The organism is Corynebacterium lactis RW2-5, from assembly GCF_001274895.1.
Lineage (GTDB): Bacteria > Actinomycetota > Actinomycetes > Mycobacteriales > Mycobacteriaceae > Corynebacterium > Corynebacterium lactis.
Window position 1 is genome coordinate 1,613,783 of record NZ_CP006841.1, and the last position, 230,686, is coordinate 1,844,468.

Here is a 230,686-nt window from a genome sequence, read left to right on the forward strand (position 1 = left end):
CAGCAGATTGATGCCGACCAGCACATCGAACTCCCCCAGGCGCAGCTGGCGCAGCAGCTCCACGCGCTTGAGCGTGTCCACGTCCGAGTGCATGTAGCGCACCCGCACGCCATTTTCCAACAGGTAGTCGGTGAGGTCTTCGGCCATCTTCTTCGTCAGAGTGGTCACCAGAACACGCTCGGAACGGTCGGTACGCGTGCGAATCTCGCCGATGAGATCGTCAATCTGCCCCTCCGTAGGCTTGACGACGATCTTCGGATCCACAAGTCCCGTCGGTCGAATGACCTGCTCCACGATTTCCCCGCCCGTAGTGCCCAGCTCGTACGGCCCCGGGGTTGCGGACATGAACACCACCTGGCCGACGCGATCGTCGAACTCTTCGAAGGTCAGCGGGCGGTTATCCAGCGCGGAAGGAAGCCGGAAACCGAAGTCCACGAGATTGCGCTTACGGGACGCGTCGCCCTCGAACATGCCGCCAATCTGTGGCACGGTGACATGGGACTCGTCGATGATGGTGAGGAAGTCCTCCGGGAAATAATCAATCAGGGTCGCGGGTGCCGAGCCCGGCGCGCGGCCGTCAATGTGCCGCGAGTAGTTCTCAATGCCCGAGCAGAATCCGACCTGTTCGATCATCTCGATGTCGTACTCGGTGCGCATGCGCAGACGCTGAGCCTCCAGCAGCTTGCCGCGGTTTTCCAGGTCGGCCAGCCGCTCCGCCAGCTCCTCCTTGATGTCGGCGACGGCACGCTCCATGCGCTCTGGCCCGGCCACGTAGTGAGTCGCGGGGAAGATGCGCAGCTCCTCGACCTGCTTTACGACGTCGCCCGTCACGGGATTGAGATAGTACAGCGAATCGATTTCATCGCCGAAGAACTCGACGCGGACGGCCATTTCCTCATACGCGGGGATGATGTCCACCACGTCGCCCTTCACTCGGAACGTGCCGCGCGTAAAGGCAATGTCGTTGCGGGCGTACTGAATATCGACCAGCAAGCGCAGGAACTGGTCACGGTCAACTTCCTCCCCCTCCTTCAACCACACCGAACGATCCAAGTAGGACTGCGGCGTGCCCAGGCCGTAGATGCAGGACACGGAGCTTACGACGACCACGTCCCTGCGCGAGAGCAATGCCGAGGTCGCCGAGTGTCGCAGGCGCTCGACATCCTCATTAATGGACGAGTCCTTCTCAATGTAGGTATCCGTCTGCGCGATATACGCCTCCGGTTGGTAGTAGTCGTAGTAGGAGACGAAGTACTCAACTGCATTGTTCGGCAGCAGGGAGCGCAACTCGTTGGCAAGCTGCGCCGCCAGAGTCTTGTTCGGCGCCATCACCAGTGTCGGCCGCTGGACCTTCTCAATCAGCCATGCCGCCGTGGCTGACTTGCCCGTACCGGTTGCACCCATGAGGACAACTTCGCGCTCTCCGCGGTCCAGGCGCTCGGATAGCTCCTTGATTGCCTGGGGTTGGTCACCGGAGGGTTCGAAATCGCTGACGACCTCGAACGTTCCGTCGGCACGCTCTACATCGCCGACGGGGCGAAACTCTGAATGAGCGAGGACCGGTTGCTCTGCTGCGAATGCCATAATTCCTAGCGTAGCGAGCCAGTCAATACTGCGGTGTTCTAGTGAGCGCTAATCAACCTTGCGCAGCTGGGAGACGAGGTGATTTTGCATCTTCTCTGCGACAGCCGCCATGCCGAATGAATGGGTGAGGATTCCAGTTTCGAGGTCGAGGACCAACGTGCGCTCAGTGGCATCGACTGTCTTGGCGGTGTCTGTGTTGGTGACGCAGCGGCTTTTGGCATCGATACGAAGCTCGGTGTCTGTGCGTGTCACGGTGCCATAAAGGATTTCGGCCTGGCCGGTGGCCTGCGCCATGATCACTTCGATTGTGCACTCGTTTGCAGCAGCGGTCTGCTCTCCGTCCACACAGCGGATGAAGCCCAGTTCCATGTGCATTGGCTTGCCTTCAGGGGTAGCCGAACGATTTTCCATTCGCACAAAGGGTTTGCCGACAAGCGGAGTCAACGAGACGGTCTCGGCGTAGTCGAAATCCTTTATCGTTGCGTATTTGCCGTGGCCTGTGCCTTTCCAGGTACCGAAGAAGCCTTGGAGCACGGCGAGGGCGGGGTGGGTAGCGGGTTGTGTTGCAGGCTGGATTGTAGGTTGGGAATTTGCAGGCTGATCAGGGTTTGGAGACACGTTCATGCCTCTTGATGCTACGCGGAATTGCCGGAGGTGGGCGTCGGCAAGCCGAGCGGAGGTGGGCGTCGGCAAGCCGAGCGGAGGTGGGCGTCGGCAAGCCGAGCGGAGGTGGCTATGGGGCGTTGTCATCGAAAACTGTACTGCCACGAAACGATCGCGGCTTCAGGGAGACCAGGAGCAAACTAACGCGCGACAATTTCATCCTGGTCTCCCTGAAGCCTTGATGGCGCAATTCTCTGCGTGATGAATCGGGTTTTCCACTAAGGGAAGCGAGCTAAGAGGCACGAGGTGTGCGGAGGTTATCCACATACCAAAAACTGTCCACTGAAACTGGCAAGGCGAGGACATAAGGGCAGAAGATCACCAGCATCGCGGACTAGCGTTGGCGTATGCCTCATTACTCGACCGCCGATCTGCGAGCGCTCGGAATCGGAGAACATCGGACGCGGACACTCATTGCCGAGGGGAAGCTCTTCCGAATTATTAGGGGCCTCTACGTCGACAGTCTCTTACCGGAAACCGTCGCTCATGCGATTGTTTCTCACTATGACGACATTGCGCTAAGCGGAGAAACTGCTGCACGGCTTCACTTGGGTATCGCGCTGACATTGCCGGTTTTCGCCGAGGGCCGAAAACGAGTCGATGCAGGCGCATTCGCGATCGCGTGCAGCCGACTTCCCTCTCGAACCGAAATACGCGGATTTCCGGTGGTCGAAGCGCTATGGGCAGCTCGCTCGGCGCCGGAGTTCGCTCAGCGGATCCTCGAGCGCCACTATTCGGGCAAATGTGGCCAAACCCGGCTGGCAGCGGATCTTAAGCGGATGGCAAAGGTACCATCTTGGCTACGTTCGATTATCGGCCAGACCCCCATAGGCTCTCGCAGTGAGATGGAGCGAAGAGTAGCTCGCCCGCTGCTCAGCAAGGGATACCGCGTCCGGTTGAATCAGTATATTGGCCCCTATTGCTTCGACCTAGTGCTCTCCCAGTGGAAAATCGCAATAGAACTAGATTCAGAAAAATACCACTTCAACGAGAATTCGTTCATATCCGATCGGTGGAAAGGCAACTCCGGAGCCATCCATGGCTGGATCGTTCTGCGTTTTACAGATGCCTGCGTGCAATGGAATCTCCGTGAAGTTCTCGCCGAGATCGAGCAAGCGATCGCATGGGTGAAAGCGGGTCGGCCACGGCGTAACTATCAGCCGGGCTTTCCCGCAAGCCAGATGATATGGGAGTGGAATCCGCTAGTGGGCGGAAGCCAATAGCTTTTCCTTGTCTAGCAAGCGTCGAACTAATGACACTTGTCATGACGAACTCGTGACTTCTTCGCTACACCCCGCCCTCGGGTTCTAGATGAAATAGACGCTATGAAAGTCAGCTCAAACCCCAAGAAACCCAGCTCGGCGACTGAATCAGTCTCTGCGTTGCCCAATGTTTCGCACACGTCGCACACGTCACCCCTGCTGCGCATCTGCGATGTCACTAAGCAGTTCCGCAGCGGAAATCGGGATGTCGTAAATGCAGTCAAACGCGTTAACATCAGCCTCCATCGCGGCGAAGTTGTCGCCATCCTCGGTGAAAACGGAGCCGGTAAAACAACTCTCATCGACATGATTCTCGGCCTTACAACGCCCACCAGCGGCCACATCGAGGTTCTCGGGCACTCGCCTCGCGACGCTATTAGAGTCTCCAAAATTGGCGCGGTGCTCCAGACCGGAGGTTTGCTTCCCGACGTCGCTGTCGCTGACACACTGCGCATGATTGCCAGTGGCTATCCAGAACACATCGCAATTGACCAGTTGGTAGAACAAGTGGGACTCCAGGATCTCCTCGACCGTAAAGTCGGAAAATGCTCGGGCGGCGAACAGCAGCGGGTGAAGTTCGCCTTGGCCTTGTTGGGAAATCCTGAACTGATTGTACTCGATGAACCAACTACCGGCATGGATCCAAGTGCTCGTCGCGAGTTCTGGGCGGGAATCCATGCTTGTGCGCAGCGTGGAACGACAATCCTGTTCACAACGCATTACATGGATGAGGCAGAAAAATTCGCCCGACGCATTGTCATGATGCACAAAGGCAACGTCCTCGCCGACTTGGATACTCAAAGCATGTTGGCATTGGCCCAATCCGCACTAGTACAAGCGAGCTTTCCTGCCGAGGTGGACAGGCAAGGCGCGACGCCCCTGCCGCCAACCGCAGCCGTACCTGACAACATCATCGACGAAGTCACTGAGATTTCGGGCTTGAAACAGAAAAACAAAAGCCTTTTTGAACCCAGCGCCCAGGAAGACAACCGTGCAGTACGTACCCTGCAATTCCGCACGAGGGAACCGGATGCATTGATTCGCTACCTGGTAACGGAAACCAACGCTTGTAATTTCACGGTGCAGAAGGCATCACTGGACGATGTCTTCATTTCCATGCAGCGCGACGCCGAACAGTCCATGCAGCGCGACGCCGAACAGTCGTAGGAGAAAACAATAATGATGACGCCATCAACCTCGCAGAAGTCTCTGCAAGAGACCTCAACTCGCCCCTGCCCCTCGCCGCATTTGACGCGTGTCCCGATGACTAGCCCCTCCAACGGCTTCATAACCTTCGCATCACTTCAGATAATGCGGTATATCACTCAATGGTCAAGTCTCTTTTTCTCCATAGGGCTGCCAATCATTTTTTATCTCATCTACGGAGCGGGGATAGACTACGGCAATAGCACGTTTCCACATGGGAATATCACCGCATTCGTCATGATTGGCATGGCTCTCTACGGTGGGGTCACCGCTGCTGTCAGCAGCGCGGGGCAAACCATCATGGAACACTCCACCGGTTGGGGGCGTCAATTAGCGCTGACTCCCATGTCCACCTTACGAATTGTTTCGGCTCAAGCGACACTCGTAATCATCTCCTCTGCGCTGCCGATTACAGCTGTTTACATCGTTGGTTTTCTAACCGGCTCGGAAATGGAGCCGTGGGCTTGGATTGCGTCTTATCTCATCTGCATCGTCGCGTGTCTGCCCTTTGGCTTCTACGGTTATGCTTTGGCACTTGCCATTCCAAAGCCATCCACCCTGTCACTCGCCTCCGGATCGGTTGTCATTCTGGGCTTCATCGGCAATCTATTCATGCCCCTCGATGGCATCTTGCTGCAGATTGGCCGATTCACCCCGCTCTACGGCGCGGCCGGCCTATCGCGCCGACCTATCACCGAAGGCCTCAGCCCAACCAATGCAATGGCCTCTGGGAGTGCGACGGAGCCACTATGGATTCCCCTCCTCAACGTGCTCGCCTGGACAATAATCCTGGTTGCGCTAAGCATAAAGCTCAATCGACGCGATAAATCCCGCGTATAGAGTTGGCTATATGCCTCACTTTCGCAAAATAGGTTGTCGGTATAGCCGCACCGGGGTGAAGACACACCATTAGGGAGAGCACACCACCCACGTCGGCTTTTACCGCTCCCGCGCCACGTCACATAACCTCTCCCGCGCCACGTCACATAACCTCTCCCGCGCCACGTCACATAATCCACGTCACATCACGAACAGGATCACCTCGTGCTCAACGTTTTGCATCCCCGCGCTCTACGACGCCACTTCCGTCGCCCATTTAGTGGGTTTCAGGCTTACTCGGCGTTGGAGTCGGGCATCTGGGTGATTGTGTTACCTATAGTTTTCTTTTCCTACGGGCATGTTGACGCAGCTCCAACACTCATCTTGATCATCGCATTTGCAATGGTCTACCCATTTTTAACGGGTTCGCTCAGTTACTATCCGCGCGGATTGTCGCAGCGCTGTCGCTACATTTTCGCCCTATCCATCGTGGTGGGATTCGGTGTGGCGTCTGCACCAATCGTCGGTTACAAGGCATCGGCTTTTCTCCCTTTTGCAGCCGCGCTCATTAGCCAGAGCCTTTCGCTAATCTACGCACTAACTTCAATTCTCGCCCTAGGCATAACACTGGTGGGCATTAGCCAAGTCTTCGGCTATCTTGATGGCACGGATACCAGTACCAGTGTCGGTTTCTCGCTGATGTCGCTGTGCTGGTCGGTATTCATATGCTTAATCATCCAGATTGGCAAGGCCTCGGAGGAAGCAAGCAAACTTAACCAAGAAATTGAGCTGAGCCATCAACGCGAATCCATCGCTCGAGATGTCCACGATGTGCTGGGGCACTCGCTCACACTTATATCTCTAAAAGCTGAGGTCGCTCGGCGCCTGATTCACTCCGACTCGGCCGCAGCAGAAGATGAGCTCAGGGCGATTACGACGCTGGCTAGGACATCCCTAGCGGAGGTGCGGTCAACAGTGACACGAATGCGACATCCTGATCTCGCCGGAGAACTCGCGGCGGCGTCACGCGCCTTCGAAACCGCAAATATCCAGGCCTCGCTTCCCGACGATGTTTCTAACGTTGTAAATAATGCAAAACTATTTTCATGGGTCATTCGGGAAGCAACGACCAACATTATCCGGCATTCTCAAGCCCGGAATGTGCGCATCGAAATTTCGCCGTCTAGTGTGCGAATCATCGATGACGGCGTGGGCTTCGATGCAGAGGAAATCAATACCCGAATTGCGCAACTCTACACGCAAAAGACCGCAGTCCCACCCAATTCTCAGCAGTCCCAGGAAACAGATTTCGCACTGGCCTCAGTGGAAGATACCAGATCCCACAGCGGACTCGACGGATTAGCTCAACGAGTACACGCCGCCGGGGGATTGCTGATTATTGACTCATCCCCGCAATCAGGCACGACAATCGCCGTAACGATGACGAAGCAGATGCCATAATTTCCCGATAGTCCCACATAACATTAATCACCCAGTCTTATCTGACTCGTGGCTGTAAGCAGGCTAGATTAGTCAAGAAAACTCATCTCGCTCTTTCCCTCTGCACGTATATCCCCGTTCTGAAGAAACTATGATTCGCATTTTATTGGCCGACGACCAGCATCTGATCCGTGGCGCGCTCAAGGCGTTGCTCCAAACAGAGTCAGACTTGAGCGTAGTAGCAGAAGCTAGCGACGGTATCGAAGCAATCCGCGAGGTCACGAAGCTGACTGAAACTCCCCAGTCTGTAGATATTGCATTGATCGATATCGATATGCCTCGAATGAATGGAATAGATGCTATTGCCCAGATTTCCCAAAGGTGTAAATGCTTGGTTGTCACGACCTTCGCACGCCCGGGATATCTAAAACGCGCTCTTGCCGCCGGGGCTAGCGGCTTTTTGGCGAAGGACACGCCTCCTGAGCAATTAGCCGAAGCAATTAGGCGTATTCATAATGGGCTTAGGGTGATTGACCCTGCCCTCGCGGAGGCCTCGCTTTTCACGGCGGATTCACCGTTAACCGACCGTGAGGCCGATATAGCGCGCATGACCCTGCAGGGCGCCCAGACCAGCGATATTGCAGCCCAGCTACATATCGCAAAGGGGACAGTGCGTAATCACATTTCCTCAATAATCGCAAAAACGGATGCGTCAAACCGGATTGAGGCGGCTCGCATCGCACTCGACAATGGGTGGCTTTGATAGCAGCTAAGCGAAAAAGATATCGAATCAGCATTATATTCAGACTCAAAAGCACCCTATTTGCAAATAAAAGATAAAACTTTAACAAATTGTTTTTATTACAAATTCTTCAATAAGTTACCCTGGAGTCATGGCCCCACACAACGCCGCAACCGACACCCCACCCAACACCCCACACAGTATTCCACCGTGTGTACGCCGGGACGACACTGGCGTGAGAACTGCCCACATCGGGCGCCACACCTTCGGGTTACGCAAAGCAGGCGCCCTTGTCTGCACAACCTTCGGGATATTTGCCCTTACCGCCCTCGCCGGGTGCTCAGGCGACGAAAGCCCCAGCTCCACTTCAACGACCGCCAATTCCCAGGCAGCGTCTTCTCCGATGCCGACTACCGCCCACCCGGGAGCCGACAGTCAACCCAGCGAGCAAGGACTAGATTCACCACGCTCTAGCGGCGCTAACCGCGACCTCTCGCCCACTACTCCGACAAGCGCCGGTGCCGCACAGATTAACCCCTCAAAGGATTCTGAGAATTCATCAGCCGCCGGTGCTAACTCTAGAGCAGGACATAAGAGCTTAGACAATCCAGAATCACTGGTGGCCGATCTTCGCGCCGCAATCGCCGATGGCACCACCCCGGGAGACTTCTTTGTCGCAGGTGGCCAGCAACTGACCGCATGTACGGTCGGCGATGGATATGCGCTCCACATCGTGGCGGCCGCCAATAATACGAGCTGCGAATTCGCCCAAGAAGTGATGCGCGTTCAGACGCGAGAGCTCAATCCGACCAATGATAATATCCGCGATCACCTCTCCCCCAATATCGAGGCCAAAAGCCCGATCACCCAAGAGTTATATAACGTTAACTGTGGCGAGGATTCCTCGGGTGTTATCACCTGCACTGGAGGCAATAACGCGAAGATCTACATGTACTAATCCGTAAGCCATGCCACGGCCCACCATGGCCTGTAACCCCGCATTTACCCTTGCACCATGGCGCATGCGCCGCGCGGACCTTGGCCCCATCTCCGCCACAGCTGCGCTACTGTGAAGAAATGACTGTCTCCCGCCTGCGCCCCTTCGGTGAAACCATCTTTGCCACGATGTCCCGACTCGCCTCCGAGCGCAATGCCATCAACCTCGGTCAGGGCTTTCCTGATTGGGATGGCCCCCGTGAGATGCTCGATGCCGCGCAAAAGCAGATTGCTATCGGGACGAATCAGTACGCACCCAGCCGCGGATTCCAAGTTCTGCGTGATGCCATCGTCGCCGACCGTGCCCGTCGCACTGGGCAGAGCTACGATGCCGATACCGAATGCCTTGTCACAGTCGGCGCGACTGAGGCGATCGCGGCATCTGTCCTTGGCCATGTGGAGCCCGGAGCCGATGTCATCATCATCGAGCCCTACTATGATGCCTATGTCGCGGCGATCGCCCTGGCCGGGGCGACTTACACGTCGGTTCCGCTGATCCCTCGCGCATCCGAGCCGTCGGAAAGCGAAAACATCTGGGAGCTCGACCGCGAGGCGCTCGCTCAGGCGGTCGGACCGGGAACTGCGATGATTATTATCAACTCCCCGCATAACCCCACCGGCAGTGTGCTTTCCGACGCTGACCTCTCCGCCATCGCCGAGGTCGCCATTGCTCAGGACACCATTGTGCTTGCCGACGAAGTCTACGAACGGCTCTACTTCGACGGCGGTGAGCACCGGAGCATTGCGTCCCTGGAGGGCATGCGCGAACGAACAATTGTCGTGTCCTCGGCGGCGAAAACATTCAATGTGACCGGGTGGAAGACCGGGTGGGCGCTTGCGCCTAAAGAGCTGCTCGACGGGGTGGCGAAAGCAAAGCAGTTTTTGACCTATGTAGGGGCCTCTCCGATGCAACCGGCCGTTGCGGTGGGACTGAATGAATGTACCGAATGGGTCAATGAGCTATCCCAGAAATTACAACGCAACCGCGACGCGCTCAGCGCCGGGCTGACCTCGCTCGGTGCGACCGTGTACGAATCCGCGGCGGGTTACTTTGTCGTCGCTGATGTGAGGTCATGGGGTCTCGGCGATGCTAAGGAGACTTGCCTGGCTTTGGTGCGTGATTTCGGGGTTGCAGCAATTCCCGTCACGGCTTTCGTCGACGACCCTGAATCGGAGGATTACCGATACCTCGTCCGTTTCACGTTTTGTAAGACGCGCGGAGTCATCGAGCAGGCGCTGACCAACATCAAAATGGGCTTGGCAGAGCGCAACGGGACATACCAAATCTAGCGGGCTGCCGCCGGGAGGATACGTTCTTTCCAGGCGGCATCAACCTGGCGAATGAGCTCTTCGCGGCCAGCGGAATTATCGAGCACGATGTCCGCCTTCGACAGACGTGTCGCATCATCTACCTGGGCTGCGATGCGGCGGGCAGCATCCTCACGATTTACCCCGCGGCTATTAACCAATCGGTCGAGGCGCTGCTGCACCGGGGCATGCACGACAATCACCAAATCCTGATCCGCGTCGAGCCCCTTCTCAATGAGCAGAGGCATGTCATAGACCACTATGGCGTCGCCAACAGCGTCGTAAAGCTCGGCGGTGCGCACGTTGATGCGCGGATGAGTAATCGCGTTGAGAGCAGCGGTGGCGGACTCGCTGGCAAAGGCGCGTTCCGCGAGAAGACCGCGATTGAGCGATCCGTCGGCAAACAGGATATCCTCGCCGAACTCGGCCGCGAGTTCCGCGAGGGCGGGCTGACCGGGCTCGACCACTTCACGAGCCACCTGATCGGCGTCGATAATAGTCGCGCCAAGTTCTGCGAGACGGGCTGCGGCGGTTGATTTGCCGCTGCCCATTCCGCCTGTGAGGCCAATCTTTAACATGGCACCTACAGTAGCGAACTATTACTGCTGTGCGAGGAGGTTTTCAAAGCGATGGCTCTCCTCTACCGGATCCGGGTTGGCCGCCGCCGGAGCGGTACCTTCCCCGAAAGGACTACCGCCAAGGGCCTCGCGGCCGTGGGGCTCGAGTAGACCGGACAGCGCGGGGCCATTGGGCACGATTCCCAGTGGGTTGAGGTCGCGATGTACCTCGTAGTAGTGACATTTAATATCGACAAAGTCGGTGGTATCGCCAAAGCCCGGAGTCTGGAAAAGATCGCGCAGGTAGTTGTAGAGCACTGGCATCTCAGAAATCTTACTGCGGTTGCACTTGAAGTGCCCGTGGTAGACCACGTCGAAACGAATCAACGTGGTGTATAGCCGAATATCGGCTTCGGTGATGTGATCTCCGACCAGGTAGCGGCGTGTCTTTAGCCGCTCGGAAATTTTATCCAACGCTGAAAACAGGCGCTCATAAGCCTTGTCGTAGGCCTCCTGCGAACCGGCGAAGCCACAGCGGTAGACGCCGTTATTAATCTCCGTGTAGATGAAGTGCATCAGCGGATCCATCTCTTCGCGCAGATTTTCCGGATAGAGGTCCGGTGCGCCCTCACGGTGGAAGTCCTTCCACTCGGTGGAGAAGTCAAGGGTGATCCACGGAAAATCGTTAGTGACTACCTCGCCGGATTCAATATCCACGATTGCCGGGACCGTGATCCCCCGCGAGTAGTCCGGGTAGCGCTTTAAGTAAGCCTCCTGAAGGCGCTCGTAGCCGAGAACTTCGTCGCGGGCGTCGGGGCCCTTATCGAAGGTCCAAGAACGAGAGTCATGCACCGGACCCGGGATGCCGACGGAGATTGCATCTTCCAGGCCAAGAAGGCGACGGACAATCAGACTGCGGTGTGCCCAGGGACACGCACGGGCGGCAACCAGACGGTATCGTCCCGGCTCGACCGGCCAGGTCTGAATTCCCTCACCTACCTCGCGGGCGCCCCTGGTGATGCGGTCGTTGATGTACCGAGTGTCGCGGTTATACTCCTTGCCCGCGCTGGAGTAGACGCCGCCCTTGGTGTGCTCCGAGGCCTCGACGGAATCAGTGGTGGACTTGTCCTGCGCTTTATTAGTTGTCATATCTACAACCGTACCGATGGACACCAGACACGGCAACTAGTGCCGCACCAACGATGCTTCTAAGTACCCGGCCGACGCAAACACATGCTCCCTAGCCCAATACCACGACGAGACATAGTCGAAGAACCTGCCTGCAGAAATCGACATAGGGGCAGTTTTCAGCCAACAGAGCCCGGCGGTGTCAGGTGGTCAATGCACCACCTTCGTCTCCAAGCATCCTAGTCAACACCTCCGCCGGCGTATACCCATCCAAAACCATCCGCGCCCTGGTATTGAGCTCATACTCCATATCCCGAATTTCCCGATCAGTCACCACCGAAAAATCAGTCCCCTTCGGGAAATACTCCCGAATACTCCGATTGATGTTTTCATTACTGCCGCGCTGCCACGGCGCATGCGGATCACAGAAAAACACCTGGCACCCCGTCGCCACCGTAAACTCCGCATGCAACGCCATCTCCACACCGCGATCCCATGTGAGAGTTTTACGGATATCCTCCGGCAACTGCCCAATCATCTCGACGAGGGCATCAGTGCAACTACGACTGGTGTGATTATCAGCCAAACGACGCACCATCACATACCTACTAGTGCGCTCAACCAAGGTAATCAACGCGCTTTTGCCACCTGAGCCGATAATTAAATCCCCCTCCCAATGCCCAGGTACCGCACGGTCAGCTGCTTCAGCCGGGCGATTGACTAGAAACGCATCACCGATAAAGGAGCGACTACGCCCCACTCGGCCACACCCCACGTAACCGGGACTGTGGGATACGGCGGTTACGCCCTGAGCGTAGAGCTTTTTCTACCTTTAATTCCTGACGAAGGCTGCCTTGACCCTGCACATACAAGGCCTGGTAAATACTCTCAGCACTAATTGTCATGGTGGCATCTTCCGGGTAAGCAGCGCGCAGGCGCTTGGACACCAACGCTGGTGAGTGCCATGGTATCCGCCCTGTCCGTGGTGTCGACAACAATCGAACAACCTCGGTGCGCAACGCGTGGTTGGCGACGAGCTTTGGTGTTTTCGGTCGCGCACGACGCCGGTGGGCTAGCTCATGGGCTGCAGCCGGATCGTAGACCCCGTCAGGTCGACGACCACGGTGTAGTTCCCGGGAAATCGTCTGCCGTGCCCGCCCGAGTACCCGCCCGATCTGGGCTGCTGAGAAGTCAAAAACGGTATGCATCATGCCGATAGCGATGCGTTCTTCCAGGCTTAGCCGCATGCCACGGCCGACGACCTGGTCAGACGGGTGGGCAAGAAGGCGCATATCGCAGCGGGAAATATCCGGTTTCCTGGTTCTACGTGCTGTAGGAGGTGGGGTCATAGGAAAATTTTTAGCCCACCAGCGTCGAACAAAGTGCTGGCCTGCATGGCCGAGTCCGCTGCTGATGTAAAACAGTGGCCAGTGATGACCTTCGGCCAGGCGGAAACAGATCTCCAGCGCGTCGCCACGTGCGCCGGCAGGCAGCATCACTCCAGGTGTGATGCCAGCAGTAGTCGCCCATCGGGCAACGGTCTGTGCGCTCAGGCCGTGGTGTCGTGCAATAGCGGCCACTGTCATACGGCGTGCGCGGATATCGGCTAGTACAGCGTTGCGCAAGCGTTGGGAAGAGGTTTTAGTCACCTGAACTGCTCCTTTGGAGTTGATTGTTCAGGTGGTGCATTGACCGTTAGAGCTACCCTTGAAATAGCTCCTGAGTCGTACGTACGAGTGGTTCCAAGTCGTACAGAAAATGAAACCCATATTCGCCGGATTAAAGTGCACGCACCCACTACTGGCACAGTGAGAGCATTCTCCTTCACCGAGAAACAGTGGCATAGAAGCGTTTTCATCGCCGGTGGAACCGATTACCAGGAAGACGTCGTAGGACCGAAAAGGCATATAAGCCTGTAGGGTTGACGATGGTACAAAAAACGACCCCTCATCAACCTGGTGTTCCTCATGGTGGTTGCTCCTTTCGGGGTATTGTGAGGGGGAGGCCCCGAGGGGCTGGGTAATTGCGATACCCAGCGCCCGGGGCTATTTGCGGTGTTTACCTTTGTATCTCGGTTTCCGGTTCTGCCAAACCTGGATGGCTTGGAGGATGACCGTGATGATTCCGAGGATTAGTTCTGGGCTTAACATCAGGTTGACGACGGTGCAAAAACGACCCCTCATCAACCAGAACATCGGCGGGAGGGCAGTGGAACAACCCTTGGATGTATCATTGGTTCCAAGAGGGTAGGAGGTGCGGGGAATGATTGAAATTGTTAATCGGCAGCTTGTCGATGCCGATGCGTTGGCAATCATAGATTCTGTATGGAATCAGTCACCGAATGATTTGCGTGCATACGCGGCATCGAGCTGCGAGGAAGACGAGGACGTTAGTGCAGTGATCGCTATCCTGGACTACGCACTTGCTACTGGACTTTCCGTTTCTAAAGCGGCTCTCAATAAGGCGCGAAGTCTGGCGGAAAAGCTTTCTCGCGATGTCGATGCTCGTCGAATCGTCGAACTTGTTGTTGGGCTTAATGAGGCTGGCACGAAAGCAGCCTAGGAAGCGGTATGGGCGTTCAACCCATCCCGTTTCGGGGTGGGTTTTTGGTTGAAGATGGTACAAAAACGACCCCTCATCAACCCCCAAAGCCTTGGCGTCCTCGCGCATCTCTTCCGGCGTCGCACCGGCGATGCGTCCAGCCATCGCGGCTGGGATCTTAAACTCTGCTGCAATCCGCGCCCGCTCAGCGTCGAGATCACGCTTGGTAATCTCCGCGCGGGCGTCTTCCTCGACTTTACGCGCGACCTCAAGGTCCGCCTGCAGCCGTTCAATTTCGGTCATCTCCGACCGCTTGCGCTGTTCTTTGGCCTGCTCGAACTCCGCCAGCCGAGCTTCAAGCGCCTGCCGCTTGTCTCGCTCCCGGGCGAGGTCTGCGAGCACAACGCTCTTACTCTTAGAGCCCCGCCCGTCAGGGTTCTCTTCAGTCTCAGCAGGCGGGGTGTCGTCCTGGCCGCTCTGCTCCGCCACGGTCGTATACTCAGCGGCTTCACCAGCCTGCTGCGCATCGGTTGGGCCACCAGCGGCACCATTCTCATCCACGCCTTCAATCGCGCGAATCCACATTAGACGAGTCTTAAACATTGGTTTTCCTCCATCTCGGATAAGAAAAAAGGGCATGAAAAACCCACCCCAAGAAGGGATGGGTTATTAACTGCTTAAATGCGCGGGTTGTCTACTCTAGCCTCTGCGCTAGCCGACGAATTCTCTCGGCAAAATCACCGTCAGAGCCGACCGCGATCCTCTCCACAGCTGCGAGAACGCCTTTGTTCACTGCAACGCCGGTTTCGATAGCACCTTGCAGTACCAACTCGACGGCCCAAAATTCTTCACCCGACTCGCAATCCTGCCTCACACTATGCTGCCAAGATGCAGGCAGTAGATTGTAAATACCGTCTAACACGAAAAGAGCGTCCGCATCAATGAACTCTCGATCAGCGACATCAATCACTGGCGTGCTCCTTTCTCTGAAGTTGACGATGGTACAAAAACGACCCCTCATCAACCAAAAAAGGGCATAAAAAACCCGACCTGAGTCAAACCAGAACGGGCAACGTTGGTACTTGTTTTTAAGCCGGTGGAGTTGGGACCTTGATTGCCACCTTTGGCTCCAGGATGGCGAAAGGGTGTAAATTCTTCACTGTTTGTTCAATCATTAGGTCGTCCCAGTCGGGATTCAGCCATTCTTCATCATCGTCCCACCAAGACAGAATTTCACGCTTTGCCTCGATATCAGTAACGACTGCCTTCTCCCGGACGGAGAGTGTCTGATGGTTTGTGTGTGGGTACCTAACCCGCATAAGGAGATGGACCAGAATGACCACTGTGGCACGACGAAATCCGGCTGATAAGGCCAAGATTGATGCGATTGAAAAGAAGCTGCTTGCTAACCCTGAAATCGCGAAACTGATTGATGACCTAGGCACGTCTACAACGGATGCCAATGACTTGGTTCGCGGCATGCTACAAGCCTCGATTACCAGAGGCCTCAACGCTGAAATGGATGCCCACCTTGGCTACGAGTCTGGCGACAGGAGCACTAAAGCTGCTGCTGGAACAGACAATTACCGCAACGGCACCTACCCGAAAACCGTGGATTCTAACTACGGGCCAGTCACCGTTGATGTGCCTAGGGATCGGGCTGGCACATTCTTGCCAACTATGGTCCCTAAAGGCTCGAGGAGATTGACCGACGTTGATGACATGATCATCAGCTTGTATGCCGGTGGGATGACAATTAGGGATATCCAGCACCACATGGCAACTGCGATGCGTGTCGATATCTCTCATGAGACGATTTCTGCGGTTACTGACGCCATCCTTGATGAGGTCATAATCTGGCAAAACCGCCAGCTAGACGAGTTCTACCCGGTCATTTTCCTGGATGCGTTGCGCATTAAAGTCCGCGACGGTGGCCGAGTAGTCAACAAGTCCGCGTACATGGCAATCGGCGTGGATCTTGACGGTATCAAACACATTTTGGGATTGTGGATCGCCAAGGAAGAAGGCGCTTCATTTTGGGCGCAGGTATGCGCCAATCTTTCTAACCGTGGGGTCAACGACGTCTTTATCGTCTGCTGTGACGGGCTCAAAGGCCTACCAGAAGCAGTAGAGGCAACCTGGCCGAACTCGATGGTACAAACTTGTATCGTGCACCTGATTCGCGCAGCTAACCGGTGGGTAGCCTACGGGGATCGACGGGGCGTATCAGCCGCGTTGAAAAAGATTTACACCGCCGCAGACGAGCCCACAGCTCAGGCTGCCTTAGACGAATTTGAAGCCTCTGAATTGGGAGAAAAGTATCCACGCTCAGTCAAGGTGTGGCGTGATGCTTGGCAGCGTTTCGTACCGTTTCTGCAGTTCCCACCAGCAGCGAGAAAGGTAATCTATACGACGAATTCTATTGAGTCGTTTAACAATGAGCTGCGAAAAGCTACCCGCAACAGGGTGCAGTTCACCAACGATGAATCAGCGCTCAAGACGCTGTGGTTGATGATCTGCAACATCGAGGACAAACGAGCTGCAAAGAGGGCAAAGCAAAGCAAACGAGTCTCAGCTACAGCCGGCAGACTCATGGAAGGAGCCCGAGTTTCCGGCTGGAAACAAGCCATCAACCAAATGGCCGTTGCCTACCCCGACCGCTTCGACAAATACCTATAAACCTAACCCCGCACACAAACAACTTGACACGCTCTTTTTCTTCGGTGACACCGTAGCCATTATCGGTGAAACTCCTTTCAGATCAGAGCCTCACACACAAAATTCCTGACACTCTCGTTCTGCGTCGACTATCGGCTAGAGCGGGGGCGGTTCTTCGCCCATTCGATGACTTCGCTTTCCGCCCATAGGGCTGTCCGTGAATTGAGGTGTCGGGAGGGGGCCGGGGCTTGCCCACGCGAGACGTAGGACAGCCATGTTCTTAGCTGAACGCCGATGTGGTCCGCGCACTGGCGACCAATCCAGTACCGGTCGCCGGTGGTGGTATCTACTACTACAAGCATGGGGTTAATGGTTCCTGCGGTGGTTGCTGTAGGAGGTGGTTGCGATTGCGTAGGTGATACCGATTGCGAGTGCTGCCCACGCCCATGCTGTTGCGTTGGTGTAGATAAGGCAGGCGAAGACGAATGCGTAGAAGATGATGTCGCGCATTGGTGTTCTTCCTTTCTTGATTGAGGGGTATGGTTGGGAGGAACCCCCTCCCCGGATACTTTCTCTATCCGGGGGCGGGGTTCTTACTTTTTCTTCTTGATTTGCTTCCTTTCTGGCCTGTAGAGGATTAACTCGATTGTTCTGTTCGCTTCAGGTTGACGATGCTACAAAAACGACCCCTCATCAACCCAACCACAAACCAAGCGAGGTTGTTCTATGAATGAGGCAGAGTGGCACCGACCTATAGAGGCGTCTAATTAGCGGCGTTGGGTTAAATTGGTCGTGAGTAAATTTGGAGCCCCTCCCGAACTCAAATTCACCCGATTTTCAGTTTCACCAGAGGATGACACCCCAAAATACAGAAGAAGCCTCATACCCGCCCGAAGGCGAAGTATAAGGCTTAATTCAAGCGAGCGCCTATGCTCAGTGACTTAGTTGCCGGCCAGCTTCTCACGCAGAGCCGCAAGCTGCTCGTCGGAGGCCAGGGTACCACCTGCGTTGGCCTCTGCAGCCGGAGCAGCCGGGACGGCCTCGCCGGACTCGGAAGAGTAGTTCGACGCGGTTTCTGCAGCCTCTGCAGCAGCGGCACGGTGACGCTCGATCTGAGCGGTGTGCAGCTGGTGGTGACGCTCCGCCTCTGCGTAGCGAGCCTCCCACTCTGCGCGCTGGGTCTCGAAGCCTTCCATCCACTCGTTGGTCTCCGGGTCGAAGCCCTCCGGGAAGATGTAGTTACCCTGCTCATCGTAGGAGTCACCCATACCGTACTTGGTCGGGTCGAACTCTTCGGTGTAGTCTTCGTCAGCCTGCTTCAGGGACAGGGAGATACGACGACGCTCGAGGTCGATGTCGATGACCTTGACCATGACCTGCTCGTCGACGGAGACGATCTGATCCGGGACGTCGATGTGGCGGGAAGCCAGCTCGGAGATGTGAACCAGACCCTCGATACCCTCCTCGACGCGGACGAATGCACCGAACGGAACCAGCTTGGTGACCTTGCCCGGAACAATCTGGCCGATTGCGTGAGTGCGAGCAAAGACGCGCCACGGATCTTCCTGGGTCGCCTTCAGCGACAGGGAAACGCGCTCGCGGTTCAGGTCGACCTCGAGAACCTCGACGGTGACCTCGTCGCCAACCTGGACGACCTCGGACGGGTGGTCGATGTGCTTCCAGGACAGCTCGGAAACGTGAACCAGGCCGTCGACGCCGCCAAGATCGACGAAGGCGCCGAAGTTGACGATAGAGGAAACGACGCCCTTGCGGACCTGGCCCTTCTGCAGCTGGTGCAGGAACTCGGAGCGGACCTCAGACTGGGTCTGCTCGAGCCATGCGCGGCGGGACAGAACGACGTTGTTGCGGTTCTTGTCGAGCTCGATAATCTTAGCCTCGATCTCCTGGCCGATGTACGGCTGCAGATCGCGGACGCGACGCATTTCAACGAGGGAAGCCGGCAGGAAGCCACGCAGACCGATGTCGAGGATGAGGCCACCCTTGACAACCTCGATGACAGTACCGGTAACCGGCTCGTCGTTCTCCTTGAGCTGCTCGATGGTGCCCCAGGCACGCTCGTACTGAGCGCGCTTCTTGGACAGGATGAGGCGGCCTTCCTTGTCTTCCTTGGTCAGGACCAGCGCGTCGATCTCATCGCCAACTTCGACCACTTCATCAGGGTCGACATCGTGCTTGATGGACAGTTCGCGGGAAGGGATGACACCTTCAGTCTTGTAGCCGATGTCGAGAAGGACCTCGTCGCGGTCAACCTTCACGACGGTACCCTCAACGATGTCACCATCGTTGAAGTACTTCATCGTCGAGTCGACTGCGGCCAGGAAATCCTCAGCGGTGCCGATGTCGTTGATGGCAACCTGAGGGACGTTAGAGGTGGACATATAAGATGTGCTCCGAAGCGGATAGTAAATCGAAAAACGGACAATTTCGGCCTTGCCCCAGTCAAAAACCCCACGTCATTCGAGTCACATCCGCCCCCGGCTGGTACGCCATTGGATCTTAAGTAACCCGAACTTTGCGGAACCCTAGGCAGCAAAGTCGGCATGCTGATGCATACCGCGTGAACAATACCCGCTTGAGCTGCTGGATTCAAGTTCCACCCCGGCATCCCGCGCGTCGGCCATGCTCGAGCTCTAAGCCGTCGCCACAGGTATTCCTCACGTTTCAGGAGCAGCCATTAGTGCGCTGCCGCATCCCAATTCACTCCGGCACCAACAGAAACATCTAGAGGCACAAGAAGGTCCGCCGCCGCATCCATTTCCTGACGCAGAATTTGCTGCATCTTCTCTTCCTCACCGGATACGACCTCAACGACCAATTCGTCGTGAACCTGCAACAGGACTCGCGAACTCATCTTCTCACGGCGCAGCACATCATCAACCCGGAGCATCGCAATCTTAATGATGTCTGCGGCAGTGCCCTGGATCGGTGAGTTCAACGCCGCACGCTCCGCATTGTCGCGGGCGACCTTATTATCAGCGTTGAGATCCGGAAGGTACCTGCGTCGATCGAAGAGCGTCGCAGTAAACCCGTCCTTGCGCGCCTTATCCACCACCTTGTGCAGGTATTCGCGCACTCCGCCGAAACGCTCGAAGTAGTCCTCCATCAACGCCTTGGCTTCGCGCTGAGGAATATCGAGCTGTTGCGCCAGCCCAAATGCACTCAGACCGTAGGCCAGCCCGTAGCTCATCGCCTTAACGCGACGACGCAGCTCTGGCGTCACTTCGTCAATCCCCACGCCGAAGACCTTCGCGCCCACATAGTTATGAAGGTCCTCGCCGTTGCGGTAGGCCTCAATCAACCCGGGGTCCTGCGAAAGGTGCGCCATCACACGCATCTCAATCTGCGAGTAGTCCGCGGTCAGCAGCTCCGCGTAGCCCTCACCCACCACGAACGCCTCACGAATCCGGTGCCCAAACTCGGTACGCACCGGAATGTTCTGCAAATTCGGCTCAGTCGAAGACAGTCGCCCCGTCGCCGCCACCGTTTGATTAAACGTCGTATGGATGCGCCCGTCGTCGGCGACAGATTTAATGAGGCCCTCGACGGTCGACTTCATCTTCTGCGACTCACGGAATTTCAGCAGCATATCCAGGAACGGATGGGGGTTGACTTTCGCAAGCCCCTCGATCTCTTTCGCCGCCGTGGAGTAGCCAGTCTTAGTCTTCTTCGTCTTCGGCATTCCGAGCTGGTCGAATAGCACTTCTTGCAGCTGCTTCGGCGATCCGAGGTTTAGCTCTGGCTTGCCGACGAGGTCCCTCGCCTCCGCTTCCGCCCCATCAGTGGCGGCCTGCGCTTCCTTACGAAGATCCTCGAGCCTGTCGACATCTACTGCGATTCCCGCGCGTTCCATCCTCGCCAACACTGGAGCCAACGGAACCTCCAGGTCCGCATAGACCCCATAGAGTCCGGCCTCGTCCAGCTCGGTGGACATTGCCGCTGCGAGGTCGATAATCGCCGCGGCATGGGTCGCATCCTGGGCAGGTTCGTCCAGGAGCGTCAACTGCCCGTCGGCCTGCGAGAGAGTCCGACCCAGATGGCGCTGGGTTACGTTGTCAAGGGTGTAACTGCGCTGGCTAGGACGGAGCAAGTACGCCGCGAGGAAAGTGTCATGGATAACTCCGGCGAGATCCATATCGAACTTCCACAGCGAATGCATCGCGGACTTGCAATCATGCACCAGTTTCGGATGCACACCGGCTAGCCATGCCCGGAGAGCCTCCTCATCAGCCGGCGATAGCGAGTCCAATTCAAGGGCCACCGCCTTACCGGACTCATCCGCCGCACCGATAACAACGGTTCTCTCCCCGACATCCACCGCTGCCGGCTGCTGCAAACCTTCAAGCCAGGAACCGAGGGATCCGTCGACAAGCGAAACAACCTCAAGCTCAGTGGCGGAATCGCTCTGCGCGGCGGTGACCCCAGCCCCTTCAATGGAGAGGGTGCGGAAGACGCGCTCACGCAGGTTGTCACCAAACTCGAGGCGATCGAAGAAGTCGATGATTCCCTGCGCATCAGCCGGGCGGAGCTCCAGTTCATTCGGACCATAAGGCAGGGGAAGGTCCTTAACCATTTCGGTGATATCGCGATTGAGCTGCACGGCGGCGACGCGTTCGCGGAAATTATCGCCGGCCTTGCCTCGAATCTCGTCGGCGTGCTCAATGAGCGACTGCAGGCTGCCGTACTGAACAATCCACTTCGTCGCAGTCTTCTCGCCAACGCCGGGGATACCGGGGAGATTATCGGAGGGGTCGCCCCGAAGTGCAGCGAAGTCCGGGTATTGCGTTGGAGTGAGCCCGTACTTCTTCTCCACAGCCTCCGGCGTGAAGCGATGGAGAGTCGTCACGCCGCGCATTGGATACAGCACGGTCGTGGAGTCGTTGACCAACTGGAAGGAATCGCGATCGCCAGTGACGATGAGAGTTTCAAACCCCTCGGGCCTCGCCTGCGTGGCCAGGGTGGCGATAATGTCATCAGCCTCATAGTTGGCCTTCTCCAGGGTGACGATACCCATTTCCTTTAGAACCTGCTGGATCAGCGGAACCTGGCCGCGGAACTCCTCTGGAGTCTTTTCGCGCTGCGCCTTATATTCAGGGAACATCTCGTTGCGGAAAGTCTCACGCGCGACATCGAAGGCGACGGCGACGTGCGTGGGCTTCTCATCGCTCAGAATATTGGAGAGCATAGACAGGAAGCCGTAGACGGCGTTCGTGCACTGGCCGCCGGTAGTGGAGAAATTATCGGCCGGCAAGGCAAAGAAAGCACGAAAAGCCATGGAGTGGCCATCGATGAGCATGAGGGTCTTCTTCATGACTCCCCAGTGTAGGAAATAAGCGCCCACTTAAGGAGCCCAGCACCTCCGGCGCCACCGTAGGGGCAGTCCAAAATCTCGCGCTCAGACACGCCCAAAAGCCCTATAGAACCTTAGAATCTAGGAAAATATCCAACCAGAAAGACGAATACTTTTAGACATTTTTTCAAATTTATAGTATTGGATTTGATACCAGGTCATCCATAGCCGATTTCAAGCGGTTATTACACTACCTAGATTCATGTAAATCGTTCTTTAGTATTTCAATACTTTCAGCACGGGCGCCTTTCGTCTACCCCCAGAATAAGGCCACTATACAGGGTTTTCATGGCAATTTTGGCGCTCCGCTTGCGCCGATTAACAAAAACCACAGCGGATAGAATTAGACTCTTCGGCATGAGCGAGTTCGATAACAGCACCTTTAGGCGCAATGCGCAGTCCACACGGGAGCGCATTATCAAGGCGGCAGCAGCCCACTTTGCCCGCAAGCCACTCAACAGCGTGCCACTGAAGGAAATCGCCAACGACGCCGGTGTTAGCGCGCCACTGATTATCAAGTACTTCGGATCCAAGGAAGGCCTGCTCACCGAGCTCATCGACTTCTCCCACTTCGAAGGCAAGATCAGCCAGACTCCGTTCAATGAGATCGGTCGCACGATGGCGCAGACGGTCCTCCTCGGCCGGGGCCTCGACGGACAGTCCCTCCTCCCGCTAATCGTTGCATCGCTCGACTCCAAGTCGATTAGCGAGGTCGTCGCGCAGCGCTTCGAAGAAGCTGCCGGTGAGGAACTGATTGAGCGCATCCACAAGGATGCTCCTGGAGATGTCAGCAGCGAGACCGCGCGCCGTCGCGCCCAGCTGTCCGTCTCTCTCTGCGTCGGATACCTCGTACTGTCCGCCTCACAGCTCATTTCGGATGCCGAAATCAACCCGGTTTCCGTAGACATGATGGGCAACGCGCTCCAGCACATCATCGAGCACGCGTAACAAAGGCTCGCCACGCCCCCTCGCTTAAGCTTCTACACATCTAGCCCGTCTAAAATGACCGGCGATGTCTACTGAAAAAATGGGCGTGACCGGCCACGAGCCTCACACGAACCCCTATTCCGAAATTCCAAAGCCGACCCCTCTTGGGGTCGTCGCTAATGCAATTCGCGGTGGCCTAATCGGCCTTGCCGAGACCATCCCCGGAGTATCAGGCGGTACCGTTGCCCTGGTCACGGGAGTTTACGGTCGACTGATTGAGTCTGCGAAGAACATCACAGACCTCCCCAAAGCTGCTAAGGACGGACGCTTTTCTCAAGGTCTCCGCCGCATTGATTGGTGGCTTCTCGTTCCAGCGGCCGTCGGTATGCTCGCGGTTGTCTTCACAATGGCCGGGATTATGGAGAGCTTCGTCACCAACCAGCCTGTCGCCTCGCGAGCCCTGTTCATGGGCATGATTGCGGTTTCGGTGATTATCCCCTTCCAGGAAACCCGCCCCGGAGCCCTGCAGCAGCCCGGCATGAAGGCAAAAGCCGCAATCGTCTTTGCGGTGTTCGCCATTGCCCTGTTTGCCCTGACCTCCATGCCACAGGCCGAGCCCACCCAGCCGCCGCTATGGCTGGTACTGATCGCAGCATCGGTCGCAATCTGTGCACTGGTCTTGCCCGGCGTGTCCGGATCGTTTTTCTTGCTAGTTATCGGCCTCTACGCTCCGACGATGTCAGCCGTCCACAACCGCGATTTCGCCTACATCGGCACCTTCGCCGTGGGCGCGCTGATCGGAATCGTGCTCTTCGTCCGGTTTCTGGAATGGCTGCTCGACCACCATCACACCCTCACCCTCGTCGCAATGTCCGGCCTGATGCTCGGCTCCCTCCGTGCCCTGTGGCCGTGGCAGTCGGAATCCAACGAGCTCCAGGGAATCGGAAGCGACTGGCCTCTCGCACTGGGCCTGTTCATTCTCGGCGGCGCGATTGTCGGAGTTGTCGCCTATGCGCAGCATTATTTTTCTAAACGCGACTCCATCGACTAAGATTGCTTGAGTTACTTCAGGCGAGCTATTTTGCCGACGGTAACTTGCGCCCCTGTAGCCCAATTGGCAGAGGCAACGGATTCAAAACCCGTCCAGTGTGAGTTCGAGTCTCACCGGGGGCACTATTTGAGAAGCCGCTCTCACCTCGATATTTAGCGAGGTGGGGGCGGTTTTTTCATGGTTTTTTGGGCGCTGACTTTCACCCTCTTTCACTCTCTTTCACCGTCTTTTTGAGCCAAAAGTGAGCCAAAAGTGAGCCAAAAACGGCTCGTTCAATCCAGCAGTTCCGGCGTCTTTCTCATCTCGAACCTGTATGCGATTCTTTTTCGCTTGTTGGCATGAAAAAAGCGCCCCGCCGACCAACTATTAAAGAACTCTTAACAGTTGGCGTACGGGGCATACCTCACGCCTCATCTGCTTCAGACGCCTGCGGCGGATTCCTTGCCGTCGGCGACTGATACGACGCACGCACCACCGCCGCTAAATCCGCAATATCTGGCTCCGGAGGCGCAGTCTTACGGTCACTGCGCACCCAATCAACAAAGTCACGCAGCCAGCCAATCGCATCCTCCAGCGCGCGACGCAACTGATGCGTACGGTCCTCCTCGACCCTCAACAACACCTGCGTCGCCCGCAGCGCAGCCTCCACATCATCCAGTCGAGTCTCGAGCCGTGCGATGCGATCACCCTGCCGCTGCAAAAGGTCACCGTTGAACGTGACACTCGCTTCTTCCTTGCGCCCTTTAAGGCCAAGCCACGCAACAACAATGCCAACGATTGCTCCCGGGAGCGCTGCTAGGAGATCTGCCCAACCGAAGTCCATGAGAGACCTCCTTAGTGCTTGGCATAGTTTCGTCCCATGACTGCGCCCGACGCCATGGCGGTTGCGGCCAGCAGCGAGTAGTTCTTCGCGCTAATCCACATCCTCGACCCATCGACGACAGCATCAATCGCGAAGCTGATAGCCCACATCGCAAGTAGCGCCCCCACGATCGCGATCCCAATCGTCCGTGAAACACGCCCCACGGCGGCCCACCGGTCGGTTACGGGCGCCACCGCCCCGACGGCCAGCAGTGCTGCTGCGACCGCCCACGCGAACGCCGGTGAGCCGCTAGGCAGCACGGACTCCACCGGAGTAAGCGCACTAACGCTCTTGCCGTAGTAGCCTGCCGAGGTGGCTGCCGCGAACGTCGCCCACACGGCTGCAATAAGCCGTGGGCTAAACACCCGCCCTAACATGGCCTACTCCCCCGCCCGGTGCTCGCCGACGTACTCGCTGGCGTTGGTGGTGGCCGCCGCCGTCGTGATGCCCAGCACCGGCGCGATCACTGCTAGAAGCGCATCGAACTGCACCTCGCTGCCCCAACCCAGGTAGGTGCCGAGCACGCCAAGGGCAGCAGCAACACCGTAGAGCGCCTGGCGCCACGGGCTCGTAGAGTGCAGCAGCGCGAAGATGAGCGTGACCGTCGCGACCGCCACACCGGTGATGGCTGGCGCTGCGGCGCCGTCCAGGACACCCCAGGATACGAGCGCTGCGACCAGCGCGGACGCGACCGCGTACCAGGTCGCACGAGCCGACGCGGGAACAAGGTTACGGACAGAATTCATTTTTGCCTCCTATGGCTATAGAAAAAGCCCGCGCGACGATCACGCGGGCATGAAAAAGCACCCTCCCGGGTGCCTACTGTTCTTTCTTTTCGACCAACTCAAGCAGCCGGTCAAACTTCTTATCCAACGCCTCCAAGCGCTGCGCGTTGGCGTCAATCATCCTGCGGGACTCGAACACGCCCCGGTCGATATACATGATGTAATCCGCCAAAGGCGCAACATGCGTAGATCCCGGCACATGCGACTTGCATGGGGTATCCAGCGTCAGCGGTGCTTTCGGCACCGGGGCCGGTGGGATTGCTACCGCCGGGGCAGTTTTACCGGCGTTGATTTCCTTCGCCCTGGCGAGCACCACATCATAGGGGAACTCATAACCGGGGTCCCAATGGTCCGTGTTCCCCCACACCTGGGCTTCGAGGTGACCAGCGACACCGTGCTTGCCCGCGCCGAGTTCCTCACGCGTCAACTTCACTAGCGGGATGTCGTAGGTGCGTGCCCAATACGCGATGACACGCGCCGCGCCCTCCAGCATCTTTGGTTGCGCGAGCCACTCCGCGCGGGTCATTTTCGCCTGCGCCACGAGGGACACGTGGAGGGCGATGTCGTTGCCCTTGTTGCCCACCGACCAGGTTTGCCAATCATCAGTGTTCGCCAGCGTGATTTGGCCCGACGCATCCACCAGGCGGTGATAGGAGCCGGTACGAGTCCGCACCTGATAATCCAGGATATTTCGCGACGACGTGCCCGGTGTGTTCTCCGTCGTGTGGACGATGATGCGCTTCTTCGGCAGCGGCGTGGGGTTCCCGAATGGGATTAGGTGATGTAGGTCAATATCGACCGCGTTGTCAGCCACAGGGGCCTCCTTCTTTTTGTCTTGTGGGGGCGTGGTGGTTCCCGGTGCTGCTTGCCCCCAGTAGTCGTGCAGCACCTCGTTCACATCGACCTGGATTCCTTCGGGGCCGGTGACATTGTGGGTGCCCTGGTACAGCACGGCCTCCGGGGCGCGCTGCCCACCAGACCATGATTTGGTTTGCCACGCGAGCGCTTTTCCCCCGCCGAGGTCGGCTATCACCCCATCCTGATGCGCCCAGGCGATGACACGAGAGTGTCCGTAGATGCCGACGCGTTCACGTCCGAGTACTTCACAGGCCGCCTTGAAATATTCGACCGCCGTGGTGTTCCACTGGTCTAGGGTGATGTCGAAATCAACCGCGAAAAATACCGGGTAGCCGGTGCGGGCGATTGCTTTCAGTTGCTTGCCGGCGTTGGTTGCGTCGGCCAGGCCCCCTTCGCGCCCTCGCATAGCGTCAGGGCTGCTGGCCCCGCCGTATTGCCATACAAACGCCATATCTAGCGCTTGCGTTTTGAAGTTTTGGGCTTCCTCCGCCGTGGCTGGCTTGCCTTTCATCCACGCCTCGCGGGGTGGGCTGAGGTACCGCACCGCGCCCACATGACCCGCGTCACGGATTGCGCTCGCCGAGATGGGAGACACGCTGTAATCAAGAACAGTTCCCATGTTTATCATCCTTGCTTTTTGGGTATAAGAAAACCCCGCACAAAGCAGGGCTAAGAGTTCGGGTAGTGGTTCCTAGTTTGGGCTACCCGTAGACGGGGACTAGCAGCTCAACCACAGTTCTGTTTTTGATACCAATCTGTATTACATTTCCTTGAACCTCGATTATCCCGTACGGAGCTTCTGCGGAAATACTGCTTACAGGAAGCGATGCTGCACTCCCCCGCGCGCGAATACGCAAGTCACGCATGCCAACATACGGAGCGAGCTTTGTCTCTTCTCCGTTCAACGTTGCAACCTGGTCAATGTACCTAGCCCGGCTTGTAACTGCGGCGCCCACCTTATACCCAATAATCTTCCGGCTTGGCCAGACTTTCCTGGTGCCCGCGTATACAGCAGTGACCGCGCTACCTGCCACCCGAACAGTCGTCGCATTCTGCAAAATAGCCACTGGCTACTCCTCGATGTAAATCGTGTCCGAGCGAGACCCGGTGCCGCGGGCGATAGTACGGTAGTCGCTCGACGTGACTGCCGTTGACCGCAACGCCTCGACCTGACGTGTCAGTTTCTGTATCTCTGATTGGAGGCGGGAGATGAGGTCTGTGATGCTGACCCATTCGGAGCCTGACCGGGTTCCTTGCTCGACCATGAGGCGGCCTTTGACGGAGGTTTGGGTTCCTGAGCCGCCGATGGTGATGTTGCCTCGGTCGTCTACGGTGACGGCTTGGTTGTTGACCTTCCTCCACAGATTGTCCAGGGCGGTTGCAACACTTGTGCCGTTGTCTTGGGTGATTTCTGAGGCTTTATGCGTGTGCGACACGTTCGCTTTCGCGTCCAACTGCTTCTTCGTCACCGCATCCTGCGGCCCCACCGCGTCACCCACGCGCATAGTTCCCGTCTGCGTGCGCAGCGCCATCGTCAACGGAGTCGGGTTGTAGTCCGACTTCGACGAGGCCAGGTATGTTTTATCCGCGTACGCTTTCGTCACCGCGTCATCGTCTGCCTGTGGCGTCGCGACTTTCACCTGCCCACCTGTGGTGCGCTGGACGAGCGCATCAGCCACAACCGAAGCGCTCACCGTCTGCTTGTCCATCTTCTCCGCCAGGCCGGGGACTTTCACATCATCCCACGTGCCCCCGAGGTCGCCAGACAACTGCACCACGCCCGGCGCGATTGATGTCGCCCTCGGAAGGTCAGTTTGGGCTTTATCAGCGCGGGCTAGGGACTCGCGAACATCGGGGGCTAGTGTCTCCCTTGCCCAGCCTCCCTCTGGTGCGCCCTGCTTAGCCGACGCCGCCGCTTGCACCGCTTCATCCCGGGCTGTCTCGGAAGCTTGCTGTGCAGTAACGGCATTGACTCTCGCGCTCGTGGCTTGGGCCCGTGCGGCTTCTGATGCCTCCTGGGCTTCACCGGCGCGCACTGCCGCCGACTCAGCCCGAATCCGGTCGGCCTCCGAAGCGGCCGCGTAGCGTTTCGCATCCCGCACACCAGCCAGCACAATCTCCGCCTGGCCACGCGCTGCGTCAGCCGAACCCTGCGCATTCTGCTCTGACTGCGCTGCCGCCCGCGTGTATCCCGCCATCTCTCCACGGATACGCTCCGCAGTTGATACCGCCGCCGACGCCGCCGATTCCGCGGCGCGATCAGCATCAGACTTCGCAGACTCTGCCGACGAGGCAGCCTCACGAGCCGATACACCAGCAGCAGACTCCGACGCCACAGCCGCCTTCTGCGCCGCTTCAGCCCGAGCCGTCAGGTCCTCAAACTCGGGGCGCACAACACCAATAGCTGACTCCACTACCCGCGCCACCGACGCCTGCGCCGCAAGAGTCTCATCACGAGCCCGACCAGCAGCGGCCTCCGCACCAGACGCCCGTCCAGCCGCGGCTTCTGCCTTCGCTGCCGCTGCCCGAGCCGCCGTCACAACCTCCGGCGCATACTCGACTTCCCGGGTGAAGATATCCGCCAAACTATACGGGTCACGCTGATCTGGTAGGTCAAACTCCACCTCGGTGTACACGCCCGGCGCGATTACCTCGAGGACCATGCGACCGGGGTCAAGGTCTCGGGTGCGGAATCGGCCTGCCTCGAGAGTAATCTCTGTTACCTCCGGAGTGATGACGCCACTAGTCTGCCTGCCAGGCCGGAACTGCTTAGACCGAATCGTAACCTTTCCTTCGGTGGCCACCAACCCAACATCTTTAACATCGCCAATTAAGACTGTCATGATTTATCCCCTCTCATCCGGGATTTCAAATCTTGGGGTGTACGAGTCTTCCGCCCCGGTGTCGCCAACCCCGAGCTTGTTCGAAATGTGCTTAACGATAAGACGATTGTTAGCTGGTCCGCCGAGAATCTCCCGAGAGCCATGCACCCAAGAGATCTCAAGCCGGACGACATACCCCGGCTCGGGGACTACCACCGACGTGGTGACAGTGTTGGTAACCGGGCGCACCGAATCCTGCCGGCCAAACTGCTGCGAATACAAACGCCCTTGAGGGTCATAGGTGCGTACTACAACCTCGAACCAACCCGACCCGACGTGCAAGGCATTATCGCCTGCTGCAATCTGTGCCTGGATTGACCACAGCCCGTGTTCGAGCAGACGAACCCCTCCGTCAAAGGGCTCACACCCTGTGGCAGGGCCAAGCTGATGGTTAAACGGCATGCGCCCACTGTTCTGGTTAAACTGCAGGAACCCGCCTTTAGAATGCATGTAGAAATACCCGTAGTGCAGAAACGGGTTTAGCAAATCGAGGCGGTTCGTGATGGCTTTCTGCCCGTCCTGGAAGGCCTCAGCGGCCTTTTCCCACCCCGGCGGCTTCAACCCAGCAAAAATCTGCTGCAACGGTGCCACAATATTCGCTTTACCCCACTCATCAATACGAGCAAACAAATTCGACCGCACCGGATTCGTTAACCCTAGCAACTCATTCGCGGCCGCGGACTTCACCGTATCGAGCGTTACATTCTGCAAACCCCGGATAGCCGAAACCTCCAAAGTCCCCTTAGGTCGAGTAAACCCCGACGGGTCCTTCGGCAAAGGCCTATCGATATCACTTGAATCCACCATCCGACCCACCTCCTTGAAGCTTGTCAATCAACTGCTGCTTCTGCGCTGGAGTCATTTGCGCAATTGCTTCATCGACCGAGACTTGCTCACGAGCCGACAGCACCAACTCCGGCGTGACCCCGGGCTCATCTGCAGGCACCCACTGCCCACCCATCCCAATGAGCCCCTCGTCTCCGGTCGGGGGGATGTAGAAAATCATCTGCTTATCCGGGTGGTGACGGAACCCGGCGTCGTAAATGTGCCGCGCCCATGTGCGCAGTAGGCTTGGCGGCACGATCATCGGGGCGTCCATCATCCCGCCCATGTTCACGAGGGCCCAGACAACATGTTCGACGGGGTCATCTGAGTTCATGTTTTCCTGTAGAGGAAGTGTCATCACAAAAGTCCATTCTCTTTTTGGCCAGCTGCCAATTCCTTAATCTGGTTGATGGCCCATTCGACAGGGTCAATCTCCGGCCATGAGCCGATAGTCGCTTCCCACTCATGGGGCTTATCCGCAGCCCATGACAACCGCAGCGAAATGCATTGCGACACGTCGATGCGGCCCTCCCGCGCGCCCGGAATCTCAACACCAATACGGTCACCAAGGAAAAAGTGACCCCGTCCTTGATCTCCAATGAGGTACGGAGCGCCGTCGGCTATTTTGAACTCGTGAGACACCTTTTCCTTGGTGTCCCAGAACCCCTTCCGCAGCGCAAGCAACGACGACAGCGTGTAGGCCGAGTCGCCGCCAGTCTGGAAGTTCTCCATGTAGTGCCCCCACCCGAGCCGCCTCGTCCGAAGTGGCGAGCGGAACGACATGTACGCCAAAATGGTGTCCGAATACAACGGGTTCAGGGCGGTATCTACCACCGACCCTAAGCCGGGCTGCAGTATGAACGACCCTAAAATGTTGAAAATCAACTTGTTTGTGGCCGACATGAACTCGTTGATGCCCGGCATGCTCTTGCCACCCACCGTCACCTGCGCAACGGTAGCGGGCTTGTAGGAGTACGTCGTCGACACCGCAGTGTTGTATGGGGCATTAGTGCGGTACACCACCCACGGTGCCCGCGGTTTAGTGCCCAGCCACCCTCTGCGGTACTCCGCCCTATCCGGCGGCGCATCGGAAAGAAACCGCACCTCGTCGATAACATTATCCGCCGCCTCCAACGCGGTACGGGCCAAACCATGCGCCACCGTGCCACCGGTAGCGGTTTCCTCCCACCAACCACTCTTATCAACGATATCGACAATCAGCTGCCCATTTCGGTACAGCCCCGCACCTGGCCACGGCTGCGGGTCGCCCACCAACCACCGGCGGCACTCCACCATCAGGCGAGCCTCCGACAGAATCGGCACCGCGAGATCATGCCAATACGTCATCTTCGAATGCAGATACCGAATCGGCGAATCATCAAGCAAAACACTCTTCGGCTTCACCAACACCGGCCAATCCCGGTAATCAAAACCACGCACCCATGTACGAGGGTCCAGCGGGTCTTCCGGAAGCTGCCACAGAGAACCAAACTGCCTGAATAGGTTCGCGAAGAGGGTGACCTTGAGAATGTAGGCGGCCGGCCCAATGAGCTGCCACACCTTCGGAACCTGCAGACCAGACGGCGTAAATGGATTCGGCCAACACGCCAAATGCTTGAACTGCTCATAGTCATGAAGAAAGCTGACGGTAACCGTCCGCTCACCATCCTCGTTTTGCTCAGTGGTGCAATCATCCATGGTGCCACCCCACCGAGAACCGTCCTTGTCGATAGTCAGCACCACGTTTTCCTTGTCACGCCGCCACCACTGTAAGCACCATTGCGCGAGGTGATGATCCTCCGGAAAGACAATGGTCGCCGCACCAGTGTCGTTGACGATAACCTCCGCGTCACCGGAGTATTCCCCGGCGACGCGGCCGCGCAGCTCAAGACCCGTGTTTGTCGGCTCCCACAATCGCACCAACGGCGGCTCCCGGCGCAGACGCTCCCTCTTGCCACGCTGCGCCAAAGCCGCCGCCATGATCTGGTCATGCTCGTCTTGCCGTTTGCTTACCCCCATGGGTGACGCCACCTCCGCTCAAGATGAATCTGCGCCTCCGCCCCCGCGATATTGGTAATACGCCCATAGGTTTCCCGCAGGATTTTCGCGATGGCCTCTCCCGTAAACTCCGAAATCTGCTTTGACGTCAGCTCCGGAACCCAGTCCGGGCGGACACCCTGCATCCACTCAGATACGCGTCGGCCTATTTCCTCCGGTGTCAACGCCAGGAAATTCCGCAGCCCCATCGTGCCCACCAGTTGCTCGAGCTTTTGTGCGATCCAGGTGCGCACAGCAGGGTCGATAATCACCGGAATCAAAGGGAACGGGTCAACGCGGACCGGGATTTTGGTGTCCGGAGTAAATGGCGGAATCTGGTGCATGAAAAACTGCCCGTTCATCAGTTCCCATAAGGGCTCACCATTCGACGTAATCAGCTCTTGTATCGGATCGGTGTCCACCAGGGCAGTCGACCCCGTCGCCTGGAATGGAATCCATACAACACGGTCCTGGTCATGTGACTGCCCAATAGGGATGTCACCTAAGCCGAATTTGGCAGGCGAGGTGAGCGTCCACTTCGGCCAGACCGGAACATCTGTCGGATTGTTGACCGTCACGGAGCCGGAAAACCAGTTCGACCCGTCGAAAGTGAACGTGTCCGTGTAGATGACCGGGTCAACCCAGTATGGGTTGTGCGCGATCAGCACGAATTTTTTCACCATAATCCCCTGTGAGAATGGGTCTAACCCATCTTCGAACTGTGGATGTTCCTCGAGGCGGACTCGCAGGTGGCGCTCCCCTGACTGTTCAGTACGGACCACCAGGGTCGCGTCAGCTGTCGGCGAGAATGCGCGGCGGAACCGCGACTCCCACCGCTGCCAATCCGTATCGAAGAACCCTACGCGGAGGACAACATGCCGCTCGAGGTCTCGGGCTCCCAGGAACGACGAGCCGGGCTGTCCCACGCGGGCTTTATGCGCCGTCGCCAGCGGCGCATCGTAGAAGTCGCCGAGCGCGCCCTCCAGCAGGCGAACCTGCGGGTGCTCCCCACGACCATGGATGGGCCATTTGGACCCATCTACGCCGTGAACAACTAGTTGATAGTTATCGTGCACCGATTGCTCCCTTACTTCTCTTCGCCTGCTCGCGGCGCATATCGGAGTACATGCCCTCACGAGACTGCGCGTAGAAATTGAACGTGTCCCCACCCGCGCCCGCGGCGCCGCCCACAGGCTGCGGCACCGGAGGAACCAGGGCGCTTAGCACCGCAGGGGGAAGAAATGACTCAGCCTGAGCCGTCAGGTCACCCACCAAAGGCGAGTGAATCAACCCGGATAGTTCCTGGAACGGGGACTTCAACGTCGTCCCGACAAGTTCCTTTCCGTACTGCTCGAAAGCGTTCGTCACTCCCCACGCCACTTCGCCCGCGTACCACGACGCAGCGTTAGTAGCCAGGTCGCCTCCGCTTGCAAGCGGGGCAGCCAGCATCCCCAAACCAGGAATCTCCGCCCCAAGAGCACCCAGGCCCGAGGTGGCGGCACTAGTCACTGCGCTACCGGCAGCCCCTACCGCGGACGTGGTCAGCATCTTCGCGGTATCCGCGAGGCTGACCTGATCCATCAGCATTGGAAGGGCCTTGTCAACGACGCTTGACGTCGCGCCGTCCTCTGGGGCAGGCGGCTGCTGGATTTCTACATGCCCCTCCGGTTGCTGGTCGGCAGGCGCCGCCTGCTTTTCAGCATCGGACAACATCGGCAACTTCGTGTACACCAGGTCTTCGAAGGCCTTGGTCTGCTCGGGAGATAGCACCCGCTCGGGCTTGAGCGTGTTCTTGAGCATATGACCAATACCGCTCGCCCGACCACCACGGTCATACCAATTGTTGGCTTGCCAGAACTCTTGCGCCTTGACAGGAGACCCGTACCGGTCCTCGATATACCGAGCCCCGGCCTCCGCCTGCTCAGCCGGATCAGCAGACCGCGACGGCAAATACTCCTGCAGCGTGCCCGAGGCTGGATTCAACTGGAACAGGCCAAAAGCCCCCGATGACGGGTTAGTAGCATTCGGGTCCCAATTCGACTCGTGCGACACGATGAAATCAATCGCGTCCCACTCCGCGCCCGTATCCCATCCGCGAGCCGAAAGCGCCGTCTTCACCGCTGATTTCACATCTTCAGGGGCGGAAAGGTCTTCCTGCCCCTGCAGGGTCTCCGCATCAGGCTGAGCAGGCTCCGTACTCGCCACGTTTGAGTCCGCGCCAGATACCTCGCTCGACTCTGCTTCAGCAACAGTCTCGCCGGCATCGACGATTGCCTGGTCCGCTTTCGCAAACTCTTGCTCTGTCTGATTCGGCTTAGTCGCCTGCTGGAACCACTGCTGCCCTGCTCTGATGATTGGCGGCAACTCGTTCGGGATTCCCAGCACACCGAGCACGTCAGCGACCTGCCCACCAACTAAAGCGGCAACGACAGAGCCGCTAAGATCCGACCAGGTCGACGCGCCACCACCAGACACAACGGTCTCAGCTTTATCCGATAGCGGCACCATCTGCTTGTCACCGTCAGAACGGCGCGCATTGCCGATACCGCCACTAGGAACCGGAGAGCCGCTAGTGCCGTAGGTCAGGGACTCGGTTGAGGACGTCGAATTAATCGTTGGAATCCACGCGTGGTGCGTGAACTGCGGATCATCCCACGCTGCAGCGCCGCGGCCAATCGCGCCGCCACCATTGCCTCCACCCATTTCGATGTTTGTGCCATCAGGTAGGGTGCCGGAGGTGTGGCCAAACTGTCCGCCGCCGTTGTCGTACCAGCCGATTCGGAAGGTTCCCGATGGGCCAGGGCCGATATTCGCGCCGTTAGACCGCAGCCAGTTCAGCTGGGTTACCGTCGAGAATTTCCGGCCGTAAGGGTCGAGCCCCAAGCCGAACGCGGCCAAGTGCCCCTGAGTAGATGAGCAGTCACCCCATTCACGATCAGCTGGGCTGTTCGTGTACGGGGCACCGTCGAGACTCCGGTTCATTTGGTAGCCGCGCGACGGCAGCCCCATAGCGAAGTCCTTCAGCTCCCGCGCCGTGACGACACCGCCATCAGCATAGCCAGGGAGCTGACCCTTGAATTCCGCCAACCGCGGGTCATCACGGTTAATAGCGTCAAGCAGCCCGTTGTACTTCGACGACGAACGACGGTTAATAACCCACTCGCCCGCATCCACGCGAGCTGTGGGCATGCCCGCCGCGTCGACGCCCAAGATGCCATCAGTAGTGTGCGAGCCCGGCGCGCCGACGGGCAGGCGCCCGCCGGTCGCGTAGCCTCCGACAACACCGCCGGCTGCGCGTCCTTCTGAAGTGAATACGTCCTTGATGGACCGTACGACGCTCATTCCGACGGACAGGGCTTTGCCTGACCAATCAGCCCATAGGCCTCTAAGCCAGCGATCTGCCTCCACGACTCCGTCGTGAATGCCATCGTTGTTGAGGTCAGCAACAGGCGTAGGTCGCTCGGACGCAAGGTCGAACACCTTCGATAATGCGATTTGCTGTTCGGTCGAAAGCTGGTCGATGTTCATGTTCGCCGCTGGGGTCGGAGTCTGCCCATCGAGGAGTCCGACCTTTTGCAGCGCTTCAATCTGCCGAGCATCAAGTTGGCTGATGTCCATGTTCGCCAACGGAGTCGGACGTGCCAGGTCCACAACATTGAGCTGATACTTAGCCGCCTCCGCTGTCAGAAACAGCCCAGACGCATCAAGATGCGCCGCCGGGCGAATATCCATCGACGACAGTCCTTGCGCAGACTGCGCAAAGAAATCCAGATTAAGCCTCGCCTGCTCAGTATCTGCATGCACCATGACATCCTTAGACCCGGGAATTTCCTGGATCTTAAGGCCCATCAGTTCGAGGTTGTGGCGTACCGACTCGGTCGGAGCGGTAATTTTGACGTCCTTGCCCGGAGGAACCGCCTGCAGCGCTGTGTTCACAGAGCTGATCTGTTTAACCGACTCCTGCTCTCCGGAGACTCGGACCTTGATGGTCTTGTCTCGCAGCGACGCATCCAGTTTTTCCAAATCGCCTTGATCGTCAACCGTGACCTTCGCCGTGCCCTGCTTTTCGTCGAACTCTTCGACCTTGAAGCCCAGCTTCGTCAGCTCATCGGCGGCTTCCTTCGTTGCGACGTTGACCCTGGCGGTTACAGGCTCTCCGGAGAAGTTATTGAACTTCTCCTTCACGCCTTGCAGCGACGCCAGTGCCTCGTCGGAAGTCAGAGCGACCGTAGTTTCAAGCTGTGAGGGAGTCAGCCTGTAGGTGTCCAGCATCAGCTGGTACTCCTGCTCAGTCATGTTTGACTGTTCGGCAACCTTCCTCAAGGATTCTTCAGTACGTGCGAACACCTCAGCCGCCGGTTCGCCCGCTCCAACCGCGTCACGCATCGCGTCACCGATGCGCATCACCGCGTCATGTGCCTCCGCGCCTGCGGTCGTCGTCGTGTCGAACGCGCCGGATGCGGCCAGCGCAGCCCCAGCAAGCTGGTCCATCTGCTGCGAGACAGAATCGATGACACCTGTGAGCTCTGCGTTAGCCTCGGCGGCAGTGAGTTCAACTCCAGCTAGCTCCATGAACGCACGGTTGAGTTTATTCGCTCGGTCTCCAGCGGTTCCGGCCTGCTCTGCAATATCTTTCAGCGCCGCAGACATGGTCGCGCCTGCTGGGCCCATTTCGCGGGCTCTGGCGACCGACTGCTCGATCTCGCGCCGTGCGTGTGCCAACTCATCAGCCGCCCAACGGCCGCTTTCTCCAGAGCCCCGCAGGTTCTGCATGAGCCGCTGGTATTCCGGGCCACCGTTGGCAACAATCTGGTTCACATCCGACATGGAGTAGCCCATGTCGCTCAGCGATGTTTCCAGTTGGTTGTACGCTGCACCAGTGTTCTTTGCGAGCAGCGCCGCCTTCATGTTGGTGTCTGTCTGGAGGACTCCCCATTGATACATCCACCCGGAGGCCTGTTCACCTACAGCCATGAAGTCGGTCAGCTCGGCTTTAGCAAGCTTTGTTGCCGCGGCAAGACCCTGTTCGTTGAGCGCTCCCGTAGTGCCAGCAACTGCTTCTTTGAGTTCACGCTGGGCAGACGAGACCTCACGGGACTTCGCGGCCAGCTGCTTTTGGACTTCCTCCGCCTTCGCTGACTCATTCCGGAAAGTGGTCACAGCAATCGCGGCGCCAGTGAATGCCAAGCCCCAGGGCCCGCCGAGCGCACCGACCAAACCGGAAATACCAGACTTGAGGACGCCAAGACCACCAGCTGCAAGGCCCTTCGCAGCCGCCCCCATCTTCGCAGTGGATGCTACGAAGCTGTGGCCCGCCTGCTGCGCCATGAAATCGATAGAGGTGAACGCAGACTTCGACTGCAGCGCGTTAGCCTTAGCGGCCGCAGCCGCGGTCTTGTGTGCTGCAGAGACCTGCATCAGCCCGGCGGAGGCGTTCGTGTAACCGCGGCCCATCGCCTGCAGCGCCGAGTTCGATGATGTCCCCGCGTACTGCATTGCCGCGGAGAAGCGACTGATTTCCTGCCCGGATGCCTGGTAGTAGGCGCGGATATCTGCCACGCCCGCCCGAAGGTTCGACAGAGCTTCGCGCTGTGGCTTGACAGCATCCGTAACCTTACCGAGCAATCCAGGCACGGTCTTGAAACCAGTCCAGGCGGCAACTGCTGCGGTGACGAGACCTGGGTGCGACTCCATAATCCCTGCGATGGACTCGAGGGTTGGAGCCAGTGCGCTGGCTACCGCGCCGACGGCCTCCAAGGTCGTGAGAAATACCTGCCAAGTGCCGATACCGAGTGCTGCGGAAGCTTTACCGAGAGATACTCCGATGCTGGCAATAGTTGGGGCTAGTTCGACTGCGGTCTGGCCTAGTGATGCCAAGACCTGCCCGGTTCGAGCGACAGTCGACGAGTCCCGAAAGGCTTCGAACGCGCCCTTGGCTTCACGGCCGAAAGACTGGAGTGCGGGGACGGCGGTCGAGGTTAGCCACCCGTCGAAGCGCTGCATGACGGGCTTCATCCGCCCATCCATTGCGTCCAGAGCGGAGGTGACGCCGTTGATACCGCCCGCGGCGCGGGTAAACAGCGGCCCGGCTAAGGTCGCACCCAAGCGGCCCGCGGCGGCGCCCATGTTCCGTAGCGCACCCTGCACCGTGTTACCGGCCTCGAGCGCAGCTCCGCCCATACCGCGGCGCATGGCGCGCTCGAAAGTGGCGAAATCAATCTCGCCCTTGGTGACCATGTCACTAATTTCGGCTGACGTTTTTCCGGTTTCCTCGGCCAAGAGCTGCAGCACTGGCACGCCACGGGAGAGCAACTGCATCATGTCATCGCCCTGCAGCTTGCCGCGCGCCGCGACTGACCCGAAGATGGTGCCCATCTCGCCCATGGTCGCGCCTGCGATAGTGGCGGTGTCACCCACCGTCTTGAGGACCTGCTCGAGTTCCTTACCCGGCTTGATACCAGCAGCGACCAGGCCAGCCGCTGACGACGCCGCTTCCTCCAGGCCAAACGCCGTGCCCTTCACGGAGGACAGAGAATCCTCCATAATACTGCCCACGGATTTGGCGGAGTGCCCCAGGCCCTTGAGCTTCGCCTGCGCCTGCTCAATCGAGTTCAGACGGCCGAGGCCCTTAGTCAGCCCAGCGCCCAATGCGGCACCAGCGGCCGCACCAACCCCCAGTGCCGTCTTCTTGACCACGCCACCCATGGCAGCCGTGAGCTTCGAGCCCATCGCCTTGCCTGACTTGTCGGCAGTCGACTCCACCGACCCCAATGCCTTCGCCACACCCGGCGCGACCTTCGATGTTTCCGGCACGATAGACAGGTATGCGGTTGCCAGCTCGATTGCCATGATGTCCTCCTAGCGTGAGGTTGTTTGTGCGCGGCGTTTGCGCAGAGAAGCGCGAATTTGTGCAAGTTCCGCGGTGGAGTGCGGGGCGCGTTTGTCTTGCTCTGCCGAGCGGATGCTCCGCTCGATGGCGGACAGTATTGGCTGCGGCCGCGGCCCTTTTCCGCCCGCGCGCTGCCAGTTGGCGCCCGCGAGCATGTCGATGCTGGTTGCGAGTAACCATGCTTCAGTAGTGCGGTATGGGGCCATGCGGTCAGCGACCGCTCGGATGGCTGCGGTCGGGGGCGCATGTTTGATGAACGCCGCCAGTTCGTGCCACGACAGGCGGGTTGTGCCGAGGTCGTGGATAGAGCGGCCGGCCATCATGAGGTCGTAGGTCAGCGCCGACTCCACGCCTTCCTGTTTTAGGAAGCCGCAGAGTCGGAGGATTCCCCCAGGGGAAGGTTGGACTGGTGCTGCCATTCTTCCCAGAGCTGCTTCTTTTCGGCGTAGACGAGCTCTTCGGTGAACTTTGCGGCGTTGTCGATTTTGAGCATGCCGATAAGGGTGTCGAAGAGCTCTGCGATGGGGCGCTTGCCCTGTTCGACCATGGTTTCTTCTGGGTTCGCGGTGATCCACTCGCTGAATTCTGTGAATACTGCGTTCGGGATGAAGCCCATCTTGGGGACGTCGAAGGTGTGCTTTTTGCCGCCGACGGGAATGTCGACGGTGAAGCGGGCGCGCGGGTCGGAGGCGGGAATAAACTCGAAAGCCATGATCAGGCTCCTAACTGTGTGAGGGGTTTTGAAAGCTTGGAGGGGTTACGAATTTGTGGAACGCCCCCTGCCGTTGCACCGTGTGAACCCCTCAGAAAACGCGGGCAACAACAAGTGACAGGGGACGAGAAAGAAGGTGGCTATACGCCTAGGTCTTCAAGACCGAGACCAGCCTCGTTAATCTGCAGAGTCAGCGTCTTCTTCGCCGTCTGCTTCTTCGAATCAGTCACCGTCACGGTGATGGACTGCTCACCAGTCTCAGTAGGAGTACCCGACAGTTCGCCTTCCTCAGACAGCTCCAGCCCCTCCGGGAGCTTCTCAGCTGTGAAGGTGTACGGGCCAGTTCCACCGGACGCAACAATCGAAGCGGAGTACTCTTCCTTCGCCTTAGCGGCCTTGAGAACACCGGTGCTGATTTGCAGCTCGCTCTTACCATCATCCTTAGCGATGTATTCGATAAGAACATTGCCGTCCTTGTTCGGGAACGCCTTCACGGTCAGCTCGTACTTGACGATATCGGAGTGGACGTTAGCGATGTCGCCGACGGAGACGACCTGCCCAATCTCCATGACCTGGCGCTTTACGCCCTGGTCAATCTCGTGGTCGAACACGAAGGTAGAGCGCGGCAGCTTCGCCTTATTGTGCTTGACAGTGATATTGCCAGCCTTGTCGGTGGTGACGTTATCGTCACCAAACACCGTCTTCAGAGTCTCAACATTCCGGGACTCGTAAAGAACAACAGTGAACTCCTCACCGAAGTCAGTCTGCAGCGTGTAGGCAATATCACCGCCGTAGGCCTTAACGTCCTCGGTGTCACGCGTGATTGCCTGGGTTACACCATCCTCACCGACAATTCCCTGATCGATGAATCCCTTATCGAGTTCATCAGCAGCATTCTTCGGCAGCTCGGTTCCAATCTGCGCACGAAACATTACTCCGTTGCGGCCGGGATTGGAGCTGGTGATGTTACGAACATCAGTCATCTTTATGCCTCCTTGTGGCATGAAAAAAGCCACCCATAAAAGGTGGCTGAAAAGTTTCAAATAGTTAGTGTTGAGCGCGGCGCAGCGTTGAGACGAGCAGCTGCCCAGCGAACTGAAAGCGAACCAAGTGAGGTCGCTCCGGGTCAACCAACATCTGCGGGGCACCAGCAGACTGCCATGCGCGGAGCATGTGCCCGCTAATGCGGATGCCCGCCCACTCTTGGCGGTACAAGGCGTGCCACACCCGTCCGGCTAGCATCTCAGCGGCGAGCTGATCCGGTGCGTAGCACTGCACGCTAAACGTCGCAGCATCGGTAATCGCGTTCTGCAACACACCACCGACGCGCTGCACCACCACGTACTCCGGCGGCGCATCACGCGGGTACACGGTGCCCACCTCGAGCCCTCCGATTACGGAGCGCAGCAGGTCGACCGTCAACAACTGAGACGGTGGGCTAACGTCCTGCATCGACACTCCTCAAAATCGTGTGGTGCTTCGCGTCTTGCGCCTTCGCCTTCGCCGTAGCGGTAATCACCGATGCCCGGTGGCGGGTCTTGCCCTCGTACGAGCCAGGCTCGAAACCAGGCCCCGCAGCCTCTGCGATCCTTCCCGCTCTCGCGTTAAGGTCAGCGACAATACCGGGAGCACGGCGAATCTGCTCGAAAGCTTCGCGATTCCATTTAATCTTCACCGCTTACCCCTCCATTTTCTGGCATCGGCACTCCACCAGACCTGGAACGAACCAAGGGTTGGCATCCCAGTTTCCCGGTGGTTCAACTACCTCATAGGTACGGTCGAGATAGAAAACGCGGTCGCCAGCTGTGATCCCGACAGACGATGGCGCGTACACAACAGCGTCATAGCGCGCTGCCTGCGGGTGAGTCACGGTGGCAGCCCAGTCGCCACCCACCTGCACCGCGAAAGCCATGACGCGCTCCCGCTCCCAAGAGGGGCGAGGGTTTCCGTAGGCGTCACGGCCACCGCTACGGCGACGTAGCACCTCGATGGGGATCGTGCACTCGAAGCTGCTGGCTACCATCCTGTCGCCTCCATGCTCACAGCACCGTTGGCGCTGAAGTCTTGAAGCGCAGATTCCAGCATCTCGCGCTCCTGCCCCGAAAGGAACAAGTCACCATCCGGGTTTCGATAACTCGTGGATTGACTGAACGACCCAGCCGATGCCTGCTGTTGCGTGATTCCGCCTCTGTCCGTCGCCGCGAGAGCGCGCTTGGCCATAGCCACCGACACCAAAGCGAGTACCTTTCGAAGCGGCTCGTCCGGCACCGGCGGTATCTGCGGGTAGCTGGCGCGCAACCACGCCTCAGCATCGTCGAGGACCGCCACGATGGACTCGTCTCGCACTGATGCTGGGGCGTTTTGCCACCGCACCCGCACATCATCAACGGTGGCAAACACGTCTACTCCTTCGGAGTCGACAGGCCAGAGAGCTTCACCATCGCCAACGGGTCCGTAACACCGAAAGCGACAGTAGCCCACGTCTGCGACCACGTCGTCTGCGTCGCCGCATCGCGCCACGTCTCGGTAGAGATCGGCGACTCGACGCCCATCACGCCGACCATGCCGGCCTGAAGCACAAGGCCCTCGCCCTGCTTCATCGCATTGGTGGTATGCAGAGTCAGGCCGAACGTCGTCAGCATCTCCGCATAGTTTCCGACGCCAAGAACCAACTTCAAGTTCTTCGCATCAACTGGGTTGAGCACCAGGGTGTCGGCAGTGTAGCCGAGATCGGTCTGCTCGACGGCTAGCTGCGCGTCAAGCAGGTTGTTGACGATTTCGCCCTCGCCAGTCTTCGCGGTCTTAGCGCTGGCCTGCACCTCGGCGGCCTTATCCCAACCAGACGAGGTGACCTCCAGCGAGCCCTCCACAGCCTTAATAGCCGCGTTCAAGGCAGCGATGCCGCGCTCGTCGAGATCCTTCACCATGGTGTTGGACACCTGGGAAATCTTACGCTGCAACAGCGTCGCATCGTTACGGATACGTGCCTCGTCGGTGATACCGAACTTGCCGCCGGTCTTCTTGACCCGCTCGACGACGGGTTCGCCGTCCGGGGTGTGCAGAATCGGGAACTCAGCACCCGGCGCGACGACACCCGGCTTATCTGTGGCGGTGGGCTTGTTCTTGACGAGCTGGTCGAACAGCAGCGCGCCGCCGGAGGTTGTGACGTTGCCGAAGATGACCTTAGAGAGCAGGTCGCGCTCGACGAGACGTGCCGCATAATTGTCGATGCGGGTGGGCTCGTTGAGCATCATGTCGATAGTGATGGCCCCTTTTTCGACGGTGGGGCCTGCAAGCGGAAACATTGGATCGCGTGCCATATGTGTGATTCCTCCTTAGTTCAGGGCTACCGTGACGGTGCCGCCGGAAGCCTTGGTCAGCGCGGTTCCCACGACGGGGCCCTCGGATGCGCGCTTAGCCTGGCCTGCGCTGTGTGTCGAAATCTTGTCCCCAGCGGTAATCATGCCGTTGGCTGCAAGTTCGTATATTCCCAGCCGGTAGATGGTGACATACTCGCCTTCCTTCGCGTCGTGCGCTGCCACACCGAAGGCGACAGCATCAGCGGTGGCAGTCTTGACGACGGGGTTCCGGCCGTCCATGTCGGCAGCGATCATCACGAATGTGCCCTGGGTGATTGCGCCCTGGGCCTTACCGGTCACATTGGTGGCTGGGGTGAAGTGCATCGGCGTAGAAGCCATTGCGTCCTCCAATCAGATAGTGGGTAAAAGAAAAGGCCAGCCAAGTGGTTACACTGGCCAGCCTGCAGGAAATGCGTTCGGCGGAGTCTCACGCTCGGGTCGAATCGCGGCGCCGAGCTGTTCGACCGGAGTATTCGACGGCGGCCGCGTCTGCTCCTTCTGCATCACGGCAAGCCGCTTAGCCCGGTCCTCGATCTCTTCTGGGCTACCTGAGCCCAGTAGGTCGTGGTTTTCCTCCGCGATACCGTACTTTGCTGCCAACCTCAGTCGAATGTTCTCAGCCTCCAGGGCTTTGAACTGTTCGTCGCGCTTAGTCAGCGTTTCCTGGGTTTTCTGCAGCTCCGTCTTCTCTGCTTCCTGCTGGGTGCGCCAGCTCTCCGCATCCGCGCGCAGTTCGTTGCGCTCGGTGCGGTAGCGTGCTGCTTCGCGTCGTGCTTCTTCGAGTTCCCTGCGGAAGTGCTCTGGCACGGGCTGCGAATCAGCCGTATCCGGTTCCTCCTGGGTTCCGGTGTGCGCCACCTGCTCGGCGCTGGTTTCGGTGGCGGTGTTTTCCTCCGACATGAGTAACCTCCTGGGTTGCTTCTGTTTTCGGGCATAAGAAAACCCCGCCACCACCTGGTGTGGTGCGGGGTAGCGCCATGGCGGGGACTCGCACCCCGCAAACGTGGCTCCTACATGGCTTCTGAATCCGATGATTCCAACAGTCGAGCATACGCACTGAAAACTTCTTGATCTCCGTGGGCGTACTCGGAAATCCCCCTCAGTAAAGCTTGCCGCTGCTCTTCTGTAATAGAGACTCGAAACTCGGCAATGTCCTCTGCTAGATAAGTGGCTGCGTCTGCAATCTCTCCACAAAAGAATCGCCCGCGCGCGCTGGAATCTTTCAGCTGAGGAAGCGCAAGCAGCTCTTCGATTGCTCGCTCAGTGTCCATCTGGTTCAATCCTCCTCGCCTTCGTCATCTGATTATTTCCGTCTTTCCCCCAGTTTATCCGTTTTTTCGCTGATTTATCATAAGCCTCAACCCCGTCGCCATATACCGGATAAGCCGTGTAAGGCTTTGACGCTCCTTTGATGTAATCCCATTGGACAGTAATCATCACTCCGTCGACTTGACGATATGCAATACGCCGTACCACACGAGATTCGATTAAATCCGGATACTCCATAGTTGCTGCAATCGCATCAGCAATATCCTGGTCTGACCAGCGCTCTGGGAAAAATGTTCCCTTCTGGCGCACGGAATCAAACGTATGCCCATCTCGTGGTGTATCCGACGTGATCGACTCATCGCCACGATTCCAGCCCCACACCGAGTGCTTCACCAAATCCGACAAACGCGGCAAAGGCTCGTCATCGAAATACGGCGCTGAATTCAGCAGTTTCCCGGCCCGCCTCGGCAAACGAAGGGCTACACCCGGTGCGGTGCCACGGTACGAATACTGCCAGGCTTTCCACTGGTCAGCGCCCGTCAGGTCTCCAGCGACCCGTTCCCATTGAGCCTCTAGCTCCTTATAGGCTTGTTCGCCGTACCATGGTTTCCCTTCCACAACCGCAACCGCAATGCAATCACAGCCATCGTGGTACTTCCGTCCGTCCTGACGCTTCAGTACCGTGTCATCGGCATAGACAGGGCCCCGCGACGCCAGCATCGCGCAAAACGGACACGACTCATGCCCTGTCAAAACTCGCGCAAACCCGACCCTGCCCCGATACCGCTTCTTAGTCCGTGCATCCCTGACCTGTGAAGCCGTCACTGAATCTGCAACTGCATCTCTGCCTGCCCGGCGCGCATGGCGGGTCAATGAGCGGACGATTCTGGCTTTAACCTGTTCTATGGCCTTGGGGTGGTCTGGAAAGGCGAAAGCGGGGACTGATTGCTTGATTAGCTCTCGGGTTTCGTCGTCGACTAGTTCGAGGACCACGTTCGTGGGCTTGTTTCCGAAACCGATCGCGCGCGTAACGGAATCGTAGGTTGCGTGTGGCTCGTACCTTCGCTGTGGTGCCGGCGCGATTTCTAGACCACTGTCTGCTACAGATTGCCCCATGACGGAAACGTCGTGCTCGTAGTATTCGTTTCGGTACTTGGAGACAATCGGGTGCAGTGTTTCAGTGAGGCGGTAGGCACTTTCAGCATCGGTAGGTACGCCGAATTCGTCGATGGCCCCGTCAATTTCCGCTTTTAATCGCTTATCAATTCGGTACAACGACTCTTTCGGACCGGTCATGGCTGTTCACCTCTCCTCTTTATCTATCGGCCTTCAAGGTTCTTTGCGTCAGCCTCTGGTTGCCTCAAGGAGACCGGTACTGCTCCGGTGAACTCCACGTCTTCGATTCCGGCAATGCGGGCAGCGTTTTCGGGGTCAACACCAGCGCGAATCAATACGCCCAAAGCATCAGCCTGTTGCTTCACCCCCCCCTAGCGCCGCTTTGTCTGAGCCAGCATCGAATAAGCCGCTGCCTTGGCTGGCCTGCGCATCGCGGGCGCGCTTGACACGCTCGTGCGTCCACCCCGGAATATCCGACCACAATTCGTCGGCAGGAACACCAAGCATGGTGGCAATCTTGCCGAGACCATCCACCGTCTGCGCGAACGACCGCGCGGACGTCTCCGCCCACTTCACCTCGGAGGCGAAGTCCGCGGCTTCTTCCTCATCGCCGGCAATGTGAGCGCACAACCGCAGCATCTGCTCATGAGACTCACCAAGCGACGTCTGAATCTCCGACGCCTTGCGGTCCTTCGACGTCTCCAACGCGGCTAGCCCATCAGCAGAGATGTTGCTAATCGCGTTCGCACCAAGCGACTGCGCTGGAACCTGTGCCACAGCAGCAAAATCACGCACACTCGACTCACGGGCCTTGATGTACTGCGTCAGGTCCGTCTCATCGAACTGTCCGACCTTCACATCCTTGTTCGCGAAGGTCCATGTGTCCGAAACCGCCTGACGCATCGCTTCGTATTCGGACTTCGGAGCCCAGCCGGTGACGTAGCGCTGCTTGAACGCAGCCCAGTACTGAGCGACGCCCTGCTCATAGTTCGTCCGGTCGATGCGCTCCGATAAAGCCAGTAGGTGCTCGATAATGCCGTTGGTTTCCTCCCCATCGGCCATCATGCGATCCTGATACCGCACAATTGGCGTGACGTTTACGCCATGTTCGCGGTACTCGATGAACGGCAGATTCTCCGGCGTCAAGAAGTACTTCTGCGACCAGCCGCTGGGATCCTTCGGCCTGTTCTCGACGCCGAAAAAATACACCTTTTCTTCGTCGTAGAGGCACAAGTGCCCGTTTTCGTCTGTCACCATCGCGATAATGGGGAACTCCGTTTGCACGGCGTCGCCAGAATGCGGCCACGCCATGTCCTCGCCGTAACGAGCCACTAGACGCCGCGGTGAATGCACCCCGATACGCGCACCTCCGGACGACGACGGCAGCACCGACGCATAGGCAGTGCCGTACTGAAGGGCAGCACGATGCAAGCCAGTCTGGCGCGCATCCATACGATTAGCCTGCCAATGCCGCCACGACCGCGCCTGCACCGACCCATCAGAAAAATAATTCTCGACCTTCAGCGACTGCCCATAGGTATCGAGAACAAGACCGAGGAACGGAGTCTGGGACATCTTCGCAATCCGAAGGTGACGGTGATAATTCTTGCCCTGGCTCACATCCATTCGCCGCGCAGCCTCAGCATCCGACCACGGGCGAACCGCCCGACTAATCTCATCAAACCGCCGCCGCTGCTCCGCATAATCCTGCAACAACGCCCGAATAGCGTCACGAGCCTGCAACTCGTTCATACCGCCCACCTCCTAATAGAAAAATGCCCCGTCGTCGACGGGTTCAACCTTGTACGTTGGATCAGACTTCACGAGGCGATAGACCATGCGCGCACCGATCATGCAAACGCAGGCGTCAATCTTCTTCTGCGATGCCCTCGATTCCTTGCGCACAGTCTCGCCATAACGGCCCAGATGCCGCTGCGCATTACGGACATGTTCACTCAAGAGCGGGTTACCGTCGTGAGTAAATGAGTGCTGGACAATCTCAGCCGCGGCTAATTCGCACGCCTGCGTGAAAGGAAAATCCTTACTGCGCATATCCCACGCAATCGGCTCCGGATGCCGCGACCCCGGCGACGCCCACACACGCAGGCTGTCACCGAATCGCTCCGGCCAATCAACCTTGACGAATGACTCCCACTCGCGAACGTCCGCGAAAAACGCGACGACCTCGAAACGGTCAAACGCTCGCTGCACCGCAGCGTCAACCGCCGCGATGTCGACTGTCCCGTCAGGGGGCGGCGCCCACACGCCACACGTGAACACATGCCCGTCCTCCATACAGCACCCAACAAGTGCCGTATGGTCATTCGACAGAGAGCCGTCAAAGAACAACACGACTTCTTCACCATCGACCAGTTCACGCTCTGGGCGCGCCATCTGCGCCCAATCCTGCGGATCCGCCCACGAATCCAGCGACGCCGTCGGCCAATTCAAATACTTCCGCTTCGAATCATCCGGCCTAGCCTTCGGATGCCAAATACGCGCCACAATCGCGTCCAAGTCCGCCCACGGACAGTCCTCGTACACAAAAGCCAGCCCGGCGCGCAGGCTGGCTTCGTCGGCAAGGTCGGTGGTTGGTGGTGCTTGGCGTGCGTCGTAGAGGATTTTGCGGTCTGATTTTGTGCGTCCGTCTTCTTGGAGGGTCCATGCGTCGAATGTTTCCTCTCCTGCTGAGCCGGTTCCTGGTTTCCATGCGTTGAGGGTCTCAAGCATGCGGGACCCCGATTTCGCGAGGTTGTCGAGAAGGGTTCGGTGTAGTTCGATTCCGCCGTTAGCGTTGGTCCAGTGTTCGAGCTCGTCGCCGACGATGAACGTTGCTTCGGCACCTTCGGCGGTGTCCGCCGATGATGTGATGACTTCGAGCTTGCCGGCTGGTTCGACGTTTATTTGCGTCTTGCCGGCGTCGATTTGGTAGTCCTTGTTGAGCTGCGGTGCAGCTCGCTTAGCGACCATCGCGCGAACCATTCGCATGGTGTTTTCCGTTTGGTCTTGGGAGACCGCAGCGATCTGTACCAGTGGCATGGGCTGGGGCTTGCCGATGCACCCGCCTAGGACGCTGTCATCGAATCTGTCGAGACGGACAGGCGCGAGTAGTTCAATGAGTGCCATGACTGCCGCGAACGGTGATTTTCCGGAGCCTTTCGCGAGGCGTCGTGCCGCGTGGTAGTAGATGAACTTGCCGTCTTCGTCGACTGCGTAGAACCACAGCACGAAGCGGGCTTGTTCGCGGGTGAATTGCCATCGTTGCCCGGCGCGGATTCCGTTTGGGTGTCGGAGGTATTTCGCGGCCCAGGCGAGCGCTGACCATCCGAGGGTTCTTTCTGGAATTCCTTCAGGGAGCGTGGCGAGTCTATCGGCGGCGGCAATCATGGTTGTATCACCGCCTTGTCGCTTATCCAGTTAGATCATTCTTGTAGGTTTCCATCAGCAGGATTGCCGCTTCGGTGTTTTCGTCCATGTGTTTTGCTGCCTCGGTTCGCTGTAGCTCGATGCGAAGCCTGCGACGCGCCCCTTCGGTCGTCAGGAGCGAGTCCATCATGGAGTTAACCTGAGCGATGATGGTGGCGCGGACTGGTTCTGGCCGCTTCATCTCGTCCGATAGCAATGTCGCGCAGAGGTGCGCTGCGGCCCAGTCGGACGGTTCAAAGAACACTGACTGCCCGGAGTGTTTAAGGCTGCGGTACCAGCGTTTGGCGCTGATGTGCCAGGCCTTGTCTTCCGACAGTGGTTTGACGGCTGCTGCTCCGGCGACTTTGAGTGTGGCTGGTCCTGCGGGTTTATTGCGCCGCCGACGCTGGTCGGAACGCTTTGGTACTGGCCCCGGCATATTGGTTACCTCCTTGGGGTTAGTTTGCTTGGCAGTTTGCCTGCGCGGTTCATTTCGTCGATGGTCTTCACTGTGTTCGTGAGTGCTATCAGCTCTCCACGAGCCCAGACGTTCGCTGTCGTGCGAATGAACCTTGCTGCCGAATACACCTCGACTCGGCCGTAATTGCGGCCTTTTCCTTCAGGGAGAAGCCCGAAGATGTGCAGACCGTCTCCGGAGACCGAGCGCTCGATGAAAGCGCCCGGCGCGGCATCAATGATTCGGCTCGCCCATCGTTGTAGTTTGCCGTCTTTGAAGCAGTGATCCAGGTCGATACATGCGAAGCCACCGCCGAGCATGAACCCATGTGGTTTCTTAGCGACCTTGCTGAACTCTGTCCAAGTTGCTTGATTCGTCGACGACGCCGGCGAGCCATCAACTCGAAGGGGGCGCTTGTGATCCGCCATGACCCAACGGGGGCTGGAGGTCATCTCGGCTGGGTACCGGTTGCGGGAGCGCTGACGGTAGCCCTTCTGCCGACATGCTGCCGAACAGTAGGTTCTAATCCGCCCAGCGGCTTGCACTGGCAGTGGTGCGCCGCAGATTTTGCACTCTTTGTTCACACTTCAATTCTACCAAAAATCGTTACGTTTCACCCATCTGACCTGCGGTTACATTCCAAAGGTCACCAGATTTCACGGAACCGCAAAATGAAGGGTCAAAGAACTTGTTGAGCCACTTTTAAACCCGCAGGCCACGCGGTCGCAGCTACGTTACGTCCATGTAGTTTTAGGACGTGACCAGCCAAAATAGTGGAACCCGTACACAAAATGAAAGGCAATGCCGTACGGCCCAGCCGGACTCTCAAAACGAGAGTCCTCCCCCACCCCTGTGGCTACAGGATACCAGGGTGCGGCCGCTGCCAAACCGGCGCGCGCCGACGGGCCCGGGCACGCGTCGACTCCTGGCGGGTCTTACGTCGGTGGCATTGACCACACACCGCCTGGAGGTTACACAAATCATCGGTTCCACCCTCGAACACCGGAACTATGTGATCCACTTCGACAGCAACCACCTCGCACCGAGGTCCGCGAACCTGGCACTGCCCACCATCGCGGTTGAGAACTACTGCCCGAATCCGCGCTGGGGCGCCGCGCGAACGCGGACCCTTTGATTTCGACCCCCACCCAGCCACTGATCCCCCTCACCATTTCTGAACTGCACCGAAGCACTATCACGATATAGCGAAACCCCCAAACCAACTATGTCGATTTGGAGGCATGCGCTTCAGTCAAGCGTAGCTTAGCACAAGAAGTGTAAACCGCAGGTCATTCTCTCTTAGGCTGTCTGACTCTTTTGTGCTGTCTGCTCGCTGGCCGCAGGCCCATTAGCCACATCTCGATTGTCCCGATGCCACTTAACCGCGTACGCCTTACACTCAGCAAGGTTGAACTCATCGACGCCATCAGCGCGGCGCTCTGCTGTTAGTACGCCGCGCTTAGCGAGCCGACGCAATGACGTGTGGCTAATCGGAATCCCCAACAGCGCCAGCGCTTCAGCAACCTGGCGTGCTGATCCACGCTCCGGAAGCGGCGACGCCACCACCTCAACCGACTGCGCCGGATTCACCACAGCATCCACGCAACTGACCTGCCCGCATAGCTCGTCCAAACAGTCGACGGCCCACGGCATGCCAGCCACGTCATGGACCCGCTCATGCAGCCACGCCGCACACGACGCAATCCCCATCACCTCGGGTGGAGGGTAACCACAATCCGTAGCCAAGTTACATGCCCACCCGCACACCGACTGCTCTGCCTCGTACTTCACATCAAGCACCGGAACAGACAGGGGCGGACTGGACCCCGGGGCACCAGAACACCGGCCGGGGGTCGCTTCATCACCCCGGGGGCGGGCAACTAGCGCCGCATCCAGATAGGGGGCCATCACCTCCAACGAGTGGAGCATACGCCCTAACCTTTCGCGCCCAAGAGCATCCAGATACTCAACACTTGTCATTGCCCTGTCTCCTTCCGTTTCATGCCTCCTGCTGCCCGCCACTGCTCGAACTCCTCCCACAGGCTGTAACCGACTCCCAGCACAATCCACACCAGCAATCCCGGTGCCGTAAAGTCAACGCGCTCGCGCCACCGTCTAATGAGCCTCCGCATTACTTGGCACCTCCCAAGTGGTGACGCAGTAACGCAGCCGCCAGTTCCGGCAGGCCACCCTCTTCGAAAAAGACTGATGCCTCACCCGCATCGCCCGCGTTGTAAATCACCGCATCCGACGGCCACGGATCCCGAAACACAGCATCGACCGCAGGCAACTGCACCTCAACAGTCCGCGCTCGCCCATTCGCGTGAGCTAACGCGGACTCCCAATCATCGAACGCCGCTACCTTCCTCGCGCCATCCAGAATCTGCCACTCAAACTCCGGCCTCTCACCAACGAAGTTGGTCAGAGCATTAGCCAGCGTCCGCCTGAACCGGCGCCTAACCTGATACCGCTTCACCACCACAGGTGAATCACTCATGGCTGATATCTCCCATCAAAGAATTCTTAACCAAGGATTTTTAACTAAACGCCAACCCGACCCGTCCCGTCCCGACCCGACCCGTCCCGTCCCGGGGAACACCCGTTTACTACATCCCTTGTCGAACGGTTTTTTCGTCCGCGCAAGAGTTTTTGGGCACGGCAAAGGCCGCGTCGTCAGATGCGCATAGGCTCTCCTGGACGCGCCTGCTGCTGTTCGTTTGCGACCTCGCCCCTTTGCGCGAGGTGCGTACTCGAGAACTAGCCGCGGCGGCGTCGGCGACGGCGACGTGCGAAAGGCTCCGAGACATTGGCGGGGCCGGCATCGCGCACGTGCGACGCCTTACGGCCCTGCGGCGCACCACCCGCATGGTGTGCGGGGAGTGCCGGACTCGGATTGGTAGTTACATGGACTTGCTTGGTCTCGGCTGGCTGCCGAGAACTCCCTTTGGCGGCTCTACCCTCAGACTCAACCTGGCCATGGGAATCAGTATTGGGGAACTGCGGCTTGCCGGGCTCCTGGCTTGGGCCCGCGGCCGGGGACGTAGCGCGTACCGTTTTTTCTTCCTGAGAAGGGGTCACTGCCCGACTGGCTGCCGGGTTGTCCTGGGCCTCAACCTCGTCCGCGATCAGCGGATTCGGGAGTCCCTCCTTCTTGCACCAGCGCGCAACGAATCCCTCCCAGCGGGAGAGCTTCTTGCGCAGCTCCGGGCCATACATTGGAGACTCTGGTGGGTCGAGGAGCGGAAGTTCCTCCTCGGCGCGTTCGCCTAATTCATGCCGCAGCTGATTACAGCCACGGCATGCCGTCACATAATTGTCTGGGGTCGTCGGCGCATCGATGTCACGGTGGTCGTACTCACGGCCACGATCGGACTTCTTATCGCCCCAGACCACTTCATCACCGCAGTACCGGCACTGGTCTCCATCACGGAGCATGACCGGCACCTGCAGCCCAGCACGGTTTTGATCGTTGCGGCGTTTCGTTGCCTTCGACTTCGCATCGGAGCGGATGACATGAACAAACGATTCACGCTCAACGAGCATGAATTGCCGCTCACCTTCAGACTCCACCTCGGTGATAATCCCGATAGTGATCAGATCCTGAAGTACAGGCTCCACCCGGCTAATGCCGATATGCCGGACGGCTGCACCATAGGTGATTTTGTAATCCGTCCACTGCTGCGCCGAATGCGTAAACAACGCTGACGCCGCGCCTTTGAGTTCACTGACCAGACGGTCATCGCCACGTTCGGCTGCCAGCTCATAGGCTCGCATCCACTCCGGGGCCTCGTTGAAAGTATCGCTGACCCTTACCCATGCCATGGTGCATCACTCCCGGACCGGGGCTGCCCAGCAGAAATATGGGAAGCGGTAACAATCATTCTTCGAACTCCAAATCAAAAACAGGCGCGGTAACAAAATGAACCAACACAAATGCTTACGGATCTCTACAACAAGGCACTGGCAGCGCCACGGCTAATCCTCGCTTTCCTCGTGATAACCGGCTCGGTCATCACCTTCATCAGACGGATAAGGCCACATGGTGTTCGCAGAAACAGTGCGGGACAGCACCCGGTACCGCACAGGCAAGCCATACGTGCGGGCCCGCAAACTGCACGCCTGGTGCACATCTTGTGCCTGTTCTGCGCTCATCCATGTCACCCCAGCGACGCGCAATGAATTCCATGTGTATCCACCATCTGTTGACGCCACCACACAGAACTGCCTGACGGCCTTGCTATTGCTTACGCCGCTGTCACCCATCAAGAAACCTTCCCCGTTACTGCCGGCCGTTGCGCCCACGCACAAGCAGACAGCAACTGCGCTGCCGTCCGACGAGCCTCGTCGACAGAGGCGAACTCAATGTCCCCCAGGCGAACCCGGGGGCCACCACAGGCGGCCATACTCCGAGATGCCTCAACATCGCCGAACTGTGCGATATCACGGCCGTAACGCCCAACATCCCATGAGTAGCAATGCTCAACGAACAGCTTGTCCGGCCGTACGAGCTGTACTTCCACCTCGCGGGCGTACTCGTTCGCAGTACTGACAGCGTCTTCCCACGAGCCACACCATGCGATGCCGCCGGTATCGTCCTCAACAACCCACGGCAACAAACTGCTTCCCGTCTTCTTCACCTGAAGCGTCATGGCTACGCTACGCCTCCCAGCGGACGAGCGTTGACGACAATGCACTTGGCCGGCGCATCCTCCTGCAACTCGGTCGCCTCAGGCTCCCTGTGGTCTTGGCTTTGGTGTTCTGCGTCACTGTCAATCTTCTTGGTGGTCATCGCGTATCTCCTGTCCATCAATGGTTAATTGCCCTGGAATCTCAGTGCGGGTGGGGCGCTTGCGCGGGCCAAGGAATCGGTAGATCTGAATTTGGCGTCGCGTTTGCTGCTGCTCCCACCAACGCTGCGCAGCTGATTCATCTGATGTCATCTAGCTGTCGCTTTATAGTTCTTCGTCATCTCATTAAGCCGTCTGCGCTCACGCGCAACACGTCGCTGTTGCATGCGCTGTTTCTCCCGCTCAGGCATGCCTGCTCGTCGTTTGCCATGAGCACCAGCGCACACATGCCGCTGGAACAGCAAATACCCCTGAGACCGCTTCCGCAGAGCTTCTTCCGCACTGAGGAACACAGCAGCACCATGTACGATCTGCACGGTCCCATCTGGGTCAGACGATGCATCAAGGGCAAGTCGATGCCCCAATGGTGTACATGCCCACCGGATGGGGAAACCGCAGTGCCTACAAGACCTTTGACGTGGCATTTTTCCTCCTCATGTTTGACTGCTATCGGCTGCTTAGTGCTTTTCGCCGCGGTGGACTATCCGCAACACGTGGGCTTCGACCTTCATCTGGAAAATCAGCCATCGTCGGCGCATCATGCTGATTTCAGCCCCTCCATACGCTGCTTGACGACGGGAACCGCAGCCCACGCTTTCTGCGCAGACAGGCCATCCCTTTTTCGGCACCACGCAATTGCTTCCCGAAGGGTGGCCCCTAAAGACGTGAAGTGCAGGAGATCTAGCGCAGTGGCTTCCGTATCGGAGAGCTCAAACTCAACCTGCGCCATCGCATCAACGTCAGCCATAGCGACGGATGCAGTACCGGAAATGATTGCTTCCACTGCCTCACAGCGCACTCGAGCTGACTCAGCGATATGTTCTACTGACATTCCCAGTTCTATGAGCTCGAGAACATGCCCCCGAGCATCAAGCCTGCACACCTCATAATCGCCTGGCAGAACTTCCTCAATACCCACCGCGGTCTTCAAAGCGTCTTGCAGCGAATTACAGATCACGGCCGGCGGAATCCCTGCCATTGCTACCTGCCAGCGACCGTCTGAGATTCGGCGGGCGCACCGTGGCTTATCTTTCTGGTTCACCTTGCACCTCACTTGCGATGTGCTCGATGAACTCCTCAAGCTGGCGCATAACGCGCTTGTCATCCTTATTGAAAGTGACCAGGTTCTCCAAGGCCCCTCTGGTGATGAACTGCTGCCCATCCCCATGCCGGCCTAACCGCCGAGGCAGCGTTGCCGGAAACCTCAAACTACGAGGCATCTCTGACATCACATCACCGAACGACACCTCGAAATCGATCGTGGCCGGCTTCCTGCCGCCTCGAGGCACGGGGACTACTACGAGCACCCACCGATTCTTCGGTGAGCGAACCCTACGAAGCTGCTTCATGTCATGCCTCCGGCCAATACCGGGTCGCAGAAACGCCACTGTTGTTCTTTTTCATCTGAAGAACACGCTCAATGCTTTTGACAGACTTTGAAATAAAGACCGCCGTGCACAACCAAAAAATTGTTGTGATTGTCCAAATGATTGGCACAAAATTGAAATTGTCGTAGCCAGTAATGATGACCATTACAAAAGAGGATGCGGCAAGAATCAGCGACATTGCCCATTGCAATTTGTTCCTGGTATTGACGTGGTCCAGCAAATCGTAGGCGTCACGCCACATTGAGCGGCTGAACTTAACGTTTGGATTACTCATTTATGCTGCTCCCCTTGGTGCTTCTGGAAGCCCTTCGCGCTCAATGCGATGAACCTCGGTGACATGGATGAGGTACGGGCGTCGTGATCCTGGTCGACGGCGAGGACCCACGTACTGCAAACGACCTGCGTTTAAGAGCGCGTAGATATAGTTCACGTGTACTCGGAAATGCTTGGCGACTTCCTTGGGTGTCCACATCACTTGGTCTTGCGTTGGCATGGTGGCCTCGTTCCTTGCGGTATGCTTCATGGCAGTGTTCCTTTCAACACTTTCGGCCTGTCCCTGGTGCTAGCGGGGGCGGGCCCTTTTATTTGGTTTGTGAGGCGCGCAGCCAAACCGCCGTGCGAAAGGCCCACGGCATTGTGGCTGGCTTGCGGCGACCGATTCTCATATCGCCTACGCGCCAGTGCCCGGCAGAGGAATCGAACCTCTGAGTAACCATTCGGGCTGTATTTATTTATCTGCCTTTATGCTGGTAGTCATGGATATCGCAGCAATAGTTGGTAATGTCATCGCGGTTGCTTCTGCCGTGTTCGCCGGGTGGCAAGCACTCGAAGCCAAGAAATCCCGTAGAACTGCGGAGCTCTCTCAGAAAGAGGCTGCGGAGAGTTCTGATCGAGCAGCTCGAAGTGCCGAGATTGCTGCTGAAGCCCAACGGAAACTCGCAGAAGCGCAACGAGTCATGTCCGATATCGCCAAAAGGCAGGAGTCGGCGAATCGGCGAAATGTTCGGCTCGAACACTCGAATAGAAAGCTCTATGTAGTTGTCAATGACACTGGTGAGACGATCACCAATGTTGAAGTGCGTCCGACCCGCGAGGATCAAGAGCGTTTTATGCGTGATGGAACTGCTGAACGGCTCGAGCACGGTGACCGCGTCGAGGTGCTGCTCCCGTTTAGCGGGATATACAAGCTCCGTTGGGTCGACTCTGACGGCGATAAGCAGACCAAGTCAGTCAATGTGCCTACTTCAGGCGCTTGATGTAAATCGCGGCTGCGAGTGCTATGAGCGCGCACACAATGTTGATGATTAGCGAGACGGTTCCCATTTCTGTTCTCCTTTTCGTTTCTTATTTCGCCAATTTGCTGGTGTCCGACCAAGGGACTGCTCTGGGTGCCCATGTATGAAGAGGAGTGCGACACCTATCTGCGAGCTCCAACACTTCGGTAACGGTGCCGACTGCCCGGTAAGGAATCGACACTGACGTGTCGTTGTCCGTGTTGGTGATTGTGATTTCGCTTTCGGTGGCGTGGATTCTCGTGTTTCCGATTGCTGCTGTTAATTCCATGTGTGCTCCCCTTTACTGATCTGGTTTTATTGACGCAGTTGGATTAGTGTCAGCCGTTACGATTTGTCCATGAGTGAAAACGAATTCAGGCGCCTCGTAGCTCGAGTAGAGCGAGCGGCTTCGCACCGCCACGAGCTGCGGAGTCTTGGTGCCGAACATCTGAAGGCGAATCCGATTGAGCGCCGGGTTGTAGGCGACGGCGATATCCGTTCCTTTCGCCTCCATGCGACCGCACCTGTGCCAACCGAGTTGTCCCTCATCTTCGGAGAGTGGCTGTACCAACTTCGTGCCGCTCTCGATGGGCTGATGTACGAAATCGTTGTCCGAGAAACCAAGTTGGACCCTCCGCCAAATGCCGGCCGGATTTCCTACCCGTTGTGCAGATCTGCCGATGCTTTCGCTTCGTGCAATACCTATGGGGTTTCCGATAGGATTCGCCGAGCCATTGAACGCACGCAGCCCTATCACGCCACCGGAGGATTCAGCGGAAGTGCGCTGTGGTGGATTCATGATCTCGCCCGAATTGACCGCCATCGACGTGGGCATTGCCTCGTGTGGCGCATTATCGAGCTGCAGGTCAATTCCAACAGCCCGGCCATCGACGCCTCGCGCTGTGGTGTATGCAATCAGTTCGAGGCTTTCATCCGGAGTGATGAGGAGTTGAAAGCCGCGTGGATCGCGCTCCGCCGCGGCGTCGAACTCAACTCGAATGACGGAGTAGATATCACTTGGCGTCTCCAATTCGATGTAGCCGACTGGGTTCAGCGCATTCCCCGCAGCTACGGCGTTTGGAGCCTCGATGACCGAATGGCCAACGCAGAAATGTATCTCAGTAAGACCATCGAGTTGTTCGAGCAACTCTTCATCGTTGATGACTAGGTACTGGCTTAGGCCACTGTCATGGAGTCTGGTTAACATTCGTTGACGCAGTTGGCCTCTAGCGTTGGCTAAATCCATGTACTTCATCGCTGCTTCCTCCTTTCGTTTGTCGACGGTTGTTGCCCGGCACCTTCCCCAGTGCCCGGCGATTAAACTTTCTAGATATGCACTAGTTAGGAGCTGTCATGGGTTTCTTGTCCTTCTCCCCGTTCGTCTCGTTCCGTTTGTCTGTCAAAGACTCGATTCTTGGCAGCGTCTTCAAGGCACTGAACGATGGGCTTCACGAGGGAATGCTGGTCTCTATATGCGCACCGGACATTGATGACGGGAGTTATCTCGAAATCGATGTGGCTAACTTCGTGCCCGGAGTCGTCACTAAGAGCGGTGAGCACATCACCAAGGATTCGCACGTAATGTTCGCGAAGCCGCATTTCTGTGGGGCCGAGATCCCGGCTGATGAAGTCCTTGTCGAGCAGCTTCTTCATGTCATGGATGAAACTGACGGCTGCATCGTGTTCGATGTCAATGACGAACTTGTGCTTGAGCCTGATGTGGCAAAACACATCCGTCTCAACGCTCGTAGGGTCAATCCCTTTGAGGGCATCATCTTCCCTTTTCCAGGCCATGATTAGCTCCTCCTTTCGCTTGTCGACGGTGTTCTTGCCTGGCACCTTCCTCAGTGCCCGACGCGCTGTGGTGTCTTGCTGCCTTGCTGGTTAAGCGGCTTGGTATTCGGTGCTGTAGGTGATGCGTCGGCGGTGGGTTGGGTCCTTGTAGTCGATGTCCGGGTAGACGGTTTGGTCTGGTCGGGGTCGCATGATTGCGATTTGTGGGACTGCGAGGATTTCTGCTGCGCGGGCTAGGAGCACGTTTGTGAGCTTCTTCCGCCCCGCTTCGATGTTGCGCAAGTATGGTGTTGACACGCCTAGTTCCCTCGAAAAATCTGCCTGGCGCAATCCTCGGAGTTCACGGAAGTTCGCTAAAGCAGCGCCAACCTGTACCCAGTCTCGCTGTGCTACTGGTGCATTTGCATTCCCCAATTTACTCACCTCCTAATTCCTCTTGGTTCCTATCGTTGATTCCTACCATATAGGAACCAGTAGGAATCCATCAATAAATAAACCAGGAATCGGGGGGAACCTTAATGAATATGCACTTCAAATCGGAACAACACTACTGGAATTACCAGTTTGATTTTCCTTCCACCCAGGGGAAACAGTCGCCATATTCCAGGTTTTGATTCCTCAAAGTTCCTGCCACAATGGGGGTATGAAACTCCTCGGCAATGCAATGAAACAGCGACGTCTGGCACTCAACCTGACGCAGTCAGACGTGGCAGAGCTCGCCGGGGTAACGGTTCGAACAATCGGCAAGCTTGAGCGCTCGGAAGCAACCAAAGTCAAAGCCTTGACTGCGGCTGGCATCGAACGCGCCCTCCAATGGGCACCCGGCAGCCTCGACACCATCCGCGACGGCGGAGAACCCACCGAACTACAACAACCCACGGAAACAGAGGCCGTCGGCAAGCAACCACCAACCCGGCCCGGCACACACAGCGACGAGTCAGGCGGGGTTGCGGAGTTGCGGCAGTCGATCCGCGATCTCGACCAGCTGCCCGGGTACGTACAGCGGGTTGTATTGGATCAGGCGGTGGATGAGCTTCCTCGGGCTATTGCAGCGTTGGACGATGAGCGGCGTGGGCGGCTAGTGCGGTACGCGTTCGGACTGTGGGATGAGATGGGTGGTACGCAAAGCACCCGTCGGCTCGCCGTCACCCTCGACGGGCAGCCCGCAGTGTGGGAACTCCATTCCCCCGGCAATTGGGTGATGATTCGGAGTCTCTACGCTGATGCCGGCCATGCGCCCTTTCCCGAGCGGGTCGGTGGAGCTATGCCAGCGGCGATGATTGAGGAGCGCCACGGTCGACTCCGAGAGCTTCCAGACTCGCTAGTCGCACGCATCGAGCAAAGCGCCACGACCCGGCGCGTCCACTCCGACGAGATGCTCGACATGTTCTTCAGTAGCGGGGCGCTATCGAATCAACGAGACGATGCAGGACGAGCATCCCATACGGACGCCGCGGATAATGCGGGTGATTCGGCGGCGTCACCTGACGCTGATTCCGGGGATGGGATAAGCGGTTTTAACGATCACCGGGAAGGTGCATAGATTTGAGTACTCCAAGAATGACCGACGTACAGAGTTGGAACCGGGAGTCCCTCCCCATCGTCCAATTAAGCCTTGACTCGGAAAACCCGAGGACAGCAGACCCGCGACTTACCGGGTATAGCCCTCTCGAGCGAATGTTGTTAGTCGATGGCAACGCATGTATGGAGCTACTCGACGATATCGTTGCTACAGGCAGACTTAACCCGATAGAAAACATTATCTGTATCAAAGAGTCCGGCAACACAATAGTTCTCGAGGGAAACCGAAGGCTAACGTGCCTACAGGCTTGGGCTAATCCCTCGATAATTCCGGATCATTTGCCAGAGCTGGCCGAGTATCGACGGCAAGTTACCCTCATCAAGAAAAGTAGCTCCCAGGTTCCTATTTCGGAAGTCGAAGTTACGATTGCACCAGATAGAGAATCCGCTCAACGATGGATTTCCCTAAAACATGAATCAGGGAACGCCGGCCGTGGCGTGCGACGGTGGACGCCGATGATGCAAGAGTACGTCGAAAAGCGGAATAACCCCGAAAAGTGCCCTGCCACTTTAGCTTATGTTGAATTCCTATACGAGACATTCCCGAACCATGAAGAGCTTTCTGCTTCTCTGGACAAAGCCCTGAAGAAGTACACCAATCTGCAGCGAGTTCTAAAAAAGAAGCTTGCTCATCGCTATCTTGGCGTCCTGTACGAACATGGAAAAATCAACCCCCAATATCCTTACGCAACACTTCTCCCCGTCGCCTTAAAGTTGATTTCTGACCAGGCGAAAGATCATGCTCCCAACGGTGACGCTTGGTCACGAAGATTGAATAAAAATGAAGACGTCGAAGACTATTTCAACGAGTTCAAGGAGTTATGGCCTGAGAGTATTGGCGAAAAGCTCCAAGACACCAATCCAGACAATCATAGCAACCACAACATGCCGCCGAAGCCGGAGCCTGTCACTGAGAAAGAAACGGACAACCCGAAATATCCCACGAATTCTTCCCTGAACTTGCACCAGGAAGAAATCGACTTCGGCCACCCAATTCCGCAAAGAAAAGTTTCCAAACCATCTCAATCGCATGTCTTCCGTGGCTTAGACCTCACAGCTTTCCCCGACCGGATTCACGACCTAGTACGACAGACTTCAAAGTTAAGAATCAATACTTATCCGGAAGTCATCGCGACAGTAATGCGCACCATTGTTGACCTTTCTACGGGTTACTATCTCGAACAGAGAAACCTCTCAGCCAAAGGAAACCTAAACAAGCGTATTAGAACTGCCCTTTTGAACGCGGATCCCTCATCCTCTACTAACCCCCCTGCCGAAAAGTGCACCGCTAATCAGAAGCTCTTTACCGAACTTAATCGCGGTTTAGGAAACTCACTTCAGTTAAGCGTCCACTCGGCAGAACGACGATCAAGCAGCTCAGACATCCTTCACGACGGGGACCTTTTCGCCAGCTATTTGGAAACGCTCAACACGAAGCTAGCTGGTGGCCATGAACGAGAAACTACGCAATAATACTGACTCATGAGGTACCTTTCACCGCTGCGATACCCAGGAGGCAAAGCACGCCTAGCCCCCTACCTCCAGCGACTCATCAACGCCCAAACACCCCGCCCCGCCCACTACGCAGAACCCTTCGCCGGGGGTGCGGGCGCAGCGTTGAAACTGCTCACCGACGACATCGTCGAAGAAATCCACCTCAACGACCTGAATCCCGGAATTGCAGCCTTCTGGCGAAGCATTACCACCGCTCCAGAGGATTTTTGCGCACTGATCGAAGCAACCAACGTCGACCTTGAGGAATGGCACCGACAGCGCGAGATTTACTATGCAGGCGAAACCGGCGATGACCTCCCCCTCGGTTTTGCGACCTTCTATCTCAACCGAACAAACCGATCCGGGATACTCCATGCCGGACCGATTGGAGGACTCGAACAAAACGGCAGATGGAAGATTGATGCCCGTTACAACAAGGGCGGCCTAGTCCAAAGAATTAAGGCTATCGCCCCACTCAGCAACAGAATCCACGTCACACAGCTCGAAGGTCTCAAATTTCTCGAAGAAATCTCTGAGCTAGATTCGAACGTGTTCATTTACGCAGACCCTCCCTACATCGTGCAGGGGGATGGGCTGTATCTCCACGCATTCGATGAATCGGCACACGTGAGTCTGGCGGAAAAGCTCGCATTGACCCGCTCCCCATGGATGCTGACCTACGACGACGACCCGCGAATCACCGATGTTCTCTACAACAATGTTCGGTCCGCACGCTTTCCCATTGCGCACACAGCCCACAAGCAACACATCGGCACTGAAGCCGTCATCTACTCTGATTCAATCAGTGTTCCCGACCTCGAGCTAACAACGGGACGAGCCGCAGAATGGATTGCTGGCTAATGCCTGTGCTCCCCCTCCGATGCCTGTAATTACAGGGATCGCGGAAGCTCTGTTACAGATTTCAGGTCCGCCTACCAGGACGCGGCACCCCCTGATTGTGCGAAGCCGGAACAGCCAGTATTATCTCCAATGTGAGCCAGGGTTGAGCGTAAGCAAGAATACCCAGGGCAGCAACTCCAGGGACCCAGTGCGGAAGCACATGGGTCCCTGTGCTTTTTAGATGCAGGAAGAAGAATCCATGCTACTCGCGTACATCGACGAAATCGGAAGCACAGGCGCCTTCATTCACCCCAGCCACCGACGCTTCAGCGACAGCCCAGCCTTCGGATACGGGGGTTTTATCATCCCGGAGGAAAACGCCCGTGAACTAGGCGCATACTTCGCAGAACGCAAAAAAGAGTTCTTCCGCAACGAGATACCATCTGACACGGACCCCGGCCGCTGGGAGAAAAAGGGCTCCGACCTTCTCTACGCATTAGTTGCCGAAGAACGCCCACAGAATCTACGCCTTCTGGGTTCGCTCATGAAGAAGCTCCGGCAGCTCAACGGCAACCTCTTCTATTACGCACAAGAAAAACCGACCGGTAGCCCTAAAGAAACAAATTGCGGCCCAACAGAGTTCAAAGAACGTGAGGAAACAGCGATGCGAGAAACCCTCAACCGCATCGCACGCCATGCCGACTTTCACGATTCGAACGTCCTCGTCATGATGGACCAAATCAACGAAAAATCCCGCATTCAACGGTTACCGACCATGTATGCCCACATTCTAGGTAGGGCATCCGACTATCGGGAAATGAGACGCATCGTTGAACCACCTATGCACATCGACAGCGAGTTGTCGACAAACATACAGTTCGCCGATTGGATTTGTGCGCTTGCCAAGCGAGCGATTGAGTACCAGCTCGTTCAAGATTCCCGCTACCACTGGGTACCTAATTCGCAGCCATTAAAAGCAGCCCGAGGGTTATTCACCTACGAGTCAAAACTACGGCTATACCAACGCGCCATCGACGATCTCAACCACTCTCAGATTCTCAACTCAGAGCGACCGCTGTTCGAAGCAATCCCCAACAATCCGTTAACCGCGGAGAACATGGAAAAACTGGAGCGAGTGAGAGCTGCAACTTTCCGAGATCAAAAGCGATAACCCGCCAAAATCACAATTGCATCGCTGAGCTCTAGCAATAATTCTTCCCATAGCATTACCTGCGCAGGAGCACCCATGGCCACCGTTTCCCCGTACACCACGAAGAGAGGACGCCGCTGGGAAGTCCAATGGACACGACCCGACGGCCGCCGCACCCGCAAGCGCGGCTTCCCCACCAAAATCGCCGCCCAAGCATGGCTCGAAGACCAAAACACAGCCCGCCGCAAAGGAACCTGGGTAGACCCGACTAGAGAAAACACCCGCATCGATACCCTCGGCGAGCGCTGGCTAGCCATGCAAACCCACCTCAAACCCTCCGGGCTACGCTCCATCAAGAGCGTCTGGACCAACCACGTAAAACCAACCTGGGGCCAGCGCACCGTCGGCAGTATCCGACGCTCCGAAATCCAAGAATGGATCAGCACCTTCCCCCTCGGCGCCACCTCAGCCCGGCGCGCCCACAACGCGCTTTCTCAAATTTTCGATTTAGCAGTTGATGACGGGTGCGTGGCGGTGAATCCAGCGAAGGGTGTGCGCCTGCCGCGTAAACCAACGCCGGTGAAGGTGTACTTGACGATGGAGCAGGTGCGGACTCTGGCCGATGAGTCGAGTCAACCGGCGATTGTGTGGTTTTTGGCGACGACGGGTGTTCGGTGGTCGGAGTTGGCCGGCCTACAAGTTGGGGATATGAATTTGAGTGGTCGGCGAGCGTTTTTACAGCGGGCCGCAGTGACCGTCGGCAGTCGGGTTGAGATCGGGTCATTGAAGAGTCATGAGAGCCGGAGTATCGCCATTCCGCGTTTCGTGTGCAATTTGCTGCAGCCGATTATCGCGGGCCGGGGTGCAGATGAGTTCGTGTGGCCCGGCGCGGATGGTGGTCCGTTGCGGTTGCCGGGGCATGGGTCGTTTTTCCATGGTGCGCTGGAGCGTGTTCGTGCGGCGGATTCTTGTTTTCCGGTGGTGACGGTGCATGGGATGCGGCATGTGGCGGCGGGGTTGTTGGTGTCGTCGGGGGCGTCGGTGAAGGTTGTGCAGCGTCAGCTGGGGCATGCGTCTGCGGCGATGACTTTGGATACATACGCTGATTTGTTCGATGGGGACTTGGACGTGGTGGCGGATGCGATGGAAGTTGCTCACTTGAAGCTAGGTGAGCCAAAAGTGAGCCAAAAACGCGGTAGCGCATAGCATTAAAGCAGGTCAGCGCGTTTTTAGGGTGTAATTTTTGTGAGTTCGAGTCTCACCGGGGGCACAACTGGAAAAAGGACCAGGCAGAACTTTTCTGCTTGGTCCTTTCTGTTTTTCGCACAACCCCAGTCCACCTACAGGACTGTTACCTCCGTCTCAATGAGCTCGAAAAATTTCTTTTCCGTGACACCCACTCAATAAAATGAGATACGTATCCCACATAGCAGGATTGATGTTTAAATACACCATATTTCAGTCCCGCTCCCCGGCTACGCGCACTGCACACCCCGCAGCTTTTGCCACAGTCGAGTGTTCCTGACTTTTCGTTCAGGCTCTGCCGAGATCACCCCGGGCCTCGCCGAAACGTCCCCTCACGACATCGATGGACTGTTAAAAATGACTTCCGCTGCACTGCACCCCGTTTCCGAACTCCCTTCTGACCAGGGCACCGAAACTCCGATTACCGATGCCGAAATCTTCGCCGCGCACGAAGGCGGCAAGATCCGCACGCGCTCCACCATGAAGCTGGATAACCAGCGTGCTCTCTCCATCGGCTACACCCCCGGTGTCGCCCGGGTCTGCGAGGCCATCCACGACGACCCCGCACTCTCCCGTAAGTACACTTGGACCGGCAAAAACGTCGCCGTCATCTCGGACGGCACCGCAGTCCTGGGGCTCGGCGACATCGGCCCAAAGGCCGCCCTTCCCGTAATGGAGGGAAAGGCCCAGCTCTTCGAACAGTTCGCCGGAATCTCTGCGGTGCCGATCGTCCTGGATACCCTGGACACCGAGGAGATCATCGCAACGGTAAAGGCCCTGGCGCCGTCGTTCGGCGGAATTAATCTGGAGGACATCTCCGCGCCCCGCTGCTTCGAGATTGAAAGCCGCCTCGATGAGGCTCTCGATATCCCCGTTTTCCACGACGATCAGCACGGCACTGCAATCGTCATCGCTGCTGGCCTCATCAACGCTTGCAAGCTGACCGGCCGCCACTTCAAGGACCTGCGCGTAGTCATCTCGGGCGCGGGCGCAGCCGGCGTCGCAGCTACGAAGATGCTGATGGCCTCCGGTGTGCAGGACATAGTCGTGGTCGACTCTCGAGGAATCATCCACCCGGACCGCGAGCCGCTGAGCGAAATCAAGCAGTGGGTCGCGCAGATGACCAATCCTCGCCAGCTGCAGGGCGCAATTGACAACGCTCTCGACGGTGCCAACGTTTTCATCGGCGTCTCCGCCGGCCGCCTCGGAGAGGAGCAGATTAGCCGGATGGAAAAGGACGCTATTATATTTGCCCTTGCCAACCCCACTCCTGAGGTCCCACTGGACATCGCTCACAAATACGGCGCGATCGTGGCGACGGGCCGTTCCGACCAGCCGAACCAAATCAATAACGTCCTGGCATTCCCAGGCCTGTTCAAGGGCGCACTCGAAGCCGGCGCAACGCGCATTACGAAGACCATGAAGCTCGCGGCCACCCATGCCATCGCACAGATCGGTATCGACGACCTCGCACCGGACCGAATCATCCCCTCCCCGCTGGATCCGAGGGTCATGCCTGCAGTGAGCGAAGCCGTGCGCCAGGCGGCCCTTAATGATTCGAGCTCGGGTGCGACTATCTGACCGTCGGCAAGCGAAGGGTCTTCACAGCGGCGCGGATTTTTCTAACCCGAACCTGAGCCAATGCTTAAAGATTCCAACTGACTAGGTAGTATCTTCAGTTATGAAAAGACCCATCTCAGTGGCGGCTGCCGCGCTGACCGCGACTTTGACCCTGGGGTTGGCAGGCTGCGTCACAAATGACGAAAGCGGCAACCCCGAGGGCTGGTCAGAGATCAAGCCGGCAATCGTCCCGGAACTGGCCGCGCAGGTGCCAGAGGAGATCCGCGCCCGTGAAATCCTGCGCATCGGCACGAACCCAACGTTCGCGCCGGCGGAATTCAAGGATTCATACGGCAAGATCATCGGCTTCGATATCGACCTCGCCCGCGCTATGGCGAGCGTACTGGGCCTGAACCTGGACGTGCAGGAACAGGACTTCTCGCTAATTCTGCCCTCGATTTCCGCTGGCGCAGTCGACCTCGGCGTTTCCGGCTTTACCTCCAATGAGGAACGCCGCAAGACCTACGACTTCATCGACTACCTGGACACGGGCCTGCAGTGGGCCCGCCGCCCCGGCAACGATGCCAGCTCGGACAACTTCTGCGGCAAGACCGTCGCGGTGCAGCGCAATACCGTCGCCGATACCGATGACCTGCCGATCAAGCACCAGGAATGCCTCGACCGCGGTCTGCCGGGGATCAACAAACTGGCCTACCAGGACGCGGGTACCGCCGCGACGACCGTGGTCCTCGGCCGGGCCGATGCACTGGCCGCCGACTCCCCCGTCAGCGCCTACGCGGTTAACCGTTCCGAGGGCAAGCTCGAACTCGCGGGTGGCATCTACGACAGCGCACCGTTCGGATTCCCCGTCCCGAAGGACTCCGAGCTGGGCCCTTTGCTGGCGAAGACCCTGCAATACCTGATTGACAACGGCCAGTACCAGGAGATCCTGAAGACCTGGGGCCTTGAGGACGGTGCCTTAAAAAGCGCCACACTGAATGGAGAGGAACTTAAGTGAGCGACTCATCTGTGTCGGGCGGCCGCTACGAGGCAACCCAGGCAGAACTAAAGGAAGAGATTAAGGCCAAACCGCTACCGCGCCCGGGCCGCTGGATCACCGCCGCAATTCTGCTGGCGCTGTTCGTGTGGTTCATCATCGGTGCCGCCCGCAACGAGGCCTACCACTGGGACGTGTACCTGCAGTACCTCCTGGACACCCGCATTGCCGCCGCGGCTGGGTGGACTATGGCGCTGACCATTCTAGCGATGCTCATCGGCATCGTCGGCGGCGCCATTATCGCGGTACTACGCATGTCCGATAACCCGGTTCTGTCGACGGTTTCCTGGTTCTACCTGTGGATTTTCCGAGGCACCCCGGTCTACGTCCAGCTGGTCTTCTGGGGCCTGCTGGGCACCATCTACACGTCGGTCAACTTGGGGTTCACCGAGATTGACCTCAGCGAGACCCTGTCGAACACCTTCATTCTCGCGTTCGTCGGGCTGGGTCTGAACGAGGCCGCCTACATGGCCGAAATTGTCCGCGCCGGTATCCAGGCCGTCCCCGAAGGCCAGACCGAGGCCTCGAAGGCCCTCGGCATGAGCTGGTGGCAGACCGTTCGCCGCACTGTCCTTCCCCAGGCAATGCGCATCATCATCCCGCCGACAGGCAACGAGTTCATCTCCCTTCTGAAGACCACCTCGCTGGTCATCGCAGTGCCGTTCTCGCTGGAGCTCTACGGCCGCTCCACCGACATCGCCAACGCCCTCTTCCTTCCCGTGCCGATGCTGCTGGTCGCCGCGACCTGGTACCTGGTCATCACCTCGATTCTGATGGTCGGCCAGTTCTACCTGGAGCGTTACTTCGCCCGCGGCGCCACCCGCCAGCTCACCGCCCGCCAGCTCGCCGCGCTTGCCGACGCCGAGGGAATCCCCCTGGCAAACACCCGTGTCGTTGACAAAGAGGAAGAGCGATTCTACCGAGAGGATCCACAGTAATGACAACCAAAGATTTGATGGTTGAGGCCCAGAAGGTTCGCAAGAGCTTCGGCCGCCTCGAGGTTCTTAAGGGTATCGACCTGAAGGTCCCGCGCGGAACCGTGACCTGCCTTATCGGCCCCTCCGGCTCTGGCAAGTCCACCCTGCTGCGCTGCATCAACCATCTGGAGAAGGTCAATGCCGGCCGCCTCTACGTCGACGGCTCCCTGATCGGATACCGCGAGAAAAACGGAACTCTCTACGAGATCTCCGAGGCTGACGCTGCCCAGCAACGTCGCGATATCGGCATGGTGTTCCAGAACTTCAACCTTTTCCCGCACCGCACCGTGCTTGGCAACATCACCGAGGCTCCGGTCCACGTCAAGGGCGTGCCGCTGAAGGAGGCCCAGGACCGCGCTATGCAGCTCCTGGAGACCGTCGGGCTAGCGCACAAGGCCGATGCCTACCCTGTCCAGCTCTCCGGCGGACAGCAGCAGCGAGTCGCTATCGCCCGCGCGCTCGCCATGGACCCGAAGCTGATGCTTTTCGACGAGCCCACCTCCGCCCTCGACCCCGAGCTGGTCGGCGAAGTCCTCGGTGTCATGCGAGGCCTGGCGGACAACGGCATGACGATGGTCGTGGTCACCCACGAGATGGGATTCGCCCGCGAGGTCGCCGATCAGGTCGTGTTCATGGCCGACGGTGTTGTGGTAGAGCACGGAACCCCGGACGAGGTCCTGGGCAACCCGCAGCACCAGCGCACACGCGACTTCCTGTCCTCACTGCTGAAGTAGAAAATACTCCCGCGTCGTATGCGATGCGGGAGTGCGATGGGTCTAAACAACGGCGCCCGGGGAGATTTCGCTCCCCCAGGGGCGCCGTTTTTTTGCTTCCCGACGCTCCGAACAAGTCGAAGCGATTAAACAAGCATCTCGGCGATGCCACGAACAAGAATGGTCGCGGCGCCGGTTGCGGCGAGCACCAGGGCGAGACGCCGTGCACGAGGCGCAGAGATGCGGCGCGAAATCCGGGTGCCCAGGGCGATACCACCAAGAAGCGCCACAATGCCCAGGGGCCACAAAATTACCGGCGTGGTGGTGAAAATCGACTCGTCGGCGGTGATTTCCTTAAACGCCAGGGACATCGCGCCGGAGACGAAAAACAGCGGCTGCAGGGTTGCTGCGAAGGTGCGCTGTGGCCAGCGGGTCGCCTGCGCGTAGACGGTAATCGAGGGGCCGGCAATCCCCGCGAGCGTGTTCATGAAACCGCCCGCAACGCCGGCGGCCATGGCGTACTGCGGGCCGTCGACACGCATCTGATTGGGCATATAAGTGGTAACTAGGAGTCCTGCCAGAACCAGAGCACCCACCAGTGCTTGCAGCGGCCCAGGAGGCGTATTGTGGACGACCCACGCTCCCGGCAGCGCGCCGACGGCCATAACGGGGCCGATCAGCCAGAATTTCTTCCAGTCGATGTTTTCGCGAACAGAAATGGCTTGGAAGATCGCGTTGACGGTGGCGAGCACGTTAATGATGAGCACACCAGCGACCGGGCCGACGATTAGTGCGAGAACAGGTACCCCGATAAGACCCAACCCCATCCCCGAAACGCGCTGCATTAGCGCTCCGACGAGGACGGTTACGACAATCAATGCCAAAGCCCACACCGACACAACCATGATTCGGAAGTTTATCAGCGTGGGCTCGGGGTGCCTTTTACAGCACCTCTATAAAAGGCGCACGAGACGGCGCCTGAGTCAGGCGAAGCTAGATGACGCCCTGGGCGAGCATTGCGTTAGCAACCTTCTTGAAGCCGGCGATGTTCGCGCCAACAACGTAGTCACCAGCGTGATCGTACTCGGCAGCGGTCTTCTCGCAGTTCTTGAAGATGTTGCTCATGATGCCCTTGAGACGCTCGTCGGTGTACTCGAAGGACCAGGAGTCACGGGTAGCGTTCTGCTGCATCTCCAGGGCGGAGGTAGCAACGCCACCAGCGTTGGCGGCCTTGCCCGGAGCGAAGTGGACACCAGCCTCCTGGAAGACGCTGATGGCCTCCGGAGTCGACGGCATGTTCGCACCTTCGGCGACGAAGCGGCAGCCGTTTTTGACCAGGAGCTTCGCGGACTCGCCGTCCAGCTCGTTCTGGGTTGCACACGGAAGCGCGACATCGGCCTTGAGCTCCCAGATGTTGCCGCCCTCGTGGAACTCGGCCCCCTCAGCTTCAGCGACATAGTCAGCGACGCGACCACGTCGGACCTCCTTGACGTCCTTCAGCAGTGCGACATCGACACCGTTCGGGGTGGAGACGTAACCGGAGGAGTCGGAGAAACCGACAACAGTAGCACCCAGCTCCTGAGCCTTCTCAATCGCGTAAATAGCAACATTGCCGGAACCAGAAACGATGACCTTGGCGCCGTCGAAGGAGGATCCGTTGGCCTTCATCATCTCTTCGGTGAAGTAGACACAGCCGTAACCGGTTGCCTCGGTGCGCACCAGCGAACCGCCCCAGGTCAGTCCCTTACCGGTGAGAACGCCGGACTCGTGCTGGTTGGCCATGCGGCGGTACTGACCGAACAGGTAGCCGATCTCGCGGCCGCCGACGCCGATGTCACCGGCCGGGACGTCGCGGTACTCGCCGATGTGGCGGTGCAGCTCAGTCATGAAGGACTGGCAGAAGCGCATGATTTCCAGCTCGGACTTGCCCTTCGGGTCGAAGTCGGAGCCGCCCTTGCCGCCGCCGATGGGCAGGCCGGTCAGGGAGTTCTTGAAGATCTGCTCAAAGCCCAGGAACTTGATGATGCCCAGGTTCACGCTCGGATGGAAGCGCAGGCCGCCCTTGTACGGGCCGAGGACAGAGTTGAACTGAACGCGGAAGCCACGGTTGACCTGGACCTTACCCTGGTCATCAACCCACGGGACACGGAAGATAATCTGACGCTCCGGCTCGCACAGACGCTGAACCAGGCCGTAGTCACCGTAATGCGGATCCTTCTCCAGGACGATCTTCAGAGATTCCAAAACTTCTGCGACTGCCTGGTGGAACTCTGGTTCTCCGGCGTTTCGGGTAAGAATTTGGTTATAAAAGCCCGAAACCTTCTGCTCGATATTCAAAATTAACCTCTCTGCGAAACCTTTTTACGCCCACGGCGGAATCGATGGCCGCGGCTGTGGGCCGCGAGTGGCTAACGAAACCCAGTGACACAGGTTGTGTGCGCAAGAACGGGGCAAGTGCTGACCATAAAGTCTCGCTTAGTATACAACTCCACCGGCTAACCAAAACTGATGCTTTTAGTAATTACACCCGTCCACACAGTGTATTTCTTTCCAGTTCACACGGTTTTTACGTAAAAACTGGAAGTAAATTACCTAAATACGGCGACATTCCATGGGTACGTCGCAACAGCTTCAAGCATCTCGTCGAATTCCCGCAAGACGGGATCCGGGGGCAAATCAGCCCGCGGGGTAAGAAGCTCAGACAGGTCCATAGCTAGTTCATTGAGCGATCCGCCACGCATCTGAAGACGAAGGACATACTTGTAGACCTGACGGTCCCCCAGGGACTCGTCCGGATTTTCCTTCTCCCACTGAGAGACCAGTTGCTCGTCGGCAAGCCCCTCCTCCAGTTGCACCTGAACATCTTCTACTCGCCCGGCGCGGGCGAACTCAGAGAGCTTCGCGGAGAATGCTTCTGCGAGTTTGCCCGCCTCCTCCGGCTTGACAAGGCAGTTAAAAACAATCGTCGACATAAGAGTTAGGCTAACCTAATCCACGGTGTGCTGGCAACGCATTCGGTGCGCCCGGGCCACAGCCGGGCAGCCAGGCAGAAGGAGGCTCAGGCGGCGCTAACGCAGCGCTCGAACAGAGCTCCGGCAGCGCTCGGGCAGCGCTGGGGCGAGCATTGGACGTAATGTGGGTCTCATGCAGGCTAATTCGAATCCCCTTGTCACGCTTGCCGACGGCACCGTCAAGCAAGTCAACCCCTTCTCCGGCACCCAGGTGTGGACGGTTCCAGGGCGAGGGAACCGACCGCTCGGGATTAAGCATGACGATCCGCAGCCTTTGAAGCCGGAGGACTTCACCGCTCGGGATTCCTTTGGCTCCGACAATCTCCTGCAAACCCCGCCGGAGAAGGCCCGCGTGGTCCGCGACGACACCGAGCCCGGCGGCTTCCGCACTATTACTGGTCTGCTCCCAGGGCAGCTGAAGGATTCGACCGCGGAGTTCCGCCGAGTCCCGAACCTCTTCGAAATCGTCACCTACGACTATTGGAAGGAAAACTACGGCTTCTCCCCCGACCGCGAGACCCAGCAGCGGATGGAGGAATACCTCGCCGATTCTGCCGGTCGAGAGCATGTCCTCGCCATTGTGCGCACCCGCCTGCGTGCGGCCGGCCGCCCGGCTGAGGAGGTCAACACGCTTTCCGACGAGGAGCTGCTTACCCGCGCGCCCGGTTATTTCGCCGGCGGGCACGATGTCATTATTGCCCGTCGTCATTTCACAGACGGGGCGACACTGGACAATCAGCTGGCTTCCTCCGGCACTCTCAGCGTGATGGAGCACCGAGCGCTGACAAACTTCACCGTCGAGTCCATCGCGGATCTCTATCGGAAAAACCGCTACGTGCGCTACGTCGTTGCCTTCCAAAACTGGTTGAAGCCAGCCGGCGCCAGCTTCGACCACCTGCACAAGCAGCTGGTCGCCATTGACGAGCACGGTGAGCAGCTCGAGGCCGAGGTCGACCTCGTGCGCGAGAACCCGAATGCCTACAACGAGTACGCGGTGGATTACGCGGCTAGGCGCAATCTCATCATCGCCGAGAATGAGCACGCCGTGGCGTTTGCAGGCTTCGGCCACAGGTATCCGACGCTGGAGATTTTCTCGAAGTCCGCGATTTGTGAGCCGTGGAAACAGACCCGCGCTGAGATCGATGCCATGTCTGACCTGATTCACGCCTGTCACGCCGCTGCGGGCCCGGATATCCCGTGTAATGAGGAATGGCACCACCGCCCGGTTGACCTTGATGTTCGCATGCCCTGGCGCGTGATGATTAAGTGGCGTACTTCCAACCTCGCCGGTTTCGAGGAAGGCACGAAGATTTACCTCAACACCATCTCGCCATGGGATTTGCGTGACCGGGTAGTTCCGAAGATGTACGAGCTGCGTCGCACCGGGCACATCAGCGACAGCATCCACATCGCTACCGAATGCCAGTGCCTTCCTAATTCACTGAAGTACAATCCGCTGGTCGAGGACGATGCGCGTCTGAGCTAAATGCCGCCGACCTGAAAACCTTAAACACGAAAGCACCAGAGAGGATCTTTTCCCACCGTGGCCCAATCCCATTCCACCCCCTCCGAGACCGCAAGTGACTCCGCAAACCGTGTGGCGGAATTGATTCGCAACCACACAGTCGACTTGAGCTGGCAGAAGGACACTTACCGTCACCTTCACCAGCATCCGGAGCTGTCCATGGCTGAGGCGAACACCGCCGAATACATCGCGGAGATGTTGCGCCAGTTGGGCACGTTCACGGTTCACGAGGGCGTCGGCGGCCACGGAGTGGTCGGGGTCATGGAAAACGGGCCGGGACCGGTCGTCCTGTTCCGCGCGGACATCGACGCTCTTCCGGTTGAGGAAGCCACAGGCCTTGACTTCGCCTCCACCGCCACCGGTACCGCCCGTGATGGTTCCCAGACCTCAGTCATGCACGCTTGCGGCCACGACATGCACATGACAGCAGGCCTCGGGCTGGCCACCGTCATGGCCAAGCTTTCCGACGAGTGGTCGGGCACCTTCATTGCGCTATTCCAGCCCTCGGAAGAGCTCGCCAGTGGCGCGCAGGCGATGGTCGACGACGGGCTGGCGACGCTGATCCCAACCCCGGATGTGTGCTTCGGTCAGCATGTAGTCCCTGGCCCGGCCGGCCGCGTTATGAGTATGCCCGGCCCAGCTCTGGCCGGCTGCGACACAATCAGCATTACCTTGCACGGCCGTTCCGCGCACGGTTCCATGCCTCACAACTCGGTCGATTCCACATACCTGGCAGCAGCCATCGTGCTGCGGCTCCAGGGAATCGTCGGTCGCGAGATTCCTCCGTCGGAGTTCGGGGTCATCTCCGTGGGCACTCTGCAGTCCGGGAACTCGAACAACACGATTCCGGGCCAGGCCCGCATCGTGTTGAATATTAGGTACTACTCCAACGAGGTCCGGGCGAAGCTAATCGGCGGAATCGAGCGCGTAGTCCGAGGCGAGTGCATGGCATCGGGAACTGACATCGAACCGGTCATCGACTACTCCGACCACGGAGAGGTCACCGATAACTCCTCGGAAGCCTTCGAGAGAATTCGCCCCGTTTTCGATGCCGTATTCGGCGACGAATCCGTCGACGCTCAGGCGTGGACCGCCTCCGAGGACTTCTCCAACATCCCCCGCGCCCTGGGCAGCCCGTACGTTTACTGGACCGTGGGCGCAACCCCGCGCGATCAGTGGGATGCCGCAGTCAGCGCTGATCGCGTCGTAGAAGACATTCCCTCCAACCACATGCCAAACTTCCTGCCCGACTTCGAACCGACTGTCCACAGCACGACGACGGCGGCAGCGTCCGCGGTACTGGCCTACCTCGCTAAGAACTAACGCAACCGAGCCCCGCATCCCTCAATCTCAGCCATGCTGAACTGAATCGAAATAAGCAAAATCCCCCAAGGAGTAGCCGACAGCTGACTATCTCAGCTGAAGACTACTTCCTAGGGGATTTTTCTTGTTCCTTTAGGCTCGGTGTGCCCTCAATGTTTAGCTCTACCGGGCATCCTCACCAATCATGTGGACGTGAATCATGTTGGTGTTGCCCTCGTTTCCGGGAGGAGTACCGGCGACGACGACCAAGGTGTCGCCGATGTTGTACTCCGGCATATTCACGAGCTGCTCATCAATGACCTGCATGATTTCATCGGTGTTATCCACTTTGCGGGTCAGGAACGTCTCAGCACCCCAGGTCAGCGCAAGCTGAGAACGCACCTTCTGGTCCGGGGTGAACGCCAGCAGAGGAAGGCGAGAGTGCAAGCGTGCCACGCGACGAGCCGTATCGCCCGAGGTAGTAAACGCGACCAAAGCGCGGGCATTCAGACGCTCTCCGATATCGCGAGCGGCGTAGGAGATGACACCACGCTTGGTCCGCGGCATGTGGGTCAGCGCAGGAACCTCGCCGTCGCGCTCGGCTGCCGTGACGATGCGGGCCATAGTCTGGACGGTTACCTGCGGAAACTTACCGACCGACGTCTCGCCCGAGAGCATCACTGCGTCAGCGCCGTCGAGAACCGCGTTGGCCACATCGGAGGCCTCAGCGCGGGTCGGGCGGGAGTTGACAATCATTGAGTCGAGCATCTGCGTTGCGACAATGACCGGCTTAGCGTTTTCGCGGGCAATCTGGATGGCGCGCTTCTGAACCAGCGGCACGTCCTCCAGAGGAACCTCCACACCGAGGTCACCACGGGCCACCATGATGGCATCGAAAGCCAGGATAATCGCCTCGAGAGACTCGATGGCCTCCGGCTTCTCCAGCTTGGCGATAATCGGGACCCGGCGGCCTTCCTCGTCCATTACCGCGTGGACCAGCTCCACGTCGGAAGGCGAACGAACGAAGGACAGTGCGATAAAGTCGACGCCCAGATTCAGAGCAAAGCGCAGGTCGCGGATGTCCTTCTCCGACAGAGCCGGCACGGAGATGTTCATGCCTGGCAGGGACACACCCTTGTTGTTCGACACCGGGCCGCCCTCGATGACGCGGCAGACGACGTCGTTTCCATCGACCTCGACGCACTCGAGGCCAACCTTGCCGTCATCGACCAGCAGTCGGTCGCCCGGCTTAGCGTCCTTGGCGAGGTTTTTGTAGGTAGTGGAAACGCGGTCATGCGTTCCCTCAACATCATCGACGGTGATGCGGACGATTTCGCCGTCCGCCCAGTAGGTGGCATCTTCCTTGAACCGCCCCAGGCGAATCTTCGGGCCCTGCAAGTCCGCCAGGACACCGACTGCGTGGCCAGTCGCATCCGAGGCCTCACGCACCCAGCGGTAATTCTGAGCGTGATCCTCGTGCTCACCGTGGGAGAAGTTCAAACGCGCAACGTCCATACCGGCGTTGACAAGTCCCGTGATGCCCTCGAGGGAGGCAACAGCGGGACCTAGGGTACATACGATCTTGGTTCGTCTAAGCACGAGTACAAGCCTAACCCTTTATGGGCTCCCGCGTCAGCTGCGCGTGTCAGTTTTGACTTCCTCTACTACAGTGTGACCGTCAGCACCCTTAACGTAAGCTTCCGGCTCGCGCTGACTGGACCGCAACAGCCAAAGGACAATCAGTGCCCCGACGAATACGAGCAGTGACGTGATGTTGTTGATACGGACGCCGAAGACCAGCGTCGCCTCGTCGACACGCATCAGTTCCACGAAGAAGCGCCCCAGCGTGTAGAGGGCGACGTAGAGCGCGAACACCCGGCCGCCACCGAGGCGGAACTTCTTATCAGCCCACACGATGACCAAGCAGGCGAGGATGTTCCACACCATCTCGTAGAGGAAGGTCGGGTGCACGACCTCCAAAACCATGCCCGTCGAGGTACCTGTCACCGGGGCGACCCGGCCGAATTCGTCGACGCGCTGATAGATTTCGAGTCCCCACGGCAGTGTCGTCGGACCACCGTAGAGCTCCTGGTTGAACCAGTTTCCCAGTCGCCCGATTGCCTGTCCGAGGACGATTGCCGGAGCGGCCGCATCCAGAACAGGGGCGAAAGGCGCACCGCGGAACTTCGTCACGGCCCACGCAGCCAGCACGCCTAGAACAACGGCTCCCCAAATGCCCAGACCGCCATTGGTGATCTTGAATACGTCCCAGGGGTTAGCGCCCGGACCAAAGTACTTCGGCCAGTCCGTGGCCACATGGTAGAGGCGACCGCCGATGATTCCTGCCGGGATCACTGCGATTGCGATGTCGAGTACCAACTCCGGGTTTCCTCCGCGGGCCGCGTAACGACGCTGCATCCAATAGATGCCAATGAGAACGCCAACCAGAATCGAGATGGCGTAGCCGCGGATGGGCAGCGGGCCGATGTGCCACACTCCCTGAGGAGGCGAAGGGATATTAGCCAGGTACATGGTCGCAGACTCCGCCGCCACCAGGGATGCGCTCATTAGTTGATCTCCCCTCGTACTCCGGCCGACAGCTCGCGACCCAGTGCCGCCAGCTCCTCGGTGCCTTTGGCCGCGGCTTTGATCAGCGCCGAGCCGACGATAACGCCGTCGGCGAACTGTGCAATCTCAGCGGCCTGCGCCCCGTTGGACACTCCCAGGCCGACGCACACCGGAGTATCGGTGACCTCCCGGGTCCGGGCAACCAGCTCGGCGGCCGCCGAGTCGACGCTGCTCTGCGCGCCGGTAACGCCCATGTGGCTGGTTGCGTAAACGAAACCGGTCGAGGCGTTCGCGGTTAGCTGCAAACGCTCGTTAGTCGACGAAGGCGCAACCAACATGATGTTCGACAGGCCATTGGCCTCAGCGGCGGCCCGCCAACGACCGGCCTCCTCCGGAATTAGGTCCGGGATGATGGTGCCACGGACACCAGCCGCGGCGAGATCTTCCGCAAACTTCTCCGGCCCGTACTGCAGGATGGGGTTCCAGTAGCTCATCACCACGCAGGTGCCGCCACGCTCGGTGGCCTCGCGCACGACACGCATTGCCTCGCGGGTGCGGAATCCGGCCTCAAGGGCGACATTCGCAGCCTCTTGGATGGTTGGTCCGTCCATCATCGGATCAGAAAACGGCAGACCAACCTCGATGAGGTCAGCGCCCGCCTTCACCAAGGTATCGATATTCTCAATCGACTTCTCCGTCGTCGGGTAGCCCGCCGGCAGATACGCGATGAACGCCGCGCGATCTTCCGCACGTACCTTTTCGAAAACGTCACTGAGACTCATTTAGGAATCCTCCCCATCGGCGCGCTGAACAGCGGCACCATCCACATCGGCATTTTCATCACTGGACATCAGCCCGAACCACTTAGCGGCGGTATCGACGTCCTTGTCTCCTCGGCCCGAAACGTTGACGATAATGACCGGTTTGCGCCCGAGTTCCGCACGCATCTCGTCGGCCACTAGGCGCGCAGCGGCAACCGCGTGCGCGGACTCAATAGCCGGGATTATTCCCTCCATGCGAGACAGGTCGCGGAAGGCCTCCATTGCCTGGGTGTCGGTCACGGGGACGTAGGTTGCGCGTTTGGTATCGGCCAGGAAGGAGTGCTCGGGTCCAACACCCGGGTAGTCCAGGCCGGCCGAAATCGAATGCGACTCAATAATCTGGCCGTCCTCGTTTTGCATCAGCGCAGCGAAGGAGCCCTGGAAAACGCCCGGGTTTCCCGCAGCTGCGATTGGCGCGGCGTGCCGGCCGGTCTCAACGCCGTCACCTCCAGCTTCCGCGCCGATCAGGCGCACAGACTCATCGTCGATAAAGTGGTGGAACGCTCCGATGGCGTTCGAACCGCCACCCACGCAGGCGATCACGGCGTCGGGAAGCGAATCGGTCTCGGCCAGAATCTGCTGGCGTGCCTCCGCTCCGATGATGCGCTGGAAATCGCGGACCATCGTCGGGAAGGGGTGCGGGCCCGCAGCGGTACCGAAGCAGTAGTAGGTGTCATCGGCGTGCGAGACCCAGTAGCGCATCGCCTCGTTGATGGCATCCTTCAGCGTCTTAGAACCAACCTCGACCTCAATGACCTCGGCGCCGAGAAGGCGCATGCGGGCGATGTTGAGGCGTTGACGAATCGCGTCGACTTTGCCCATATAGATGCGGCAATTCAGGCCAAGCAGGGCGCAGGCCGTAGCCGTGGCCACGCCGTGCTGGCCGGCGCCGGTCTCAGCGATAATGTTGCGCTTGCCCATGCGCTTGGCCAGCAGCACCTGGCCCAACACGTTATTGACCTTGTGGCTACCGGTGTGGTTCAGGTCCTCCCTCTTCAACCACACCTCGGCGCCAATCGCCTCGGAGAACTTCGACGCGAAATACAGGGGCGATGGCCTACCGACGTAGGTGCGCTGCAGACGGTCTAACTCGTCGAGGAAGTCCGGATCGACTCGCGCCTTCGCATAGCCATCGGTGACCTCGCCAATCACTGCCATCAGCGCTTCCGGGACGTACTGGCCGCCCCACTGGCCCCAGTGCCCGAGAGAATCCGGCTCGTGTTTCGTCGACTGCGCAACGACCTCGCCCATCGTGGGCAAACGGTCGCCGCGGACATCCTGGTTCTTGAAATCGTGGTCACTCACAAGTAACCATTGTGGACTATTCCCACCCCGCGCGGGAGCATCAGGGCGAAAAAACTAAGACCCGTTACCGGTCGCAGTGGGATGCACACCCGCGGCAACGAGCCGTCGGCAAGCCTCACCTGGGTGACCAGCGGTGACGAGCCCCTCGCCAACCAGCACAGCGTCGGCACCGTGGGAGGCGTAGTAGCGCAGCTCCTCCGGGCCCTTGACACCGGACTCAGCAACCTTGATGACGCTGTCCGGCAGCGTCGGCGCCAGGCGCTCAAACACCGACAGATCGACCTCGAGGGTCTTGAGGTTGCGGGCGTTGACACCCAGGATTTTCGCCCCGGCGGCAACGGCGCGCTCGACCTCCTCCTCGGTGTGCGCCTCGACCAGAGCGTTCATGCCCAGCGACTCAGTGCGGTCCAGGAGGGATTCCAGAGTCGGCTGGTCCAGCGCCGAGCACATCAGTAGCACCAGGTCGGCACCGTGCGCGCGGGCCTCGTGGACCTGGTACGGGGTGACGATGAAGTCCTTGCGCAGCACAGGAATATTCACCGCACGGCGAACCGCATCGAGGTCCGCCAACGAGCCCTGGAAGCGACGCTGCTCAGTCAGGCACGAGATGACGGCGGCGCCGCCCTTTTCATACTCCGCCGCCAGCTCCGCCGGGGAGGCAATCTCAGCGAGCTCTCCCTTCGACGGGGATGCGCGCTTGACCTCCGCGATGACCTGCACGCCGGGCTTGCCGAGGGCCGCCACAGCGTCAATCGGAGAGGGGGCCTTGCGGGAGAGCTCCTTAATCTCCTCGTAGGAAATCCTCGCCTCGCGGGCGGCGAGGTCCTCGCGAACTCCAGCAATGATGCCGTCTAGAACGTTAGCCATGGTGATCCGACCTACTTCCCTTTTACATCGCGGGTTCGTGCCTTGTCCGAACCAGCCGCGTTCTCGTCCAAATCAGTTGGGTCCACGCCCGCGTCCAGAGCATCCCACAGAACTCGGCCCGATTGCGGGTCCGATTCCAGGTCCTCCGCAATGCGCTCGCGGCGCACCTCCGGAGTCTCATAGGCACTGGACTTTTGCTTCTTCACCTCGCCGGGACGGCGAATCATCACCACCGCGCCCAGCAGCGCCACTGCGCAGCACAGCAAAGTTAGGGCAGGTCCTGCTGAATGAATATGGACCGCCTCGACCTGAGCCCAATCCGCCACGGTCACCGGCGCGTTCGCACGCTGAGAGGCGCTGCCCGAGGTCAGCAGGTCCAAAGCCCTTTGCTTATCGACGCCCTCTTCGCCCCCGGACAGCAACATCATCGGGGACCAAGATGCAACCACGGCTAGGACGGCGCTCAAAACGCCGACGACCCGGCGCCCTAGCTTCCCCAGAATCAGGGTGGCGACGACACCGGCGATTAGTGCCAGGCCAATCGACTGAATCTCCGGCGCCCATACAGCACCTACGATGCCGTTGGCTGCAGCACCCGACTTGTCATCAAAGGTCTCCACGGTCAGCCACGACATGCGGCTGGATAGCCACATGCCCACCGCCCCGAGAGCGATCAGGCCGCCCGAGGCAAACATCTTCGATTTCATCGGTTGACTAGTTCCCTTCCACTGGTGTCAGAGTCTCGGCGGCTGCGACCGCACGCAGCACCGCGGCCGCTTTATTCCGAGTCTCCTCGTCTTCCGCCAAAGGGTCAGAATCGTTGACGATTCCACCTCCGGCCTGAACATACACCGTACCGCCCTTCTTCACTCCGGTCCGGATGGCAATAGCCTGGTCGGTATTGCCGCGGAAGTCGAAATAGCCGACGGTGCCGCCGTAGACGCCGCGGCGGGTGTCCTCGAACTTGTCGATAATCGACAGCGCCGAGGGTTTCGGCGCCCCGGAGAGCGTTCCCGCGGGGAACGTGGCCGCAAACGCGTCAACGGCGGTGGCGTCGTCGGCAAGCGTGCCGGTGACGGTGGAAACCAGATGCATAACGTGGCTGTAGCGCTCGATATGGCGGAAGTCGTGCACCTTGACCGTGCCCGGGGCGCAGACGCGGCCGAGATCGTTGCGGCCGAGGTCCACCAGCATCAGGTGCTCGCTGTTTTCCTTCTCGTCGGCGAGAAGGTCGCGCTCGAGGGCGTTGTCCTCTTCGACGGTGGCGCCTCTCGGGCGGGTACCCGCAATCGGGTTGGTGATGACGTCGCGCCCGGAGACCGCCACGAGCGATTCTGGGGAGGAGCCGACAATCTGGAAGGCCGTGTCCGCAAAGTCCTTCGTCGGGACGTTCAGCAGGAACATGTAAGGGCTCGGATTAGACGTCCGCAGGATTCGGTAGATGTCGAATGCGGAGGCCTCGGTGTCCATCTCGAAGCGTTGGGAAAGCACAATCTGGAAAGCGTCTCCGGCGCGGATGTGCTCCTTGCACTCCTCGATGCGACGCATGTGCTCCTCAGCGGCGCGCTGGCGTCGGAAGACGGGCTGCGGAAAGCTAACCTCCGCGGGCCGCAGGTACGAGGGCTCGCTGAGGCGATCGACCATAGCGTCGATTCTGCTGCAAGCGCGGTCGTAGGCCTGGTCAATCCGCTCATCGGAGCCGTCCCAGTTCACCGCGTTAGAGATCAGCCAGAGCACTCCCTCGTGATGGTCGAAGGCGGCCAAGTCCTCGACCAGAAGCTGCATCAGCTCCGGGATTTCCAGGTCGTTGTCGGTGCTGTCCGGCAATTGCGGCTCGATAAAACGCACCGTATCGTGACCGAAGTATCCGACCAGCCCCGAGGTCAGCTTCGGCACCGAGGCATCCGCCGCAAACGGCAGCTCGGTGTGCAACAGGGCCAGGGTATCTCGCACGGCGTCCAGGGGATTTCCACCCTCCGGCGCGCCTTTCGGGGCATTGCCAATCCAGGCTGCGTTGCCGTCCTTGTCCACGGTCAGTGCCGCGCGGGACCCACAGCCGATGAACGACCACCTCGACCAGGACTGCCCCACGTCCGACGATTCCAGGAGGAACGTGCCAGGACGGTCGGCTGCCAACTTGCGGTATGCCGACAGCGCGGTCTCGCCATCGGCCAAAACCTTACGGATGACGGGCACGACCCGGTGGTCAGCAGCCAGCTCGCGGAATCGCTCCCGCGTGGTCATAGTGATACGAGTCATAGTGGCTATTGTGCCACGCACTCACGTCAACGTAGCGATTAACCCCAGCCGAGCTCCATGCGCAGCGCTCCCACAGCCTCGTCCAGCGCTGCGCGGGCCGCATCCCAAATACCGAAGGAATTCACGAACGGGTGCACAAGCCCCTCGTTCACGCGCAAGCTCACCCGGTTGCCCGCGTCCCTCAGCCGCGCCGCGTACGCCTCTCCCTCGTCGCGCAGAGGGTCGAACCCCGCCACCGTGATAAAGGCAGGCGGCAGGCCGGCAAGGTCGTCGGCAAGCAAAGGCGAAGCATAGGGATTGCTGCGGTCGGACCAGCTGGCGCAGTATTGATCGGCATACCACTTCATGTGCTCGGCGGTGAGGAAGAGACCACGGGCAAACTCGCGAGCACTATCGGTCAGCGGCCCCGACTCGTCGTAGTTGGCAAGATCCAGTGTCGGGACGAAGAGCATCTGCAAAATGGGCAGCCGCTCGCCGGCATCGCGCAGCTTCAGACACACCGCCGCGGCAAGGTTTCCACCCGCGCTGTCCCCCGCCACCACTACTGCGTTGGGATCGGTGCCGCCCACTCGCCCACCCAGGATTTCCTTGACGACGGCCTCACAGTCCTCGAGTCCCGACGGGAAGGGGTTTTCCGGAGCGAGCCGGTAATCGACGGAGACCACCGCGACACCCGCTTGCGCACAGAGATAGCGGCAGGTGTTGTCGTGGCTATCTAGCGAGCCGAGCGTCCAGCCGCCACCGTGGAAATACACCACCGTCGCGAGCTCATCGGAGAGGTTAACACCCTCGGGCCGGTAGTGGCGCACGCGCACACCGGCAATCTCGTGCTCCAGTACATGCTCAACCTCAACCCTCGGCCCCGCGCCCAGGCGAGCCTCGCGGTCGATAATGACGCGGCCCTTCGTAGGCGGGACATCGACGATATCCACCGGCGCCATCACGGCCAGCGCCCGCAGGGAGGCCGCTACCTGAGCGTCGAGGCGGTAGCCGCGGGCGTTGCTGGGCCGTCCGGCAAGTCCCAAAACTGGTTCCGGCAGCTTGGACATCATGCGCGCCGACCAGGCCGTGACCTTGGCGATTGCGCCTTCCGAGGGGTACTCGGCGAGTCTCAGGCCCGCGAAGTTGTCCTTCTGCGCTCGAGCTTCTCTGGCTCGGGTTTCTTCTGGGGATTGAATCGGTGTTGCGTTCATTCCCCTAGGAAACCACAATCATTTTGGCCACAAATCGTTTTCGACAGAATCGCTGTTGCCGCTTGTATCTAAAAGACCGGGTGCACGTCGAAGCAGGAGTGAGCTCCAGTGTGGCACGCGGCACCAGACTGAACGACCTCCATCAGCACCGTGTCTCCATCACAGTCCAGAGCCAGCGAGGTGACCTTCTGGAAGTGGCCGCTGGTCAGCCCCTTGATCCAGTATTCGCGGCGCGAGCGCGACCAGTAGGTGCCGCGCTTGGTGGCGATCGTGTAGGCCAGCGCATGGGAATCCATCCACGCCATCATCAGAACTCGACCGGAGCCCGACTCCTGAACGATTGCGGGAATCAAGCCGTCAGCATTGAATTTTGCAACGTCAGCGATACTCTTGGGCAGCTCGTAGGCTGTCGGGTCATCGCCTGCGCCGTGTTCCTTCGCTCCCGGCGCTAATTCTGCTGCACTCATTTGCGGACCTCAATTCCCTCGCGTGCCATTTCCTCCTTAACCTCGGCGATGCTGACTTCACCGAAATGGAAAATCGATGCCGCGAGTACCGCATCCGCTCCAGCTCGCACAGCAGGAGGGAAGTGGTCTGCGCAGCCAGCGCCGCCGGAGGCAATCACGGGGACGTCCACAGCCGCGCGCACCTTCTCGATGAGCTCCAAATCGAAGCCGTCTTTTGTCCCGTCACCGTCCATGGAGTTCAGCAAAATTTCGCCGACGCCCAGCTCCTCGCCGCGTCGGGCCCACTCCACAGCGTCAATTCCCGCCGAGCGCGAGCCTCCGTGCGTTGTCACCTCAAAGCCCGAGGGCTGCGGCTTCTCCCCCGCCGGAACTCGCCGGGCATCCACGGACAGGACCACGCACTGCGCACCGAATCGTCGGGACAGCTCGCTGAGCAGCTCCGGTCGCGCGATAGCCGAAGTGTTGACGCTGACCTTGTCAGCCCCCGCACGCAGCAGCTGGTCGACATCCTCCACGCTGCGCACACCGCCGCCAACAGTCAGCGGAATGAAAACCTCACTCGCCGTGCGCTTAACGACGTCCAACATGGTTCCACGCCCATCCTTCGACGCAGTGACATCCAGGAAGGTCAACTCGTCGGCGCCTGCCTCCCCGTAGCGGCGAGCGAGCTCGACGGGGTCGCCCGCATCGCGGAGGTTTTCAAAATTGACGCCCTTGACGACGCGCCCGTTGTTGACATCCAGGCAAGGGATAACGCGAACTGCGACAGACATGGGAATTGGCTCCTAAAGTTTTAAAGAAAATAATGCAAAATACAGATCGATGGTCGACGAAAAACTTTCCCGGCGGGACTTCTTTTACCGCCTAAACGTCGTGGGATGGTCCAGCCCCTCGATGATGGACAGAAGGGAGGCATGCACGTCTTCCGTTCCGGCGAGGACCCCAAGGGAGTCATGCCTCCACGGCTTACCCTGCAAATCCGTCACGATTCCGCCGGCTTCCGCAATCTGGAGAACGCCGGCCGCGTTATCCCACACATGTGGGGAGAACGTCACGGTACCTCCAAAGGCCCCCATCGCAGTGGACCCCAAGTCGACACCGACGGAGCCGGTAATCCGGATCGTCGGGTAGCGCTCCCCTACCTTCGATAGAAGCAGCTGCCTCCAGTCGCGAGGAAACGTGCCGTCGGAGCGGGCAATCACCGAGCCAAATGCGATGGAAACCGGTCGGCCGGACTCAGCGTTCATCGAAACCCTGTGGCCATTGACGTACGTTCCGCTACCTTTCGCAGCGGTCACGCGACGGCGCAGCAGGGGCATCGATGTGATTCCCACGATGGGCTCGCCCTGGCGCATCAGCGTCAGGAGCATCGCACACAGCGGGAACCCAGCCGCGTAATTGGTAGTGCCGTCAATCGGATCTATGACCCAGGCGGTGTGCTGCTCGGGGACCTTGCCACCAAACTCCTCGCCGTAGACCGGAAGACCTGAATACATGGTGAGGATTTGGCGCAGCTTTGTCTCAATCGCCAAATCCGCTTCCGTGGCGAAGTCACCGCGGGCCTTGGTGATGACGGGTTCCGACCCCACATGCTCAGCAAACAGCCCCTCGACTTCATCGAGAGCGGCCTCAGCGATAGCGAGCATCGCACGTGGTTCCAGCGCTTCCATGGACTGACCTCGGGTTCCTTTTTTACCTCGCGGTTGCCTTCGGGCTAACGAGCGATTGCCAATGCTTCTTCAAGAGTGAAGCGACCGGCGTAGAGCGCCTTGCCGACAATAGCGGAGTCAACACCGTCAACCACCAGCTCCTTGATCGCAGCAATGTCATCGAGGCTGCTGATGCCTCCCGACGCGACGATGGGCGCCTCGGTAGCCGCAGCGACATCGCGCAGCAAGTCAACATTCGGCCCCTGCAGGGTGCCGTCCTTGGACACATCGGTCACGACGAAGCGCGACGCACCCTGCGAGTCCAGGCGCTCCAGGACTTCCCACAGGTCGCCACCGTCGGAGACCCAGCCGCGGCCACGAAGGCGCCACTGCCCCTCCTCGTTGCGAACGTCCAGGCCGATTGCGACGCGGTCGCCGTAGGAGGCGATAACCTCGCGGCACCACTCGGGATTCTCCAGGGCGGCGGTGCCGATATTCACACGCTTGCATCCGGTCGCCAGCGCTGCCTCGAGAGACTCGGTGTCACGAATGCCACCGGAGAGCTCCACATTGACGTCGAGCTTGCCGATGACATCGGCAAGCAGCTCGTAGTTGGAGCCGCGCCCGAAAGCGGCGTCCAAATCCACCAGGTGAACCCACTCTGCACCGGCATTCTGCCAGTTGAGCGCGGCCTCCAGCGGGGCACCGTAGGAGGTCTCTGAGCCGGCGGCGCCCTGCACCAGGCGCACCGCCTGACCATCGGCGACATCAACAGCGGGCAGCAGGGTCAAACTCATGGGGCACTACTCTCTATCAAGCTCTTTAAAGTATCCGCCGGTTCCCGACAAATTAATACGAAATTGCCGACGAACCGCGGCCTGGGAACAGGCTAGGTATTTCAGTATAGATGTCCGCTACGGCGCTACAGGGTATTCACCCAGTTTTGGAGCAGGCGCAGTCCGGCCTCTCCTGACTTCTCGGGGTGGAACTGCGTCGCCCAGAGCGGACCATTTTCGACCGCAGCGACGAACCTGTCCGATTCGTGCTGAGCCCAAGTCACCAACGGAGCCGCGATGCGCGATTCCGCCTTCAACTCCCAGCGGCGCACGCCGTAGGAATGCACAAAGTAAAAGCGCTCCTGCTCCAGGCCGGCGAACATCTTCGAGCCCTCCGGCACGTCAACGGTGTTCCAGCCCATGTGGGGCAGGATTTTCGCCTCCAGCCTCTCGACGGTGCCCGGCCACTCTCCGCATCCGGGTGTTCCCGTGGCGGAAATCTCTGCCCCGTGAATTCCCTCGGCGTATTCGACGCCGCGGTCAAAGAGAACCTGCATGCCAACGCAGATGCCCATCACCGGGCGCCCACCCGCCAGGCGGGAGCCAATGAGACGCGGTCCCTGTACTTTGCGCAGCCCCTCCATACAGGCGGCATACGCCCCAACGCCTGGGACGAGCAGACCGTCGGCGTTGATAACAACGTCCGGATCTGCCGTGACAATAACGTCGGCTCCAGTCGACGATACTGCCCGCTGCGCGGAGCGGAGGTTTCCAGAACCGTAGTCGAGAATTGCGACGGTGGGTCCATTCACTGCGGAAGAGGCATCTTTCATATCTCGGAATTTTAGGCGGTCGATTTCCCACAACTCCACCTGCCCCTCCATATTCTCCACCCCTAGCGTTTATGTCACCGATCAAAAGTGATTCTCCGCGACATTTGGTAAACTTTAGGTTAACTCCACGTTAATTATGTGGGCATAATTGAGTTATCTGAAAGGCTCCCCATGACCGCCCCAACCCTTCTCGACCGCCAGTTCTCAATTGTCCGAGAGGACCTCCACCGCCACTACGACCAGCTCTGCGGCACCGAAGTAGTCGATAGCATTCTCGATCAGGTCATCGACGAGATCTCCGCCGGCGCCAAGGTCACCACCTTCCTCCCTGTGCTCGCCGAGCGCGAGACTGCCGAGCGGATTAAGGCATCTGCGGCAAGCGGCGCTTCGACCGCCCCGAGGAAGGAAATCCTCTTCGCGGATCGTCGCGGTTCGGGTCGCTGCCAGATCGCAGCCGCCCTGACACAGCACCTCGCCCGAGAGCAGCTATTCGTCCGCAGCGTCGGGTTGCACCCCGAAGAAGGCATCAACCAGCAGGTCCTGCGGGTTCTTCGCGATCGCGGACTGGACACCTCACAGCTGATGCACGCACCAATCACTCCGCGCGTGTCACACCGCGCCGATGTTGTTGTACTCATGGGAATCGAGGAAACCCCAGCAGTCCCGGGAGATCGCTACGTCACTTGGGATATCTCAGACCCGGACAGCGCCAGCGATGAACAGCTAAATCAGATCATCGATGACACCGAGGCCGCGGTCCGCGGACTCCTGGCCGAGCTCGGAGTCACTCCGACCGATTAGACGTCGCCGGGAACCGGCCTGCGAGCCGAGCTACTGGCGCTTTTCCTGGCGCACTTGCCGCGCCTGCGCCCTCTTCTCCTTCGAGGCCAGGCGCGTTACCGCATTCTTAGCCGGACGCGCTGCACGCACAGCAGCCTCCGGGGTGCGGCGCCTGACCGCACCGCCGAGCTTGCGCAGAGTCGCGCGGGTGTTGTGGTACTCCGACACGCGGTGCTTGCCGACGACCTGGTCCAGCACGGCGCCGATCAGGCCTACTGCGACCAGTGCCGCTGCGAAAGCGAATACCGCCGGGTAAGGCTTCAGCGCGGCCGCGGCGACAGCGCCGAGGACGAACGAACCGATGCCGGTACCCGAGTCAAAGGCCATGTTCCAAAACGCGCTCGCCTCAGCGGTACGCTCGCGTGGAAGGCGGGCGAACATCAGCAGCAACGCCTCGTTTTGGGCCATGCCAAAGCCCGCGCCGTAGAACGCCGCGGCAGCCAGCAGCAGCCACGCGGAGAAGCCGAAGAATACGACTGCGGACATCATCGCCAGGCCGAAGAACCCGCTTACCATGGCGGGCACGATTAGGTCGCCGGCACGGGAGCGACGATCCGCGTAGATGCCCGCGAAGTAGCGGAATACCATCTGCGCCCCGCCGAGAACCGACAGGGACAGGCCCGCCACAACGGCTCCGGAGACCGGGTCGACCTCGCCTGCCGCGGGAGCCAGGAAGGCCGATACGCCACCGAAGCCCATAGCGATCGTGCAGATTGCCACTGCCGGGATTGCGACCAGCTTCCAAGTCGCCACGTGCGCCACCGGGCTCGGCTGCGATGCTGCGGACCCCGGGACTGGCTCGCCGACGTTTTCCTTGCCTCCCTTGCCCTGCTTCGGCGCGGGCTTAATCTTCGGGATGAACAGCGCCATCACCGAGCCAATGACCGAAATCGCGGCACCTAGAATGTAGACCGGGGCGTAGGAGCCCAGCTCATCGGCGATAATGAGGCCGAGCGGGAGGAATAGCAGCTCGGATAGCCCCACGGCCACGCCCAGCGCACCGGAGGCCTTGCCGAGGAACTTCACGGGAACCAGCTCCGCAATCAGGGCCGATTCCGCCACAGTCAGGGCACCGAAGCCCATGCCACGAAGCACCGCGATTCCGAGGACCAGGCCCGCCGAGGTGCCAAAGACGTGGAGGATCGTCGGCAAGCCGAGGAACAGCCCCGAAATGAGCATGGTGAGGCCATAGCCGAGGCGGCGGCACATGCGCGGTGTCTGAGTCTGGGTCAAAACGGTCGCGGCCATGAACACACCGGTGTAGGCACCTGCGAGAGAGGTGCCGCGGCCATCGTCAAGGATGGCCTGTGGAATGACCGGCATGAGCAGCGACCAGCCACCGAAGGCGGCCATCACTGCGATAAGGGTGGGTATGAGACCGGGTGCTTTCCACATGCTGTCCAGCTGATTCAGCTGCTTGCGGTCCATCACCCGGGACACCATTAACCCATCACTCCTAATAACCACAACACAGCGCCGGCAAGCGCGATTACGGCGAGGAGGCCAACAACTAAAGTTCCGACCCGCGAGCCGACTTTATACAGCGACCATGCCCCGCCGACGAGAACGCCAGCGACAATGAACAAAAAATAGGTGCCCAGCGTGACGCCCGTAGACGCCTGCGCGTGAAGCACTTCCTCTGTCGTTGGTACCATCGAAAACCCTAAAACTCCAGTTAGCACCCAAATTAAGAAGCGTTCAGCTACAGCGTTCCCTTAGTGGAGGGGATCCCGGAGACACGGGGATCGTCCTCACAGGCGACTCGCAGCGCCCGGGCGACGGCCTTGTACTCGGCCTCGGTGATATGGTGCGGATCGCGGCCGTAGAGGCAGCGAACATGCAGCGCAATCCGGGCGTTGAGCGCAAAAGATTCGAAGAAATGCTCGTTGATAACCGTCGGGTAATGCCCGCCGATGACCGCCGTGAGCATCTGATCTGGCTCGCCCTTGGCCACGAAATACGGCCGCCCGGAGACGTCCACCACCGCCTGCGCGAGGGTCTCGTCCATTGGGATGAAGGAATCGCCGAAGCGGCGGATGCCGGACTTGTCTCCGAGAGCGTCCGCGAAAGCCTGACCGAGCACGATACCGGTGTCCTCGACAGTGTGATGGGCGTCGACGTCGGTATCTCCGTTGGCGTGAACCGTCAGGTCAAAGCTGCCGTGGGAGCCGAAGGCCGTCAGCATATGGTCGAAGAAGGGCAATCCGGTGGAAATATCGGTCTTGCCCGTGCCGTCGAGATCGACAGTGCAGACGATGCTCGACTCCTTCGTGGCGCGCTCAACGCGTCCGACGCGCTTAGGCTGTTCAACCTCGAGGTGGTCCGTGTCGCTGAAATTCATTGTGGGGTTACTCCTCGTAATCCTCGTCGTGCTGTAGTCGGGGTCTTCTGCGTTTGGTTATTGCCCACCCAGTCCGGCCTGGCGCTCCGCGATATCCTTCGCCGCCGCGAGGAACGCATCATTTTCGCTGGACAGACCGATGGTCGTGCGCAGGCGACCTTCCACGCCGACGTCGCGAATCAGCACTCCCCGATCCAGGAATTCACGCCACGCGGCAGCAGCGTCGTCAAAGCCACCGAAGAACACGAAGTTGGAATGCGAGTCGATTACGTCATAGCCGTATTCGTGCAGAGAAGCTACGACGCGGCCGCGTTCGTCGGCAAGCGCAGAGACTGTGGAGAGCGTCTCGGACGAGTGGCGCAGGGCCACGGTGGCGGCGGCCTGCGTCAGCGTAGAGAGGTGGTACGGCAGGCGAACCAACATGACCGCGTCGATGAATGCCGGATTTGCCACGAAGTAGCCGAGGCGACCGCCCGCGAAGTCGAATGCCTTGCTCATGGTACGGGAGACGACCAGCTTTGCGGGGAACTCGTCCAACAGGGTCACAGCCGAGGGCTCGTCGGTGAACTCAGCATAGGCCTCATCGACGATAACGATGCCGGGCGCGGCCTCGGCAATCTGGCGCAGCGCGTCGATGCCTGTGAGGTTACCGGTGGGATTGTTCGGAGTTGTCACGAAGATGACGTCCGGGCGATGCTTCTCGATTGCGGCCAGCGCGACATCCAGGTCGATTTCGAAGGTCTCTGGGTTGCGATCAATGCCGATGAATTCCGTCTGCGTGCCCGAGGAGAGAATCGGGTGCATGGAGTAGCTGGGCACAAACCCCATGGCGCTGCGCCCCGGGCCGCCGAAGGCCTGGAGCAGCTGCTGCAAAATCTCGTTGGAGCCATTGGCGGCCCACACCTGATCTGTATCAATCTGCACGCCGGTCTGCCAGGTCATGTACTCGGCGAGCGCGCGGCGCAGCTCTACGGCATCGCGGTCCGGGTAGCGATTCAGGTCACTGGCGACTTTCTCCACCGTCGCCACCAGCTCTTTAATCAGCGCGTCCGACGGCGAGTAGGGGTTCTCGTTGGTATTGAGGCGCACGTCGACGTCCAGCTGGGGCGCACCGTAGGCCTCCTCACCGCGCAGCTCCTCGCGCAGGGGCAGGTCCGCCAACCGCAGCTTGCCGACGCCGCTTGCATTCGCATCGGGGTTGCTCATTTACTTATCCATCCCTTCGAAACGTGCGCGAATCGCCTCGCCGTGGGCGGGCAAGCGCTCCTCATCGGCCAGCACGACGACGCTATCTGCCACTTCTTTCAGCGCGGCCTCACTGTAGTCGACAACGTGGACCGACTTGAGGAAGGTGTGCGTGGACAGGCCGGACGAGTGCCGCGCGGTGCCGGAGGTCGGCAACACGTGGTTTGAGCCCGCAGAGTAGTCGCCCAGCGGCACCGGCGAGAAACGGCCTACGAAGATGGCGCCGGCGTTGCGGATGCGGTCTGCCACCGCCCTCGAGTCTGCAGTGTGGACTTCGAGGTGCTCGGCGGCGTAAGCGTCGGCGACGGTGACACCTACGCTCATGTCGTCAACCAGGACTATGCCGGACTGCTGGCCGGTTAGGGCCTCGCGGACGCGATCGGAGTTCAGGGTGACGCTGTAGCGGTTTTCAACCTCACGGTCGACGGCGGCGGCGAAATCGGCGTCATCGGTGATGAGGACGCTGGCCGCCATGACATCGTGCTCCGCCTGGGAGATCAGGTCGTACGCGACGGAGACCGGGTCGGCTGAGTTATCGGCGAGGATGGCAATCTCGGTCGGACCCGCCTCGGAGTCGATACCGACGACCGAACGACACAGGCGCTTGGCGGCGGTGACGAAGATATTGCCCGGCCCTGTAACCATGTCGACGGGCTCTAGCCCCTCGGACTCATCGCCGTAGGACAAAAGCGCCACGGCCTGAGCACCACCGACAGCCCACACCTCCTCGACACCGAGCAGCTTGCAGGCCGCCAGGATTGTCGGGTGCGGCCAACCACCGTGGTCTGCCTGCGGCGGCGAGGCCACCACCAGGGAGTCCACGCCGGCTTCCTGCGCTGGGATAACGTTCATCAGAACCGACGACGGGTAGACGGCGTTACCACCCGGCACGTACAGGCCGACCCTGGCCACCGGAATCCACTTCTCCCGGACGGTTCCGCCGGGGAGAATCTCGACCGCCTGATCGGACGGCTTCTGCGCCGCGTGGAATTTACGGACCCGCGCAATTGACTGTTCCAGAGCGTCGCGAACTTCAGGGGCAAGGTTGGCGGCTGCGGCGTCAATGACGTCGGCAGGCACCTTCAGCGACTGCGGGCGAATGCGGTCGAACTTTTCGGAGTACTCCATTGCAGCCTGCGCTCCACGAGCGGCGACATCATCCACCACCGGCTTCACGGTGGGAATCATCGAATCGACGTCGGCAGCACCGCGCGGCAAAGCTCGGCGCAGAGTTGCTGTGGTGGGAGTCTGTCCGCGGAGATCGACAATGGACAACATAATCTCTTAGTAACCGCCTATTCGCACGATAATGTGGCCGCTGTATTAGCTCGGCCATTGTTGCTGGCTCTAACTCGGTGTTATAAGGATTAAGCATATCTGCATCTGCGACGTAGGCCACGATCACCCCAAAATCCGTGAATGAAAGTCGTTTCCACTAGCGGAATTTTTGCTCTATTGTGGGGAACCTAAGACACAACAAAAATGCACAGGGTCAAGGTAGACTCGGCCCCATCCCATAAGGTGCGCCCTCAAATTGGCAAGGCCTCGCTATTTCGTTCGCCTTCGCTCCCCTCTGGGCGCGCCGGATTCGCACATCGGAGAGGTATCTGCAGTGGCTCAGGACGGACAAGGCCCTCAACTGCCACAGCTGGTAGCAGCTCATGCCGAGGCAACCAGCGCTGATGATTCGCTCACCGCGCGCCGCCTCGAATCGGTGTTCGCACACCACTTCTACGACACTGAGCTGTTCGGTTCCCCGGAGCAGGCGGGAGCCGAGGAATCCTACGGTGCGTTCTACCGCCTGGTCCGTGAGGTCGCCGAGGCCCTGGGCGATAACCGCAGTGCGCACGACGCCGCGATGAGCTGGATGGTGTGGGCCTCCGACCACGACGATGTGGCGGAGTACTGGCGGGCGCGAGCGCGCCTCGCTGAGGACGAGGCGGAACGCTACGTCAGCTTCATTGCATACGGCCCCTCCTCCGCTGCTGCGGAGTCCGAGATTCCCCTCATCTCCCGCATGCGCCGCGAGATTCACTCCTACCGCGACCTGATTCTGGCCTCGGACGTGGTGGAGACCGGCCGTCTCAGCGATCCAGCCGAAAAGAGCCAGCGCCGCTATTCCAAGCGGGCCGCGCTGATTGATGCGCTGTTCCGAGTCGAAAAAGCGCTGATGAGAGTACGTCGCGCTGACCTGGCAGAAGATCTTCAGCAGCTCATCCGAAAGCTGCCGAACTCCGAGCAGTCGGAGCGTATCCTCCTGGCCAAGACGCTGATGGAAGCCGCATTCCTCCACAGCGAGGGCAACGTGGTCCAGGCCGCCCGGCTATGCGCCTCGCAGCTCAAGGCCATCGGCGAGCGCTCGGTTATCGCAGGTATCTCGCTGCGCAGTAACCTAGCTAGTTACTCGGTGGAGACCGGAAACAGCGACACCGCTTTCCGCATGTTGTCCAACAACGTAGTCGTCGCCGACGCTCACGAGCTGGATCTGGACCACGTACTCGCGGTCCGGGACATGGGCGAGATTGACTCGATTGGTTCAATCTCCGGCCCCAGCCACGAGGAGCTACTCGCCATCGCGCAGAGGGCCCACGACGCAGCCCACGGCTTCCCTAAGTGCGACATCACCATGGACATTGCGCTGCTGACCGCAACCGAGCACTTCGCCGTCGGGGACTTCGCTGCAGCTCAGCCGCTGGCGGAGTCCATTGCCGCCTGGTCCGAGAACACTCCGGATTACCTGCGCACCGACGCCGCCTGCGCTATTGCCGCCACGTCTTCTCTGGAGCTGGACGACATGCAGCACTCCGCGGTGCTCTTCGATGCCCTGGCCGATTTGAGGTCCCAGTACGCGGCGTCGGAAAGCCCTGCGGAGACCCTTATGAACGCCGCCCTGGAGCTGACCAACGCGGGGGCGGACGGCGCGATCGCCGCGCACTTGATGGAGCGTTCGCGCGAGCTGGTCGCCGACACTTGGGAAAGCGCGAAGTGGCACGAGTCCATGGCGCTGCTGCGCTGGGCCGATTGGGACGACACCGGGGTCTACGGCTTCGCAAACAACGCGGCGAGTCTGTTCCTCGAGGTCCACGCCCCTTCCGACGCCGCTCGCGTGCTGGCAGTCGCGGTTCGCGCGGCCGCGGGCGCGCACGACGCGAATGCGGCCGAGAACTACGTCGCCCGCATCGACGAGCTAATCGCCCCCACCCACCCGCTTCACGACGAAGTCCACACTCTTCTAGCGGAGGCCCGCTCCCAGTAACGTTCGCTTCCGCCCGTTTTGCATACCGGGCGGAGCGTGGCCGAAGATGGTCTGATGGCGTGGTGGGATATTGAAGATGACGCGTGGCCGCAGGCCCCCGAAGCACCCGGAACATCCGGGGCTCCTAGCGTCCGAGACGATGTGCTCGGCGGCAGCGCGGTAGCTAGGGCGGACGCGGCGCCGCTGCCTATAGCGCCCCGTTACCCCGACCGGCAGCCGCAGCCGGTCCCAGAATCCCTCGGCGAGCTCCTGCGGTTTTCCCGTGCCGCCGGGGCGAGCCTGGACCATGTCTCGAGCTGGCGCGCTGTCAGTGCCTTTGCCCGAAACTTCTGGCTGGAGGACTCCCCTGCCTCGGACGCGGATAACATCGGCGAGTTCTATGCTCTGCGCCATGCCGTAGCGGACCAGCTCGAGCTGGTCGACGAGGCCGCGACCGCCCGCGCCGAGTGGCTCGCCTGGGCCGAACACTCGGGCATCTACCCCGCGATTTTACACGCGCGCTCCTACATGGCCTTCGCCGAGGCGGAGGCCTTCATCGATGCGAACCCGGGCGATATTCTCACAGGCGCCCGTCCCACGGGCGCGGACGTCCCCGAGCTGGTTTCGCTTGCCGACGACATCGTCGCCGTTTCCCCCGACCCAGCTCAGGCGTATCACTACGTGTTGTCCGCAGCCGTCGCGGGAGCCGCAGCTTCGCTGGCCCGGCGCCCCGACATTGCGCAGAAGCTATCCGAGTGGACCTCCCGGTGGGCGCCGAAGCGCAGCGGCCACGACGACCGGAAGCTGCTGGCAGCCCAGCTCGCCCACGGCCGCGGCGAACTACGCACGGCCGCACGAATTGCCGCCGAGGTCGCAAGCGCCCCGCAGTCGGAGCCGGTGACCACGACCATCGAGGCCCGTCAATTCCTGGCCTACCTGTCCTTGGAGGCCGGCGAAGACGCGGAGGCAATCCGGCAGCTGCGCCCGATTGTCAAGGCTGGGCTCGAATTGGATCTCACTGTCGGCGTGCTGCGCAGCGTGCGTTTGCTCGCCGCACTGCTAAATTCTGCGGGTGAATTCGCCGAGGCGGCCGAGGTAGCGCACTCGGCACTCGAGTCCGCGGACTCCATGCCACTGTGCCCCATGCGAATGGACATCCAACTGATTCTCGCCCGCAGCCTGCTGGACTTGGATAGCCCCGAGCAGGCCCTGCGCTTCGCAGAGCCTGTCGCCCACTGGTCGACGCTCACCGACGATGAGGAGCGCACCGACGCTGCCTTTTCCATCGCAGCTGCCGCCGCGGGCTTGGCCGGCGATGAGGCCCGCAGTGTGGCGCTGCTGGTCGACCACGGCGAACACCTGCAGCGTCTCGGCGATTTTCGGGGCGCTGCGAAGTCCTATCGCCAGGCCGCCAGGTCACAGATCAACGCAGCGGCGATTCCTGGGAGTGCGGGAAGTTCGGCTCTGGATCTCGACACCGCACTCGAGGCCGCGGAGTCGCTGATGAACCGCTCCCGCGCCCTCATCGACGCCACTAACCACTGGGACCTCGCCGACTGGCACGACGACCTCGCATTCATCTACTACTCGTCGGCACGCGACTCGCTGGCGCTAGCCCACGTCGAGACGGCGGCGAACGGGTATCTGGCCGCGGGCGACGGCGAGGAATCCGCGCGGGCGCTGTTGACGGGACTGCAAGTCAGCCTGGACTCCGGGGACACGGTGACCGCGGAATTCTACGCCCGGCGGGTCGAGGAGCTTCTTCCCCGCGCGCAGTGGGAAGGCCACCCCGTCCTGGATGCGCTGGACCGGCTGGTGGAGGGCGAACGCTAGCGCTAGGTACACGCCACAGTAGAGTGTTTAGCCATGGATTCCTCTCGCCCGGACGCTACCCCAGCCAATCCCGCCGACCAGCCTGCGACAACCGCCGGCTCTCCGCAGGAGCTCTTCGACGCGGCGCATTCTTTGGCCGCAGATGACGCCCTGTGGGAGGCCGCGCTGCACCTGATGCAGGGCTTCGAAAAGCTCGGCGACAAGGCCGACGCCCCGCAGACCGACTCGCTCGGGCGCCCCATCCGCGGCTCCGCACCGAAGCTGATGGACAAGGCCGCGGACTGGCTCGAACTGCTGGACAATCTGGAAAAGGATGGCGTCGAGCCGAAGGAGGGCACCCCTCCGAGACACCTGCGCTGGGCGATGTGGCACACCTTGAGCGGACAGGCGGAGATTCGTCGCGGTCACCAGGGCCGTGCCATCGATCACCTCGAGCTCGCCGCAGGCCTCTTCCAGTCCGAATCGTTGAACTCCCAGGCCGTGGCACTGCTGGCGCAAATCGCAGAGTGCCACCTCGACTTGGGGGATGTGGGCCGCGCCGAGGACGCGCTTTTCCGCGCCCAGCCGCTTGCCGACGACACCACACGCGCCCGCTACGGCGACGCCCTCGGGCAGATCAGCGCCGAGATTGCCCGCAGGCTGCGGGCCTAGCACTCGGCTACTGCTCGTCGAAGTCGAGCCCGACGTCGAAAACACGGGCCGAGTGCGTCAGCGCGCCGACCGCGAGGTAGTCCACGCCGCAGGAGGCGTAGTCGCGGGCGACCTCGAGGGTCAACCCACCGGAGGACTCCAGCTGGGTTGCCGGCGAGTACTGGTTTCGGCGCTGCACCGCGATCTGTGTCTGCCAGACTTCGAAGTTGTCGAGCATGACGATGTCCGGCTTCAGCTGCAAGATCGCATCCAGCTGCTCTAGGGTATCGACCTCCACCTCGCAGGGCAGCTCGGGGTAGTTCTGGCGGACACGATTAAGGGCCTCCACGACACCGCCGACGGCGACGACATGGTTGTCCTTAATAAGCGCCTCATCGCCGAGCGCGTAGCGGTGGTTTACGCCGCCGCCGCAGGTTACCGCGTACTTCTGGAGATTGCGCATGCCGGGCAGGGTCTTGCGGGAGTCGCGGATTCGAGCGCCGGTTCCGAGGATGGCGTCCGACCACTGCCTCGTCGCCGTCGCGATTCCGCTGGCGTGGGTGAGGATGTTCAACATGGTGCGCTCGGCGGTCAGCAGACCGCGGGTCGGAGCCGCAATGGTCGCGAGCACATCGCCCGGGCGCACGATTTCTCCGTCGGTGACGTGCTTTTCCACACTGAACTCGTCCGCGATGACCTCCTGCAACGTCCACCCCACCGAGTCGATTGCCGAGACCACGCCGTGCTGCCGCGCAACCAAGCGAGCTTTGGCCCGCGCCGTCGGTCGCACCGTGGACAGCGACGTCACGTCCGGGCCAAAGCTCAAGTCCTCCTGCAGCGCGGTGCGAATCAACCCGCGGGTCAGATTCTCGTTCAATACCCCGCGGAGGTTGTCACTGCCTGCAGAACTCTTCGCGCCAGTCATCTACCTGTCCCTTTCCGACGATTCTTAGTGGTTTCCCGCCGTTAATGTTGTACGTCAATCTCGGCCGCTTGACTCGATGTCAACAGCGTCCAACCAGGTGTGACACCCCAGTGTATAAGGCCTGCGCAGCGCTGCCTCGACGATAGCGCGCGCCGCCATCACCTGAACCGATTGCGGAAGGCTGTCAATGATATCGAGAGCCTCACGCAGGCCTTTTTCCGTCCTGGTTACTCCCGCGCCGCGCTGCATCGCCCGCCGCAGCCGATCCAGCTGCTCCGCTGTCAGGTCGGGCCTCGGCAGGCCCTCCTCGAGCGCATGGCTTGCCACGGCTTCCGCCCGGACAGCGCTAACCGCCCAGCTGTCTCCCCTGCTCCGGGCATCCCGCTGCCGCGCCGCGATATTCTCCGCCGCCGCCTTGCCGACGACAAGTCCCTCCAGCAACGAATTCGACGCCAAGCGATTCGCACCGTGAAGCCCCGTCGCCGAGCACTCGCCGGCGGCGTAAAGCCCATCCACGCAGGTTCTCCCCTCCGGGGTCACCTCAATCCCGCCGCAGGTGTAATGCACAGCCGGGGTCACCGGGATAAGGTCCTGCGCCGGATCTATAGCGGCGGCCGCCAGGCCAGCGGTGATCGTCGGGAAGCGGGCCGGGAAACCCTGCAGGTGACGAGCATCCAAGAACACAAAGTCCTCCCCTAGCTCGCGCAGGCGCGCAGCGATTGCGCGGGAGACTATATCGCGCGGAGCGAGATCACCGCGCGGATCCATGCCTGCGGTAACGCTCGCCCCACGGGAGTCGACGAGTTTCGCGCCCTCTCCGCGTACTGCCTCACTGACCAGCTGGCGCCGCCCTGTCTCCCGGCGCGTGAACAAAACGGTCGGGTGAAACTGGATGAACTCCATGTCCTTCACACGCGCGCCGGCATCCAGAGCCAGGCCGATGGCCTCCCCGCGAGCTCCCGAAGGCGCCGTAGTTGCCTGGTAAATCTGGCCGACCCCACCGGTGGCCAGCAGCGTCGCCGACGCCGCAACAATTCCACGGCCACGGGGATCGTCGATGACGGCGCCGATTGCGCGGCCTGAGTCCACCAGAAGTTGGCGCGCCCGGCCATTTTGGAGCAGTCGGATGCCGGTGACCGATACTTCCAGAGCCCTCTGAATCTCGGCTCCCGTGGCATCTCCACCAGCATGAATGATTCTGCGCGCGGAGTGGCCGCCCTCCTTAGTCCGCGAATACGGCGGCAGCTCAGAGACCGAGCCAGACGGTGCGGTGTCTGCTCGGTCGAACCGCGCGCCGAGGCCGATGAGCCATTCAGTGGCCTCCGCCCCACCGGCAACAATGCGCTCTACGGCCACCTCATCGCAGTGCCCCGCACCCGCATCGAGAGTGTCCGCCACATGCGCTGCAACACTATCCGGGGCACCGTTTGCGTAGCTGCCCGTGGAATCGTCGGAAAGCCCAACTACCGCGAGACCGCCCTGCGCGAGGTTAGTAGCTGCGTCGGAAAAGCGGAGATGGCGGCGCGCACCAGTGCGCCACTCGCCGCTGTCGACAAGGAGTACGTCGAGACCGAGCTCAAGGCCACGGCGGGCCGCCGACAACCCGGCGACGCCGCCACCGATGACGAGCAAATCGCAGGTCAAAGACCAGTTGAAATCATGCGATTGCGAGGGAAACGTACTACTCGCCCCCGCCGGGATTACCGATCGCGATCATCCGCTCAACCGAAGCCCGCGCGCGAGCTGCGACGTCCGGGTCCACGGTGACTTCGTCAGAGCCCTCGATCAGGCAGCGCAGCAGGGCAGCGGGAGTGATCAGCTTCATGTAGGAGCACGACGCGCGGTCGTTCACCGGCTCAAAAGCCACATCAGGCGCGGCCTTGCGCAGCTGATGCAGCATGCCGACCTCGGTCGCGACCAGAACCTTCGACGAGGGCTTGGATTCCTCAACCTTGCGAGCTGCAGTGAGCATCTCTCCCGTGGAAAGCATATGGACGCGCTCCGGCTCAATTGTGCCCTCGCCGGCAAGGTAAATCGCCGAATTTGCGCAACCGCACTCCGGGTGGATGAAAAGCTCGGCGTTTTCATCCTCCGCTGCGCGCCGGGCGAGTTCGTCGCCGTTGATGTTGGCGTGCACGTGGCACTCGCCCGCCCAGACACGAACGTTGGCGCGGCCGGTCTTTCGACGCACGTGGGCGCCGAGGAACTGATCCGGGTTGAACAGAATCTCCTGATCTTCCGGAATCGAGGCGACCACATCGACCGCGTTGGAGGAGGTGCAGCAGATATCAGTCTCAGCCTTAACATCGGCCGTGGTATTGACGTAGCTGACCACGACCGCTCCCGGATGCTCCGACTTCCACTCCTTGAGCTCTTCGGCAGTGATGGAATCGGCGAGAGAGCAACCAGCGCGCTCGTCCGGAATGAGGACGGTTTTCTCCGGGCTCAGAATCTTCGCGGTCTCGGCCATGAAATGCACGCCGCAGAAGATAATCACGTCCGCGTCGGTCTCCGCCGCGATACGCGACAGCCCGAGGGAATCCCCAGTGTAATCGGCAATGTCCTGGATTTCCGGCAGCTGATAGTTATGGGCCAGAATGACCGCGTTGCGTTCACGGGCCAGTCGCTTAACTTCAGCGGCCCAGGACTCGTCGGGGACAATGCCGTCGTAACGCCCGTCGCTGTCCACCACTGAAGCGGCAAGCGGCGAGTCGAGGCGAGGGAGGGAGACAGGGGCTGCGGGGTGGGAAGCCACAGTGGAATTCCTTCACGAAAGATGGGGTGCGCCAATCGGCGCAGGCATGGGTAAGGCGACGAAATATTGGAATAAATCGTAAATAAGGGATTGGAAGACCGCCACTGTACCGAAAAAGCCCCTATATCGGGGCATCAGCGACAGTTTCGGTCCAAACCTTAATGAAAAATTATAATTACGTCCCCGCCCCGATACGTAATGCCCACCCCTATTCTGGCCAATTTGGTCTCGGGTGACGCGCCTTTAAGACCTCAGGCTGGCCCCTAGAGCCAGACCGGCGCCGGCAATCTACTCGGCGGGGTGTTCCGCGGGGTCATCCTCGGACTGGAAGAGGATTCGCGCCCACAGCGCAATCATCGCTACCAGTGGCGCTACGAGCAGAGCTGAGTACGTAGAAAACTCGGGAACAGCCTGGGCTGACTGGCCGAGTTCCAAACTGGAGATATCCACCTGCCGAATTCCGGCCACGACCTGCCCTGTAACAAAGACTACGACCGAACAGATCAACCCGATACAACCCGCTACCACGACGCCGAGCAGCCCAGCCGATGGCCCGTTGAAATTACGACCACGAAGCACCAGGAGCCCCAACCCGCCGCCGAGGATAGCCCCAATCAGGACAAACCACAGGACTCCGATAAAGCCGGCCTGAGCGCTGCCCTCAACGACCGCGACCTGTCCGCGCTCAATCAACTGCACCTCTTGCTTCGGGCGAAGCAACCCCCACGCGCAACCACCGACAATCCCCGCGAGAATTGAGGACAGGACAATGCCCGAGACAGCGGCAACATACTTCTTGTGTATCTGCGGCGTCCGGGACGCAGACGACGATCGCGGCCGGTGCGCTGCCTGCGCTCCTGGCGATGCCTGAGAATCTCGCGCAATTTTGGAAGTCATAGTTGGTCAATCTACCAAAAACACCCTCCCACCAAACTGTTGGTGAAAGGGCGCTTGCCAGGACCGATTAGTGCTCGTCGTAGTGATCGCCATGGGCCGCATGACGATGACCGTTGTGGATGTAGTCAACGTGATCGCCGTGCGGAACTGCTACGTGGCCACAGCCCGGGCCGTGGACATGATCGCCGTGGTCTTCGGCCATTTCGTGCTCAGTGCACTCGCACTCGACCCACTGGCCATTGAGCTCGCGGTGGATGTGGCCGTCATGTACGTAGTCGATGTGATCTTCGTGCTTGAAGGAAACGTGGCCGCAGCCCTCGCCGTGGACGTGAGTGTGGTTTTCATGAACAGGTGCGCTCATGGTGATTCATCCCTTTCGGAGGAAATGATGGGCAACTGACTTAGATTCTCGGAGTACCGGAGCACCCCGCATCTCTTTCTTCATCCCCATTATGAACCAAAAGTAAAAACCTTTCAATCTTGAAAACGGTTCCCAAAACCACTATCTACCTGCAATGATGTTCAATAAGCATCATCGCTGTTCAAGCATGATGGAATCGACTTCACCATGCCTTGAACATTTGGCAGTCCACCCTGTCGGACGAATCTGGACCACCATTCTGCGCCCACAAATCTGACAGAATCGTGGTGCCTCAAGTCCCGCTTTGGCGCCCAGTGAGCGCTCACGAAACTCGCCGGCTTCCAAATCCGCCCCCGTAAAGGGATCGAACTTCGGCTCATCGCCGAGCACCATCGCCTGCAGCAGTTCGGTGGATGCAGGCCGCTCTTTTCGGGTTCGGCAAGGCCTCGGTCGAGCCGTAGCCGGCGCCGAAGATTCCGCAGTCCCCAAGGCAGGATTCATCTCGGTCGCGTTAGACGGTTGCATTGAGGGCCTTAATCGGGAGTCGAACCTTTCCGAGCATGTCCAGATCCTGCTCGGCCGGACGTCCGAGAGTGGTCAGGTAGTTGCCGACAATAACGGCGTTGATGCCGCCCAGCAGACCCTGCTCAGCACCCAGATCACCGAGAGTCAGTTCACGTCCACCGGCGAAACGCAGGATGGTCTTCGGCAGCGCCAGACGGAAAGCGCCGATCGCGCGCAGCGCATCCTTCGCCGGCATCGGCTCGCGACCTGCGAACGGGGTGCCCGGACGCGGATCGAGGAAGTTCATCGGAACCTCAGTCGGGTTCAGGCGAGCAAGATCCTGGGCGAACTCCGCTCGCTGCTCAAGGGACTCACCCATGCCTAGGATGCCGCCGCAGCAGACCTCCATGCCCGCCTCACCGACCATCCTGAGGGTATCGTGACGCTCCTCCCAGGTGTGGGTAGTAACGACCTGCGGGAAGTAGCTCTTCGCGGTCTCCAGGTTGTGGTTGTAGCGGTGGATACCGGCCTTTGCCAGCCGGTCGACCTGCTCCTGAGTCAGGATGCCCATCGACGCCGCGACGTTGATGTCCACCTCAGACTGGATTGCCGCCACTGCCTGCTCCATCTGGCTGAGCAGGCGCTCATCCGGACCCTTGACGGCGGCGACGATACAGAACTCCGTCGCACCGGACTTCGCGGTCTGCTTTGCGGCGTCGACAAGCGCGGGGATATCGAGCCATGCGGAGCGCACCGGCGATTCGAAGAGACCGGACTGCGAGCAGAAGTGGCAATCCTCCGGGCAGCCGCCAGTTTTCAGCGAGATGATGCCTTCAACCTCGACCTCCTCGCCGCACCACTTCAGACGCACCTCGTGCGCCAGCGCAAGCAGGTCTTCGATACGCTCGTCGCCGAGCTTGAGAACCTCCAGGGTCTCCTGGTAGTTCAGACCTTCGCCGCGCTCGAGCACCTTCTCGCGGGCGAGTTCCAGAATGTCCTGAGTGGATGTAGTCATGGGAATGCAGGCGCTCCTTTGGGGCGGTGGGATTGGGGCTGGAATGAACGCTGCGCCTGAACACTGCTTTGAACACTGTTCTGAACATCGTTCGACTCACAAATCTAATACCACCGCCCCGAATTGTCGAACATCGTTCAGGCGCCCGTGTCGCAGTTGCTGTCCCCACGTCCGCCCCAGTCCCCAAAGCCGAAAATTCGTCTACGGTTGGCAGTGTGCAACTGACCAAGGACATCATTCTCGACGCAGCGCTTTCCATTCTCGATGAGTACGGTCTCGGCGATTTGACCATCCGCCGATTGAGCCGCCACCTCGAGACCGCCGCCGGCGCGATGTATTGGCATTTCCCCTCGAAACAGGCTCTACTGGGCGCGGTCGCCGACAGAATCCTCTCCCCTTGCACGCACTTTTCCCCCTCGGGAGATTGGCGTCGCGACACCGCAGACTTTTCCGCTCTGCTGCACTCCTGCCTCACCTCGCATCGCGATGGTGCTGAAGTGGTTTCTGCCGCCCTCGCAACAAACACCGCCACCGTCCGCCCGGAAAAGACGCTTGCCGACGCCCTCTCGGCCGCAAACGGTGCGGTTCCCGAAGCGGCAACGATCCAGGACACCGCCGCAGTGCTGGTGTATTTCATCCTCGGTGCGACCGTGGATGAGCAGACTGCGAGTAATCTTCAAACGGCCAAGAAGTCCGCGTCCTCCGACAAGGAACTGTCTTCCAGCGCTGCAGATGTTGAGGCTGAAATGAAAAAGGAGCCCGGCTCCCAGCGAATCAAACTGGGAACCGAGCTCTTTATTGCGGGCATTGCCGCCCGCAGTTAGCCCTAGCTAGAGGACCATCGCTGCAATCCAGCCGGAGGCCAGCAGCGGCAGGTTGAAGTGCAGGAAGGTCGGGATGACGGAGTCCCGGATGTGGTCGTGTTGACCATCGGCGTTTAGGCCCATCGTCGGGCCGAGGGTGGAGTCGGATGCCGGAGAACCAGCGTCACCCAGAGCGCCTGCGGTACCGACAATGGCGACCGTCGCCATTGGGGAGAAACCGAGCGACAGGCACAGTGGGACATAGATGATAGAGATGATTGGCAGTGTCGAGAAGGACGAACCGATGCCCATCGTGACAATCAGGCCGACCAGCAGCATGGCAAACGCGGCCGCCGCCTTATTTCCTGCGAACATCTCTGCCGTTGCGGTGACCAGGGGCTCAACCTGGCCGGACTCGGTCATGACGGATGCGAAACCCTGGGCCGAAATCATGATGAAACCGATTAGCGCCATCATTTTCATGCCAGCGGTGAAGACGTCGTCTGCCTCCTTCCACCGCACGGCGCCGGTAAGCATGAAAATTGCCAGGCCGGTGAGCGCACCGATCAACAGCGGATCGGCCTCGGTCTCCAGCGAGTTCATGACAATCTGAACCAGGAAGGTCGCCACAATCGCGACCAGCGCAACGATGACACGGTATTTAGAGACCGGCTCGTCAGAACCCGCATTGCTCTGCTGAGAGGACTCGGCAATCGGCAGGTCCGCGTAGGAGCGCGGCTTGCGGTAAGAGAATAATACAGCGATGAGCAGGCCAGCAATCATGCCAAGAGCCGGGATGCCCATAGTCGCCATGATGTTGATGCCGGAAACGTCAAGGCCTGCCTTTTCGATGTTGCCCAGCAGAATCTCGTTCAAGAAGATTGAGCCGAAGCCCACCGGAACCCACATGTAGGTGGTGACCAGACCGAAGGTTATGACAGAGGTAACCATCCTGCGGTCGAGGTTCAGCCGGTTAAAGACGGTGAGCAGCGGCGGGATGATCAGCGGGATGAAGGCGATGTGAACCGGAATGAGGTTCTGCGACATAATCGCCATCGCGAGGATTCCCGCTAGCATGCCCCACTTGGTGACTGCGACGGCCGACTTCTTTGTGCTCTCCCCCTCTGCACCAATCTTTGCAATCAGCCACTCGGCGAGCATCTTGGGCAGTCCCGACGACGCCACCGCCATCGCGAACGCACCGAGCATCGCGTAGCTAAGTGCGATCTTCGCTCCGCCAGACAGGCCCTCCTGGAAGGCCACCATCGTGGCATCGAGCCCCATTCCAGCCGAGAGGCCACCAACGAGTGCGCCGATAAAGAGCGCCAACACGACATGAACCCGGCTCAGAGCCAGGATTAGCATCACCACAACGGCGAGAAGTACGGCATTCATGGGGTTGATACTAAGACAACGCTAAGAAAAGTCAGCAACCGGGTCCCCCAGGGGGTTAGAGATTCCCGCGCGACAGGGCGAGCAAAATGCCGCCGGAATATATGCAGAAAAATGCCCAAAACAGACAGCGAGCGATTAACACCGGGAAAACGAGTCCACGCCCCGGAGCTAACCGCTCGAAGTTCGCCCAAGGTCTAGTCGATGGACACTAGCCCCTGGCCGCCCTGTACCGCGTCGCCGACTGCGACGTGGAGAGCGCTGACCTTGCCCGCGCTCGGAGCGGTAATCTCGGTCTCCATCTTCATGGCCTCCAGGATGAGGAGAACCTGGCCCGCCTCGATGTCCTGGCCTTCTTCGACCAGAATCTTGCTGACGGAACCGGCCAGCGGTGCGACGACCGCATTGGCGGACACGCCCGAGACAGATGCGGTCGCAGGCTCGACGACGGTGTTGGACGCGCCACCACCCATAACGATTGGCGAAAGGCGCTTCGGCTCCTCCACCACTTCGACGTCGACGTCGTAGGCAATGCCGCCTACGGTCACTTTCAATTTCATGGCTTCAAAATCCTCTAAGTAGAAAGTCGATCAGTAAACGGTGCCCACTAGCGCAGGTGCTGCTGCTGGACCTGGCGGCCCTGAGCGGCCCACGTCTTGTGGCGGTTGTAGCGGATGGCCCTGACCTTGCCCTTATTGCCGAGGTAGGCGGAGACGGCTGCGGAAATCGCAATCACCGTGTCCTCCGGAATTCCGGCATCGACCCGCTTGCGCAGGTCGGACAACTCCTTCTCGGCCTGGTTCAGTCGAGCGGTGGCCTTGAGCAGGCTATTCGACGTCGCGTCGAGGCGATTGGTCAGCTCGGCGACCAGCGCGCGCAGCTCAGCGACGTCGCCAGCGCCGGCACCCACACCGGAGATGTTCTCAGTCATTACTGTGGCCCCAATCCATGCTTCTTGGCCGGGCGGACAATGCGCTTGTTACTCAGCACAGCCAGGGCATCCGCGACCCGCAGTCGGGTCTCGGCCGGGTCGATAACATCGTCGACAAGGCCGCGGGAGGCAGCGACGTAGGGCGTCGAGAAGCGGGTCTTGTACTCGGCGATGCGCTCATCTCTCACGCGAGCCTGCTCGGCCTCGTCGCCGGCGGCCGCGATGTCCTTACGGAACACAACGTTGACCGCGCCTTCCGCACCCATCACTGCGATCTCCGCGGTCGGCCAAGCGAACACGTAGTCCGCGCCCAGGTCCTTCGAGCACATCGCCAGGTAGGCTCCGCCGTACGCCTTACGCATGACGACGGTCACCTTCGGCACCGACGCTGCCGAGTAGGCGTAGAGCATCTTGGCGCCGTGACGGATGATGCCACCGTGCTCCTGCGCGACACCGGGCATGAAGCCCGGAACATCGACCAGGGTGACCAGCGGGATATTGAACGCGTTGCAGAAGCGAATGAACTTCGCGCCCTTATCAGAGGAGTTAATATCCAGCACGCCGGACATGACGTTCGGCTGATTGGCGATGAAGCCAACGGTGTGGCCGGTAATACGACCAAAACCGACGACCAGGTTGGTAGCGAATCCGGCCTGCGACTCCAGGAAGTCTCCGCGGTCGGCGATGCGGGTGATGATCTCGCGGACGTCGTAGCCCTTCTTGCCATCTACGGGCACGATCTCGCGCAGCTCCGGATCGGGTTCCGCCTCGAACACGGGATCCACCACTGGCGGCTCCTCGGTGTTGTTCTGAGGCAGGAAGCTCAGCAGCTTCTGGGCAATGAGGATTGCCTGCTCATCGTCCTCCGCAACGAAGTCGATGTTGCCGGCCTTGGCCATGTGGGCATCGGCACCGCCGAGCTGGTCAGCCGTGACGTTCTCGCCGGTAACGGACTTGATGACTCCGGGGCCGGTGATGAACATCTGGGCCTTGCGGGTCTGGATGATGAAGTCGGTCAGGGCCGGCGAGTAAGCGGCGCCACCGGCGCAGGGGCCCGCAATGATGGAAATCTGCGGGACCAGGCCGGACAGCCACACGTTGTTGTAGAAGACCTGGCCGTAGCCCGACAGGGAGTCAATGCCCTCCTGAATGCGGGCTCCGCCGGAGTCGTTGATGAAGACGAACGGGGTGCCGTTGTCGCCAGCGGCGCGCATGGTCGCAGCGACCTTGCGGGACTGGGTCTCGCCGGCGGATCCGCCCATGACGGTGAAGTCCTGGGATGCTATGTGAACCGCACGGCCGAGGACTGCACCGGTGCCGGTGACCACGCCGTCGGCAGGCGCGTCCGCACGATCCATGCCGAAGTCGGTGGTGCGGTGGGTCATGAACATGCCGGTTTCGCGGAAGGTGCCCTCGTCGACGAAGTTGGCGATGCGTTCACGGGCGGTCTGCTTGCCTCGCTCGTGCTGCTTTTCCAGGCGGGCCTCGCCACCACCAGCGGCGACGCGGGCGCGCTCGGAGGACAGGAACTCCAGCCGCTCGTCCATCGAGGAGTCGACGCCCGGTGCCTGGGGTTTGTTGTCTGAAGTGTTCGACATTATCTTCTCTTCTTCCCGTGTCTTCCTAGGCGGGCTCGACCTGGACGGTCTGAGCACGACCACCGACGGTGACCTTGTAGCGGATGGGCTCGCGGATGGCGTTGGCAGCACCCGAGGCCTGCTCGGCCTCGCGCTGCAGCTGCTCCGGCGTCTTGCCGACGTTCTTCGGACCTTCACCGCGGGTGGTGAAGAAGCCCGGCGCGACGGACGGGAACAGCGCGTTGGTGAGCACGTCCTCGTCGGTGCCATTGAAGCCGTCGAGGCCCTTGGCCTGCTCGACCAGCTCGTCCCACTCCGGCTCCAGCAGGTCTGCCGGGCGGACGGTGATTTCTTCCTTCTTCGTCTGTTCCGCGGCCTGGTAGATTAGCTCGGGATTGCGCTCGCCGGGGCATTCGCCGTAGTAGCCGAGCATCAGGTCTGCGAACTCTGCGGTCATGACCTTGTAACGGCCCATCAGGACGTTAAATACGGCCTGCGTGCCGACAATCTGGGAGCTCGGGGTCACCAGCGGCGGGTAGCCCGCATCCTTGCGGACAACCGGAACCTCCCGCATGACCTCGTCGACGCGGTCGCCCGCACCCTGCGCCTTGAGCTGATTCTCCATGTTGGAGAGCATGCCGCCCGGAATCTGGGACATGAAGATGTCGGTGTTGACCAGGGTCTTGGACTCGAACTCCGCGTACTTCGGTCGAATCGTGCGGAAGTGGTCACGGATGGTGACGAGGTTGTCCATGTCCAGGTCGGTGGTGTAGCCGGTGCCCTCCAGCATCTCCACCAGGGATTCGGTCGGGTTGTGGCCCGGGCCTAGAGACATCGAAGAAATCGCGGTGTCTACGACATCAGCGCCGGCTTCGATGGCCTTCATCAGGGTCACCATGGTCACGCCGGTGGTCGAGTGGCAGTGGACGTTGATCTGGGTGTCCTCGCCGTAGGCCTCCTTGATGCCACGGACGATGTCGTAAGCCGGCTGTGGCTTCAGCAGGGCGGCCATGTCCTTCAGCGCAATCGAATCGGCGCCCATGTCCAGCAGGCGACCGGCCAGCTTGATGTAGCCTTCCACATCGTGCAACGGGGAGGTCGTGTAGCAGATTGTTCCCTGCGCGTGCTTTCCGACGTTCTTCACCGCCGTCATCGCGTGCTCCAGGTTACGGGGATCGTTCAGCGCATCGAATACGCGGAACACGTCCATGCCGTTTTCGGCGGCCTTCTCGACGAACTTGTCGACCACCATGTCCTCGTAGTGGCGGTAGCCTAGGAGGTTCTGGCCACGCAGCAGCATCTGCAGGCGGGAGTTAGGCATCAGCTTGCGGAACGTACGCAGACGCTCCCAGGGGTCTTCGTTCAGGAATCGGATGCAGGAGTCAAAGGTTGCCCCACCCCAGCACTCAACACTCCAGAAACCGGCCTTGTCCATCTCTTCGCAGACATCGACCATGTCTTCCATAGCCATTCGCGTTGCCATGAGGCTCTGATGAGCGTCTCGGAACGCGACTTCCGTTACACCAATGGTTCGTGGACTCATAGCTCCAAAACTTAAACGCAATTGCTACCGCCCGCTGGGTGGTGACCGCGAATGCAGGCATACCGGACATGCCACTGCCGAAAATCGGGGGCTACCTCCCCCGCATGTCGGGTAAATAGGGTATTTACGCAAGAGCTTTATGTACTTAATCGTTCAATGACGTTTTTGGGAGCGTGGTCGCCTGCGGTCATGCACGTGTCGTCGTCGACAAGCGAACGGTGTGATTGAACGCTGTGCCTCGCGACGGGAAGCCTCCTAAAACACACTCCCGGATATGGCTAAAAACCAAACTTTTTCCGCCGACCGGATAAGGTATGTCACATGAATCAAGCAAACACAGTCGGCGATTACCAAGTCTGGCCGGGCGAGCCCTACCCACTCGGCTCAACCTACGACGGCGCTGGCACCAACTTTGCGCTCTTCTCCGATGTCGCGGAGAAGGTTGAACTGTGCCTGATCGACTCCGAGGGAAACGAGACCCGCATCCCGCTCGAGGAAGTCGACGCGCACATCTGGCACTGTTACATCCCGTCGATTATGCCGGGCCAGCGCTACGCATACCGAGTCCACGGCCCTTACGACCCGGACAACGGTAAGCGCTGCGACCCCAACAAGCTCCTCGTCGACCCTTACGCCAAGGCCTTCGACGGCGAGTTCGACGGAGATGCCTCGCTGTTCAACTACGACATCTACGATCACTCGAAGCGCAACACAGAAGACAGCTTGGGACATACGATGACCTCGGTCGTCATCAACCCTTTCTTCGACTGGGCGACCGACCGCGCGCCGAAGACCCCGTACAACGAAACGGTCATCTACGAGGCCCACGTCAAGGGCATGACCATGACCCATCCGGAGATTCCGGAGAGTCTCCGCGGTACCTACGCGGGCCTGGCGCATCCCGTAATCATCGACTACCTCAAGAACCTGGGTGTCACGGCCATCGAGCTTATGCCAGTGCACCAGTTCCTGCAGGATGACCACCTGCGCGAAAAGGGCCTGCGTAACTACTGGGGCTACAACACCTTCGGCTTCCTGGCCCCGCACCAGGACTACGCGGCATCGAAGAAGCCGGGGGGTGCTGTCAGCGAGTTCAAGGGAATGGTGCGCGCTTTCCACGACGCGGGCATCGAGGTCATCCTCGACGTGGTCTACAACCACACCGCAGAGGGCAACCACATGGGCCCGACCATTTGCTTCCGCGGCATCGACAACGAGGCGTACTACCGCCTCGTCGAAGGCGACCGCAAGCACTACATGGACTACACCGGCACGGGTAACTCCCTCAACGTCCGCCACCCGCATTCGCTACAGCTGATCATGGACTCGCTGCGCTACTGGGTCTCGGAGATGCATGTCGACGGCTTCCGCTTCGACCTCGCCTCCACTCTGGCCCGCGAATTCCACGACGTCGATCGCCTGTCGGCGTTCTTCGACCTGGTTCAGCAGGACCCGATCGTCAGCCAGGTCAAGCTGATTGCCGAGCCATGGGACGTCGGCGAGGGCGGCTACCAGGTGGGCAACTTCCCGCCGCAGTGGACCGAATGGAACGGTAAGTACCGCGACACCATCCGCGACTTCTGGCGCGGCGAGCCGTCGACTCTCGGCGAATTCGCCTCGCGCATTACCGGCTCGTCCGACCTCTACGCCAACAACGACCGACGCCCCACCGCGTCGATTAACTTCGTCACTGCTCACGACGGCTTCACGCTGAACGACCTGGTCAGCTACAACGAGAAGCACAACATGGACAACGGCGAGGACAACCGGGACGGCGAGAGCCACAACCGCTCCTGGAACTGCGGCGTGGAGGGCTCGACGGACGACGAGCGCATCATCTCTCTGCGCGCCCGCCAGCGCCGCAACTTCCTGACCACTCTCCTGCTTTCCCAGGGCACGCCGATGATTAGTCACGGCGACGAGATGGGCCGCGGGCAAAAGGGAAACAACAACGTCTACTGCCAGGACAACCCGCTCGCGTGGGTGGACTGGAACCAGACCCGCACCAACTCGGAACTGGTCGAGTTCACGTCCTTCCTGACGGAGTTGCGCGCCGAGCACCCTGTATTCCGTCGCCGCCGCTTCCTGCGCGGTGGGCCACTGGGCGCCGAGACCGACGACCGAGACATCGCGTGGCTGACCTACCAGGGCCGCGTTATGACCGCGGACGACTGGAACTTCGACTTCGGCAAGTCCCTGATGGTCTGGCTCAACGGCGATGCGATTACCGAGCGCGATCTGCGCGGACACAAAGTCGAGGACGACTCCTTCCTGCTGTGCTTCAATGCACACCACGAGGACATCATGTTCCAGATTCCGGGCACCGAGTACGCCAATAAATGGGAAATCATCATCGACACCACCGAGGTCACCGGCCGCCCGACCCGCGAGCGCATCGTGGAGCCTGAGGGCGAGCTGCGCGTGCCCGCACGCTCGACCATCGTCTTGATTGAGCGGAGCTAAGGGGCCCCGAAAACACAAAAATCCCGATTCCCCGGCTGCTTATCGCCCGGGAATCGGGATATTTCTTTTGGTCAGGTGGAGACAGGCTCGCGGCTCAGCCCCACCACGTTGCCTCCGAGCTAAAAGCTACGCGGCGACCTGAAGGTTAAACTCACGCTGGGAGTTCAACCAGTACTCTGGCTCAGTGTCGAAGTAGGTGGAAAGCCTCTGTGCAAGATCGTTCGTCACCGAGGTGCGACCGGTGCGGAAACGCTCCAGCGTGGAGCTCGGGACACCGATTGCGACGGCGAGGCGGTAGATGGAGAGCTCACGCGGCTCAAGGAAGTTATCGTTCAGAATGGAACCGGGGTGCACTGGGTGGGTGCTACTCAAACTGCTTACTCCTTCGAAGTTTTTCTCTCAGCCGAAAAGGTTCTTGCGGTTGGACTGGTTTATACGTGAACGACGGGGTTACCACCGTTTGGTGAGGATTATAAGCAATGCCCGAATAGATTGCACCCGGACATTTCACGGAGCAAAATATGTTGCCTTCGGGGGTAGCGGCCCCACCCGCCAGCAGATTTCCTCGATAACTATTTCCGAATATGTTGTTTTCACATATTTCCCTCTCGCTCTCGCCACCCCTGCCACTTCCGCATCACTCCCGCACTAAAGTCACATCATTTCCGCGCCGCGAAGGCCACCGCGGATACCAGTCCGGTGCGGGCGCTACCATCTAATTCATGACGTCGACATCGCCCAGCTTCTCCCCGAGCACCTTCGAGGCCATCGAGTTCGAACTGACCGGTTTCACCGTCCAGGTCACCGCCGGTTTTCTCTCCGTATTTCCCCGTATTAATACGAGCAGCGAACCAGGCATTGCCTCCGCCCCACTCGCCGCTGTCGTACGCGAGGTTCAGGCCGGCTCCTACTCCGCTGCACTCAGCGAGCCCACCCGGTTTCTCCCCGGTCAGCTGGCCCTGCCCTGCGGTCTACCTTCCGCGCGTTTCATGCCCTCCCGCCTAGCCGTAGCCGAGGCCTTGTCGGGGTTCCTCTCCGCCTTGAGCAAGGGTTCTTCGCTTGCCGACGGCGCGGCGACCGGAAACTTCACTGTCCTGGCCGACTGGATCCGCAGCAATGCCGCTGGCGTGGGCGGAGTGACGGTTCTGGGCGGCCCCTCCTCCACCGGTGGCGCCACCGTTTCCGAGGCAATTGCGGAGCAGCTGGCGCTGGGCGGCGTCGGCAAGCGGACCGAAGGTTCGGGAACGATCCGGGATTTCGTGGCATTCGATGTGGAAACTGCCAATGGCGATTCCGGGTCGGTTATTCAGATGGGTGTGGCTGTCGTTCGCGGTGGGGAGATTAAGGATCGCCACTCGTGGCTGTGCAGACCTCCGAAGGGGCTCGATTATTTCGACGAGGATAATATCGCGGTTCACGGCATCACCGCTGCGGATGTGGCCAGCGAGCCTCCATTTGCAGAGCAGGTAGCGAAGTTTATTCAGGTCGTCGAGGATATGCCAGTAGTGGCGCACAACGCGCGGTTCGATTTCACAGCGCTAGACCGCGCGTGTCGCGCCGAAGGCATCGAGGTGCCGAAGATGTCGTTTGCGTGCACGTATATGTGGGCGCGGCAGTTGCAACTCGGACTGGCAAACCTAAAGCTGCCCACTCTGACGAAGGCCGCGGGATCGGAGTTGGAAAACCATCACGATGCAACAGCGGACGCCGTAGCCTGCGCGGAGATTGCGCTGTGGTTGATGCGACGACAGGGTGTCGACTCTGTTGAGAATCTCAGCACACAGCTTTCGCTGACGATGGGCTCGGTCGGCGCAGGCCGAATGCGCAACGTTCGCTACGATCCGAGCGCTGGTGTCTCCGGGGCGACAGAAGGTTCCTCGGCCGGCGGTAGCGCCGGAGCTGGAGCAAATGGGCCAGCCACACCGGCTAAATCACGACGCCGGAAAAATCCGAAGTGGGACGCGGCCAAGACGCCGGACAAGATTCCGGATCCAAACCCGGACGCGGACCCGAACGGGCTCTTGTTCGAACAGCGCGTCACCCTAACAGGCGACTTCGCCCCTTACGACAAGGGTTTCCTGTGGGAAAAGATCGCCGAGGCCGGGGCAAACATTAATAAGGGTGTTACCAAGAAGACTACGATTCTCGTCGCGGGGCCGTGGGATAGCGTGACGTCTAAGGAAAAGCGCGCACGACAATTGCGCGATGAAGGCCAAGAAATTGAGATTTGGAGCGAAAAGGATCTCTTCAACGCGCTGAGTCTTTCGCCGGAGGAGGATTCCGCGGGCACCCCGGGCTCCGGTGGGCAGTCCGCCGCAGGCTTCGGTTCGACGGCGCTTCCGGGAGACGACGGACAGCCACCTTTTTAACCAGGTCGGGCGCGCCTCCGGGGCGGGCGGTATAAAAGTAATTATGACTCGTCGACCAATTACGTCCACTTACCGTCTTCAGCTCCGCGGAGCCAAGGCCGATCCCAACGGTCGCGCGTTCACCTTCGCAGATGCCGAGAAGCAGGTTCCCTACCTTGCGGACCTTGGCATCTCGCACCTCTATCTATCGCCAATTCTCACCGCAGTGCCGGAGTCGAACCACGGCTACGATGTCATCGACCCCACGACCGTCAACCCTGAACTCGGCGGAATGGAGGGGCTGCAGAAGCTAGCGGCCACCGCGCACGAGGCCGGTCTGGGTATCATCATCGACCTGGTGCCAAACCACCTCGGCGTGGAGCAGCCTAAGCTCAACGCGTGGTGGTGGGACGTTCTCACCTACGGCAAGGACTCTCAGTTCGAGCCCTACTTCGACATCGATTGGCATGAGGATAACGGCGCGAACGGCAAGATGGGCCTGCCGGTACTCGGCTCAGCGGAGGATGTAGACAAGCTTCAGGTCGACACCTCGGGCGAGGAGCCGCTACTGCGCTACTACGACCATGAGTTCCCCATTCGCCCCGGCACCGAGGACGGCACTCCCTCCGAGGTGCACGACCGCCAGGCGTACCGACTCATGTACTGGAAAGACGGCATCATCGGCTACCGGCGCTTCTTCAGCGTCAACGGCCTGGCCGGTATCCGCCAGGAGCACCCGGTGGTCTTCGAGCACACCCACCGGATTATTCGCGCGCTGCTGGCCGCCGACATCATCGACGGTGTCCGCGTCGACCACCCGGACGGCCTGAGCGACCCATTCGGCTACCTATCCGAGTTGCGCCGACTTCTCGGCGATGACAAGTGGCTGGTCATCGAGAAGATTCTGGGCGCCGAGGAGCCGCTGGATCCGAGGCTCCAGGTCGACGGAACAACGGGATACGATGCCCTGCGCGAGCTCGACAACGTCTTCATCAACCGTGACTCCCGCGATGCGATGAGCATGCTGGCGCTGCAGCAGTCGGGTTCCACCTGGGACAAAACCGCCGTGCATGCGACCGAACAGGCCCTCAAGCACGACGTCGCCGCACACGAGCTGGCGGCGGAGGTTCGCCGCCTGGCCCGCGCGCTGCGCCGGGACAACTGGTCTATCAGCGGCGCCAACGTCACCGAAGAGGTGCTTATTGACACCATCTGCACGCTCGTTGCATCGATGCCGGTCTATCGCTCTGACTATGTCTCCCTGTCCCGCGTCACGTCCACGGTCATCCAGGCCATGGCGGCCCGATTCCCGTCCCGGGTCTTCGCCCTCGATTTGATTGCCGCCGGCCTAGTTGCCGGAGGAGAGGCCGCGACTCGCTTCGCCCAGGTCTGTGGTGCAGTGATGGCGAAGGGCGTGGAGGACACCACCTTCTACCGCGCCTGCCGCCTAATCAGCCTCAACGAGGTCGGTGGAGATCCGGGGCGCTACGGCATGTCCGCCGCGGAATACCACTTGCTCCAGTCGGAGCGTGCCCGCCTCTGGCCGCGCACCATGACTTCCCTTTCTACTCACGACACCAAGCGCGGCGAAGATGTCCGCGCCCGCATCCTCCAGATTTCCGATGTCGCCGGAGACTGGGCCGAAAACGTCCGCAATTGGACCGCCATCACACCGGCGCCGGACGACGCCACGGGATATTTCCTGATGCAGAACATCATCGGCGTCTGGCCTACAGACGGCGTGATTACCGAGCAGCTGCGCCAGCGCCTCCACGACTACGCGGAGAAGGCAATCCGCGAGGCCTCAGTCCACACCTCGTGGACCGAACCCGTCGAGGAATTCGAGCTGGGCATCCGCCGCTGGATCGATGCCCTCCTCGACGGCCCGGTTACGGAATCCATCACTCGCTTCGTCCAATCGATTGCCCCGGCAGCCATGACCACTAGCTTCTCCCGCAAGCTGCTCCAGCTGGTCGGGCCGGGCATCCCCGACACCTACCAGGGTGCGGAGTTCATCGAGGATTCGCTGGTCGACCCGGACAACCGCCGCTTCGTCGACTACGCGGCCCGGCAAGACGCTCTTGACGTCGTCATGCGAAAAGAGGTCAAGGCCGCGACGGGTGAGGCGCAGACCCCCGCCCAGTTCGCCGAGGGCTTCACCGCGGCCGACGCCGACGCAGTGAAGCTGATGGTCACCCATCACGGTCTGAAGCTGCGCGCCGAACGTCCCGACTCCTTCGTCGGCGGCACCTACCAGCCGGTGTTCGCTGAGGGAATCGGAGAGCGCCACCTGGTCGGAGCCGCCCGCGGCCCGAAGGGCGAGCCGCAGGACGTTATCGCGCTTGTGACCCGCCGCCCGATTGGACTGCAGCGCGAGGGAGGCTGGGGCGACACCACGGTCACCCTGCCCGAGGGATTTTGGACGGATCGCTTCACCGGCCACACATGGTCCGGCACGATTGCCGTATCCTCTGTATTCGGTTCCTTCCCCGTGGCGCTACTGGTGCGCGAGGAGGAGCAGAACTAGCCCTCCTGTCCCCTTCCCACCTCTTCCGCCTGCTGCCTCAATGAAGAAATCGCTTTCCGACGCCTCCTCCCAAAGCCCCAGCGCCCCTAACAGGGACCATGGGGCTTCTCGGGGTACCCGTGAGGAAAGAGGGGACGATGCCGCGTATCCGGATGCGAAGACAATCGCTGCGCAGGATCGCGAGACGACCAGGGCTCTGCAGTCGCGCTACGATTCCTGGACCATGCGGCACCCGACCGCGTCCCAGGATTTCGTTGACGCGATTAAAGAGATTCTCTCCGAAGCCGGCCTGGCTTTCGATGCGGTGACTGCGAGGGTTAAGTCCTTCCGCTCGACCAGGCTGAAAGCGCTCCGCCGAAATCCGGATGGGACCTACGTGTACCCGGACCCGTGGCATGACGTTCACGACATCATCGGGGTGCGCGTGACCACATATCACTCCACGGAGATTCCGGAGATCATGGACGCGCTCAGCGATTCCCTCACAGTCCTGCGCACGATAGACAAGACCGCGGAGACGCGCATCAGCGGCCGCTTGGGCTATGGTTCCCAGCACCTGATCTGTAAGGTTGGGCAGTCGGCTCCGTCGGACCTCGCACCGTATTTCAACATGCAGTTCGAGGTGCAGTTGCGGACGGTGCTCCAGCACGCCTGGGCGGAATTCGAACACGATATCCGATACAAGGCGCCCGAAGGAGCCACAGATCCACGCATCGACCGGGCCTTCGCTCTGGCCGCTGGACTGATCGAGCTCGCGGATCAGCAGTTCGACCAGGTTGTCGCCGTTTTGGAGGAAACCACCAGCGAGGAGTCCCAGGAGGCTACGGACTCGGGCGAGCAGTCTCCCGAGGATACTGTCGGCGCGGACGACATCGTGCTCACTCCGGAAACCCTCCCGGGCGTCCTCACCCTCCTGCTGCCGAACTCTCCCCGTTCCAAGTCCGAGCACTACGCGTGGGCTGAAGAGTTGCTTACGCTCAATGGCATTACGACGGTGGGACAGCTGCGTCAACTCATCGACCCCAGCAGGCTAGCTAGAGTTCACAAGGCCATGAAGTACCGCTTCCGGCCCGGCCATGTGCGAGTCATCGACGACCTGCTATTGGCCGCACGAGGGAACCGACACATCCTGGCGAGCTCGGACACCGGCGACCTGCCTCAGCGCCGTCCCCGCCGCCTGCGCTCGCGCCTGAATCAGATGAAGCAGGCCGGGGTGTTGGAGGCTACGACTGACGGCCCCGAAGACGATCGAGCTGACGGCGATCGCGCTTAGTCGGCCGCCCTGCTCCCCGATCGCGGGTCGGCATGGAGGCGAGGATTTCCTTCGGTGGCGGCGGGAGCGAATGGTCGATGTAACACTGAGCTGCCACCGACGCACCTACGCGCTTGCGAATCGTGCGCGTCACCTCCACAATCCGCTGCCTGTGGTTTACCCAGACCCGGACTGAGTCTCCGGGAACCACAAGCTGTGATGGTTTCACGGCTTCCCCGTTGACCTTCACATGGCCGCCTCGGCAAGCCTCTGCGGCCAGTGCTCGAGTCTTCATCAGCCTTACAGCCCACACCCAGGCATCCACGCGCACCGGTTCGCCAGAGCCTACCTGGACGAGATCCGACGAGCCCGAGCGGGTCGATTGGTTGGGCTTGTTAGCCCGTTTGGACGAGGATCCTGCCATCTACTGCGGATCCTTGTAGTTCACAATCTTCTGGACCTTCTGCCAGTTGACGAATCCCCCGATGAGACCGATGCCCGCCAGGATAATGAACAACCACAGCTCCGTGGCCAGCAAACCTAATACCAACCCCGCTGCAATTCCGCCTCCGGCCCAAATGGCAGCATTGCGCGTGTACTTGCGCACGGCTGCCTTACGGAGTTCGATGGGGTTATTGGGACGCGGCTGGAGATAACTCATGTCTCCATAATAAGCGGAGCGCCGCCTAACTAGCCGAACCGCACCTTTTTGCATATTTCAGTAGCGCATTACTAGGACTGCGTAGGTCAGTTGATATGGTGAAGTTATGACCGAGACCGTTCGCCCCCGCCACCGCATGGTGGACCGCGTTGCTGCGATTCTCGAACTGGTAGCCAGGACCCGGGAGGGACTGACTCTCACCGACATCGCGACTAAGCTCAACTACCCGCTCAGCACCACTCAGGGCCTTGTCAATGGCCTGACTGCGACCGGGTATCTCGACGAGCATAACAAGCGCTACACGCTCGGCATGGCACCCTTTCTTCTCAATGTGATGGCCGGCCGCCGAATGGTCAACGTTCCGATTGAGGAGCTCGAGGCTATCCATGCCGAGACCGGTCTAATCACAGTATTGGCGTTACCTGTGGGCGGTAAACTCTTCTACCTGAAGACCGTCGGCGAGTCCATGCGCTACCAGTACCTGACCGAGAACTTCCTCCCACGCTCCCTGCTGCGTACATCGGCGGGCTGGGTGCTAATGAGCCGCTTTGAAAAACGTGAGCTGTGGTCCTACCTCAACAGCGTTAGGCCGGAGGAGCAAGTCTACGTCGACGATTTCCTCCGTCACGCCGGCGAGATTGCGGAAACCGGTGCCTGTGCCGCGCCAGGCATCGCTGAGGGAGGCGGAGTCGATGGCGTGTCCGTCGCCGTGGAGCAGGACGGCGCGACAGTAGCTGCAGTCTGCGTGTTCGGCAGGCCGGAGAAAATTGCGGAACGTCGCGACGAGCTTGTCGAGATTCTGCAGCGCCACCGCGGCGCACACACCGAGTAGGCGCCCGTCGAGCGAGTAGGAGCCGCTAAGCCGGGATCTCCCGCCACGTCTCCCCTGCATCGGCCGACGGCGCGCTGATGCCTTTTGTAAGCGCCTGCATCGCACCATCGAGCTGATCGACTTCATCAGCTGCAACGGCGATGTGGAAGGTCACCTCTTGTGCCCAGGTCGTATCGATAATCGAGAAGCCCCGCCCCCTCAGTTCTGCCTCTATGCGACCGGCGTCGGCCGCGGGCGCAGTCACAGTGCGTACGAGCCTCTTTTTCCGGCGCATCCTGGCAACCTGATTCAAGCATTCGGATACCGAATCCGAATAGGCCCGCACCAATCCGCCCGTTCCGAGTTTAATGCCTCCGAAATAACGAATCACCACCGCGGTGATGTTCGTCAGCCCGCTGCCCTGCAACACATCAAGCATGGGTCTACCCGCGGTTCCGCTCGGCTCTCCGTCGTCGGAGGAACGCTCGACCCGGTTGCCGCCCTCAACCTCATGGATGAAAGCACTGCAGTGATGCCTTGCGTCCGGGTACTCGGACTTGGCCAGAGAAATGAGCTCCCTGGCGGCCTCCTCATTGTCGGTGCGTCCGATCCACGTGATGAAACGAGACTTCTTGATCTCAATTTCGTTGATGGCGATGTCGCCGTCGGCAGGCACTAGCAGTTCGGAGTCGGCACCGGAATTCATGAACTCTATTGTTGCGTATCGCCTCGCGGACGCGAAACACCCTCTCACGCGCCAGGCTGTTCTCGCATGAGCAAAGCCAGCGCCGCAAGCCTCAATCTCCCCTACCATGGAGAACATGAGCAATTATCGAGTCTGGGCCCCGTACGCCACCGAAGCACGTCTCCTCCTGGGCGACCCCGCCGCCCCCACCATCTTCGAGATGCACCCAGCCACCGAGGATGGCTATTCCGGCGATTCTGGATGGTTCGAAGCGGATGTCGCCCCGACTCCCGGGGACAGGTACGCTTTCTCCCTTCGCGCACATGCGGGCTATGGGGCGCCTGACGACGGGTCGAAAACGGGCGACTGGACTATCCCCCTGCCCGACCCTCGGTCGAAGTCCCAGCCCGACGGGCCCCACGGTTTTTCCGAGGTTGTCGACCTAGGCGGCTACGAGTGGAAGGATTCGGCGTGGACCGGGCGAATCCTGCCCGGCGGCCTGATTTACGAGCTGCACGTCGGAACGTTTAGTCCTTCCGGTGACTTCGCCGGGCTACAGCAGCACCTTGATCACCTGGTGGACCTCGGTGTCACTCACGTCGAGATTATGCCGGTCCAACCCTTCGGCGGCGATCGCAACTGGGGCTATGACGGTGTGTCCTGGCATGCGGTCCACGAGGGCTACGGCGGCCCGCGCGGCCTGCAGCAGCTTGTCGATGCCTGCCACCGCAAGGGCCTGGCCGTCGTCCTCGACGTTGTCTACAACCACTTCGGCCCGGACGGAAACTATGTCGGCTTCTTCGGCCCCTACACCTCGGGCGGGTCAACTGGCTGGGGCGAGGTGGTCAACCTCACTGGCGATAACTCCGACGAGGTGCGCGCCTACATTCTCGACTCGGTGCGCCAGTGGCTTGTCGATTACCACGTCGACGGCCTGCGCCTGGATGCCGTCCACGCACTGCACGATGAGGGCGCCTTCCACATTCTGGAGCAGATGCAGGTAGTCGCCGATTCCGTCGCTGCTGAGACGGGCATCCCACGTTCGCTGATTGCCGAGTCCGACCAGAACGACCCGCGCCTGGTGCGCCCGCGCGTGGCCGGCGGCTTCGGGCTGAATGCGCAGTGGGACGATGATGTCCACCACGCCCTGCATACGCTGGTCTCTGGCGAGGACCACGCCTACTACGCCGATTTCGGCACTGTCGAGGCGCTGGCCACCGCGCTGGAGACAGGCTTCTGGCACTCGTCCACTATGTCAACGTTCCGAGGCCGCACCCATGGCCGCCCCTTCGACTTGTCGGTCCAGCCGATGCATGCGTTCATCACCTACACCACCACGCATGATCAGACGGGCAACCGCGCGATCGGTGATCGCCCCTCGATGAATCTCTCGCCCGCACAGCAGGTTCTCAAGGCCGCGGTCATCGCCTGCAGCCCGTTCACGCCGATGCTCTTCCAGGGCGAGGAGTGGGGCGCATCCACCCCGTTCGCTTTCTTCTCCTCGCACGAAAATGACGAGCTCCAGCGCCTTACCCGTGAGGGCCGCCTGCGCGAGTTCGCTAGAGCCGGTTGGAATCCGCAGGAGGTCGCCGATCCCTCCGATCCCGCTACTTTCGAAAACTCCAGGTTGGACTGGTCCGAGGTCGCTGCCGAGGACCACTCCGCTATCCTCGATGCCTACCGCGAGCTTTTCGCTTTACGACGTTCCCACCCCGCATTGCGCACCCCCTGGGCTGCGTCGGTGACCGCGGAGTTCGACGAGGACCAGCGTTGCCTGGTGCTGCTGCGCAGCCAGGACGAGCGTGAGGTCGGCGCCCGCGGCAACGACGAGTTCGAGACGCTGGCGCTGGTCGCCAACTTCTCCGATGCGGAGTCTCGAGTTTCCTTGGATTCCGATTTCGGCAATGCCGAGCTGCTGCATACCTTCGGTGACGCGGCGGCCAGCATTATTAACGATGACGCCGCGGGTCCAGAGATCACGCTTCCTGCCTGGGGCTACGCTGTCGTCTCGCTGGGCTAGTGCTGGTTGCGCAGTGTGCAATACGCAGTGCGATGCGTAGCGCGCAGTGCGATGCGCCGAGCTCGCGACTTTAGCGCAGTCCTATGACTGTAGAACAACCGAGAGGCTGCGCTACAGTCACCAGCGAGCGCTAAAGTGCCGGGTCGGTGGAGTCACCCGAGTCGGCATCCTGAACCAGCCCCGCCTCCGTAACCGGCTCCGGGAGCGTCGTGACGTCTCCGTGCAGTGCGTGCGTCACCAAGGCATCGGCAATCAGCAGGTCGCTCATGACCAGTGTAGGAACGAGATCAGCCAGCTGCGCCCACAGCGGAGTCAGGTCGCGGACAGCGGCATCGCTAACTTCCGGGTTCTCCGCCTTAGCACGCGCGAGAACGCGGGCAGCAACTGCAATCAGCAGGGACGTACCCGGCACCAGGGTCCAGTGCAGCGACGCGTCATCGGCATCGATGCCGTCTAGTTTATGGAAGCGCACGTTGACGGCCTTGCGCAGCCGCGGCGATGCCTTGGACACCGTCTTGAACAGAATTCGCGAAGCTGCCGCCAGACGCGCCATCACACCGGATTCCACGATTTCGTTCCGGTTGCGAACAACCTCGTAAATCGCGGTAAAACGGGCATCATCGTCGGTCAGAGGCCCCGGCACCATGCGGTGCGAGTCGAAGACTTGCGACAAAATTGCGCTGGCCTGGGCTTCCGGCAGAGCGGTAATCTGCACCGACGACTGGTCAATACAAGCCGACTCCAACGTCGTATCCTGACCGCTCGCGGCAACGTCCAAAAGTGCCTGGCCGCCCATCGTGCGCAGGTAATCCAGCTCACGGGCGCGATCAATGTCGCCATTCGGCAAGTCCGCGAGTGCCGCCAAGGCACCCAACCAAGGCACTCGACGACGCCCCGGCACCGCTTCCTTCTGGCTGAAATCGCCGAGTACGAGACCGGAGGCAATCAACATGCCCGGCTGGTCACCCAGCGCAATCGCAGAACGATTCAGCGCCGCCAGACCCGCACGCGGGCTGGCGCACAGAATCCGTCCCAGCACTGGAGCGGCCAACAGTGGATTAGCCTGGGCCATAGTCGTCGCGCGGCCGAGACGCTGCGTCGCAAAGAGGGTCCACAGTCGAGCCAGCTGATCCTGGTTGAGTTCGCCCCACTGCTGGCGGGCCAGGGACACTGGGTCCGAGGCAGAGTCGTCGGAAAACGAAACGACCTCACCATCATCGCCATGGTGGAGGACAGTCGAGCCCTCCGCCGGCCACTGCGGGTGACGGTCCTTCTCCACGCCTAGGGTGACCTGGGCAACGAAGGGGCCGAAACCGCGCAGGTCTTCGGGCAGTTCGCACTCGCCCTCGACGACCTCGACTGCGGCAGGCTCGCGCCACGGGGCGCCAGCGGCCCACAACCACAGGGTCATCGGCAGGTGCGCAACCTCGCAGGAGACATCAATTTCGATGATGTCCGGGGCCTCTTCGTTGAAGGCCACAGAGCGGATGACGTCGCGCGATCCCGCCTCGACCAGGGGGACGGAGAGGCGCTTGCGACCGGTCACACGGGTCCAGTCCAGGCTCACTCGCAGCGCCTTCAGTAGCGATACGCGATCGGCGAACTGCCCCAGCTCTGCGTAGCCGGTATCGCCGCTGCGCACCAGCGGCACTCGGCAGATGTCGCGCTCACCGCTGGAAACGGCTATGTGTGCGTGGCGGAGCTCGCCCGGAGCGCTAACGACGATCCTGCCGAAGGCATCGATGCGGCGCGGGCGCGTAACTAGCGTGGTGGTGCGGCGGGCGACGGTTTCGTCGGCAAGCGGAACCTCAAACTGCAGCACGCCCGGGGTGACCTGCAGGGACAGCCAAGCGCCCTCTTCAGTCGACAGGTCGACCGTGCCGGTGACGTCATCTGCTCCAAGACGGACGATGACTGGCGCTGCGGCCAGTGGCTTCTCGCCTGAGTTCACGCGAATCTCGGCGGGGCTGAGGCCGTCCTCGGTCGGGATGCGGAAACCGTCGCCGCCACCGCGGTAGGTCACGGTCAACTCCGCCTGCTCGGCAATCGCAAAGTGCTTTTGGAAGCTACGTCCGCGCGGGTTGACGAGGCGGACGACGAACTCGCCAAGCCAGGGGTAATCGTCGTCGGTCAGAATCTCGACCTCGCCACCGGCGGCGGGAACATCGAGATCGTAGACCATGACGGACTCGGTGGAGAACACACCGTAGCCGGCGAACTCGGTCACGATTGCACGCCAGGACTCGTCCTTGCCAGAGAGGGTCGGAGGGAACACTGCGACCGGGCCACCATTGTGCACGGGCGTACCGAAGCTGGTCACGGCACCGTCGAGGCGGGCGTGCGGCATGGTCATGCGCGGTTGGCGCTGCGGAGAGGCCGAGCGCACCTCGCCCGCCTGGCCCGCGCGGCGCACCTGCACTGCGTATACGTCACTAAGGTCAATCTCCACGACTTGCCAAAGATCCCAGCTAAACGAACGCGGATCAGAGAAGGTCGGAACCTCCCTGCCGGTAACCGGATCCACGAGCTTTGCGTCCACCGGGTAGACGACCGTCGCCGAACCGGAGTGAACCGAGACCTTGTCCGTGACCGACTGCCCGTCGGCGCCGAAGATCAAAATGGGGTCCTCGGTGCTAATGGCGGGCACCTTCCAGTGCTTTTCCTCGCCCAACTCCACGAGTACATCGCGAACCGGCTCGTCGATAGTGACGATCGGACGCGGCTGGGAATCCTCGAGCCCCACCACGGGCGTCGTCGCCACCGTGCCGCCGTAGGTCACGCGCCAGCTGCGCCCAGCAGCCTCCGCGGGCTTCGGCAGCTGCACCGCCACCGACTGCGTCGACTCGTCGAAGTAGAGCTGCGGGCGACCGGTCGTGGCCACGACTCCCACCGCTTCGCGGCGATCCGCCGTACCTACGGGGCGCAGTCGCAGCTCCTCGCGCGCCCCGCTGACGAGAATGGGCGGCAGGCCCGCGTCGAGCTGCCCCAGCTCCTCCCGGGCCTCCCAGTTCGCTGGGTCAGCAGCCGTAGCGATGGAATACCCGAGGGTCGCCTTGAAAAGCTTCAACGCCTGCCTCGGAGCCGTCCGGGTCAGCTGGCGCAGCGCCAGCGGATTTTCACCATCCTCGGACTCTGCGACCTCCGCGACGAAATCGTTGAGCTTGTCATGGACCTTCAGAAGCGCCTGCACGAGGTCATTCGACGTCGGCTCCGCCATTTCCGCAACGCCGGCCATCTGCTCAAAACGCTCGATAATCAGCGGCATCACCGAAAGCTGTACACCAGCATGCAGAAGCATCAGCTGTGCACAACGCTGCCGGGCGTCAGCAGCGGGCTCGTCGTCCGAGGAAACGTCGTAAGGCAGGCCAATCTTTTCGAGCATGCCCGGGACTGCTTCCGCGAGGTGGTCAATCAGCTGGGATGTGGCCTCCGACCGCGCGTCGAGCTGCAGCGCCGCCGGCCAGTCCAACCACATCTCGCTTGCCGACGCCACCCGCGCCGCACGCCCCACCAGAGACGCCAGGGTCACCAGGGGGTGCTTATCGACGGTCTCCCGCGCCGCCGCAATTCCCTCTTCAGTGCCACCGGAAAGGTGATGAGCGAGGAGAGCACCGAGAAAACGGTCGATGCGTTCGACCTCGTCCATCGCCAGGCCTGACCACACAAATAGCGGCTCTACGTTCGCCTGCTGCGCGGAGTCCAGCAAACCTGGAATGCGGGCGGAGAGCTCATCCTCCGCGACCGCTAGCCACATCTGTACCGACATTGTGTTTTCTAGACGAACACCCTGGTGAACACTGTTCGCAGAAGTCATAGTGGGCTTGGTCGCTCCCCTTCTTGAAGAATGCGTAAAAGAATTTGGCGGAAAATAGGTTGAAAAAGGACGGCTTCGGATAACGACAGAGAGTTTAGGTCAAGAAGTCGTATTCCGGGGTTCCGGGAACCAGGCGGCGGCAGTCCAGCGGAGACTTCTCCATCCGCGCCATCAGAGAGTCCAGGTCAGATGCCCTGCGCAACTCAATGCCGACAAGCGCGGCACCAGTTTCGCGGTTGTTTCGCTTTAGGTATTCGAACTGCGAGATGTCGTCATCCGGGCCGAGGACATCATTGAGGAACATCCGCAGCTGACCGGGCTTCTGCGGGAAGTTGACCAGGAAGTAGTGCTTGAGGCCTCGGTAAACCAGGGAACGCTCCATGATCTCCGCGTACCGCAGGACGTCGTTATTGCCACCGGAGATGATGCAGACGACGACCTCGCCCGGCTCAAAGTCCAGCTGCTCCAGCGCTGCTACGGAGAGCGCACCAGCAGGCTCCGCGATGATGCCCTCGTTCTGGTAGAGGTCCAACAGCGATTCACAGACCGCACCCTCAGGGGCAATCATCGGGTGTACGCGGCCCCGATTGGCCTCGACAATGTGCCACGGCAGGTCGCCGAAGCGCGCGACGGCGGCACCGTCGACAAACGGGTCGGTCTGGGACAGCGTAATTGGCCCGTTGTTGTCCAGGGCCGACCGCATGCAGGCCGCACCCGCAGGTTCGACACCCATGACCTTGGTCTGCGGCGACATATCGGCCAAGTAGGAGGTGACGCCACTCAAAAGTCCGCCTCCGCCGACGGGAACGCAGACGGTATCCAGGGTCAAGCCTTTACCAGAGAGCTGTGCGATGATCTCCGCCGCCACCGTCCCCTGGCCGACGATGGTGTTGAAGGAGTCGAACGGCTCGACCATGGTCGCCCCGGTGCGCTGGGCATCGGCACGCGCGGCGGCGGCCGCCTCGTCGAAGGAATCGCCGGTGACCACGATTTCCACAGCTTCGCGGCCATGGTAGGCGATGCGGTCGCGCTTCTGCTTCGGGGTCGCGTTGGGGACGTAGATCCGCCCCTGGATTCCCAGCGTGCGACAGGCGTAGGCAACGCCCTGGGCGTGGTTTCCGGCCGAAGCCGCGACTACGCCCGCGGCACGTTCCGCGTCGGTCAGCTGCACCATGCCGTTGTATGCGCCGCGAATCTTGTAGGAGCGGACATCCTGTAGGTCTTCCCTCTTGAGGAAAATTTTTGCCCCGGTGGCCTCAGACAGGCGCGGGCTGTACTGCAGCGGGGTTGCAGCAATAACGGAGGAAATTCGTGCCTGCGCAATCTGAATATCGGCCGCATGTACGAGGCGACGTTCTGGCTGGGACGCAGGTACGGAATTCTCACTCATGGGGTAGCACTTTACTCGGTCGCAAAGATGGTTGCGACAAGCAGGCCACACAAAAGGGCCACCGTCCACCGAGCCCAGCCCGACGCTGGAAAATAGCCGACGCAGACTGGACTCTAGCCCAGGATGCTCGGGCCGATTGTCGCCTTGAGATCTCCGATGAGGCTGGCGCTGCGATCGACGCGCAAGTGCTCGCCGAGCACGAGGAGCGAGTCATTATCGCCGTCAACCAGTTTCAGGTAGACATCCGAATCACCCGGATTGTCCAGCAGCACAGACTTCAACTTCGCGATGTTCTCCGGCGTGCACTGGTCGGTGCGCATTGTCAGGCGCAGCGGCGCGCTTGTGTTTCCGTTGCGGCCGAGATCAGGCAACTTCAGGTCATCGCAGACGACGCTGAGGCGATCATCACGGTACTGAACGCGCGCCTTAACCAAAACAATTGCGTCTTCCGCGATGCTGGTCGCAATCATCGCGTAGGTACGGGCGAACGCCATCACCTCCACGCGGGCGCCGTTGTGATCTTCGATGCCGATAATCGCCCAGGGCTGGCCGTTCTTATTCACACGTCGGTCCACACTGGAGACGATGCCGCCAATAACCACCTCAGTATTGTTGGCGACTTCGCCACCGACAATCGTTGTCAGCGCGGTATTGGTCTGCGCTGCCAGGGACTCCTCGAATCCGTCGAGTGGGTGGCCGGAAACGTACAGACCCAGCATTTCGCGCTCGAGGGCCAGTTCGTGCTTGCGCTCCCAGTTTTCCTCCGGGACGCGGACCTCGAAGATGTTGTCCGCCTCTGCCTCTTCGTCCCCTCCGAAGCCTGCGAAGAGGTCAAACTGCCCCTTGTCCGCGGCCTTCTTAGTGGGCAGCACCGCATCAACCGCTTCCTCGTGGATGAGCGCGAGTCCCTTGCGCGGATGACCGAGCGAGTCGAACGCCCCGCCCTTGATTAGCGACTCGGTGATTCGCTTGTTACACGGCAGAGTGTCGATCTTGTCCAGGTAGTCCGAAAATGACTTAAACTTACCCTTTTCCTCCCTCGTCGCAACGATTGACGCTACGACATCGTGGCCGACGTTGCGAATCGCGCCGAGACCAAAGCGGATGTCGTCGCCCACCGGCTCGAAGTTCATACCGGACTCGTTAACATCCGGCGGCAGCACCTTAATGCCGAGGTGGCGGCAGTCCGACAGGTAAATGGCCAGCTTGTTCTTGTCATCAGCGACCGAAGTCAGAAGCGCCGCCATGTACTCGGCGGTGTAATTGGCCTTCAGGAATGCCGTCCAGTACGACACCAGGCCGTAGCCCGCGGCGTGTGATTTGTTAAACGCGTAGGACGCGAACGGCAGGATGATGTCCCACAGTTTCTGCACTGCGTCCTTCGAGTAGCCGTTGGAGAGCATACCGCCCTCGAAGTTGACGAACTCCTTGGCCAGTACCTCGGGCTTCTTCTTACCCATCGCCTTACGGAAGCCATCCGCCTGACCTGCCGTGTAGTTCGCCAGCTTCTGCGAGATCTTCATGATCTGCTCCTGGTACACGATTAGCCCGTGCGTTTCTTCCAGGATCTCCTTGAGCTCCTCATCGAGCTCCGGGTGGATGGCGTTATAAGGCTTGCGGCTGTTCTTAATATCCGCGTAGTCGAAGTGCGCGTTAACGCCCATCGGTCCCGGTCGATACAGCGCCAAGGACGCGACGATATCTTCGAAGCCCGTCGGCTGCATGCGCTTGAGCAGCTCGCGCATACCGCCACCATCGAGCTGGAACACGCCGAGAGTATCGCCGCGGGAGAGCAGCTCGTAGACCTTTTCGTTGTCTGTCTGCAACTCATCGAGGAGGATGGTCTCGCCCCTGTTCGCCTTGATGTGCTCGATGCAGTCACCGATGACGGTGAGGTTGCGCAGGCCCAGGAAGTCCATCTTCAGCAGGCCGATGGCCTCACACGCCGGGTAGTCCCAGCCTGTGATAATCGCGCCGTCAGCCTGGCGCTTCCACATTGGGATGTGGTCCATCAGCGGGACCGACGCCATGACCACCGCACACGCATGCACGCCCGTCTGCCTGACGACGCCCTCAAGGCCACGGGCTGTTTCGTAGATGCGGGCGACATCGGGATCGGTCTCGATGAGCTGGCGAACCTCCGCGGCCTCGCCGTAGCGAGGATGCTCCGGGTCGACAATGCCGCCGAGCGGAATATCCTTCGCCATAATTGCCGGCGGCAAGGCCTTGGTGATGCGATCGGCAATCTGATAGCCGGGCTGTCCGAACTGCACACGAGCGGAGTCTTTCAGCGCCTGCTTCGTTTTGACCGTACCGAAGGTGACCACCTGGGCAACCTTGTCTTCGCCCCAGCGGTTGGCAGCGTATCGAATCATTTCATCGCGGCGACGATCGTCGAAGTCGATATCAATATCGGGCGCGGACGGACGCTCCGGGTTGAGGAAGCGCTCGAAGAGCAGACCATGTTCAATCGGGTCGATGTTGGTAATCCAGGTGGCGTATGCAACCAGGGAGCCCGCCGCCGAACCACGGCCGGGACCGACCTTGATACCCACCTCGCGGGCGTGCTTAATCAGCTCGGCGACGATGAGGAAGTACGAAGGGTAGCCCTTGCCGTCAATAACATCAATCTCGTACTCGGCGCGCTTGATGTACTCCTCCGGAACCTCAGAGCCTTCGAAGCGCTTGCGCAGTCCCTCCATAACATTGTGATGCAACCACGTCGTCGGTGTCTCCCCCTCCGGCACATCGGCCTTCGGCATGCGGTCATGAGGGTGCTCCTCCCACAGTTCGTCGTAAGACTCGACGCGTTCGGCAATAAGCAGCGTGTTATCGCAGGCGTCTGGGACCAGGTGATCCCAGGTGGCGCGCATCTCGTCTGCGGACTTAATAAAGTAGCCGTCTCCGTCGAATTTGAAACGGTCCGGGTCATGCAAGGTCTTGCCCGTCTGAACACACAGCATGGCCTCGTGCGCCTTCGCCTGATCCCGGGTGACGTAGTGACAGTCATTCGTCACAACCGGCGGGAGATTCAGCTTGCGACCGATTTCGAGCAGCTCACTGCGCACGCGAGTCTCAATGTCCAAGCCGTGGTCCATCAGCTCAAGGAAGTAATTTTCCTTGCCATAAATGTCCTGCCACATGCCCGCGGCCCGTAGTGCCTCATCAAACTGCCCAAGGCGCAGGCGCGTCTGCACATCTCCCGAGGGACATCCCGTGGTCGCAATGATTCCCTCGGCGCGCTCCGCGATCAGCTCCGCATCCATACGTGGATACTTACTGATTTGCCCCTCATACGACGCCATCGACGACAGGTAGAAGAGGTTGCGCAGCCCCTGCGCGTTACGCGCAATCATCGTCTGATGCAGGTAGGAGCCTCGACCCGAGACATCGTCCCGCTTCTGGTGCGGCTCACCCCATTGAATGCGGTTCTTATTAAATCGGCTTTCTGGCGCAAGATACGCCTCGATGCCGATAATTGGCTTGATTCCCTTCGACTTCATCTGCCGATAAAAGGCGTTGGATCCGAACATGTTGCCATGATCGGTCACACCTACAGCCGGCATTCCCTGCCGGGACACCTCATCCGCGAGAAGGTCAATTTTCGCCATCCCGTCCAGCATCGAGTACTCGGTGTGGTTGTGAAGGTGTACGAATGAGGAGTTAGCCATGAGTCCAGATTCTAGACAATCGCCCGGACCGGACAAGCGCCTCACTACCGAACAGGTGCGACGCTCTCTCCTCCCCACCGAGGCAACCGAGGCGAGATCCAAGATCGCATAGCATCGCCGACCTGGGGCACGACGCCTCGCCTGGACAGATATACCTAGAAAACTATCCGCCAAGACGTGTTAAACATCACTCGCCTTCTCCTTTACTTTCCAAAACAACTCGACCATACTGGACCCCACAGTTCGCGAGGGATTCCTCACATTTCTCACAGAGGAACACTACGATTGAATACTTAGGAGAACCGTTATGTTCACCCCACTCCCCGAAGGCACCTACACCCTCTTCCCCAAGGCTCAGCTCGATCGCGCCATCGCAAACATGGAACGCCGCCCCGTAGCTGCGGGCTACCTGGCCGATGGCGATGTCATCACTTCCGACATGGACGCGACACGTTACAGCTGGCTGGTTTAGACCTAAGGCCACAACTTTCGGCCAGTAAAGAAATAATATTTTTCAAACTAAAGACAGTGTTCCGCGTCACAAGTTATGTTTTAGAACATGAACTTTGACCGAGGAACGCCCTCGGCGTCGAACGCCGGGGAAAACGCAGCCTTTGCACCGCCGCTATCGACAGAGCTGCTAAAAAGGAGCACTTCGCTTCCGGCCCTTGTCATTGACCTCGACGCCGTAGACGCGAATGCCGAAGACATGCTCCGGCGCGCAGGAGACAAGTCCATCCGGGTCGCTTCGAAATCCATTCGTATCCCGGAGCTTATTTCCTATGTTCTCGCAAAGCCCGGTTACCAAGGCGTACTCGCCTATTCCCTGCGCGAAGCCCTGTGGCTCTACAAAGAGGGAATCAGCAACGACATCGTCGTCGCCTACCCCACCATGGATGCCGCCGCGATAGCCGAACTGGCCGCAGACGACGGGGCTCGAGCCTCCATTTGCGTCATGGTCGATCTCGTCGACCACCTCGACGTCCTCCGCGATGCGGCAACTGAGGTCGCACCAATTCGCGTCTGCATCGATGTCGATGCCTCCTATCGGCCGATTCCCGGGGTCCACATCGGCACACTGCGGTCTAGCCTGCATTCCGCAAGGGATGCCGCGCGCTTCGCCCGTGTCATTGCAAGTTATCCGCAGCTGCGCCTCGCAGGTCTCATGATGTACGAGGGCCACATTGCCGGCGTCGGGGACAAGGGTAGCTCCCTCCGCGCCCGTGCCATCCGCCTGATGCAGAAGCTCTCTCGCACAGAGCTCGCTAAACGACGCGCCCGCGTCGTCGCTGCGATTGAAAAATCTGCAGGTCCCCTCGAGTTCGTCAACGGCGGAGGCACAGGCTCCCTGGAATCCACCTGTGCTGAGACCGCTGTCACAGAGGCCGCCGCAGGCTCTGGGTTCATGGCGCCGACCCTGTTCGACAACTACCGCGCCTTCACTCTGCGTCCTGCCTCTTGGTTTGTCCTTCCTGCAACTCGCAGGCCGAAGAGGAACATAGTCACCGCATCCGGTGGTGGCCGCATCGCGTCAGGTCCCGCCGGAGATGACCGTTTGCCCACTCCCCATTTCCCCGCTGGCCTCAAGTTCGCGCCCGAGGAAGGCCCTGGCGAAGTCCAAACCCCACTCATTGGCTCCGTCGCCGCCACCGTAGCAATGGGCGATCCCGTCTGGTTCCGACACGCCAAGGCGGGCGAAACCTCTTCGCATGCCAACGAGGCAATCGCAGTCAAAGAAGGAAAAGTCATCGGCCATTGGCCCACCTACCGAGGAAAAGGACTGATTTTCACATGAGCAACAAGACCGTCGCCACCCGCTCCACCGATGCACAGTCCGCACCTTGGCAGAACTGGTCTCGCACGCAATCCTGCAACCCCTCCTACATTCATCAGCCCAGCGACGCCGCTGGAGTTTCCGCCGTCATCGAGGCCGCGAAGGCGGATGGAACAAGTGTCCGGCCACTCGGCGCAGGGCACTCTTTTACTCCAGTTGCCACCACCGAAGGCCACCGCATCCAGCTCGACCGCTACTCCGGCCTGGTAGACCTCGACACGGAAAACAAAACTGTCACGCTGCGGGCGGGCACCAGGCTGCGCGACATCCCGGGTATCCTGCGCCCTCTCGGCTGGGCGCTGCCCAATCAAGGCGATGTCGACCCGCAGTCGCTGGCCGGCGCGATTTCGACCGGCACACATGGCACCGGCCTCGGTTTTACTGGCTTCGCCGGAACGGTTCGGGGTTTCCGCATCGTTACGGCTGACGGCGTCGAAAAGCACTGCCATGCGGGGGCCAGTGGCGAGGAGGCGGAGCTGTACCGCCTAGCGCGGCTCGGCCTCGGCGTATTCGGTGTGATGACCGAGGTGACGATGGATATCGTCCCGGCCTTCGACCTGCGCGCAGACGAACACCGGGAAGACTTCGAGTCCCTGCGTAAGGCCTTCCCGGAACGCTGTGGCGAGGCTGACCACCTGGAGTTTTTCTGGTTCCCGGGGCAGAAGGAGGCGCTGGTAAAGCACAACACCCGTACGGCACCGGCTCCGCGTCGTCGTCGCCCTACCCCGGGAACTGTTCGGCACAGGCTCGGGCAGGTGCGTTCCTTCGTGGACGAGGAGCTGCTGGGTAACATCGGCCTGAAGGCCATCTGCGAGGTTTCAGCGAAGTTCCCCGCGGCCACCGGCGCCCTGAACAAGTTCGCGACCAATGCAGTTCCTGAGCGCATCTACTCCGACGAGGCACACCGAGTTTTCGTCTCGCCGCGACGGGTGAAATTCGCCGAGATGGAGTACTCGGTGCCGCTGGAGGCCGCTCCGGACGTCCTCGACGAGATTCGTTCGGTGCTCGAGGCGAAGAATATCCAGGTCTCGTTCCCCATCGAGGTGCGCGCAGCGGGCGCAGACGACGTGGCGCTGTCCACCGCCTACGGCCGCGATAGCGCCTACATCGCGGTTCACCGCTATTTCAAGGAGCCATATCGCGAGTACTTCGACCTGATTGAGCCCATCTTCAAGGCCCACGAGGGACGCCCCCACTGGGGCAAGCTCCACACGCTGCGCGCAGCGGACCTCGCGGAGCGCTATCCGCTTTTCGACGAAGTCGCGGCCCTGCGCGACAAGGTCGACCCCGAGGGGCTGTTCCTCAATCCGCACCTGCGCTCGCTGTTCGGCTAAGCGGCTAACCAACTATAGGGCTATCGAATTAGCTGGCCTGGCGGCGCGCGAAACGCCTCCTGCGCTGCTGGGCGGCCAGCTTGATAATCAAGTCCGCGATGAACAGTGCGACCGCTCCCCAGATGATGAAGTAGCCGATCCAACGCTCGGGCGAGAGCTCCTCGCCGAGAACCGTCACGGCAAGCGTCATCTGGATGACCGGGGTGATGTACTGCATCAGCCCGATGGTGGCCAGGGGCAGCTTCTTCGCGCCCTGGCCAAAGAGGAGCAAAGGCACGGCAGTCGCGATTCCGGCGCTCATCAGCAGCAGGGTGTGGCCGGCGCCGTGAGAAGTAAAAGTGCTCTGCCCCGTATAGGCCAGCCACGCCAAATAGGCGATTGCAATTGGGGTGATGACGGCGGACTCCGCGGTCAAGGACGCCGCCGACGATAGCGATACCTTTTTCTTCATCAGCCCGTAGAAGCCGAAACTCAGGGCCAGAGCCAACCCCAGCACCGGAGGATGCCCAACCCCAACGGTCAGCACGATCACTGCGAAAATCGCGACAATCACGCTGGCCAGCTGCAGCTTCGACAGGGTCTCCCGAAAGAAAATCATCGCCAGTACGACACTGACCAGCGGGTTTATAAAGTAGCCCAAGGCCGCCTCGGCGACCTGACCGGAATTGACCAGGTAGACGTAGACTCCCCAGTTGACGGAGATGAAAAGCGCCGCCGCAAAAATAGCGCCCCAGGTCCTCGCGCTCGCGGCGCGCAGCTCCTTCCAGGACTTCATCACGGTCAGAGCAATGACCATGAACAGCAGGGTCCAGACGAAGCGATGAGCCAGGATCTCTACCGGCGCGGCCGGCTCGAGCAGGGGAAAATACAGCGGGAAGATCGCCCACAAAAGGTACGCGCCGAATGCCTGGATCACTGTCTCAACTTCCTCCTGCTCGCCTAACCTGCTGGCCGCGTGGCAACCGTCACTGGTCGCCTCCCGCTGCCTCGTCTAGGGGTCCACGGTCCCGACTAGCGAAGCCTACTCCCTCTGATTGACCTCCGGCGCATACACCGGATCTTCTTCGGAGAAATCCGAACCCAGGTACGGGCGCACGCCGAAGCGCCCTCGCACTGCATCGCTGGGCAATGCTTCCACCGCAGCAATATCGGGGCGCTGGCGGGTCTGCTTCAGAGTCGTGGCATCGCCGTAGACAATAAGGCCGTTGATCAGAAGCTTCGGGTCGTCTGTGGCCAGCCCCGCGGATGCCGCAACCAGCTCCACCTCGTCGTGCATCAGCCGCTCGCGGTTTGCGGTCTTGCCCGGCTCAGGTAGGTCGCGGGTAACCATCGAGCCCAAAATCATCGAGGCCACCCGCAGTTGCGCCAGCCCGTCGACGCTCTTCGCAGCCCTCGAATAGTCCAGTGGTTCGTGGAATGTCACGAGTGCCCAAAACTTCGGATCCTTACGAGAGGGCTCGTCGCTTTCGCTTTGGGATGTCTCTCGACTGATGAGGTCCAGCGATTCGTCGGCACGCGCGCTGTAGGCGGTGAGCGACTCCCAGCTCTCGGGCCCGAGGAAATCGCCGTTGATATCCTGCGGTTTGCTCATCCGGTCGGAGGTCGACAGCACAACCATCACCGCCACCAGCGCAATCACACACACCGCCGACAGCGCCGCCATCGTCGGAGAGATGCTTGCCGACGAATGCCTCCCGGTCTCCCGCGCCCGCCGCGACGAACGGTCCTTTCCGTGCCTTCCCATTAACCCTTCCTCAGCACGTCGAGGGCGTGAGAGAGGTCATCCGGGTAGGGGCATTCGATTTCCATCCAGCGGCCATCGGCCGGGTGGTGGAACCCCAGTGACACGGCGTGGAGCCACTGGCGGGTTAGTCCCAGGCGCTTGGACAGCGCGGGGTCGGAGCCGTACATCGGATCGCCGCAGCACGGGTGGTTCAGGGCGGAGAAGTGCACGCGAATCTGGTGCGTGCGGCCGGTCTCGAGCGTCACTTTCACCAGGCTGGCCTGGGCGAATGCCTCCAGAGTCTCGTAGTGGGTGACCGCGTGTTTGCCGTCCTGCCTCACCGCGAAGCGCCATCCCGCCGACGGGTGCCGCCCAATCGGCGCGTCGATAGTGCCGGTCGACGGGTCCGGGTGCCCCTGGACGAGCGCGTGGTAAGTCTTGGAGACATCGCGATTCTTAAATGCTCGCTTCAGCACCGAATACCCCCGCTCCGAGCACGCAACTACCATCACGCCGGAGGTCCCGACATCGAGGCGTTGCACGATTCCCTGGCGCTCGGGCGGGCCCGAAGTCGAGATGCGGAATCCCGCCGCCGCGAGCCCTCCGACCACGGTCGGCCCTTCCCAGCCCACGGAGGGGTGCGCCGCGACGCCGACCGGCTTGTGCACTGCCACCAGGTCGGAGTCGTGGTAGAGCACCTCCATGCCCTCAATCAGCTCTTCCTTTGGCACCAGGGAGGTCTCGACCGGGGGAAGTAGCACCGACAGCCACGCGTCCTCCTCCAGCCGGTCGGACTTTCCTACCGTGCGCCCGTCGATGCTGATGTCGCCCGCAACCGCCAGCTCCGCAACCGCAGTTCGGGATAGCCCGAGCAGCTTAGCGACGCCCGCATCGACCCGCATGCCCGCAAGTCCCGGGGGCACGGGCATCTGCCGAGATTCTCGGGGGCGGTTATCCCGGTGGGTGTTGGCGTGCTCAGTCTCGTTCAATATCCCGCTCCTTTCGCGCTTGCTTTTCGACCTCAATCTGTTCCGCGAAAACATCCGGTTCCTTGGAAAAGATCATCCATATGACCAAAATGATAATGCCCACGGTGATAGCACAATCGGCGATATTGAAAACTGCAAAGCCCTTCAGGGATAGGAAGTCAACGACGTGTCCGACGTAGAAGCCCGGGTCACGGAAAAGCCGGTCGAGAAGGTTTCCGAGGGCACCTCCCGCTACCAGCCCCGCCGAGATCGCGGAGACCGGGCTGCGCAGCCAGTTGGAGAAGTACGCAACGGCGCCGATATAGAGGATCTGCAAGGTGGTGAAAGCCCACGTGGCATTCGTGCCAAAGGAGAAGGCTGCGCCGGGATTGCGCACGAGGCGGAATTGGAATAGGTCCCCGAGCACGTCCACTGCCCTGCTCGGGTCCAGCAGTGCGAGCGCGCCGATCTTCGTGGCCTGATCGATTACCGCAACGGCGACAATGACGGCGACAAGTAGACCACGGCGGGGGAATGTTCTCCGCTTTTCCTTATTAGTCACCGTCCCATAATGGCCCAACGAGTACCGATTCGGCTAACCGGAAGGTCGCCTTGAAATCTCGAGAAGGTACTCTCAACTGTGTGAAACGACGCTCCATTATCTCTGTTTCTTCCACACCTACGCGCGTGGCCTGCGTGTCCGCGGCCGCTACCCTGCCGCTCGCGCTGGCCGCATGCAGCTCCGGCGCTGCCGTTGAGACGCAGCCTGCGGACATTGCGGATCTTGCCGTTAGCGTCACTAACAAGGGCGAGGGCCAGCGGGCCTCGGTGAAGTGGAAGGACGATGGGACCGCGCAGAAGTCATCGGCTGTCATCACTCAGGGATTCTCCCAGAAGAGCGGATCGGGAACCGGCGACCAAACCTTCCCTGATACAAGGCTGGAAATTCCGCTGTCCGCCTCTGTTGCAGGTGTTCCCGACGCGCGGGCAGTCACCGCCACTGTAGGGGTTCCGCACGGCTCCAACGCGGAGCTAAACCAGGACATCTCAACCGCCGAGGGGTTCGTCGCAGAGTGGACCGCCAAGCCCTCCGGCAAGATTACGGAGCTGAAGCTGGGCGCCCCGGAGAAGGCGACCGATACGGCGCGAGTCGGTATCGAGACCGCAGTCAGGCAGCTAAATTCGGTGCCTATCGTATTCCCGGAGGAAGAAATCGGCACCGGAGCGACATGGACGGCTGAGAGCAAGGTCGAGGGCCAGACGGAGATGACCCAGAAGGTCACGTATACGCTGCTCGGCCGCACCGGCGATATTGTCGATGTCAAGGTCGCTGTGGAGCAGGTCCCGTCCGTAACCGAGCTGGACACCGGCGCCGAGACTCCGCTGAAAGTCATCGAGTCGGATACCCGCATGCTGGCTGACACCGTCAAGATTGACCTGACAAAGCCCCTGCCGGTATCCGGCGGGGTCGACTACGTTACCTCGGTGACCTACGGTGACGGCTCCTCGGATGTCCGTATCGTCCAAAGCACCCACCGCGGAATCGAGTTCAAAGAACAGGGCTAGCCGCCTTCGCGCGAGAACGCCCCCCCTCACGATCCCTCTGCTCGAAAATAAGTTTCGAAAAATGGGGCCGGGCGATTAGTTTATTGAGAACCCCTATGCCCCGTCGCTAAGCGGGAGGCGCGGGATTCGGCGCCGGGGCTGGTGCCTCCGCAGGCGCGGGTGGCGGACCTGCTGGGGCAGGTGCCTCCGCTGGTGGTGCATCAGCGGGAGGGGCCGCAGGCGGGGGCGGCGGAGCGTCCGCCGGAGGGGCTGGCGGAGGCGGAGGCGGTGCTGGAGCATCTTCCGGGGGAGGCGGTGCATGCTCAGGCGCAGGAGTCTCTGCGGGCGGTGCAGGCTCCGGCGGAGGTGGCGGCGTTTCGCCCGGAGCTAGGCAAAACGCTGGCTTGGCCTCGGGATCCAGGGTTCCGACCAGGCGGCATGCCCACTCCTTGCTGAGCATCCAGCGGCCCTTGCGATTGAGGAAGTCCACCTGCTCAATCAAGCGCGGTTCGGAGTCTCCCTCAGTAACGTTGATGCCCGCGACTGCCGAGGTTGCGGAGAAGCCGGGCAGAACCGGATCGATGACGTCAAGGTGAATCTCGCGGTCCGCCGCGGCGCGGGAGACAATGTCGAAATAATCCCCCGCCTTGTCACCGTCTTCGATGGTTTGCGCCCGCTCCTCCGGCGGAAGATTCGGATCTAGGAGGCGTACCAGGACATCGTTGAGTTCCGCGGGGGTCGGTAACACGACGATAGGAGCCGCGCTGCTCGTCTTCGAGCTCGTCGTCTCCTGTGGCGTGCTCTCCCCGCCGCAGGCGACAAGGCTCACCGATGCCACCGCACTAATGACCAAAGCCGTGGCGCTACGGACACTGCGCTGGACGTTCATGAGATGCATAACTCCGAAAATTTTTAGACTGCCAATAATAACCACCACAGGCCTTTAAGAGCTGCGAAGTGGTTTCTTTACCTGCCTCAATCCTACACAAGGCCAAAGCATCCTCCGGGTAAACTGTTCTTTATGTCAACCCAGGATTCCACCTCCGCAAACGCCTCCGAAACAGCCCCCGCAGGCGCCGCCAACACTTCCGCTACCGCTGTGGCCCCGGCCCGCCGAATTGCCGTCCTGACCACCGGAGGAACTATCGCGTGCACGACTGACAGCGACGGAGCGCTCGTGCCTACAATCTCCGGCCCGGAACTTGTTCGCACCGTCGCGGCCCGCTTCCCCGAGGGCGCAATCGAGTTCGAGGTACGCGAGCTGGGAGAGCTGGACTCCTCCAACCTCACCTTCGCCGACGTCGACGGAATCCTCGCCGCCATCGCCGAGGCGCTTTCCGACGACACGATTGACGGAGTCGTTGTCACCCACGGCACCGACACGATGGAGGAAACGGCAATGGCCGCGGACGCCTTTCACAGTGATTCCCGGCCCGTGGTTTTCACCGGCGCTCAGCTGCCCTTCGATCACCCGGAAACGGACGGTCCCGGTAACCTCTTCGAGGCAATCACCATCGCAACGGACCCCTCGGCCCAGGGCATCGGCGCGCTTATTGTTTTCGGCCATGCGGTGCTTCCGGCGCGAGGCGCGACCAAGTGGCACACCAGCGACCTACTCGCGTTCGCAACTAATGCCCCGGAAGAACCGGTCCGGCCCGATCCCCTTCCCCTGACCAAACTGGAGGGAATGAAGGTAGACATCGTTCCCGCGTACCTCGGCGCCGACAGCTCCCTGATTGACGCCGCCGTGTCAGCGGGCGCCCGCGGCTTGGTCATCGAGGGACTCGGGGCCGGTAACGTCGGCGATTCCTTCGCCGCGGCGATTGAACGCGCGCTGGCCGCGGGCATCGCCGTGGTGATGGCGACGCGCGTGCCCCGCGGCGATGTTTTCGCGGCCTATGGCGGCGACGGCGGCGGTGCTACCCTCGCCCGCCACGGCGTCATCAGCGCAGGTTGCGTCCACCCGGCCCAGGCCCGCATCATCCTCGCGGCGGCTCTGGCCGCTGGTGTGCACCCGCAGACGCTCTTCTAAGGTCAGCCGCCGCTACACGTTTTGATCAATCAGGCGGATAATCTTTGCCGGATTTCCGGCCACCACGACGCTCTCGGGAACGTCCTTAGTCACCACGGCCCCTGCTGCGACCACGGAGTTTGCCCCGATGCGGACTCCTCCGAGGATGATAGCGCCGCCGCCGATCCAGACGTTGTCACCAATTTCGATTTCGTCACCGGACTCTAGGTAAGCCGCCCGAGCCTTGGCTGGCAGGGGATGCACCGGCGGCAGTAGCTGCACGTTCGGGCCAATCTGGACGCTATCTCCCAACGTCACTTTCACCACGTCGAGCACCGTCAGCCCAAAGTTGACGAACACGTCCGCCCCGACGTGGAAGTTGTCCCCGTAATCCAGGTAAATCGGTGGACGGATTGTGCTGCCCTCGCCGAAGGACCCCAGCGCCTCGGCGAGCACCTTCTGCGCCGCTTCCTGGTCCTCATGGAATGCCCGCTCGAACTCTGCCGCGACCGTCCCGATGCGCTGATTAATCGCCTTCGATTCCGGATGATCCGCGATGTACCAGTCGCCGTCCAGCATGCGCTGCCGGTTGTCCTTACCATCGTCGGGAAGGGTAAGCGGCGGGTTGGAGTTCCGGTCGGTATTGCGCAGGGAGGCTCGTCGGGAGGCCTCCAGCTCTTCGATCGCTCGGGTGTTATCGCTCATGCTCTCCCAGTGTACGGGGCTTGAGACCAGGGCTAGCGCAGCTTCTCCTCGGCAGTCTCCTCCGACACATTCGGCAAATCTAGCGCGGCCTCCTCGTCGGAGGCCAACCACTCGGGCCAGTCCAGACTGCACACCGCGGAGCACGGGCGCAGGCCCGGGTCGTCCTCCTTCAAGGTAATCATACGGCCGGGGCCCGAGGAGCGGCTTTCGAACCGAACCGTGACAATGCCATGCCCCGAGCCCTGCACCCAACCGTGGCCGTACTCGCTGTGATGCACGTCCGAGGTGGGCACCCATTTGGAGTCCGACAATCGCACCGTCGGCAGAGCCCCGGAATCGCCTACCTCGACGAGGCCGGCCGGGACGTCGGCAAGCGCGGGCCCCGGCACCCGGTCTTCCACGGTGACGCTGCGATCTAGCTCTGGGAAAAGAACTTCCTGCAGGTGCGAGTCCAGGCCGGAAAACCCCACGCCGACCAGCCGCACCGGGCCGACCTCCGCCGGCGTGAAGGCGATGCGATGAGCCACGGCCATCAGGGTCTGTTTGTCCTGAGTGGCGTAAGTCAGGGTCTCCGAGCGAGTGTGGATGCTCAGGTCAGCGAGCCGGACTTTGCAGGTAATCGTCCGCGCGCCTCGCCCGTCCTTGAGCAGACGCCGGAACGCCGAGTCCCCCGCCCGATCCACCGCCGAATGCAGCTGTGCCTTCGACTCCAAGTCCTGCGGGTAGGTGTACTCGGCAGACACGGACTTCGCGACGTCACGCTCCTTCACCGGCCGATCGTCGTGCCCCTGCGCGAGCCTCCACAGGGCTAACCCAGTCTTCGATGACAGCGACACCTCGACATCGCGCTGCTCCATCGCGGCGAAATCGCCAATGGTCTCTACCCCGAGCGCGTGCAGCTTCGCCGCCGACACAGGCCCGATGCCCCAGAGTTTCTCCACCGGCAGCGGATGCAATAGCTCATGATTTCGCTCCGGCTCCAGCACGTAAACGCCGTCCGGCTTAGCCAGCCCCGAGGAAATCTTCGCGAACTGCTTCCCCGCTCCCGCGCCTATCGACGATGCCAGCGAGGTCTCCTCCCGAATCTCCTCTCGCAGGGACTGCGCCCACGCAATTACCTCGTCCTTGCTGGCGCCGTAGAGCTCTTCGGGCTCCATGAACGCCTCGTCCACGCTGAGTTGCTCGACAACGGGCACACGGGCCCGGATGACGGAAAATACTCGCCGGGACACGGGGCCGTAGATGCCCTTGCGCGGGCTGACTGTGACCGCGGTTAGGGGCATCAGTCGGCGAGCCCGCGCCATGGGCATCGCGGAATGGGCGCCGTAGGCGCGCGCCTCGTAAGAGCATCCTGCGACGACTCCGCGGCCGCCGAGTCCACCCACCAAAACGGGGCGGCCCCGAAGCGTGGGTCGGGTGAGCTGCTCCACGGACGCGAAGAAAGCATCCATGTCTATGTGCAGCACCCAACGCTGTGTCATCAAAGCCGCCCCTATTGCTTCCTGGTCACGCAGACTTTCCCCGGAAACTGCCGGGGAAAGACCACTACGGGATTGCTACTGCTTTGCGATATCCGCCGAAGCGCCGTCCGCGACATCGTAGGTCAGGGATTCCCCGCCTGCGACGATCTCGAAGGAGGTCGCGAGGACCTCACGGGCGATCAGGTCGGCGTGACGCTTCGCCCACCCCTCACGGTCGGCTGGGACCTGCAGCCTCACCGAGATACGGTCGGTGACATCCAGGCCTGCGTTCTTACGCGCGTCCTGCAGGCCACGGATGCGGTCAGCTGCCCAGCCACGGGACTCCAGATCCTCGTTCAGCTCAGTGTCGAGCACGACGAGGCCCTCGGAGCCGTCGACCTCTGCGGTCGAATCCGGCGACAGGGCAACTAGGTTGCGGCTGTACTCGCCGTCGGCAAGCGCGATGCCATCCGCGACAACGACGCCGTCGACGACCTCGTAGTTACCGGACTTGACGGCCTTGATGACCTTCTGGACGTCCTTGCCCAGGCGCGGGCCTGCGACGCGAGCGTTGACGGAAACCTCGAAACGACCGACCGAGTCGACATCGTCGGTGAACTCGACCTCATCGACGTTGACCTCGGAGGAGATGATGTCGGTGAAGTCGCTCAGGCGACCGGCATCCGGGAACGCGACCGTCAGCTTCTTCAGCGGCAGGCGGTTGCGCAGGTGGTTGGTCTTGCGGATGCGGGAGGTGGCCGAGCAGACGTTACGGACGATGTCCATGGACTCGACAAGCTCATCGTCAGCCGGCAGCTTGGTGACATCCGGCCAATCCTCCAGGTGAACCGAACGACCGCCGGTCAGCGACTTCCAGATGACCTCGGTGGCCATCGGCAGCAGCGGGGCCGCGACGCGGGTCAGGACCTCGAGTACCGTGTAGAGGGTGTTGAACGCCTCCGGGTGCTTGACGTCGCCGGCCCAGAAGCGATCGCGGGAGCGGCGCACATACCAGTTGGTCAGAGCGTCACAGAACTGGCGCACCTCGTCGGTGGCGCCGGCGATGTCCGTGTTGTCCAGGCTCTCGGTGACCGCGCGAACGGTGGCCGAGAGCTTCGCCAGGATGTAGCGGTCGAGCACGTTGTCCGAGTCAACGGACCACTCTGCCGGCTTGGAGGCGTAGAGCTGAAGGAAAGAGAAGGCGTTCCACATCGGCAGCAGCGCCTGGCGCACGCCCTCGCGGATGCCCTGCTCGGTCACAATCAGGTTGCCGCCGCGCAGGATTGGGCTGGACATGAGGAACCAGCGCATCGCGTCGGAGCCGTCGCGGTCGAAGACCTCGTTGACATCCGGGTAGTTGCGCTTGGACTTACTCATCTTGTTGCCGTCATCGCCCAGCACGATGCCGTGGGCGACGACCTTCTTGAACGCCGGGCGGTCGAACAGTGCGACGGACAGGACGTGGAGCAGGTAAAACCATCCGCGGGACTGGCCAATGTACTCGACGATGAAGTCCGCAGGCGCATGGGACTCGAACCACTCCTTGTTCTCGAACGGGTAGTGGAACTGCGCGAACGGCATGGAGCCCGAGTCGAACCAGACATCCAGGACGTCCGGGACACGGCGCATCATGGACTTGCCGGTCGGGTCGTCCGGGTTCGGTCGGACCAGCTCGTCGATCTCCGGGCGGTGCAGCGTGGACGGGCGCACGCCGAAGTCCGCCTCAAGCTCATCGAGGGAGCCGTAGACATCGACACGCGGGTACTCGTCGTTGTCGGAGACCCACACCGGGATTGGCGAACCCCAGTAGCGGGTACGCGAGATGTTCCAGTCACGGGCACCTTCCAGCCACTTGCCAAACTGGCCATCGCGGACGTGCTCCGGCATCCACTCGATGCCCTCGTGGTTCAGCTCGACCATGCGCTCCCGGATCTTGGTCACGGACACGAACCAGCTGGGCAGCGCCATGTAGATCAGCGGCTCACCGGAGCGCCAGGAGTGCGGGTAGGAGTGCTCGATAGTACGGTGCTGGACAACGCGGCCGGCGGACTTCAGGTCGCGGATGATGTCCTTGTTGGCGTCGAAGACCAGCTCGCCCGCGTACTCCGGCACCTGGGAGGTGAACTTGCCGTCCATGTCGACAGGGATGATCACGTCGATGCCGTAGTCGTTACAGGTGTTCATATCGTCCTCACCGAAGGCCGGGGCCTGGTGGACTATACCGGTGCCGTCCTCGGTAGTGACGTAGTCCGCGATCAGGATCTGGAATGCGTTCGGGTGGTCGGCGAAGTAGCCGAAGATTGGCTCGTAGGTGATGCCTTCGAGCTCCGCGCCCGCGAAAGTGTCCAGCACCTCAGCCTCGGAGCCGAGCTCCTTGGAGTACTGCCCCATCAGCGGCTCTGCCAGCAGGAAGGTCTTACCGGCAAACTCCGGCACGGAGCTATCGGCACTAACCTTGACCACGACGTAGGAGACCTTGGGGTTGACCGCGAGCGCAAGGTTCGACGGCAGGGTCCACGGAGTCGTGGTCCAGGCGATCGCGGAGGCATCGGCAAGCACCGGGTGCTGCTCGAGCGTCTTCTCGCCGGCGGTGCCGGCCTTAGCACCGGTGATTGGGAAGGTAACGGTCAGGGTCGGGTCCTGGCGCATTTTGTAGGAGTCATCCAGGCGGGTCTCCTGGTTGGATAGCGGGGTGTGCTCCGCCCACGAGTACGGCAGGACGCGGAAGCCCTGGTAAACCAGGCCTTTCTTGTAGAGCTCCTTGAAGGCCCAGATCACGGACTCCATGTAGGACATGTCCATGGTCTTGTAGCCGCCGTCGAAGTCAACCCAACGGGCCTGACGAGTGACGTATTCCTTCCACTCGCCCGCGTAACGCAGGACAGACTCGGCGCAGTACTTGTTGAAGTTGGCCAGGCCCATCTCCTCGATCTGGCCCTTGTCCTTGATGCCGAGCTGCTTCTCCGCCTCGAGCTCCGCTGGCAGGCCGTGGCAATCCCAGCCGAAGACACGCCCGACCTGGTAGCCCCGCATGGTCTGGTAGCGCGGGACGATGTCCTTGACATAACCGGTCAGGAGGTGTCCGTAGTGCGGCAGGCCGTTTGCAAACGGCGGGCCGTCGTAGAAGACGTACTCTTCGGCACCGTCGCGCTGGTCAATAGACGACTGGAAGGTGTCATCCTTTGCCCAGAAGTCCAGAACCTTTTCCTCGAGCTCCGGGAACTTCGGGCTGGAAGGGTACTTACCGAAGGCATCGGTGCGCGGGTAAGCCCCACCTGCCGGGGTCGCCTCGTGGGCGTTTATGTCTTGAGAATCAGTCACGATCGCGTCACTTCCGTGGTCGAAGAACTTCAATTTCCACCACGGGGACGCTCATCTCCACTTGCGCCTGCCTGACGCGTGGAAGGAAAACGCGGTACCACCCCGCTTAATTCTTCGCCTAACGACGTCAACCGCCTGGGTTGCCAGCGTTATGCCGACGAAGAATCCGCTTAATTTTTAAAGCATGTAACGGTGCTCAACCGTCCGGTTCTACTGAGCAACAGCGCAATTCCCCGGGCATTTTCCAGGGAAGCGAATGACGCCGTTCTTCCGGAGCACTCCCCGGTGATTGCCGGATCATAGTGCATTTGGATTGTATTGTAGCAGCAAAGTTTCTGCTCATAAAGATGCGCAATAAAAAGGGGCCTCCCAAGCGGGAGACCCCCTCTAAGCGCTAGCCTTGTAAGGCTAGTTGTTGTATCCGTCTGCCGGTGCCGCGGACTCGCGAGAGTTGAGGTCATCCAGCTGCGACTCAAGGAAGGTCTTGAGGCGGGTGCGGTACTCGCGCTCGAAGATGTGCAGCTCCTCGATGCGACCCTCGAGAGCAGTCTGCTGCTCCTTGACGGTCGTCATGATCTCGCTGTGCTTGCGCTCGGCATCCCGCTGCAGAGCAGTTGCCTTCTCCTGAGCGGAGGTGATGGTCGCTGCGGAGCGAGCATCAGCGTCGCTAATCATCTGGTCGCTGCGCTGGCGAGCGTCGGTCAGCGTGGACTCGGACTCTTCGCGAGCCTCGCTCAGCATCTGCTCGCTGCGCTGACGTGCGTCAGCCAGGGTGGACTCAGCCTCGTTGCGGGCTTCGGTCAGAGTGCGCTCAGCCTCAGCGTTGGCCTCGGTTACGGTACGCTCGGCGTCCTCGCGGGCAGTGGAGAGCAGCTGATCAGCCTCAGCCTGTGCGTCTCCGGTCATGCGGTCCGCCATCTCCTGAGCCAGACCCAGGACGCGAGCGGCCTGCATGTGGGTCTCAGGGGTAGCGGCACCGTTGGAAGCCGGTGCGGCTGCAGCTGCAGCAGCCTGCGGTGCGGACTCGGTGGAATCGGAAGCTTTAGCCTCCGACTTTTCAGCCTGCTCAGCGCGGCGCTCCGCAGCCTCAAGGCGCTCGCGGTACTTGGCCTCGAGCTCCTCTTCCTGCTTTGCCAGGCGCTCCTTGTAGGAAGCGCGCAGCTCCGCCTCAATCTCCTTGCGCAGCCTTGCCTCGTCGACATCAGAGGTAGTAGCAGCGGCGGCAGCCGGCGCTGCGGCTACGGAGCCGGAACCGGAGCGAGCCTGCTCTACTTCGCGCTCGAGTTCCTCGACGCGCACGCGCAGATCCGCATTTTCGTCCTGGAGCTCACCCAGTGCGTCCTCAACAAGATCGAGGAACTGGTCTACCTCGTCCTCGTTGTAACCGCGCTTGCCAATTGGAGGCTTGCTAAAAGCCACATTATGCACATCAGCCGGAGTCAACGGCATGGTGAGTTCCCCTTCACTTTAAGCGGACAGTATTTCAACAGTTTTTCAGTAGTTACTGTTTACCGAAGCTATGTTACCTGGTCTAACCATGCTACTCACCTTCGAAGGACTACTTTCTATAATTTTCACAGAAATTGTCTTGTGACCCTTCAGACGCAAAACTCTAAACCTCGTCCTTACCCTGCATCTTTGCGCAGAGTAACATTCTCCAAATACGCGAAAGGCCTTCAGCTGGGACCAACCAACTGAAGGCCACATTTCATGCCCCCGATATACACCCCCGGGACCAGGGGCCCGGGGCGCTAAATCAGAGTGACGATAACAAAACGGGCAATCATGAGGATGAAGAACAGAACAAGAACGGACATGTCCATCATGAGCCCGCCCATTGGCATCGGGGGAATGAGACGGCGCAACAACTTCACCGGTGGGTCGGTAATTACGAAAATTACCTCACCTATCGAAGAGAAGACCCGCCCAGGCCTCCACGACCTGGAGAAGGACTGAATCATCTCAATCACGATGCGGGCTAGCAGCAGGTAAGTAAAAAGCTGCAGGAGGATGAGAAGGACTAAAAGTACTGAATGCACAGAAACAGTCTAACTAATCGCCCTAACCGGACATGCGATCGTACTGGGCCTCGTTGACATCGCAGCCGTTCGGAAACAGCGTGAACACCGAGCCATCTGCCTTAATGCGGCCACGCAGCCCGAAGACCAGGCCCGCAACGAAGTCAACGTAGCGCTTCTGCTCTACCGGGTCGAGATCACTGAGGTCGAACGTAACAATGTCACCATCGCGGAAGTGGCTACCAATCTCCGGCGCCTTGGAGTACTTGTCCTGGAAACCACTCTCCGGCTTGATGAAGACGTGTTCCGGCTCCTTGACTTCCTCGACCGGCTCCAGACGGGAGTAGCGAGACTCGCGCTCGCGCGGCTCCTGGTCACGCAGTTCGTAGCGCGGGCGACGCTCCTCGCGGTGAGCTCTGCCGTACTCGCCGTCGTAACGCCTGTCGTCGCGACGGTCAAAGTCGTCGTAGCGCTCGTCCTCGTACGCCGCTTCGGCGTCCGTCGGGGTCAGGCCGAAGAAGTTCGACACGCCTCGGAAAAAATCAGCCATGCTCTGCCCACGTCCTTCTCGGTTTTTAGTCTTCGCGAAAATCTGTCATTTGCGGCGAGTGCCGCGTGTTGTTAACACACAACCTACCGGGCTTATGGACCGTTTAACACGCAGACACGCGAAAACGCGGAGGCAAAATTACAACATTGCAATTTCTCCTCCGCGCTCCTTTTAACGGCTATTCCGGAAGCACCACTACCCCGGCCTGACGCCCGGTTGCACCCTCTCTCCTGTAGGAAAAATATTCCTCGCTGCCGATCGTGCAGCTGGGCTCGACATTTACATGTGAAACCCCCAGGCCATAGAGCTGCCGAATCAGCCCCGCGCGCACATCAATCCCCGCGGTCCCCTGCTGCGTCCACACCTTCGAGCCCGGCAGATGCTTTTCGACGTCCACAGCCATCGGCTCCGGAACCTCGTAGCGGGCCCCGCTCGCAGCGGGCCCTAGCAGGGCGTGAATGTTTTCGGGCCGCGCTCCGAGCTCCACCATCTTCTCTACCGACCTGCGCACGATGCCGTTACGCGCCCCAATCCGGCCGGCGTGTACCGCCGCGGCGACGCCGGCGACATCGTCGGAAAGCAATACGGGGACGCAGTCGGCGACGAGCACGACCAAGGCCAGCCCCGGCGTGGTGGTAACTAGCGCGTCCGTGGCGGGGACGGCTGCGCTGACCGGACCGTCGACGACGGTGACAGTGTTGGAGTGAATTTGCTCCATGTACACGAAACGCTCGCGGGCGATTCCCATTCCATCGGCGAGGCGCTGCCGGTTTTTCTCAACTGCGACCGAGTCGTCGCCGACGTGGGCTCCGAGGTTGAAAGAACCGTACGGAGGCAGCGAAAACCCGCCGCGCCGGTTCGTGAATAGTTTTCGGCTGCGACGGGTTGAATCACTCACAGTACTTAGAATCCCCACTCCGGAAGGTCGTTGGAGGCCTGGTAGCCGCCGCGGCGGTCTTCGCGCTCCTCCCGATCCTCGTAGCGGTGAGCACCGCGGTAGCTGCGGCTATCCTGTCCACGGGTGGACGGGCCATCGGTGAACAGCCCACGGGAGGCAGCAGAGGAACTGCGCGGAGCGAAGCGATCGCGGTCATCGGAAACCGGAAGGCGCTCCTCCTCGCGGCGAACGCCCTCTCCCAGGTTGTCTCCGCCTGGCAGAGCGTCGCCCTCTCGCGGCTCGCGCGGGGCGGCCTCGCGCAGAGAGGATGCGGACGCCGGGCGGGCGTCGGCAGCCTTCTCCGAGGCCGGGCGAGCGTTGGCTGAGTTATCGACCGGGTTGCCGTTGCCCTGCTCGAAGCCGGTAGCGATAACGGTGACGCGAACCTCGTCGCCCAGGTTGTCGTCGATGATGGTACCGAAGATGATGTTGGCGTCCGGGTCGGCCTTTTCTTCGACGATCGAGGCGGCCGCGTTGACCTCCATCAGGCCGAGGTCGGAGCCACCTGCGACGGAAATCAGAACGCCCTGAGCGCCGTCCATGGTGGACTCGAGCAGCGGAGAGTTAATCGCCTGCGTTGCGGCGTTCATCACCCGGTCATCGCCGCGTGCGGAGCCGACACCCATGAGAGCGGAACCGGCCTCGGCCATAACGGAGCGGACGTCGGCGAAGTCGACGTTGATCATGCCCGGGATGGTAATCAGGTCGGTGATGCCCTGGACACCGTTGTAGAGGATCTCATCCGCGAAGCGGAATGCGTCCATCATCGACAGGTCGGACTCGCCAATCTGCAGCAGGCGCTGGTTCGGGATGGTGATGAGGGTGTCACAGACCTCCTTGAGGGTCTCGATACCCTCGGCGGCCTGGCGCGCGCGGCGCTTACCTTCGAAGTCGAACGGCTTGGTCACCACGCCGACGGTCAACGCGCCGGACTTCTTGGCGATGCTCGCAACAACCGGGGCTGCGCCGGTACCCGTGCCGCCACCTTCGCCAGCAGTGACGAAGACCATGTCGGCGCCCTTGAGGGTCTCCTCGATCTCGTCCTTGTGGTCCTCTGCGGAGGTACGTCCAACCTCCGGGTTGGCGCCGGCACCGAGGCCGCGAGTTGCCTCGCGTCCGATGTCGAGCTTCACGTCCGCGTCAGAGAACATCAGGGCCTGCGAGTCGGTATTCACCGCGATAAATTCGACGCCCTTCAGCCCCTCCTCGATCATGCGGTTGACGGCGTTGACGCCGCCGCCGCCGACACCGACGACCTTGATAACGGCGAGGTAATTGTTCGGGGAGGTCATTGCGTGGTTCTCGCCCTTCCTTGTCCTAATGCTTTACGGAGGCTCCATGGCCTAAAAGCTGCTCCATGGCCTAATTACTGTTGGCCCCATTGTGGTCGAAATTGGCGGAAATTTCAGCGACCGTTTGGGCGCGTGTCGCTACCTTAAACCTGCACTTGAGGGCCAGGGTTTAGCCCCTCAAACCACATTGGTTACCAGTGCTTCACGGTATTCACACCGACCGGCCGCGGAAGGCCTAATTTTCACCCTTCGCCACTGGCATTTGAGGGTTCGAAACGTCCCAATTTTTCTCGCCACGCTCTAAAACGATCTCCGCCGCCTTCGCCTTCTCCTCCACATTGTCCGCGGAGCCGAAGTAGACCTGGAAACCGTCGTGAAGCAGAATCCGAAGCTCGGCGGGAGACGGGGCGGAGACTGCCTCGACCCGCCCGCGAATCGACTCCGGAAGAGCCTTCAGAACCTTCAACGCAGCCTCGACCACGGCCGGCTCGGGATCAATCTTGCCGTCTTCCGGCTGATCGACGCGCGGTGCCTCAATCAATTCAACGGTGCCCGGCGGCGGAGGGGCGGTGACGAACTCTCTGCCTGTGTCAGAAAAGAGGTGTTCGCCATCGGTCGCCCGCATGAATAGAGCCGGGACATACTCCTCAATCTGCACAGTGGCGCTAGACGGCCACGACCTCGACACAGTTACCTTGCTCACCCAGGGCTCACCCGCAACAGAGCGCGCGGCACCGGTGGTGTCGAGACTGACCAGCTTCTGCCCCAGCTCAATCCCGCTTTTCTGCTTAACGGCCTCGACGTCGGCGTGCACAGCGCCCTCGACATTGACCTGCTTGACCACAAAGAGCGGGGAAAACCACACCACGCCGACCGCAATAGCAATAACCGCTACCACTGCCCCGGCCAGAAGGCCGAGCTTCTTTCGGGAGCCGCGCTTGCCGACGACCTCCTCATCGGTCCGGTCTTTCCTGTCACGGGCTGTCGAGCGCCTCATTCGTCGAGCTCCCCCAGAATCTCGTCGGCGAGCATGGTCACAGAACCTGCACCGATGGTCAGAATGACATCGTCCGCGGCCGCAATCTCGCGCACCCGCGTGGGAACGGAGGTGAAGTGTGGTTCGTAGACGACCGGGATGGTCACCTTGCCCGCGAGCAGCCCGCCGTCGACACCCGGCAGCGGCTCCTCACGCGCGCCGTAGACATCGAGAATGACGGCCTTGTCCGCCAGCGACAGCGCCGCTGCGAACTCGTCGGCAAAGTTTCGGGTGCGCGAGTACAGGTGCGGCTGAAATACGGCCACGACCTCGCCCTTTCCGGCCTGCGTGACCAGCTCGCGGGCGGCGCCGAGCACCGCGGCGACCTCAGTCGGGTGGTGTGCGTAGTCGTCGTAGACGCGAACACCCGAGAACTGCCCGGTCGAGACCGAGCCGTGGTAGTCGAAGCGGCGACGAACGCCCGTGAACTCGCCGAGCCCACGCGCCATGCGCTCCAGGTCCGCACCCACGCAGTTACCGGCGACCATCGCGGCAAGCGCGTTGAGCGCCATATGGCGGCCGGGCTGGTGCAGCTCGAAGACCACGTTGCGGCCATCGACGGAGGCCTCTACTCGCGCGCCCCCGCCCGCCGGCGTCCACCCGTGAAGGACGGCGCCGCGGGGAAGGCTAGGATGCTCTGCAAAGGATTCCTCGCCGCCATAGGCCAGAACCTCGAGGCCCGAATCCACTGCGCGCTCGCCGAGTGCCGCTGCGTGCGGGTCCTCCGCGCACACGACAAGGCGGCCACCCGGCTTGATACGCTGGGCAAATGCGTCGAACACTCGGTAGTAGGTCTCGGCATCGCCGAAGAAGTCCAGGTGATCCGGCTCGATGTTGGTTACCACAGCGACCTTCGGCTGGTAAGTCAGCAGAGATGCGTCCGATTCGTCGGCTTCTGCAACGAATACCTCGCCGGTGCCCTGGTGCGCGTTTACTCCGGCCTTGGACATCAGCCCGCCGACTGCGAAGGACGGGTCGAGCCCCGCAGCCTGTAGAGCTGCCACCGACATCGAGGTTGTCGACGTCTTTCCATGTGTACCGGCAATCAAGACCGCATCGCTGTCCTGCATCAGCAGAGCCAACACGTCGGAGCGCTTCAAAACCGGGATATTCAGCTCGGCAGCCCCCGCCAACTCCGGGTTAGTCTTCGGGATCGCCGCGAAGGAAATCACCACGGCCTCGGGAAAGTCCTGCTCCCCCGCTAGCTCGAGGTTCGCCCGGTCATGCCCAATCGCAATCTCCGCGCCCATCGCCCGAAGCCCCACGACGGCGCGGGATTCCTTCATGTCGGAGCCTGTGACACGAACTCCGCGCGCCAGCAGGATTCGCGCCACGCCGGACATTCCGGCGCCACCGATGCCGATCATGTGGACGCTGGCGGGCAACTCGCCCACAACGGGCTGGAACTGATCAAAATCGATGTTCATGCTTGCTCGCTTCACTTCCTAGTTGATTGCGTACGACAGCACGCGTCGGGCAATGTTTTCAGCCGCGCTGCCATGGCCCGCGTTGGCCGTGGCTCGGCTGAACTCCTCAAGCCTCTTTGCATCCTTGACCAGTGGGATGACGGTATCGACCACCGAGGCCACAGTGAGGGAATCATCGGAGATGAGGATGCCGCCGCCGGCGGCAATCACGTCACTGGCGTTGAGCGCTTGCTCACCGTTTCCATGCGGCAGAGGCACGTACACCGCGGGTAGCCCAACCGCCGACACCTCCGCCACCGTCATGGCTCCGGAGCGGCACAGGATTAAGTCCGCCGCGGAGTAGGCAAGATCCATGCGGTCGACGTAGGGCACTGCCACGTACGGAGCAGCCGGATTCGTGGATTCGACCTCGACCGCATTCTTCTTGCCATAGGCATGCAGCACAGACACGCCTGCGCGAGCTAGCTCCGGCGCGGCATCAGCGACGGCGTCATTGATGGACTTCGCTCCCTGGGAGCCGCCGGTGACAAACAGCACCGGTCCTTCCTGCGGAAGCCCGAAGAACTCCCGGGCCTCCGCCCGCTTTTCCGCGCGGTTCAACTCGGACAGGCTCGACCGCACCGGATTGCCGATTACCTCGGCCTTCATCCCGGAACCGCTGACCGCTGCCAGCCCGGCGCCACCGAGCGCTACGCCCAGCTTGTTGGCCATTCCGGCGCGGGCGTTGGCCTCGTGGACCAGGAAGGGAATCTTCTTTCCCGCGCGGCAAGCCAGGTATGCGGGCGCCGAAACGTACCCGCCGAAACCAATAACGGCGTCCGCACCCAAGTCGTCGAGAATCTTGCGAGTCTGTCGAACCGCCTTAGCCACATTGAGCGGCAGCTTAAAAAGGTCCGCGGTTGGCTTACGTGGCACTGGCACCGGCGGAATTAGCTCTAGCTCGTAGCCGCGCGCGGGCACGAGCGTCGACTCGAGCCCGCGGGTCGTTCCGAGAGCGACCACGCGCACTCCGGGGCAAAGTTCTTTGACCGCGTCGGCCACAGCCAGGGCAGGCTCGATGTGCCCGGCAGTCCCGCCGCCCGCGACGACAACCGTCGGGGCCGTCCCATCGGATTTCATGAAAGTCTCTTTATCCGTCATGGCCTAGCGATACCTCCTGCGCGGTCCCCCGCCATCTCTTCTCTGATCCCCGTACTTTCGACTACTACCCTCCGCTTGCCGACGCACCGACGGCCCCGAACGGAAACCCTGCCGTTCACGGCCTCGCGCCGGGGCCTGCACTCGGGTATCCCCGCGCCCTTGCGGCCTCGGGCCTCTATCGCGCGGATCCCTCGGGTGGGCGCTCGTTCGAGCCCCGCTAGTGGTTACCGGCGGCCCGAACTGCTGTGGGTCGCGGTGCGACCTAATCCTTGGCGCCTGACGAGCCGACTCATCATAGGGCAACGGCTCCGGAAGGCCCAGGATGCGATCGATGCCCGGGCGCCCCTCGGTCTGCATTGCAGAGACCGCTTCCGACTCATGGCGGGCACACGTGGCCAGCAACCCCATCGACAGCAGCGTCACCAGCGCCGACGTACCGCCGGCCGAAATCAGCGGCAGCTGCAGGCCCGTCACGGGCAACGCACCCACAACGTAGCCGATGTTGATAAACGCCTGGACGACCGTCGCGGTCGTCAGGGTTCCGGCGAGCAGTCGCAGGAAAGGATCGTGCTGCCGCCCTGCAATGCGCAGGCCAACCCAGCCGAGTGCCGCGTAGAGAAGGATGACTGTCACGGCGCCCACAAATCCCGTCTCCTCACCGATAATCGCGAAGATGAAGTCGTTCTTCGCTTCGGGAAGGTAGAACCACTTCGCGCTGGACTGGCCCAGACCGACACCGGTCATGGAACCGTCGGCAAGCGAAAGAAAGCCCTGGTAGGACTGATATGCATCGCCCTGAACGTCATCGAAATTACCCAGCAGCGAATCGAGGTAGACGCGGATTCGGGCCGAACGGAAGCCCTCCGTCAGTGTGAAAAGCACGAAACCGATGGCACCGACGGCAATCATCGAGGTCACGAAAACTCGCGGCAGACCGGCGAACCACGCCAGAGCCACAACGACGAAAGCCATCGAGGCGACCATACCGAGGTCCTTCTGCGCCATGACTAGGCCCAGAACTAAGACGCTAACGAAGGTGAATGTGGCGAATAGGTCCTTGTAGGTCACCGCGGTGCGCACACGCTCCGCGAGATACATGGAGCCCCACAGCGCCAGGGCAATCTTCGCGAGCTCCGAAGGCTGCATGGTGAAGCCACCGAAACTGAGCCACGAGCGCGCGCCCGTCTCTTCCAGGCCGATACCTATGCCGGGAATAATAACGAGGATTAGAAGGACGAAGGAGAAGCCGAGGCCCCACGGTGCGAGCTTGCGGATGAACTCTACCGGCAGCTTTAGCATGATCCACATAAAAATCAGACCGCCGGCGACCATAATCAGCTGCCTGATGAACACCGACCATACGTTGCCGGAATCGCGACCGGCGCTGGCCATCGATGCGGACAGCACCATAACCAGGCCGATGGAGGTCAGCAGACCAATAATCGTCATCAGCAGCAGGTAGTCGAACAGCGGACGCGACTTCCAGTCGTTAAACCGCTCGACGAGCGCCGAACGCTGCCGCTTTTGGCTACTCGGAGCCTTCTGCTTCGTGGCTGCGCCCCTGGTGCGCTGCGCGGACTGGCTCAAATCTCTGGCTTTGCGGGAACTATCCATCAATGGTCGTCGCCTTCCGTGCCCACTCGGCGAAGAGGTCGCCACGCTCCGCCATGCCAGAGTACATGTCCAAGCTCGCCGCGGCCGGAGCCAGCAGCACCACATCGCCCACGGAGGCGGACTCCGCGGCCGCGATGCAGGCCTTCGCCATCGCATCGACCTTGTCGGTATCCGCGATCGCGGTGACCGGGACAGCGGGGGCGATTCGGGCTAGCGCATCACAGATTTCCTGGCGGTCCGTGCCCAAAACGATCACGGACTGCAGACGGTGCGCGTGCTTGGCAATAAGCGGTGCGATGTCCGCTCCCTTTAGCTGACCGCCCGCAATCCAGACAACCCGGTCATGGCCGGACAGGGCAGCGTCCGCTGCGTGCGGGTTCGTCGCCTTGGAGTCATCAATCCAGGGGACGCCCCCGTGGTCGAATACAACCTGGCCGCGGTGGGCACGGACCTCAAAGGAGCCGAGGGCCGCCGCGATATCCTCCGCTGGCGTGCCAATACTGCGCGCGAGCGCAGTCGCCGCTACCGCATCTAGAATTCCGGCGCGGCCGGGCGGGGAAATGCCCGCAGCCGGAGCAATGATGATTCCCTCTCCGAGGTTTTCCTCCTCCGTACCGAAAGCGCGGTCGACAATCATGCCGTCGCGGACACCGACCTGGTTTGCCTCGGGGGCGGCATCGGTAAAGCCAATCGGGGCGCGGCCGAATTCTCCGTTAGAGCGCATCTGCTCAACATGCTCGACCACATCGGCGTCATCGACGCCGTAAACGGCGACACCGCCCATCAAGGCCCGGGTCTTATCGCGGCCGTAGTTCTCGTAAGAGCCATGCCAGTCGATGTGATCCTCGGCGAGGTTAAGCAGCACTCCTGCATTCGGGCGCAGGTTCGGAGCCCAGTGCAGCTGGAAGCTCGACAACTCGGCTGCGAGAACTTCAATCCGCGGCTGCGCCTTCAGCGCGTCGTGAAGCGCGACGCCGATATTGCCGACGGCCTGGCCGCGCTCACCGAGCATCTCCGCCAGCATCGACGTCGTGGTGGTCTTGCCGTTCGTGCCGGTGACCACCAGCCACTTGCGGGACGGCCCCCACAACAGTGCCCGATCGCCCGCGAAGGCGACAGCGACGTCGCCGAAGACCGGGACGCCAGCGGCAGCGGCCGCGATGAACAGGGCGCTATCCGGGCGCCAGCCTGGAGAAGTAACGACGGCGGCCGCGTCGTCAAGCAGCTCCACCGCCGCGGATGAGGTAGCGCAAGCGATACCGAACTCGCCGGCGACGCTCACGCCCTGGGGGGAATCATCGACGAGGACAATCTCGGGGCAGCCCATATCTTGGAGCATCGAAATAGCCCCGCGACCGGAGACTCCGGCGCCGGCCACCAGAGTACGACCAGAGCGCACCACAGCGACTAAATCGATGTTTCGGGTATCGGCGGAATTGGTCGAATCTGGTGAGTTAATCATTGAAATACGCCTACCTGAGAGAGCCAGTCACTGTAGAAAATTGCCGCACCGAGCATGTTGAAGATTCCCGCCAAGAGCCAGAATCGGACAACGACGGTCGTCTCTGCCCAACCGCCATTCTCGAAGTGGTGATGAATGGGTGCCATGCGGAACACACGCTTGCCGGTGGTTTGGAACACCGCGATTTGAATGGCCACGGACGCGACCTCCATCACGAAGATGAAGCCGATGATGATCATCAGCAACTCCGTCTTGGTGACGAAGGACAGACCCGCGACCAGGCCGCCGAGGGCCAGCGAGCCGGTGTCTCCCATGAAGATCTTTGCGGGGGCCGCGTTCCACCACAGGAAACCGAGACATGCGCCCAGGCCTGCAACGGCGATGACGGAGATGTCCAGCGGGTCACGAACCTCGTAGCATCCGGCGCCGAGCGAGACCTCGCAGGAGTTGCGGAACTGCCAGAAGGTGATCGCCGTGTAGGTGCCGAGGAGCAGTGCTGTCGTGCCTGCTGCCAGGCCGTCGAGGCCATCAGTCAAGTTCACAGCATTGGTCCACGCAGCGATGACGATGTAGACGAACACCAGGAACACAATCATGCCGATCCACACCGGCCCCGGTGCCAGATTCAGAATCGAGATGTCGCGAGTGAGAGACAGGTTCGTGGACCCCGGGGTCAGTCCTGTTGCGTCGGGAAACTGCAGCAGCAGCATACCGAAAACCAGCGCCGCGGCCAGCTGGCCGAGCAGCTTAGCGGTCTTGTTCAGGCCGAGGTTGCGCCCCTTATAAAGCTTGATGAAATCATCGGCGAACCCCAGCCCGCCCATGGCGAGCATCAGAAACAGCACCAATAGGCCCGACGCGGACGGCCCCACCCCGGTCTGAATAAACGTGACTACGTGGGACACAAAGTAGCCGGCGAGAACACCGACGATGATTGCGATGCCGCCCATCGTCGGAGTGCCGCGCTTGCGGAAGTGGCTCTTCGGCCCCTCCTCGCGAATCTCCTGCCCCAGGCCTTCCGCTGAGAATTTACGGATCAGCACGGGTGTCAAAAAGACACTCACAAGGAATGCAATTGCACCACTGAGAATAAGTTGAATCACTTACTTTTCCTCTTCGCTTTCACCGTCTGCCTGCTGTCGATCCAACGCCACGAGCGAGTCCGCGACCCGCCACATACCATCCGAATACGAGGCCTTAACCAATACAACATCCGCAGGATTCATCTTCTCCGCGACGAGTTTCGCCGCGGCGTCAGTATCCCGCACCTTAAAAGTATTTAACCCCAAGTCATTAGCTTTGTCGGCGAGGGCACGCACATTTGTGCCGTCTCCCACCGCAACCAGGTGAGCGATCTCCCGCTCAACCAGGTACTCCGCCAGCGCCTCATGCTCGTCCACCGCCGAGTCTCCCAGCTCGCCCATCTGCCCCAGCACCGCCCAGGAGCTCGCTTGCCGACGGCCGCTAGCTGCGCGGGCCAGCGCGTCAATACCGGCGCGCATGGAATCCGGGTTGGCATTGTAAGAATCGTTGATAACGATTGCGCCGGAGCGAAGCTCCTGGACGTCCATGCGCCGCTCCGACGCTGCGACGTGCTCGTTCAACGCGGCAGCAGCGCGCTCGGGCGCGATGCCCGCTTCGACCGCGACGGCCACGGCAGCCAGGGCATTCGAGACCTGGTGCGCACCGAAGACTTTCAGGCGCACCGGCAGTTCCTGGCCAGAGGGGACACGCAGGGTGAAGGATGCGCGCGCCATATCGTCGAGTTCAATATCGCTTGCCCGGTAATCGGCATCCGTGTTGTCCGGATTCGCAGAGAAGTAGACGACCTTCGCAGAGGTACGTGCGGCCATTGCAGCAACCAGTGCATCGTCGGCGTTTAGAACCGCGATGCCACCGTCGATTGCCGCCGGCAGCGCCTCGACCAGCTCGCCCTTGGCCTGTGCGATGACCTCACGCGAGCCAAACTCTCCCAGGTGGGCCGTGCCCACGTTCAAAACCGCACCAATCGTCGGCGGAGCAATCTGGGCGAGATGCGCGATGTGCCCAACTCCCCTCGCGCTCATCTCGGCAACGAGGTACTTAGTCTCCTCGGTGCACTGTAGCACCGTGTAGGGATGACCGATCTCGTTGTTGAATGAACCCTTCGGAGCAACGGTCAGACCATCGACGCGCATGAGCGATGCCATCATGTCCTTCGTGGAGGTCTTTCCAGCAGAACCCGTGACTCCAACGACGTTCAGTTTCTCCTGAGCCAGCGTGTCGACCACATAGCGCGCCAGCTTCCCCAAAGCCTGGAGCACTGCTGCGCCAGAGCCGTCGGGGTCATGGGCAAAAGCGTCCGCATTCGATTCCTGCTTACCCAAGGGCTTTACGACGACCGAAGGTTGTCCGACATCGCGGGCGGCAAGAGCAAACGTCGCCCCTGCCCTCACGGCCTGCTCGATGAAGTCGTGCCCATCGACTCGAGCTCCCGGCAACGCAAGGAAAATTGACCCCTCAGTTACCTTTCGCGAGTCGAATTCTGCGGGCTTGTACACCTGAGCGCTGGGATCGACATGCGCCAGCTCGCCACCCACGATGCGGGCGACGTCTTGCGCGGTCAGGTTAATCATCGTGATCAGTAATCCTTGAATTCTTCGTCTTTGTCTTTTTGTGATCGGTTCTACTTGGTCTGTTGCAGATCCCTCAGTGCCTGCCCGAGCTGCTCTCGGTCGTCGAAGGGATGAATAACCCCGCCGATGTCCTGGCCAGTTTCGTGGCCTTTACCAGCGATGACGATGCTATCGCCGGCGCGCGCGACTTCGACCGCTCGCTTGATTGCTGCGCTGCGGTCGCCGATCTCCTCAATAGTGGCGCCCGCATGAGCCTCCGTCGCACCCTGGACAACCGCCCTGCGAATCGTTGCGGGATCCTCGGAACGCGGGTTGTCATCGGTGATAATGACGAAGTCTGCTCCTTCCGCTGCGGCAGCGCCCATGATTGGGCGCTTCGCCCGATCGCGATCACCCCCTGCACCGACAACGGCGATTACGCGTCCGGAAGTTTGGGCGCGAAGAGTCGCGAGCACTTCGCTGACCGCCGCGGGCTTGTGGGCGTAGTCGACGACGGCCAGAAAGTCTTGGCCCTCATCAATCGGTTCCATGCGCCCAGGAACACGCACCTGGCCGAGGCCCTCCTTCGCCTGGTCCGTCGCGTGCCCCACAGCGTCGAGCACAGCCCATGCCACGGCGGCATTTGCCACATTGAAAGCGCCTGGCAGCGGCACCTGCAATTGAGTCGCAGCTCCGCCGTCATCGCTCAACATCACGCGCTGCAGGCCGTTTTGTGCGACCTTCGCCTCGGATGCCGTCCATTTATGGGCGGTAGAAACATCAACGGGACGGGTTCGAGTGCAGTGCTCCGTTTCCACAGTGGAAATCTCGACCGCTGGATCCTGTGCGGCAACGCTCGCCATACGGGCGCCCCAATCGTCATCCACACAGATCACCGCTCGGGGTGCATGGAGTGGGCCGGAGGCGTCGAAAAGCGCGGCCTTAGCCTCGAAGTATTCGTCGAGGGTGTTGTGGAAATCGAGATGGTCCTGGGAGAGATTGAGGAAACAACCGACATTGAATCGGACTCCGTTTACGCGGCCGAGTGACAACGCGTGGGAAGAAACCTCCATGACCACGTGCGTGACTCCCTCAGCGAGCATCTCGTGGAAGAGACGCTGCAACGCCGGAGCCTCGGGAGTCGTCAAGCTGGAGGGAACCTTACGACCATTAATACGCGTACCGGTCGTGCCGATGATGCCCGTGTTACAACCCGCGGCAATCAGCGCCCCCTCAAGGAGATACGTCGTAGTGGTCTTGCCCGAGGTACCAGTGACACCGATGACCGTCAGCGATTCCGAGGGGTGCCCGTGAATCTCTGAGGCGACATGCCCCATGACCTCTCGCACACTGTCAACGACGAGAATCGGCCGCTCATCGCCGGACTGGCGAATAATACCGGCGCCTTCCGCATCAGTTAGCACGGCCACGCCTTTCGACTGAGAGGCGTACTTGGCACCGTGCGTCCGAGTACCGGGTACCGCGGCGAAGATGCCACCCGAGCCAACCTCGGAGGCGTTGAGTTCAATGCCTGCAATCTCCAGCTTTGCTGCCTCATCCTCGGTGATCCCGTCAAGGCGGCCCTGGGATAGGTCGCACAACTTCGCAAGGGTGGCGGTCATTGGCGATGTCCCTCTTTTCAATCGTGTCGGTGGTGTCTTAGCGATTTATTTTTTCGATGCGAAGCCCCGCGCGGTGGGGCGCGCCGAGGCCTGCGCACTTGGTACTCATGCTACGGCTGCAAGAGCAGCTTGCCCTCCCTCGGAGCAGAAAGCGGAACGTTGTAGCGGTTTAGGGCCCACGCCGCGATGTCCTTGAACAGCGGAGCGGCGGACTGTCCGCCTTCCCCGTGCACACCCCGGACCGGTTCGTCGAGCATAATGCCGATGACGAATCGTGGGTCATCGGCGGGCGCAATGCCCGCGAAGGTGATGAAGTACTGGGAATTCGAGTAGGCTCCCGTCTCCGGATCAACCTTCTGTGCTGTACCTGTCTTACCGGTCAAGCGGTAGCCTTCGATGCCATTTCCGGCACCGGTGCCCGACTGCTCACCGGAGTTATCCGACTGCAGGACGGACTCGAACATTGCACGAACTGTGGTCGCCGTTTCGGGGCTTACCACACGTACTGGCTCCGGAACCGGAGCGGCGGTCTTGGTGCCGTCGGAGGCAATCGTCGATCGCACAATCCGCGGTGCAATCCGCTCACCGTCGTTAGCGATGGTCTGGTAGATGCCGGTCATCTGGAGGAGTGTCATGGCCATGCCCTGGCCAATCGGGAGGTTCGCGAAAGTACCACCGGACCATTGCGGGCGCTGCGGCACCAGGCCGGCGGACTCTCCAGGAAGCTCAATGTCGGTGGACTGGCCGAGTCCGAAGAGGTGAAGCATCTCCGCGTATCGATCCTGGCCGAGCCGCTCTGCCAGCATCAGCGTGCCGACGTTAGAGGACTTACCGAAGACACCGGTGGTTGTGAAGGCCTCGGTGTCGTGCTGCCATGCGTCACGCACCGTTACACCTGACATTTCGATGCTGCCAGGTACTTGGAGAACCTCATCCGGAGTGGTGACTCCGTCCTCAATCGCCGCTGCCGCAGTAATAATCTTGGCTACCGACCCTGGCTCAAAGGGATTCGATACGGCCGAGTTGGCGATCGTACGACCTGCCTCAACTTCCTTGCCCATGTCTCGGTTTGGGTTGGCGGTGTCAGCTTGAGCCATCGCCAAAACTTCGCCGGATTTCGCGTCCAGGACTACGGCCGAAGCATCCTTTGCTCCGGAGTTAGCCTTCGCCTGATTCAACTGTTGCTGGACGAAGTACTGCATATCCAGGTCGAGGGTCAATTCGTATGAGGTGCCATCCACAGCGGGGTGCACGTCGCGGGTAGACCCCGGAATCGCTACACCGTTTTGGGCGATGTCAATCTTCTTGCCACCGTTGATACCCTGCAAACGGGAATCGCGCGATGCCTCGAAGCCGAACTGCCCGACACCGTCCATACCAATTTTGCCGATGACGTTCGCACCCGTAGCGCCGTTCGGGTACTGGCGAATATCCTGCCGCTCAGAAACGAGCTCAGGATACTTATCAACAATAGCCGCGGCTTTGTCGGGGTCGACATTGCGGACCAGAACTTCGTAAGAGCTCTCTTCGTCGCGAAGCTTCTTCAGAATTTCGGCGGAGCTGATGCCCTCCGGCTTCTCCTGCACTGACGGCTCCTCCGGAGCCTCAGTCGTCTGTCGGCGCCGCTTATCCCCTGCCTTGTCAGCATCCAAGTCCTTTACACCAATAATCTTTGGCAGGTCTTTTGCAATCTGCTGAGTCCGCTCGTCATAAGCAGGAACCTCATCCGGCCAGAGTTCGTGCTTCTTATCAATGAGCTTGCGTAGGCTGGCAGGGTGAACGGTGATGCTTCGAGCCTCCATGGTGAAGGCCAGCCGAGAGCCGTTCCGGTCCAGGATTGCCCCACGACGGGCAGCATCTACTACTTCCACGGTGCGCTGATTTTGGGCTGCTGCCGACAGATCCGGCCCTACGAGCAGCTGCACCCAAACGAGCCTGAACACCAGAATAAGGACGGCGATAGCGCCGAAGAATTGCAGCCAATTACGACGCCGGATGAAGTCCCCCGGTGAGGTTTTGAGCTGCTCCGAGGTCTTAATACCTCGGCCACGCCCCGCCGACATCCTACTGCCGCCTTGATTCCCACCGGACGAGTCTCGGGGCTGCAACCGATATGCGCGCTCGCCGATGTCACGTCGCCCTCCACGATTAGGAAAATCGTCCTTAGGTCGAGTCATGCGTTAGCGCTTTCTACTTTTCGTTATCGGCGAGCTTCTTGTCATTGAGCTACTGAGAAAACTACCCATTGCCAAACAGGAATCGGCCTGACTGCAGGAAACAGTTTGTTCAATAACTATAGGTAAGCGATTTTACCGCCACTCGCCCCCGGCCCTCGGGATTGACGGGACAGAAAATACTACTGAGCCGGTGCGGGTGCCGGGGCTGGTGCGGGTGCCGGGGCCGGTGCGGGTGCCGGGGCTGGCGCAGGCGCCGGTGCAGGTGCCTGCCGGTTCTGCGGCGCATAAGGCGCGGTTGCAGGAAGTTCCTGCTGTCCCGGTACAGCTTCCTGAATTGCCGGAGCCTGCATTCCCGGGACGTTTTCAGTTTCCCTGGGGTCCGACGACGGCGCGTGAGGGCGCGTCGGAGCCGAACCGTTTACGTCGGTCAGACCCTGTGTCTTCGGGTCTCCGGGTCGAACCTCGTTGACTTTTCCATCCGGATCGACGTTTAGAACTGCCGGCTGCTCGGGATTGATCATCCCATCCGCAATGGCGCGCTGAGCAATTTCACCGGTGGACTGGAGGTATGCGACATCGCGCTCGAGAACCTCGAGGGAGTTACGCAGCTCCGATTCCTTCTCCTGCGCCGCGTTCAGCTCCAATGACTTGGAGGTCGACACTGCGGAAAGAACCATTGCGACGATGATGCCCGCCGCAACCAGCGCGATAATTACTGCCGCGGTAATAGCCTTCCGATGATCCTTTGGCGCAGCAACGATTCGCCTGCCGCGCACCGAAATAACTTGCTTCGATCCGGTCCTACCAAACCTGCGCTGCGAAGGTTCCTGACCTACTCGGCGCCCACGATTAGTCTTAGTACCCACGCCTGCAGTCGTGGCCGGCGCGCGGAACGTCTGCCGTGCCGTGGCATTGTCCGTGATTGTCGTTGCCATGATTGGTGTTCTCCCCGAGTACTTGGTTGCGTGGTTAGTGTTATTTCGGTTGTTTAGACAGGCCGTATTCGCTCGATACAGCGAACTCGTACCGGCGCTGCCCGCGGGTTGTCTTCGATTTCGCTTGCCGACGCCTTTTCAGCGCCCCTGGTAATAAGTGCAAAGCGGGGCTCATGCCCGGGCAGTTCCATCGGCAACCCGGGCGGGGTCGTCGACTTCACACGCTGGGCAAACTCCTTCTTCACGATGCGGTCTTCGAGGCTCTGGTAACTCATAAACACTGCGCGTCCCTGGACTGCAAGTGCACCACAGACAATCGGCAGCACGTTCTCGAGCGCCTCCAGCTCGCGGTTAACCTCTACGCGAAGAGCCTGGAATGTGCGCTTGGCCGGATGCCCGCCGGTGCGCCGAGACGCGGCCGGGATAGCGTCGTAAAGCAGTTCAACGAGTCGACCTGAAGTTGTAAAGGGCGACTTTTCGCGCTCCTTTACAACCGCGGAGGCGATCTTCCCCGCGAAGCGCTCGTCGCCATAGGTAGAGAGGATTCGAGCGATATCGCCGTGGGAGTAGGTATTGAGAATATCGGCCGCGGTAATTCCCTGACTGGAGTCCATGCGCATGTCCAGAGGCGCATCAACACGGTAGGCGAAGCCACGGTCCACCTGGTCTAACTGCATCGATGAGACACCGAGGTCGAACAGAGCACCGGCGAGACCGTGCTCATTGACGCACTCGACAATTCCGGATGCATTCGAAGTCCCGGCTGCAGGCTCGACCGAACCCGCCAGAACGTCATCCAGGGCATCGAATCGGACGCGGAATCCAGCAAATCGATCGCCGAAGCGCTCAAGCCGGTCCTCGGCACCTCGAAGCGCATTTTCATCCCGATCGAGACCAATTACGCGGAGCCCGGGGAAAGTTTCCAGTAGATACTCGGTGTGACCACCAGCGCCCAACGTGCCATCGACGACAACAGCGTCATCCCCCAACGCTTCAATTCCTGCGGCGAGAAGCTCGGTGACCCGATGCAGCAGAACAGGAACATGCCCGAATTCACCGGACTTGCGATCTCCGGTGACTTGAGAATCCGGCATGTTCCCTCCTTGTGCACAGTTGCCTAGATAAAAAAGCGGGGATGCTCACAGGGCCCCGCCCGACGGAACCTGGTATCGGGGAAGTACACCAGGGGACATCGGACGGAGTCCATGCGGACATTCCCTCTTTTAGTTGTCAGACCGGCAGTAACACGCTGCCGGACTGCATTCCCGAACGGAAAACGAATGACGCTTTTCGCCCTAGAGAACACCGAAAAGTGATTCGTCCTCACCTTCGGAGAAGTCGGCTTCATGCTCAGCCTGGTAGGCCTCCCAGGACTCTTTGTCCCAGATCTCCAGAAAATCAATCGATCCGATAACGACGCATTCCTTGGTGAGGTTTGCGTAGCGGCGATGCTCCATGGACAAGGTGATTCGCCCGGATCCATCCGCATTCTGCTCATCAGTGCTGGCTGCGAGATTACGAATGAAAGCACGCGCCTGAGGATTGGTGCGCGATGCCTTCGTCGCCCTCTTCGCCAGCTTGACGAACTCTTCCTTTGGATAAACCGCCAGTGAGTGATCTTGCCCTTTGGTCACCATCAGCCCTTCCGCCAAGCCCTCACGGAACTTCGCGGGAAGCGTCAGGCGCCCCTTGTCATCGAGCTTGGGGGTATAGGTGCCCAGAAACATGCGTCACTGGCCTCCTTCTCCCCGTTTACCGACGACGCGAACCCGCTGAACACCCCTTGCAAATCAGGCTTCCACCGACGAGGCGGAAAACCTCCAAGCAGGGACGCTTAGCGCGACCGAATCAGATATTCATTTCTGCAACATTGGCAACCTGGACCAACATCACGCCCCACTTTACCCCACAATCCCCCACTCTCGATAGTTCTACGCCAATATATCCCCAGCAGAAGCCGTCCAATTCAGCCCAAAAGAGTGATAATCAGTGCTTCGACCTGGGTTTTTAAACAATTAATAAATTTCTGGCGACAGTGGGTGACTTGCCCGCACTTCACCCTACACCTAATCACATCTGCCACTCCCGCACCACGGTTAACACTACCCCGCCTACTTTTACGCGCCAACCTCCCACCTCCCTAGCTTTGCGCCCACACCCCTATAACCAGCATTTTTCTCTAATTTTTCACGAAGAGCCACGGCGGTGCCGCCCCAAAAATCGCCGCACGAACACCAATGTGGGGCAAAGTGGGGAATCAGCGTGGGGCAAAGTGGGCGAATCGACAATGACACCCCACTGCACCCCACTGCCCACTCCGACCAGTCCGCCATTGAGCGAGCCTCTCCCCCGGAACCCTCGAACCGCTCCCTGGCAAAACAAAAAGCCCCCGCGCCTAATCGCGCAGGGACTCCATGCAGTGGACTGTTTAGTTTTTGGCAGGCCGAACGCCGCCTTAGCGACCTTCGAATCGACCCCGGAACCGGGACTCTAAACTAGAGCCACCCGAAGACTTCGGACTCCTCGTCTTTCGGGAGTTGCCAAACCTTTCACGATCCCCACCAGCCGACCGCGAAAAACTCAGGCTGTTAGCACCCGTTCCGCCACCATGACCAGTCAGCGCCCAGACCCCGGCGCCGAACATCAGCACGAAACCGGCGACGGAAAGTGCGATAAACCAAGCGCTGACAGTAAACAGGGCAACCCCGCCGAGAAGCATAAGCAACCCCAGCAAAATCAGGGCAATTACCTGGAGAGAAAAACCACGGCTTGCCCCCTCATCCTCTTCCAAAGAAAAAGCACGGCCAGACATAGCCGAACCAAACTTTGGATCCTCAGCGTAGAGCGCAGATTCAATTTCATCGAGCATCCGCTGTTCCTGCTCAGATAGTCCCACGATTCCTCCATCGCCAATTCAAGGGGCATACCTTGACCTCTCACTCTAGCGCCCGATGGCCAGCCCAAGCTTTAGCGCTGCAAAACACGGGGACGGTAGCGAGAAGAATCAAGCAATCTCACCCAAATAACGGATGACCTACCCCAATTGTTCCACGCAGGGAGCTACCACCCTATTTCCACAGCAAAACTCATAACCATGACACCACCAAAACAGGGGTCAAACAGCATAAACACCGCTAGGACAAACCCCCGTTTCGACCACTGCGATTACTACACACGAACCACTATGCTGCCGCAGGGAGAATTCCTAGGTCCGCCTCCACAACGTCGAGAAACTCGTCAACCAGCCCCATTAGCTCCCGAGACTTCCGAGCATCAATACGCCGCACCAACCCGAGGCGCACTTCATTACGAAGCTGCGAGTAGGACTGAAAGCGCGCAACCCACTCCGAATATTCAGCTCGAGAGACTTTGAGGTTCTCCCAGGCGCTCTGAGAACGACGCCGACGACGCTTACTAGATTGGCCTTCAGACATATTTAAAATGGCACCCGCCCCGCGCAATGCAGCACGATAAGCCAGCTCCAGCTGTTCATCCGGCTCCGCCTGCGCCGCCATAGCAGCGAGCCCTCGAGCACGCGTAAACAAATCCAGCGACTGCCGAGAGACACCCCCAGGTACGACAATTCCCCCACGAGCCGCAGCCCTAAAATCAACCACATTCGGAGTTGCCATCTCTACAGCCCTCCTACTTCTGCCTCACCGCTTGGATGCCGACACGCTATCCCCCCGACCGGATTCCACCCCAAGTAAATTCGAACATATATTCGATTCCTTTAGTTGTTTTAGCCAACGCATGAATACGCCAACATAAAGCAGCTAGGCTTAGAGCCGTGATTTACAGTGTTGTGCCAATGTCGGAGGCTGATTTTGAGCTCCGCCTCGAAGAGGCAGTTTCGCTGTACATCACTGCGATGAAATACAATCCGGCGATTTTCTCGGGACGCCTAACAGAATGGGCGAAGCAACCCCTGCTCCCCGGGTTTACCGCTGTAGGTGCCATCGCGCACCCAGAAGGCGTATCCCCCAGCGAGGCCCTGGACGACCCGCGGTATCCGCTGATTGGCATCGGATATTGCCGAACTGGACGCGACACCTATTGGTGGCACCGCCAAGTTCGCGCCGGGATGGCATCGTCCGGGTGGCCGCTTCGAACTATCAGTACGCTTTTGGGAAACTACGCGGAGCTCTCGGAAATTCACATTCATCCCGACTACCAGGGCAAGGGCGTCGGAAAGCGGTTACTGCGGGAACTCATCTCCGGCAGAGAAGAGGCGGTGGTGCTGCTCTCGACGCCTGAGTTCCCAAACGAAGCGAACCGAGCATGGCGCCTCTACCGACAATTTGGATTCGTCGATGTTCTGCGAAATTTCCATTTCAACGGCGATTCCCGCCCCTTTGCAGTGTTAGGAGTAAAGGTTCCTCATGACAGCGTCACCGGCGCCGCAGACGGCAACAGCGCGGAATAAGACTTGGCCGACATTCTCGCGCCTTCGCAGGCTTGCAGCCTTCGGGTCGCTGGCCGCAGTCCTGCCCCTCACCGGATGCTTCGAAGCGCAGGCCGGGATGACAATTACCGGAGACGACCGAGTCAACGGTGCCGTCAGAATCACCCCGAACGAATCAGCCCGCTCCCAGTTCAGTGACTGGCAAGCTCCCGAAGAGCTCCGCGATCGTGTCACCACTAATGTGCTCGACAGCCAGACGGGGCGCATGGAAGTCTCCTTCGCCGATCTACGCTTCAGCGAGGTCACCGACACCCTGAGCACGCTTTCCGACGACACCATTGCCATCGAAATCGCCCGCACCGGCGGCGACCAAATTTCCATCAACGGAAGCGTGGATCTCAGCCACGTGCCGGACTCGAATATCGACCTGCTCGTAAATTTCCCCGAGGAAGTTACTAACTCTAACGGCCGCTCCAGTGCACCGAACAAGGTTGAGTGGCAATTCAACGCCGGAGAAAAACACTCGGTGTGGGCATCCTCACCTGCGGGTTCAACCAAGCGCAATGAGTTCCTGATCTACGCTGCAGCCGCCGCGGCAATCGGCATTCTCGCCTCTATCTTGGGCGTGCTGTGGGCACGCCGAATCAGGGATATGCAGGACTTTTAGCCCCCTCCCCCGTTGTGTGGGAGGGATTAAAAGCCGCCCCTAAGCATGTCCTGTCCTGTGCCCCACGCTGGGGCCATACCCAGGTTATGCAGCACCTCCTGCGAAGCCCGGGCAAAGTTCATAGTCATAAAGTGCAGGCCGGGGACACCTTCGGAGATAAGCCTCTCGGCCATTTGCGTAGAAATCTCGATTCCGACCTTGCGGATTTCGTCTTTGTTTGCCTGCTCGTCCCCTGCAGCGGCTGCAATGAGGCGCTCCTCCAGGCCTGCGGGCAACTTGGCACCGGAAAGCTCCACCTGCTTGCGAACCGATCGCAGTGAGGTAATCGGCATTAGGCCGGGGATAATCGGCTTTTGCCCATGCTCAGAGTCTGCGGCGGCGAGCCTGTCGCGAAGTTTCAGATAGTGCTCCACATCGAAGAACATCTGCGTAATCGAGTACTCGGCACCAGCGCGCAGTTTCGTCAGAGTGTACTTCGTATCGTGCTCTAGATCGGGCGAACGGTAGTGGCCCTCCGGGAACGAGGCGATTCCTATTTCGAACTTGGCGAATTCCGGTTCCGAACGGATTAATTCAATCAGTTCGCTGGCGTAGCGCAGCCCGCCCTCAGTCTGTACCCAGGGGCCGAGCGGCTCTCCGGGTGGGTCTCCCCGCAGAACGAGAAGATTGGTAAGGCCTCTGTCGAGATAAGAGCGCAGGATTTCGCGGAGCTCATCCACGGTGTGCTCTACCAGGGTTAGGTGAACTAGCGTCGTCAATGGTTGGCGGGAAACTCGCTGCGCGATGCGCAGAGTGCGGTTTCGACTGGAGCCGCCGGCCCCATAGGTTACTGATGCGAACGAAGCCCCAAGGTCGTGGAACGCCTCGGCAGCCCGAAGAAGGCGCTGTTCAGCTGCGTCGTCACGGGGAGGCATAAATTCGACAGAAAAGGGAATACTGCCAGCGCTTGGCATGGAAAGGGCCTGTCGAATTGTTACCTGGCGGCCGGGAGTCGGAGGCATCGTAGAGGACATAGTCAAACAGTTTAAGTGGTGGCCTATCCTTAAGTGAGCATTACCCGTCACGCACGAGAGGCCGACATGAGCGATACTGACCACCTGGCGCAGATAAGTCCCCGGGAAGTGCCGGCGGCCGTGACGGAAACTCTGAGGGGTTACTTCGCCGGTAGAAGGGGCGAATCGGAGAATATCGACGCCGTATTCGGAGACATCGTCGATTCGCTGGAATCTTTCGTGCTCAACGGCGGAAAGCGCGTTCGACCGGCCTTTGCATGGCAGGGCTGGCTCGGGGCGGGAGGCGCAGAGGCAACCTCCTCAGACAGGGAGGACCCGGCTGCTGTACTTACCGCAGTCAGCTCGCTGGAGTTAATCCAAGCCTGCGCCCTAATTCATGACGACATTATTGATGATGCCGATACCCGCCGTGGATTCCCCACCATTCATAAGGTCTACGAAGCTAAACACAGGGAAAACGGATGGAGGGGCTCCGCACCTCGCTACGGTGTCTCAACCGCGATCTTGGCGGGAGACGTGGCCCTAGCCTGGGCTGACGATATGCTGCACAGCTCCGGGCTGTCACGGGATGCCATCGCTCGTGCGCTAGTACCCTGGCGGGCCATGCGCACAGAAGTTCTAGGCGGACAGCTGCTCGACATTACGGCCGAGGCCAGCAGCGACGGCCGTGTGGAAACAGCGCAGAAGGTCAATCTGTACAAAACCGCTGCGTACACGATTGAGCGACCGCTGCACATCGGGGCCGCGATTGCCGGGGCGCCAGACAAGCTAATCGCCGCCTACCGCAGTTTCGGTCGGGATATCGGCGTGGCGTTTCAGCTCCGCGATGACCAGCTCGGAGTCTTCGGAGACCCGGCGGTTACGGGCAAGCCGGCTGGCGACGATCTCCGCGAAGGAAAGCGCACCGTCCTGGTCGGCACCGCACTGCAGATCTTCAACGGTTCTGACCCGAAAAAGGCGCAGATTATCGACGAAAACCTGGGCAATGTCAGCAGCCCCGAGGACATCGATCGTCTCCGCGAGCTCATCGCTGAATCGGGCGCGGCAGACGAAGTCGAAAGGGAGATCGACCGTCTGACGGAACGGGCGTTTAAGTCTCTCGAAAAGGCCGACCTTCCTGAGGCCAATCGCGAGAATCTCATCGCGATGGGTATCCGCGCAACCACCCGACAGAGCTAGGCCACGACGCCAAAATGATTAAGCAGAATCGCCCGCGACAGGCTACGCTGCCGCCGTCGGAAAGCGGCGCGAGCCGACCGCATGTAGTGATTGTCGGCGCAGGGCTATCCGGCTTGACAGCCGGGCTGTACGCTACCGCGGCGGGTTATCGAGTCACCGTGGTTGAGCGCGAGCACTTCATCGGAGGTCGCTGCGCTACTGAGACCGTGAGCACCCAGCTCACCGACGGCCCCGTGAGCGCAAGATTCGACACGGGGGCGACCGTGTGGACCATGCCGGGCCTAGTCGAAGAGGCTGTCGCGGCCGTTGGACTGAGCATCAACGATATTGATGAGTCCTTCCACGCGCTGCCCGTCACGCCGTCCTACCACGCACAATTTGCCGATTGCGGCGGGCTCGACGTCTTCTCGGAGGAAAGCGCAATGGCCGCGGAGCTCCGCCGCTTTGGCGCCTCGGAGCGAACCGTCCGCGGCTATTCCAAGCTGCGGGTGTGGTTCAAGGGGCTTTTCGATGCCTCATTCGCCAACTTCATGTCCCGCAGTTTCGACCGTGTCACTGATCTAATCACCGGGCCCGGCGCGCTGAGCGACCTGGTCAAGCTAATGAAGCTCGGGGCGTTCGGTCCCCTCGAGCGGAAGGTGCACGATTTCCTGGACGATAGCGAGCTGACCCGCGTGTTTAGTTTTCAGGCTCTGTACGCGGGAGTGGCTCCGGCGAAGGCACGCGCGGTCTACGGCTGCATTTCGCATATGGACACCTCACTCGGGGTGTTCGTGCCACGCTCTGAGCGCTTCGGCAACGAGATGGGCGCGGTCGCCAGGATTCTCGCCGAAGCCCTCACCAGGGCAGGCGGGTCTATTGTGCTGGGAACCCGGGTTATGGGGCTTAGGCTTAACGACGAAGGCCTGGTCTCCGCCGTCCAGGTAGACCGTGGTGTCGAAGCCGGCGATGATGCGACCGGCGCTCTGGAGGATATTGCCGCGCAGGCTGTGATTTGTACGCCGGACCTGCCAGTTGTGCAGGGCTGGATGAATGAAGCGGGCAGACAGCAGAAGAGGCGTTTGATCCCTCTGCGTTTCTCCCCGTCCGCGGTAGTGGCGCATGGGCTTGTCCCTACTGACATCGCGGCAGGATGGCCGCGACGTCACCACCTGATTTCTTTCGGGCATGAGTGGGACAAGACGTTCCGTGAGATTTCTTCCCCGTCCGGAGGGGCAATCATGTCGGATCCGTCGCTACTGGTGACGCGCCCGGCTGTGACCTCGCCCGAGCGCGTCGTACAGGATAGCTCCGGACGCGAGTTCGAGCCGGTCAGCGTGCTGGCCCCCTGCCCCAACCTGGATTCCGCCGCCGTCGATTGGGACGCTGTGAAAGACGCGTACGTCATGGAGCTGGCAAGTGTGCTCGAAGAACGAGGATTTTTCGGAATCTCCGAGCATTGGAAAGTCGGGCGCATCGACTCTCCAAACGACTGGCTACGGCGAGGAATGGGGGCCGGCTCCCCGTTCGGTCTGGCTCATCTCTTCCGCCAGACGGGTCCCTTTAGGCCGCGGAACTTCTCCCCTGCTATGCCGGGCAACGTGATACTCGCTGGCTCGACTACCGTTCCCGGAGTTGGCGTGCCCACCGTGATGATTTCGGGCAGGCTAGCCGCCGAGCGGTTGGGGCCGTTGGCGAGCCATTAGAATCAAGATAACTGACTACATCGACGATTTTTAGGTTGACATGAAAATTTCTCGGAGCGCGCTGATCGGCGTTGCTGGTACCGCGCTGATTGCGGTGGGTTCCTACGGTGGTGGCTCGACCCGGTACCGCGGGGGCGTCGTCAGCGCTCTGGGGTTGGATTGGATCACCTACGGTCACGGGTTTTTCCTGTTCGAGTCGATAATTTGGATCGGCATCGTCCTGCTGGTTACCTCGTGGCTGCAAATCGGTCGAAAGCAGGTTTTCGCTGAAGGCGTTGCCGGGCCGAAGGACTCCGAGGGCGCTTTGAAAACGCTCAACCGCGTCCTCCTGACCTGGTTGATTCCGCTTTCCTTAGCGGGCCCGGTGTTTTCTCGCGATGTCTATTCCTACCTAATGCAAGGCGCAATGGTTCGGGATGGCTTCGATCCCTACACCGAGGGCGCGGCAGTCAACCCCGGCCCGATGCTGCTGGAAGTCTCCGCCGACTGGCGCAATACGACGACGCCCTACGGCCCGCTACACCTGGGAATTGGCGAAGCAATTACGTCTGCTGTGGGTGACAACATCACAGTCGGAGTCATCGCCTATCGCATCCTGTGTCTGCTAGGTTTCGCGGCGATTGCCTGGTCGATTCCGAAGATTGCGCGAGCTTTGGGCGCGAATGTTGCGCTGGCACAATGGCTCGGCGTGCTCAATCCACTGGTTCTACTGCATCTCATAGCGGGCCTGCACAACGAGGCCCTGATGGTGGGCATTGTCAGCCTCGCTTTAGTCGCGGCCCTCGAGATGGAGCGGTACGCAGGTGGTGCCGTTGCTGCCATCGCAATCGGCATTGGCGTCGCACTGAAGGCGACGGCGGTTCTGGCGCTTCCGTTCGTTGTCTGGATCGTGCTGACCCGTCGTGAGCCGCTGTCCCGTTTCCGCTCCGCGGTCCGACGGCTTCCGGCGCTGTTTGCGGTGGGCATTGCGCTGTCTGTCATCATGGTCGCAACCCTCGCCGCCGTGACCTGGCTGGTGGAGTCCTCGTGGGGCTGGATTTCGGAAATCAGCGGCAATACCAAGGTGATTAATCCTCTCGCTGCCCCCTCTGCAGTCGCTGGCGTCATCGCCGCGGTGATGGGGTGGGTTAATGACGATGTCACATTCAACATCATCGTCAGTTACACGCGGCGCGTCTCGACTGTGATTATGCTGCTCGGTCTGGTCGCGAGCTGGCTGTACTTCCGAGTGACCCCACGTAGCAACGTCGCGGGTATGATTGCGGCTTACGTCGTGGCCTGCGTGTTTAACGCGGTGGCTCTGCCCTGGTACTACGCCAGCCTGCTGACTCCGATGGGAACGGTCCGCCCGCCGCGGTGGCTCGTCCAGGCTACAGTCCTGTTCACTTTCATCCTGACGCTATCCTTCGCCGGTGGCGGCAATCACCGCTTTTACGACGCGCCGTGGATGATTATCGTTACCGTCGCCGGATGGCTCGCCACCGGGTGGCTGGTCAATGGGCGCGTTTCGTGGCGTTACTCCTGGCGCGATGAGTCCGCTGCGAAGGAATCTCGCCAGCTGCAGGGAGTGTCACACAGGTGACACCAATCTCCTCCTCTCCGAGCTCCGCGGGTCTCGCCACTTCTCGCGATTTCGCGCTCTGCCGGGGCATCACAGAGACTCATGGGCATACCTACGCCCTGGCCACGAAGATCCTCGATTTTCGTCAGCGCCGCGCTGTGTGGGCGCTCTACGCCTGGGCTCGAATCGTCGATGATTACGTTGATTGCACCGAACACAGCGGTTGTCGCGCCGACCAAGTCGAAGAAACGGTACGCGGCCTGTCGCGCTGTCTCCAGGAGACGATTACCGCAGGCAGGCTCGTCGATTCCTCGCTTCCCGACGTCAGCAGGCCCCGGGACCTCGCTGTCATTTCAGCGGCTGCACAGACTTTTATAGATTTTGATATTGCGCCGACACTGGCCGAAGACTTTGTCGTTTCGATGCTTATGGACGTACCGGATTCGACTGGGCACATTGCTCACTTCAACACGTGGGAGCAGCTCGAGGGCTACATGTGGGGTTCGGCTGCAGTCATCGGGCTGGAGATGATGCCGATCTTGGGCACCCGCGAAGGTGTTGCCCGCGCGGAGGCCGAACCGTTTGCCGCGGACCTAGGACGGGCCTTCCAGCTCACGAATTTCCTGCGCGACATTGCCGAGGACCTCGAGCGAGGCCGAATCTACATTCCCCTGCAGGAGTGGTCGGCTTTCGGCGTGGAGCCGGACGAACTGTACTACTGTGCGGCCGAAAAACGAGCCACTCGACGGGTTAGGCGTGCGCTCGCTTTTGCCATCGCGCGCAACCGCGCCATCTACCGGGCTGCAGAGCCGGGGATTGGCATGCTCGCTTCGCCCGGCCGTCAAGCCATTCGCGCCGCATTCGTTCTGTACTCGGACATTCTCACCGAGATTGAGCGCGCGGATTACAACGTCTTCGGCGGGCGAGCCCGGGTAGGCACGACGCGCCGCGTTTCAGTGGCTCTCCCCCTTGCGGCCGCCGGGCTACTCGCGAGCTTTAACAAGCAGGGGCCACGCGAGTAGCCTGAGCCGTTTCTAAACAGCCGTTTCAGCACCCCTTAGAGGGCCATTGCCTGGGCGCGACGCATCACTTCGCGTGCCAGGTGCCCATGGAGAGCATCGACTGGTCGGCCCGGCAGGGATTCATCCTCTGCGAATAGCCATTCCAGGGTTTCTTCCTTGCTGTAGCCGCCGTCGGCAAGCAGGGCAAGAACTCCGGGGACGAAGCGGGCGACTTCGTCACCTTCGAAAAAGCGCTCGGGTACCTGCGGGATATCGTCGCGCAGTACCGCGATTAGCTTTCCTTCCTGCAGCAGCGCGTGGACGCGGGTGACGGCAACGCCAATCCGCTCGGCGGCATCTGGGATGTTCATGGTTGGCTCGTCGGGCTCAAGGACATCGGAGCACGTAGGAATTTTTCTCACATCGACTAACTTTAGCGTCTCGCCGCGGTGCGAAGCTTCTTCGGTCCGGTAGTCCCCATATACTTGGTGACGCAATTGCCGCCGGCCTTTTCTACCAAGGGCGGAGGCTGCGGAAGAAGGAAAGGTGAGGGCAAGTTCATGGCGCAGATTCTCGAGGGTGATGTTCTCGATGAGCGCTATCTGATTGGAGCGGCAATCGCGCGTGGCGGGATGAGCACGGTGTATCGTGCCACGGATCTCAGGCTGGACCGCCCAGTGGCCGCCAAGGTCATGGACCCGCGCTATGTCGATGACGCTTCGTTCCGCACTCGCTTCGAACGCGAGGCGCGGGCTGTTGCTCATCTCAACGACGAGTCTCTGGTCAATGTTTATGACCAAGGCACGGACCGTGCGGGACATGTATTCCTCATTATGGAGTTGGTGGATGGCGGGACGCTGCGCGAATTGCTGCGAGAGCGCGGGCCTATGCCGCCTCACGCTGCGGCAGCGGTCATGCGCTCTGTCCTGAAGGCCCTATCTGTGGCCCATTCCCGGAACATGGTCCACCGCGATGTTAAGCCCGAAAATGTCCTGATTTCGTCGACCGGCAAGGTCAAGCTCGCCGACTTTGGCCTGGTCCGCGCCGCCGCCGATGCCAAGATCACGTCTAACTCAGTCATCGTCGGTACTGTCGCCTATCTCTCCCCGGAGCAGGTGACCGGCCACTCGATTACGCCCGCCTCCGACGTCTACTCCGCCGGAGTGCTCCTCTTTGAGCTGCTCACAGGCTCCACGCCGTTTAATGCCGACTCCTCCCTCGGGGTCGCTATGAAGCGTCTGAGCGAAGACGTTCCCCCGCCCTCCGAGCTTATCGACGGTGTGCCGGCCGAATTCGATGAACTGGTAGCGGTGGCGTGCATGCGCAATCCGGCTGAAAGATTCGCTGATGCCGCCGAATTCGCCGAGGCCCTCGACGATATTGCTGTGCGGCTGGCCCTGCCTCCCTTCCGGGTTCCCGCCCCGACGGACTCTGCAGCCGGTCGGGCCGCGACGCAGGATGAGACCTGGGCGGCCTCCTCCGGCAGGCCGAACAGCTGGAAGGAAACAGCCGCATATCCACAGGATGATTTTGGAGGTCCCCAGCGGGACCGGACTGGACAATTCCCGGCAGATGACTCGCCGACGACGTTTGCGCAACCGACCGGCGCTGTAATCCCACCGACTACGCCCGTCCCCGGCCCCGAGCAAACTCAGCCAGAGCTCGGCGGGTACCGAGACCGAGCGCCAGAGGTACCGCCCCATGCCCCAGAGGTGCAGGCACCCGGGAGGAACAGGATTGAACCTCGAAGTGCTGCCAAATCCACGCCGCCAGGGCGCCAGCGCACCCGACGAGGATGCGCGCTGTGGATCGTCATCGCGCTGCTGGCGACGCTTGGTATGGGGCTCGGCTCGTGGTGGCTCGGCTCTGGCCGGTACGGAGAGGTTCCCTCCATTACTGGGCTATCTCAGCCACAGGCTATGTCCGCGATAACCGATGCGGGCTTTGAGCCGGTAGTCGACCGTCGCTATCACAATTCCGTAGCGGCTTCCCAGGTAATTGGAACCGAGCCTGTCGCGGGGCAGCAGGCGGTACGTGGAGATGATGTCAAGGTTCTGGTAAGCCTCGGCCGTCCTACGGTCCCGCCCTACCCCGCCAATCATTCCCCGCAGGCGTTTAGTGCTGCGCTGGCGGACCGAACCCTGCAGGAGAAAGTCGGCTCCCCCGTTTACTCCGACGATGTAGAGACGGGAGGCCTAGTCAAGTCCGACCCGTCGCCCGGAGTTTCCGTCGATGTGGGCACCGCTGTGACCGTGCATTACTCCAAGGGAAAGGCGCCGGTTCAGGTTCCGGACGTTATTGGGATGAGCGAGGACGCGGCCCGTAAGCGATTGGAATCCGCGGGGCTGGTGGTCGCGGACGTCAAGAAAGTATTCTCTCGCGATGCAAAGCCGGACGAAGTGCTCGACGTGTCTCCCGGTGCTGGTTCCGGCCTCATAAAGGGCAGCAGCGTGACTCTTCAGGTCAACAATGGCATCGAGATTCCGCACGTCGTCGGCCGGAAGCAGGACGATGCCCTGCGTGCGCTGGCCAAGGTGGGAATCAATCAGGTTGAAATCCGCGACGCGGGCCGGTCCTCGCGCCCGAACGGTCGGGTCGAATCAGTCTCTCCGAAGGAGGGGGAGCTGATAGATCCCGACAATCCGGCCGCAGTGGTCTACGTTTCGCGCAGAACCGAGGTTCCTAGCCTGCTCGGCCGGACAATTGAGAAAGCTCGGGAAGCCGCCGAGAAAGCTGGTCTCGAGCTACGAGTCGACGGAAACGCCGCTGACGGCGACCGTATTTTTTGGCAGTCCCCCCGGCCCGGCGCGGATGCCCGAGCCGGGGATACCGTCACGGTTAAGGGCTTCTAGGCGCCTAGCCCTTGCGTCCCCACCGGAGTTCTAATTACGCAGCATCTCTGCGACGAGGAACGCCAGCTCCAGCGACTGCTGGGTGTTCAGGCGCGGATCGCAAGCGGATGCGTAGCGACCCGGCAAATCGACATCGGAGATGTCCTGGGCTCCGCCGAGGCACTCGGTAACATCCTCGCCCGTGAGCTCGATGTGCATGCCGCCCGGGTGGGAACCGATTGCACGGTGCACCTCGAAGAAGCCCTGGACCTCGTCGACGATGCGATCGAAGTGGCGGGTCTTGTATCCGTTGGAGGCGCTGTAGGTATTGCCGTGCATCGGGTCGCACTGCCAAATGACCTTGTGGCCGGAAGCCTCGACGGCCTCGACGATAGGAGGAAGTACCGAGCGAACCTTGTCGTTGCCCAGGCGAGAAGTCAGTGTCAGACGACCCGGCTGGTAGAACGGATCTAGCTTGTCCGCATATGCGACGGCTTCCTCCGGAGTAGTGGTCGGGCCGATCTTCACGCCGACCGGGTTACCAATCATGGCAGCCAGGTTGATGTGGAAGTCTTCCATGCCACGGGTACGCTCGCCAATCCATAGCTGGTGCGCAGACAGGCTGAACAGCTCCGGGTTGTCGCCTCCCTGCTCTTCTGAAAGACGCAGCATCGCGCGCTCGTAGTCGACGACCAGGGCCTCGTGCGAGGAGTAAATCTGCGCTGTCTGCAGGTTGGTATCCGAAACTCCACACGCAGCCATGAACCGCAGTGCGTGGTCGATCTCTCGAGCCAGGTCCTCGTATCTCGCTCCCGCCGGGGAGTTGGTAACGAATTCACGATTCCACTCGTGGAGTCGGTGCAGGTCAGCGGTTCCCGAAGAGGTCAGCGCACGAACCAGGTTCATCGCAGCCGACGCATTGGCGTAAGCGCGGACCATACGAGCCGGATCGTGGACACGGGCCTCTTCAGTGGGCTCGACACCATTGACCATGTCGCCACGGTAACTAAGCAGGCCATCGCCGTCGATGTCCTTGGACCTCGGCTTCGCGTACTGCCCGGCGATACGGGCCATCTTGACGACCGGGGTCGAAGCGCCGTAGGTCAAGACAACAGCCATCTGCAGCAGAGTCTTGACGTTTGCACGGATGTGCGGCTCGGTGTTCGACTCGAAAGTCTCCGCGCAGTCACCGCCCTGGAGCAGGAACGCCTTGCCATTGGCGACGTCGGCAAGCTCCTGGCGGAGCTTACGAACCTCCGGCGCCACGACAATCGGAGGCACAGACTCCAAGATTCGGCGCACATTTGCCGCAGCTCGCGGGTCCCAGCTCGGCTGCTGGAGGGCAGGACGCGAAACTACGTCCTCAAAGCGCTTCGCCATCTCACCCGGAAGCGGCGGCAAGTCTGGGAGGTCATCTACAGGGAGGTCAATTGTCCAACTCACAAGTAGTTATTGTAACCACAAGCCCCCACTGCCGTTAGCCAATAGGCAGAGCCTTCTCAATTCGCTGGAATTTCACCAGGTTATGCTGCGCGTCTGCCAGCGCATCGTGCTTGCCGTCTTTCTGGCGAGGAAGCCTTGGCTTACCTGCCATTTCCCAGTACTGCTTCAACTCGCGGGTGTACCGCGGCATGATTTGCGGTAACTTCGTCATATCTCCCCAAAGCTGGACCAGCGCGATATGGTCATACGCCCCTACCCACGCCCACAGTTCCGGACTGCCGGTACCGGGCACGGTGAGGAAGGAAAAGAGTTCTTCACGAATCTTGTCGCGACTCATCCACAGCGGCGAGGAGGGATTCGGCAGCTGGTTGAGGACATTGGCCCGAACCCATGGCCCCGCCTTGCTCTCATCGAATTCAGTAGAGACCGCGTAAAACTCGCGACCATCCTCTGCGACTACGCCAATCGACACCAAATCAATCGTTGTACCGTCTTCGATAAATTCGGTGTCGTAGAAATAGCGCATGTGAGAGTCCTCTCCAGCCTGGTCAGTCCGGAGACTATCTTAGCGACCCCACTTGAACAGCCTGCGGCCGGTCGGCTTTGGTGTCGGGGCGGCGGTGGTGAGAGCGCCGCCCGGCTCAGTGCCCTCCGGGTACCCCTCGCCCGCCGCCAGCGAATTTTTCACATCCGCCGCATACGCGTTGACGTATTCCTGGCCGGAGAGCTTCTGAATCTCTACAATCAGGTCATCGGTGAGGGCGCGTGCCGCGTCGTAATCGTCTTCGTACTGGTCACGGTACTTCGCGGGATCGATCGGATCGCCGATAACAACGCCGACTCGGGCCGGACGCGGGATCCACGAGCCAATCGGGTTAGCCTTCTCGGTATCAATCATGGCCATCGGATACACGGGCACACCGGTCTCCAGTGCCACACGAGCAGCGCCGGTCTTGCCACGATACAGACGACCGTCCGGGCTGCGGGTCCCCTCGAGAGAAATACCCAGCAGATCACCGCGCCCCAGCACCTTGACGCCGGCATTTAGCGCATCGCGTGCAGCATCGCCGGAAGCCCGGTCAATGGGAACCTGTCCCACTGACGTGAAGAAGAACTTCTGTATTCCGCCCACAAACCCGGGGGTGTTGAAGTACTCGGCCTTGGCCAGGAAGGTCAGCTGACGGTGGCAGACCAGAGGGAAGTAGAAGTGATCCATGACGGCGAGGTGGTTGGACACCATCAACGCCGGGCCATCGGCTGGAATCTTTTCCCCACCGATGTAAAACGGCCGGTTATAGACACGTAGCCACGGCCCGATGAGGATGTATTTAAAGAACTTGTACCAGCGATTATTCACGTAAAGAAACTATACATTGCCGAACTATAACTACAGCGCAGGCCACGAAAATTCCCCCAATCCGGGAGGCTTGCGCCTATGCTCGCGGCGACTGAGCGGCCGCTGTCCGGGCCAAATCAGCAACACCAATCATTCCCGCGTCGGCCCCTAGCTGTGCGATTTTAACCTCCGCGATGGGCCGGTAGCCTGCCCCGGTAATGTGGCGAGAAAACTCGGCCTTCGCAGCGTCTAAGTACAGGCTCGCGGCGCCCGATACACCTCCACCGAGGACTATGAGCTCCGGATCGAAGACATCACCGACCATGGCGAGACCACGACCGAGCCAAAACGCAAAGTCGTCTACAGCAGCCTTCGCAAGCTCATCACCTTGCGACGCGGCCGACATGACGTCCATACCGGTCACGCTGCCGGCCGCCAGCCCGTCGGTAAGCGGAGAAATAAAGCCACCGGACTGGGCGAGTTCGGTCGCGGTGGTCACCAGCGCCGTACCCGAGCAGTAGCGCTCGAGGCATCCGCGCTTCCCGCAGGAGCACTGTCGACCGTCCGGCACAACGGTGAGATGGCCAAACTCCGGCGCAGTGCCAAAGGCCCCGCGATAGATGGAACCGCCGTGCATCATCGCGCCACCGATACCAGTCCCGAGCGCGAACAGGACCCAATTGTCCGCTCCTCGCGCAGCCCCAAAACGGTATTCTCCCCAGGCTGCGGAGTTCGCGTCGTGCTCGAGCTCGAGCGGCCGCGGCAAAAGCAAGGAAAGACGCCTGACTACATTCGCATCACGCCACGGCAAGTGAGGCGCAAAACGGACCGTCTGACGATGTTCGTCGAGGAAACCCGCGACTGCGAGTCCAATCGCGCTGACATCGGGAAAACGCTCCACCAGCCGCTCCGAGGTCTGAACAATCCCCCTCTCAATCGCGTCGACACTTCCATCAGAGCTGGTCTGCACCCTACAGAGCACCTTGCCCTCGGCGCTGACTACCGATGCGCGGAGGTTGGTTCCACCGATATCAAAACCGATTGCCGGTCGGCCTTTCGCGCTGCGGTCATCGCGCGGGGGCTCGTAGGAGTTAACGGTGGGCATAAGTAACCATTATAAGGAATTCGGGCTAGAAACCGAGAATCTTGCGAAATCGCGCGGACATCGCATCCCAGGTCCACTCAGCCTCCACATACTCACGCCCGCGACGCCCCATCGTCACGGCTAAGTCGCGATCGCCAAGGATTGTCAATAGGCCATGCGCCACCGCACGCGCCGAAGTCCCATCAACTACCAAACCGGTCTGCCCATCGAGTACGGTCTCGGGAGCGCCGCCAGACTCACCTGCGACGACCGGAACACCACAAGCCTGCGCTTCGAGGTAGACAATTCCCAGTCCCTCAACATCGAGCCCCGCGCCCCGGGTCCTTGCCGGCATCGCGAACACATCCGCAGCGTTGTAGTACGCCGGCAGATCCTCGTAGGACACCTTGCCGGCAAAAATCACCGAGTCCGCCACCGCGCACTCGCGCGCCAGGTCGGACAGCGCCCCCCGCCGCGGACCATCACCGACAATCAGTAGTTTCGCTTCCGGATTCGAAGCCAAAACTGCAGGCATACTACGAATCAGCATGTCCTGCCCCTTTCGCCGCACAAGGCGGGAAATACACACCACGACCGGTGCGCCCTCAGCAATCGCATGCCGACGTCGAACCATTAGCCCCTGCTCCACCGAGGGAGAAAAACGCTGAGTATCCACGCCCGAAGGTAGCCGCTCGAAAGCGACGCCTGGCCCAAAAGCCGCGGCAAAGCGAGAACGCGTGTAGCGAGAGATATAGGTCACAACGTCGCTGGTTCGACCGATTTGCCGGAGCACCTGGCGCGCGCCAGGAATCATCGACCACCCTACCTCGTGGCCGTGGGTCGTCGAGATTATCCGGCGCGCTCCGGCCCGTCGGCAAGCGGGAGCAAGCAGCCCCAATGGCGCTGCCGCACCGAACCACACTGTGTCGATTTTCTCCCGCCGGATAATTTCCGCGATCTGTCGCGCGGTGTGCGGGAGCGGCAAGAGGACACGGTCCCGGGCCCGGTACACGCGGTACGGCAGAGAAGCATCGTAGGCCTCCTGCTCCCCCGTGCTGGTGCGGGTCGACGCGAATACGACTAGGCGTTCGGGGTCGAGGCAGGAACAAAAATCCCGCAGGTAGGACTCGATGCCACCCAGCCGAGGTGGAAAATCGTTCGTGATCAGAAGCACTCTACCGGCCATAAACGACCCCCAACTCGAACAGAACTGATTACGCCGCTAGTAGCGGACAGCGCCCTGGTAGGGACCGCCCTGGTCAATCGACACTACCTGCACCGGGATACCGTAGTCGGAGGCGTGAATGATCTGACCATTACCGATGTACATACCGACGTGAGTCACGCCCGGGTAGAAGCCGATAATGTCACCCGGCTGGAGCTCATCGCGCGAGACCGGCGTGCCGCCGGCCAACTGAGCCTGAGAGGTGCGCGGGATAGACTTGCCAATCTGCTGGTATGCCCAGACCATCAGCCCCGAGCAATCGAACTCGGACGGCCCCGCAGCTCCCCAGGAGTACGGCGCGCCCAGCTTGGCCATAGCAGCATCGACCGCGGCGGACGAGCCGAGCAAATCCTTCAGCCCTTCCGTGACGGGGTTATTCTTCAGCATCCACGCAGAACGCTGATCAGTGCTCAACCCGTCGACCATGTTGCGGACCTCTTCGGCGCGGGCCTCGAGATCAGAGCTGCGCCGGTCGAGCTCTGTCCGACGTTTTGCCAGGTCATCGATCTGCTTGCGGATATCCTCCTGCAGTCGGAGGGCGTTGCGTTCCTCGGACTGGGCCGCCGCCTTGGAGTCGGCAACCTTAGCGACAGTTTCGTCATTATCCCGGAACATCTTGTTGATATACGAGGTGCGGTCAATCGCGTCCTGCGCACTACCGGAACCAAGAGCAGCGGTAAGCGGATCAATCAGCTCTCCGCGCATGCGCTTCTTAGCGAAGTAGGAAATGTCGTCAGTGAGCCCATCCAGGTCACGCTGAGCTGCGGCTACCTTATCACGCGACGCAGCCAGGGCGCCCTCGGCCTTCTTGAGCTCGCCCTCCTTGCCCTTGACCTCATCATCCAAGGTCTTAACTTCCTCGGAGACCCCCTCGGTTTCGCGGGAGAGCTTTTCTAGCTCAGCTACGATCCCATCCGCGGTAGATAAATCAAACTCCGAAGGTGCGGCATCCTGAGCATCCGCAACAGGGGCGAGGCTAACCGCCCCCAATAGGAGACCAGATACGGTCGCCGCACTGATAACACCACGAGGTGCACAACGCGCCTGAACTCGAATGTTTTTAGCCACTGACTTCCCCATTTTCCCTGAAAGAGAGAATTACAAAACTTTAAAAATAGTATCAGTGCCGGATCTGGTAGACCTAGCTGAATTTCATAAAATCTGTGTTTTTGTTGCCATTAACACAAAAACGCGTACCCCGTTCCCCTCGCCGAGAGGCACGAGATACGCGATGCAGCTTGAATTAAGCCGCTTTAGCTCTTCGAGCGTGCGCTACTAGAAGCGGACGATGTTGTGAACCGGCATGTAGTTCATCGGAGCTTCCTTGACGACGTCACCGGTCTGCGGAGCGTGAATCACGTTGCCATTACCGGAGAAGATGCCGACGTGGGTTGCACCGGAGTAGAAGGAAACGATGTCACCGAGATCCGGAGAGGAAACCGGGGAACCCGAGGAGGCCTGAGCCTGAGAGGTGCGCGGGATGGACTTGCCAACCTGCTGGTAAGCCCAGGAGGTCAGGCCGGAGCAGTCGAAGCCGCCCGGCTGAGAGCCGCCCCACACGTACGGGGTGCCGATCTGGGAACGAGCAGCGTCCACAATCTTCGCACCGGTGGACTGAGCAGCGCTGGTGATGTCGCCGCCACCGAAGTTGGAGAACTGGCCGACGATCTGCTGGACGCCCGGAACCTGCGGAGAATCGAAGCCACCCAGGACACCCTGGATGTCATTCAGTGGATTTGCGGATGCAGCCGGAACTGCGAGGGCGGTGACGCTGGCGACGGTTGCGCCGAAGGCTGCTGCGTTGCGGGCGAAGTTAGAACGACGGTGGTGCTTACCCATGATTTAAAACTCCAAAATCTTCCTGTTTAAGCCGACCGGGTTAGCTGACGGGTTCGGAAGAATGGAAGACTTCCTACCCTCCGGGATTTCCCCTTTGGGATTCACCCCAAGGTTTGAGGTGGGTCCCCGGCTCGATTTCACTCCGCCACTGTTGGTCTCAGTAGTGAAGATCTTCGATTAGGCTCTGTGTTTTCTTATCAATGATCGGCACCACTCGAAGTGGCCCCGTTTCAATGTCTCGATTAGGTTACGAAACAGCATCAACTTTTGTCTACCCGGTTATGCAAATTCGGCCGCTTTATCGAGCCGTTATCACCCTGAACCCCAATCCGTTACCTGCCCGTTATAAAGAGCCGTAACGCACTCTAAAAACTAATAACAGATTGATAAATACCTTTCTGCCTGCGATTTTGTTTAACCCCTCAACAAAGGGGCGGTCACAACATCCAGAGCTGTAAAAATTCTTCACTATCCATATTGTGATTCGCGTCACATACAGCCTTTAGGTTCACCAAATTTCCCTGAAGTCACAATTTTCACACCTCGATAACGGGGAAATTAAGATGTAGTTCGTGGACGACCATCAAGGGAAACTCTTCTTCCCGCATCGCGCTGACACCGACGAAACGTCGGAAAGCGAAGCGAGCATCGCCCCGCCAGACCCGAGCTCGGAAGCGCCGGCTGAGGATAGTTCACTTTTTGACACTACTTTCGTCGTCGTTGACCTCGAAACCACCGGCCTTAAAGCGGGCGAAGACCAAATCCTTGAAATTGGCGCCGCAAAAGTCCGGGGTGGCACGGTCCTGGAGACCTTTTCGGAACTCATCGATCCCGGAGCCCCGATTCCCGACTACATCACTACCCTCACCGGCATCACTGACGCCGACGTCGCAGACGAGCCCCAAATTGGCACCGTCCTCCCTCGCTTCTTCGAATTCGCCCGCAACGCAATCTGGGTGGCTCACAACGCCAAATTCGACCTTGGCTTCCTCCGTCAGGCCTCGGCAGACCTCGACATCGCCTGGCCCTCGCCGCAGGTGGTCGACACCCTCGAGCTATCCCGCCGCCTCATCGAGCGAAGCAAAGTCGGCAGGTATCGCCTCTCCAACCTGGCGAAGTTCGTCGGCTCACCCGTCCGACCCTCCCACCGTGCGCTTGACGACGCCCTCGCCACCGCCGACGTCCTCCACTACCTCATTGAGCGCCTGGCGGGACACCATGTGGAAACCAACGACCAACTCACCCAATTCTCAACGAAGGTCCCCTCCGAGATTCGCGCTAAGAGGTCCCTCGCGGCCCAAGCCCCGCACAGCCCTGGTGTCTATATTTTTCGGTCTTCAAATGGCGACCCCTTATATATTGGAACCGCAGTGGACCTTCGACGTAGGCTGCTGCAATATTTCAACGGCTCCGATTCCCGGCGCAAGATTACAGAGATGCTCCGGCTAGCGGATTCTATCGAGACCATCGAGTGCTGCCACGGTCTCGAGGCAGAGGTGCGAGAGGCAAGACTCATCTCATCGCTTCGACCTCCCTACAACAGACAGCGCACCGAACCTACCCGCGGCTGGTACATCGTTGCCGCGCCGATTTCTTCCGCGCCGGCCAAGATCTCTCGCACTGCTACCCTGCCTACGAAGGTCCGCGGTAAGGGCGCGGCAGAAAACTCGACGACTCTCAGCCTCGGCCCCTTCCGGACCAAAGACACCGCTACCGCGATCCGGGACAGGTTTATCGATCGCAGTGAAGACTTCCGCACGACACTGACCGAAATCCTGGACGGCGGCAAGAGCGAGATCGAGGACATGTTGGAAGAAATCTCAGCACTAGCCGACTCCCACCGATTCCAGCGGGCCGCCGTCCAGCGGGACCGGGCCGCCGATTTCATCTCAACCCTCGATCGCCAGCAACGGCTAGCCACCCTTGCGGCCATTCCGTCACTCCAGATTGCCTACCCCGACGGCGCGGGTGGCTGGCACCTGGCCGAGGTAAAGTACGGGCGCCTAACTGCTGCCGGAACCGCGCCCCGCGGCAGCAATTCCGAATACATTACAAAACCGCTGGAAGCAGCTTCATCCACCGTCGTACCGGATACCTCTATATATAAAGGAGCATCCATAGATGAACTCGCAATTATCTGGAAGTGGATTCTCCGCCCCGAAGTGCGGCTAAAGCCCACCGGAGGCGACCTTTCCAGCCCGATTGACGGGGCGGGAAAATTCATCCAGTGGGCTCGAGATGCCGCGGATGCGCGCCGCTCAAAATAGACGCGGCTAGATTTCAGCGATGAATGCCGGAATTACTTACTCGCAGCGCTCACCTATTTAATTGCTAGTTGCTGCGTTGATAATCTCTGCACACAGACCAGAGTCCAAAGTGCGCTGAACGTCCTCGATCGCAAGGGCCATCGACTCTCGCAAGCTCTTTCCACCGAGACCACGAGATGCAACAAGAGCAGCCGCCGAATTCAGGACGACCGCATCACGGATCGGACCTCTCAATTCACCGGACCAGACCTTCCGGGCAACCTCTGCGTTGTAGGCCGGATCACCTCCGCGGAGAGCATCGTGAGGAGCGTACTCCATACCGTAATCATGAGGATCAATGACATCCTGGTGGACCGAGCCCTCCGATACTACGAATACCCGGGTCGGGCCCGTCACTGTAATCTCATCGAGCCCATCGCTGCCCCGGACGACGAGAACGCTCTGGCCACGACGAGCAAAAGTATTCGCCATAGTCTCCATCAGATCTTCAAAGGCACAGCCAATGAGGCTCGCCTTCGGACGCGCCGGATTAGTCAGGGGCCCCAAAAGGTTGAACAGGGTCGGCACCGCGAGCTCCTTGCGGACCGGACCGGCGAAACGCATCGCCGGATGGTAGCGAGCTGCGAACAAGAAACGCAGGAAGAACTCGGGGTGCTCCGCAGATGAGACCACGCCGTCCTCAATGTCGATTCCCAAGGCCTCGAGCATGTCCGCGCCACCGGACTTCGACGATGCTGCGCGGTTTCCGTGCTTGAGGACCGGAGTACCCGAAGCTGCGATGACCACCATGGACATTGTCGAAATGTTGACGGTATGCGCCCCGTCTCCACCCGTGCCGACAATATCTACCGCACCGCGGGACACGGCGTCGGCAAGCCCATCCGAAGGGACCGGCCGAGCGAAGGAGAGCATGCCGTCTGCGGCGGCGTCGAGCTCTGCCGGGGTGATTCCCTTGGCGAGGAGACCGAATGCGAAAGTCGCGGTGTGAACGTCATCGGATACGCCGGACATGATCTGGTCCATCGCGAAACCGATACCTTCAGCGGAGACCTCTTTGCCGGCGCCGATGGTTGCGAGGACCTCGCGCCACTTCGCGACCACCTTGTCATGGTTCAATCCGCTCATAATCATTCACTTCCTTTCCGCAACCTCGCAGAGCCGCTGGCACGCTCGAGACAACGCAGTCTCACCGACAACGATTGATTCGACAGCCGGTTAGATAATTGCCAACGAGCAGGCAATCGACTCGTATATTTGAAATAGGTATTAAGAAAAACATACAGACCGGCGGTCAGTCGCGCATACATTGGGGATCGTTATGTCCGTCTTGCCCGTCTCCCCCAGCCTCTTCCCCCAAAACGGGTCGCTGACCATCGCGGTGGAAAACAACTCGGGGGAACTAGGTTAAGATATTCGTTACATAACCGGGCAATTGAATATGAGGCACTCCCCGGCAGGCCTTGCCGAGAATGACAAGCAGGAGCGCCGAGCGCAGTTTTTAGACTGCTGTTCCGACATTGATCGAAATTACTGTTGACTGGGGATTGCCCCGTCCCGCGACATAAACTATCCCGGTCGTAAAACACCCCCACAAAGTTCCCACCAGTTGGAAAATTTAGTGAAATTCTCAGAAAACCGAGAACGCGACCTGGGCTTTTAGGAATTTTTATACAAAATCGGGGGTTGCAACGTGACTACAGCTTAAGAACAGTCCATACTGTTATATGTGACGAGCGCAGTTGAAAATCAAGGTATGACAGCACCACGTCGTGCCGCTACACTGAACCGGCCCAATATGGTCAGTGTCGGCACAATCGTGTTCCTGTCTCAGGAATTAATGTTCTTCGCCGGCTTGTTCGCGATGTACTTCGTGTCACGCGCCAACGGCCAGGGCGAATCATGGGATTGGGGAACGGGCCACCTCAACGTCCCTTACGCATGTGTGATTACGGCGATTCTGATTTCGTCTTCGTTCACTGCCCAGTGGGGCGTGTTCGCAGCCGAACGCGGCGACGTTTTTGCACTCCGTAAGTGGTACGCACTGTCGACCGCCCTGGGTGCAGTGTTCCTCGTGGGCCAGGCCTACGAGTACATCACCCTGGTCGGCCACGGCCTCACAATCCAGAACTCGATTTACGGTTCGGTCTTCTTCATCACCACCGGATTCCACGCCGCCCACGTTCTCGCGGGTGTGCTGGCCTTCGTCGTGGTGCTGATTCGTACCGCTAAGTCGAAGTTCACCCCGGCGCAGGCGACCGCTGCCATCGTAGTTTCCTACTACTGGCACTTCGTCGACGTCGTGTGGATTGGCCTGTTCATCACCATCTACTTCATCCAGTAGGCCGTATCGGCCGTCCTAAATTCGGGTACGGCCTACAGCCCATCCACTTTCCACGAACAGTCTCAAAGGGAAAAAGATGGAAAACACTATCTCCGAAACCAAGGGCACTAAGCCCTTGGTGGCGGCCCGTAAGTCGAAGGGTCGCCGTAAGATGCGCCGTACTGCCTCCGGCATTATGGCAATGGCCATCGCCCTGACCGGCGCTGGCTTCCTCGCAAACGCACTGACCCCTGATGCTCAGACGGCTACTGCCCAGCAGGATGAAGCCGCCATGATCCAGCAGGGTAAGGAGCTTTACGATGTCGCTTGTATCACCTGCCACGGTGCAAACCTGCAGGGTGTCAAGGACCGCGGTAAGTCCCTGATTGGTGTCGGCGAAGGCTCCGTGTACTTCCAGGTTCACTCCGGCCGTATGCCGATGCTCCGCAATGAAGCTCAGGCAGCCCGTAAGACTCCGCGTTACTCCGAGGAGCAGATTCTCGCTATCGCAGCCTACGTTCAGTCCAACGGCGGTGGCGCTGGCATCGTCAAGGACGCCGACGGTTCTATCGCAATGGATTCCCTCCGCGGTAAGAACGCTGGCTCTAACGGCGAAATTGATCCCGCTGACGTTGCACGCGGTTCCGAGCTCTTCCGACTGAACTGTGCATCCTGCCACAACTTCACCGGTCGTGGTGGCGCACTGTCCGGCGGTAAGTACGCACCGGTCCTGGACCCTGCAAATGAGCAGGAAATCTACCAGGCTATGCTCACCGGTCCGCAGAACATGCCAAAGTTCTCCGATCGCCAGCTCTCCGCTGACGAGAAGAAGGACATCATCGCCTACATCAAGAATGCCAAGGAAACTCCGACCCAGGGCGGTTGGGGCCTCGGTGGCATCGGCCCGGTTACTGAGGGCATGGCGATGTGGATTGTAGGCATTGTCGCTCTCGTAGCGGCCGCTCTTTGGATTGGATCCCGCCGATGAGTAATCACGACAACAAGAAGTACAGCTCCGAAGAGCTGTCGAAGATGAGCAACGCCGAGCTCGCCCGCCTGGGTGCCGAGCTCGACGATGTGACCATTGCGTACCGCAAGGAACGCTTCCCAATCGCCAACGACCCGGCTGAAAAGCGCGCCGCTGCAGGCGTGACCATCTGGCTGGCTCTTGCCGTTGTTTTGGGCCTGGCATTCGCCGGCATCTACCTCTTCTACCCATGGCACTACAAGGGCCTCGGCGAAGAGGGCCTGTGGCTCTACACTCTCTACACCCCGCTGCTGGGTGTCACCCTGGGTGGCTGCATTGTCAGCCTCGGCGTGGGTGCCGTTAAGTTCACCAAGCGCTTCATCCCGGAGGAGATTTCCGTTCAGCGTCGCCACGACGGTCCGTCTGAGGAAGTTGATCAGAAGACCATCGTCGCTCTCCTGAACGACTCCTGGCAGACCTCGACCCTGGGTCGTCGTTCCGCCATCAAGGGCCTGCTTGGCACCGGTGCAGTGCTCGCTGGCATCGGCATGATCCTGCCGTTCGGCGGCATGATCAAGAACCCGTGGAAGCCGCGCCACGAGGTAGACGTCACTGGTGACGGCACCCTGTGGACCACCGGTTGGACCCTCGTCGAAAAGGGAGAGAAGGTCTACCTGGGTCGCGACACCGGCGCCATCGCCGAGGAGGGCCACCACGGCTACTCCACCAAGGGTGTTTCCCGCCTGGTTCGCATTCGCCCGGAGGATCTCTCCGCCGGCGCAATGGAAACGGTCTTCCCGCTTCCTGAGGGCGACGTCAACGATGGTGACAAGTACTCCAAGGAAGCCGATGTCTACGAGGCACACATGCACTCGATTCACGGTTCCCGCAACTCTGTGATGCTGATTCGTCTGCGCGCTCAAGATGCCGCGAAGGCGACCCTGCGCCAGGGCCAGGAGGACTTCCACTACGGCGATTACTTCGCCTACTCCAAGATCTGCACGCACATCGGTTGCCCGACCTCTCTCTACGAGCAGCAGACCAACCGCATTCTGTGCCCGTGCCACCAGTCGCAGTTCGATGCCCTCCACTACGGCAAGCCGGTCTTCGGTCCGGCCGCTCGCGCCCTGCCGCAGCTGCCGATTTCCGTTGATGAGGAAGGCTTTATGTACGCCAAGGGCAACTTCGTTGAGCCAGTTGGCCCGGCATTCTGGGAGCGTAAGTCATGAGCAATCAAACTAAGCTAGCAACCGCTGCTTCCAATATGGATGCCCGCTACACCATGTCGGGCGGCCTGCGTAAGCAGCTCAACAAGGTGTTCCCGACCCACTGGTCCTTCCTTTTGGGTGAAATCGCACTCTACTCCTTCGTAGTTCTGCTGATTTCGGGTGTATACCTGACCCTGTTCTTCGATCCGTCGATGTCCAAGGTCATCTACGACGGTGCGTACGCACCGCTCAACGGTGTCGAGATGTCTCGCGCCTACGAGACCGCTCTGCAGATCTCCTTCGAGGTCCGCGGTGGTCTGTTTATCCGCCAGGTCCACCACTGGGGTGCGCTTCTGTTCGCCATCTCGATCATGGCGCACATGTTCCGCATCTTCTTCACCGGCGCATTCCGCAAGCCGCGTGAGGCTAACTGGGTCATCGGCTCCATCCTTCTGCTGCTGTCCGTGGCTGAGGGCTTCATGGGCTACTCCCTGCCGGACGACCTGCTCTCCGGCGTTGGTCTGCGAATCATGTCCGCTATCGTGATTGGCCTGCCGATCATCGGTACCTGGATTCACTGGATGATGTTCAACGGCGACTTCCCGGGTGAGATGATCATCCCGCGTCTGTACATCGCACACGTGCTGATTATTCCGGCACTGCTGCTGGGTCTGATTGCGGCTCACCTGGCTCTGGTCTGGTACCAGAAGCACACCCAGTTCGCTGGTCCGGGCCGCACCGAGAACAACGTGGTCGGCGTCCGAATCCTGCCGATCTTCGCTGTGAAGTCCGTGTCCTTCGGCCTGATTACCTTCGGCTTCCTGTTCCTGTTCGCCGGTATCTTCCAGATCAACGCCATTTGGAACCTGGGCCCGTACAACCCAGCGCAGGTTTCCGCTGGTTCCCAGCCGGATATCTACATGCTGTGGACTGACGGTGCTGCCCGTGTTATGCCGCCGTGGGAGCTCTACCTGGGCAACTACACCATCCCGGCAGTCTTCTGGGTCGCTCTTCTCTGTGGCATCCTGGTTGCTCTGCTCTTCGCTTACCCGTTCATCGAGGCGAAGATTACCGGCGATACCGCACACCACAACCTGCTGCAGCGTCCGCGTGACGTTCCGGTCCGCTCCGGACTGGGCGCCATGGCTCTGGTGTTCTACACCCTGCTTACCCTGTCCGGCGGTAACGACCTGATCGCCTACCACTTCCAGATTTCGCTGAATGCGATGACCTGGATTGGTCGTATCGGTCTGATTGTCCTGCCTCCGATTGCCTACTTCATCACCTACCGCATCTGCCTCGGCCTGCAGCGCAGCGACCGCGCGGTTCTGGAACACGGCATCGAAACCGGCGTTATCAACCAGCTGCCGAACGGTTCCTTCATTGAGGTCCACCAGCCGCTGGGCCCGGTCGACGAGCACGGTCACCCGATTCCGCTGGAGTACCAGGGTGCTTACGTCCCGAAGACCATGAACGAACTCGGCGCAGCCGGCCACCCGGGTCGCGGCTCCTTCTTCAAGCCGGACGCACCTGAGATTGCCGCTGAGGCCGCTCGTATCGAACACGAGAACCACGAGCAGCAGGCTCAGATGTTCCGTGACCTCGAGGCCCGCAATGCCGAAGAGCGTCGCCAGCTCGAGCAGTAATTCACCGCGGTAGTTTCTACTGCGCTCAATAAATCGCCCCGATTGGTTCCCGAAAGGGAAATCCAATCGGGGCGATTTTTCGCGTCATGCAGGTGCTCCCCTCCCCTATCGTTCGCCTCCTCGGGAAAGCCGCATCTACTCGCGAACGGTCTCCATGATTATTGTCAGTGAGCTCATCTAACCCCGGACGGTTGCACAAGTTCGATGCCTCTGGGTGCCACCAGCAGCTGTTAGCCCTCGGCGTTGACTTCGACTTTTTCGGATAAACCCGCTGTAAAATGAGGGTATGTCTACGAGCCCCTCTTCCTTCGGCAGCGCCGGTGCACAGGCCTCACCCACGCAGCTTGTCGCAAATAATCTCAATTTTGACTACGAGGGGACCCCCGTACTGCGTAACGTATCACTTTCGTTGTCCAGCGGTGACGTACTTGGGCTGGTCGGTGACAACGGAGCGGGAAAGTCAACCCTGCTGTGGCTTCTCTCTGGCCGTCGCAAACCCACTCACGGTTCTGTAAAACACGTCGGAGTTCGCGTGCTCGGTTCCCAGGAGCTTGAAGCGCCCTATGATTCCACCGTTCAGATGCTCATCGACGAGGCTCTCGGCCCGTCTAAACGCCGCCTGGAAGCCCTTGAGGAGGCCGCTGAGGGGATGGCTGCTGCTGCTTCTGACGAAGAGGCCACGGCCGCGGAACAAGCGTATTCCGAGATCTTCTCCGACGTCATGGCCCACGATGACTGGAACGCTGAGCACAACGCTGAAATTGTCCTAGATCACCTCGGTCTGACGGGTAACGCCCCCGATGGTGCTCCGCTGACCGATCAGCTAACAACAGAGATCTCCGGCGGCCAGCGCGCTCGCCTTGGGCTTGCTCTCACTCTCATCCGCAGCCCCGAGATTTTGCTTCTCGACGAGCCTACTAACCACCTGGATGAGCGCGGCCGCAAACTGGTCATCGACACCATTCACAACCACCCGGGCGTGGTCGTGGTGGCTACCCACGACCGAGACTTTTTAGACGAAGTCTGTACCGTTATCGGCGACCTCGTACCGGGCCGTGAGGGTATCGGCATGTTCCGAGGAAACTACTCGGACTATGACAAACACAAGCGCCACGAACGAGCTCTTTGGGAGCACCAATGGCGCGTCGAGGAGCACGAACGTGCTCGACTCGAGGATGTCGTTGAAAATAGCGCTAGGGAGGTCTCTCCCGGCAGGGAGATGACCGATAACAACAAGATGGCCTACAACCAAAAGGGTGGGCGCGTAGACCGCCAGATTGCGCGGCGCGTGCGCTTCGCCCGTCAGCGCCTGACGGAGTTGTACGAAGATGGTGTGGCGAAGCCGCCGGCCCTTCTCGGCTTCGATGCACCGCTTACTGCCCCGCTGCCCACGAAACGAGCCGCGGCGGGCAGCGACGAGGACTTTCACATCAAACTCCGCGGAGTCGTCGTTCCAGACCGGATTAAAGTCGGGTCTTTGACAATTCGCCCTGGTGACAAGGTTGTCATCACGGGGCCAAACGGGGCTGGAAAATCTACGCTGTTCAAAACCATTTTGGGTCAAGTCTCCACGCAGGCGGGAGAGGTTCGAATTGGGCAAGAAGCCACCATCGCGATGCTCGCGCAGGAACAGGACTGGGAAGACCCCTCGAAAACTCCTCAGGAGCTCTACGACATGTCCCCCAATGCGAAGGTAACGCTGGCGGACCTTGGCCTCCTCAGCGAAGAGGACACGAAGCGTCCTGTAGGCGACCTGTCCGTCGGTCAGCAAAGACGCGTCGCCTTAGCGCTAGTCGTAGCGAATCCTCCCCAGATCTTGCTTCTCGACGAGCCCACTAATCATCTCAGCGTCGACCTCATTGAAGAGGTTCAGGATGCTATCGGTTCCGCAGAGAGCACCGTCATCGTCATCACCCACGACCACCGTATGATTAACCGTCTCGAAGCCAGGCACCTCGTCGTCACAGAGGGCGAAGTTTCCGAGCTACCTAAGGGCCAGAAACCGGTCGAATTCGATTAGGATTTCAGCGCTGAACACTACCCGACCGCCTGGTCAGCGTGTAGTCGACATTCGGCATCGACATACAGCAAAAACCTCTCCCACTTTTGTAAGTGGGAGAGGTTTTTCGGCTATCTAAAATTGTGAACCTTTGAGGGTCTATAGGCCCTGCAGATTCTTAGTGCTTCTCCGGCGGAGTGATGTACTGAGTGTTCAGCTTGGTGCCGGAGACAATCAGGATGACTGCGCCAACAAGCAGGAGCCAGTAAGCCATGAATGCGATTCCGTAGCCCATGAAGAGGATGCCGACGGTCATAACAAACGGCCAAATCGAGCTAGCGGAGAAGAAGCCCAGGGTGCCGGCGCCGTCTACGACCTCAGCCTCTTCGAAGTCCGAAGGGGTGATGTCGGAGCGGACTTCGGTGAAGTGGAAGTAACCGCCAAGCATGAGGGTCATCAGAGCGGCAAGAACAAGGCCGGTTGCACCGGCCCACTCCAGACGGCCCTGGTTTTCGTTGATGATGTTACCGGTGTCCTGGAGGTAACGAGTAGCGAAGATGTAGACAACAGCCATGAACGCCAGGAACACGGTAAGTCCGTAGAAGAGCTTTGCTGCAGACTTCATTTGAGAACTTCCTTAAGTTAAGAAACGGTTGCGTTTACTTTGCTTCTGCGTTCAGGTCGATCGTGTTGGCGCCACGGTCATCGAGATCGCGGGTGTCAGCACGGCCGGAGTTGAACGGGGAGGTGGAGACTGCGAAGGCCGGCTCGTTGATGTGCTTCAGTGCATCAGCGTTGGAGGCTTCCGGATTCTCCTGGCGGAACTTGATGTACTCGGTGAACTGCTCGCGAGAGACAGCACGAATCTCGAAGTTCATCATTGCGTGGTAGGTACCGCACATTTCTGCACAGCGACCGACGAATGCGTTCTTGACCTTGTCGGACGGGTTGTCCTCCGGACGGTTAGCAATCTTCTCAGAGTCGATCTTCTCAATCTGGAAGATACGGTTCGACTTGTTGCGCTCCGGGTGCGGGAAAGCGTCACGCTTGAACAGGAACTCCGGAACCCAGAAGGAGTGGATGACGTCAGCCGAAGCCAGGTCGAACTCAATCGCGGTGTCCTGCGGAACGACCAGAACCGGAACCTCTTCGGTGGTACCGAGGGTCTCAATCTCGTCGTAGTGCAGGTAGGACAGGTCCGAAGTGGACAGACCGTGAATCGGGTGTGCCTTCTTCTCTGCGCGCTCCTCGTCGCTCGGAGAGTGGTGGCCACCCTCGGAAGCGCCGAGATCCATGCGGTCAGCCTTCTTGTTTGCGACCTCTTCGTTGCGGCCGTTGTACTCCTCGCCGCCCATCAGGTCAGCAGAAATCTTGCCGTAGCCGAACTTCCAATTCCACTGGAATGCGGTTACGTCGACGGTGACCTCAGGGTTCTTGTCCAGCGCGGTGACCTTGTCCTGGGTCTGAACGGTGAAGAAGAACAGGGACATGACAATCAGAATCGGCAGAACGGTCAGAACCAGCTCAACCGGAACGTTGTAAGCAGTCTGGCGCGGGAACTCACCCTTGCCACCCTTCTTGGCCTTCTTCGCGGTGAAGAACGCCATCGAGTACAGGGTCAGACCCCATACGATGATGCCGATAATCCAGGCTGCAACCCAGGTCCACACCCAAAAGTTACCCATAGCCTGGGACTCCGGAGTAACGCCTTCCGGCCAGCCGAAACGGAGCAACTTGAAAAAGCCATTTTCCGGAGGATTAACATCACAGCCGGCGAGCAGGGCTGCACTACCGGCGGCAACGCCGAGGACGCCGAGCTTGCGGGCGACTCCGAACTTTCTACGCTGATTCACGTGTGTCTGCCTTCCTGATCCACACAATTTTCGATAACCGATAATGGTTTCGTCCTACCCAAGCAGAGTAGTCGATTCCTGTGATTTCTCCACAACAATTTTGCGCGTGGGGTGCTCTTGAGTATATCCGCCCTAATAAAATACTGAGAAAGACCCACCCTTCGGGGGTGGCTTTTTATCAGACTTCTCTTTCAGAGCCCTGGCAAAACCTTTAGACACCGGTCAGCCCATCACGCCACTGTCCCGTTTCAATCGCACACACCCCACACCACAAGCCCTTGCTGCAACACCTTGAGGCCTTAAGGCACTAAAGTAAGTGCCGCATTCCATGTGGCGCCTCGATATGGCGACCGCACGGGGACATTCAGTTCCGGCGGCGGATCTCAGCAATCTACGCTCCATCCCAGCCCGCTTCTAACCCCGAGTACAAGATGAAAGGTGTTCGCACGAAGCATGTGTGGTCTTCTAGGAATCCTTACGGCCAACGCCGACGCAGCGGACTTCGTCCCTGTTATTGAACGAGCCCTGCCGTGCATGCGGCACCGCGGCCCAGACGATGCCGGCACGTGGAACGACGGCGATGCCGTTTTCGGTTTCAACCGTCTCTCCATTATCGATATCGCGCACAGCCACCAGCCTCTGCAGTGGGGGCCCGAAGGACAGCCAAACCGCTACGCGATGACCTTCAATGGCGAAATCTACAACTACGTGGAGCTTCGCGAAGAGCTGAAGAAGGAAGGCTATTCCTTTAATACTTCCGGCGACGGCGAACCCATCGTCGTGGGTTTTCACCATTGGGGCGCCGATGTCGTAAAGCACTTACGCGGCATGTTCGGCATCGCGATCTGGGACTCGGTTGAACGTCGCCTCTTCCTCGCCCGCGATCCGTTCGGCATTAAGCCGCTCTACTACGCAACCACTCCGAAGGGCACCATTTTCGGTTCCGAGAAGAAGTCCCTACTCGAATCAGCTCCGGAAATGGGTATCGATGCCAAGGCTCTGAAAAAGCGCGCCGTCGAACACTACGTGGACCTCCAGTACGTGCCGGAGCCCGAGTCCCTCCACACCGACATCGTCCGCCTGGAGTCGGGTTGCAGCGCATTCGTCTCCCCCGGAGGAGAGGTAAAGCAGACTCGTTACTTCAACCCCAGCTTCCCTATCCAGCCGGTAGCCAAGGGAACTGAACAGCAAGTATTCGACCGAATTGCTCGTGCGCTTGAAGACAGCGTCGAAAAGCACATGCGAGCAGACGTGACGGTGGGCTCCTTCCTTTCCGGTGGCATCGACTCGACGGCTATTGCAGCCCTGGCTAAGCGCCACAACCCGAACCTGCTCACCTTCACCACGGGCTTTGAGCGGGAGGGCTTCTCTGAGGTCGACGTCGCGGCTGAGTCAGCGGAGGCCATTGGTGTGGAGCACATCGTCAAGATTGTGTCTCCGGAGGAGTTCGCCGGGGCGATTCCGAAGATCATGTGGTACCTGGATGATCCGGTGGCTGACCCGGCCTTGGTCCCGCTGTACTTCGTGGCGGCGGAGGCGCGTAAGCACGTCAAGGTCGTACTCTCCGGCGAAGGCGCGGACGAGCTCTTTGGTGGTTACACCATTTATAAGGAGCCACTGTCGCTGAAGCCTTTCGAAAAGGTTCCCTCTCCCCTGCTTCGTGGACTGGCTAAAGTCGGCGAGGCACTTCCGGAAGGCGTGCGTGGCAAGTCCCTGCTGCAGCGCGGCACGACTCCGCTGGAGCAGCGTTACTACGGCAACGCGCGCTCGTTCAACTTCGAGCAGCTCCAGCAGGTACTGCCGTGGGCGAAGAAGGAATGGGATCACACCGACGTGACCGCTCCGATTTACGCGAAGTCCAAGGGTTGGGATCCTGTGACCCGCATGCAGCACCTAGACCTGTTCACCTGGCTGCGCGGTGACATCCTGGTCAAGGCTGACAAGATTACTATGGCCAATTCGCTCGAGCTGCGTGTTCCTTTCCTGGACCGCGTGGTCTTCGACGCAGCCCAGTCTCTCCCCGTCGATATGCGCGTCGCCGAGGGCACCACTAAGTACGCTTTACGACGTGCGATGGAGCAAATTGTCCCGGCCCATGTTTTGAACAGGCGCAAGCTCGGCTTCCCGGTTCCGATCCGACACTGGCTCGCGGGCGACGAGCTTCGCGGTTGGGCAGAGGACGTTATCCGCGAATCGCAGACGGAGGACCTTATCAGCAAGGCAGCCGTCCAGAAGATGCTTGCGGAGCACCACCCCACCGAGCGCGACCACTCCCGTCGACTCTGGACAATCCTGGCGTTCATGGTGTGGCACGGCATCTTCATCGAAGACCGCATCACCCCGGACATCGAGCAGCGCGATTACCCGGTCGAACTCTAAAGGCGCAGTTTAGAAAACTAAACCCGATACCTAAGTCGCCTCTAATGAGGTTTCGACAAAGGTATCGGGTTTTAGTATTTTCAAACCACTTTTTCAGCGAATGTCAGATATGGCACGCCGCGTTTAACTCTGCTTTGGCATTACTAACCATGCCAGTAGGTAGAACACTGCCTGCGGGCCTGGAAATAAAAACGACGCCACGAATAGTACTCGGACCATTGTTGGCGACCATCCGAGCCAATCAGCAATGCCACCGCAGACTCCGGCAATAACTTTATGATCTTTGGAACGCTGTAGTTTAGCCATCTTTCCAAGCTGTATCAGTTGAAGGAGTCGCCGCAGGCGCAGGAGCCGGTGGCGTTCGGGTTGTCGATGGTGAAGCCCTGCTGCTCGATGGTGTCAGCGAAGTCGATGGTGGCGCCCATCAGGTACGGAACCGACTGACGGTCGACGACCAGCTTTACGCCGCCGAAGACCTCGGAAACATCACCATCGAGGCTGCGGTCATCGAAGTAGAGCTGGTAACGCAGGCCAGCGCAGCCACCCGGTGCGACAGAAATACGCAGTGCCAAATCGGTTGCGCCTTCCTGGTCCAGCAGGGCCTTCGCCTTTGCGGCAGCAGCTTCGGTCAGGGTAACGCCAGTGCCCTGAGCAGTAGTCATAGCGCCTGTCCTCCTTCTTGAAGTGTTGAAAAGTGCGAGTCGACCCCTAGGTCGGCTACGTCATTGTTTATCACAACACTACTACCCCGGCTCTTATTCCAAACTTTTTGGTTAACTTTCAACAATTTTCTCAGCGGCTCGGATGTTATGGCTCTTATGCTGCACCACCAATGCGGAGGGCAATTAGAAAGGCCGAGGTGATTCCTTATAGTCTAGGGTCGTGGAAATTCCGTGGAAGAAAAAGAAGAACGAGCAGATGGGCTCCGCTGCCGCTGCGGCATCTGCCAACCCCTTTGACGGTGGCGCGTCAGCAGAGGATTCGGCAGCTAGCCCGCAGTCCGAGGACTCTAAGCAGGCTCACGGCGCGTTCACTCCGAAGAAGGGACGTCCGACCCCCAAGCGCAACGACATCGAACGAGAGCGAGGCATTCGCCGGGGCTATTTCGAGGCTCCGCTGACCTCTAAGGAGGCCCGTCAGCGCCGCAAGGAGCTGAAGGCTTCGATGTCCAAGGAGGAACTCAAGGCCGTCAAGGCGCGCGAACGCGCTGAGCGTCGGGAGCAGCGTCGCATTGCAGATGAGCGAATGGCTGCCGGCGATCCCCGCTACCTGTTGCCTCGCGACCAGGGCCCGGAGCGCAAGCTCGTCCGTGATTGGGTCGATTCGCGCCGCTTCCTCGCCAACATCTTCCTACCGTTCGCGCTGGTACTGCTACTGGTGATGATGGTCGGCACCTCCATGCCGAAGGTCGCCAACATCGCCTCGATTGTAGCCATGGTTCTCATCGTGGGCCTGTTTCTCGAGGGCATCTACCTTGGCCGCCGCGCGATGAAGCTGGTGCGCGAGCACTTCCCGAAGACCTCCGAGGGGCCTTGGGGCATTGGCTTCTACGCCTACTCGCGCGCATCCCAGCCGCGCCGCCTGCGCACTCCTCGCCCGCAGGTCAATATCGGCGACGATATCAAGTAAGAACCTAGGCCTAGGATGCGCACGCTCGTCTTGGGAGGGGCCCGCTCAGGCAAGTCCGTGTGGGCGGAGGAACAGCTGCTCGCCGCCCATTCCGGCCGGACCCTCTATTATCTGGCCACCGCTCGACCGTGGCCCGGCGATGACGATTTCCTCGCCCGCGTCGCCGCGCATAGGAACCGTCGGCAAGCACAGGCCGACCGCTACGGCGTAACGTGGCGCACAATCGACGACGCCGACGCAGCCAGCGTGCTCGCATCACCCGAGTCTCTAGGTCCGGCCTCTCATCTTTTGCTTGACGACGTGGGCACCTGGCTGACCCACGTAATGGAAGAGGCCAGCCTCTGGGATAAGCCGCGGGGACAGGTCGAGCCGATGACCGACGCCCTAGTCGATGCGGTGCGTGACTGGCCCAGCAACGCGGACCTGGTAATTGTGTCCCCGGAAGTTGGCCTCGGGGTAATACCTGAGCATCGTTCCGGGAGGCTCTTCCGCGACGAAATTGGTCTGCTCAATCAGAAGCTGGCAGCCCTGTGCGAGCGGGTTGTCTTGGTGGTTGCGGGTTGCCCGATGGTCGTGAAGCAGCCCTCCTGAAGATTCGGGTAGCGTTTGTAATTATGAACGCGGATTATTTTGGTCCGGTAGCGCGACCGGATGAGAATGTTGAGCAACTAGCACGAGAGCGTCAAGCACAGCTGACCAAGCCCGCGGGCTCACTCGGGCGACTTGAGGAACTCGGTATCTGGATTTCCGCATGTCAGGGCGAGTGCCCACCACGAGAGTTGCAGGACTGCCGGGTAGTTGTATTCGCCGGCGACCACGGTATCGCGCAGCACGGGGTTTCCGCTTTTCCGGCGGAAGTCTCCATTCAGATGCTCGCCAATATCCAGATGAAGGGCGCCGGCGTCAATGCCCTCGCAGAGGTCGCGGGCGCATCCGTTTCCGTAGTCGACATTTCGTTGGATCATGATGCGGACGGGCCGTATCGCGTGCGTCGTAGTTGCGGCTCTATCGACCGCGAAGATTCGATGAGCGAAGAAGAGGTAGCCCGCGCTATTCGCGCTGGAATCGCCATCGCGGACAAGGCGGTGGACGAGGGCGCTGACCTACTCATTGCCGGTGACCTCGGCATTGGCAACACCACGCCGGCCGCGGCGATGATTGGCGCCGTCACTAACTCCGAGCCCGTGGTGGTGGTCGGACGCGGCACCGGCATCGACGACAACGGTTGGAAAATCAAGGTAGCGGCAGTCCGCGATGCGATGTTCCGGGTCCGGCGCCTGCGCAACGATCCGGTCGAGGTACTGCGCCGAATTTCCTCCCCCGACCTGGCCGCAATGGCTGCATTCCTGGCTCAGGCAGCGGTGCGGCGCACCCCGGTCATCCTCGATGGCGTAGTGGTGACCTCGGCCGCGCTACTCGCCGACCAATTAGCTCCAGGCGCCCGGGACTGGTGGGTTGCGGGCCACAAATCCGCGGAGCCGGCGCATGAGATTGCGCTGCGGCACCTGGATAAGCAGCCACTCCTCGAGTACGGAATGCGGTTGGGCGAAGGCAGCGGCGCGGTAGCCTCCCTGCCGCTGGTCAAGCACGGCGTTTCCATTCTTCGCAACATGGCGACTTTCGCCGACGCCGGCGTGAGCAACAAGGATTAAATGAGACTGCGACACGAAGGCGTGGCGGAATACAGAGCGAGCTATGTCCGATAAGGCGGGACCTTCACAGGAAGGTCAATTAGAAGGCAATATCGCAGCCCACGGCAACGCCGTCACTGAGGGAATTACCACGGCGCTGTCGTGGCTTACCGTAATTCCCCTGCGCGGGGCCACGGTTTTCGACCGCATCACCGGCCGACGCGCCATTTCAGCGCTGCCGATTGTGGGGCTCGTTCCCACGGCCGCTGCCGTCGCCCTCACGGTTGCTTTCATGGCTGCGGGACAGCCCGCAGACGACTCGGCGGGAATCGAGTTGGCCCTCCTGGGCGCCCTAATCGTTGTGGCAACGCAGCTGCTCACCCGCGGTATGCACCTGGACGGCCTGGCAGACATAGCGGATGCCCTCGGCTCCTACGCGCCGCCGGAGAAGGCACGGGAAATCCTTCGTGATCCTTCCACCGGGCCGATGGGTGTCGGTGCGATTGTGCTGTCTCAGCTGGTCAATGCCGCAGCCTTCGCACTCCTGTCGGCAATTGCTATCGGATACTGGCGCAGCGAACCCACTTTCGGGACAATTAGCACTGGCCTTGCCTGTTTCGCAGTCCCCTTTGTCGCGTCCCGCCTTGCTGCTACTACAGCATGTTGGACGCGCTTCCCCCGACAATCGGACACGGGCTTCGGCGGGTTGGTTGCGGGCAGCCAACCGGGCTGGGTTATCGCGACCTGGTGGTTGGTTCTCTTCTTCCTTGCCGCCTGTTCGCTGGGGCTGGCCGGATTACTAGCCAGCGCGTCCTCATTGATTATGACTTTGGTTTTTACCCGCCACTGCTCACATCGTTTAGGAGGAATCGGCGGAGACGTACTGGGGGCCGTAATTGAGTCCTCAACTGCCGTTTCATCCTGCGCATTGGCGATTGCCCTGCAGTAGGTTCGAGGTTCTACTCCCCCGTTAGTGTTTTTTCTTCCAAAACTATTGACTAGGCGTAAATAACGGACGTATTCTAAGGGCACACCGCCGGGAAGGCGGAGTACAGGAGGCTCGTTTCGGGGCTCGCCCAAATTATTTTGCGCCGACCGTTTGCCGGGGCGCCAAGAACGAGCACACCTTCTAGCCTCCCGCTTTAGAAAACACGCCCTAGGTTTTCCTAGGGCGTGTTTTTTGTTTTGAAGACGGGCCAAGATAGGGGGTAAGGGGCAGGGTTCGGCGGCGAGACAAAACGCCAGCCCACGTGTGAAGCGCTAGTGACCTGTTGGCGCGATATTCACTTGTAGGTGCGCTATAGCGCGCCAACAACATGATTTCGCTCCGACAAGTGGCACTGGTGGTACTCAAGGACCGTTTACTAGGGGCATGTTGCTTAGGGCATGGCCGAGCGTTAACACACTCCTATCCTTCGAATCCAAGCCTCCCGGCTGAGCGCCGACCTTAGGCCTTGGTTCCCTGCTCCCCCACTCCGAGGTACGCCACCTTGTGCATGCACCACTCCAGCGGCCCGCGCTTGAACTTGCGGAACCAGAAATGCGCGATAATCATGGGCGCGACCACGAGGATCAACAGCATCACTCCCAATCCAAGTTCCGTGTCAACCCCGGCAAGACCGAGCAGCAAAAGCACATCGAGAACCAGGATATGGCCAACGTAATAAGTCAGAGATGCGCGTCCCATCGTCGCCAGCGGCTTCAAATACGGCCCTGCGAAGCGCCAAATTAGAGCCATGCAGGCAATCAGTATCGCCGTGACACCAATACCGCCCAGAATTTCGGTGATGGAGCCCGAGTGCGGGGCTGCTACAAGGAGCGACCGGATGTCATCAATGCGAGTGGTTCCGGATTCGGTCTGCATCCAGCTGTACTCGGGAGCTGCGCCTCCGAACCCCAGATGCGCAATGCTGTCCTGCCGGGCAATGCTGTCCTGCCGGTAGATTTCGTAGGCCGCTCGGCGCTCCGCGTCAAAAGTGGTGAAAAATCGGACCGCCAAGCTAATTGCGTATGAGATAGCCGCAAGTCCAGCTCCGACGCCCAGCATTACCCTAAACCGAGGCTTGTCCGAGGTAACTACGCGACCTAGGACAAGCCCTGCCAGCAGGAACGGAATCCAGGTCAGCACCGGGTAAAAGCCGTATAGGAGCAAAACCCTGACGTTTGCCAGCAGCCCTTCAACCGAGGTCAACTCCAGTACCGATGGGACCATCAGCTCGTCTACTGGCGGGAAAATCGTGCGCAATCCGAAAGAAAGAAGCGGAGTAATAACCGCAGCAAGGGCCGTCAGAATCATAAGCACCGACGTGCGCCGAATCTTCAGCACCACCGCTGCCAGAAGCAGCAGGACCGAGTAGGTGGTCAGGATGACCATCGGCCCGAAACTGATGGCGGAAAGGAGCAGACCGGCGACAAGCAGCGCAAGCGATCGCTTCACAATCGTCATCTGTCCGTCGCGCGTGATTGTATTCGGGTCAGGATGTCCCGCGCGTCGTGAAGCGGAGCGAGCCATAAAGACAGCCGAGATACCAGCGAGCACCGCGAAGGTGATGGAGGCACGACCGGAGGCGACGAACTCGACCACGACGGGCACTTTGGCGTACATGCCGATGTGGGTCAGGACCATGCCGATAATCGCAATGGCCCGAACCGCATCGAGGTAGTCCAGCCTGCTCCCGCGCGGTGGCTGGAAGCTCTCTCGCTTTCCGACGCTCTCACCGCCCGTTGCAGGCCTAATTGACGACTGCTGACTCATCTGTGTTGCGGCTACTTCTCCCTGGCCGCGTGCGCCCGATACGGCGCAGCCCTCTGCTGATCTCATAGTCATAATTCAACCGGCCGGGCATGGATAAGCCGATATCCCCCAGAGTAATTCCAAGGTAGTGCTGGCACCACCATAACCGGAATTTTGGCTGTCCGAAGGCTAGCTGATTGCTATCCGAGGTCTCGGCCGGCTACGACCGACTGTCGCCAATCATCTAGGTACGAACTACGCCTCGACCAGCTTGTAGATCCACTCGTGGGTGTCCTCAACCTCGCCGTGCTGGATGCCGGTCAGGCGCTCGCGAAGCTTCATGGTCCACTCGCCGGTGGCGCCACCGTTGATTTCGAATTCGCCATCCGCGGACTTCACGAAGCCGACCGGGGTAATCACCGCAGCTGTGCCGCAGGCGAAGGCCTCGCTCATCCGACCGGACTCCGCGTCCGCCTTCCACTCGTCGGTGGAGATGCGACGCTCCTCGACGTTCATACCCATGTCCGCGGCCGCCTGGAGCAGAGAGTCTCGGGTAATACCCGGCAGCAGTGAGCCGGACAGCTCCGGGGTGACGAGGCGCACGCCTGCTTCTGCAGACTCGTCCGGGTAGATGAACGCCAGGTTCATGCCGCCCATTTCCTCGATGTACTTGCGCTCGATGGCATCGAGCCACACCACCTGGTCACAGCCCTTCTCCTCCGCCTGCGCCTGGGCGGCCAGGGATGCCGCGTAGTTGCCCGCGAACTTGGCTGCGCCGGTGCCGCCCGGGCACGCGCGGACGTACTCGTGGGAAAGCCACACGGTCACCGGGTTGATACCGCCGGAGAAGTACGCGCCGGCCGGCGACGCAATGAGCAGGAACGTGTAGGAATTGGACGGGTGAACCCCCAGAGTCTGCTCCGTGGAGAACATCAGGGGACGCAGGTAGAGTGCCTCTTCCCCACCGGCTGGCGGGACCCATTCCTTGTCTGCATCCACAAGCAGGCGGATAGCCTCCAGGAAGGCCTCCTCCGGAAGCTCCGGCATCGCGATGCGCTCGGCGGAGCGCTGGAAGCGGCGGGCATTCTGCTGCGGCCGGAAGGTCACGATGGAACCGTCGGACATGCGGTAGGCCTTGAGCCCCTCAAAGATTGACTGCCCGTAGTGAAGGACCGAGACCGCCGGGTTGAAGCTAATGGGGCCGTAGGCCTCGAGGCGGGCATCGTGCCAGCCCTTGTCTGCGGACCAGTCAATTCGAACCATGTGATCGGTGAAGTACTTGCCGAATCCCGGGTTGGCGAGTATCTCCTCACGCTCGGAAGCAGAGCGCGGATTCTGGTTACGTTCGATTGAAAATTCCAAAGCAGACATGTGTTTAATCCTAAACCGGCGTGGTGGACGGGCGCTTCGCACGCCCCCAAATGAAGCCCGCAATCACGAGCAGCGATGAGTGTGCCGCGAAGTAAAACCCATGGTTAGGGCGACAGTTATCTGAACTCGGTTCCCCGGGTAGGGGCAGAACTCAGCATTTAGAGATACGGTGGTGTGTCACATACTACGACTACTAGGAGATTCGATTTATGTCAGTCCCAGCTAACGGTCTCGGAAGCGCCCTGAACGACAAGATTCTGGCCGAGCACCTGCCTGCCGTCGGCACTCGTGTTGTCATCGAGGGGGCCGAGCAGCTCCCCGCAGAGGCTGACAGTGTGCTCGTCGCGCTTATCGACGGCGAGGACGGCCTCGAGTTGGTCGCCCCCGACGCAATCGGCGGCGCTGCAGAGGAGCTCCTCGCGGCATTCGAGGCTGTGTCGGCGAGCGCTCAGCCAGAGTCGATTACCACTGTCCCGGCCCCCGCGAGCCTCGACGTTAACGCGGTAACCGCCGTCGGCCTTGGCTCCGACAATCTCGACGCTGAGGACATTCGCCGTGCTTCCGGTGCTGCAGCTCGCAGGATGACCAAGGCAAAGGTCGTATTCAACACTCTTGGCGCCATCGATGCGGCTGCGGCGGCAGAGGGGTTCGCGATGGGCGCCTACGCCTACGCCGGCCACAAGTCCGACGCTGTGGAGAAGGAAGAGTCCGCGCCCACCACGCAGAAGGTGGTCGTGCCTGGCGCGGGAGACGACGTCGTAAAGCGTGCTGCAGCAATTTCCGATGCCGTTGCGACCGCCCGCGACTTCGTCAACACCGCTTCGTCCCACCTCTACCCCGAAACCTTTGCAAATGCCGCGGAGGCTCTCGGCCGCGATGCCGGTCTCGAGGTCGAGGTGCTTGACGACGAGGCACTACTCGCCGAAGGATTCGGTGGACTCAACGCTGTCGGTGGTGGTTCGTCGCGCGGCCCTCGACTGGTTCGCCTGAAGTGGGCTGGCAATGGGGATTCGAAGAACACGCTGGGTTTGGTCGGTAAGGGCGTCACCTTCGATACCGGCGGAATTTCGCTGAAGCCGGGCGCCAGCATGGAGAATATGATTTCCGACATGGGCGGTGCGGCCGCGGTTATCGCGACCGTCGTCCTCGCAGCCCGACTGGGTGTTTCTACCCCTGTGACGGCGACCGTGCCAATGGCTGAGAACATGCCGGGCGGCAAGGCATACCGCCCGGGTGATGTTATAACGCAGTACGGCGGCAAGACCATCGAGATTCTGAATACTGACGCGGAGGGTCGGTTGATTCTGGCTGACGCGCTGGTTCGCGCTAGCGAGGACAAGCCGACTCACCTTATCGATACGGCTACTCTTACCGGCGCGCAGCTCATCGCGCTGGGCGAGCGCACCCCCGGCGTTCTGGGTAGCGAGGAGTTCCGCGACCGCGTGGCTGAGCTTTCCCAGGGGGTTGGCGAAAACGGCTGGGCAATGCCGATTCCGGAGGAGCTTGCAGAAGCACTGAAGTCTCCTGTGGCAGACCTGCGCAACGTCACCAATTCCCGCTTCGGCGGCATGAGCGTTGCCGCCGCATACCTGCGTGAGTTTGTCGGCGAGGATATCGAATGGGTACACATCGACGTTGCCGGCCCAGCTTTCAATACGACCGGGGAGTACGGCTACACCCCGAAGCGGGGCACCGGTGTCCCGGTCCGGACCATGTTCTCCGTAATCGAGGACTTGGCAACGAATTAGCCGGTCATACGGCAGTGAATTACCCCTATGACATGGAACCCAAAAACGGCCACAGCCTGCGGTGGGTTGTGGCCGTACGCAAGCTGAGAATTCAGCCTGTAAGCTGATTTGTAATAACCATCTTTAAACGAGATTTTTACTTTCGAGGAGTGCACAAACATGGCGACCTCTATTGAGATGCCCGAACTCGGTGAATCTGTAACCGAGGGCACAATCACCACTTGGCTGAAGAAGGTCGGCGACACCGTTGAGGTCGACGAGCCGTTGCTCGAGGTCTCCACCGACAAGGTCGACACCGAGATCCCGTCCCCGGTCGCCGGTGTTCTCACCGAGATCCTCTTCGAAGAAGATGACACCGTCGACGTAGGCGAGGTTATCGCGAAGGTTGGTGAACCGGGCGAGGCTGCGGAGTCCGGTGACGATGCAGCTGAAGAGGAAGCACCGGCCAAGGAAGAGGCGGCTCCAGCTAAGGAGGAGCCGAAGGAAGACAAGGCCCCGAAGAAGGCCGCTTCCGGTTCCGCCACCGATGTTGAGATGCCGGAGCTTGGCGAGTCCGTCACTGAAGGCACCATTACCACCTGGCTGAAGAAGGTCGGCGACACCGTCGAGGTCGATGAACCGCTGCTCGAGGTTTCCACCGACAAAGTCGACACCGAGATTCCGTCCCCGGTCGCCGGTACCCTCCTCGAGGTTCTCTACGACGAGGACGACACCGTAGACGTTGGCGAGGTCATCGCCCGCGTAGGCGATGCTGATGCAGCACCGGCAGCCGAGGAAGATTCCGAAAAGGAAGCTGCTGAGGAGCTTGCTGAGGAAAAGGAGCCGGAAGACGCCGGCACCGAGGCTGAAAAGCCCGCAGATGAGGGCGATGACGACGCAGAGACTGGCGACGCCACCGATGTTGAGATGCCGGAGCTTGGCGAGTCCGTCACTGAAGGCACCATTACCACCTGGCTGAAGAAGGTCGGCGACACCGTCGAGGTCGACGAGCCGTTGCTCGAGGTCTCCACCGACAAAGTCGACACCGAGATCCCGTCCCCGGTCGCCGGTACCCTCCTCGACGTTCTCTACGACGAGGACGACACCGTAGACGTTGGCGAGGTCATCGCCCGCGTGGGCAGCGGTAGCGCAAAGCCGAAGAAGAAGGCTGAGCCGAAGCCGGAGCCGAAGAAGGAAGCTCCAAAGGCCGAGGAGAAGAAGCCCGAGCCGAAGCCGGAGCCGAAGAAGGAAGCTCCAAAGGCCGAGGAGAAGTCCGCGAACGCTGACGTTCCGTACGTCACCCCACTGGTCCGCAAGCTGGCTGACAAGCACGGCGTCGACCTGACCAAGGTCGAGGGTTCTGGAATCGGCGGCCGCATCCGCAAGCAGGATGTTCTGCGCGCAGCTGAAGGTGGCCAGGAGGCTACTTCCTCCGCCGCAGGCTCCAACTGGTCGACCAAGGGTGTTCGCCCAGAGCTGGCTGAGCTCCGTGGCACCACTCAGCGGGTCAACCGCATCCGTGAGATCACCGCTTCGAAGACTCTGGAGTCCCTGCAGACCTCCGCTCAGCTCACCCAGGTCCACGAGGCCGACATGACCGAGGTCTGGGAGCTGCGCGCAGCTAAGAAGGAGGAGTTCCAGTCTAAGCACGGTGTGAAGCTCACCTTCCTGCCGTTCTTCGCTAAGGCAATTGTTGAGGCCCTGGTCAATCACCCGAACGTCAACGCTTCCTGGAACGACAAGACCAAGGAAATCACCTACCACGACAAGGTGAACTTGGGCATCGCCGTTGACACCGAGCGTGGCTTGCTCTCCCCGGTTATCCATAACGCTCAGGACATGTCCCTGCCGGAACTCGCCGCCGCGATTGTCGATATTGCCGACCGCGCACGCAACAACAAGCTCAAGCCGCAGGATCTGACCGGTGGTACCTTCACCATCACCAATATTGGCTCGGAGGGTGCGCTGAGCGATACCCCGATTCTGGTTCCGCCGCAGGCGGCCATGGTGGGCACCGGCGCTATTAAGAAGCGCCCGGTTGTCGTCACTGAAAATGGCGGGGACGCGATCGGTATCCGCGCAATGGTTTACCTGCCCATCACCTACGATCACCGCCTGGTCGATGGCGCAGACGCTGGTCGATTCATGACAACCGTCGTGGATCGTCTTCAGGTTGCTGATTTCGAGTCCGATCTGCAGCTGTAGGGCATCAGCTGGGTGCTGTTAGACGGCACCAGACACCAGAAACGGGCGCCTGCCGCATAGGCTCAACCGCCCCGGGGTGGCATCTCATGAGATGCCACCCCGGGGCGGTTTTCGCATTTGGCACTAAAACTTTCCAAATTCAACTAAATAAGTTAATCATTCGTTAACCTTGCGGCCACCTACTTAAGACCTTGCTGTTACCAACCTAAGAAAGCATTGTTACAACGAGCACTCTTCGGGTGTTTTTCATTTTTGCTTCCAGTATTTTGAACAGAAAGGCTGAGCATGTCCTCGGCTCCAGCGGGCACCACAAAAGCCACAGGTGCAGGCGATGCGAACCAGACTCGTGGCCAAGACAAGTGGTGGCACCTTTTCTTCGGCGGCCTACTCGCCATTAATCTTCTTCTCTTCGTTTTCTGGGCTTACGACTTCGTAGGCCCAGCAGCGAACACGACGATTCTGATTATTACAATCCTCTTCGCCGTGTTCATGGCCTTCAATATCGGCGGCAACGACGTCGCCAACTCTTTCGGCACGTCAGTCGGCGCCGGCACCCTGAGCATGAAGCAGGCCCTCGTAGTGGCCGCAGTGTTCGAGGTCTCTGGTGCAGTCCTCGCTGGCGGCGAGGTCACGGACACCGTCCGTTCGGGCATCGTCGACATCAGCGCAATTAGTGGGCTCAACCCACTGGAGTTTGCATTCATCATGATGGCGGCGCTTTTGGGCGCAGCCGTCTGGCTTCTTCTGGCGACCCGCATGGGCTGGCCTGTCTCCACGACGCACTCGATTGTCGGCGGTATCGTCGGCGCTGCTCTGACTGTCGGCTTCGTCACCGGCAAGGGCGGCTGGAGCATGGTGCAGTGGGGTCAGATTGGACAGATTGCAATCTCCTGGGTCCTCTCCCCTGTTCTGGGCGGCATCGCAGCCTTCTTCCTCTTCGGCGGAATCAAGAAGTCCATTCTCGTTTACAACGAAAATGCGGATCGCAAGCTGCAGGAGATCAAGCTGCAGAAGCACGAGCTCAAGGAAGCACACAAGGCCAGCTTCGAAGAGATGTCGGAGCACGACCAGATCGCTTACACCAATGCAATGCTGCGCGACGCAACGCTCATGCGCGAGGATGACTGGACTCCGGATGACCTGGAGTCCGAGTACTTCCGCAAGCTAGTTTCCATCGAGTCCAAGGCTGACGACGTCAACGCTCACCGCGCTCTCGAGACCTGGGTGCCAGGCCTTGCTGCCCTCGGCTCGATTGTCATTTCCGCGATGATGCTATTCAAGGGCCTGAAGAACCTCGATTTGGGTCTATCCAGCCTTGCCAACTACATGATTATGGGCATGGTCGCGACGGTAGTCTGGCTCGCGGTCTACATCTTCGCACGTACCTTGAAGCGCCACGAACTCGACCGTTCTACCTTCCTGCTGTTTAGCTGGATGCAGGTCTTCACCGCTGCGGCATTTGCCTTCTCGCACGGCTCGAACGATATCGCCAACGCGCTCGGCCCATTCGTCGCAATTTTGGATGTCCTCCGCACTAATGAGATCGCGTCTGAGTCCGCGGTCCCAATCGCGGTCATGATCACCATGGGCGTCGCCCTGGTTGCAGGCCTGTGGTTCATCGGCCGCTTCGTGATTAAGACCGTCGGCTCTGGACTGACCGAGATTCACCCGGCTTCCGGATTCTCCGCCGAGCTCTCCGCCGCCGCCGTGGTTATGGCTGCGTCGCTGCTGGGCCTGCCAGTCTCCTCCACGCACATCCTGATTGGTGCCGTGCTCGGCGTCGGCATTGTCAACCGCGCCGCTAACTGGAACCTGATGAAGCCAATCGGCATGGCCTGGGTCATCACCCTTCCGGCCGCCGCTGGCATCGCCGCTGTCACAGTCGCAGTCCTGCGTGCGATTTTCGGCTAGAACCCGCTTTCGCCCGCTTTACGACGACCACGCCCCCGCGTTTTCCTCCTACTGGAGGGCGCCCCGGGGGCGTTTTGCTATTTACCGGGATGGCCCCGCCTGCCAAGCTGACGTCACCCGGACCTGAATCAACCTCGAATCCGGGATGCAGCGTATCCTGTAAACCACCATGACTGCTCCACGTAAACCTTTTACTCGCGCGGACCAATCGATTCGGGTATCGGGCGGCGATATTGAACTTCGTCATCTCGGACTGGTCGACTATGAGGAGACCTGGCACCTGCAGGCAGACCTCGCCGCGCGCCGCGCTAAGGATGAGATTCCAGATCAGATTCTTGTTCTCGAGCATCCGAGCCTCTATACGGCGGGAAAGCGCACACAGCCTGAGGATCGGCCGACAAATGGTCTTCCAGTTGTCGATGTGGACCGCGGCGGCCGCATCACCTGGCACGGCCCCGGCCAGCTGGTTATGTACCCAATCATCAAGCTCGCCGAGCCCGTAGATGTCGTCGACTATGTGCGCCGCCTCGAGGAGGCGCTGATTCAGACCGTTCGCCGCACCGGGATTGCCAATGCCGGCCGCATCGATGGCCGGTCCGGGGTGTGGGTTCCGGCGTCGGCAGGCAGGGACGATCGCAAGATTGCGGCGCTCGGCATTAGGGTGACCCACGGGGTGACCATGCATGGCCTCAGCCTGAACTGCGATAACACCATGGAGTTCTATAACTACATCGTCCCATGTGGAATCGCGGATGCGGGAGTGACCACGCTCTCCGCGGAGTTAGGACGTGACATTCCGGTCGCTGATATGGTCGAGCCGCTGCTGGGCGACCTCCGAGATGCGCTTGAGGGACGCCTCACGGTCGCGGATCATTCCTTTGGCTCCGCACCGGACCCCACAAAAGGATTGCGCAGGCACACGGGTTCCAGCGGCGCCGATAAGGGCGTCGGAAGGCGTGCCGAACAGGACCAAGCCGGGCACGCGAGCGGTGTGAGACACGATGCCGCCACAGGAATTTTCGAGTACTCATCAACAAAGAAGTAGGGTTAGACACGTGACTGTTACACCAGAAGGACGCAAGCTGCTTCGGGTCGAGGCTCGAAATGCGCAAACCCCCATTGAGCACAAGCCACGGTGGATTCGTAACCAGGTCCGCCCGGGCCCCAGCTATAAGGACATGAAGAACCGCGTCTCCGGCGCCTCTTTGCACACCGTCTGCCAGGAGGCCGGCTGCCCAAATATTCATGAGTGCTGGGAGGACCGCGAAGCAACCTTCCTGATCGGCGGCGACAAGTGCACGCGCCGCTGTGACTTCTGCCAGATTACGTCGTCTAAGCCGGATGCCCTGGACAAGGACGAGCCGCGCCGAGTGGCGGAGTCGGTGCGCGAGATGGGCCTGCGCTACGCCACCATTACCGGCGTCGCGCGCGACGATCTGCCCGACGGCGCGTCCTGGCTATACGCCGAGACTTGCCGCCAGATTCACGAGTTAAACCCGAACACCGGCGTCGAGCTTTTGGTGGACGATTTTCGCGGCGACGAGGCCGCGGCCAAGCAGGTTTTTGACGCCAAGCCGGAGGTCTTCGCGCACAACCTCGAGACGGTGCCACGCATTTTCAAACGCATCCGCCCGGCGTTCCGCTACGAGCGCTCACTCGAGCTAATCACCCGCGCACGCGAGGCCGGTATGGTGACGAAGTCGAACCTGATCCTCGGCATGGGCGAGACCTATGACGAGATCATCTCCGCGATGGAGGATCTCCACGGCGCCGGCTGCGACATCATCACCGTGACGCAGTACCTGCGCCCCACTCCGATGCACCACCCGATCGACCGCTGGGTCAAGCCGGAGGAGTTTGTCGCACTGTCTAAGGCCGCCGAGGAAATGGGCTTCGCCGGCGTGATGGCGGGCCCGCTGGTGCGCTCTTCGTACCGCGCGGGCCGCCTCTACGCCCGCGCACTCGCCCACCGTGGCGAGGAGCTGCCGGCCCACCTGTCCGAGCTTGCCGACGAGGGCGGCGCCGACTCCCGCGCGATGCAGGAGGCTTCTACGCTGCTTGATCGCTACGGCGCCTCGGAGGACACCCCGGTGACCTCGGCGCGCTAATAGCGGGAAAGTTCCTTTCACTTATTCTGTCGGCATTGCCGGGGTTAATTGCCTAATTGCCTCGGCAATGTCCTAAAGTTGGTGACTATGGCGACCAACCCTGATCCGAAAGAAGTGAAGAAGGCGCAGCGCGCGGCAAAGCGCGCCCAGCGCAAGCAGACCCGCGGCCAGATGTGGCAGGCCTTTAAGCTTCAAAAATCCCGCGATAGCAAGCTTGTCCCGTACATGGCTCTGGGCTTTTTTGCCCCCATCGTGCTGCTGCTGATTATCGGCCTTGTCATTGGTGGCGCCTGGGCGTGGGTCCTGCCAATCATCGGTATCTCCCTCGGCATCATGGCGGCGATGTACATCTTCACCAAGCGCCTTGAAGCCTCCTTCTACTCGGAGGCCGAGGGGCAGGCCGGCGCGGCTGCTTGGGCTCTCGACAATATGCGCAGCGGTGTCGGCATGGTCTGGCACGTTAAGACTGGCGCACAGGCTAACCAGCACATGGATGCCGTGCACCGCGTCGTTGGCAACCCGGGCATCGTCCTGGTCGGCGAGGGCGATCAGCACCGAGTTCGCCAGTTGATCGGTCGCGAGAAGAAGGCCCTGTCCCGCATCGCGGGAGATACCCCGATTTACGACATGATCGCAGGCAGCGGCGAGGGCGAGGTTGCTGTCAAGAGCCTGCAGCGAGAGCTGATGCGCCTGCCGCGCAACCTGAACAAGGACCAGGCGAACGCTCTGAACGAGCGCCTGCAGTCGATGGATCGCATCCGCGATGCGCGCGCAAATATGCCGAAGGGACCGCTGCCGAAGGGCGCGAACGCCCAGGCTGGCATGAATCGTCGCGCTCGTCGGGCGGCCAACCGCAACAAGAATCACTAGCTAAACCCCATCTAAGTGGGCGCTTAATGAAGAATTGATTCAGTTGTGCCACGATGGAGGTCGTGGCAATACTGGCTGAAAATGAATTATTAGCGCTTCTGGTCATCATGTGTCTTGGCCTGGCCATCGGTCAGGTCAAGATTTTTGGCTTTAAGCTGGGCGTCGCAGCGGTGCTGTTCGTCGGCCTCGGGCTGGCGACAGTGGAGCCCAATATTCAGATTCCACCGCTAATTTACATCGTGGGTCTGGCCCTGTTCGTCTATACGATTGGACTTGAGGCCGGCCCAGAATTTTTTTCCTCCCTTAAATCCCGTGGGATTAAACACAACCTCTTCGGCATCGCTGTTCTGGTTGTCTTAACGGTCGAGGCCTTTCTCCTGGTCCGGTTCCTCCCCATCGACGGCGTTGAGGGTTCGGGCGCATTCACCGGTGCTTTGACCAACACCCCCGCAATGGCGGCAATCGTCGACGCGCTGCCGAGCCTTATTAAGGACGGCGAGCAGCTCGCATCGGTGAAGGACCTTCCCGTTATCGGCTACTCGCTGGCCTACCCCATTGGCGTGCTGGGAGTCATCGCCTCGATTGGCATCATGGCGAAGGTGTTCCGCGTCAATCACCAGCAGGAAGCAATCGATGCTGGCGTTGCAGCTCTGCCGCTGCACACCCGCGACATCAGGGTCACGAACCCCGAACTGCCCACCGCGACCGAGATCCCTTCCGCGTTCGGCTTGGACATCATCATCTCCCGCATCGAGTACAAGGGAAACCTGTACATCCCCTCGCCGGGTGACTCCGTATCTGTGGGCGATGTCGTATCCGTCGTCGGCACGGAGGAGGAAATTGCGCAGGCCGCGGAAAAGCTAGGCGAGCTCTTGCCAGGCGATCCGACCCATGATGGCCGACTCGAGTTCCGCCGCATCTTCGTCTCTGCATCCGACGTTTGCGGTGTTCCGCTATCAACGCTGCATACTCGCATGGGCGGCATGCTCATTACTCGCATCCGCCGCGGAGACCTCGATATGGTCGCCGAGCCAGATATGAGGCTGGAGCTGGGCGACCGCGTTCGCGTCGTCGCAAAGCCAGAGAAGATTGGCGAGGCTACGAAGTTCTTCGGAGACTCCTACAAGAAGCTTTCCGACGTGAACTTGCTCCCCCTCATCCTCGGCTTGACTCTCGGCGTTCTCGTCGGCCTGGTGAAGATTCCTCTTCCCGGCGGCAGCTCCTTGTCTCTGGGCTCCGCGGGTGGTCCGCTCGTCGTAGCCTTGATCCTCGGCGCCCTGGGCCGCACCGGCCCTCTCGTGTGGCCAATCCCCTACTCCGCAAACTTGGCGTTCCGAACTGTCGGCCTTGCGCTGTTCCTCGCAGGCATCGGCACGACTGCCGGCAAGGGCTTCCAGGCGGCACTGTCCGACCCCGCATCACTGACGGTGCTCGGCATCGCAGCAGTGATTGCATTCAGCTCCTCGCTGCTGACTCTGATCGTCGGACACAAGATGCTAAAGATTCCGTTCGGCCAGACTGCGGGCATTCTCGCCGGGTTGCAGACGCACCCCGCGGTCCTGTCCTATGTCAATGACCAAGCTAAAAACGAGCTCCCCGCCATGGGCTACACCACCGTGTATCCGATGGCGATGATCATGAAGATCATCCTGGCGCAGGTGCTCGTTGTGCTAGTCGTCTAACCCGATTTGATTTAGCCGAGAATCACGGCCGTGCCCGTCGCGCGGTCGTGCATTCCTCGCATATCGGAGTCGACGATCGCCGGAGGAAGCAGGAAGATTGTCAGAAGGCTCCGGACGAAAGCTCGGACGAATCCGACGCGCTTAGAAGGGTCGTCGATACGCGCGACGCCCATCTTCATCGCCCACTGCCCAGGCGTCCGCGCGAAAAGCCAGACGGACACCGTTCCCAGAACGAGGAAAATCACCGGGGTCAGAGTCGCCACAAACGACTGCCAGGCGATGAAAGAATCGCCGAACTGGTCCAACTGCGCCTGGCTCGGCTTGTAGAAGGGTGTGAATGCCACGGTCAAGAAAATGCAGATGACCCAGTCGATGAGAATTCCGCCGGAGCGGCGCAGCAGGGTCGCCTGTGATCCGGGGCCACTGGGAGTCAGCCCTAGCGCCTGACCGGGGTAATCGGATTCGTGGTCAGGATTATCGAATTCTCCGGGAACCTGAGGGCCGTCGAGCCAACTGTGCTTTTCTTCCATGTCCTAGCAGTGTAGTGCAGGCACAGCACCGACTGGGCAATGCGTTGCCATCAGCCTGCGAGCCATCAGCCTGCGAGGTTGGTTGCTCTATCTCATGGTCGAAACTGTGTAGGCCTGGGCAAAGTAATTTTGTAGTCGAATGAAGTTTACTCAACCACACGGATGAACCACGAGGTACATACGAGGACCTCTCGAGCCATTCACCCCTGGGGGTAGAATCGGGGGCAGTGCCGCCGGGAACACTTGCCGCAGTCACCACAACGCCGCAGAAAAGGGCGTCGGCAAGCGAATGACACTTATTTACGCAGCATAACGGAACATTCTTGCCAAACAGGTAAGACTCTCCCTAATTACGTATTTTGTTTTCCAATCCTGAAGCAATACGTCTATTAGCGACGTTGAAGCCAAACCAATTCCAGAATGGTTCCATATTTAGTTAAGCTAGTCAGCGTCAACCGGCCAGTCCTTGACAACGCGACAGGAGCGCAAACTTTGGCGCATTTACCCCTGTCGTGAACCAACAAGGCCAACTAAGGAGACCGCACATGTCCTTCAAAACTCCCGAGGAAGTAGTCGCGTTTATTAAGGAAGAGAACGTTGAGTTCGTCGATGTTCGCTTCACGGATGTACCCGGCATCGAGCAGCACTTCACCATCCCGGCATCCGCGTTCGATGAGGACGCAATGACCGAGGGCCTGGCGTTCGATGGTTCGTCCGTCCGCGGCTTCACCTCCATCGACGAGTCCGACATGGCACTGCTGCCCGACCTGGGCACCGCTCGTATCGATCCGTTCCGCAAGGCGAAAACCCTGAACGTCAAGTTCTTCGTCCACGACCCTTTCACCCTGGAGCCGTTTTCCCGCGACCCGCGCAACGTCGCAAAGAAGGCCGAGGAGTACCTGATCTCCACCGGCATCGCCGACACCTGCTTCTTCGGCGCAGAGGCCGAGTTCTACATCTTCGACAGCGTTAAGTTTGAGACCGATACCCACAAGGGCACCTACGAGCTCGACTCCGTCGAGGGCTGGTGGAACCGCGGTAAGGACGAGAACCCGGACGGCTCGACCAACCTGGGCTACAAGACCCGCCTGAAGGGCGGCTACTTCCCGGTCGCTCCGTACGATCACTACCAGGACCTCCGCGACGAGATGTGCCTGAAGCTTGCCGACGCCGGCTACGATCTCGAGCGCGCTCACCACGAGGTCGGCACCGGTGGCCAGCAGGAAATCAACTACAAGTTCAACACGATGCTGCACGCGGCTGATGATCTGCAGTCGTTCAAGTACATCATCAAGAACACCGCCTGGGAGCACGGCAAGTCCGTCACCTTTATGCCGAAGCCGCTGGCTGGCGACAACGGCTCGGGCATGCACGCCCACCAGTCTCTATGGAAGGACGGCAAGCCACTGTTCCACGACGAGTCCGGTTACGGCGGTCTCTCCGACATCGCCCGTTGGTACATCGGCGGCATCCTGCACCACGCAGGCGCTGTCCTGGCATTCACCAACCCGACCCTGAACTCTTACCACCGCCTGGTCAAGGGCTTCGAGGCTCCGATTAACCTAGTCTACTCGCAGCGCAACCGCTCCGCTGCCGTACGTATCCCGATTACCGGTTCCAACCCGAAGGCCAAGCGCATCGAGTTCCGCGCTCCGGACCCGTCGGGCAACCCGTACCTGGGCTTCGCCGCGATGATGATGGCCGGCCTGGACGGCATCAAGAACCGCATCGAGCCGCACGCTCCGGTCGATAAGGACCTCTACGAGCTCCCGCCGGAGGAGGCCGCTGAGATCCCGCAGGCACCGACCTCCCTGGAGGCCGCCCTGGAGGCCCTGAAGAACGACCACGAGTTCCTGCTCGAGGGCGACGTCTTTACCGAGGACCTCATCGAGACCTACATCAAGTTCAAGTACGAAAACGAGATCGAGCCGGTCCGACTGCGCCCGACCCCGCAGGAATTCGAGATGTACTACGACTGCTAGTCGCCTGCTAGCGGGCTCTTTCCGACAGCCCGCCTAGCGCGCAAAGCAGCCGCTCACCCCCGCCGTAAAAGCTTCCAATGCTTTACGACGGGGGTTCTTGCTGTTTATAGATGCCGTTTACACAGTGGAGATACGGCGGCGCAAGGTTCCGGCGTTGCCGGGATAGCGACTCTGCAGTGGGCGGGGCCGGGTGCGCGCGACTCCACTTGTTGGCGCGAGATCATGTTGTGGGTGCGCCATAGCTCGCCAACAACATGATCCCGTACACACTAGTGCAATCTGAGCAGAGCCGTGCCCGCACGCCCGCGCCCTCCTACCCCTCTTTTCGTAACTGCCCCGCAGCCTGAATCGGTTCCGCTGCAGTGCCGCTGGCCAGCGGGGCTACGGTTGGTTATATACGCAGTTAAATGCGCACAACCGCGCAGCTCTTGGAGGGAACCCTGATGCCTCGGACAGCCCAGACGGGCCACGAGAATCGCTGGAAAATCTTCGCCATCCTCATCTTTGGTGTGTCACTCATCGTGCTGGACACCACCATCGTCGCAGTGTCGCTGCCCACAATCATTCGCTCACTAAGCCTGAACCTAACCGAGGCCCAGTGGGTATCCTCCCTGTACTCGGTCGTATTCGCTGCTCTTTTGCTGATAATGGGCACTCTGGGCGACAAGTTTGGCCGCACCCGCATTTTCCGCGTTGGCCTGATAGTTTTCGCCGTAGCGTCAGCGCTGGCGGCCTTGTCCGCTTCTGCAGGCTTACTCATATTCGCCCGTGGACTCCAAGGCGTCGGTGGCGCAATGATTCTGCCTGCCACCCTCGCGACTATCAACGCGACCTTCCGCGACAAAGAACGCGCCACAGCCTTCGGCATTTGGGGCGCAGTCATGGCGTCGATGGCAGCGATCGGCCCGCTCCTGGGCGGTTGGCTGACCCAGACCTTCTCCTGGCACTGGATCTTCATCATCAACATTCCCATCGTCGCCGGCCTACTTCTCGCCGGCATTAAGGTGTTCCGCGGCTTCGAAGACCGCGGCGAAGTTGCGGGCTTCGACATCCCCGGCACGCTGCTGTCTGCCATCTCCCTGGGTTTCCTGGTCTATGGGCTTATCGAGGCCACGACATTCGGCTGGTGGACTCCGAAGGGAGAAACCAGCATCTTCGGCCTCTCACCGACCCCGTTCTACATCGCAGTGGGAATCCTTTTCGCGATTGCCTTCTTGGTGCTGGAGGGTTCCCGACTACGCAACGGCCGGCCTGTGCTTCTCGACCTCAAGCTGTTTCGTATCCCTTCCTTTAGCAACGGGAATGTCACAGCTTTGACGGTCGCGCTCGGCGAATTTTCCGCCCTCTTCGTTCTGCCCCTCTACCTAATCTCCGTTCTTGGGCTAGGGACTATCCAAGCCGGCTGGGTTCTGGCCACCATGTCGCTCGGCTCTTTCGTGTCGGGTGCCGCAGCCCGCCATGTGGCCGCCAAGTTCGGCCCTGCTCGGACTGTCATTATCGGACTCGTACTGGAAATCGCCGGCATCCTCGTAGCAGGCCTACTCATCGGCCCAGAGGCGTCGGCGTGGCTTCTCGCCGTTGTACTCGCTGTCTACGGCACCGGCGTCGGTTTCGCCTCAGCACAGCTCGCCTCTGTCGTACTCGCCGAAGTCCCCGTGGCCTCCTCCGGCATGGGCTCCGCGACGCAGTCCACCGCGCGTCAGTTGGGCTCCGCGCTCGGCGTCGCCGTCGCAGGCACGGTGTTGGCCACCTCGCTTACCTCCCAGCTTCCCGACGCCCTTGCCACCGCACATGTGCCCGATGCAGCGATTGACGGGCTAACCAGCGCAACTGCGGATTCCGCCGGATCTGCGATTCCGGCGTTGACCGAAAGGTTTGGCCCAGGTATCGGCGGTGTTTTGAGTAACGCTTTCGCCGATGCCACATCCATGGTCCTGTACTTCTCAGCTGGTGTACTTGTAATTGGGCTGCTCTCGGCGTTTAGGTTGTCAATACAGAAGAAGGCAACTGCCGACGTATAATTTAGCTCGCGATTCGCTTTGGACGAGTACGCCCCTGACAAATACCGTGTACGTCGAATCACCGAAGTCATATTACGAAAACGCGCGGAAGCCGGATTTTCTGTGCAAGGACATCGAGGCAAAATTTTTGTTATCCACCAGGGACACCAATTCGTGCGAGCCCCGGTGGCGGGCGATGTCGTCAAGCTCGTCGAAAAGCATACGGGCGAGCCCCTGCCCCCTTCGCGCGGTCGGCGACAGCCACAGGCCTATAGCTGAGGAGACGGTCCGGGTCGAGCTCAGAGCTGACACGGATCGTGCGGGCGAGGCCGGCGAGCTGATGGTCGACGGTTTCGTCGGTCGGGACGGGGCGAAAAAGAGACTGCGAGGATTGCCTCAGCTGCATCGGAGTCCGCCTCCCTGTCTACACCCACCACCGCTCCGAATCCAATGCGGAAGCGCTCCTCAATGGCGCGGAGGCTCATCTCTCCCTGAACGAATCCCTGCGAGGTCCGCTCTTGAGAGTCCAGGCCGGGGCGTTCGGCTTCCTCGAGGAGGGAGGAGATAGCGGGGGAATCGTCGATTGTCGAGAGGCGAAAGAAATAGTTTGAGTTGGTCATGGTTAAGTCGCTTTCTAAATATTGGCACCTAAGCAGGTTTTGTTGTTGTGTCATCGCTTTATGCTCTCTCAAGATCGCACTGCAAAACGCGGCCCCTCGGGCGTAAGGTGAGCGACATGCTCAAACCCCACCACCGTCTAATCGCACTCTTTACAGGAGCCGGAGTTCTACACTTTGCCAAGCCGGAACCCTTCGACACCCTAATCCCTCCCCGGCTGCCGGGAACCGCAAGGCAGTGGACCTACGGCAGCGGCGTAGCGGAATTAGCAACGGCCGCGCTCCTTGCAAACCCGCGGACGCGACGAGCTGGCGGACTCGCAACCGCAGCGCTCATGAGCGCCGTGTGGCCTGGAAACATCTACATGACCTACCTGTGGCGAAAAAAGCCGTGGTACATGCAGGCAATCAGCTACGGCCGCCTACCCCTCCAGCTGCCGCTAATCGCGGCTGGATGGAAAATCTGGAAATCCTAAGCCGGCGCTCCACTCCCGCAAGGAAAACAAGGAAAAGAGTGCGCCTCCTGCCCCACAAGTAGAAGCACCCCCCCCCGCCAGAACAGTCCAACACAGGACCTGACCGCAAAAAGTTAAAGGAAGAGATTTACCCGAATGAGCGACAAGAGTGCCGAATACAGAAACGAGGGAAAGCTGCTCCGCTCCCGCAACAATCGAATGATCGCTGGAGTACTCGCCGGGCTCGCGGAGAACCAGGGGTGGAACGTCGGATTCACCCGTACCACTTTCGTGGTTCTCCCCTTTCTCGCCTCAATGATGCGATGGGAGATTGGCGCCGGTTTTATCGCAATCTACTTACTCGCCTGGTTCTTAATTCCCAATGCGGATTACGCGCTCGACGACAATCCAAATGACCAAAAAATCATAAGTAATCGAAAAGATACACATTCGTGATTTATGCAAAAGCGACCTGGACTTATTCACAAAATCGCAGGTCAAAAAGAGTAACAATTCCTCGGTTTTTGCATCTGAATCACTAAACTGAACTTGCGTCAGCGGTGAATTTTCCTACTCTGTGAAGCGACAACAAAGTGCTACAAAGCAACCCATTAATGCTTTAGAGCGATTCTCACCAGAAAGATTTTTAGAGTGCAGAACAAGAAGATGACCCGTGTAGCAACCGCAATCGTTGGCTCCGTCGCCCTGCTGGGTGGCCTCGCAGCATGTTCCTCCGACGACGTTCAGAACGCCAAGGATCAGGCCGGCCAGGTTGCTACTGATGCCAAGGACAAGGCGGGACAGGCAGGAGACAAGGCTGGCGAGGCAATGAATGGCGCGAAGGACAAGGCTGGCGAGGCAATGAATGGCGCCAAGGATGCCATGGGCAAGGTCGGCCTGGGCCTGGGCGACAGCGCTGGCGAGGATGTCGCAGAGGCCGATGTCCCGTCCACCATTTCGGACGCGGCAGGTTCCTTCACCGCAGCCGATGGCACCGACGCCGGCGCCTTCGTGGCGGCCAAGAAGGTCGGCGACGCAGTCGCAGCTGAGTACGAAAACGTTACTTTCGTCGAGTCCCCCGAGACCAACGGCGCACAGCCGCTGATCGGCAAGATTCGTGAGACCTGGGTCAACGGCGGCGGTCTGGAAAACAAGATTGGCCTGCCCACCGCTCCGGAGCAGGCAATTGAAAACGGCTGGGAGCAGACCTTCACCAAGGACACCATGAAGTGGACCTCTGAGGACGGCCAGGAGTACTCCGACTCCTACAACAACCAGTAGGTTGCCTTTTCGCTAGCCCACCGGCTAGCCAATCCCAAGCGCGCACGACCGAGCCCCGGTCCTGCGCGCTTTTGCGTTTTCACCCCAAGTCTTTTTCCGCGTCAAGTCCGTAGTGCAGTCAGCGGCAAGGTAACCTTGGACGATGGCGCCCCGATTGCCTGGCCCGGGGGCCAGCGCAGGTATACGCGAACTGGCCAGGCCAGCTAGTCGAGGAAACTAGCCTAGGAAATCGAAGGAAAACTGTTGGCCAGGTCGTCTTTTAAGCCGTCAAGGGTCAGCAGAATCGTCTCTCTTCTCGCCGTCAACGCTGCCGAGGAGGAAACCAGCGCCGCCGAGATTTGGCTGCGCGCCGTGACATCGCTCTGCGAGGCCAAACGCCCGGATCTCGGAGGCGCTTTCAGGGCAGTAACCGGTTCCACTCCCCTTCCGGGGAATCCCCTCGAGCTTCTTGGGATTGCCGAAATTGGCATGGTCTACGAGGCCCTGCTCGCCACCACCGATCCGACCTCTCGCCGCTCCAACGGCCAGTACTTCACCCCGGACGATGCCGCAACCTTCATGGCCTCGCAGGCACGGAATTTCCCCAGAGCATCTCGATGGCTCGACCCCTGCTGCGGCGTTGGCAACCTGGCCTGGCATCTCTGCGCTGCTGTGCCGGATTCAGATTCGCTGCTGCATGAGCGACTCACACTGGTCGACAAGGATCAGACGGCCCTCACCACTGCTGTGTGTGTCCTCGCTGCCGAGTTCAGTGCGGCAGGCGACTCAGCCGCCGTCACCGCACTATGGCAGCGCAGCCGCGTCGGAAACTTTCTCGATCTCGCCCACGAACTCGATGTCGATTTTGCGATAGTCAACCCCCCTTACGCCAAATGCGACAAGGACTTGTCCTTCCGCACCTACAAGTCCGCCGACTCCTACGCGTACTTCCTCGAGCGTCTTTCCGAAAACACCGACGGTTTCATCGCGATTACTCCCGGATCGTTTTTGACCGCTCGAAAGTACTCCGCCCTGCGTATTCTTCTCCGCGAGACTTACGGACACGGCGAGGTATTCGTATTCGACAACGTACCCGACACAATTTTCCGCGGATTCAAATTCGGTTCGACCAACACATCAAATACGAATTTTGTGCGTGCAACCGTCACCGTCACTCAGAAGTCCGCCCCCTTTGCAAGCGGCTCCAACAGGGCCAGCCGCGCCTCCTCCATATCCCGCGTCGGTTGGCTTATCACCCCCATTCTCCGGTGGAAGAGCACCCACCGCAGCGAACTGTTCGCCCGCGCCAGCAGCCTGCTCACCCCGCTGAGGCTCGGCCCAGGCGGCGAGTGGATGAAGGTCATGCCTGAAACCGCCTCGCTTTACGACGCTCTGGTCGCCCTGCCCACCACACTCGCCGATCTGCGCTCCCGCCACCCTACGCCTTTCAAGCTGGAGATTGCATCGACTCCACGTTATTTCACATCCGCGACTATGCGCGGGCTCGAGCGGGCTAGTAAGCACGTCATCTATTTCAAAGACGAGCAGTCCTATCTTCGCGCGTATCTTTTGCTCAATTCATCGCTGCTGTACTGGTGGTGGCGCTGCATGGACGGCGGCATAACGTTGACGGTAGCGACATTCAAGGCTCTTCCCGTGCCGGAATTTCCGATCGACGCGGGACTAGTCCGAAGCCTCCAGAAGTCCGAGAACGAAAATCTTGTCACGAAGCTAAACGCGGGCAAGGTCAACGAAAACGTCAAGCACCCGAGCGACCTCGTCAAACGCCTCGACGCGCATATCCTGGGCGGCGATGCCCCCGACTTCTCAAGGGTGTTTTCGCCGAACCTCTTCGCCTAGGACGACGTTGTCCTAGTCCCAGATTCCGGATGCCCCACGACGGTGCGCACCGATGATGTTGGTGTCGACGATTCCGACTGCCTCCATCAGGGCAAATACGGTCGTTGGGCCGACGAACGTGAACCCGGCCTTCTTAAGCGCCTTCGCCAGTGCCTCTGACTCCTCCGACGTACTGGGCACCTCGTCGACGCATTTTGGCTCCGGAGTTCGCTCCGGCCGATACGACCAAATCAGCTCGGCCAGCCCACCGCTGCCTCGCAGCTCAACGGTCGCGCGTGCGTTATTGATGACCGACTCTATTTTGCGGCGATTTCGGATGATTTCGGCGTTGCCCATCAATCGTTCCACTTCGGGCTGGCCGAACGCAGCGACTGTATCCGGGTCAAAGCCGGCAAAGGCTTGTCGAAACGCCGGGCGCTTGCGAAGCACGGTCGCCCATGACAAACCAGCCTGGAATCCTTCCAAGCTAAGCCGCTCGAACAGCCCCTGTTCGTCTCGGACGGGCATCCCCCATTCGGTGTCGTAATACTCGCGGAGCAGACCGTCGTGAGCTGCCCACTCCGGGCGCGCGAGTCCGTCCTCACCTACGATGAGTCCTCGTTGATCTGAAATTGCCATGCTATCCCCCATTTTTCATTCAATTCCGCGATTGCTTCCAAGCTGCCTAGCGCCGACTGGATCTTCCCTCCAGCGCCAGGTGAACCAGGTCCAACATCGGAGTTTCCACACCGACTGCCTGCCCCATGCGGCGGATCGCACCAATCTGAGCATCGAGTTCATTGGTCAGGCCCGCCGCAAAATCCCGCTGCATCGACGATGTGTTATCCGGGCCTTGCGCATCTGTAAACGCCAAGGTCTGCTCGACAATGTCCTCCGGCAACGCGACACCGTGGGCTCGGGCGACTGCCGCGGTCTCCTCGAACATTCGGGTCAAGCTGCTGCGCATCTGTTCCCTCAGATAGCCAATTGGGCTGTCCGCAAGCACCCCGAGAGCTCCGAAATTTGCCACGAACATGGCCTTGGTCCACACGTCCACCCAGATGTCCGGCAGGTGCTCTCCGCCCAGGCCTGCGCGGCCTAGGGCGTCAATCATGTCATCGACGATCCTGCTCGGGCGGCCATCGAAAGTGCCGATATTGAGGCTTTTCGGCCCAGGGCGGAACTCCACCTCCGCGGGCCCCGTATGGATGAAGAAGCCGCGGATGATGCCCGGGTAGACGTTGTCCCGTCCGTAGCGCTCGGCGGCCAGGTACGGGATCTCCACGGAGTTGTGGGTCGTGATAAGCGCGGCCCCGTCCGGCACTGACGGGAACGGGTCGGCACCTGGCAGAGCCTTCGTCGCAGCGATAACGACGTCGATGGCGGCGTCGTCGGCAAGCTCTTCCCAGGTTTCGGCGGCGCGCACGGGGATGACCTCACGGCGGCCGTGCTCGTCGGTGAGGGTAAGCCCAACCTCGCGGAGCCTGCGCAAGGTCTCACCCCTAGCGAGAAAGACCACGTCAGAGCCTGCCTGTGCCAGTCGCCCGCCGAACCAACCTCCGACGGCGCCCGCCCCGATAATTCCGATTCTCATGGTCGCCATGTTACGTCGGTGCCGAAGTGACATTTGCGGATTCATGACTTCCATTCACAACCCGGGAAATGAATTCACAGCTGGCCCCGGAGAACCTATCTTTCCCTACTACGAACTGGTATCCTTCGGCGCCTAGTTCGCTGAGATCCTCGCTCTTTCCGAGACCTCGGATAGGCGCCCACGCGTAATCGCCGTCGATGGCAGCGGCTGCATCCGCCCCCTCCCTCACCCCGCTTTACGACGCCACGGTCTTCGTC

At 60.2% G+C, this 230,686-nt stretch carries 210 protein-coding genes, 1 tRNA gene, 1 pseudogene and 1 riboswitch (2 of these 213 cut by a window edge); of the genes and pseudogenes, 73 read left to right on the top strand and 139 right to left on the bottom strand.

Annotated elements, in window-relative coordinates; genetic code table 11:
- Positions 1 to 1,584, bottom strand: the 5' portion of a protein-coding gene (gene uvrB, locus CLAC_RS07025; RefSeq protein WP_053412290.1) for an excinuclease ABC subunit UvrB. Its footprint begins 576 nt before the window's first position; only the first 1,584 of its 2,160 coding nucleotides appear in the window; its start codon is at positions 1,582 to 1,584; the stop codon falls past the left edge of the window.
- A gap of 48 nt (positions 1,585 to 1,632) precedes the next feature.
- Positions 1,633 to 2,208 carry a heme-binding beta-barrel domain-containing protein gene (locus tag CLAC_RS07030; protein WP_053412291.1) on the bottom strand — a complete coding sequence of 192 codons (576 nt, stop codon included), beginning with the start codon at positions 2,206 to 2,208 and terminating at the stop codon, positions 1,633 to 1,635.
- Between the two features lie 386 nt (positions 2,209 to 2,594).
- Here CLAC_RS07030 and CLAC_RS07035 point away from each other — a divergent pair, with 386 nt between their 5' ends.
- The 7 genes from CLAC_RS07035 to CLAC_RS07065 all read left to right on the top strand — a co-directional run bounded on the left by CLAC_RS07035 (position 2,595) and on the right by CLAC_RS07065 (position 10,002).
- Positions 2,595 to 3,470 carry a type IV toxin-antitoxin system AbiEi family antitoxin domain-containing protein gene (locus CLAC_RS07035; RefSeq protein WP_053412292.1) on the top strand — a complete coding sequence of 292 codons (876 nt, stop codon included), beginning with the start codon at positions 2,595 to 2,597 and terminating at the stop codon, positions 3,468 to 3,470.
- Between the two features lie 102 nt (positions 3,471 to 3,572).
- Entirely contained in the window at positions 3,573 to 4,676 is a 1,104-nt protein-coding gene (locus CLAC_RS07040) for an ABC transporter ATP-binding protein (protein ID WP_082313214.1), read from the top strand.
- 276 nt (positions 4,677 to 4,952) lie between these two features.
- On the top strand, positions 4,953 to 5,555 hold the full coding sequence (locus tag CLAC_RS07045) for an ABC transporter permease (RefSeq protein ID WP_156324794.1): 603 nt from the start codon (positions 4,953 to 4,955) through the stop codon (positions 5,553 to 5,555).
- 204 nt (positions 5,556 to 5,759) lie between these two features.
- Positions 5,760 to 6,995: a sensor histidine kinase gene (locus tag CLAC_RS07050; protein WP_156324795.1), complete on the top strand. Its 1,236-nt coding sequence runs from the start codon at positions 5,760 to 5,762 to the stop codon at positions 6,993 to 6,995.
- 130 nt (positions 6,996 to 7,125) lie between these two features.
- Positions 7,126 to 7,737, top strand: coding sequence for a response regulator transcription factor (locus CLAC_RS07055; protein ID WP_053412295.1), 612 nt, complete (start codon positions 7,126 to 7,128; stop codon positions 7,735 to 7,737).
- A 598-nt stretch (positions 7,738 to 8,335) separates the two neighbouring features.
- Positions 8,336 to 8,674, top strand: a complete 339-nt coding sequence (locus tag CLAC_RS07060) for a hypothetical protein (RefSeq protein ID WP_053412296.1) — start codon at positions 8,336 to 8,338, stop codon at positions 8,672 to 8,674.
- Between the two features lie 119 nt (positions 8,675 to 8,793).
- The gene (locus tag CLAC_RS07065; RefSeq protein WP_053412297.1) at positions 8,794 to 10,002 is read left to right on the top strand and encodes an aminotransferase class I/II-fold pyridoxal phosphate-dependent enzyme; all 1,209 of its coding nucleotides are present in this window, start codon (positions 8,794 to 8,796) and stop codon (positions 10,000 to 10,002) included.
- Here CLAC_RS07065 and coaE read toward each other — a convergent pair.
- The 6 genes from coaE to CLAC_RS07090 form a co-directional block, all read right to left on the bottom strand.
- Positions 9,999 to 10,598 carry a dephospho-CoA kinase gene (gene coaE / locus CLAC_RS07070; RefSeq protein ID WP_053412298.1) on the bottom strand — a complete coding sequence of 200 codons (600 nt, stop codon included), beginning with the start codon at positions 10,596 to 10,598 and terminating at the stop codon, positions 9,999 to 10,001. The genes CLAC_RS07065 and coaE overlap by 4 nt on opposite strands.
- A gap of 21 nt (positions 10,599 to 10,619) precedes the next feature.
- Positions 10,620 to 11,726, bottom strand: coding sequence for a glutathione S-transferase family protein (locus CLAC_RS07075; RefSeq protein WP_053413338.1), 1,107 nt, complete (start codon positions 11,724 to 11,726; stop codon positions 10,620 to 10,622).
- A gap of 181 nt (positions 11,727 to 11,907) precedes the next feature.
- A complete protein-coding gene (locus CLAC_RS07080) occupies positions 11,908 to 12,465 on the bottom strand; it encodes an IS30 family transposase (RefSeq protein WP_169750329.1) in 558 nt (185 codons plus the stop codon).
- Complete coding sequence (locus tag CLAC_RS12330; protein ID WP_082313218.1) at positions 12,455 to 13,354, bottom strand: helix-turn-helix domain-containing protein; 900 nt, start codon at positions 13,352 to 13,354, stop codon at positions 12,455 to 12,457. Before CLAC_RS12330 ends, CLAC_RS07080 begins: the two co-directional genes overlap by 11 nt.
- A gap of 685 nt (positions 13,355 to 14,039) precedes the next feature.
- Positions 14,040 to 14,849 carry a capsid assembly scaffolding protein Gp46 family protein gene (locus CLAC_RS12945; RefSeq protein ID WP_245621827.1) on the bottom strand — a complete coding sequence of 270 codons (810 nt, stop codon included), beginning with the start codon at positions 14,847 to 14,849 and terminating at the stop codon, positions 14,040 to 14,042.
- A 91-nt stretch (positions 14,850 to 14,940) separates the two neighbouring features.
- Entirely contained in the window at positions 14,941 to 15,216 is a 276-nt protein-coding gene (locus tag CLAC_RS07090) for a hypothetical protein (RefSeq protein WP_053412300.1), read from the bottom strand.
- Between the two features lie 365 nt (positions 15,217 to 15,581).
- Between CLAC_RS07090 and CLAC_RS07100 the strand changes: the two genes are divergently transcribed.
- Positions 15,582 to 16,925: an IS256 family transposase gene (locus CLAC_RS07100; RefSeq protein ID WP_053412302.1), complete on the top strand. Its 1,344-nt coding sequence runs from the start codon at positions 15,582 to 15,584 to the stop codon at positions 16,923 to 16,925.
- A gap of 128 nt (positions 16,926 to 17,053) precedes the next feature.
- Here CLAC_RS07100 and CLAC_RS12340 read toward each other — a convergent pair whose 3' ends face one another.
- The 4 genes from CLAC_RS12340 to polA all read right to left on the bottom strand — a co-directional run bounded on the left by CLAC_RS12340 (position 17,054) and on the right by polA (position 22,218).
- Entirely contained in the window at positions 17,054 to 17,266 is a 213-nt protein-coding gene (locus tag CLAC_RS12340) for a helix-turn-helix transcriptional regulator (RefSeq protein WP_245621828.1), read from the bottom strand.
- A 4-nt stretch (positions 17,267 to 17,270) separates the two neighbouring features.
- The gene (locus CLAC_RS12645) at positions 17,271 to 17,414 is read right to left on the bottom strand and encodes a hypothetical protein (RefSeq protein WP_156324796.1); all 144 of its coding nucleotides are present in this window, start codon (positions 17,412 to 17,414) and stop codon (positions 17,271 to 17,273) included.
- Positions 17,415 to 17,845: 431 nt separating this feature from the next.
- Entirely contained in the window at positions 17,846 to 19,303 is a 1,458-nt protein-coding gene (gene rpsA, locus CLAC_RS07105) for a 30S ribosomal protein S1 (RefSeq protein WP_053412303.1), read from the bottom strand.
- A 296-nt stretch (positions 19,304 to 19,599) separates the two neighbouring features.
- The gene (polA, locus tag CLAC_RS07110) at positions 19,600 to 22,218 is read right to left on the bottom strand and encodes a DNA polymerase I (protein WP_156324879.1); all 2,619 of its coding nucleotides are present in this window, start codon (positions 22,216 to 22,218) and stop codon (positions 19,600 to 19,602) included.
- Positions 22,219 to 22,629: 411 nt separating this feature from the next.
- Here polA and CLAC_RS07115 point away from each other — a divergent pair, with 411 nt between their 5' ends.
- The 3 genes from CLAC_RS07115 (at position 22,630) to CLAC_RS07125 (ending at position 24,372) form a co-directional block, all read left to right on the top strand.
- On the top strand, positions 22,630 to 23,220 hold the full coding sequence (locus CLAC_RS07115; protein WP_053412305.1) for a TetR/AcrR family transcriptional regulator: 591 nt from the start codon (positions 22,630 to 22,632) through the stop codon (positions 23,218 to 23,220).
- A gap of 64 nt (positions 23,221 to 23,284) precedes the next feature.
- Complete coding sequence (locus tag CLAC_RS07120; RefSeq protein ID WP_053412306.1) at positions 23,285 to 24,250, top strand: DUF368 domain-containing protein; 966 nt, start codon at positions 23,285 to 23,287, stop codon at positions 24,248 to 24,250.
- 48 nt (positions 24,251 to 24,298) lie between these two features.
- Positions 24,299 to 24,372 (top strand) — tRNA-Leu (locus tag CLAC_RS07125).
- 281 nt (positions 24,373 to 24,653) lie between these two features.
- On the opposite strand, the gene CLAC_RS07130 is transcribed toward CLAC_RS07125, so the two are convergent.
- The 38 genes from CLAC_RS07130 to CLAC_RS13160 all read right to left on the bottom strand — a co-directional run bounded on the left by CLAC_RS07130 (position 24,654) and on the right by CLAC_RS13160 (position 56,464).
- Positions 24,654 to 25,073 carry a hypothetical protein gene (locus CLAC_RS07130; RefSeq protein ID WP_053412307.1) on the bottom strand — a complete coding sequence of 140 codons (420 nt, stop codon included), beginning with the start codon at positions 25,071 to 25,073 and terminating at the stop codon, positions 24,654 to 24,656.
- A gap of 11 nt (positions 25,074 to 25,084) precedes the next feature.
- Entirely contained in the window at positions 25,085 to 25,489 is a 405-nt protein-coding gene (locus CLAC_RS07135) for a hypothetical protein (RefSeq protein WP_053412308.1), read from the bottom strand.
- 3 nt (positions 25,490 to 25,492) lie between these two features.
- Complete coding sequence (locus CLAC_RS07140) at positions 25,493 to 25,858, bottom strand: phage holin (protein WP_053412309.1); 366 nt, start codon at positions 25,856 to 25,858, stop codon at positions 25,493 to 25,495.
- A gap of 73 nt (positions 25,859 to 25,931) precedes the next feature.
- Positions 25,932 to 27,374 (bottom strand): glycoside hydrolase domain-containing protein, encoded by a 1,443-nt coding sequence (locus tag CLAC_RS07145; RefSeq protein WP_053412310.1) that lies wholly within the window; start codon positions 27,372 to 27,374, stop codon positions 25,932 to 25,934.
- A gap of 82 nt (positions 27,375 to 27,456) precedes the next feature.
- Positions 27,457 to 27,822, bottom strand: a complete 366-nt coding sequence (locus CLAC_RS07150) for a hypothetical protein (protein WP_053412311.1) — start codon at positions 27,820 to 27,822, stop codon at positions 27,457 to 27,459.
- Between the two features lie 3 nt (positions 27,823 to 27,825).
- On the bottom strand, positions 27,826 to 29,598 hold the full coding sequence (locus CLAC_RS07155) for a hypothetical protein (RefSeq protein ID WP_053412312.1): 1,773 nt from the start codon (positions 29,596 to 29,598) through the stop codon (positions 27,826 to 27,828).
- A gap of 3 nt (positions 29,599 to 29,601) precedes the next feature.
- Entirely contained in the window at positions 29,602 to 30,372 is a 771-nt protein-coding gene (locus tag CLAC_RS07160; RefSeq protein ID WP_169750330.1) for a hypothetical protein, read from the bottom strand.
- A 55-nt stretch (positions 30,373 to 30,427) separates the two neighbouring features.
- Positions 30,428 to 30,820, bottom strand: a complete 393-nt coding sequence (locus CLAC_RS07165) for a phage gene 29 protein family protein (protein WP_156324798.1) — start codon at positions 30,818 to 30,820, stop codon at positions 30,428 to 30,430.
- On the bottom strand, positions 30,820 to 32,481 hold the full coding sequence (locus CLAC_RS07170) for a Gp37-like protein (protein WP_053412315.1): 1,662 nt from the start codon (positions 32,479 to 32,481) through the stop codon (positions 30,820 to 30,822). Before CLAC_RS07170 ends, CLAC_RS07165 begins: the two co-directional genes overlap by 1 nt.
- Complete coding sequence (locus CLAC_RS07175) at positions 32,472 to 33,575, bottom strand: hypothetical protein (protein WP_053412316.1); 1,104 nt, start codon at positions 33,573 to 33,575, stop codon at positions 32,472 to 32,474. Before CLAC_RS07175 ends, CLAC_RS07170 begins: the two co-directional genes overlap by 10 nt.
- Positions 33,565 to 39,348, bottom strand: coding sequence for an aggregation-promoting factor C-terminal-like domain-containing protein (locus CLAC_RS12650; protein WP_053412317.1), 5,784 nt, complete (start codon positions 39,346 to 39,348; stop codon positions 33,565 to 33,567). Before CLAC_RS12650 ends, CLAC_RS07175 begins: the two co-directional genes overlap by 11 nt.
- Before the next feature lie 9 nt (positions 39,349 to 39,357).
- Positions 39,358 to 39,807, bottom strand: coding sequence for a hypothetical protein (locus CLAC_RS07185; protein WP_169750331.1), 450 nt, complete (start codon positions 39,805 to 39,807; stop codon positions 39,358 to 39,360).
- Positions 39,750 to 40,100: a hypothetical protein gene (locus tag CLAC_RS07190; RefSeq protein WP_053412319.1), complete on the bottom strand. Its 351-nt coding sequence runs from the start codon at positions 40,098 to 40,100 to the stop codon at positions 39,750 to 39,752. The genes CLAC_RS07185 and CLAC_RS07190 overlap by 58 nt, the downstream gene beginning before the upstream one ends.
- Positions 40,101 to 40,240: 140 nt before the next feature.
- The gene (locus CLAC_RS07195) at positions 40,241 to 41,083 is read right to left on the bottom strand and encodes a putative Ig domain-containing protein (protein WP_053412320.1); all 843 of its coding nucleotides are present in this window, start codon (positions 41,081 to 41,083) and stop codon (positions 40,241 to 40,243) included.
- Between the two features lie 64 nt (positions 41,084 to 41,147).
- Complete coding sequence (locus CLAC_RS07200) at positions 41,148 to 41,552, bottom strand: hypothetical protein (RefSeq protein ID WP_053412321.1); 405 nt, start codon at positions 41,550 to 41,552, stop codon at positions 41,148 to 41,150.
- Positions 41,539 to 41,775, bottom strand: a complete 237-nt coding sequence (locus CLAC_RS07205) for a hypothetical protein (protein ID WP_053412322.1) — start codon at positions 41,773 to 41,775, stop codon at positions 41,539 to 41,541. The genes CLAC_RS07200 and CLAC_RS07205 overlap by 14 nt, the downstream gene beginning before the upstream one ends.
- Positions 41,776 to 41,778: 3 nt before the next feature.
- A complete protein-coding gene (locus tag CLAC_RS07210) occupies positions 41,779 to 42,123 on the bottom strand; it encodes a head-tail adaptor protein (protein ID WP_053412323.1) in 345 nt (114 codons plus the stop codon).
- A complete protein-coding gene (locus tag CLAC_RS07215) occupies positions 42,117 to 42,500 on the bottom strand; it encodes a Gp19/Gp15/Gp42 family protein (RefSeq protein ID WP_053412324.1) in 384 nt (127 codons plus the stop codon). The genes CLAC_RS07210 and CLAC_RS07215 overlap by 7 nt, the downstream gene beginning before the upstream one ends.
- Before the next feature lie 2 nt (positions 42,501 to 42,502).
- Complete coding sequence (locus tag CLAC_RS07220) at positions 42,503 to 43,420, bottom strand: major capsid protein (protein WP_053412325.1); 918 nt, start codon at positions 43,418 to 43,420, stop codon at positions 42,503 to 42,505.
- 15 nt (positions 43,421 to 43,435) lie between these two features.
- Positions 43,436 to 43,798, bottom strand: a complete 363-nt coding sequence (locus CLAC_RS07225) for a DUF2190 family protein (RefSeq protein WP_053412326.1) — start codon at positions 43,796 to 43,798, stop codon at positions 43,436 to 43,438.
- Between the two features lie 48 nt (positions 43,799 to 43,846).
- Positions 43,847 to 44,359: a hypothetical protein gene (locus tag CLAC_RS07230; RefSeq protein WP_053412327.1), complete on the bottom strand. Its 513-nt coding sequence runs from the start codon at positions 44,357 to 44,359 to the stop codon at positions 43,847 to 43,849.
- A 110-nt stretch (positions 44,360 to 44,469) separates the two neighbouring features.
- Positions 44,470 to 44,730 carry a hypothetical protein gene (locus CLAC_RS07235; RefSeq protein ID WP_053412328.1) on the bottom strand — a complete coding sequence of 87 codons (261 nt, stop codon included), beginning with the start codon at positions 44,728 to 44,730 and terminating at the stop codon, positions 44,470 to 44,472.
- Positions 44,720 to 46,024 (bottom strand): VG15 protein, encoded by a 1,305-nt coding sequence (locus CLAC_RS07240; RefSeq protein WP_053412329.1) that lies wholly within the window; start codon positions 46,022 to 46,024, stop codon positions 44,720 to 44,722. The genes CLAC_RS07235 and CLAC_RS07240 overlap by 11 nt, the downstream gene beginning before the upstream one ends.
- 23 nt (positions 46,025 to 46,047) lie before the next feature.
- On the bottom strand, positions 46,048 to 46,209 hold the full coding sequence (locus CLAC_RS12815) for a hypothetical protein (RefSeq protein ID WP_211255346.1): 162 nt from the start codon (positions 46,207 to 46,209) through the stop codon (positions 46,048 to 46,050).
- A complete protein-coding gene (locus tag CLAC_RS07245) occupies positions 46,193 to 47,596 on the bottom strand; it encodes a phage portal protein (protein WP_053412330.1) in 1,404 nt (467 codons plus the stop codon). Before CLAC_RS07245 ends, CLAC_RS12815 begins: the two co-directional genes overlap by 17 nt.
- Positions 47,597 to 47,608: 12 nt before the next feature.
- Complete coding sequence (locus tag CLAC_RS07250) at positions 47,609 to 49,231, bottom strand: terminase large subunit domain-containing protein (protein ID WP_053412331.1); 1,623 nt, start codon at positions 49,229 to 49,231, stop codon at positions 47,609 to 47,611.
- Between the two features lie 22 nt (positions 49,232 to 49,253).
- Positions 49,254 to 49,688: a phage terminase small subunit gene (locus CLAC_RS07255; protein ID WP_053412332.1), complete on the bottom strand. Its 435-nt coding sequence runs from the start codon at positions 49,686 to 49,688 to the stop codon at positions 49,254 to 49,256.
- A gap of 5 nt (positions 49,689 to 49,693) precedes the next feature.
- Positions 49,694 to 50,158 (bottom strand): hypothetical protein, encoded by a 465-nt coding sequence (locus CLAC_RS07260; RefSeq protein ID WP_053412333.1) that lies wholly within the window; start codon positions 50,156 to 50,158, stop codon positions 49,694 to 49,696.
- Positions 50,159 to 50,562: 404 nt separating this feature from the next.
- A complete protein-coding gene (locus CLAC_RS13155; RefSeq protein WP_082313226.1) occupies positions 50,563 to 50,862 on the bottom strand; it encodes an HNH endonuclease in 300 nt (99 codons plus the stop codon).
- A 143-nt stretch (positions 50,863 to 51,005) separates the two neighbouring features.
- A complete protein-coding gene (locus tag CLAC_RS07270; RefSeq protein WP_053412335.1) occupies positions 51,006 to 51,686 on the bottom strand; it encodes a hypothetical protein in 681 nt (226 codons plus the stop codon).
- A 151-nt stretch (positions 51,687 to 51,837) separates the two neighbouring features.
- Complete coding sequence (locus CLAC_RS07275) at positions 51,838 to 52,203, bottom strand: hypothetical protein (RefSeq protein ID WP_053412336.1); 366 nt, start codon at positions 52,201 to 52,203, stop codon at positions 51,838 to 51,840.
- Positions 52,204 to 52,463: 260 nt separating this feature from the next.
- Positions 52,464 to 53,528, bottom strand: coding sequence for an HNH endonuclease (locus CLAC_RS07280; protein WP_053412337.1), 1,065 nt, complete (start codon positions 53,526 to 53,528; stop codon positions 52,464 to 52,466).
- Positions 53,529 to 53,968: 440 nt separating this feature from the next.
- The gene (locus tag CLAC_RS07285) at positions 53,969 to 54,355 is read right to left on the bottom strand and encodes a hypothetical protein (protein ID WP_053412338.1); all 387 of its coding nucleotides are present in this window, start codon (positions 54,353 to 54,355) and stop codon (positions 53,969 to 53,971) included.
- A gap of 2 nt (positions 54,356 to 54,357) precedes the next feature.
- Complete coding sequence (locus CLAC_RS12655; RefSeq protein WP_156324799.1) at positions 54,358 to 54,495, bottom strand: hypothetical protein; 138 nt, start codon at positions 54,493 to 54,495, stop codon at positions 54,358 to 54,360.
- Positions 54,496 to 55,091: 596 nt separating this feature from the next.
- Positions 55,092 to 55,532, bottom strand: a complete 441-nt coding sequence (locus CLAC_RS07290) for a hypothetical protein (RefSeq protein WP_053412339.1) — start codon at positions 55,530 to 55,532, stop codon at positions 55,092 to 55,094.
- 46 nt (positions 55,533 to 55,578) lie between these two features.
- Positions 55,579 to 55,902 (bottom strand): hypothetical protein, encoded by a 324-nt coding sequence (locus CLAC_RS07295; protein ID WP_048731130.1) that lies wholly within the window; start codon positions 55,900 to 55,902, stop codon positions 55,579 to 55,581.
- A gap of 1 nt (position 55,903) precedes the next feature.
- On the bottom strand, positions 55,904 to 56,215 hold the full coding sequence (locus tag CLAC_RS07300; RefSeq protein ID WP_053412340.1) for a hypothetical protein: 312 nt from the start codon (positions 56,213 to 56,215) through the stop codon (positions 55,904 to 55,906).
- Positions 56,216 to 56,464, bottom strand: coding sequence for a helix-turn-helix domain-containing protein (locus CLAC_RS13160; RefSeq protein ID WP_425388794.1), 249 nt, complete (start codon positions 56,462 to 56,464; stop codon positions 56,216 to 56,218).
- Positions 56,465 to 56,696: 232 nt separating this feature from the next.
- Here CLAC_RS13160 and CLAC_RS07305 point away from each other — a divergent pair, with 232 nt between their 5' ends.
- The 3 genes from CLAC_RS07305 to CLAC_RS07315 all read left to right on the top strand — a co-directional run bounded on the left by CLAC_RS07305 (position 56,697) and on the right by CLAC_RS07315 (position 59,015).
- Positions 56,697 to 57,197, top strand: coding sequence for a hypothetical protein (locus CLAC_RS07305; RefSeq protein ID WP_053412341.1), 501 nt, complete (start codon positions 56,697 to 56,699; stop codon positions 57,195 to 57,197).
- A gap of 376 nt (positions 57,198 to 57,573) precedes the next feature.
- Positions 57,574 to 58,383, top strand: coding sequence for a hypothetical protein (locus tag CLAC_RS07310; protein ID WP_053412342.1), 810 nt, complete (start codon positions 57,574 to 57,576; stop codon positions 58,381 to 58,383).
- Positions 58,384 to 58,568: 185 nt separating this feature from the next.
- A complete protein-coding gene (locus CLAC_RS07315; RefSeq protein ID WP_053412343.1) occupies positions 58,569 to 59,015 on the top strand; it encodes a hypothetical protein in 447 nt (148 codons plus the stop codon).
- 84 nt (positions 59,016 to 59,099) lie between these two features.
- Here the strand turns inward: CLAC_RS07315 and CLAC_RS12360 are convergent, their stop codons facing one another.
- The gene (locus CLAC_RS12360; protein WP_082313228.1) at positions 59,100 to 59,432 is read right to left on the bottom strand and encodes a helix-turn-helix domain-containing protein; all 333 of its coding nucleotides are present in this window, start codon (positions 59,430 to 59,432) and stop codon (positions 59,100 to 59,102) included.
- A gap of 241 nt (positions 59,433 to 59,673) precedes the next feature.
- Here CLAC_RS12360 and CLAC_RS07325 point away from each other — a divergent pair, with 241 nt between their 5' ends.
- The 9 genes from CLAC_RS07325 to CLAC_RS07365 all read left to right on the top strand — a co-directional run bounded on the left by CLAC_RS07325 (position 59,674) and on the right by CLAC_RS07365 (position 69,647).
- Positions 59,674 to 60,552, top strand: a complete 879-nt coding sequence (locus CLAC_RS07325; RefSeq protein WP_211255348.1) for a helix-turn-helix domain-containing protein — start codon at positions 59,674 to 59,676, stop codon at positions 60,550 to 60,552.
- 161 nt (positions 60,553 to 60,713) lie between these two features.
- Entirely contained in the window at positions 60,714 to 62,063 is a 1,350-nt protein-coding gene (locus tag CLAC_RS07330) for a hypothetical protein (RefSeq protein ID WP_156324800.1), read from the top strand.
- A gap of 9 nt (positions 62,064 to 62,072) precedes the next feature.
- Entirely contained in the window at positions 62,073 to 62,945 is an 873-nt protein-coding gene (locus CLAC_RS07335; protein WP_053412347.1) for a DNA adenine methylase, read from the top strand.
- Between the two features lie 238 nt (positions 62,946 to 63,183).
- Positions 63,184 to 64,095 carry a DUF3800 domain-containing protein gene (locus CLAC_RS07340; RefSeq protein WP_053412348.1) on the top strand — a complete coding sequence of 304 codons (912 nt, stop codon included), beginning with the start codon at positions 63,184 to 63,186 and terminating at the stop codon, positions 64,093 to 64,095.
- A 75-nt stretch (positions 64,096 to 64,170) separates the two neighbouring features.
- Entirely contained in the window at positions 64,171 to 65,280 is a 1,110-nt protein-coding gene (locus CLAC_RS07345) for a site-specific integrase (protein ID WP_053412349.1), read from the top strand.
- Between the two features lie 396 nt (positions 65,281 to 65,676).
- The gene (locus tag CLAC_RS07350) at positions 65,677 to 66,900 is read left to right on the top strand and encodes an NAD(P)-dependent malic enzyme (protein WP_053413339.1); all 1,224 of its coding nucleotides are present in this window, start codon (positions 65,677 to 65,679) and stop codon (positions 66,898 to 66,900) included.
- 100 nt (positions 66,901 to 67,000) lie between these two features.
- A complete protein-coding gene (locus CLAC_RS07355; protein ID WP_053412350.1) occupies positions 67,001 to 67,897 on the top strand; it encodes an ABC transporter substrate-binding protein in 897 nt (298 codons plus the stop codon).
- 11 nt (positions 67,898 to 67,908) lie between these two features.
- Complete coding sequence (locus CLAC_RS07360; protein ID WP_425388818.1) at positions 67,909 to 68,874, top strand: amino acid ABC transporter permease; 966 nt, start codon at positions 67,909 to 67,911, stop codon at positions 68,872 to 68,874.
- Positions 68,874 to 69,647 carry an amino acid ABC transporter ATP-binding protein gene (locus CLAC_RS07365; protein ID WP_053412352.1) on the top strand — a complete coding sequence of 258 codons (774 nt, stop codon included), beginning with the start codon at positions 68,874 to 68,876 and terminating at the stop codon, positions 69,645 to 69,647. Before CLAC_RS07360 ends, CLAC_RS07365 begins: the two co-directional genes overlap by 1 nt.
- A 125-nt stretch (positions 69,648 to 69,772) precedes the next feature.
- On the opposite strand, the gene CLAC_RS07370 is transcribed toward CLAC_RS07365, so the two are convergent.
- The 3 genes from CLAC_RS07370 to CLAC_RS07380 all read right to left on the bottom strand — a co-directional run bounded on the left by CLAC_RS07370 (position 69,773) and on the right by CLAC_RS07380 (position 72,598).
- Positions 69,773 to 70,531: a sulfite exporter TauE/SafE family protein gene (locus CLAC_RS07370; RefSeq protein ID WP_053412353.1), complete on the bottom strand. Its 759-nt coding sequence runs from the start codon at positions 70,529 to 70,531 to the stop codon at positions 69,773 to 69,775.
- Between the two features lie 88 nt (positions 70,532 to 70,619).
- Positions 70,620 to 71,963: an NADP-specific glutamate dehydrogenase gene (gene gdhA / locus CLAC_RS07375; RefSeq protein ID WP_053412354.1), complete on the bottom strand. Its 1,344-nt coding sequence runs from the start codon at positions 71,961 to 71,963 to the stop codon at positions 70,620 to 70,622.
- Between the two features lie 251 nt (positions 71,964 to 72,214).
- A complete protein-coding gene (locus CLAC_RS07380) occupies positions 72,215 to 72,598 on the bottom strand; it encodes a hypothetical protein (RefSeq protein ID WP_053412355.1) in 384 nt (127 codons plus the stop codon).
- 172 nt (positions 72,599 to 72,770) lie between these two features.
- Here CLAC_RS07380 and CLAC_RS07385 point away from each other — a divergent pair, with 172 nt between their 5' ends.
- Positions 72,771 to 74,123: a DUF4921 family protein gene (locus CLAC_RS07385; protein WP_053412356.1), complete on the top strand. Its 1,353-nt coding sequence runs from the start codon at positions 72,771 to 72,773 to the stop codon at positions 74,121 to 74,123.
- Positions 74,124 to 74,234: 111 nt separating this feature from the next.
- Positions 74,235 to 75,485 (top strand): amidohydrolase, encoded by a 1,251-nt coding sequence (locus CLAC_RS07390; protein WP_245622027.1) that lies wholly within the window; start codon positions 74,235 to 74,237, stop codon positions 75,483 to 75,485.
- A 162-nt stretch (positions 75,486 to 75,647) separates the two neighbouring features.
- On the opposite strand, the gene pyk is transcribed toward CLAC_RS07390, so the two are convergent.
- From pyk to hisH, 13 genes are all read right to left on the bottom strand, one after another.
- A complete protein-coding gene (pyk, locus tag CLAC_RS07395; RefSeq protein ID WP_053412358.1) occupies positions 75,648 to 77,063 on the bottom strand; it encodes a pyruvate kinase in 1,416 nt (471 codons plus the stop codon).
- A 33-nt stretch (positions 77,064 to 77,096) separates the two neighbouring features.
- Positions 77,097 to 77,996, bottom strand: coding sequence for a prolipoprotein diacylglyceryl transferase (gene lgt, locus CLAC_RS07400; protein WP_082313548.1), 900 nt, complete (start codon positions 77,994 to 77,996; stop codon positions 77,097 to 77,099).
- 35 nt (positions 77,997 to 78,031) lie between these two features.
- Positions 78,032 to 78,814 carry a tryptophan synthase subunit alpha gene (gene trpA, locus CLAC_RS07405; RefSeq protein ID WP_053412360.1) on the bottom strand — a complete coding sequence of 261 codons (783 nt, stop codon included), beginning with the start codon at positions 78,812 to 78,814 and terminating at the stop codon, positions 78,032 to 78,034.
- Complete coding sequence (trpB, locus tag CLAC_RS07410) at positions 78,815 to 80,104, bottom strand: tryptophan synthase subunit beta (protein ID WP_053413340.1); 1,290 nt, start codon at positions 80,102 to 80,104, stop codon at positions 78,815 to 78,817.
- A gap of 108 nt (positions 80,105 to 80,212) precedes the next feature.
- Complete coding sequence (trpC, locus tag CLAC_RS07415) at positions 80,213 to 81,025, bottom strand: indole-3-glycerol phosphate synthase TrpC (RefSeq protein ID WP_053412361.1); 813 nt, start codon at positions 81,023 to 81,025, stop codon at positions 80,213 to 80,215.
- An 11-nt stretch (positions 81,026 to 81,036) separates the two neighbouring features.
- Entirely contained in the window at positions 81,037 to 81,732 is a 696-nt protein-coding gene (locus CLAC_RS07420; protein ID WP_053412362.1) for a TIGR02234 family membrane protein, read from the bottom strand.
- 7 nt (positions 81,733 to 81,739) lie between these two features.
- A complete protein-coding gene (locus CLAC_RS07425; protein WP_053412363.1) occupies positions 81,740 to 83,284 on the bottom strand; it encodes an anthranilate synthase component I in 1,545 nt (514 codons plus the stop codon).
- Positions 83,285 to 83,322: 38 nt separating this feature from the next.
- On the bottom strand, positions 83,323 to 84,477 hold the full coding sequence (locus CLAC_RS07430; RefSeq protein WP_245621830.1) for an alpha/beta hydrolase: 1,155 nt from the start codon (positions 84,475 to 84,477) through the stop codon (positions 83,323 to 83,325).
- 68 nt (positions 84,478 to 84,545) lie between these two features.
- On the bottom strand, positions 84,546 to 84,944 hold the full coding sequence (gene hisI / locus CLAC_RS07435) for a phosphoribosyl-AMP cyclohydrolase (protein WP_053412364.1): 399 nt from the start codon (positions 84,942 to 84,944) through the stop codon (positions 84,546 to 84,548).
- On the bottom strand, positions 84,941 to 85,717 hold the full coding sequence (gene hisF, locus CLAC_RS07440; protein ID WP_053412365.1) for an imidazole glycerol phosphate synthase subunit HisF: 777 nt from the start codon (positions 85,715 to 85,717) through the stop codon (positions 84,941 to 84,943). The genes hisI and hisF overlap by 4 nt, the downstream gene beginning before the upstream one ends.
- 84 nt (positions 85,718 to 85,801) lie before the next feature.
- Positions 85,802 to 86,614 carry an inositol monophosphatase family protein gene (locus tag CLAC_RS07445; RefSeq protein ID WP_053412366.1) on the bottom strand — a complete coding sequence of 271 codons (813 nt, stop codon included), beginning with the start codon at positions 86,612 to 86,614 and terminating at the stop codon, positions 85,802 to 85,804.
- A 44-nt stretch (positions 86,615 to 86,658) separates the two neighbouring features.
- Entirely contained in the window at positions 86,659 to 87,390 is a 732-nt protein-coding gene (gene priA / locus CLAC_RS07450; protein WP_053412367.1) for a bifunctional 1-(5-phosphoribosyl)-5-((5-phosphoribosylamino)methylideneamino)imidazole-4-carboxamide isomerase/phosphoribosylanthranilate isomerase PriA, read from the bottom strand.
- Between the two features lie 125 nt (positions 87,391 to 87,515).
- On the bottom strand, positions 87,516 to 88,202 hold the full coding sequence (gene hisH, locus CLAC_RS07455; RefSeq protein WP_053413342.1) for an imidazole glycerol phosphate synthase subunit HisH: 687 nt from the start codon (positions 88,200 to 88,202) through the stop codon (positions 87,516 to 87,518).
- Positions 88,203 to 88,373: 171 nt separating this feature from the next.
- Here hisH and CLAC_RS07460 point away from each other — a divergent pair, with 171 nt between their 5' ends.
- Positions 88,374 to 89,003, top strand: coding sequence for an arsenate-mycothiol transferase ArsC (locus CLAC_RS07460; RefSeq protein WP_053412368.1), 630 nt, complete (start codon positions 88,374 to 88,376; stop codon positions 89,001 to 89,003).
- Between the two features lie 30 nt (positions 89,004 to 89,033).
- On the opposite strand, the gene CLAC_RS07465 is transcribed toward CLAC_RS07460, so the two are convergent.
- Genes CLAC_RS07465 through hisD form a run of 5 tightly spaced genes read right to left on the bottom strand, consistent with a single transcriptional unit; the run spans position 89,034 to position 93,906 of the window.
- Positions 89,034 to 90,485, bottom strand: a complete 1,452-nt coding sequence (locus tag CLAC_RS07465) for an MFS transporter (RefSeq protein WP_053412369.1) — start codon at positions 90,483 to 90,485, stop codon at positions 89,034 to 89,036.
- Positions 90,485 to 90,697, bottom strand: coding sequence for a hypothetical protein (locus CLAC_RS07470; protein WP_053412370.1), 213 nt, complete (start codon positions 90,695 to 90,697; stop codon positions 90,485 to 90,487). Before CLAC_RS07470 ends, CLAC_RS07465 begins: the two co-directional genes overlap by 1 nt.
- 47 nt (positions 90,698 to 90,744) lie before the next feature.
- Positions 90,745 to 91,383 carry an imidazoleglycerol-phosphate dehydratase HisB gene (hisB, locus tag CLAC_RS07475; protein WP_053412371.1) on the bottom strand — a complete coding sequence of 213 codons (639 nt, stop codon included), beginning with the start codon at positions 91,381 to 91,383 and terminating at the stop codon, positions 90,745 to 90,747.
- Positions 91,384 to 91,440: 57 nt separating this feature from the next.
- Positions 91,441 to 92,589 (bottom strand): histidinol-phosphate transaminase, encoded by a 1,149-nt coding sequence (locus CLAC_RS07480; protein ID WP_053412372.1) that lies wholly within the window; start codon positions 92,587 to 92,589, stop codon positions 91,441 to 91,443.
- Positions 92,590 to 93,906, bottom strand: a complete 1,317-nt coding sequence (hisD, locus tag CLAC_RS07485) for a histidinol dehydrogenase (RefSeq protein ID WP_053412373.1) — start codon at positions 93,904 to 93,906, stop codon at positions 92,590 to 92,592.
- A 256-nt stretch (positions 93,907 to 94,162) separates the two neighbouring features.
- Between hisD and CLAC_RS07490 the strand changes: the two genes are divergently transcribed.
- Genes CLAC_RS07490 through CLAC_RS07500 form a run of 3 tightly spaced genes read left to right on the top strand, consistent with a single transcriptional unit; the run spans position 94,163 to position 98,347 of the window.
- Entirely contained in the window at positions 94,163 to 95,884 is a 1,722-nt protein-coding gene (locus CLAC_RS07490) for a hypothetical protein (RefSeq protein WP_245621831.1), read from the top strand.
- Between the two features lie 36 nt (positions 95,885 to 95,920).
- Positions 95,921 to 97,696, top strand: a complete 1,776-nt coding sequence (locus CLAC_RS07495; protein WP_053412374.1) for a tetratricopeptide repeat protein — start codon at positions 95,921 to 95,923, stop codon at positions 97,694 to 97,696.
- A 33-nt stretch (positions 97,697 to 97,729) separates the two neighbouring features.
- Positions 97,730 to 98,347 carry a hypothetical protein gene (locus tag CLAC_RS07500; protein WP_053412375.1) on the top strand — a complete coding sequence of 206 codons (618 nt, stop codon included), beginning with the start codon at positions 97,730 to 97,732 and terminating at the stop codon, positions 98,345 to 98,347.
- Positions 98,348 to 98,354: 7 nt separating this feature from the next.
- On the opposite strand, the gene nadC is transcribed toward CLAC_RS07500, so the two are convergent.
- The 7 genes from nadC to bioB all read right to left on the bottom strand — a co-directional run bounded on the left by nadC (position 98,355) and on the right by bioB (position 104,783).
- A complete protein-coding gene (gene nadC, locus CLAC_RS07505; protein WP_082313232.1) occupies positions 98,355 to 99,251 on the bottom strand; it encodes a carboxylating nicotinate-nucleotide diphosphorylase in 897 nt (298 codons plus the stop codon).
- 54 nt (positions 99,252 to 99,305) lie between these two features.
- A complete protein-coding gene (locus tag CLAC_RS07510) occupies positions 99,306 to 100,895 on the bottom strand; it encodes an L-aspartate oxidase (protein WP_245621832.1) in 1,590 nt (529 codons plus the stop codon).
- A gap of 37 nt (positions 100,896 to 100,932) precedes the next feature.
- Positions 100,933 to 102,006, bottom strand: coding sequence for a quinolinate synthase NadA (gene nadA / locus CLAC_RS07515; protein ID WP_053412377.1), 1,074 nt, complete (start codon positions 102,004 to 102,006; stop codon positions 100,933 to 100,935).
- Between the two features lie 288 nt (positions 102,007 to 102,294).
- Positions 102,295 to 102,903 carry a hypothetical protein gene (locus tag CLAC_RS07520; protein WP_082313234.1) on the bottom strand — a complete coding sequence of 203 codons (609 nt, stop codon included), beginning with the start codon at positions 102,901 to 102,903 and terminating at the stop codon, positions 102,295 to 102,297.
- A gap of 67 nt (positions 102,904 to 102,970) precedes the next feature.
- Positions 102,971 to 103,264: a hypothetical protein gene (locus CLAC_RS12365; RefSeq protein ID WP_082313236.1), complete on the bottom strand. Its 294-nt coding sequence runs from the start codon at positions 103,262 to 103,264 to the stop codon at positions 102,971 to 102,973.
- Between the two features lie 171 nt (positions 103,265 to 103,435).
- Entirely contained in the window at positions 103,436 to 103,657 is a 222-nt protein-coding gene (gene bsaP / locus CLAC_RS12950; RefSeq protein ID WP_245621833.1) for a biotin synthase auxiliary protein BsaP, read from the bottom strand.
- A gap of 118 nt (positions 103,658 to 103,775) precedes the next feature.
- Positions 103,776 to 104,783, bottom strand: a complete 1,008-nt coding sequence (gene bioB / locus CLAC_RS07530) for a biotin synthase BioB (protein WP_053412379.1) — start codon at positions 104,781 to 104,783, stop codon at positions 103,776 to 103,778.
- A gap of 215 nt (positions 104,784 to 104,998) precedes the next feature.
- On the opposite strand from bioB, the gene CLAC_RS07535 reads away from it, so the two are divergent.
- On the top strand, positions 104,999 to 105,607 hold the full coding sequence (locus CLAC_RS07535) for a TetR family transcriptional regulator (protein ID WP_245621834.1): 609 nt from the start codon (positions 104,999 to 105,001) through the stop codon (positions 105,605 to 105,607).
- A 6-nt stretch (positions 105,608 to 105,613) separates the two neighbouring features.
- On the opposite strand, the gene CLAC_RS07540 is transcribed toward CLAC_RS07535, so the two are convergent.
- From CLAC_RS07540 to CLAC_RS07560, 5 genes are all read right to left on the bottom strand, one after another.
- Positions 105,614 to 106,981, bottom strand: a complete 1,368-nt coding sequence (locus CLAC_RS07540; protein WP_053412380.1) for a Na+/H+ antiporter family protein — start codon at positions 106,979 to 106,981, stop codon at positions 105,614 to 105,616.
- 194 nt (positions 106,982 to 107,175) lie between these two features.
- Positions 107,176 to 107,538, bottom strand: coding sequence for a biotin/lipoyl-containing protein (locus tag CLAC_RS07545; RefSeq protein ID WP_053412381.1), 363 nt, complete (start codon positions 107,536 to 107,538; stop codon positions 107,176 to 107,178).
- Between the two features lie 47 nt (positions 107,539 to 107,585).
- Positions 107,586 to 107,909: a hypothetical protein gene (locus tag CLAC_RS07550; RefSeq protein ID WP_245621835.1), complete on the bottom strand. Its 324-nt coding sequence runs from the start codon at positions 107,907 to 107,909 to the stop codon at positions 107,586 to 107,588.
- Entirely contained in the window at positions 107,909 to 109,507 is a 1,599-nt protein-coding gene (locus CLAC_RS07555; protein WP_053412382.1) for an acyl-CoA carboxylase subunit beta, read from the bottom strand. Before CLAC_RS07555 ends, CLAC_RS07550 begins: the two co-directional genes overlap by 1 nt.
- Before the next feature lie 25 nt (positions 109,508 to 109,532).
- Positions 109,533 to 111,029 carry a methylmalonyl-CoA carboxytransferase subunit 5S gene (locus tag CLAC_RS07560; RefSeq protein WP_053412383.1) on the bottom strand — a complete coding sequence of 499 codons (1,497 nt, stop codon included), beginning with the start codon at positions 111,027 to 111,029 and terminating at the stop codon, positions 109,533 to 109,535.
- A gap of 321 nt (positions 111,030 to 111,350) precedes the next feature.
- Here CLAC_RS07560 and glgX point away from each other — a divergent pair, with 321 nt between their 5' ends.
- Entirely contained in the window at positions 111,351 to 113,492 is a 2,142-nt protein-coding gene (gene glgX, locus CLAC_RS07565; protein WP_053412384.1) for a glycogen debranching protein GlgX, read from the top strand.
- 126 nt (positions 113,493 to 113,618) lie between these two features.
- On the opposite strand, the gene CLAC_RS07570 is transcribed toward glgX, so the two are convergent.
- On the bottom strand, positions 113,619 to 113,864 hold the full coding sequence (locus CLAC_RS07570) for a HigA family addiction module antitoxin (protein ID WP_053412385.1): 246 nt from the start codon (positions 113,862 to 113,864) through the stop codon (positions 113,619 to 113,621).
- A 350-nt stretch (positions 113,865 to 114,214) separates the two neighbouring features.
- Here CLAC_RS07570 and CLAC_RS07575 point away from each other — a divergent pair, with 350 nt between their 5' ends.
- The 3 genes from CLAC_RS07575 to CLAC_RS07585 are packed head-to-tail and all read left to right on the top strand — an operon-like array spanning position 114,215 to position 119,640.
- The gene (locus CLAC_RS07575; protein WP_053412386.1) at positions 114,215 to 115,861 is read left to right on the top strand and encodes a 3'-5' exonuclease; all 1,647 of its coding nucleotides are present in this window, start codon (positions 114,215 to 114,217) and stop codon (positions 115,859 to 115,861) included.
- Positions 115,862 to 115,904: 43 nt separating this feature from the next.
- Positions 115,905 to 118,367 carry a malto-oligosyltrehalose synthase gene (gene treY, locus CLAC_RS07580; RefSeq protein ID WP_053412387.1) on the top strand — a complete coding sequence of 821 codons (2,463 nt, stop codon included), beginning with the start codon at positions 115,905 to 115,907 and terminating at the stop codon, positions 118,365 to 118,367.
- A gap of 40 nt (positions 118,368 to 118,407) precedes the next feature.
- Positions 118,408 to 119,640 (top strand): GTP pyrophosphokinase, encoded by a 1,233-nt coding sequence (locus tag CLAC_RS07585; RefSeq protein WP_082313237.1) that lies wholly within the window; start codon positions 118,408 to 118,410, stop codon positions 119,638 to 119,640.
- On the opposite strand, the gene CLAC_RS12375 is transcribed toward CLAC_RS07585, so the two are convergent.
- Both CLAC_RS12375 and CLAC_RS07590 read right to left on the bottom strand, forming a co-directional pair.
- Entirely contained in the window at positions 119,591 to 120,043 is a 453-nt protein-coding gene (locus CLAC_RS12375) for an RNA-binding S4 domain-containing protein (protein WP_082313239.1), read from the bottom strand. The two genes, CLAC_RS07585 and CLAC_RS12375, sit on opposite strands and share 50 nt — an antisense overlap.
- Positions 120,044 to 120,280: a hypothetical protein gene (locus tag CLAC_RS07590; RefSeq protein ID WP_053412389.1), complete on the bottom strand. Its 237-nt coding sequence runs from the start codon at positions 120,278 to 120,280 to the stop codon at positions 120,044 to 120,046.
- Between the two features lie 106 nt (positions 120,281 to 120,386).
- Here CLAC_RS07590 and CLAC_RS07595 point away from each other — a divergent pair, with 106 nt between their 5' ends.
- A complete protein-coding gene (locus CLAC_RS07595; RefSeq protein WP_053412390.1) occupies positions 120,387 to 121,112 on the top strand; it encodes a helix-turn-helix domain-containing protein in 726 nt (241 codons plus the stop codon).
- Between the two features lie 25 nt (positions 121,113 to 121,137).
- Here the strand turns inward: CLAC_RS07595 and CLAC_RS07600 are convergent, their stop codons facing one another.
- On the bottom strand, positions 121,138 to 121,797 hold the full coding sequence (locus tag CLAC_RS07600; protein WP_053412391.1) for a YigZ family protein: 660 nt from the start codon (positions 121,795 to 121,797) through the stop codon (positions 121,138 to 121,140).
- A 106-nt stretch (positions 121,798 to 121,903) separates the two neighbouring features.
- Here CLAC_RS07600 and treZ point away from each other — a divergent pair, with 106 nt between their 5' ends.
- The gene (gene treZ, locus CLAC_RS07605) at positions 121,904 to 123,796 is read left to right on the top strand and encodes a malto-oligosyltrehalose trehalohydrolase (protein WP_053412392.1); all 1,893 of its coding nucleotides are present in this window, start codon (positions 121,904 to 121,906) and stop codon (positions 123,794 to 123,796) included.
- A 130-nt stretch (positions 123,797 to 123,926) separates the two neighbouring features.
- Here treZ and CLAC_RS07610 read toward each other — a convergent pair whose 3' ends face one another.
- The 3 genes from CLAC_RS07610 to dnaE form a co-directional block, all read right to left on the bottom strand.
- On the bottom strand, positions 123,927 to 127,610 hold the full coding sequence (locus CLAC_RS07610) for a hypothetical protein (protein WP_053412393.1): 3,684 nt from the start codon (positions 127,608 to 127,610) through the stop codon (positions 123,927 to 123,929).
- 94 nt (positions 127,611 to 127,704) lie between these two features.
- On the bottom strand, positions 127,705 to 129,000 hold the full coding sequence (gene ilvA / locus CLAC_RS07615; RefSeq protein WP_053412394.1) for a threonine ammonia-lyase IlvA: 1,296 nt from the start codon (positions 128,998 to 129,000) through the stop codon (positions 127,705 to 127,707).
- 113 nt (positions 129,001 to 129,113) lie between these two features.
- Entirely contained in the window at positions 129,114 to 132,671 is a 3,558-nt protein-coding gene (dnaE, locus tag CLAC_RS07620) for a DNA polymerase III subunit alpha (RefSeq protein ID WP_053412395.1), read from the bottom strand.
- A gap of 307 nt (positions 132,672 to 132,978) precedes the next feature.
- Here dnaE and CLAC_RS12820 point away from each other — a divergent pair, with 307 nt between their 5' ends.
- From CLAC_RS12820 to CLAC_RS07630, 3 genes are all read left to right on the top strand, one after another.
- Positions 132,979 to 133,143: a hypothetical protein gene (locus CLAC_RS12820; protein ID WP_169750333.1), complete on the top strand. Its 165-nt coding sequence runs from the start codon at positions 132,979 to 132,981 to the stop codon at positions 133,141 to 133,143.
- A gap of 87 nt (positions 133,144 to 133,230) precedes the next feature.
- The gene (locus CLAC_RS07625) at positions 133,231 to 134,466 is read left to right on the top strand and encodes an alanine racemase (protein WP_053412396.1); all 1,236 of its coding nucleotides are present in this window, start codon (positions 133,231 to 133,233) and stop codon (positions 134,464 to 134,466) included.
- On the top strand, positions 134,463 to 135,839 hold the full coding sequence (locus CLAC_RS07630) for a D-arabinono-1,4-lactone oxidase (protein WP_053412397.1): 1,377 nt from the start codon (positions 134,463 to 134,465) through the stop codon (positions 135,837 to 135,839). The genes CLAC_RS07625 and CLAC_RS07630 overlap by 4 nt, the downstream gene beginning before the upstream one ends.
- Positions 135,840 to 135,867: 28 nt before the next feature.
- Here the strand turns inward: CLAC_RS07630 and rarD are convergent, their stop codons facing one another.
- The 4 genes from rarD to lspA all read right to left on the bottom strand — a co-directional run bounded on the left by rarD (position 135,868) and on the right by lspA (position 139,092).
- Entirely contained in the window at positions 135,868 to 136,755 is an 888-nt protein-coding gene (gene rarD / locus CLAC_RS07635; protein WP_053412398.1) for an EamA family transporter RarD, read from the bottom strand.
- A 105-nt stretch (positions 136,756 to 136,860) separates the two neighbouring features.
- A complete protein-coding gene (locus CLAC_RS07640; RefSeq protein ID WP_053412399.1) occupies positions 136,861 to 137,583 on the bottom strand; it encodes a hypothetical protein in 723 nt (240 codons plus the stop codon).
- Complete coding sequence (locus CLAC_RS07645) at positions 137,583 to 138,491, bottom strand: RluA family pseudouridine synthase (protein ID WP_053413348.1); 909 nt, start codon at positions 138,489 to 138,491, stop codon at positions 137,583 to 137,585. The genes CLAC_RS07640 and CLAC_RS07645 overlap by 1 nt, the downstream gene beginning before the upstream one ends.
- Before the next feature lie 46 nt (positions 138,492 to 138,537).
- Positions 138,538 to 139,092, bottom strand: coding sequence for a signal peptidase II (lspA, locus tag CLAC_RS07650; protein ID WP_053412400.1), 555 nt, complete (start codon positions 139,090 to 139,092; stop codon positions 138,538 to 138,540).
- Positions 139,093 to 139,172: 80 nt separating this feature from the next.
- On the opposite strand from lspA, the gene CLAC_RS07655 reads away from it, so the two are divergent.
- Entirely contained in the window at positions 139,173 to 140,096 is a 924-nt protein-coding gene (locus CLAC_RS07655; protein WP_156324801.1) for a DUF6263 family protein, read from the top strand.
- A 106-nt stretch (positions 140,097 to 140,202) separates the two neighbouring features.
- Here CLAC_RS07655 and CLAC_RS07660 read toward each other — a convergent pair whose 3' ends face one another.
- Positions 140,203 to 140,973 carry a WKL family lipoprotein gene (locus tag CLAC_RS07660; RefSeq protein ID WP_053413349.1) on the bottom strand — a complete coding sequence of 257 codons (771 nt, stop codon included), beginning with the start codon at positions 140,971 to 140,973 and terminating at the stop codon, positions 140,203 to 140,205.
- 123 nt (positions 140,974 to 141,096) lie between these two features.
- Between CLAC_RS07660 and CLAC_RS07665 the strand changes: the two genes are divergently transcribed.
- Positions 141,097 to 142,107 carry an asparaginase gene (locus CLAC_RS07665; protein ID WP_053412402.1) on the top strand — a complete coding sequence of 337 codons (1,011 nt, stop codon included), beginning with the start codon at positions 141,097 to 141,099 and terminating at the stop codon, positions 142,105 to 142,107.
- Between the two features lie 12 nt (positions 142,108 to 142,119).
- Here the strand turns inward: CLAC_RS07665 and CLAC_RS07670 are convergent, their stop codons facing one another.
- From CLAC_RS07670 to CLAC_RS07775, 22 genes are all read right to left on the bottom strand, one after another.
- Positions 142,120 to 142,791: a sugar O-acetyltransferase gene (locus tag CLAC_RS07670; RefSeq protein WP_082313241.1), complete on the bottom strand. Its 672-nt coding sequence runs from the start codon at positions 142,789 to 142,791 to the stop codon at positions 142,120 to 142,122.
- Positions 142,792 to 142,823: 32 nt separating this feature from the next.
- Positions 142,824 to 144,272, bottom strand: coding sequence for a DNA polymerase IV (locus CLAC_RS07675; RefSeq protein ID WP_053412403.1), 1,449 nt, complete (start codon positions 144,270 to 144,272; stop codon positions 142,824 to 142,826).
- A 75-nt stretch (positions 144,273 to 144,347) separates the two neighbouring features.
- A complete protein-coding gene (gene ileS / locus CLAC_RS07680) occupies positions 144,348 to 147,572 on the bottom strand; it encodes an isoleucine--tRNA ligase (protein ID WP_245621836.1) in 3,225 nt (1,074 codons plus the stop codon).
- A gap of 408 nt (positions 147,573 to 147,980) precedes the next feature.
- A complete protein-coding gene (locus CLAC_RS07685; protein WP_053412404.1) occupies positions 147,981 to 149,021 on the bottom strand; it encodes a DivIVA domain-containing protein in 1,041 nt (346 codons plus the stop codon).
- A 302-nt stretch (positions 149,022 to 149,323) separates the two neighbouring features.
- Positions 149,324 to 149,611 carry a YggT family protein gene (locus CLAC_RS07690; RefSeq protein WP_053412405.1) on the bottom strand — a complete coding sequence of 96 codons (288 nt, stop codon included), beginning with the start codon at positions 149,609 to 149,611 and terminating at the stop codon, positions 149,324 to 149,326.
- 22 nt (positions 149,612 to 149,633) lie between these two features.
- On the bottom strand, positions 149,634 to 150,140 hold the full coding sequence (sepF, locus tag CLAC_RS07695) for a cell division protein SepF (protein WP_053412406.1): 507 nt from the start codon (positions 150,138 to 150,140) through the stop codon (positions 149,634 to 149,636).
- A gap of 178 nt (positions 150,141 to 150,318) precedes the next feature.
- Entirely contained in the window at positions 150,319 to 151,038 is a 720-nt protein-coding gene (pgeF, locus tag CLAC_RS07700; RefSeq protein WP_053412407.1) for a peptidoglycan editing factor PgeF, read from the bottom strand.
- A 5-nt stretch (positions 151,039 to 151,043) separates the two neighbouring features.
- Positions 151,044 to 152,369 carry a cell division protein FtsZ gene (gene ftsZ / locus CLAC_RS07705; RefSeq protein WP_053412408.1) on the bottom strand — a complete coding sequence of 442 codons (1,326 nt, stop codon included), beginning with the start codon at positions 152,367 to 152,369 and terminating at the stop codon, positions 151,044 to 151,046.
- 235 nt (positions 152,370 to 152,604) lie between these two features.
- Positions 152,605 to 153,366: a cell division protein FtsQ/DivIB gene (locus CLAC_RS07710; protein ID WP_053412409.1), complete on the bottom strand. Its 762-nt coding sequence runs from the start codon at positions 153,364 to 153,366 to the stop codon at positions 152,605 to 152,607.
- The gene (murC, locus tag CLAC_RS07715) at positions 153,363 to 154,832 is read right to left on the bottom strand and encodes a UDP-N-acetylmuramate--L-alanine ligase (RefSeq protein ID WP_053412410.1); all 1,470 of its coding nucleotides are present in this window, start codon (positions 154,830 to 154,832) and stop codon (positions 153,363 to 153,365) included. Before murC ends, CLAC_RS07710 begins: the two co-directional genes overlap by 4 nt.
- An 18-nt stretch (positions 154,833 to 154,850) precedes the next feature.
- The gene (murG, locus tag CLAC_RS07720) at positions 154,851 to 155,951 is read right to left on the bottom strand and encodes an undecaprenyldiphospho-muramoylpentapeptide beta-N-acetylglucosaminyltransferase (RefSeq protein WP_053413352.1); all 1,101 of its coding nucleotides are present in this window, start codon (positions 155,949 to 155,951) and stop codon (positions 154,851 to 154,853) included.
- Between the two features lie 24 nt (positions 155,952 to 155,975).
- Positions 155,976 to 157,586, bottom strand: coding sequence for a putative lipid II flippase FtsW (gene ftsW, locus CLAC_RS07725; protein WP_053412411.1), 1,611 nt, complete (start codon positions 157,584 to 157,586; stop codon positions 155,976 to 155,978).
- A complete protein-coding gene (murD, locus tag CLAC_RS07730; RefSeq protein ID WP_053412412.1) occupies positions 157,579 to 159,048 on the bottom strand; it encodes a UDP-N-acetylmuramoyl-L-alanine--D-glutamate ligase in 1,470 nt (489 codons plus the stop codon). The genes ftsW and murD overlap by 8 nt, the downstream gene beginning before the upstream one ends.
- Entirely contained in the window at positions 159,045 to 160,151 is a 1,107-nt protein-coding gene (gene mraY, locus CLAC_RS07735; protein ID WP_053412413.1) for a phospho-N-acetylmuramoyl-pentapeptide-transferase, read from the bottom strand. Before mraY ends, murD begins: the two co-directional genes overlap by 4 nt.
- Positions 160,152 to 161,663, bottom strand: coding sequence for a UDP-N-acetylmuramoyl-tripeptide--D-alanyl-D-alanine ligase (locus CLAC_RS07740; RefSeq protein WP_053412414.1), 1,512 nt, complete (start codon positions 161,661 to 161,663; stop codon positions 160,152 to 160,154).
- Positions 161,664 to 161,713: 50 nt separating this feature from the next.
- Complete coding sequence (locus CLAC_RS07745; RefSeq protein WP_053412415.1) at positions 161,714 to 163,264, bottom strand: UDP-N-acetylmuramoyl-L-alanyl-D-glutamate--2,6-diaminopimelate ligase; 1,551 nt, start codon at positions 163,262 to 163,264, stop codon at positions 161,714 to 161,716.
- Positions 163,265 to 163,374: 110 nt separating this feature from the next.
- The gene (locus CLAC_RS07750; RefSeq protein WP_082313243.1) at positions 163,375 to 165,327 is read right to left on the bottom strand and encodes a peptidoglycan D,D-transpeptidase FtsI family protein; all 1,953 of its coding nucleotides are present in this window, start codon (positions 165,325 to 165,327) and stop codon (positions 163,375 to 163,377) included.
- 293 nt (positions 165,328 to 165,620) lie between these two features.
- Complete coding sequence (gene ftsL / locus CLAC_RS07755) at positions 165,621 to 166,376, bottom strand: cell division protein FtsL (protein WP_053412416.1); 756 nt, start codon at positions 166,374 to 166,376, stop codon at positions 165,621 to 165,623.
- Between the two features lie 53 nt (positions 166,377 to 166,429).
- Complete coding sequence (rsmH, locus tag CLAC_RS07760) at positions 166,430 to 167,470, bottom strand: 16S rRNA (cytosine(1402)-N(4))-methyltransferase RsmH (RefSeq protein ID WP_053412417.1); 1,041 nt, start codon at positions 167,468 to 167,470, stop codon at positions 166,430 to 166,432.
- A 201-nt stretch (positions 167,471 to 167,671) separates the two neighbouring features.
- Positions 167,672 to 168,103 (bottom strand): division/cell wall cluster transcriptional repressor MraZ, encoded by a 432-nt coding sequence (gene mraZ / locus CLAC_RS07765; protein WP_053412418.1) that lies wholly within the window; start codon positions 168,101 to 168,103, stop codon positions 167,672 to 167,674.
- Positions 168,104 to 168,831: 728 nt separating this feature from the next.
- Positions 168,832 to 169,272 carry a DUF3040 domain-containing protein gene (locus CLAC_RS07770; RefSeq protein WP_053412419.1) on the bottom strand — a complete coding sequence of 147 codons (441 nt, stop codon included), beginning with the start codon at positions 169,270 to 169,272 and terminating at the stop codon, positions 168,832 to 168,834.
- 286 nt (positions 169,273 to 169,558) lie between these two features.
- Positions 169,559 to 170,008, bottom strand: a complete 450-nt coding sequence (locus CLAC_RS07775) for an SAV_6107 family HEPN domain-containing protein (protein WP_053412420.1) — start codon at positions 170,006 to 170,008, stop codon at positions 169,559 to 169,561.
- Positions 170,009 to 170,187: 179 nt separating this feature from the next.
- On the opposite strand from CLAC_RS07775, the gene CLAC_RS07780 reads away from it, so the two are divergent.
- Together CLAC_RS07780 and CLAC_RS07785 are read left to right on the top strand one after the other, a co-directional pair.
- Complete coding sequence (locus CLAC_RS07780) at positions 170,188 to 170,802, top strand: GNAT family N-acetyltransferase (protein WP_053412421.1); 615 nt, start codon at positions 170,188 to 170,190, stop codon at positions 170,800 to 170,802.
- Positions 170,759 to 171,448, top strand: a complete 690-nt coding sequence (locus CLAC_RS07785; protein ID WP_156324803.1) for an LppM family (lipo)protein — start codon at positions 170,759 to 170,761, stop codon at positions 171,446 to 171,448. The genes CLAC_RS07780 and CLAC_RS07785 overlap by 44 nt, the downstream gene beginning before the upstream one ends.
- Before the next feature lie 26 nt (positions 171,449 to 171,474).
- Here the strand turns inward: CLAC_RS07785 and metF are convergent, their stop codons facing one another.
- Entirely contained in the window at positions 171,475 to 172,461 is a 987-nt protein-coding gene (gene metF, locus CLAC_RS07790) for a methylenetetrahydrofolate reductase [NAD(P)H] (RefSeq protein WP_053412422.1), read from the bottom strand.
- A gap of 66 nt (positions 172,462 to 172,527) precedes the next feature.
- Between metF and CLAC_RS07795 the strand changes: the two genes are divergently transcribed.
- From CLAC_RS07795 to CLAC_RS07810, 4 genes are read left to right on the top strand one after another with little or no spacing between them, the layout of a single operon-like run.
- Positions 172,528 to 173,640 (top strand): polyprenyl synthetase family protein, encoded by a 1,113-nt coding sequence (locus CLAC_RS07795; RefSeq protein ID WP_053412423.1) that lies wholly within the window; start codon positions 172,528 to 172,530, stop codon positions 173,638 to 173,640.
- 14 nt (positions 173,641 to 173,654) lie between these two features.
- Complete coding sequence (crtI, locus tag CLAC_RS07800; protein ID WP_053412424.1) at positions 173,655 to 175,325, top strand: phytoene desaturase family protein; 1,671 nt, start codon at positions 173,655 to 173,657, stop codon at positions 175,323 to 175,325.
- A 40-nt stretch (positions 175,326 to 175,365) separates the two neighbouring features.
- Positions 175,366 to 176,907, top strand: coding sequence for an alpha-(1->6)-mannopyranosyltransferase A (locus tag CLAC_RS07805; protein WP_053412425.1), 1,542 nt, complete (start codon positions 175,366 to 175,368; stop codon positions 176,905 to 176,907).
- Positions 176,904 to 177,908, top strand: coding sequence for a phytoene/squalene synthase family protein (locus CLAC_RS07810; protein WP_245621838.1), 1,005 nt, complete (start codon positions 176,904 to 176,906; stop codon positions 177,906 to 177,908). Before CLAC_RS07805 ends, CLAC_RS07810 begins: the two co-directional genes overlap by 4 nt.
- A 35-nt stretch (positions 177,909 to 177,943) precedes the next feature.
- On the opposite strand, the gene CLAC_RS07815 is transcribed toward CLAC_RS07810, so the two are convergent.
- Complete coding sequence (locus tag CLAC_RS07815; RefSeq protein WP_342669451.1) at positions 177,944 to 178,309, bottom strand: Rv2175c family DNA-binding protein; 366 nt, start codon at positions 178,307 to 178,309, stop codon at positions 177,944 to 177,946.
- Positions 178,310 to 178,447: 138 nt separating this feature from the next.
- On the opposite strand from CLAC_RS07815, the gene pknB reads away from it, so the two are divergent.
- Complete coding sequence (gene pknB / locus CLAC_RS07820) at positions 178,448 to 180,739, top strand: Stk1 family PASTA domain-containing Ser/Thr kinase (protein ID WP_053412427.1); 2,292 nt, start codon at positions 178,448 to 178,450, stop codon at positions 180,737 to 180,739.
- Between the two features lie 30 nt (positions 180,740 to 180,769).
- On the opposite strand, the gene CLAC_RS07825 is transcribed toward pknB, so the two are convergent.
- The 7 genes from CLAC_RS07825 to CLAC_RS07855 all read right to left on the bottom strand — a co-directional run bounded on the left by CLAC_RS07825 (position 180,770) and on the right by CLAC_RS07855 (position 187,645).
- The gene (locus tag CLAC_RS07825) at positions 180,770 to 182,161 is read right to left on the bottom strand and encodes a class II 3-deoxy-7-phosphoheptulonate synthase (protein ID WP_053412428.1); all 1,392 of its coding nucleotides are present in this window, start codon (positions 182,159 to 182,161) and stop codon (positions 180,770 to 180,772) included.
- A 34-nt stretch (positions 182,162 to 182,195) separates the two neighbouring features.
- Positions 182,196 to 182,687, bottom strand: a complete 492-nt coding sequence (locus tag CLAC_RS07830) for a polyadenylate-specific 3'-exoribonuclease AS (protein ID WP_053412429.1) — start codon at positions 182,685 to 182,687, stop codon at positions 182,196 to 182,198.
- Positions 182,688 to 182,726: 39 nt separating this feature from the next.
- On the bottom strand, positions 182,727 to 183,518 hold the full coding sequence (locus CLAC_RS07835) for a lysophospholipid acyltransferase family protein (RefSeq protein ID WP_053412430.1): 792 nt from the start codon (positions 183,516 to 183,518) through the stop codon (positions 182,727 to 182,729).
- A gap of 76 nt (positions 183,519 to 183,594) precedes the next feature.
- A complete protein-coding gene (locus CLAC_RS07840) occupies positions 183,595 to 184,602 on the bottom strand; it encodes an ROK family protein (protein WP_053412431.1) in 1,008 nt (335 codons plus the stop codon).
- A 25-nt stretch (positions 184,603 to 184,627) separates the two neighbouring features.
- A complete protein-coding gene (locus CLAC_RS07845; RefSeq protein ID WP_053412432.1) occupies positions 184,628 to 185,767 on the bottom strand; it encodes a glycosyltransferase family 4 protein in 1,140 nt (379 codons plus the stop codon).
- 36 nt (positions 185,768 to 185,803) lie between these two features.
- The gene (locus CLAC_RS07850; RefSeq protein ID WP_245621839.1) at positions 185,804 to 186,874 is read right to left on the bottom strand and encodes an NlpC/P60 family protein; all 1,071 of its coding nucleotides are present in this window, start codon (positions 186,872 to 186,874) and stop codon (positions 185,804 to 185,806) included.
- A gap of 207 nt (positions 186,875 to 187,081) precedes the next feature.
- Positions 187,082 to 187,645: an NlpC/P60 family protein gene (locus tag CLAC_RS07855; protein WP_053412434.1), complete on the bottom strand. Its 564-nt coding sequence runs from the start codon at positions 187,643 to 187,645 to the stop codon at positions 187,082 to 187,084.
- A gap of 14 nt (positions 187,646 to 187,659) precedes the next feature.
- Positions 187,660 to 187,802, bottom strand: a riboswitch (cyclic di-AMP (ydaO/yuaA leader).
- A gap of 415 nt (positions 187,803 to 188,217) precedes the next feature.
- On the opposite strand from CLAC_RS07855, the gene CLAC_RS07860 reads away from it, so the two are divergent.
- The gene (locus CLAC_RS07860) at positions 188,218 to 189,912 is read left to right on the top strand and encodes a DEDD exonuclease domain-containing protein (protein ID WP_245621840.1); all 1,695 of its coding nucleotides are present in this window, start codon (positions 188,218 to 188,220) and stop codon (positions 189,910 to 189,912) included.
- Positions 189,913 to 189,969: 57 nt separating this feature from the next.
- On the opposite strand, the gene trpD is transcribed toward CLAC_RS07860, so the two are convergent.
- Complete coding sequence (gene trpD / locus CLAC_RS07865) at positions 189,970 to 191,037, bottom strand: anthranilate phosphoribosyltransferase (RefSeq protein WP_053413357.1); 1,068 nt, start codon at positions 191,035 to 191,037, stop codon at positions 189,970 to 189,972.
- Positions 191,038 to 191,638: 601 nt separating this feature from the next.
- Here trpD and ctaE point away from each other — a divergent pair.
- The 5 genes from ctaE (at position 191,639) to CLAC_RS13040 (ending at position 198,073) form a co-directional block, all read left to right on the top strand.
- Positions 191,639 to 192,253, top strand: coding sequence for an aa3-type cytochrome oxidase subunit III (gene ctaE / locus CLAC_RS07870; protein ID WP_156324804.1), 615 nt, complete (start codon positions 191,639 to 191,641; stop codon positions 192,251 to 192,253).
- A gap of 76 nt (positions 192,254 to 192,329) precedes the next feature.
- A complete protein-coding gene (qcrC, locus tag CLAC_RS07875; protein ID WP_053412436.1) occupies positions 192,330 to 193,220 on the top strand; it encodes a cytochrome bc1 complex diheme cytochrome c subunit in 891 nt (296 codons plus the stop codon).
- Complete coding sequence (gene qcrA / locus CLAC_RS07880; protein WP_053412437.1) at positions 193,217 to 194,428, top strand: cytochrome bc1 complex Rieske iron-sulfur subunit; 1,212 nt, start codon at positions 193,217 to 193,219, stop codon at positions 194,426 to 194,428. Before qcrC ends, qcrA begins: the two co-directional genes overlap by 4 nt.
- Entirely contained in the window at positions 194,425 to 196,053 is a 1,629-nt protein-coding gene (gene qcrB, locus CLAC_RS07885) for a cytochrome bc1 complex cytochrome b subunit (protein ID WP_053412438.1), read from the top strand. Before qcrA ends, qcrB begins: the two co-directional genes overlap by 4 nt.
- A 286-nt stretch (positions 196,054 to 196,339) precedes the next feature.
- Positions 196,340 to 198,073, top strand: coding sequence for an ABC-F family ATP-binding cassette domain-containing protein (locus tag CLAC_RS13040; RefSeq protein ID WP_053412439.1), 1,734 nt, complete (start codon positions 196,340 to 196,342; stop codon positions 198,071 to 198,073).
- A 157-nt stretch (positions 198,074 to 198,230) separates the two neighbouring features.
- Here CLAC_RS13040 and ctaF read toward each other — a convergent pair whose 3' ends face one another.
- On the bottom strand, positions 198,231 to 198,677 hold the full coding sequence (gene ctaF, locus CLAC_RS07895) for an aa3-type cytochrome oxidase subunit IV (RefSeq protein ID WP_053412440.1): 447 nt from the start codon (positions 198,675 to 198,677) through the stop codon (positions 198,231 to 198,233).
- Positions 198,678 to 198,711: 34 nt separating this feature from the next.
- The gene (gene ctaC / locus CLAC_RS07900) at positions 198,712 to 199,905 is read right to left on the bottom strand and encodes an aa3-type cytochrome oxidase subunit II (protein ID WP_053412441.1); all 1,194 of its coding nucleotides are present in this window, start codon (positions 199,903 to 199,905) and stop codon (positions 198,712 to 198,714) included.
- 453 nt (positions 199,906 to 200,358) lie between these two features.
- Here ctaC and asnB point away from each other — a divergent pair, with 453 nt between their 5' ends.
- Positions 200,359 to 202,284 carry an asparagine synthase (glutamine-hydrolyzing) gene (gene asnB / locus CLAC_RS07905; protein ID WP_053412442.1) on the top strand — a complete coding sequence of 642 codons (1,926 nt, stop codon included), beginning with the start codon at positions 200,359 to 200,361 and terminating at the stop codon, positions 202,282 to 202,284.
- Positions 202,285 to 202,407: 123 nt separating this feature from the next.
- Here the strand turns inward: asnB and CLAC_RS12380 are convergent, their stop codons facing one another.
- Both CLAC_RS12380 and CLAC_RS07910 read right to left on the bottom strand, forming a co-directional pair.
- Entirely contained in the window at positions 202,408 to 202,590 is a 183-nt protein-coding gene (locus CLAC_RS12380) for a PspC domain-containing protein (RefSeq protein WP_082313249.1), read from the bottom strand.
- Positions 202,591 to 202,604: 14 nt separating this feature from the next.
- Positions 202,605 to 202,946 carry a HesB/IscA family protein gene (locus CLAC_RS07910; RefSeq protein WP_053412443.1) on the bottom strand — a complete coding sequence of 114 codons (342 nt, stop codon included), beginning with the start codon at positions 202,944 to 202,946 and terminating at the stop codon, positions 202,605 to 202,607.
- 220 nt (positions 202,947 to 203,166) lie between these two features.
- Here CLAC_RS07910 and CLAC_RS07915 point away from each other — a divergent pair, with 220 nt between their 5' ends.
- Genes CLAC_RS07915 through CLAC_RS07930 form a run of 4 tightly spaced genes read left to right on the top strand, consistent with a single transcriptional unit; the run spans position 203,167 to position 206,493 of the window.
- Positions 203,167 to 203,913 (top strand): DUF3043 domain-containing protein, encoded by a 747-nt coding sequence (locus CLAC_RS07915; protein ID WP_053412444.1) that lies wholly within the window; start codon positions 203,167 to 203,169, stop codon positions 203,911 to 203,913.
- Positions 203,914 to 203,928: 15 nt separating this feature from the next.
- Positions 203,929 to 204,504, top strand: coding sequence for a bifunctional adenosylcobinamide kinase/adenosylcobinamide-phosphate guanylyltransferase (locus CLAC_RS07920; protein ID WP_053412445.1), 576 nt, complete (start codon positions 203,929 to 203,931; stop codon positions 204,502 to 204,504).
- Positions 204,505 to 204,527: 23 nt separating this feature from the next.
- Positions 204,528 to 205,565 carry a nicotinate-nucleotide--dimethylbenzimidazole phosphoribosyltransferase gene (gene cobT, locus CLAC_RS07925; RefSeq protein WP_053412446.1) on the top strand — a complete coding sequence of 346 codons (1,038 nt, stop codon included), beginning with the start codon at positions 204,528 to 204,530 and terminating at the stop codon, positions 205,563 to 205,565.
- A gap of 43 nt (positions 205,566 to 205,608) precedes the next feature.
- Entirely contained in the window at positions 205,609 to 206,493 is an 885-nt protein-coding gene (locus CLAC_RS07930; RefSeq protein WP_053412447.1) for an adenosylcobinamide-GDP ribazoletransferase, read from the top strand.
- A gap of 498 nt (positions 206,494 to 206,991) precedes the next feature.
- On the opposite strand, the gene CLAC_RS07935 is transcribed toward CLAC_RS07930, so the two are convergent.
- Both CLAC_RS07935 and CLAC_RS07940 read right to left on the bottom strand, forming a co-directional pair.
- Positions 206,992 to 208,365: a DUF418 domain-containing protein gene (locus CLAC_RS07935; RefSeq protein ID WP_169750334.1), complete on the bottom strand. Its 1,374-nt coding sequence runs from the start codon at positions 208,363 to 208,365 to the stop codon at positions 206,992 to 206,994.
- 168 nt (positions 208,366 to 208,533) lie between these two features.
- Positions 208,534 to 209,649, bottom strand: a complete 1,116-nt coding sequence (locus tag CLAC_RS07940; protein ID WP_053412449.1) for a branched-chain amino acid aminotransferase — start codon at positions 209,647 to 209,649, stop codon at positions 208,534 to 208,536.
- 209 nt (positions 209,650 to 209,858) lie between these two features.
- On the opposite strand from CLAC_RS07940, the gene CLAC_RS07945 reads away from it, so the two are divergent.
- The 7 genes and pseudogenes from CLAC_RS07945 to CLAC_RS07975 all read left to right on the top strand — a co-directional run bounded on the left by CLAC_RS07945 (position 209,859) and on the right by CLAC_RS07975 (position 220,152).
- Positions 209,859 to 211,397: a leucyl aminopeptidase gene (locus tag CLAC_RS07945; RefSeq protein ID WP_053412450.1), complete on the top strand. Its 1,539-nt coding sequence runs from the start codon at positions 209,859 to 209,861 to the stop codon at positions 211,395 to 211,397.
- 159 nt (positions 211,398 to 211,556) lie between these two features.
- Positions 211,557 to 213,581, top strand: coding sequence for a 2-oxoglutarate dehydrogenase, E2 component, dihydrolipoamide succinyltransferase (gene sucB, locus CLAC_RS07950; protein ID WP_053412451.1), 2,025 nt, complete (start codon positions 211,557 to 211,559; stop codon positions 213,579 to 213,581).
- A gap of 285 nt (positions 213,582 to 213,866) precedes the next feature.
- Positions 213,867 to 215,492 (top strand): inorganic phosphate transporter, encoded by a 1,626-nt coding sequence (locus CLAC_RS07955; protein WP_053412452.1) that lies wholly within the window; start codon positions 213,867 to 213,869, stop codon positions 215,490 to 215,492.
- Positions 215,493 to 215,661: 169 nt separating this feature from the next.
- Positions 215,662 to 216,402 (top strand): annotated as a pseudogene (lipB, locus tag CLAC_RS07960) (lipoyl(octanoyl) transferase LipB); the annotation flags it as partial.
- Between the two features lie 145 nt (positions 216,403 to 216,547).
- The gene (lipA, locus tag CLAC_RS07965) at positions 216,548 to 217,600 is read left to right on the top strand and encodes a lipoyl synthase (RefSeq protein ID WP_053412453.1); all 1,053 of its coding nucleotides are present in this window, start codon (positions 216,548 to 216,550) and stop codon (positions 217,598 to 217,600) included.
- A gap of 87 nt (positions 217,601 to 217,687) precedes the next feature.
- On the top strand, positions 217,688 to 218,470 hold the full coding sequence (locus CLAC_RS07970) for a DUF4191 domain-containing protein (RefSeq protein ID WP_053412454.1): 783 nt from the start codon (positions 217,688 to 217,690) through the stop codon (positions 218,468 to 218,470).
- A 62-nt stretch (positions 218,471 to 218,532) separates the two neighbouring features.
- Entirely contained in the window at positions 218,533 to 220,152 is a 1,620-nt protein-coding gene (locus CLAC_RS07975; protein WP_211255349.1) for an aspartate:alanine exchanger family transporter, read from the top strand.
- Between the two features lie 11 nt (positions 220,153 to 220,163).
- Here CLAC_RS07975 and CLAC_RS07980 read toward each other — a convergent pair whose 3' ends face one another.
- The gene (locus CLAC_RS07980) at positions 220,164 to 220,682 is read right to left on the bottom strand and encodes an RDD family protein (protein ID WP_053412456.1); all 519 of its coding nucleotides are present in this window, start codon (positions 220,680 to 220,682) and stop codon (positions 220,164 to 220,166) included.
- A 545-nt stretch (positions 220,683 to 221,227) separates the two neighbouring features.
- Here CLAC_RS07980 and glnA point away from each other — a divergent pair.
- Complete coding sequence (glnA, locus tag CLAC_RS07985) at positions 221,228 to 222,664, top strand: type I glutamate--ammonia ligase (RefSeq protein ID WP_053412457.1); 1,437 nt, start codon at positions 221,228 to 221,230, stop codon at positions 222,662 to 222,664.
- Positions 222,665 to 223,071: 407 nt separating this feature from the next.
- Positions 223,072 to 224,685: an MFS transporter gene (locus tag CLAC_RS07990; protein ID WP_245621841.1), complete on the top strand. Its 1,614-nt coding sequence runs from the start codon at positions 223,072 to 223,074 to the stop codon at positions 224,683 to 224,685.
- A gap of 72 nt (positions 224,686 to 224,757) precedes the next feature.
- On the opposite strand, the gene CLAC_RS13165 is transcribed toward CLAC_RS07990, so the two are convergent.
- Together CLAC_RS13165 and CLAC_RS07995 are read right to left on the bottom strand one after the other, a co-directional pair.
- Positions 224,758 to 224,976 (bottom strand): GNAT family N-acetyltransferase, encoded by a 219-nt coding sequence (locus CLAC_RS13165; RefSeq protein ID WP_169750335.1) that lies wholly within the window; start codon positions 224,974 to 224,976, stop codon positions 224,758 to 224,760.
- Complete coding sequence (locus tag CLAC_RS07995) at positions 224,964 to 225,284, bottom strand: hypothetical protein (RefSeq protein ID WP_053412459.1); 321 nt, start codon at positions 225,282 to 225,284, stop codon at positions 224,964 to 224,966. The genes CLAC_RS13165 and CLAC_RS07995 overlap by 13 nt, the downstream gene beginning before the upstream one ends.
- A gap of 116 nt (positions 225,285 to 225,400) precedes the next feature.
- Between CLAC_RS07995 and CLAC_RS08000 the strand changes: the two genes are divergently transcribed.
- The 4 genes from CLAC_RS08000 to CLAC_RS08015 all read left to right on the top strand — a co-directional run bounded on the left by CLAC_RS08000 (position 225,401) and on the right by CLAC_RS08015 (position 228,856).
- On the top strand, positions 225,401 to 225,757 hold the full coding sequence (locus CLAC_RS08000) for a DoxX family protein (RefSeq protein ID WP_053412460.1): 357 nt from the start codon (positions 225,401 to 225,403) through the stop codon (positions 225,755 to 225,757).
- 135 nt (positions 225,758 to 225,892) lie between these two features.
- The gene (locus tag CLAC_RS08005) at positions 225,893 to 226,192 is read left to right on the top strand and encodes a PspC domain-containing protein (RefSeq protein WP_053412461.1); all 300 of its coding nucleotides are present in this window, start codon (positions 225,893 to 225,895) and stop codon (positions 226,190 to 226,192) included.
- A gap of 195 nt (positions 226,193 to 226,387) precedes the next feature.
- Positions 226,388 to 227,017, top strand: a complete 630-nt coding sequence (locus CLAC_RS08010; protein WP_053412462.1) for an LGFP repeat-containing protein — start codon at positions 226,388 to 226,390, stop codon at positions 227,015 to 227,017.
- A 243-nt stretch (positions 227,018 to 227,260) separates the two neighbouring features.
- Positions 227,261 to 228,856 (top strand): N-6 DNA methylase, encoded by a 1,596-nt coding sequence (locus tag CLAC_RS08015; protein ID WP_053412463.1) that lies wholly within the window; start codon positions 227,261 to 227,263, stop codon positions 228,854 to 228,856.
- A gap of 12 nt (positions 228,857 to 228,868) precedes the next feature.
- Here CLAC_RS08015 and CLAC_RS08020 read toward each other — a convergent pair whose 3' ends face one another.
- Entirely contained in the window at positions 228,869 to 229,474 is a 606-nt protein-coding gene (locus CLAC_RS08020) for a DNA-3-methyladenine glycosylase I (protein ID WP_211255350.1), read from the bottom strand.
- A gap of 46 nt (positions 229,475 to 229,520) precedes the next feature.
- Positions 229,521 to 230,429 carry a 2-dehydropantoate 2-reductase gene (locus tag CLAC_RS08025; RefSeq protein ID WP_053413358.1) on the bottom strand — a complete coding sequence of 303 codons (909 nt, stop codon included), beginning with the start codon at positions 230,427 to 230,429 and terminating at the stop codon, positions 229,521 to 229,523.
- A gap of 197 nt (positions 230,430 to 230,626) precedes the next feature.
- Here CLAC_RS08025 and CLAC_RS08030 point away from each other — a divergent pair, with 197 nt between their 5' ends.
- Positions 230,627 to 230,686: the start of a hypothetical protein gene (locus CLAC_RS08030; RefSeq protein WP_053412465.1), read on the top strand. It continues 288 nt past the right edge of the window; 60 of the gene's 348 nt are visible here — the first part of the coding sequence; the start codon lies at positions 230,627 to 230,629; the stop codon falls past the right edge of the window.

Bases quoted from the DNA above. Each gene is read 5' to 3' on its own strand.
- CLAC_RS07330 (WP_156324800.1), top strand. From the start codon at position 60,714: ATGGAGCTACTCGACGATATCGTTGCTACAGGCAGACTTAACCCGATA.
- CLAC_RS07310 (WP_053412342.1), top strand. From the start codon at position 57,574: ATGAGTGAAAACGAATTCAGGCGCCTCGTAGCTCGAGTAGAGCGAGCG.
- metF (WP_053412422.1), bottom strand. From the start codon at position 172,461: ATGTCCTCTACGATGCCTCCGACTCCCGGCCGCCAGGTAACAATTCGA.
- CLAC_RS07840 (WP_053412431.1), bottom strand. From the start codon at position 184,602: ATGCCCACCGTTAACTCCTACGAGCCCCCGCGCGATGACCGCAGCGCG.
- CLAC_RS07385 (WP_053412356.1), top strand. From the start codon at position 72,771: ATGCAGGCTAATTCGAATCCCCTTGTCACGCTTGCCGACGGCACCGTC.
- CLAC_RS07640 (WP_053412399.1), bottom strand. From the start codon at position 137,583: ATGGGAAGGCACGGAAAGGACCGTTCGTCGCGGCGGGCGCGGGAGACC.
- CLAC_RS07315 (WP_053412343.1), top strand. From the start codon at position 58,569: ATGGGTTTCTTGTCCTTCTCCCCGTTCGTCTCGTTCCGTTTGTCTGTC.
- CLAC_RS07990 (WP_245621841.1), top strand. From the start codon at position 223,072: ATGCGCACAACCGCGCAGCTCTTGGAGGGAACCCTGATGCCTCGGACA.
- CLAC_RS07910 (WP_053412443.1), bottom strand. From the start codon at position 202,946: ATGACTACTGCTCAGGGCACTGGCGTTACCCTGACCGAAGCTGCTGCC.
- CLAC_RS07750 (WP_082313243.1), bottom strand. From the start codon at position 165,327: ATGTCGGCGGGGCGTGGCCGAGGTATTAAGACCTCGGAGCAGCTCAAA.
- trpC (WP_053412361.1), bottom strand. From the start codon at position 81,025: ATGGCTAACGTTCTAGACGGCATCATTGCTGGAGTTCGCGAGGACCTC.
- CLAC_RS07830 (WP_053412429.1), bottom strand. From the start codon at position 182,687: ATGCGCTATTTCTACGACACCGAATTTATCGAAGACGGTACAACGATT.
- CLAC_RS07190 (WP_053412319.1), bottom strand. From the start codon at position 40,100: ATGGCTTTCGAGTTTATTCCCGCCTCCGACCCGCGCGCCCGCTTCACC.
- CLAC_RS07325 (WP_211255348.1), top strand. From the start codon at position 59,674: ATGAAACAGCGACGTCTGGCACTCAACCTGACGCAGTCAGACGTGGCA.
- CLAC_RS07460 (WP_053412368.1), top strand. From the start codon at position 88,374: ATGACCGCCCCAACCCTTCTCGACCGCCAGTTCTCAATTGTCCGAGAG.
- trpA (WP_053412360.1), bottom strand. From the start codon at position 78,814: ATGAGTCTCAGTGACGTTTTCGAAAAGGTACGTGCGGAAGATCGCGCG.
- CLAC_RS12820 (WP_169750333.1), top strand. From the start codon at position 132,979: ATGTTCACCCCACTCCCCGAAGGCACCTACACCCTCTTCCCCAAGGCT.
- CLAC_RS07595 (WP_053412390.1), top strand. From the start codon at position 120,387: ATGACCGAGACCGTTCGCCCCCGCCACCGCATGGTGGACCGCGTTGCT.
- CLAC_RS07130 (WP_053412307.1), bottom strand. From the start codon at position 25,073: ATGGACTTCGGTTGGGCAGATCTCCTAGCAGCGCTCCCGGGAGCAATC.
- CLAC_RS12340 (WP_245621828.1), bottom strand. From the start codon at position 17,266: ATGCTTGTAGTAGTAGATACCACCACCGGCGACCGGTACTGGATTGGT.
- CLAC_RS07250 (WP_053412331.1), bottom strand. From the start codon at position 49,231: ATGATTGCCGCCGCCGATAGACTCGCCACGCTCCCTGAAGGAATTCCA.
- CLAC_RS07665 (WP_053412402.1), top strand. From the start codon at position 141,097: ATGTCAACCCAGGATTCCACCTCCGCAAACGCCTCCGAAACAGCCCCC.
- CLAC_RS07845 (WP_053412432.1), bottom strand. From the start codon at position 185,767: ATGGCCGGTAGAGTGCTTCTGATCACGAACGATTTTCCACCTCGGCTG.
- CLAC_RS07555 (WP_053412382.1), bottom strand. From the start codon at position 109,507: ATGTCGAACACTTCAGACAACAAACCCCAGGCACCGGGCGTCGACTCC.
- CLAC_RS07345 (WP_053412349.1), top strand. From the start codon at position 64,171: ATGGCCACCGTTTCCCCGTACACCACGAAGAGAGGACGCCGCTGGGAA.
- trpB (WP_053413340.1), bottom strand. From the start codon at position 80,104: ATGGGCGAGGTCGTTGCGCAGTCGACGAAACACGAGCCGGATTCTCTC.
- CLAC_RS07300 (WP_053412340.1), bottom strand. From the start codon at position 56,215: ATGAGTAATCCAAACGTTAAGTTCAGCCGCTCAATGTGGCGTGACGCC.
- CLAC_RS07500 (WP_053412375.1), top strand. From the start codon at position 97,730: ATGGATTCCTCTCGCCCGGACGCTACCCCAGCCAATCCCGCCGACCAG.
- CLAC_RS07355 (WP_053412350.1), top strand. From the start codon at position 67,001: ATGAAAAGACCCATCTCAGTGGCGGCTGCCGCGCTGACCGCGACTTTG.
- CLAC_RS07040 (WP_082313214.1), top strand. From the start codon at position 3,573: ATGAAAGTCAGCTCAAACCCCAAGAAACCCAGCTCGGCGACTGAATCA.
- CLAC_RS07970 (WP_053412454.1), top strand. From the start codon at position 217,688: ATGGCGACCAACCCTGATCCGAAAGAAGTGAAGAAGGCGCAGCGCGCG.
- treZ (WP_053412392.1), top strand. From the start codon at position 121,904: ATGGAGAACATGAGCAATTATCGAGTCTGGGCCCCGTACGCCACCGAA.
- lgt (WP_082313548.1), bottom strand. From the start codon at position 77,996: ATGTACCTGGCTAATATCCCTTCGCCTCCTCAGGGAGTGTGGCACATC.
- CLAC_RS07240 (WP_053412329.1), bottom strand. From the start codon at position 46,024: ATGACCGGTCCGAAAGAGTCGTTGTACCGAATTGATAAGCGATTAAAA.
- CLAC_RS12645 (WP_156324796.1), bottom strand. From the start codon at position 17,414: ATGCGCGACATCATCTTCTACGCATTCGTCTTCGCCTGCCTTATCTAC.
- CLAC_RS07195 (WP_053412320.1), bottom strand. From the start codon at position 41,083: ATGACTGATGTTCGTAACATCACCAGCTCCAATCCCGGCCGCAACGGA.
- CLAC_RS07305 (WP_053412341.1), top strand. From the start codon at position 56,697: ATGGATATCGCAGCAATAGTTGGTAATGTCATCGCGGTTGCTTCTGCC.
- crtI (WP_053412424.1), top strand. From the start codon at position 173,655: ATGATTAAGCAGAATCGCCCGCGACAGGCTACGCTGCCGCCGTCGGAA.
- CLAC_RS07200 (WP_053412321.1), bottom strand. From the start codon at position 41,552: ATGCAGGACGTTAGCCCACCGTCTCAGTTGTTGACGGTCGACCTGCTG.
- CLAC_RS07155 (WP_053412312.1), bottom strand. From the start codon at position 29,598: ATGACAGTCTTAATTGGCGATGTTAAAGATGTTGGGTTGGTGGCCACC.
- CLAC_RS08020 (WP_211255350.1), bottom strand. From the start codon at position 229,474: ATGGCAATTTCAGATCAACGAGGACTCATCGTAGGTGAGGACGGACTC.
- CLAC_RS07780 (WP_053412421.1), top strand. From the start codon at position 170,188: ATGTCGGAGGCTGATTTTGAGCTCCGCCTCGAAGAGGCAGTTTCGCTG.
- CLAC_RS07935 (WP_169750334.1), bottom strand. From the start codon at position 208,365: ATGAGATCAGCAGAGGGCTGCGCCGTATCGGGCGCACGCGGCCAGGGA.
- CLAC_RS07980 (WP_053412456.1), bottom strand. From the start codon at position 220,682: ATGGAAGAAAAGCACAGTTGGCTCGACGGCCCTCAGGTTCCCGGAGAA.
- hisI (WP_053412364.1), bottom strand. From the start codon at position 84,944: ATGAGTGCAGCAGAATTAGCGCCGGGAGCGAAGGAACACGGCGCAGGC.
- CLAC_RS07995 (WP_053412459.1), bottom strand. From the start codon at position 225,284: ATGACCAACTCAAACTATTTCTTTCGCCTCTCGACAATCGACGATTCC.
- CLAC_RS07225 (WP_053412326.1), bottom strand. From the start codon at position 43,798: ATGGCTTCTACGCCGATGCACTTCACCCCAGCCACCAATGTGACCGGT.
- glnA (WP_053412457.1), top strand. From the start codon at position 221,228: ATGTCCTTCAAAACTCCCGAGGAAGTAGTCGCGTTTATTAAGGAAGAG.
- CLAC_RS07245 (WP_053412330.1), bottom strand. From the start codon at position 47,596: ATGAACGAGTTGCAGGCTCGTGACGCTATTCGGGCGTTGTTGCAGGAT.
- rpsA (WP_053412303.1), bottom strand. From the start codon at position 19,303: ATGTCCACCTCTAACGTCCCTCAGGTTGCCATCAACGACATCGGCACC.
- CLAC_RS07785 (WP_156324803.1), top strand. From the start codon at position 170,759: ATGACAGCGTCACCGGCGCCGCAGACGGCAACAGCGCGGAATAAGACT.
- hisD (WP_053412373.1), bottom strand. From the start codon at position 93,906: ATGTTGTCCATTGTCGATCTCCGCGGACAGACTCCCACCACAGCAACT.
- bsaP (WP_245621833.1), bottom strand. From the start codon at position 103,657: ATGGTGCTCGGCGATGAGCCGAAGTTCGATCCCTTTACGGGGGCGGAT.
- CLAC_RS07115 (WP_053412305.1), top strand. From the start codon at position 22,630: ATGAGCGAGTTCGATAACAGCACCTTTAGGCGCAATGCGCAGTCCACA.
- CLAC_RS07285 (WP_053412338.1), bottom strand. From the start codon at position 54,355: ATGACGCTTCAGGTGAAGAAGACGGGAAGCAGTTTGTTGCCGTGGGTT.
- CLAC_RS07630 (WP_053412397.1), top strand. From the start codon at position 134,463: ATGAGCAACAAGACCGTCGCCACCCGCTCCACCGATGCACAGTCCGCA.
- CLAC_RS07550 (WP_245621835.1), bottom strand. From the start codon at position 107,909: ATGACTGAGAACATCTCCGGTGTGGGTGCCGGCGCTGGCGACGTCGCT.
- CLAC_RS07940 (WP_053412449.1), bottom strand. From the start codon at position 209,649: ATGTCTGCTTTGGAATTTTCAATCGAACGTAACCAGAATCCGCGCTCT.
- hisF (WP_053412365.1), bottom strand. From the start codon at position 85,717: ATGTCTGTCGCAGTTCGCGTTATCCCTTGCCTGGATGTCAACAACGGG.
- bioB (WP_053412379.1), bottom strand. From the start codon at position 104,783: ATGACTACATCCACTCAGGACATTCTGGAACTCGCCCGCGAGAAGGTG.
- CLAC_RS07335 (WP_053412347.1), top strand. From the start codon at position 62,073: ATGAGGTACCTTTCACCGCTGCGATACCCAGGAGGCAAAGCACGCCTA.
- CLAC_RS07340 (WP_053412348.1), top strand. From the start codon at position 63,184: ATGCTACTCGCGTACATCGACGAAATCGGAAGCACAGGCGCCTTCATT.
- hisH (WP_053413342.1), bottom strand. From the start codon at position 88,202: ATGAAAGATGCCTCTTCCGCAGTGAATGGACCCACCGTCGCAATTCTC.
- CLAC_RS07745 (WP_053412415.1), bottom strand. From the start codon at position 163,264: ATGACCGCCACCCTTGCGAAGTTGTGCGACCTATCCCAGGGCCGCCTT.
- CLAC_RS07275 (WP_053412336.1), bottom strand. From the start codon at position 52,203: ATGAGTGATTCACCTGTGGTGGTGAAGCGGTATCAGGTTAGGCGCCGG.
- CLAC_RS07135 (WP_053412308.1), bottom strand. From the start codon at position 25,489: ATGTTAGGGCGGGTGTTTAGCCCACGGCTTATTGCAGCCGTGTGGGCG.
- CLAC_RS07120 (WP_053412306.1), top strand. From the start codon at position 23,285: ATGTCTACTGAAAAAATGGGCGTGACCGGCCACGAGCCTCACACGAAC.
- nadC (WP_082313232.1), bottom strand. From the start codon at position 99,251: ATGACTGGCGCGAAGAGTTCTGCAGGCAGTGACAACCTCCGCGGGGTA.
- CLAC_RS07350 (WP_053413339.1), top strand. From the start codon at position 65,677: ATGACTTCCGCTGCACTGCACCCCGTTTCCGAACTCCCTTCTGACCAG.
- CLAC_RS07480 (WP_053412372.1), bottom strand. From the start codon at position 92,589: ATGAGCAACCCCGATGCGAATGCAAGCGGCGTCGGCAAGCTGCGGTTG.
- CLAC_RS07955 (WP_053412452.1), top strand. From the start codon at position 213,867: ATGTCCTCGGCTCCAGCGGGCACCACAAAAGCCACAGGTGCAGGCGAT.
- CLAC_RS07280 (WP_053412337.1), bottom strand. From the start codon at position 53,528: ATGGCATGGGTAAGGGTCAGCGATACTTTCAACGAGGCCCCGGAGTGG.
- CLAC_RS12375 (WP_082313239.1), bottom strand. From the start codon at position 120,043: ATGGCAGGATCCTCGTCCAAACGGGCTAACAAGCCCAACCAATCGACC.
- CLAC_RS07380 (WP_053412355.1), bottom strand. From the start codon at position 72,598: ATGTCGACGATTGTTTTTAACTGCCTTGTCAAGCCGGAGGAGGCGGGC.
- asnB (WP_053412442.1), top strand. From the start codon at position 200,359: ATGTGTGGTCTTCTAGGAATCCTTACGGCCAACGCCGACGCAGCGGAC.
- CLAC_RS07675 (WP_053412403.1), bottom strand. From the start codon at position 144,272: ATGACACAGCGTTGGGTGCTGCACATAGACATGGATGCTTTCTTCGCG.
- CLAC_RS07685 (WP_053412404.1), bottom strand. From the start codon at position 149,021: ATGCCGTTGACTCCGGCTGATGTGCATAATGTGGCTTTTAGCAAGCCT.
- CLAC_RS12365 (WP_082313236.1), bottom strand. From the start codon at position 103,264: ATGAGCGCACCTGTTCATGAAAACCACACTCACGTCCACGGCGAGGGC.
- CLAC_RS07710 (WP_053412409.1), bottom strand. From the start codon at position 153,366: ATGAGGCGCTCGACAGCCCGTGACAGGAAAGACCGGACCGATGAGGAG.
- CLAC_RS07465 (WP_053412369.1), bottom strand. From the start codon at position 90,485: ATGGTGTCCCGGGTGATGGACCGCAAGCAGCTGAATCAGCTGGACAGC.
- CLAC_RS07255 (WP_053412332.1), bottom strand. From the start codon at position 49,688: ATGCCGGGGCCAGTACCAAAGCGTTCCGACCAGCGTCGGCGGCGCAAT.
- CLAC_RS08000 (WP_053412460.1), top strand. From the start codon at position 225,401: ATGCTCAAACCCCACCACCGTCTAATCGCACTCTTTACAGGAGCCGGA.
- CLAC_RS07920 (WP_053412445.1), top strand. From the start codon at position 203,929: ATGCGCACGCTCGTCTTGGGAGGGGCCCGCTCAGGCAAGTCCGTGTGG.
- CLAC_RS07210 (WP_053412323.1), bottom strand. From the start codon at position 42,123: ATGGTAGCCAGCAGCTTCGAGTGCACGATCCCCATCGAGGTGCTACGT.
- CLAC_RS07370 (WP_053412353.1), bottom strand. From the start codon at position 70,531: ATGGTTGTGTCGGTGTGGGCTTTGGCATTGATTGTCGTAACCGTCCTC.
- CLAC_RS07230 (WP_053412327.1), bottom strand. From the start codon at position 44,359: ATGTCGGAGGAAAACACCGCCACCGAAACCAGCGCCGAGCAGGTGGCG.
- CLAC_RS07075 (WP_053413338.1), bottom strand. From the start codon at position 11,726: ATGACAACTAATAAAGCGCAGGACAAGTCCACCACTGATTCCGTCGAG.
- mraZ (WP_053412418.1), bottom strand. From the start codon at position 168,103: ATGTTTCTGGGCACCTATACCCCCAAGCTCGATGACAAGGGGCGCCTG.
- murC (WP_053412410.1), bottom strand. From the start codon at position 154,832: ATGAACATCGATTTTGATCAGTTCCAGCCCGTTGTGGGCGAGTTGCCC.
- murG (WP_053413352.1), bottom strand. From the start codon at position 155,951: ATGAAATCCGATGGGACGGCCCCGACGGTTGTCGTCGCGGGCGGCGGG.
- CLAC_RS07470 (WP_053412370.1), bottom strand. From the start codon at position 90,697: ATGGTACCAACGACAGAGGAAGTGCTTCACGCGCAGGCGTCTACGGGC.
- CLAC_RS07560 (WP_053412383.1), bottom strand. From the start codon at position 111,029: ATGAGTCCACGAACCATTGGTGTAACGGAAGTCGCGTTCCGAGACGCT.
- CLAC_RS08025 (WP_053413358.1), bottom strand. From the start codon at position 230,429: ATGAGAATCGGAATTATCGGGGCGGGCGCCGTCGGAGGTTGGTTCGGC.
- CLAC_RS08005 (WP_053412461.1), top strand. From the start codon at position 225,893: ATGAGCGACAAGAGTGCCGAATACAGAAACGAGGGAAAGCTGCTCCGC.
- CLAC_RS07055 (WP_053412295.1), top strand. From the start codon at position 7,126: ATGATTCGCATTTTATTGGCCGACGACCAGCATCTGATCCGTGGCGCG.
- CLAC_RS07805 (WP_053412425.1), top strand. From the start codon at position 175,366: ATGAAAATTTCTCGGAGCGCGCTGATCGGCGTTGCTGGTACCGCGCTG.
- ilvA (WP_053412394.1), bottom strand. From the start codon at position 129,000: ATGAGTGAGAATTCCGTACCTGCGTCCCAGCCAGAACGTCGCCTCGTA.
- priA (WP_053412367.1), bottom strand. From the start codon at position 87,390: ATGAGTTTGACCCTGCTGCCCGCTGTTGATGTCGCCGATGGTCAGGCG.
- CLAC_RS07270 (WP_053412335.1), bottom strand. From the start codon at position 51,686: ATGACAAGTGTTGAGTATCTGGATGCTCTTGGGCGCGAAAGGTTAGGG.
- qcrC (WP_053412436.1), top strand. From the start codon at position 192,330: ATGGAAAACACTATCTCCGAAACCAAGGGCACTAAGCCCTTGGTGGCG.
- glgX (WP_053412384.1), top strand. From the start codon at position 111,351: ATGAATCAAGCAAACACAGTCGGCGATTACCAAGTCTGGCCGGGCGAG.
- CLAC_RS07610 (WP_053412393.1), bottom strand. From the start codon at position 127,610: ATGACTTCTGCGAACAGTGTTCACCAGGGTGTTCGTCTAGAAAACACA.
- CLAC_RS07945 (WP_053412450.1), top strand. From the start codon at position 209,859: ATGTCAGTCCCAGCTAACGGTCTCGGAAGCGCCCTGAACGACAAGATT.
- CLAC_RS07540 (WP_053412380.1), bottom strand. From the start codon at position 106,981: ATGAATGCCGTACTTCTCGCCGTTGTGGTGATGCTAATCCTGGCTCTG.
- dnaE (WP_053412395.1), bottom strand. From the start codon at position 132,671: ATGGCTAACTCCTCATTCGTACACCTTCACAACCACACCGAGTACTCG.
- CLAC_RS07045 (WP_156324794.1), top strand. From the start codon at position 4,953: ATGATTGGCATGGCTCTCTACGGTGGGGTCACCGCTGCTGTCAGCAGC.
- CLAC_RS07775 (WP_053412420.1), bottom strand. From the start codon at position 170,008: ATGGCAACTCCGAATGTGGTTGATTTTAGGGCTGCGGCTCGTGGGGGA.
- CLAC_RS07520 (WP_082313234.1), bottom strand. From the start codon at position 102,903: ATGACTTCCAAAATTGCGCGAGATTCTCAGGCATCGCCAGGAGCGCAG.
- CLAC_RS07740 (WP_053412414.1), bottom strand. From the start codon at position 161,663: ATGATTAACCTGACCGCGCAAGACGTCGCCCGCATCGTGGGTGGCGAG.
- CLAC_RS07035 (WP_053412292.1), top strand. From the start codon at position 2,595: ATGCCTCATTACTCGACCGCCGATCTGCGAGCGCTCGGAATCGGAGAA.
- CLAC_RS07420 (WP_053412362.1), bottom strand. From the start codon at position 81,732: ATGAAATCGAAGATGTTTGCCTCGGGCGGCCTGATCGCTCTCGGGGCG.
- CLAC_RS07295 (WP_048731130.1), bottom strand. From the start codon at position 55,902: ATGAAGCAGCTTCGTAGGGTTCGCTCACCGAAGAATCGGTGGGTGCTC.
- CLAC_RS07575 (WP_053412386.1), top strand. From the start codon at position 114,215: ATGACGTCGACATCGCCCAGCTTCTCCCCGAGCACCTTCGAGGCCATC.
- CLAC_RS12380 (WP_082313249.1), bottom strand. From the start codon at position 202,590: ATGGCTAAACTACAGCGTTCCAAAGATCATAAAGTTATTGCCGGAGTC.
- CLAC_RS13160 (WP_425388794.1), bottom strand. From the start codon at position 56,464: ATGAAGCATACCGCAAGGAACGAGGCCACCATGCCAACGCAAGACCAA.
- polA (WP_156324879.1), bottom strand. From the start codon at position 22,218: ATGCTCATCGATGGCCACTCCATGGCTTTTCGTGCTTTCTTTGCCTTG.
- CLAC_RS07930 (WP_053412447.1), top strand. From the start codon at position 205,609: ATGTCCGATAAGGCGGGACCTTCACAGGAAGGTCAATTAGAAGGCAAT.
- CLAC_RS12655 (WP_156324799.1), bottom strand. From the start codon at position 54,495: ATGACCACCAAGAAGATTGACAGTGACGCAGAACACCAAAGCCAAGAC.
- CLAC_RS07670 (WP_082313241.1), bottom strand. From the start codon at position 142,791: ATGAGCGATAACACCCGAGCGATCGAAGAGCTGGAGGCCTCCCGACGA.
- CLAC_RS12945 (WP_245621827.1), bottom strand. From the start codon at position 14,849: ATGTTTAAGACTCGTCTAATGTGGATTCGCGCGATTGAAGGCGTGGAT.
- CLAC_RS07165 (WP_156324798.1), bottom strand. From the start codon at position 30,820: ATGACACTTCCTCTACAGGAAAACATGAACTCAGATGACCCCGTCGAA.
- CLAC_RS07430 (WP_245621830.1), bottom strand. From the start codon at position 84,477: ATGAACGCAACACCGATTCAATCCCCAGAAGAAACCCGAGCCAGAGAA.
- CLAC_RS07365 (WP_053412352.1), top strand. From the start codon at position 68,874: ATGACAACCAAAGATTTGATGGTTGAGGCCCAGAAGGTTCGCAAGAGC.
- CLAC_RS07795 (WP_053412423.1), top strand. From the start codon at position 172,528: ATGAGCGATACTGACCACCTGGCGCAGATAAGTCCCCGGGAAGTGCCG.
- trpD (WP_053413357.1), bottom strand. From the start codon at position 191,037: ATGAGCGGATTGAACCATGACAAGGTGGTCGCGAAGTGGCGCGAGGTC.
- qcrB (WP_053412438.1), top strand. From the start codon at position 194,425: ATGAGCAATCAAACTAAGCTAGCAACCGCTGCTTCCAATATGGATGCC.
- coaE (WP_053412298.1), bottom strand. From the start codon at position 10,598: ATGTTAAAGATTGGCCTCACAGGCGGAATGGGCAGCGGCAAATCAACC.
- CLAC_RS07545 (WP_053412381.1), bottom strand. From the start codon at position 107,538: ATGAAATTGAAAGTGACCGTAGGCGGCATTGCCTACGACGTCGACGTC.
- pknB (WP_053412427.1), top strand. From the start codon at position 178,448: ATGGCGCAGATTCTCGAGGGTGATGTTCTCGATGAGCGCTATCTGATT.
- CLAC_RS07100 (WP_053412302.1), top strand. From the start codon at position 15,582: ATGACCACTGTGGCACGACGAAATCCGGCTGATAAGGCCAAGATTGAT.
- CLAC_RS07235 (WP_053412328.1), bottom strand. From the start codon at position 44,730: ATGGACACTGAGCGAGCAATCGAAGAGCTGCTTGCGCTTCCTCAGCTG.
- CLAC_RS07140 (WP_053412309.1), bottom strand. From the start codon at position 25,858: ATGAATTCTGTCCGTAACCTTGTTCCCGCGTCGGCTCGTGCGACCTGG.
- CLAC_RS07145 (WP_053412310.1), bottom strand. From the start codon at position 27,374: ATGGGAACTGTTCTTGATTACAGCGTGTCTCCCATCTCGGCGAGCGCA.
- sepF (WP_053412406.1), bottom strand. From the start codon at position 150,140: ATGGCTGATTTTTTCCGAGGCGTGTCGAACTTCTTCGGCCTGACCCCG.
- CLAC_RS07220 (WP_053412325.1), bottom strand. From the start codon at position 43,420: ATGGCACGCGATCCAATGTTTCCGCTTGCAGGCCCCACCGTCGAAAAA.
- ftsZ (WP_053412408.1), bottom strand. From the start codon at position 152,369: ATGACCTCCCCGAACAATTACCTCGCCGTTATCAAGGTCGTCGGTGTC.
- hisB (WP_053412371.1), bottom strand. From the start codon at position 91,383: ATGAATTTCAGCGACACGGACCACCTCGAGGTTGAACAGCCTAAGCGC.
- murD (WP_053412412.1), bottom strand. From the start codon at position 159,048: ATGATTAACTCACCAGATTCGACCAATTCCGCCGATACCCGAAACATC.
- rsmH (WP_053412417.1), bottom strand. From the start codon at position 167,470: ATGCCGGATTCTCAAGTCACCGGAGATCGCAAGTCCGGTGAATTCGGG.
- CLAC_RS07425 (WP_053412363.1), bottom strand. From the start codon at position 83,284: ATGACTCGTATCACTATGACCACGCGGGAGCGATTCCGCGAGCTGGCT.
- CLAC_RS07445 (WP_053412366.1), bottom strand. From the start codon at position 86,614: ATGGAAGCGCTGGAACCACGTGCGATGCTCGCTATCGCTGAGGCCGCT.
- qcrA (WP_053412437.1), top strand. From the start codon at position 193,217: ATGAGTAATCACGACAACAAGAAGTACAGCTCCGAAGAGCTGTCGAAG.
- CLAC_RS07625 (WP_053412396.1), top strand. From the start codon at position 133,231: ATGAACTTTGACCGAGGAACGCCCTCGGCGTCGAACGCCGGGGAAAAC.
- sucB (WP_053412451.1), top strand. From the start codon at position 211,557: ATGGCGACCTCTATTGAGATGCCCGAACTCGGTGAATCTGTAACCGAG.
- CLAC_RS07660 (WP_053413349.1), bottom strand. From the start codon at position 140,973: ATGCATCTCATGAACGTCCAGCGCAGTGTCCGTAGCGCCACGGCTTTG.
- ftsL (WP_053412416.1), bottom strand. From the start codon at position 166,376: ATGGCAACGACAATCACGGACAATGCCACGGCACGGCAGACGTTCCGC.
- CLAC_RS12650 (WP_053412317.1), bottom strand. From the start codon at position 39,348: ATGGCAATCGAGCTGGCAACCGCATACCTGTCTATCGTGCCGGAAACA.
- CLAC_RS07600 (WP_053412391.1), bottom strand. From the start codon at position 121,797: ATGAATTCCGGTGCCGACTCCGAACTGCTAGTGCCTGCCGACGGCGAC.
- treY (WP_053412387.1), top strand. From the start codon at position 115,905: ATGACTCGTCGACCAATTACGTCCACTTACCGTCTTCAGCTCCGCGGA.
- CLAC_RS07185 (WP_169750331.1), bottom strand. From the start codon at position 39,807: ATGGCAGCACCAGTCCAACCTTCCCCTGGGGGAATCCTCCGACTCTGC.
- CLAC_RS07260 (WP_053412333.1), bottom strand. From the start codon at position 50,158: ATGACCTCCAGCCCCCGTTGGGTCATGGCGGATCACAAGCGCCCCCTT.
- CLAC_RS07065 (WP_053412297.1), top strand. From the start codon at position 8,794: ATGACTGTCTCCCGCCTGCGCCCCTTCGGTGAAACCATCTTTGCCACG.
- CLAC_RS07290 (WP_053412339.1), bottom strand. From the start codon at position 55,532: ATGGCAGGGATTCCGCCGGCCGTGATCTGTAATTCGCTGCAAGACGCT.
- cobT (WP_053412446.1), top strand. From the start codon at position 204,528: ATGAACGCGGATTATTTTGGTCCGGTAGCGCGACCGGATGAGAATGTT.
- CLAC_RS07030 (WP_053412291.1), bottom strand. From the start codon at position 2,208: ATGAACGTGTCTCCAAACCCTGATCAGCCTGCAAATTCCCAACCTACA.
- CLAC_RS07855 (WP_053412434.1), bottom strand. From the start codon at position 187,645: ATGGGTAAGCACCACCGTCGTTCTAACTTCGCCCGCAACGCAGCAGCC.
- CLAC_RS07645 (WP_053413348.1), bottom strand. From the start codon at position 138,491: ATGCCCGTGCCCCCGGGACTTGCGGGCATGCGGGTCGATGCGGGCGTC.
- CLAC_RS07585 (WP_082313237.1), top strand. From the start codon at position 118,408: ATGAAGAAATCGCTTTCCGACGCCTCCTCCCAAAGCCCCAGCGCCCCT.
- CLAC_RS13040 (WP_053412439.1), top strand. From the start codon at position 196,340: ATGTCTACGAGCCCCTCTTCCTTCGGCAGCGCCGGTGCACAGGCCTCA.
- ctaF (WP_053412440.1), bottom strand. From the start codon at position 198,677: ATGAAGTCTGCAGCAAAGCTCTTCTACGGACTTACCGTGTTCCTGGCG.
- CLAC_RS07170 (WP_053412315.1), bottom strand. From the start codon at position 32,481: ATGGGGGTAAGCAAACGGCAAGACGAGCATGACCAGATCATGGCGGCG.
- ftsW (WP_053412411.1), bottom strand. From the start codon at position 157,586: ATGGATAGTTCCCGCAAAGCCAGAGATTTGAGCCAGTCCGCGCAGCGC.
- CLAC_RS07590 (WP_053412389.1), bottom strand. From the start codon at position 120,280: ATGAGTTATCTCCAGCCGCGTCCCAATAACCCCATCGAACTCCGTAAG.